Genomic DNA, 224,829 nt, shown 5'->3' with positions numbered 1-224,829 from the left:
AGAGCCTGCGCTACAACGACGCCGTCGCCCGCGCGGTGCTCGCGGCGCTCCCGGAACCCCCGGCACGCCGGCGCTCCGCCGCCTGACCCGCCGGGGCCGGTGCGGCGGAGCGCCGTGGGATCCGTTCAGTCGCGCGAGGCGACCGGCTCCGGATCCGCGTCGGTGGCCCCGGCGAGCGCGGCGCCCTCCTCGCGGCTGCGGCGCAGCCGCGCCACGGCGGCCGAGACGGCGGCGATCCAGGCCGCGACCACGACGACGTAGACCGCGACCGCGGTGACGGTCCCGGCGTCGAACGCGTTGAGGATCGTCCGGGCGTTGGTCAGGATGATGATCCCGCCCACCGCCGAGCCCAGCACCGGAGCCGGGATCTTGGTGACCAGCCAGGCCGCCAGCGGCGCGGCCAGGACGCCACCGATGAGCAGCCCGCCGATGGTGTAGGGGTCGAGCACCTCGTGCCCGAGGCCGATCAGGAAGCCGACGCTCGCGGCCACCGCGACGAGGAACTCCGAGGTGTCCACCGACCCGACGACGGTGCGCGGTGCCGTCTTGCCGGCGCCGAGCAGGGCCGGGGTCGAGACCGGGCCCCAGCCGCCGCCGCCCGAGGCGTCGACGAACCCGGCGACCAGGCCGAGCGGGGACAGGAACCTCGCCCCGTGCGGGGTCCGGCGGGCGGTCGCGACCTTCGGCGGCCGGATCGAGAACCGCAGCAGGATGTAGACGCCGAGCGCGAGCAGGACGCCCGACATGTACGGCGCCGCGGCGTCGGTGGACAGCGCCGACAGCGCGGTCGCACCGAGGAACGCGCCGACCGCGCCGGGCACGCCGAGCTTGAGGACGAGCTTCCAGTCGACGTTGCCGAACCGCCAGTGCGCGGCGCCGGAGGCGAGCGTGGTGCCCACCTCGGCGAGGTGTACCGACGCGCTGGCGGTGGCCGGGTTGATGCCGGCGACGAGCAGCAGGCTGGTGGAGGTGACGCCGTAGGCCATGCCCAGGGCGCCGTCGACGAGCTGTGCGAGCAGCCCGACGACGGCGAACACGATGAGGGTGCGCATGATCTCTCTCGAGGTGGGGCGCGGGCCGGGACGGACGCCGGCCGCGGAGCGGGACGGTGCAGACGGTCACGGGCCGGGTGCGGACGTGCGCGCGGGCCGACCCGGCCGGGATCGGAACCCGGGGGGCCGGACGGGCTGTCCGGACAGCGGCGTCAGTGGGCCGGACAGAACTCGTCGAACGCGTCGAGCCGCCGGGACGGCCAGAACCGTTCGAGGAGCGCGACCAGGTGCCGCGACGACGCCGGGTGCGATGCGGCCGCAGGCGTGCGGTCGATGCGGCGGTCGGTCTCGGTCACCACACCATCGTGAAACCCCGCACCGTTCCGGACAACCTCTCGTCCGCGGTCCGGGACGTGGGCGATGGTGTCCGGACACCCTGGGCGGGTGGGTCCTGACCAGCGGATGTGAGGCACGTGCCGGGCGGGGCGTGCCGGGCGGAGCGGGACGGCGTGGGCCATCCCACGTCGGGCCCGGCCCCGCACCGCATCGCCGCCGGTGACACCCGGTCACCGGCGGCCGGTCCGGTCCGCCGTACGGGGCGGTCGCCCGGCGGCGACGGACGACGGCCCCCGTACCGCCGGAGCGGGACGGGGGCCGTCGTCGTGCGACGCGGGTCAGCCCGCGGCGGGCACCGCCGCGAGCGGGTCGCCGACCAGGCCGGCGGCGAGCGTGTTGCCGGTCGGCGGGTCGATGAGCAGGAACCCGCCGGTGGTCCGGATCCGGGCGTAGGGATCGACCGGCAGCGGGTCGGCCACCCGGAGGGTGACCCGTCCGATGTCGTTGATCTCCAGCCGCTCCGGCGCCCCGGTGTAGGACACGGTCTCGGTGTCGAGCCGCGACGTCAGCCCCCGACGATCACCGGGGTGGTCCGCGTGCCGTGCTTGAGCAGCAGCCGGGCGCCCGGGACCAGCGGCTTCTCGGCCAGCCAGCACAGCGTCGCGTCCAGCTCGGCGGTGACCTCGGGCGGGTCGTCGGCCGCCGCGATCAGGGCGCCGCGCGGGGCGTCGATGTCGTCGGCGAGCAGGACCGTCACCGACAGCCCGGCACCGGCGGTCTCCAGCGGGCCGTCGGCCGTCCTGACCTCGGCGACCGTGGTGCGGTGCCCCTCGGGCAGCACGACGACCTCGTCCCCGGCCCGCACCGTGCCCGACGCGACCTGACCGGCGTAGCCGCGGTAGTCGTGGGTGTCCTCGGTGCGCGGGCGGATGACGTACTGCACCGCCAGCCGGAACGGCGCGTCCGCGTCCGGTCCGTCCACCGGGACCGACTCCAGGTGTTCCAGCAGGGTCGGCCCGTCGTACCACGGCGTGCGCGTGCTCCGGGTCGCCACGTTGTCGCCGACCAGCGCCGACAGCGGGATCACCTGCACCGCGTCGTCGGCGAAGCCGAGCGAGCGGGTGAGGGCGGTGAACTCGGCCTCGATGTCGCGGATCTTCGCCTCGTCGTAGTCGATGAGGTCGATCTTGTTGATCGCGAGGACGAGGCGCGGCACCCGCAGCAGCGAGAGCACCGCGGCGTGCCGCCGGGTCTGGGAGACCACGCCGTTGCGCGCGTCCACCAGCAGCACGGCCAGCTCCGCGGTGGAGGCGCCGGTGACGGTGTTGCGCGTGTACTGCACGTGCCCGGGGGTGTCGGCCAGGACGAACTCGCGCGTCGCGGTGCCGAAGTAGCGGTAGGCGACGTCGATGGTGATGCCCTGCTCGCGCTCGGCGCGCAGGCCGTCGACCAGCAGCGACAGGTCCGGCGTGGCGAGTCCCTTGTCGACCGAGGCCCGCTCGACGGCCTCGATCTGGTCGGCCAGCACCGACTTGGTGTCGTAGAGCAGCCGCCCGACCAGGGTGGACTTGCCGTCGTCGACCGAGCCCGCGGTGGCGAAGCGGAGGAGGTCGCGGTCGGTTGCCGTGTCCATCAGAAGTACCCCTCCTTCTTCCGGTCCTCCATGGCGGCCTCGGACAGCCGGTCGTCCGCCCGGGTCGCGCCGCGCTCGGTCAGCCGGGACGCGGTGACCTCGGCGATCACCTCGTCCAGTGTGGACGCGGTCGACTCGACGGCGCCGGTGCACGACCCGTCGCCGACGGTGCGGTAGCGGACCGTGCGGGACTCCAGCGTCTCGGTGCCACGCGGGCCGCCCCACGGGCCCTCCGCCAGCCACATGCCGTCGCGGCGGAAGACCTCGCGCCGGTGCGCGTAGTAGATCGACGGCAGCTCGATCCGCTCGCGCTTGATGTAGCGCCAGACGTCGAGCTCGGTCCAGTTGGAGATCGGGAACACGCGCACGTGCTCGCCGGGTGCGTGCCGGCCGTTGTAGAGGTTCCACAGCTCGGGACGCTGCTTGCGCGGGTCCCAGCGGCCGAACGCGTCGCGCAGCGACATGATGCGTTCCTTGGCCCTGGCCCGCTCCTCGTCCCGGCGCCCGCCGCCGAACACGGCGTCGAACCGGTGCTCGGCGATCGCGTCGAGCAGCGGCTGGGTCTGCAGCGGGTTGCGGGTGCCGTCGGCGCGCTCGGCCAGCCGGCCGTCGGCCAGGTAGTCCTCGACCCTGGCCACCTCCAGCCGCAGGCCCAGCTGCGCGGCGATCCGGTCCCGGAACTCGATGACCTCCGGGTAGTTGTGCCCGGTGTCGACGTGCAGCAACGGGAACGGCACCGGCGCCGGCGCGAACGCCTTCACCGCCAGGTGCACGAGCAGCGTCGAGTCCTTGCCCACCGGAGAAGAGGATCACCGGCCGGTCGAACTCGCCGGCGACCTCACGGAAGACGTGGATCGCCTCCGACTCGAGCGCGTCCAGCGCGTCGAGCTTCGGTGTCGTGACAGCGGCGGTCACGTCAGCTCCCTCGGGTTCGTGGGTGTGGTCATGCGTGCAGTCCGCACTCGGTCTTCGCGCGGCCGGCCCAGCGGCCGGCGCGCGGGTCCTCGCCCGGTTTCGGCTTCGCCGTGCACGGCGCGCAGCCGATGCTCGGGTAACCGGCGTCGACCAGCGGGTTCACCAGGATCCCGTGGTCGGCGATGTAGCGGTCCATGTCCTCGTCGCTCCACGCGGCGATCGGATTGATCTTGACCAGGCCGAACTTCTCGTCGTAGGTGACCAGTGGCGTGTTCGCCCGGGTCGGTGCCTCGACCCGGCGGACACCGGTGACCCAGGCGTCATACCCGGACAGGGTGTCCTGCAGCGGTGCCACCTTGCGCATCGCGCAGCAGCGGTCCGGCTCGCGGGCGAACAGGTCCTTGCCGAACTCCGCGTCCTGCTCGGCCACGGACCGCCGGGCCTGCGCGTTGACGATCGTCAGCTCCGGGTAGACGGCGTCGACGGCGTCGCGGGTGCCGATGGTCTCCGCGAAGTGGTAACCCGTCTCCAGGAAGAGCACCCGCACGTCGCGCTTCGCCCGGTAGGCCAGGTCGACCAGCGCCGCGTCCTGCATGTTGGACGCGACGATGAGCCGGTCGGCGAAGGTCTCCGCGGCCCAGCCGAGCACCTGCTGGGCGGTCGCGTCCGGTCCCAGCTCCGCCGCACCGCGCTCGGCGGTCGTACGCAGGTCGGTCTCCAGCGCAATACTCATGATTCCTCCACGGGACCGGATGTGCCGTCGCGACTCACGAGTCCGCTCCTGACGTCTCGGGAACGCCGGTCCCCACGTAGGTCACGACGAACGTGCGCAGGCAGTCGGCGCACCACCAGGCGGCACCGGGGAGCGGCGCCGCCGCCTCGGACGGCCGGAGGTCCTCCTCGCCGCAGTACGGGCAGTAGAACAAGGCGACGCGCCCGCTCATTTCCCGCTCACTTCAGGTCCGCCTCGTCGGCCCGCAGCACCCACTGGGCGAACCGCTCGTCGTCGGCGCGCTGCGCGGCGAAGTTCCGCACGATCCGCTCGACGTAGGGGCCCAGCTCGGCGCTGGTGACCTTGAGCCCGCGCAGCTTGCGGCCGAACCCGGCGTCGAGGCCCAGGCCGCCGCCCAGGTGCACCTGGAAGCCCTCGACCTGGTTGCCGTCGGCGTCGGTCACGATCTGGCCCTTGAGGCCGATGTCCGCGACCTGGGTGCGGGCGCAGGCGTTCGGGCAGCCGTTGAGGTGCAGCGAGATCGGCACGTCCGGCACCACGTCGGCGAGCCGCTTCTCCAGCTCCTCGACCAGCCGGATCGCGCGCTCCTTGGTCTCGACGATCGCGAGCTTGCAGAACTCGATGCCGGTGCAGGCCATCGTCGAGCGGCGCCAGGTCGACGGCTGGGCCGGCAGCCCGAGCCGGTTGAGGTCGGCGATCAGGGCGTCCAGCTTCTCGTCGGCCACGTCCAGCACGACGATCTTCTGGTAGGGCGTGAACCGGATCCGGTCCGAACCGGCGCGCTCGGCGGCCTCGGCCACCGCGACCAGCGTCGTGCCGGAGATCCGGCCGGACGGCGGGGCCACCCCGACGTAGTTGCGGCCGTCCTTCTGCCGGTACACCCCGACGTGGTCGATCGGCCGGTCCGGGATCGCCGGCGCCGGGCCGTCGGCGAGCCTGCGGCCCAGGTACTCGTCCTCCAGGACCTGGCGGAACTTCTCGGCGCCCCAGTCGGCGATGAGGAACTTGATCCGGGCCCGGTGCCGCAGCCTGCGGTAGCCGTAGTCCCGGAAGACCTGGACGACGCCGTGCCACACGTCGGGCACGTCGGCCAGCGGGACGAAGACCCCGAGCCGCACCGCGAGCTTCGGGTTCGTCGACAGTCCGCCGCCGACCCACAGGTCGAACCCGGGCCCGTGCTCCGGGTGCTCGACACCGACGAAGGAGATGTCGTTGATCTCGTGCGCGACGTCCTGCTGCCAGGAGATCGCCGACTTGAACTTGCGCGGCAGGTTCGACAGCGAGGGGTCCCCGACGAACCGGCTGACGATCTCCTCGATGGCCGGGGTCGGGTCGATCACCTCGTCGGCGGAGACCCCCGCGACCGGGGACCCGAGCACGACGCGCGGGCAGTCGCCGCAGGCCTCGGTGGTCTGCATCCCGAGCGGCTCGATCTTCTGCCAGATCGCGGGGACGTCCTCGACCCGGATCCAGTGGTACTGGATGTTCTCCCGGTCGGTGACGTCGGCGGTGTCGCGGCCGTAGTCCTGCGAGACCTCACCGAGTGCCCGCAGCTGCGCGACGGAGACGGACCCGCCGTCGAGCCGCACGCGCATCATGAAGTACGAGTCGTCGAGCTCCTCGGGCTCCAGCGCCGCGGTCCGGCCGCCGTCGATCCCGGGGCGGCGCTGGGTGTAGAGACCCATCCAGCGGAACCGGCCGCGCAGGTCGGCGGGGTCGATCGAGTCGAAGCCGCGCTTGGCGTAGACGTTCTCGATCCGGGCACGGACGTTGAGCGGGTTGTCGTCCCGCTTGCTCCGCTCGTTGGGGTTGAGCGGCTCGCGGTGGCCGAGTTTCCACTGACCCTGGCCGCGGGCGCGGCCGGGTGCGGTCTTCGAGGGCGCCATGTGGTGGGTGCTCCGGGAGGTGTCGGGTTCCGGGCACGCCCCGGTACCCCGACGGGCCGGCGACGTGGCCCGGGAGAAATCGATCTGGGGCCGTCAGCGACGGCGCAGACAGAGCGCGCTGCGGGTCCGGTTCAGGTCCACGTGGCGACGGGCCACGAGGGGGAGACGGAGCGCGTGCACTCTCCCAGGGTGCCATGCTGTCCGGACGTCGACCAACGGCTGCCCGGATCGTGGGACACGGGTCACGCCGCGGCGTCCCGCCGGCGACCGGTTGTCGGAAACGGCCACGACCGGGTGCGCGCGGCGGCACAGTGTCCGGCCGTGACGTACTCCTCCCCCGCGCGGGCGGCGTCGGTGCTCGCGCCGGCGCGCTCCGCTCTCCGGTCGCCATGCTGCTGGCTCGTGGTGAAGCTCCTGCTCGCGGCGATGTTCGCCGATCTCACCACGCAGGCGGTCCGGTCCGGCGAACCGGTTCTTGCGCTCTGGCTCCTCGGCGTGGCCCTGTTGGCGGCGTTCCGGTGCGTGCACGAGATACGGGTCATGATCGCGCTGTCCCGCCGGCGGATCACGCTCGGCCCGGGCGGGATCCGGGCGCAGGGCTGGACCGGGCCGGTGGACGTGTCCGCCACCGAACTGTGCGGTCTCCGGCTGCGGCGGCCGCTGCTCGACGGGGTCCGCCGCCGGACCGGGCAGGGCGACCTGGAGATCGTGAGCTTCTCCTCCCGGCACCTGCTGGACCTGCGGGGATTCGACCAGGATGCGGTACGGGCGGCGATCGCCGTGCTCGATCACGGGGACGGCCCGCCGGTGCCGGGCACCGGGGACGCCGCAGCCTCGGACGGTCCGGCAGTCACGCCGCCCCGCCGGGAACCGGGAGCGTCGCTCCCGCGCAGCGCGGACACGACGTTCCGGCCCGGCAGGACCGAGGCGGTCTACCGGTTCTTCCTCGCCGGGCTGATCGCGTCCGTGGCGACCGGGATGTTCTCCTACGTCGCCGCTGACGTCCTTCCCGCGGTGCTCGGTCAGCAGGGACCGGCACCGATGGGCACGGGCGCTGCCGTGCTCCTGACGGCCATCGGGCTCGCGACCCTGTGCGCGGTGTGCCTGATGGTGGCGCCCGCGCTGCGGATCCGGCTGCGCTCGCGGGTGGACATCGGCCTCGAGGGGATCGAGCTGCTCCTCGCCTCCCAGCCGCACCGCCCGGTCCTGCTCCGGTGGGAGTGGATCGAGGACGTGATCCTGCTGTCCGGGGCGACCCCGCCACGGAACCCGGCCCGGAGGCCGCTCTACGCCGACCACCTGCACCTGTGGCTCACCGAGCGCCCGCACGACGTCGCGGTCCTCGAGCGCACGGAGTCCGCCCCGGGCGTGGTGGTCTACCCGCTGTACGGCTTCCCGCACGACGAGATGGGCGCCGCCGTCGCCCGCCGTCGCCCGCAGCCGGGCTGAGTTCCCGGTTCGGCCACGGTGGCCCGCGGTCCGTCGCAGAATTCGCGTCATGATCTCGCCCGAGGCGCAGCCGGCCGCTCCGCGGTCCTGGCCGCCGATCGTCCGCACGGCGTCGCCCACCCGTCTGCAGCGCCTCCGGGTCCGCGCCTGCACCGAGGTGATGATCATGGTGGGGTTCGCGGTCTGGGCGGTGGCCTGGGTGGCGACCGCCGGCCCGGCGATGCGCGCACTGGTCCCCGCGATCATGGCCGTGCTCACCGTCGTGCCCGCCGCACGCGATCTGCACGGCCTCGCACGGGCACCGCACCGCCGGATCACGCTCGACCGGGACGGTCTCTCGACACAGGGCTGGACGACGTCCGTGCACGTACCGACGGCGGACCTGACGAGCATGTGGGTGAAGCAGCTCGGTCACCCGCGGCAGCGACACCCCCACCGGTTCGTCCTGATCGTCCGGGCCAGGCGCGCCGATCTCCGGCTGGACCTGGCGGGTTTCGATCCCGTGGCCGTCGCCAACGCGGTCGCCGCCCACCGGGCCCGGTACTGGTCCGGCGCGGAGACCGCGACGGTCGATGACGACGGTGACCGGGCGGGAGACCACGCGCAGCCCGGCACGGACGACCGGACCGTCCCACCGCGCTCCGCCGGATCGCCCGGGCCGCTCCCGGCTGCACCGTCCCGGCCGCGCGCGGCTGCACCGTCCCGGCCGCCCGCGGCCGTCTCCTTCCGGCCCCCGAAGGGCATCCTCCTCATGCCTCTGCTGTTCGCGGTGCTCAGCACGCTCGGCGCCGGATACGTGTTCGTCCGCGCACTCGGCGAGGGTGGGAACCCGTTCCACCAGGCCTACCTCGTCGGCTCCGGCGTACTGGCGCTCGGCGTGACGGCGGCGCTGGTGGCCCACACTGCCCGGTTCCGCTTCCGGTCCCGGGTCGACGTCGGCCCGTACGGGATCACGCTGGTGCTGCCGTCCCAGCCGGACCGCCCGGTCCGGCTGCCGTGGGCGTGGATCGCGGTCGCCGAGGTGCGGGTCGGGCCGGACCCGCGGTCGCAGGGCACCGGGCGGTCGTCCCGGCAGCGGCTGCACCTGCGGATCACCTCCCGGCCGTACGACTCCGCCGTGCTCGACGTGCTGGAGACCTCGCGGGGAACGATCGAGTACCCGCTGGCCGGATACGACGGCGAGGCGCTCCGGACGGCGATCGCCGCCCATCGGCCGTGACCGGGCGGAGGGCACTGGCACACTCGTCGGCGTGCAGCATCCGTCGGGAACGCCGTTCGGCATCTACGTCCACGTGCCGTTCTGCGCGACCCGCTGCGGCTACTGCGACTTCAACACCTACACCGCCTCGGAGCTGGCCGGCGACGCGTCGTCCCCGGACGGCTGGTTGTCCGCGGCGCGCCGGGAGATCGCGCTGGCGGCCCGGACCGTCGGCGACCGGGTGGTCGACACGGTGTTCGTCGGGGGCGGCACGCCGTCGCTGATCGGGGCCGAGCGGCTGTCCGCGGTGATGGCCGCCATCGGGTCGGAGTTCCGGGTCGCGCCCGGCTGCGAGGTGACGACCGAGTCCAACCCCGAGTCGACCTCGCCGGAGTTCTTCGACGGCCTGCGGGCGGGTGGCTACACCCGGGTCTCGCTGGGCATGCAGTCCGCGGCCCGGCACGTGCTCGCCGTCCTGGACCGCAGGCACACCCCCGGCCGGGCGGTCGCGGCGGCCCGGGAGGCGGCCGCCGCCGGGTTCACCCACGTCAACCTGGACCTGATCTACGCCACGCCGGGCGAGACCGACGACGACCTGCGCCGCTCCGCCGACGCCGTGCTGGAGGCCGGGGTCGACCACGTGTCGGCCTACTCGCTGATCGTCGAGGACGGGACCGCGCTGGCCCGCCGGGTGCGTCGCGGCGAGCTGCCCGCGCCGGACGACGACGTGGCCGCCACCCGCTACGAGATCCTCGACGCCCGGCTGCGCGCGGCCGGCCTGGACTGGTACGAGGTGTCGAACTGGTCCCGGCCCGGCGGCGAGTGCCGGCACAACCTCGGCTACTGGCGCGACGGCGACTGGTGGGGCGTCGGCCCCGGTGCGCACTCGCACCTGGCCGGGGTGCGCTGGTGGAACGTCAAGCACCCGGCCCGCTGGGCCGGGCTGCTCGCCGAGGGTGCGGTGCCGGAGGCCGGCCGGGAGGAGCTGACCGCGGCCGAGCGGCACACCGAGCGGGTCATGCTGCGGCTGCGGCTGGCCGAGGGCATGCCGCTGGACCTGCTCGACGACGGCGGCCGCGCCGCCGCCGTCCGGGCCGCGGCCGAGGGGCTGCTGGACCCCGCGGTGCACGCGACCGGCCGCGCGGTGCTCACCGACCGCGGCCGGCTGCTCGCCGACCGGGTGGTCACCGACCTGCTCGTCGCCGACGACGGCCCGGTCCGGGTCTGAGCGCCCGCGCGTCCCGGCGGGCCGTCGGGGACGGCACCTACACTGGGTGAGGTACACCGGATTCGCACGGCCGGGACAACAGGACAGGTGACGGGGGAGGTGCCGGGATGAACGCCGACGACCGGCGGTTCGCCGTACTGCGGGCCATCGTCGCCGACTACGTCTCCACCCAGGAGCCGGTGGGATCGAAGGCGATCGTCGACCGGCACAACCTCGGGGTGTCGAGCGCCACGGTGCGCAACGACATGGCGGTGCTGGAGGAGGACGGGCTCATCGCCCAACCGCACACCAGCGCCGGCCGGATCCCGACCGACAAGGGCTACCGCCAGTTCGTCGACCGGATCGCGCAGGTCAAGCCGCTGTCCTCGGCGGAGCGGCGGGCGGTGCAGTCGTTCCTGGACGGCGCGGTCGACCTCGACGACGTGCTGCGCCGCTCGGTCCGGCTGCTGGCCCAGCTGACCCGGCAGGTCGCCGTCGTCCAGTACCCGACGCTGACCCGGTCGACGGTGCGGCACCTGGAGGTCGTGCAGCTCACCCCGGCCCGGCTGATGCTGGTGCTGATCACCGACTCCGGGCGGGTCGACCAGCGGGTCGTCGACCTGGGGGACGTGCTCGTCGAGGCCGACGTCGTGCGGCTGCGGGAGATGCTGGCCAACGCGCTGAACGGGCGGAAGCTCGCCGAGGCGTCGGCGGCCGTCGCGGAGCTGCCCGGCACCGGCCCGGACGACCTGCGGATGACGCTCACCCAGGTGGCGACGGTGCTGATCGAGACGCTGGTCGAGCACCCCGAGGAGCGGATGGTGCTCGGCGGCACGGGCAACCTCACCCGGGGCCACGCCGACTTCCCGGGCTCGCTGCGCCAGGTGCTGGAGGCGCTGGAGGAGCAGGTCGTGGTCATGCGGCTGCTTGCGGCGTCGGCGGAGTCCGGGCTGGTCACGGTACGGATCGGTGAGGAGAACGAGGCCGAGGACCTGCGGACGGCGTCGGTCGTCACCGTCGGGTACGGGGCGGGTACTCCGCTCGGTGGGATGGGTGTCGTCGGCCCCACCCGGATGGACTACCCGGGGACGATCTCGGCGGTGCATGCGGTTGCCCGGTACGTGGGTGAGATCCTGACCGGGCGGTAATCGGCGGACAGCTCCGCCGCAGCGAACGAAGGACCTAGAGGGAAAAGAAGCCAGGTGGCACGCGACTACTACGGGATCCTGGGCGTCGAACGCGGCGCCGACGCCTCGGAGATCAAGCGGGCGTACCGCAAGCTCGCCCGCGAGCTGCACCCCGACGTCAATCCGGATGCGGCGGCGCAGGAACGCTTCCGCGAGGTCAGCACGGCCTACGAGGTCCTGACCGATCCGGAGAAGCGGCGCATCGTCGATCTCGGCGGCGACCCGATGGACCCGCGCGGGGGTGGGGGCGGCGCCGGTGGCGGCGACCCGTTCGGCGGGTTCGGCGGGTTCAGCGACATCATGGACGCGTTCTTCGGCGGTTCGGCCGGCGGCGGCCGCGGCCGGGGGCCGCGCAGCCGGGTCCAGCCGGGCGCCGACGCGCTGATCCGGATGGAGCTGACGCTGGAGGACTGCGCCGCCGGCGTGCAGCGCGACCTGGCCGTGGACACCGCGGTGCTGTGCACGCTGTGCAAGGGCTCCGGCTGCGCCGAGGGCACCCGGCCGGCGTCCTGCGACACCTGCGGCGGGTCCGGGGAGATCCAGAGCGTGCAGCGCTCCTTCCTCGGCCAGGTCGTCACGGCCCGTCCGTGCCCGACCTGCCGCGGGTTCGGCGAGGTCATCCCGGACCCGTGCCGCCAGTGCTCCGGCGACGGCCGGGTCCGCTCGCGGCGCACCGTCGCGGTGAAGATCCCCGCCGGTGTGGCGGAGGGCATGCGGGTGCGGCTCGCCGGGCAGGGCGAGGTCGGCTCCGGCGGCGGCCCGGCCGGCGACCTCTACGTGGAGGTCGAGGAGGCGCAGCACGAGATCTTCACCCGGGACGGGTCGGACCTGCACTGCACGCTGCCGCTGCCGATGACCGCCGCCGCGCTCGGCACCACGCTGCCGCTGGCCCTGCTCGACGGCACCGTGCAGGAGCTCGACATCGAGGCGGGCACCCAGCACGGCTCGGTGCGGACGCTGCGGGCCAAGGGCATGCCGCGGCTGCGCTCGACCGGCCGGGTGGACGGCCACGGCGACCTCCTCGTGCACGTCGAGGTGGCCGTGCCGACCCGGATGGACAAGGAGCAGACCGAGCTGCTGCGCCAGCTGGCGAAGCTGCGCGGCGAGGAGCAGCCGGACCTCCTGGGTGGCGCGCGCAACGGGCACGGCCTGTTCTCCCGGCTGCGCGACACCTGGGGCGGGCGCTGAGCCGGTGACCACGGCGCCGCTGTTCCTGGTCCCCGACGTCGACGAGCTGCCGGGGCCCGGCGGCGAGGCGCTGCTCGACGGTCCGGAGGGCCGGCACGCGGTGACCGTGCGCCGGCTGCGGCCCGGCGAGTCGCTGGTCCTGTCCGACGGCCGGGGCGGGTTCGCGCGCGCCGAGATGGCCGCCGCGGCCGGCCGGGACGCGCCCACGGTCCGGATCCTCGACCGGACCCGGGTCCCCGCGCCGCGGGTCCGGGTCGTCGTCGCGCAGGCCCTGGTCAAGGGCGACCGCGGCGAGCTCGCCGTGGAGACCGCGACCGAGGCCGGCGCCGACGGCGTGCTGCCGTGGCGGGCCGCGCGCTGCGTCGCCCGCTGGGACGACGGCCCGCGCGGCGCCAAGGCGCTCGAACGCTGGCGCTCGACGGTGCGCGAGGCCGCGAAGCAGGCCCGGCGCCCGTGGCAGCCGGAGGTGTCCGACCCCGTCACGACGGCCGGGCTGGCCGAGCGCGTCCGGTCCGCGGACGCCGCGCTGGTCCTGCACGAGTCCGCCGGGACCGGCCTGGCCCGGGTGGCGTTGCCGTCCGCCGGCGAGATCCTGCTGGCCGTCGGACCGGAGGGCGGGGTCGACGACGCCGAGCTGGAGCGGCTCACCGCGGCCGGGGCGGTCCCGGTGCGGATGGGCCCCGAGGTGTTGCGCGCCTCCACCGCGGCCTGCGTCGCGCTCGGCGCGCTCGCCGTGCGCACCGGGCGCTGGTCCGCCGACACCTGACCGGCGCCGCCGCGCGGGGCGGTCCGGCCGCCGCGTGGCCGGGCCCGTCGATCTCGTCGCCCGCGGCGCCCCGCTCGTGTTCGCGGTGCGGACCTGCCATGATCCGCGGCGTGAGTGATCCAGAGCACAGCACCCGGTTCGGGCGCCGGACCCTCGGCCTGCTGCTCGGTGCGGCGGCCGCGTCCCCGGTGCTCGGCGGGTGCGGCGGCTCCGACGAGGCCGCCGAGCCGCCGCCGCGGTCCCGGTCCGCCGAGGCCCCGGCCCAGCCGGAGCGGATCGACTACGGCGGGCAGCCCGAGCAGTTCGGCGAGATCACGTTCCCGCGCACGCGCGGCCTGCCGAAGGGGACGGTGATCGTCGTCCACGGCGGCTTCTGGCGCGCCGACACCGATCTCACGGTGATGCGCCCGGCCGCGGCCGCCCTGGTCGCCGCGGGGTACGTCGCCTGGAACATCGAGTACCGCAGGATCGGCGGCGGCGGGGGCTGGCCGTCGACGTTCGACGACGTCGCGCAAGCCGCGGACCGGCTCGCCGCGCTCGGCAGCACCCGGATCGACCTGCGCCGGATCGTCGTGCTCGGGCACTCCGCGGGCGGGCACCTGGCCGCGTGGCTGGCCATGCGCGCCGGGCTGGCCGCCGGGCAGCCCGGCGCCGGCCCGGCGGTGCGCCCGGCCGGTGTCGTCACCCAGGCCGGGGTACTGGACCTGGCGTCCTTCCGGCGGACCGGGGACCGGACCGCCGTCGACGACCTGGTGGCCACCACGCCGGGCGCCGACCCGGCCCGGTACCGGGCCGTCAGCCCGGCCGAGGCGGTCCCGCTCGGCGTGCCCTCGGTGTGCGTGCACGGCAGCGCGGACGCGGTGGTGCCGATCGCGCAGAGCGAGGAGTTCGTCGCCGGGGCCACGGCCGCCGGGGACCGCTCCGAGCTCGTCCGGGTGGAGGGCGCCGACCACATGCAGCTGGTGGACGTCGCGCACCCGGGTTGGGCCGCGAGCCTGGCGGCCGTGCAGCGACTCGCCGGTTAGCCGGAATGCGGGGGTGCCGACGGGGCCGGGGCGGGTACCATCGCCGGTGCCAGGACACCGGCTCCCACTCCGACTCCCGAGGTAGGCGATCGCACCCTTGACCGGTACCGAACCCGGCCCCGCATCCCGGACCGACCTGCGGTCCGACGTCGATCAGGGCGGGACCGTCCGGTCGAGGATGGCGGTGCCGGACACCGCACTGCTCGCGCTGCTGGGCTCCCGCGACGAGAGCCTGCGGGCCGCCGAGGAGGAGCTGACGGCCGACGTCCACGTCCGGGGCAACGAGCTGACCCTGTCCGGCGAGCCCGCCGACGTGGCGTTCGCCGAGCGCGTCTTCGCCGAGCTCATCACGCTGGCCGGGCGTGGCCAGCTGGTCGGCGCCGACACCGTCCGCCGCACCGTCGGCATGCTGGCCGACGCCGACTCGGCGGCGAACGAGCGGATGGGCGAGTCCCCGGCCGAGGTGCTGAGCCTGGACATCCTGTCCCGGCGCGGCAAGACCATCCGCCCGAAGACGCTCAACCAGAAGCGCTACGTCGACGCGATCGACGTGCACACGATCGTCTTCGGGATCGGCCCGGCCGGTACCGGCAAGACCTACCTGGCGATGGCCAAGGCCGTCCAGGCGCTGCAGGCCAAGCAGGTCAACCGGATCATCCTCACCCGGCCCGCGGTCGAGGCGGGGGAGCGGCTCGGCTACCTGCCGGGCACGCTGTTCGAGAAGATCGACCCGTACCTGCGCCCGCTGTACGACGCGCTGCACGACATGCTCGACCCGGACTCGATCCCGAAGCTGATGGCCGCCGGGACGATCGAGGTCGCGCCGCTGGCGTACATGCGCGGCCGCACCCTGAACGACGCGTTCATCATCCTCGACGAGGCGCAGAACACCACGCCCGAGCAGATGAAGATGTTCCTCACCCGGCTCGGCTTCGGCTCGAAGATCGTGGTGACCGGCGACATCACCCAGGTCGACCTGCCCGGCAGCGCCCGGTCCGGGCTCGCCGTCGTGCAGGACATCCTGGACGGCGTCGACGACGTGCACTTCTCCCACCTCGACAGCGCCGACGTGGTGCGCCACCGGCTGGTCTCCGACATCGTCGACGCCTACGCCCGGTTCGACGCGGTCGCCGACCGCCGCGCCGCCGTGAACGGCGGCAACGGGGCCCCGCGCAACGGTCCGCCGACCCGGCACGGCGGCCGCCGCCGCTGACCCGCACGGCCCCGACTACGCTGGCCGGGACAGTTGTGGACGAGACAGGTGGGTTGAGGCGACGCCGGCGTGAGCATCGAGGTCGTCAACGAGTCCGGGATCGCGATCGACGAGGCACAGATCGTGTCGGTCGCCCGGTACGCGCTGGACGCGATGAAGGTGAACCCGGCGGCGGAGCTGGCCATCACCGCCGTCGCCCTGGACGCGATGGAGGAACTGCACGTCCGCTGGATGGACGAGCCGGGGCCGACGGACGTGATGGCGTTCCCGATGGACTCGTTCGCCGACGACGGCCGCCGGCCGGACGCACCGGACCTCGGCCCGGCGCTGCTCGGTGACGTCGTCCTCTGCCCGGCGTTCGCGAGGGAGCAGGCGCGCAAGGCGGGGCAGACCCTCGCCGACGAGCTGCACCTGCTGACCGTGCACGGGATCCTGCACCTGCTCGGCTACGACCACCTGGAGCCGGAGGACGAGCGCGAGATGTTCGCGCTGCAGAACCGGCTGCTGGTCCGCTGGCGCGACGACCGGGCGCAGTCCATGGCCCGCGACGCCCAGCGTCGCACCGACGACCGGCTGCTCGGTGCCGCCGGGTTCGAGGACGAGAAGTGAGCACCGTCTGGCTGCTGCTGACGACGGTCCTGCTCGTCCTGCTCGCGGGGCTGTTCGCCGCCGCCGACTCCGCGCTGATGTCGATCTCCCGGGCCCGGGTGGAGGAGGTCGTGCGGGCCGGCCGGGCCGGTGGCCGGGCGCTCGCCGCCGTCGTCACCGACCGGCCGCGGCACGTCAACCTGCTGATGCTGCTGCGGGTGACGTGCGAGACGGCCGCGGTGATCCTGCTGGCGATCGTGCTCGCGCCGCTGTTCCCGGCGCCCTGGATCGGGCTGCTGCTCACCGGCGTGATCATGGTGCTCGCGAGCTACGTCCTCATCGGCGTCGGCCCGCGCACCCTCGGCCGTCAGCACCCGTACCGGATCGGGCTGCTGCTCGCCGCGCCGATCCGTGCGCTGGGCACGGTGGCCTCACCGCTGGCGAAGCTGCTGATCCTGGTGGGCAACGCGATCACCCCGGGGCCCGGCTTCCGGGACGGGCCGTTCTCCACCGAGATCGAGCTCCGCGAGCTCGTCGACATGGCCAGCAACCGCGGCGTCGTCGACGAGGGCGAGCGCAAGATGATCCACTCGGTGTTCGAGCTGGGGGAGACCCCGGTCCGGGAGATCATGGTCCCGCGCCCGGACGTGATCTGGACCGAGCGCGACACCCCCGTGGACAAGGTGCTGCGGCTGGCGCTGAAGAGCGGCTACTCGCGGATCCCGGTGCTCGGCGAGGGGATCGACGACGTCGTCGGCGTCGCCTACCTCAAGGACCTGGTGCGGGCCCGCGACGACGCGCAGTTCCGCGGCGCGGCGCAGAAGTCGCTGCTGGAGATCATCCGCCCGGCGGCGTTCGTCCCGGACTCCAAGCGCAGCGACGAGCTGATGCGGGAGATGCAGCGCACCCGCAACCACATGGCCGTCGTGGTCGACGAGTACGGCGGGACCGCGGGCGTCGTCACCATCGAGGACATCCTCGAGGAGATCGTCGGTGAGATCACCGACGAGTACGACACCGAGGAGGTGCCCGAGGTCGCCGACGCCGGCGACGGTGCGTTCCGGGTCGCCTCCCGGGTCCCGGTGGAGGACCTGGAGGAGCTGTTCGCCGGGCGCTTCCGCGGCACCCCGCGGGAGGACGAGCTGCGCGAGGCACTGGCCGCCGCGGACGTCGACACCGTCGGTGGCCTGCTGGCCCAGCGGCTCGGCAAGGTCCCGCTGCCCGGCGCGACCGCCGACGTCGAGGGTCTGCTGCGGCTGGAGGGCGAGGGCGGCAAGGACGCGCGCGGCCGGATCCGCATCACCTCGGTCCTCGTGACCCCGATCGACCCGGCCGACCTCGACGGCGGCCCGGACGCCGGTGACGGCCGTTCCGAGGGCCGTTCCGAGGACGACGTGCCGGACCCGGTCGCGGGTGACCCCACCGCGCATGCCGGCGACGCCGCGGGCCGGGCCTGAGCCGGTCCCCCGCGGCGCGGGAGCACGACGAGCAGGAAGGACGGTCCCGGGAGACGCCGGGGCCGGAGGAGGAACGATGGCTGCACCCACGACCGTGCCGACGCCGGGACGTACCGCGTGACCGGGCTGCCCGCGACGCCGTCCTACGACCTGGTGGTCGTCGGCGGCGGGATCGTCGGCCTGGCGACCGCCTACGCGGCGACCCGGGCGGGGCGCTCCGTCGCGGTCGTCGAGCGGGAGTCGCGGCCGGCGAACCACCAGACCGGCAACAACTCCAACGTCATCCACTCCGGGCTGTACTACGCGCCGGGTGGCTACAAGGCCCGGCTCGCGGTCGGCGGCTGCGCGGAGACCGTCGCGTTCTGCCGGGAGCACGACCTGCCGCACCAGGTGTGCGGAAAGCTGGTCGTCGCGACCGAGCCCGACGAACTGCCCCGGCTCGACGAGCTGGCCCGGCGCGGGGACGCCAACGGCGTCGAGAACCACCGGCTCGACGAGCACGGCATGCGCGAGCACGAGCCCGACGTGCGGGGGCTCGCGGCGCTGTGGGTCCCGTCCACCGGGATCTGCGACTACCGCACCATCGCCGAGAAGCTCGCCGAGCTCGTCGGTGAGAACGGCGGTGAGGTGCACCTCGGCCGCACCGTGACCGGGTTCGCCCGCCGCCCGGGCGACGTCGTGGTCCGCACCGACTCCGGCGATCTGCTCGGCTCACGGGTCGTGGTCTGCGGCGGGCTGCGCTGCGACGAGCTCGCCCGGCTCGCCGGCGCCGACCCCGGGGTCCGGATCATCCCGTTCCGCGGGGAGTACTCCGGCTTCTCCGAGCGGGCCGCCTCGCTGGTCCGCGGCCTGATCTACCCGGTACCGGACCCGGCGTTCCCGTTCCTCGGGGTGCACGCCACCCGGGGGATCGACGGCCACGTGCACGCCGGTCCGAACGCCGTGCTGGCGATGGCCCGCGAGGGCTACGACTGGACCACGGTCAAGCCGAAGGAGCTGCTCGGCACCCTGACCTACCCGGGCATGCTCAAGGTCGCCCGCAAGCACTGGCGGTACGGGATCGGTGAGGTACGGCGGTCGCTGTCGACGCGGGCGATGGTCGCCCAGATCCAGCGGATGCTCCCCGACGTGACCGCCGAGGACCTGCACCCGGCGGGTGCCGGGGTCCGCGCCCAGGCGGTCAAGGCCGACGGCACCCTGGTCGACGACTTCCTGTTCCTCGACCAGCACGGCCCGGACGGCGCCGGGCGCCCCGGGTCGATCCTGCACGTGCTCAACGCACCGTCGCCGGCGGCGACCGCGGCCCTGCCGATCGGCCGCGAGATCCTCGACCGGCTGGGTGCCGCATGACCGTCGAACAGCCCGGCGGCGAGGGCTTCCGTTCCGGGTTCGCCTGCTTCGTCGGCCGGCCCAACGCGGGCAAGTCCACGCTGACCAACGCACTCGTCGGGCAGAAGATCGCGATCACCTCGTCGCGCCCGCAGACCACCCGGCACGCCATCCGCGGCATCGTGCACCGCTCCGACGCGCAGATCGTGCTGGTCGACACCCCCGGCCTGCACCGGCCGCGGACGCTGCTCGGCTCCCGGCTGAACGACCTGGTCCGCGAGACCTGGGCCGAGGTCGACGTCGTCGGGTTCTGCGTGCCGGCGAACGAGAAGGTCGGCAAGGGGGACCGGTTCATCGCCGGGGAGCTGCGGAAGATCGCCGCACACACCCCGGTGGTCGCGGTCGTCACCAAGACCGACGTGGCCCGCCCGGAGCAGGTCGCCGAGCGGCTCACCGAGGTCTCGGAGCTGATGGACTTCGCCGAGGTCGTCCCGACGTCGGCGCAGTCCGGGTTCCAGGTCCAGCTGCTGTCGGACCTGCTGGTGGGGCTGCTCCCGGAGGGCCCGCAGCTCTACCCGGACGGCGATCTCACCGACGAGCCCACCGATGTCCTGGTGGCCGAGCTGGTGCGGGAGGCCGCGCTGGAGGGCGTGCGGGACGAGCTGCCGCACTCGATCGCCGTCGTCGTCGAGGAGACGATCGAGAAGAAGGACCTGCTGGAGATCTACGCGATCATCTACGTCGAGCGGTCCAGCCAGAAGGGCATCGTGATCGGCCGCGGCGGGGCCCGGCTCAAGCAGGTCGGGACCGACGCCCGGCGGCAGATCGAGAAGCTGCTGGGCACCCGGGTGCACCTGGACCTGCACGTGAAGATCGCCGAGGACTGGCAGCGGGATCCCAAGCAGCTGCGCAAGCTGGGCTTCTGAGGACGTTCTAGGCTGGGGCGCATGGCCCAGCTCTACCGCGACACCGGGATCGTCCTCCGGGTCCAGAAGCTGGGCGAGGCCGACCGGATCGTCACGATGCTGACCCGGCAGCGGGGCAAGATCCGGGTGGTGGCCAAGGGCGTCCGGCGCACCCGGTCCCGATGGGGCGCGCGCCTGGAGCCGTTCAACCACGTCGACGTGCAGTGCTACACCGGCCGCAGCCTGGACGTCGTCACCCAGGCGCAGACCGTGGACGCGTTCGCGCCCGCCGTCGTCGCGGACTGGTCGGCGTACTCGTGCGGGTGCGCGATCCTGGAGACCGCGGACCGGCTGGTGTCCGAGGAGGGTGAGCCCGCGCTGCGGGTCTACCTGCTGCTGCTCGGCGCGACCCGGGCGCTGGCCGACGGGGTCCGGGAGCCCGCGCTCGTGCTCGACGCGTTCCTGCTGCGGGCGATGAGCCACGCCGGGTGGGCACCCTCGCTGTCGGAGTGCGCCCGGTGCGCGACCCCGGGACCGCACCGGGCGTTCACGGTGGCCGGCGGCGGCATGGTGTGCCCCCGCTGCCGGCCACCCGGCTCGGTCACCCCGGCGGCGGAGACCGTGATGTTGCTCGGGGCGCTGCTGCACGGTGACTGGCCGACCGCGGACGCGGCCGGCTCGCCGACCCGCCGCGAGGCGAGCGGGCTGGTCGCGGCGCACCTGCAGTGGCACCTGGAACGGCAGCTGCGGTCGTTGCCCCTGGTCGACCGGCGGCGCCGGGAGACGGCGTCCCCGTCCGGCACCGGCGACCCGCCGGGAGCGGGCCCGTCCGGGGACTCCGGCCCGCCGGGCACCGCGACGGCGGTGTCGCTGCCGGAGCCCGGCCCCGGCCCGGCCGCCGCGCGGTGATCGTCGCGCGCACTGCGCGCTGACGAGCGGGGGGATCGGGCCGACGAACGGTCCGGCCCCGCCGGTCCGTCCGGCCCGGCGCGCCGCCGGACGCGTTGCACGACACATCCGCCGACTCCACCGGGTGATCATCCTGGTGGACGGGCAACCGACTCCGGAACTCGTTACGATCCCGTGATCGAGGGGACCCCAGCCCGTCGACGGAGAGGCAGTCGTGACGCGACCCCACACCCCGCGCGACGGTGGTGGCCGGACCGAGGGCACAACCCGCAGGCTCCCCGCCACCACGCAGCGGATCCCGGTAGCGCCGACCCAGCAGATCCCGGTGCGTACCGAGGTGCTGCCCGAGTCGCCGCAGGACGGCCCCACCCGCGCGATGCGCCAGGTCCGGGCCCGGACCGAGGAGGGTGACTGGCCGGCGATCCCGATGCTGCCGGTGATCCGGCCCGAGGAGTCCGACCCGATCTCGGAGACCGAGCGCGCCCGGGGGAACCGGGGGGTGCGCGAGGCGATGGACCGGCTGGGCGACCCGCAGGTCCCGGCCTGGCCGCAGCGGGAGGAACCGGACGAGGAGTTCCGTAACCTCACCCGGTGACCGCCCTCGCGGGCGGGCCCCGGCCCGGCCGGACGTAGGGTGGTCCCGTGCCGTTCCAGCCCCCTCCGCCGCACCCGTCCGGCGCGCGGCCGCCGGAGATCCCGCGGGAGCTGGTCCCGCGCCACGTCGCCCTCGTGATGGACGGCAACGGCCGGTGGGCCAACGCCCGCGGCCTGCCCCGCACGGAGGGGCACAAGCGTGGCGAGGAGTCCCTCATGGACGTCGCCCGCGGCTGCATCGACGTCGGGGTGCGCTGGTTGTCGGCGTACGCGTTCTCCACCGAGAACTGGCGGCGCAGCCCGGACGAGGTCCGGTTCCTCATGGGCTTCAACCGCGACGTCATCCGCCGCCGGGTCGACGAGATGGACGCGATGGGCGTCCGGGTCCGCTGGGCCGGGCGCCGCCCGCGGCTGTGGCGGTCGGTGATCAAGGAGCTGGAGGTCGCGGAGGAGCGGACGAAGCACAACGACGTCCTCGACCTCACCATGTGCGTGAACTACGGCGGCCGCGCCGAGATCGTCGACTCGGTCCGGCAGCTGGCCCGGCTCGCCGCCGAGGGCCGGATCAACCCCGACAAGATCGACGAGAAGATGCTGGCCCGGCACCTGGACGAGCCGGACATGCCCGACGTCGACCTGTTCGTCCGCTCCTCCGGCGAGCAGCGGACGTCGAACTTCCTGCTCTGGCAGAGCGCCTACGCCGAGATGGTCTTCCTGGACACGCTGTTCCCGGACTTCGACCGGCGCCACATCTGGGAGGCGATCGAGATCTACGCACGCCGGGACCGGCGCTTCGGCGGGGCAGCCGAGCGTCGCCCCGCGGGCGCGAGCATCGATACCGAGCGTCGCCCCGCGAGCACCGATGCCGGCGCGAGCGGTGTGTCGTCGTGACGGGCGGGGTGATCGCCGGGATGCTCGCGACCGCACGCGCTGCGCTGGAGCGGTTCCACGACGTGCAGACCGACGACGACGGTGCCCTCACCTTCGCCCACGGCGGCGTGCTCTGCGTGGTCCAGGGCACCGAGCTGGAGGAGGGCCTGCCGGTCCTCAACCTCACCTGTGTGGTCGCCTGGGACCTGGCGTCCGACGACGTCCCGCGCCGGGTCGGGCTCGGGGTCGGCGAGGGGCTGTTCGGCACGCCGCGGGTGGTGCGCGGGGAACACGGCTGGGACGTCACGCTGCGCTACGCGTTCCCGGCGTCCGGCCTGGCCGAGCAGGCGATGGGCACGCTGCTGATGCTGGTGGTCTCCTCGGCGTCGAGCATGCGCGCCGAGCTCGTCGACGCCTGACGTGGAGCGCGCCCGGCTCCCGCTGTCGCAGGTGCTCGTCCTCGGCGGGCTGACCTCGTTCGGGCCGCTCGCGCTGGACCTCTACCTGCCCGCGCTGCCGGCGCTGACCCGGGACCTCGGGACCACCGAGTCGCTCGGGCAGGCCACGATGTCGCTGTGCATGGTCGGCCTGGCCGGCGGGCAGCTGCTGTTCGGGCCGCTGTCGGACCGGTTCGGCCGCCGGGTGCCGCTGCTGGCCGGGGTCGGGGCGTTCGCGGTGACGTCGGCGCTGTGCGCCCTCGTGCCGTCCATCGAGCTGCTGCTCGTGCTCCGGCTGCTGGGCGGCCTGGCCGGGGCCTGCGGCATCGTCTGCGCGCGGGCGATGGTCCGCGACCTCTACGACGGCGCGACGGCGGCCCGGATGTTCGCGATGCTGCTGGTGGTGAGCGGGGCGGCGCCGGTGGTGGCACCGGTGCTGGGCAGCCAGCTGCTGCGGGTCACCGACTGGCGGGGCCTGTTCTGGGTGCTCGCCGGGATCGGGGTGCTGCTGCTGGTCGCCGCACTGACCCGGCCGGAGACGTTGCCGGTCGAGCGGCGCCGGGCCGGTGGGCTGGCCCGGACGGCCGCCTCGCTGCGGGTGGTCGCCGCCGACCGCACGTTCCTCGGCCCGACCCTCGTCCTCGCGCTGACCTGCACCGGGATGTTCGTCTACATCGCCATGGGCAGCTACGTGCTGCAGGACGGGTACGGGCTCGGCGCACAGGCCTACGGCGCGGTGTTCGCGGTGAACGCGGTCGGCATCCTCGTCGCCGGGCAGGTCAGCGCCTGGCTGGTGGACCGGCACGGGCCGCGGCGGCTGCTGCTGGCCGGGGTCGTGGTGGCCCTCGCCGGCGCGGTCGGGCTGCTCGTCGCGACGCTGCTCGCGACGCCGGTGTGGGTGCTGCTCGTGCCGCTGTTCCTGGTCGTCGCCGCGGTCGGGCTGGTGCTGCCGAACGGCACTGCACTGGCACTCGCCGGGCAGCGCGAGCGGGCCGGGGCGGCGTCGGGGCTGCTGGGGACGGCCCAGTTCGCGTTCGGCGCGGTCGTCCCGCCCCTGGTCTCGACCGGCGGGGTCACCGCGGTCGCGATGGCGGTGACGATCCTGGTGTCGGTGCTGGCCGGGGCGGCCGCGGTCGCCCTGCTGCGCCCGCGGGCCCCGGCCTGAGCCACCACCGCTACTTCTTGCGGTTCGTGCCCAGCTCCTCGGCGATCGGGTTGACCGGGTCCACGTCCTTCGTGCCCTCGGACAGCCCGCTGTGGGTGTGCTGCGTCCGGCGCTGGGCGCGGAGCTGCTCGGTCTCCTCGTCGTACTCGTCGGCGGTGTCGACCACGGCGACGACGTCGGACACCGAGCCGTAGTCCTCAGCGGGCACCGCGCGGATCGCCTCGACGGTGGCCGCGTCCGCGCCGTTGCGTTCGGCGCCGGCGGCCAGCTCGTCCTTGCCGGCCGGGAAGTGCACACCCTCCAGCGCGGCGTGGACGGCGGCGGGGGTGGTCGTGCGGGTGGTCATGGGGTCGTCCTCCTCGGCGGGATCGGATGTGTCCCCGGCGGGGTTGCCGATCCCGGACGTTCCATGCACGCCGCGGCTCAGCCGGTGCCCTCCTCGCCCAGGTGCACCACGGGCAACGCAGACAGCTGGCCCGGAGACATCTGGTGCGCGACGCCGAGCACGTCGTTCTGGGACTTCTTCATCCGCGCGTCGACCAGGGCGGACAGCGAGTAGGCCACCCGGCCGAGCAGGCGCACGGTGGTCTCGTCGACCTGCGGGCGCGGCGTGGAGACGACCGCGACCCCGCGCGGGTTGCCGTCGTTGGACTGGGCCACACCGACCGTGTACGACTCGCGCGGGTTCACGTGCCGGGAGGCGTAGTGGTCGCGCAGGGTGGACAGCATGTCGTGGAACCCGGAGACGTCGCCGTCCAGCTCCAGCCGGGCCAGGTCGTCGCGGGTCAGGGTCTTCGTGCGGCCGGAGAAGCAGCGCACGTAGCCGACGACGGCACCGGTCCACAGCGCCTCCACCAGCGCCGGGTCGGCGTCCACCCGGACCGGGCCGGACTCCGGCCCGCCGAGCGCGGTGACCAGGTGCTCGCAGCAGCGGAGCACGTACTGCAGGTCGTCGAGCACGGCGGCCAGCTGGGCGAGCTCGCCCGATTCGGGCACGTCGATCCGGCGCACCGACGTGGGTGCCGAGGGGGCGCCGTCCTCCTGCGTGTCGGTCATCGTCGACCTCACCTCCACCGCCCGACGCTAGTGCCGCGGCCCCCGCTCCGGCGTCGCGTTATGAGACGGTCGGTGACCTACGCCGCACCGGGCGGGCGCGGGATCGTGCTAGCGTCGCCGCCGAAGGTCACGAGTGCCAGCGCGAAGCCCCGGCTTGCTGGCCGGCAACCCTCCTCCGCGGTGGGGTGCCCCGGGTGATGACCGGGCCGCCGCGACACCCGCGGGCGGCAAGCGCGGATCCGGGGCGTACCGCCGGGTCCATGAGATCCCGCGAGGCCGGATCATGACTGCTGCACTGCTGACCGACACCCCCTGCGACGTGGCCGCGGACCGTGCTCCGCACCGGGCCGAACTGCCCCGGGTGGTCGGCGCCGACCTGAGCGTCCCGGTCGTCGACGGGTCCCGGGTCCGGTACTGCGACCTGGACTCCGCGGCGTCGGCGCCGGCCCTGGAGGCGGTCGCCGCGCACGTCGCCGAGGTGCTGCCCTACCACGGCAGCGTGCACCGGGGCGCCGGCTGGACGTCGAGGGTCTGCACCGCGCTGGTGGAGGACGCGCGCGCCGACGTCGCGCGGTTCGTCCGGGCGCGCGCCGACGACGTCGTCGTGTTCACCCGGAACACCACCGACGCGCTCGGCCTGCTGGCCCGTGCCGTCCCGGGGCCGGTGGTGACGCTCGACCTGGAGCACCACGCGACGCTGCTGGCCTGGCGGCACACCGAGCACCGGGTGGTGCGGGCCGGCCGGACGCTCGCCGCGACCCTGGACGCGCTGCGCACCGAGCTCACCGAGCGTCCGGACGCCGCGCTGGTCGCGGTGACCGGCGCGTCCAACGTGACGGGTGAGCTGCTGCCGATCCCGGAGATCGTCCGGATCGCGCACGCGGCGGGGGCCCGGGTCTGCGTGGACGCGGCCCAGCTCGCACCGCACCGCAGGGTCGATCTCGCCGGGTGGGGCGCGGACTACGTGGCGCTCTCCGGGCACAAGCTCTACGCCCCGTACGGGATCGGGGCCCTGGTCGGGCGCCGGGACTGGCTGGACACCGCCGAGCCGCACCTCGCCGGGGGCGGCGCCGTCGGATCGGTCGCGGTGGACGGCGACCGGACCCGCACCGAGTGGCTGCCGGCGCCGCAGCGGCACGAGGGCGGCACACCGAACGTGCTGGGCTCGGCCGCGCTCGGTGCGGCCTGCCGCGAGCTGGACCCGCTGATCGACGAGGACGTCCCGGCCCACGAGCGGGCACTGCTCCGGCGGCTGCGGGCGGGCCTGGCGACGGTGCCCGGGCTGCGGGTCCTGTCGGTGTTCGACGACCCGGCCGGCTCCGGGGACCGCACCGCCACCGTCTCGTTCACCCTCGGCGAGCTGCCCGCCGGGCTGGTCGCGGCGGCGCTGTCGGCGGAGCACGGGATCGGTGTCCGCGACGGGCGGTTCTGCGCGCACCCGCTGCTGGAGCGGCTGACCGGCGGCGACGCGGTCCGCGCCTCGCTGGGGCTGCGGAGCACCGCGTCCGACGTCGACCGGCTGGTACACGCGCTGGACCGGATCGCCCGGCGCGAGCCGGGATGGACCTACGCGATCGTCGACGGGCGCTGGGCGCCGACGCCGGACCCGCGTCCGCTCGACGGGCCGGGCTCGGGGCGTCCGGGGGCCGCACGCGGCTGCGGGCACTGAGAGCGTGTTTGAGAAGGGTCGGCGTGTCTGCGCTGGATGCGTCCGGGTGTGGTCCATCGTGGAGGAGTGGCTCGGCGTAGGCGGCGGTACCCCTCGGACACCAGCGATGAGCAGTGGGCGTTGATCGAGCCGCTGCTGCCAGCGGCGGGGGCGGGAGGCCGGCCGGAGAAGCACGCGCGCCGTGATGTGGTGGATGCGATCCTCTACGTCGTGCGCGCCGGGTGCGCGTGGCGGGCTCTACCAGTGGATTTCCCGCCGTGGCAGACGGTGTACTGGTACTTCAACCGGTGGGAGCAGCAGAGGGTCACCGAGCAGATCCTCCCGATCGTGCGCCGTCAGCTACGCGCTGATGAGGGCCGCGACCCCGAACCCAGCGCGGGGATCATCGACTCGCAGTCGGTGAGGGGCGCTGACACGGTCGGGCGGGACACCCGCGGCTATGACGCCGGGAAGAAGGTCAACGGTCGGAAGCGGTTCATCGTGACCGACACCCTCGGCCTGCTGCTGACCACGATGGTGTGCTCGGCGTCGGTGCAGGACCGCGATGGCGCCAAGTCGATCCTGCTCGACCTCTACCTGCGCACGAGGGTGCGGTTCGTCTACGCCGACGCCGGGTTCGCCGGGCGCCTGCTGGACTGGGCGACCACGATCCTGCACACCAGCGTCGAGATCGTGCGCAAACCGCCTGAGCAGCGCGGATTCGCCGTCCTCCCGCGGCGGTGGGTGGTCGAGCGGACCCTGGCCTGGGTCACCGCACACCGCCGCCTGGCCCGCGACTACGAACGCCACCCCGCAGTGTCCGAGGCCATGATCCGCTGGGCGGCGATCAACACCATCACCCGCCGCATCGCCCGTGGCGAACCCGCCCGACGCCAGCAGAAGTACGTAGTCACACCCTCAACATGATCTTCTCAAACACTCTCTGAGCCCGCCCCGGGCCGCAGGGGATCAGGAGGAGCGCTGGGCCGCGCACCCCGCGCACAGGCCGAAGATCTCCAGCGTGTGCGAGACCTCGGTGAAACCGTGCTTCTCCGCGACCGACTGCGTCCACGACTCGACGGCCGGGCCCTCGATCTCGACGGCGGCGCCGCACCGGCGGCACACCAGGTGATGGTGGTGGTGCTCGGTCGCACACCGGCGGTACACGGCCTCGCCGGACGCCGTCCGCAGCACGTCGACCTCGCCGCCGTCGGCGAGGGTCTGCAGGGTGCGGTAGACCGTGGTCAGGCCGATTCCCTCGCCGGTGCGGCGCAGCTCCTCGTGGATCTCCTGCGCGGAGCGGAAGTCCTCGATCCGGTCGAGCAGCGCGGTGACCGCCGCCCGCTGCCGGGTCGCCCGGATACCGCGCGGGCCGGCGGTCGACCGCGCCGGTCCGTCCTGCACCGCCTGGTCCGTCACGAGCCCTCCTCCACGTGCGCCACCGCGTCCACGACGATGTGCGCCAGATGATCGTCCACCAGCGAGTACACCACCTCGCGCCCCCTGCGCTCGCCCTCGACCACCCCCGCCGACTTCAGCACCCGCAGGTGCTGGCTGATCAGCGGCTGGGCGACGCCGAGCGCGTCGACGAGGTCGTGGACGCACCGTGAGTGTTCCAGCAGCTGCAGCACGATGGCGATCCGGACCGGCGCGGCGAGCGCACGCAGCAGGTCACCGGCCGCGGACAGGGTGCGCTGGTCCCGGACGGGACCGGGCGCCGGCGCCGGGACGTGCTCCCCGGCGTGGTCGTCGGGGAGCGGGGTGGTGGCGGCTGACATGTGGTGGTTTCCCGTCCCCGGGGGCGGCGGCCACACCCCCGGCACGTGTCGAGCCGTGCCGGCCGCATCCGACATGGTAGGCGTGTTCGTTATCGTCGCGCCGTGCTGCTGGTATGCCGGTTCACCGTGTCGCCCGCCGACGAGTCCTCGTTCACCGCCCGCGCCGCCCGTGCGCTGGAGCTCCTGGCCGCCCAGCCCGGATGCCGGGGCGGCGAGGTGGGCCGCGCCATCGAGGACCGGGAGCAGTGGACGCTGACCGTCCGTTTCGAGTCCGTCGACGCCTACCGCCGGGCCCTGTGCGGTCCGGGAGCACGTCCACCCCCTCCTCGCCGAGGCGGACACCAGCACCGAGGCCACCCACGAGACCCGCCTCTCGGTGACCCCCGGCACCGAACCGATCCACCACCCCACCCTCCTGACCCCCTGACCCGCTTCCCTTCCCGGTCGTGCGTAGAGGACGCGCACGCGATGCGCCGCCGCTCACGCGATCCCGTGAGCGACGGCCGATCGCGTGAGCGGATCGGGGGGTGCAGGGCCCGGCGGCGCGGGTGTCCACAGGCAGGGGCGGTGTCCACAGGTGGCGAGGTCGGGCGTCCGCCGGCCGTCGGGCGGGGCAGGCTCGGGCCATGGGATGACTGCACCTGCGACGGACCCTCCTGGCCGAGGGGCGCGGTGACGCGGAGATCCGGGCCGCGTTGCGACGGGGAACGCTCTGCCGGGTGCGTCCCGGTGCCTACCTCGACGCCGAGGACCCGCAGCGACGGGACACCGTCGAGCGGCACCGGCTGCTGGTCGCGGCGACGCTCCCGCTGCTCGGCCCGGGCGCCGTGGTCGGTCACGCGTCCGCCGCGGTGCTGCACGGGCTCCCGGTGTGGGGCACCTCGTTGCGGAGGGTCGAGATCATCCGGGAGCGGGCGGGTGGCGGGCGCACCACGGCGCGCCTGCGTCTCACGGCCGCCCCGCTGCCGCCCGGTGACGTGACCGTCGTCGACGGTGTCGCGGTGACGTCGGTGGCCCGTACCGTCGCCGACCTCGCGCGCACCGCGTCGTTCGAGACGGCGGTGACGGTCGCCGACGCCGCCTTGTTCCGTGGTCTCTGCACCACTGCCGATCTCACCGACGCGGCCGCCCGGGCCGCGGGACGGCGTGGCGCGGCGGGGGCGCGCGCGGTCGCCGTGTTCGCGGACCGGTGCGCCGACGGACCCGGTGAGTCCCGGAGCCGCGTCCGCATGCAGCGGTTCGGGGTACCGCCGCCCGTCCTGCAGCACGTCGTGCGCGACCACCGTGGCGGCCACGTCGGACGGGTCGACTTCTGGTGGCCGGATCACGGGGTCGTGGGGGAGTTCGACGGTATGGAGAAGTACGGCAGATCGCTGCGCGGCGAGGAGACCGTGGCCACCGCGGTCCTCCGGGAGAAGCACCGGGAGGACGCCCTGCGCGCCCAGCCCGGTGTCCGCGCGGTGGTCCGCTGGACCTGGCGTGACCTGGACCCCTTCGACCCCACAGCCACCCGCCTCCGCTCCCTGACGACCCCGTGACGGTCGAGACGCTCACGCGTTCCGGCCACGCGCACCCGATCGCGTGAGCAGGATCCGAACCGGTGAGCGTGTCCGTGGACGCCGGTCGGACGGCGCGGAGCTGCGAGTCGGGGTTGTGTAGTTATGTGGACAGGGGGATCGGTAGCCTGGGACGGCCCATCCGGCCGTCGTGGCGGTGGGGGAGTCCGAACCACGTTCCTGGAGTACCGCTGTGGCCAGCAAGCCCACCTCAGCCAAGATCGAGACCATCGTCGCGCTGACCAAGCGGCGCGGATTCGTCTTCGCCTCCGGGGAGATCTACGGCGGTACCCGGTCGGCGTGGGACTACGGGCCCCTCGGCGTCGAGCTGAAGGACAACATCAAGCGCCAGTGGTGGAAGACGGTGGTGACCGGCCGCGACGACGTCGTCGGCCTGGACTCCTCGGTGATCCTCCCGCGCCAGACCTGGGTCGCCTCCGGCCACGTCGGCACGTTCTCCGACCCGCTGGTCGAGTGCGAGTCCTGCCACAAGCGCTACCGCGCCGACCAGCTGGCGGAGGAGTTCGCCGAGCGCAAGGGCCGCGACCCGGAGCAGGCCGACCAGAACGACCTCTCCGAGGTGCCCTGCCCGAACTGCGGCACCCGCGGGCAGTTCACCGCGCCCCGCGAGTTCAACATGATGCTGAAGACCTTCCTCGGCCCGGTGGAGTCCGAGGAGGGGCTGCACTACCTGCGCCCGGAGACCGCGCAGGGCATCTTCGTGAACTTCCTGAACGTGCAGACGACCTCGCGCAAGAAGCCGCCGTTCGGTATCGGCCAGATCGGCAAGAGCTTCCGCAACGAGATCACCCCGGGCAACTTCATCTTCCGCACGCGTGAGTTCGAGCAGATGGAGATGGAGTACTTCGTCGAGCCGGGCAGCGACGAGGAGCTGCACCAGTACTGGATCGACGAGCGCACCCGCTGGTACACCGACCTGGGCATCTCCTCGGACAACCTGCGGCACTACGAGCACGCCAAGGAGAAGCTCTCCCACTACTCGAAGCGCACCGTCGACATCGAGTACCGGTTCAACTTCACCGGCCAGGAGTGGGGCGAGCTCGAGGGCATCGCGAACCGCACGGACTTCGACCTGACGGCGCACTCGAACCACTCCGGCGTGGACCTGTCGTTCTACGACCAGGCCAGCGACACCCGGTACAAGCCGTACGTGATCGAGCCCGCGGCCGGCGTCGGGCGCTCGATGATGGCCTTCCTGATCGAGGCCTACACCGAGGACGAGGCGCCGAACGCGAAGGGCGGCGTCGACAAGCGCGTCGTGCTGAAGCTGGACCGGCGGCTCGCCCCGATCAAGGCCGCGGTGCTGCCGCTGTCGCGCAACGCCGACCTGTCGCCGAAGGCGAAGGACCTGGCCGCGCAGCTGCGCCGGAACTGGAACGTCGACTTCGACGACGCCGGGGCCATCGGCCGTCGTTACCGGCGGCAGGACGAGATCGGCACCCCGTTCTGCATCACGGTCGACTTCGACACCCTGACCGACCAGGCCGTGACCATCCGCGAGCGGGACACGATGGCCCAGGAGCGGGTGGCGCTGGACCAGGTCGAGACCTACCTGGCCACCCGGCTGCTCGGCTGCTGAGCCGCGGACCGACGACGACGGTGCCCCTGCCCGGGATCCGGGCGGGGGCACCGTCGTGTGTCAGGCCTGTACGGGCTCGGGCAGCAGCCGCTCGACGAGGTCGGACAGCGTGACGATGCCGACCAGCCCGTCGTCGGACTGCACCAGGGCCAGGTGCGCGCGCTGGTCGCGCATCGTGTTGACGGCCGTGTGGTACTGCGTGTCGCCCGGCAGGGTGAGCACCGGGCGCATGAGGTCCCGGGCCCGGGTGCCGGGCTCGCGGGTCATCGTGTCCCGGACGTGCACGTAGCCGATCGGCTCCGTGCCCTCACGGACGACGAGCCGCAGGTGCCCGGTCCGGCGCGCGGTGTCCTGGATCGCCGCGACGTCGTCGTCGGCGGACACCCCGGACGGCTCGTGCGCGAGCTCCCGCACCGGTGTGCGCTCCAGCTCCAGTGCGGTGACCAGCTGGTCGCGCCGCTCCTGGTCGAGCGTCCCGGTCTTCGCCGAGTGGTCGACCAGCTCGCGCAGGTCCTCGGCGTTGCGGCCGGACGCCATCTCGTCGACCGGCTCGACACCCACGGCCCGCAGGCACGCGTTGGCCGCGCCGTTGAGCAGCAGGAGCAGCGGCCGGGCGATGACCATGAACGCCCGCATCGGTAGCGCCAGCAGGATCGCCGACCGCTCCGGGTGCGAGATCGCCCAGGACTTCGGCGCCATCTCACCGACGACCAGGTGCAGGAACGTCACGACGATCAGCGAGAGCACGAACGACACGACGCCGGCCACCCCGCCGGGCAGCCCCCAGCCCTCCAGGACCGGGCGCAGCGCGTAGTCCACGGCCGGCTTGGTCACCGCGCCCAGGCCCAGCACGCACAGGGTGATGCCGAGCTGGGACCCGGCGAGCAGCAGCGAGATGTCCTTCGCGCTGCGCAGCGCGGCCCGGGCCGCGGCCGAGGTCTGCGCCTCCTCCTCGAGCCGGTAGTTGCGGGCGGCGACGAGCGCGAACTCGACCGCCACGAAGAACGCGCTCAGTGCGATGAGCGCCACGGACACCACGATCTCGACGGTGCTCACGCCCGGACCTCCTGCTCGTCGTCGCTGGCCGAGTACTCGGTCCAGACCAGGTGCACCGCCGAGGGCACCCGCCGGTCGACCTCGTGCACGGTCAGGCGCAGGGCGCGGTCCTCGTCGTCCGGGTTGTCGGCCGCGATCACCACGACGACCTCGTCACCGGTCTCCGGCAGCCGCTGCAGCTCGGCCATCACCAGGCCACCGACGGTCTGGTAGTCGCCGTCGGGCAGCTCGGCGTCGATCAGCCTGCCGACCTCGTCGACGTGCCGGTCGCCGGGGACGACCCAGCCGTCGCCGGCCGCGGTGGCCTGGTCGGTGCCGGCCTGGTCGTGCTCGTCGGTGATCTCGCCGACCAGCTCCTCGGCGATGTCCTCGACCGTGACGACGCCGGCGAGCCCGCCGTACTCGTCGAGCACGCAGGCCAGCTCCTCGTCGTCGGCACGCAGCCGGGCCAGCACCTGCGGCAGCGGCAGCGAGGACGGGACGAGCACGGGTGCCCGCATCAGCTCCGACACCCGCACCTCGGCGAACGTCCGGTCGCCGAACCGCTCGCCGGCCGCCAGCACGTCCTTGAGGCAGACGACGCCGACCAGCTCCAGCGCGTTGTCCGGGTCGGCCGCCTCGGGCGGCGTGCCGAGCACCGGGTAGCGCGAGTGCTGCACCGCCATCTGCGCGACCAGGCTCTCGACCGTCGCGTCGTCCCGCACCCAGGACACCCGGGGCCGGGGGATCATCGCGGCCCGCGCGGTGCGGTCGCTGAAGTCCACCGCCCGGTCCAGCAGGGTCGCCAGCTCCGGATCCAGGTCCCCGGAGTCCTTCGAGTCGTCGATGATCGCTTCCAGGTCCCGCCGGGTCGCGGAGTGCTCGACGTCGTGCACCGGCTCGATCCGCAGCATCTTCAGCAGCAGGTTCGAGGCGGCGTCGAAGATCTTGATGATCCAGCCGAACAGCGCCAGGTAGGTCTTGGTGGACAGGGCCAGCCAGCGGGCGACCGGCTCCGGGCGGGCGATCGCGAGGTTCTTCGGGAACAGCTCGCCGAAGACCATCTGGACGACCGTGGAGAGCAGCAGCGCGAACACGGTGCCGATCGCGACGCCGACGCCGGTCGGGACGCTGGCCAGGCCGAGCAGCTCGCCGATGCCGTTGCCGATCAGCGGCTCGGCGACGTAGCCGACGAGCAGACCGGTGACGGTGATGCCCAGCTGGGCGCCGGAGAGCATGAACGAGGTGCGGCGGGTGATGTCGAGTGCCCGCGCGGCTCCGGTGTCGCCGTCGGCGGCCCTGGCCTTGAGCCGCGAGCGGTCGACGGCCATGTAGCCGAATTCCTGGGCCACGAAGTAGCCGGTCAGCGCGGTGATCGCCAGGACGACGAGCACACCGAGCAGGATGCCCGAGATCGTGCCGATCACCGGAGCGTCACCGCCCGGTCATCGGGCCCGTGCGGGCGGGCGGGACGGAGGGCGGTGCGGGGTCGCCGTCCGCAGTGGCTGCGGACGGCGCCGGGACTGTCGCTGGGGTCCATGACTCCTGACTCGGGATTCGGATGTGGGCGTCGACGCGTACAACGCGTGCCGGAATCGTACGGTTCCGCGGGACCCGCGTCGCGTCGTGTGCGTCACCCGGACGGACCGATGAGAACCGGCGGCCGCGGGGGTCGGCACCGGTATGACGCTGGAGACGATGCTCGTGAGCACCGACGGCGAGCGGCTCGCCCGCTTCTACCGCGACCTGCTCGGGGCGACCGAGACCGAGCGGGTCCCCGCCGAGGGCGCGCCCTTCTACCTGGGGCTGGACGTCCTCGGTGCCCGGCTGGGCGTGGTGTGCGACGCCGCCGCGCCACAGGGGCCGCAGCGGTTCCTGCTCTCCGCCGTGCTGGCGTCCGCGTCCGATGTCGACGCGGTGCTGCCGCGGGTCACCGCGCTCGGCGGGACGGTGGACGGCGCGCCGAACGACATGCCGTGGGGCCAGCGGGTGGCGCACGTGAAGGACCCGGACGGCAACGCGCTGAACCTCGCCGGCCCGCTCTGAGCCCCGCTCCCGGTGTGGTCCCCGGGAGCCCGCTCCCGGTGTGGTCTCCGAGAGCCCGCTCCCGGTGTGGTCTCCGAGAGCCCGCTCTCAGCGTCCTGTCAGACCCCGTCGCTACCCTGACGCCCGTGACCACACCCGTGACGCCCCCACCGGCCGATCCCCGGCGTGAGCTGGGGATCGCGCTGCAGCGCTGGGCCACGGGCGGCGCCGCCGGGATCGGTGTCGTCCGTGTCCTCGACCGGCACGGCTTCGGCTCGGTGGAGGCGGGGCAGCTGCTCGCCGGCACCACCGGAGGCGAGCTGGCCGGCCAGGTCTACCGGGGCGCGCTCGACGCCGCGGCGCACCCGCTCGCGACCGGGGCCGCGGCCGGGGCGACGACGCGGCGGGAGGCGCTCGTCGGTGACGAGTCCGCGCTGGGCGCTGGCCTCGCCTGCGGCGGCGGGGCCACCCTGCTCGCGCACCCGCTGCCCACCGGCGCGGCGCTGGCGCTCGGCGCGGCGCTGGCCGCCGCGCGGCCCGCGGCGCTGCTGTCCCGGGCCGGTGACGGCGCAGCCCTGGTGCTCACCGGCCCCGAGCTGGCCGAGGAGCACGGTGCACCCGGCACCGTGCCGGCCGCAGCGGTCGAGCAGGCGCGCGGCCTGCTGCGCCGTGGAGCCACGGCGACCGAGCGGATCACCGCCGACGGGGCCGACGTGCTGGTCGACGTGTGGGTGCCGGTGCCCTCGGTGCTGGTCGTCGGTGAGGGCGCGCTCGGTGCCGCGCTGCACGCCCAGGCCGGGCTGCTGGGCTGGTCGGCGCGCACCGCCACCACCGTGGCGGCCGCGCACGCCGCGGTCGCCGCGTTCACCGAGGCCGACGTGCTGGTGCTGCTCGACCACGCGCCGGAGTTCGACGCGATCCTGCTGGCCGGAATCGCCCACGGGCGCGGGTTCCTCGGCGCGCTCGGCTCCCGGCGCACCCAGGCCGCCCGCCGCGAGCGGCTGCTCGCCGCCGGTGTCACCACCGACCAGCTGGCCGCGGTGCGCGGCCCGGTCGGACTCGATCTCGGCGCCCGCACCCCGGCGGAGACGGCGGTGTCGATCGTCGCCGAGGTGATCGCCGCGCGGGCCGGGCGCTCGGCGGCGGTACTGGCGGAGTCGTCGGGGCGGATCGGCGCATGAACGCACCGTCCTCGCGGCGCGGCTGGGGCGGTGGCGCACCGCCCGCCCCGCGGCCCCCCGCACCCTCCCGCTCCCCGCGCGGCCCGGTGCGCACCGGCATGACCTGGGGCGCCCGGCTGGTGGCCGGTGGGCTCGTGATGCTGCTCGCCGTGGTCGGGGTCACCGCTCTGCGGGTCTGGCAGATCGCCAGGGTGGACGACCAGCGGCCGGCCGATGCTGTCGTCGTGCTCGGCGCCGCCCAGTACAACGGCGAGCCGAGCGAGGTGCTCCGTGCCCGGCTCCGGCACGCCGAACAGCTCTACCGGGACGGCGTGGCCCCCCGGATCGTGACGGTCGGGGGCGGGCAGGCCGGGGACCGCTACACCGAGGCCGAGGCCAGCCGGGAGTGGCTGCTCGGCCGGGGCGTGCCGAGCACGGCGGTGGAGGCGGTCCCGGAGGGCGTCGACACGCTCGGGAGCCTGGAGTCCGTCGCCGCCGTCGCGCGCGAGCAGGGCTGGGACTCGGCACTGCTGGTGTCCGATCCCTGGCACAGCCTCCGGGCCCGCACCATGGCCCGCGACGCCGGGCTCGACGCATGGACCTCACCCACCCGCAGCGGGCCGATCGTGCAGACCCGGGAGACCCAGCTGCGCTACATCTACCGCGAGACGGGGGCGTTGTTGTTCTATGAGCTGACCCATGCCTCGGTCGACACGGCGGGCAGCGGGCTGGGATGAGCGGGCCCGCCGTCCCGGTGCTGACCGGTGCCCCCGGCTACGAGCCGGCCGACGTCGAGCGCCGGCATCCCGAGCCGCCGAAGGGCGCGGGGCTCGGCGAGCGCGGCCGGGTGGAGCGGCGCAGCCCGTTCTCCCGCGACCGCGCCCGGGTGCTGCACTCCGCGGCCCTGCGCCGGCTCGCGGGCAAGACGCAGGTCGTCGGGCCGGGGGAGGGTGCCGAGATCACCGGCATGCCGCGCACCCGGCTCACGCACTCGCTGGAGGTCGCCCAGATCGGCCGCGGGATCGCCGAGGAACTGGGTCTGGACCCCGACGTCGTCGACGCCGCCGGTCTCGCGCACGACATCGGCCACCCGCCGTTCGGGCACAACGGCGAGCGCGCGCTCGACGAGGCGGCCGGGGCCTGCGGTGGTTTCGAGGGCAACGCGCAGACCCTGCGGATCCTGACCCGGCTCGAACCCAAGCGGGTGCCCGGCGGGCTGAACCTGACCCGGGCCACGCTGGACGCGTCGACCAAGTACCCCTGGCCGCGCCGCGGTGCCGAGCGCAAGTTCGGGGCCTACCCCGACGACGTCGGGGCCCTGGAGTGGGTGCGCGCCGGTGCCCGTCCCGGTCTGCGGAGCATGGAGGCCCAGGTCATGGACTGGGCGGACGACGTCGCGTACTCGGTGCACGACGTGGAGGACGCGATCCTGGCCGGCCGGATGGACCTCGCGGTGCTGTCCTCGCCCGCCGAGCGGGCCGCGCTCGCCGGGGAGGCCGCGGTCGGTTTCGGGGCCGACGCCGGTGCCTGCGCCGAGGCCGCCGCCCGGCTCGACGCGCTGCCGGTCGTCCGCGCCCTGCGCGGGTTCGACGTCCGCACCGCCACCGGCGGCGACCTGGTCGCGATGAAGCGGATGACCTCCGAGCTGGTCGGGCGGTTCGCGCTCGCGGCCACCGACGCCACCCTGGACACCCACGGCGACGCCCCGCTCGCCCGCCACCGCGCCGATCTCGTGGTCCCGGTTGCGGCGGGCGCCGAGGTCGTCCTGCTCAAGGCGCTCGCGACCCGCTACGTCATGAGCGACCCGCAGCGGCTCGCCATGCAGGCCCGGCAGCGCGAGCTGCTGCACGAGCTGGTCGCCACCCTGACCCGGCTGGGTGCCGGCGGCCTCGATCCGGTGCGGGCGCAGGACTGGGCCGCCGCGCCCGACGACCGTGCCCGGCTGCGGGTCGTGGTCGACCAGGTCGCGCTGCTCACCGACCCGCAGGCGGTCGCCCGGCACCGGGAGCTGTGCCGGAGCGGGGTCAGCGCAGGGTGACCGCCGGGCGGGCGGCGTCCTCCTCGGTGGGGACGACCCGGTCCGGGCAGGTCGCCAGCACCCGGTCGATCGCGTCCCGCTCGGCGTCGGTCACCCACAGCTGGTAGCGGGTCTTCACCGCGACCTGCCGCGCCACGTAGGCGCAGCGGTACCCGCGGTCCGGTGGCAGCCAGGTGGCGGCGTCGCCGTCGCCCTTGCGGCTGTTCGTCGGCCCGTCGACGGCGACGAGGTTCAGCGGGTCGTTCCCGAGCCGCTCCCGGGTCGCGGGGTCGAGCTGCTGGGCGCCCTTCTGCCAGGCGTCCGACAGCGCGACGACGTGGTCGATCTGGACCTTGTCGCTGGTGCCCTGACCGCGGGTGAAGGGGATCGAGGTACCGGTGTAGGCGTCGGGCAGGGTGCCGGTGAGCACCACGCACTCCCGGGTGCCGGGCTTGAAGGTCTCGGCGTCCATGTCCCGCGCGAGCACCTGGTTGCGCTGGTCGCAGCCGTCCCGGTCGATGTCGGCCCAGCGCCGGCCGAACTCCTCCCGCGCGTACCCGGTCTTCGGCGCCCGGCCCTTGACCGCCAGCGCGTCCAGCGACGTCGCCGCGCTCCCGGTGGCGTCGGGCCCCGGGAGGCCCACCGTGGCGGGCACGACCGCACCCGTCCCGGTGTCCCCGGCGGCGAGCGCCCGGTCCAGCGCGTCCGGCCACGACACCGGTCCCGCACACCCGGCCAGCACCGCCACCGCCGCCAGCGCGGCACCGACCCGCATCCCCGTCCGAAGCCGCACCCGTCGATGCTCGCCGGGCCGGGGGTGCACGCCGGGTCGACACGCCGTACCCGTCCCGGTGCTGAGGTGCACACCACGCCGGCTTGCCGAACTGTTTAGCAATGCGTTCCAGTGGTGGGGTGATCGGTTCCCGTTGGCTCGTCCCGCTGCTGGCGGTGCTCTTCGTCCCGGTGTGGGCGTCCGGCTTCATCGCGGGCAAGATCGCGACCGGCTCGATGGACGTGCCGGCGGTACTGCTCTGGCGGTTCGTGATCGCGCTCGCGGTGATGCTGGTGGCCGCGGTGGCACTGCGACCCGGGCTGCCCCGCGGCCGGGCCTGGCTGCACCTCGCGGTGACCGCGCTGCTGCTGCAGGTCGGGCAGTTCACGTTCGTCTACACCGGCCTCTCGGCCGGCGTCCCGGCCGGGCTGTCGAGCCTGATCCTCGGGATGGCCCCGCTGCTCGTCGGGCTGCTGACCCCGCTGCTGCTCGCGACCCGGGTCGGCGTCGCGCCGGTGCTCGGGCTGCTGGTCGGCGCGGTCGGGGTGTACGTCGTGCTGGCCGGTGACCTGGGCTCCGGGCTCGGGAGCTCGGTGGTGTTCCCGGTGCTGGGCATGGCGTCGCTGACGGCGGGCACGCTCTACCAGAAGCGGTTCAACGATCGGACGCCCGTGGTGACGAGCGTCGTCGTCCAGATGGCCACCTCGCTGGTCGCCACCCTGGTGGCCTGGCCGTTCCTGGGGGCGCACTGGCTGCCGCCGTCGGGCGGGGCGTGGCTGGCGGTGGGGTGGCTCGGCGTCGTCAACTCGGCCGGGGCCTTCGTGCTCATGTTCCTGCTGCTGCGCTGGCGCTCGACGGTCTTCGTGTCGTCGCTGCTGAACCTGGTCCCGGCGACGACGGCGCTGTGCGCGGTCCCGATCCTCGGCGAGCCGCTGACCGGGCAGGCCCTGCTGGGTCTGGGCATCGCGCTCGTCGGCATGTTCATCGGCGTCGGGCGCCTGCCCGGCTCCCGCGCACCCGCGCCGGAGGAGCCCGGACGGGACCGCGCCCCAGAGCCGGACCGGCGGGCCTAGACTCGGGCCCGTGGCAGGACGGATCCGGGACGCAGACATCACCGAGGTCCGGAACCGCACGCGGGTCGAGGAGATCGTCGAGGAGTACGTGGCGCTCCGCCGCGCCGGCGCCGGGTCCCTCAAGGGACTCTGCCCGTTCCACGACGAGAAGTCGCCGTCGTTCACCGTCCGGCCCTCGCACGGAACGTTCCACTGCTTCGGGTGCGGCGAGCACGGCAGCGTCATCGACTTCGTCATGCGCATGGAGGTCATCGGCTTCCCCGAGGCGGTCGAGCGGCTCGCCGAGCGCTGCGGGGTCCGGCTGACCTACGAGGGCGGCGGCTCGTCGGTCCAGCGGGACCGCGGTACCCGCTCCCGGCTGCTGGAGATCAACCGCAAGGCCGCCGAGTTCTACGCCGAACAGCTGCGCACCCCGGCCGGCCGCGCCGCCGTGCAGTTCCTGTCCGAGCGCGGGTTCGACGCGGCGGCCGCCGAGAAGTTCGGCTGCGGCTACGCGCCGGCCGGCTGGGACACCGTGACCAAGCACCTGCTCGGGCAGGGCTACCAGCTCGACGAGCTGATCAAGTCCGGGGTCGCGAAGGAGGGCAGGCGCGGCGCCATCGACCGGTTCCACCGGCGGCTGCTGTGGCCCATCCGCGACCTCGGCGGCGACGTCGTCGGCTTCGGTGCCCGCCGGCTGTTCGACGACGACGGCATCGAGGCCAAGTACCTCAACACCGCCGAGACGCCGGTCTACCGCAAGACCCACGTGCTGTTCGGCCTGGACCTGGCGAAGCGGGAGATCGCGAAGACCCGGCAGGTGGTCGTGGTCGAGGGCTACACCGACGTGATGGCGATGCACCTGGCCGGGGTGCCGACCGCCGTCGCGTCCTGTGGGACGGCGTTCGGCTCCGAGCACATCTCGGTGATCCGGCGGCTGATCGGTGACGACTCCTTCGACCGCGGCGAGGTCATCTACACCTTCGACGGCGACGCGGCCGGGCAGAACGCCGCGATGAAGGCGTTCGAGGGCGACCAGAGCTTCGCCGCGCAGACCTTCGTCGCGGTCGCGCCGGACGGCCAGGACCCGTGCGACCTGCGCAACAACCACGGCGACGCCGCGGTGAAGGACCTCGTCGCCCGCCGGGAGCCGCTGTTCGAGTTCGCGATCCGCACCGAGCTGCGCTCGCACGACCTGTCCAGCGCCGAGGGCCGGGTCGCGGCCCTGCAGCGCACGGTGCCGCTGGTCGCCCGGATCAAGCGGGAGGACCTGCGCGACGAGTACGCGCGGCGGCTCGCGGGCTGGGTCGGGTGGGACGACATCGCCGTCGTCGTGCGGCGGGTGCGCGAGACCGCCGGGGTGCCGGCCGAGGGCCGGTCCCGCCGCCGGGCCCCGCTGCCCGCACCGAAGGCCGGGGACACCCAGCTGCACCTGCAGCGGGAGGCGCTCAAGGCCGCGCTGCAGATCCCCGGCGTCGTCGGCCCCGGGTTCGACGAGCTGCCCGAGGCCGGGTTCACCCACCCGCAGTTCGCCGCGGTGCACCGGGCGATCCTCGCCGCCGGCGGTGTCTCCGGCGGTGTCTCCGGCGGGCTCGACGGGTCGCAGTGGCTGGACGCGGTGGGCGCCGAGATCGCCACCGACGACGTGAAGCGGCTGGTCAGCGAGCTGGCGGTGGAGGACCTGGAGCTGCCCAAGCGCAACACCGACGAGCTCCGGTACGTCAACGGGGTGCTCGCCGGGGTGCGGCTGGGCCTGGTCGAGCGCGAGATCGCCGACCTCAAGTCCCAGCTGCAGCGGACCAACTCCGAGACCGACCACGAGGAGTACATGGAGCTGTTCGGCGTGCTGGTGCCGCTGGAGCAGTACAAGATCGCGCTGCGCGAGCAGGCGGCCGGGGTGGCGTCGTGAGCGGCCTGTGGGGCCGGTTGTTCGGCCGCGACCCGGTGCCGGACGCGGTCGCCGCCCGGCTGGAGGCTGAGGAGGCCGTGGTCGCGACGGCCGAGGTCGCCGGCGGCGGCGCGCTCGTCGTGACGTCGTGGGGGATCTGGCCCCCGGCCGACGACGCCGGGGGAGCAGCGGAGCGGATCGGCTGGCACGAGATCGCCAAGGCGACCTGGGACACGACGTCGCTGGTCGTGGTCCCGACGGTCGCCGAGCCGATCGCACCCGGCACCGACCTGCTGTCCGACGCCCGGCCCCGCCGGTTCCGGCTGGCGGATCCGGGGAAGGTGCCCCAGGCCGTCCAGGAGCGGGTGAACCAGTCGATCCGGACCCGCAACCGGCGCGAGCTGCCCGGCGGCGGGGCCTGGGTGCTGCAGCGCAGGATCCCGGGCCGGGACGGCCTCGTCGTCCAGGTCCGGCCGGACCCGGGGACCGACCCGGACGCGGCCCGGCGGCTGGCCGAGGGGATCGCGGGGCGGCTGCCCGGCGGGACCGGATGAGGGAGTGACATGACGGCGACCAGCTGGGACCCGGACCTGTACCGGGCGTTCGACGACCACCGGTCCCGGCCGTTCGCCGATCTGCTCGCCCGCGTCGGCGAACTCGATCCCGCCCTGACGCGGGTGGTCGACGCGGGCTGCGGGCCGGGCCACCTCACCGGGCTGCTGGCCCGGCGCTGGCCCGCGGCGACGGTGCAGGCGTTCGACTCCTCACCGGAGATGGTGGAGGCGGCGCGGCGGGCCGGGGTCGACGCCGGCCTGGTCGACGTCCGGGACTGGGCGCCGCCGCGCGACACCGGTCTGGTCGTCACCAACGCCGTGCTGCAGTGGGTGCCCGAGCACGCCGGGATCCTGCGGAGCTGGGCCACCGCGCTCGCGCCGGGGGCGTGGCTGGCGATGCAGGTGCCCGGCAACTTCGACGCACCGTCGCACGCGCTCACCCGTGAGGTCGCGGCCCGGCCGCACTGGCGCGACCGGTTCGAGCTGCGCGGCAGCGGGACCGTGCTCGACCCGCTCGGCTACGCGGAGCTGCTCGCCGTCGCCGGTGCCGAGGTGGACGCCTGGGAGACCACCTACCTGCAGCGGCTCGACGGCGCGGACCCGGTGCTGCACTGGCTCTCCGGGACCGCGCTGCGCCCGATCCGGGACGCCCTCGACGACACCGCCTACGCGGCCTTCGTCGACGAGCTGGCCCCGGAGCTGCGCGCCGCCTACCCGCGGGCCGCCGACGGCGGCACCTGGTTCCCGTTCCGCCGGGTGTTCGTGGTGGCGCGCATCCGCTGAGGCGGCTCAGCCGGCCGACATCCCGCGCCACACCAGGTCGGTGAGGTCCGCGGCGGACTGCTGCCAGTCGCCGGCCGGGTCGAGGAAGAAGAGCCCGCTCAGACCGCGCAGGGCGGTCTCGGGATCCACGTCGGCCCGGATCGTCCCGGCCAGGACGTTGGCCTCGACCAGGGTCGAGGCCGCCCCGAGCATCGACCGGTAGGCGTCGGCCGCCACGCCGTCGTCGGCCGAGCTCGCGGCCTGCAGCGCGGAGGCCAGGCCCCGCTTGGTCATCATGTAGCGCGCGAGGTGCTCGGTCGCCCAGGTCCGGAACGCCTGCTCCGGGGGGTGCGCCCGGAGCAGGCCGGGCACCACCTCGACGAGGTGCGCCACCTCCCGCCGGTAGACCGCGAGGACCAGCGCGTCGCGGGTGGGGAAGTGCCGGTAGACGGTGCCGACCCCGACCCCCGCCTGCTTCGCGATCGCGTTGAAGGAGAGTTCGCCCGCCGTGACCGACGCGGCCGCGGCGGCCAGTATCCGGTCGTGGTTGCGCCGGGTGTCCGCGCGGCGATGGCTGACCGATCCCGTCATCCTCACCTGCCCGTCGAATCGACTCGTAGGCCCGCAGATGCGGTGTCGGCGGCCTACTCCCAGATCCGGCAGTCTACCGATCTGCTGAGCGGATAAATATCCGCTAGGCTGGGTCCGTTCCCGAACCACCACCCGAACCACCACCGGGCCCTGTCGGCGATCCCGCCGCGGCCCGCGGGAGAGAGAGCCAGTGGAGATCTCACTCGACATCAACGGTAGTCCCGAACGGCTGAGTGTCGAACCGGGAGTCACGCTCCTGGACGCGCTGCGCGAGCGGCTCGACATCACCGGCCCGAAGAAGGGGTGCGACCGCGGCCAGTGCGGCGCGTGCACCGTGCACGTCGGCGGGCGCCCCGTGCTGTCCTGCCTCACCCTCGCGGCCACCGTGCGCGAGCCGGTGACCACCGTGGAGGGCCTGGCCCCCGACGGCGAGCTGCACCCGGTGCAGCGTGCCTTCGCCGACCAGGACGCCATGCAGTGCGGCTTCTGCACCTCCGGACAGGTCATGTCCGCCGTCGCGGCGGTCGAGCAGGACGTCCCCGACGTCCGGGAGTTCATGTCCGGCAACCTCCGCCGGTGCGCGGCCTACCCCAACATCGTCGCGGCGATCGAGCAGGCGAGGAGCACCGATGCGTCCGTTTGAGCTGACCGCGCCGTCGACGGTGGACGACGCCCTCGCCGCCCCCGGCACCGTCCTCGCGGGCGGGACCACGCTCGTCGACCTGATGAAGCTCGACGTCCTCACGCCGGAGCACGTCGTGGACATCACCGCGCTGCCCCTGCGCGGCGTGCACGGCAGCGCGACCGGAGGCCTGCGGATCGGGGCCCTGGAGCGGATGAGCGACGTCGCCGCGCACCCGGAGACGCCCGCGGTGGCCTCCCGTGCGCTGCTGCTCAGCGCGTCCCAGCAGCTGCGCAACATGGCGACGATCGGCGGGAACCTGATGCAGCGGACCCGCTGCAGCTACTACCGCGACGTCACCGTGGGGTGCAACCGGCGCGAGCCCGGCACCGGCTGCCCGGCCGTCGAGGGCGCCAACCGGATGCACGCCATCCTCGGCACCAGCGACTCCTGCGTGGCCACCCACGCCAGCGACCTCGCCGTCGCACTCGTCGCGCTCGACGCGCGGGTGGAACTCGTGCACGCCGACGGCGGGCGCACGCTCGCCCTGACCGACTTCTACCGGACCCCGGGGGACACCCCGGAGGTCGAGCACGACCTGCGGCCCGGCGAGCTGATCAGCGAGATCGTGCTCCCGCCGGTGCCGGACTCGGTCCGTTCCACCTACGTGAAGGTGCGCGACCGCGCGTCCTACGAGTTCGCGCTGTGCTCCGCGGCGGTCGTCCTCGACGTCCGCGACGGCCGCATCGCCGACGCCCGGGTGGCGGTCGGCGGCGTCGGGACGGTGCCGTGGGCGCTGCCCGCCGTCGCCGAGGCGCTGCGCGGTGCGCCGCTCACCGAGGAGGCCTTCGAGGCCGCGGCCGCGTCGGCCGCCGACGGTGCCCGGCCGCTGGCCCAGAACGCGTACAAGATGTCCCTGGTGCGCCGGACGGTCGTCCGCGCCCTGCTCGAGGCGACGGAGGAGGACCGCACATGACCGGCCGTCTGGATGCGCCGTTGAAGGTGACCGGCGGCGCGCGGTACGGGCTCGACCGCACCGCGCCCGGCATGGTCTACGGCTACGTCGTGGTCAGCACGATCGCGAACGGCGAGATCACCGCGATGGACGTCGACGCGGCCCGGGACGCCCCGGGCGTCGTGGCCGTCTACACGCCGTTCGCGCCGCTGGAGCTGACCACGCCCGAGTCCCCGGTGATGGGGAAGACCTGGGTCCCGCTGCAGAACACCGAGGTCGCCTACCACGGGCAGCCGATCGGTTTCGTCGTCGCCGAGACGTTCGAGCAGGCCAGGGACGCGGCGATGCTGGTCCGGACCGAGTACCGGACGCGGCCGGCGCGGACCTCGCTGACCGAGCACCTCGCCGACGCCGAGGACGCCCCGCCGAGCATGTCCGGTGAGCCGCCCGAGCTCGCCGTGCTCGCCGACGGCGTCGAGTCGATCGACGACGCGCTGGCCGACAGCCCGGTCGTCGTCGACGCCACGTACGTCACCGCCACCCAGAACCACGCCGCCATGGAGCCGCACTCCGCCGTGGCGACCTGGGAGGACGGCCGGTTCACGGTGTACAGCGGCACCCAGGGCTCCGACCTGCAGGCCGGGTCGCTCGCCACGGCGCTGGGTGTGGAGCCCGCGGCCGTGCACGCGGTCAACCCGTTCGTCGGGGGCGCGTTCGGGGGCAAGGGGCACACCGCGGTGCCGGCGTTCCTGGCCGCCGCGGCGGCCCGCGCACTGGGCCGGCCGGTCAAGGCCGCGCTGACCCGGGAGCAGGTCTTCACCGCGACGGCCAACCGGCCGGGGACCGTGCAGCGGCTGACGATCGGCGCGGAGAAGGACGGCACCCTCGTCGCGCTGCGCCACGACTCGTGGTCCAGCACGCCGATGGACCGGACGTTCATCGAGCCGACGTCGCACGGGACGTCGCGAGAGTGGTACGCCACCCCGAACCTGGCCATCAGCCAGAAGATGGTCCCGCTGAACATCCCGTCGACGACGTTCATGCGGGCCCCGGGTGAGGCACCGGGGTCGTTCGCGCTGGAGAGTGCGATCGACGAGCTCGCCGTCGCGCTGGACATGGACCCGATCGAGCTGCGCCGGCGCAACAACTCGGTCGCGCCGCCCGGCAAGGACCTGCAGTGGTCGAGCAAGCACCTGGACGAGTGCTTCACCGTCGGCGCGGCCCGGTTCGGCTGGTCGGCGCGCACTCCGGGCGGTCGGACCGACGGGGACTGGCAGGTCGGGCTCGGCACCGCCGTCGCGATGTTCCCGGCCCTGCGGTTCCCCGCCTCGGTCCGGATCACCCTGAACGACGACGACACGGCCGAGGTCGCGACCAGCGGCGCGGACCCCGGTACCGGTCTGCTGACGATCCTGTCGCTGTTCGGGGCGGAGTCCCTGGACATCGACGCCGAGCGGGTCACCCCCCGTCTCGGTGACTCGGCGCTGCCGGCCGGTGGCATGTCCGGTGGCTCGACCGCCACGGCCAGCGTCGCCTCGGCGATCATGGTCGCGGCCCCGCAGGCGATCGACGAGCTGATCGCCCTGGCCTCGGGACCCGGCGGCCCGCTGGAGGGCACGGAGCCGACCTACGCCGACGGCCGGGTGCAGGTCGACGGCGGCCGGAGCCTGACCTTCGGCGAGGTGCTGAAGGCGGTCGGGCGCTCCTCGCTGGCCGTCACCGGTTCGGCAGCGCCGGGGGAGGAGATGACCAAGCACTCGTTCAGCTCGTTCGGCGCCCAGTTCTGCGAGGTGCGGGTGCACCGCCGGACCCGGGAGATCCGGGTGTCGCGGATGCTCGGCGTGTACGACGCGGGCCGGATCATCAACCCGCAGCCGGCCCGCAGCCAGATGATCGGCGGCATGATCTGGGGCGTCTCGGCCGCGCTGCACGAGGGTCTGGAGATCGAGGCGGACGGCCGGCCGGCCAACGGTGACCTCGCCGGGTACCTGATCCCGGTGAACGCCGACATCGGCGAGGTGGACGTCGAGTTCGTGCAGTACCCCGACACCCTGCACAACCCGGTCGGGGCGCGCGGCATCGGCGAGATCGGCATGGTCGGGATGGCGGCCGCGATCGCCAACGCGGTCCACAACGCCACCGGCGTCCGGGTCCGGCACATCCCGTTCGGGATCGAGGACCTGCTGGAGGACTAGGGCGTGTCTCCCAGATAGGCGGACCGGGGTGCGCGATGCTTGATCGGTGCCGCGTACCGCTGTCCTGACTGATGCCCAGTGGGCCCGTCTGGCGCCGCTGTTGCCCTCCTCCGAGGGTCGTCGCGGGCGCCCGTTCCGCGATGACCGCCGGGTGATCGAGGGGATCATCTACCGGTATCGGTGCGGGCTTCCCTGGCGCGACGTCCCAGCCGAGTTCGGGCCGTGGCAGACGTTGTGGAAGCGGCACCGCCGCTACAGCGGCGACGGCACCTGGGACCACATCCTGGCTGCTCTTCTGGTCGAGGCCGACGCCGCCGAGGTGCTCGGGTGGGCGGTCAGCGTGGACTCCACGATCATCCGTGCCCACCAGCACGCCGCGACCCTCAAGCGCGACATAGGGGGCCGGATCGAACTACACGAATCTGCTCGCCGAACCAGCAGATCACGCGCTGGGACGGTCCCGCGGAGGGCTGTCGACGAAGATCCACCAGCTCGTTGACGGGCACGGCCGCCCGCTGGTGGTCCTCCTCGGCCCCGGCCAGGGCGGCGACTCGCCAATGTTTCCGCACCTGATGGCGCGCCTGAGCATCGCCCGACCGGGCCCGGGACGACCCCGGACCCGGCCTGAACGCGTGCGCGCGGACAAGGCCTACTCCTCACGCGCGATCCGCCGGCACCTGCGCGAGCGCCGGATCATCGCTGTCATTCCGGAGCCCTCTGACCAGCAGGGACACCGCAAACGACGGGGCTCACGCGGTGGCCGACCGCCCGCATTCGATCCGGTCGACTACCGAAACCGCAACGTCGTCGAGTGCGGGTTCTGCCACGTCAAGCAGTGGCGCGGGCTGGCCACCCGTTACGACAAGCTCGCCCTGACCTTCCGCGGCGGCGCCGTCCTGAAGGCGATCGTCACCTGGCTCCGCGCATTGGGAGACACGCCCTAGGCCCTCCAGCGCCGGACGGGTCGTCCCGCGGTACGCCGCGGGACGACCCCGGTGTCCTAGGGGCGTCCGTCGCGCTCGCCGCGGACCCGGCCGATCACGCTCTCCACGCCGGCCTGGGCGATGCCCGCCGCGCCCTGCACCGCGGGATGGTCCACGGTCCGGTGGTAGACGCGCACGAGCTGCTCGTAGCGCTCGTGCCCGGCCCTGGTGCCGAGGACGTATCCGACGGCGACCCCCACGAGGAACCTGACCATTCCCTCACCTCCCACGGCGACGGTACCCGGGTGCTCCGGTGCCTCCTGCTGGTACCCGGACCCTGCCCGACCTGCGTGGACGTGGTGGGAGCGGGGGGTCGTGAGACGGTTGCGGGGGGTGTTGTAGAGTTTCACCCGTTGCCGGAGCAGGGCTCCGGGAGCGAAGAACGGTCCTCCGTAGCTCAATGGCAGAGCACCCGACTGTTAATCGGGCGGTTATTGGTTCGAGTCCAATCGGAGGAGCTCTCATTCTGGGGTCGACGATTTTCGTCAGTCTTTGACCCATGTCTGTCCCTCGAGAATTCCGTAACTACGAGCTCGGGTAGCGACTCGTTCTCCAGGGCGCCGGTGTCGCCGGACGAGCGGTCGAGGCTCAGGTTCATCCAGCGGGCCAGCCGTGAGGCTGCTTCGAGGCCGCCGACATGATGGTCACCGGCCGCGGGTCGAGCACGGATTCGCGGAGCTGCTCGACCGGAGTTGATGCGACGCTCGGCGAGGCACCGCCATCATTGGTGTGTGGACGACGCGACCGGTCTCTCGTCGGTCTGGCGGCTGGAGTTCCAGCAGCCCGCCGGGCACCGCGACTGGGTCGGTCCGTACGTGTCGTCGGTTCTCACCGAACGGGCCGAGCACATCGTCCGGTTCATGACGGCCGAGCACCACGTGACCCGGCCGGATCCACCGACCGCCGACGCCTTCCTGCTCACCGGCATCCCGGCCCTGCACAGTCCGGTCGCGTGCGGCTGCGCGTCGCTCGACGGACTGCTCCGCTGGTTCGGGCCCTACTGCGGCGCGCTCAGGGAGGAGGGCGCACACGTCGCCCACTACGGGGTGCGCCCGGAAGGAGTGCTCCGTCGAACCGACCAGGAGATCCTGTTCCGGCGCGATCGAGCGACGCTGATCGAACGGACGGGTCACCCGCCACCGACGCCTCCTGTACGCAGTTCTGCGGGGAGCCGCGCGTCGTTGTGCACACCGGCCGACTCGCCGTACGCCTTCACCCGCCCCCGGACAGCGCAATGGCGACGGACGGTTCTCGGCGAGTGCTGATCGAGGTGGTGTTCCGGACCCGGCACCGCTCAGCTCGTTCGGCGTCGGCCGGGATCCGGTCCGGCCAGGTGACCGGCGACCGCCGCGAGCGCGTCACGGTCGATCCGGACCGGCCGCCGCCGCCTGGCCGCATCCACGACCTCACGGACGACGAACGCGGTCAGCGCCGGCGCGTCGCGATAGATGTGGTGCCCGGCGGTGTCGGCGACGACATGCAGTGCCGAGAGACGCCGGGTCCACTCGACCTGCATCTCCACCCACTGGGCGTCGACCTCGGCGAGGGTCAGGGGCCGGTGCCAGTCGGCCGGCTCGGAGCGGAGCCATCGGCCCACGGCGGACGACAGCACCACGTACCTGCCGTCGCGGTTGGCGGGTGCGGGCACCGAGAGGAAGGTCCGCAGCAGATCGCCCGAGAAGGTCACGCCACCCTCGTCGGCATCGGCGAGATCACCGTCATTGGTCGCGTACGGACGGTCCGGGTCCGCCAGACCGACGAACGGGCGAGGACCGGTCGGGTCGTTGAGTACGAGCCCCGCGACCTCGTCGGGCCATCTGGCGGCGAACTGATCGATGATGAAGCCGCCGATCGAACCGCTGGTCAGGACGTACGGTGCGACGATCCCGGCACGCCGGAGGAGCGACCGCAGCTGGGCGGCCAGCCAGCCGCCGTCGCGGGGAAGGGCGGTCTCCGCCGCGGGTAGGCGGTCGCTGTCGCCGAGGCCCGGCCGGGCGTAGGTGACGACGGTCGTCTCCTCGCTCAGCATCCGGGCGACGTCGCGCCAGTAGTCGTGGGCTCCGCCGAGCGCCGACATGCACACCACGGCGGGTGCCCCCGCCCCGGCGACACGGACATCGAGCCGCGTGCCGTCCACATCGACCAGCAGGTCGGGCATACGTCCTCCCAGGTTCCGACGGGTCGCCCGGATCGTTCTCCGAACCGGTGCACGGAGGGCTCGGTCCGGCTGTCATCCTGCTCCGAGTTCCTCCGCCACCGTGGTGTCCAGGCGGATCGCCTGCGACACGACGTCCGCCGGTGCGGTCGCTCCGAGCTCCCGCAGCTCGGCGGTCGCGGCCCTGATGACCGCCGCGGTGCGATCCGACGCGACGTGGAGCGCGAGGGGCTGGAGAACATCCAGTGTGACCCGTGCGTCGGCCCACGACCGGGCCTTGACCTGCGCCCGCGCCAGGTATGCCCAGTGGGTGAACCTACTGCGGGTCTCCCCGGCGGACACCGCGTCCGCGGATCGTGCGAACGCGTCGAGCGCGCCGGACGTGTCACCGAGGTCGGACCGGCACATCGCCTCGTGCCACCACAGTTCGCGCTGGTCGATCCACCACACCCACTGTGGATCGGACGCACTCACGCCATCGTCGTAGAGCGACATCGCCTCGTCGAGGGTTCGTAACGCGGCCCGGTCGCCACCCTGAGCCAGTGCACGGGACCTGCGGACGAGGAACAGGGCCCGCAGCCGGGGCGAGAGACGGTACGGGCCGGACAGGGCGGACTCGGCGAGCTGCAGCGCCTCGTACGCGCGGCCGAGGTGGCCCGCGTGCATGCCGGCGTTCTGCACGGTGAGTAGCTCGACCGACGTATCACCGGCCAGCCGGCTGTAGTACAGCGATTCCTGATTCATCCGCCGCACCAGATCGTGACGGCCGGCGTCGAAGGCGAGCCAGCCCGTGATCTCCGCGAGCTCGCCGATGGCGGCGTACAGATCGGTGCGGATCGTCGGCTCGAACAGGCCGGCACCCACCTGGCGGGTCAGCGAGCGGAGGAACCGCCCGGCGACCCGGACGAGCTCGTTCCCGCCGAACTGGTTGTCGAGGACGACGAGCTGCCGCATGTGGCGGTGGAGCCCGGGGAGATCGTCCGGCCCGAGCCGGTCACCCGCCCGGACCGCCACCGGCATGCTCAGGACGGGCGGATCCTGCGTGGCAGCCGAGCCGCCGCCCGGCGCGGTGAGCCCCAGATCGCGTTCGGTCGCCCGGTAGAGCCGAACGTACCCGCGCCGGAATCGCTCGCCGGGCCGCGAATCACCGCGTTCGTGTCGCCGGATCATCTCGACGGAGATGCCGAGTCGCTCGCTGACCTGTTCCTGGGTCATTCCCAGAGCGCGCCGATGGTCCGCCAGATTCGGTGCCGTACGGGGATTCCTGGGGCGGGCCATCGGGTGGTGACTCCCGTGCGAAGGACGTCGGTGGTCGGATCGAAGCATAGCGGCGTTCCGGAGCCCGGTGGGGGTTTCGGTTCGGGTGATGGGGGTTTCGGTTCCTGGGCGTGGCCGGTGATGCGCGGTCTCCTTCGTCCGAAGGACGCAATGCGCGCAGACATGGTGATCGAGAGGTGAATTCAGACGTCATGAAGATTCGGGGGACCTGCCACGTCTGCGGGACGCGGATGGAGCTGTCCGTGCCCTCTCCGGCACCGGTGGTGTGCACGCGGCGGGCGTGCGGGACCGCGGTCCGTGCGGAGCGGCGGCTCGCCGTGACGCTCGCGAGCGCACCGTCCTGGAGCGGAATAGCGGATCTCGCCCGGGCGACCGGCCTCTCTCCGGTCGCGGTCACCCGGGTACTGCGTCGCCTCGAACACCACGGATGGGTCGAGACACGTCTAGTGGAGCACCGTCGCCGCGGCTGGTTCCGGAGAACACCGCGCGACTACCGGTTGTCCCGTGCGGGAGTGCAGGCGGTGCGGTGGATCCACGGTCGTGGTGGGTGACGAGTCCGGCGTCCGTTCACGGGAGCACCGATCGGACCGCTGCTACGTGATCCACCAGGTCGGCGTGCACCTCCGGTCCGGCGGACACGAGCAGCCCGGCCCCGGAGTCCACGTTCCCGCCCCGGAGGTCCGTCACCAGGCAACCGGCTCCCAGACACAGGGCGATCCCGGCGGCGAAGTGCAGGTTGCGGCGCAGATCGCCGTCGCTGACGTAGGCGATCCGCGACCCGGCGGCGACCCACGCGAGGGAGAGGGTCGTCGCGCTCACCCGCGGCGTCATCCACCGGCGGAAACGTCGGCTGCCGACGAGCGCGGGCCCGGTCACGTCGTCGGCGCCGTCCGCGTTCACCTCGACGATGCGGTTCGCGGTGCCCGGCCGGATGGGCCGGTCCCCGGACCGGTCGCGGATGGCTGCCACGCGACCGTCGGTCCAGTAGACGCCGTCCATCCCGAGGTCGCCGACCGCGGCGACGACCGGCGTTCCGCCGACGGCGAGGGCGACGTTCGTGCAGCAGGCGCCGCTGCCCGACGCGAAGTTCCGCGTGCCGCAGAGCGGGTCGACCAACCAGACCCGAGCTCCCGCGCCGTCGGTGCCGGGCAGCTCCTCCCCACGAATCGTGTCGCCGGGACACCGCTGCGCGATCGTGGCACGAACGGCGCGCTCCGCGGCGACGTCGGCGGGCGTGCTGAAGTCGTCGCCGGACTTCGGCGTGCGGTCGAACCCGCCGCGGCCGCTGCGCGCCAGCGCCGCCATACCGGCGCGCGCCGCCGCGATGGCGAGTTCGACGTCCTCCGTCAGGTTCTGCCGCACCGGTGCCTCCCGCCGCCCACCCGGAACGCCTGCCGCCCGGGATACTCCGGATCGTGGCAGCGGACGAGTCGAACGGTGGGACGGACCGACCGGGTTCCTGGATCCGCCGCCACCCCCGCGCGGTCGACGGAATGCTCACCGGCGCGGTCCTGATCTACACGCTGTCGCTCGTCGGTGCCGCCGTCCCCGCCTGGACCGCCGTGGCCGTTGCGCTGCGCACGGCGGGCCTTCGGCCGGCTGAGCAGGTCAGGACGGGCGCAGCCGCCCGTCGAGGAAGCGCAGCGTCCGGTCCCAGGCCAGGGCGGCGGCCGTCTCGTCGTACAGCGACGGAGCGTCGAAGTTGGCGAACGCGTGCCCCGCGTCGTAGCGGTGCACCGTGACGTCGGGCCGGCCGCCCAGCGCCTGCTCGACCTCGTCGATCTGTCCGGTGGAGATGTACGGGTCGTTCGCGCCGTAGTGGAACAGGACCGGGCACTCGACGCGGTCCGCGGAGCCGAGCATGCCGTTGACCGCCGATCCGTAGTAGGAGACGACGGCGTCCGGCCCGCGACCGTCCACCCTGGCCTCGGTGGCGAGCAGGTACGCGAGCGTCCCGCCGAGACAGAACCCGACGCCGCCGACGGTGCCGTCGCACTCCGGCATGGACAGCGCGTGCGCCATGGTGGCGGTGACGTCGGCCCCGACGAGACCGAAGTCCAGCCGGCCGACCATCGCGAAGCCGTCGGACAGCCCGGACTCGTCCTTGCGCTCGAAGTGCGGCTCGATGCGCCAGAACACGTCGGGTGCGAGCGCCAGGAACCCGGCTGCGGCGAGCCGGTCGGACAGCTCCCGGATGTTGTCGTTGACGCCGAAGACCTCCTGGAAGACCAGGACGGCGGGGGCCGCGGTGGCGTCGGGCAGCGCGCAGTAGGCGTCGAAGGTGCCGTCCGGTGTGGTGATCGATTCGCGGCGGGAGCTGGGCATCCGTGGAGCGTAGGGGGTCGCGGCACCCGTGTTCCCGATGCCGGCCAGGGACTGGGGGATCAGCATCCGCTGACGTCCCGGCTCTGCTCCGTCGATCGTCGGATCGGCTGCGTCCGGTGCCGCTGATGGCACCGGACGCAGCCAGATGTCCGATCACGACGGCTGTGCGGACGCCGCACCGTGTGGACACGACGGACCAGCCGGGTACGACCCGCGGCCTACCGCAGCGACTCGTCCTGACCCGAGTCGGCGAGCGTGACACCACCGACGCCCCAGCTCTCCCGGGGCAGCTCCTGCACGATCACGCGGACCGTGTCCGGCCGGATCCGCATCACGTCGGCGTAGGTCTCGGTCAGGCGGGAGATCAGCTCCCGGCGGGTGTCCACGTCGGACGGCGAGGCGTTGAGCACGTGAATGAGGGGCACCCGGTCAGTGTCATCCCGTGTCCGGCAGCACCCCGAGCCGCGTCAGGTGTTCGCGGCCCGCGTCGGTGACGGTCAGCGCCCGGTCGGCCGGCCGCCGCTGCACCCACTCCTGCTCCAGCATCGCGGTCAGGACCGCGGTCCCCAGACGCCCGGCGAGGTGCGCCGCGCCCTCCGTCCAGTCCGGACACATCCGCAGCGCGGGCCCGTGCAGGTGGGTCAGGGTCGTGATGCCCAGGCTCGCCAGCAGCGGGTGGTCCAGGGACCGGAGGGTCGCCGAGCCGTCGTCGTGCCGCTCGACGGTGGTGCCCGACCGGCTCAGCTGCCGGGTCACCGAGACGGCGAGCGCCCCGCCGAGATGGCTGTGGCAGACACGGGCGGCCTGGAGCCGGCCGGTGACCCCGTCCTCGCGCGGTGGGCCGGCGGCGACCGCCGGGGCGATGACCGCAAGCGCCTCGATCGCCGCCACGACCCCGGGTGAGGCGATGCTGTGCAGGCGGCGCCGGCCGTCGGTCGTGACCGTCACCAGGCCGGCGTCGACGAGATGGCGGAGGTGGGTGCTCGCCGTCGAGGGGGTGACCCCGGCCGACTCGGCGAGCGCGCGGGCGGTGTGCGGGCGACTGTCCATGAGGCACAACAACATCGCCGCCCGTGCGGGTTCACCGATGACCCGGGCCGTCGCGGCGATGTCGGAGCCGGAGCCTGGCACCGGCCGAGTGTGGCAGACCACGGTGTGCGCGACGCATCGAGTTCGGGACTCGGTGTCGACGGCCCCGACCGCTCAGCCGCCGGCTCCGGGCGACGCCCGGCCCCGGTCGTTGGTGGACGCCCCCGGCCCGGTCGCGGCGTACCGGGCGGTGAAGGTGCGTACGGCCTCGTCGACCACCTGAGCGGTGCGTTCGGCGCCCACCTCCCAGCCGGGCACCAGCAGCGTCGGCCAGAAGACGTAGTTGGAGATCATGCCCAGGAACTGGGTGGCGGCGAGGTCCACGTCCTCGACGTGCACCGTTCCCGCCGCGTGCTCGGCCAGCAGGTAGCGGCGCAGGGACTCGAAGTAGGGCATCTTCCCGCGGGCGAACTGCGCGTCGGCCAGCTCCGGGAACCGTGGCAGCTCGGCGATGACGATCCTGAACAGGTCGGTCATCTGCGCGCGTCCCAGCAGTTCGGCGTAGCGGCGACCGATGAGGCCGAGCCCCAGGGCGACGTCGCCCGCCGGCGGCGGGTCCTGCTCGTCGGCGGTGGACCACGACTCGCTCACGATGGCGTCGAAGAGCGCGGCCTTGCTCGGGAACTGCTTGAACAGGGTGGCCCGCGAGACGCCGGAGCGCTCCGCGATCCGGGCCAGTGACGTCCGGTCGTAGCCCTGTTCGAGGAACAGCGCGGTCGCGGCCGACACGATCAGCGCGCGCTTCTCCCGGGCGACGCGCTGGTGGTAGGTCGGCACGGCCCTGCTCATGGGCCGAGCATACGAGGTGAGTGGCTTGACTCGCCTCTCGTGCCGACCTACTCTCGGAGAGGTGAGTCCATCGACTCACCATCGCTCGCAGACACACCCCCGTACCGGAGGAGCCCCACATGCCTCGTTTCGACAACCAGACCGTGCTCGTGACCGGCGGGGCCGGCGGTCAGGGCTCCAGCCACGTGCGCGCCTTCCATGCGGAGGGGGCGAACGTGGTGATCGCCGGCATCGACCCCGGGCGGGGCGCCGCACTCGCCGGTGAGCTCGGGGCCCGCGCCCGCTTCGTCGGCCTCGACGTCACCGACGAGAGTTCCTGGGCCGCCGCCGTGCAGGCCACCGAGGACGCCTTCGGCGCCCTGGACGTGCTCGTCAACAACGCGGGCGTGCAGAACCCGCCCGCGACGATCGAGGACACGGAGCAGGCCACCTGGTCGCGCATCCTCGACGTCAACCTCACGGGGACGTTCCTCGGCATCCGGGCCGCGGCTCCCGCGCTGCGCCGCGCCGGAGGGGGATCCGTCGTCAACATCGGCTCGACGATGGGCCTGGGCGGCACGGCCCACTACGCGCCGTACGTCGCCGGCAAGTGGGCCGTGCGCGGCCTGACCCGGACGGCGGCACTCGAGCTCGGCCGGGACCGGATCCGGGTGAACGCCATCCACCCCGGCGTGATCGCGACGCCCTTCATCCACGAGCCGGCGGCCGGCGCGACCGCGGCGATCGCCGACTTCTACTCACCCGAGCCGTTCGCCGTCCCCCGGCTCGGGGAGCCGGCCGACGTCAGCAGCCTCCTGCTGTTCCTGGCCTCGCCCGAGGCGTCGTTCATCACGGGGTCGGAGTACGTCGTCGACGGCGGGCTCCTCCTCGGCCCCGCCCTCCCGGCCGCCGCATGAGCGCTCGACGGGAGGAGCGCGGTACCCCTACTCCGGGACCACGGCCCGGATCTGCGGGACCAGCTGGTCCAGCGCGTAGTCCAGGCTCAGGATCGTCCCCCAGCTGAACGCCCCGGACACCACGGGATCCTCCAGCCACAGCACCGTGCCGCGCTCCACCACCGGCAGCGACCGGTAGACGGGAGCGTTCTCGACCTCCGGCCGCACCTCGGGCGCGGAGCCGATGTTCCACACCAGCAGGTCCTGGGACAGCTCGGACATCAGCTCGTCCGAGACGTCGATCTCGCCGTACTCGTCGGGCCGGATGCCGGCGATCTCGGTCGGCACGGTGAAGCCCAGGTCGGCGAAGAACCGGGCCCGGACGTCGTTGCCGGAGCGCACCACGCTCGCACCGGGCTCGAACCGCTCCGCGACGACCGCGCGCCGCCCCGCGAACTGCGGGTTCCGTTGTGCGGCCTCGGCGAACCGGGCCTCGACCTGCCGCACGAGGTCCAGCGCCTGCTGCTCGCGGCCGAGTGCCTCGCCGGTGGCCCGGGTGGCCTCCTGCCAGGTGATGGTGAAGTTCCCGAACTGCTGGTCCGGGACGACCGTCGGCGCGATCCGGGACAGCTGCGCGTACTGCTCGGCGGTGGTCCCGTTGTAGAGACTGAGGATCAGGTCGGGACGCAGTGCCGCCAGCTCCTCCAGCGGCGGGGCCTCCTCGTTGCGCACCCCGCCGTTCAGCACGACCGGACGCGCGTCGCCGAGCTCGTCCTGGGCCCACGGCCAGGTGGCGCTCGGGTAGTCGCCGTACCACTGGCTCACCGCGACCGGCCGCACCCCGAGCGCGAGCAGCGGATCCTGGTCGGACAGGCCGAGGGTCACCACCCGGACCGGTGCGGCCGGGATCTCGGTGGTGCCGTAGACGTGGTCGACCCGGACCGGGAACGTGCCGTCGCCGCTCGGCGCCGGGGCCGCCGGGCGGTCGGCGGCGGCGCAGCCGGACAGCAGCAGCACGACGGCGAGGGGGAGCAGGAGCGTCGCGCGCAGGCGACGGAGCTGGGCGGGGCGCAGCGACACGAGGGGACCGTTCCGCGAGAGACGAGATGGTGAGCGACGCCTAACCTAACCCGCGGTGCCGGTCGTGGCCACGCTCCGAGCCGGGCCCCGCCCGTTGTGCCAGGGTGGCTTCCGCCAGGGGCCCGCGTCCGGAGGAGGAGCCGATCATGCCGATCAGCCAGGAGGCCGAGCCGCTGCGGCTCGACCGGTCGTTCTTCGACGATCCCGACGCCCGCTACCGCGAGCTGCGGGTCGACCGGCCGGTCGTGCGTGCCGTCGGGCCGAACGGGCTGCCGTTCTGGATGATCACCCGCTACGCCGACGCGCGGGCCGCGCTGAACGACGCCCGGCTGTCGAAGGACGCCCGGCGCCTCCCGGACCTGCTGGCCCGCACGGACGGGGGCCCCTCGGCACGGGTTCTCGCCGACTCGCTCGCCCAGCACATGCTCAACGCCGACCCGCCTGACCACACCCGGCTGCGCAAGCTCGTCGGGCGGGCGTTCACGATGCGCGCCATCGCCGGCCTGCGCCCGCGGATCGAGCAGATCGCGAGCGAGCTCGCCGACGCCATGGACGCCGCGGCACCGGACGTCGACCTGCTGGACACGTTCGCCTTCCCGCTCCCGATGACGGTGATCTGCGAGGTCCTCGGCGTGCCGCAGGACCGGCGCGAGGAGTTCCGGGCGTGGTCGAACACGCTGCTCTCCGGCGAGAGCGGGGAGCGGCACGCCGCGGCGGCCGCCTCGATGGGGCGGTTCCTCACCGATCTGGTCGCCGACAAGGCGGCGAACCCGGGCGAGGACATGCTGTCGGAGATCGTGCGGGCGTCGGAGGACGGCGACTCGCTCAGCCCGGCCGAGACGACGGCGATGGCGTTCCTGCTGCTCGTCGCCGGGCACGAGACGACGGTCAACCTGATCGGCAACGGGATGCTCGCGCTGCTGCGCGACCCCGGGCAGCGGGCCCGGCTGCAGCAGGACCCGGACCTGGTGCCGAACGCGGTCGAGGAGTTCCTGCGCTACGACGGGCCGATCAACCTCGCGACGATCCGGTTCACCACCGAACCGGTCGAGTACGCGGGTACGACGATCCCGGCCGACCAGTTCGTCCTCGTCTCGCTCCTCGGGGCGAACCGCGACCCCGAGCGTTACCCCGACGCCGACCGGCTCGACGTCGGACGGGACGTCTCGGGGCACCTCGCGTTCGGCTACGGCATCCACCACTGCGTCGGGGCGCCGCTGGCCCGGCTGGAGGGCGAGATCGCGTTCCGCACGCTGCTGGCCCGGTTCCCGGACATGCGCCTCGCCGAGGAGCCCGGCCCGCACCGGACGAGCACCCTGATCCACGGTCTCACCGGGCTGCCCGTCCGCATCGGTGCCCGGTAGGGCGTCACCGGAAGCCGTGAAGAACGGACGAAACGGACGCCCCTCGGCGACGCGCCGGACATTCGACCGCCCGCGGCGTCCCTCCCGGGCCGTCGGAGGGCTAGGGTCGCTGTCGTAGGTAACGGCAAGACGCGAGGAGACATCCGGATGGCACAGGGAACCGTCAAGTGGTTCAACGCGGAGAAGGGGTACGGGTTCATCACGCCGGACGGAGGCGGGCAGGACCTGTTCGTCCACTTCAGCGCGATCCAGTCCTCCGGATACCGCAGCCTCGAGGAGGGGCAGGCGGTGACCTTCGAGGTCACGCAGGGCCAGAAGGGCCCGCAGGCGGACCAGGTCGTCCCGTCCTGACCGACCGCACGCACGACGAGTAACGCCCGGGGTTGCATCCGCACCCCGGGCGTTTCTCGTACGTGGGACCGGCCGGCCGGTCGGCGCCGGTCAGGAGGTCAGACGGGTCTCCAGACCGGCGATCAGCAGTTCCACCCGCCGCAGCGTCCAGTTGCGGGGCGGGTCGTCGATCCCGTCGCGGAAGACGGCGAGGACCTCCGGCGCGAACCCCTGCGGCGACTGGAGCACCTGCTCGGCCCGGCGCACGTCGCCGGTGCCCCTGGCGTTCGCGGTCAGCCACGGCTGCACGCTCACGTGCATCGCGGTGCTCGCGGCCAGGACGGAGTCCTCCCCGGTGAAGCCGGCCTCGAGGAGCCGGTCGGTCACCCGGCGGAAGGCCGCCATCATGGTCTCCGGCGCGTCGGGCAGCCGGGCCAGTGCCGGGGTGAGGCCCGGGTTGGCCGCCATCACGTCGAACGTCGATGCGGCGAACTCCAGCAGCTGGGCCCGCCAGTCCCCACCGCTGTCGGGGAAGGCGTCCTCGGTCACGACGTCGTCCACCAGCGCGGCCACGAGGGCCTCGAGGCTGGGGAAGTGGCGGTAGAAGGTGGAGTACTTGACCCCCACGCGCGCCGTCACCGCACCGACCGTGAGGTCGAAGAAGCCGAGGTCGCGCGCGGCCGCCAGCAACGTCGCCCGATCGGTCAGCGGAGGGCGTCCGGTACGCCTGGCCGGTCTACTCTCGGTCTCGGTCACGCTTGCATGCTACTTCCCGTGTCCGGACCGTCGGTACGGTAGTCGCTGATTCACTGACGACTACTTGCGACCTGCACTATCTCTGGTGCGTCAGGGTGTCCGCGGTGCGGCCGGATGGCCGAGGAGTGCAGTGCAGCGCCACTCGCCGATCACGGAGGGTCACGAAAAGTCGATTGTGCCCGACCGAATGCGACCCAGCGTATCGGGTTCCGGCGCGGGCCGCCGCGGAACACGGGAATCCGGTCGCCGGGCCCGATCCCGGCGCCGCTCTCGATCATGGAACCCGGACGTGAGACCATCTGCGCCGACCGGGTCGGGGTGAGAGGAGCGTCGTGGTCGGCGTCGCGCGGGTGATGACGGTGTCCACCCCTGCCGAGACGGTTCTCGGCTATCTGGCCGATTTCGGCCACAGTGAGGTGTGGGACCCGGGTACGAAGTCGTGCACGCGGTCCGACGACGGTGGCCCGATCGGGATCGGGGCGACCTGGCACAAGGTGTCGCTGTTCAACGGCCGGGAGTCCGAGCTGACCTGCACGCTGGTGGACCGCACGGGGTCGCGGCTGGCGTTCGTCGGGGAGAACCCGACGATCATGGCGACCGACGAGCTGCTCGTCGAGCCGGCGGACGACGGCGGCTCGGTGGTCACCTACCGCACCGAAGTCCGGTTCAAGGGGCTGCTCAAGCTCGCCGCGTTGTTCCTGCGCCGTGAGTTCGAGCGGATCGGCGACGAGGTGGAGCGGACGCTGCCGCCGGTCCTCGAACGTCTCGGCCGGGCCTAGGGCGTGTCTCCCAGATAGGCGGAGCGGGGTGCGCGATGCTTGATCGGTGCCGCGTACCGCTGTCCTGACTGATGTCCAGTGGGCCCGTCTGGCGCCGCTGTTGCCCTCTTCCGAGGGTCGTCGCGGGTGCCCGTTCCGCGATGACCGCCGGGTGCTCGAGGGGATCATCTACCGGTATCGGTGCGGGCTTCCCTGGCGCGACGTCCCAGCCGAGTTCGGGCCGTGGCAGACGTTGTGGAAGCGGCACCGCCGCTACAGCGGCGACGGCACCTGGGACCACATCCTGGCTGCTCTTCTGGTCGAGGCCGACGCCGCCGAGGTGCTCGGGTGGGCGGTCAGCGTGGACTCCACGATCATCCGTGCCCACCAGCACGCCGCGACCCTCAAGCGCGACACAGGGGGCCGGATCGAACTACACGAATCTGCTCGCCGAACCAGCAGATCACGCGCTGGGACGGTCCCGCGGAGGGCTGTCGACGAAGATCCACCAGCTCGTTGACGGGCACGGCCGCCCGCTGGTGGTCCTCCTCGGCCCCGGCCAGGGCGGCGACTCGCCAATGTTTCCGCACCTGATGGCGCGCCTGAGCATCGCCCGACCGGGCCCGGGACGACCCCGGACCCGGCCTGAACGCGTGCGCGCGGACAAGGCCTACTCCTCACGCGCGATCCGCCGGCACCTGCGCGAGCGCCGGATCATCGCTGTCATTCCGGAGCCCTCTGACCAGCAGGGACACCGCAAACGACGGGGCTCACGCGGTGGCCGACCGCCCGCATTCGATCCGGTCGACTACCGAAACCGCAACGTCGTCGAGTGCGGGTTCTGCCACGTCAAGCAGTGGCGCGGGCTGGCCACCCGTTACGACAAGCTCGCCCTGACCTTCCGCGGCGGCGCCGTCCTGAAGGCAATCGTCACCTGGCTCCGCGCATTGGGAGACACACCCTAGGCCCCGGAGCCGTTGCGCCAGAACCCCATCCGGTGGCTGATCTCCCGGCCGGCGGCGACGACGTCCGGCGTGATCGCCTCGATCCGGTCGGTGGGGAGCCGGTAGGCGGGCCCGGACACCGACAGCGCGGCGATCACCGCACCGCCGTGGTCGCGGATCGGCGCGGCGACGGCGTTGAGCCCGGTCTCGAACTCCTCGATCGACCACGCGTAGCCCGCCTCGGCGACCCGGGCGAGCTCGGCGACGAGCGCCTTCCGGTCCCGCGGGCGGACGTCGTCGGGCAGGGCGGCCGGGTCGTCGGCTAGCGCGGCCGCGAGCAGCACCTTCCCGCTGGACGTGTTGTGCATCGGCGTGATCCGGCCGAGCCAGTTGTAGGTGGTGACCATGGCCGGCCCGCGGGCCTGGTCGACGTTCACCGCGTAGCCGCGGTCCGGGATGGCGATGTTCACCGTCTCGCCGAGACGGGAGGCCAGCTCGTCGCACACCGGCCGGCCCTGGGTGGTCACCTCGAGCCGCTCCGCGACCCGCCCGGCCAGCGGGATGAGCCCGAATCCGAGCCGGTACTTGCCACGGTCCCCGACCTGCTCGACGAGCCCGTGCTCCTCCAGGGCGCCGAGCAGCCGGAACGCGGTCGACTTGTGGACGTCGAGTGCCGCGGCGAGCTCGCTGACACCGGACTCGCCCCGGACCGCCATGAGCTCGAGCACCGTGATGGCGCGGTCGACCGACTGCACCCCGGACTCGCGGCTCCGCACCGGGTTGCTCATAGCGCAACTGTACCGGGTCCGACCATCGCCCGCCCGAGCGCCTCCGCCGGTCACATCGAGTGAGCATGATCGCCACTTGCGGGACGGGGTTGCGTCCCGGTCACCGGCAGGGGAACGCTGCCCTGCGTGCCGAGCCTCTACATCGACGGAGCCTGGACCGCCGGTTCCGCGGGAACCGCCCCGGTCATCAACCCCTACGACGCCTCCACCGTGACCGAGGTGGACCAGGCGGGTCCGGACGACGTCGGCCGCGCCGTCGCCGCCGCCCGCCGCGCGTTCGACTCCGGGCCGTGGCGGTCCACCTCGGCCGAGGAGCGCGGGACGCTCCTCGGCCGGATCGCCGACCTGCTCGTCCGCGACCGCGAGGAGATCGCGCGTACCGAGACCCTCGACACCGGCAAGACGATCGCCGAGGGCCGCCAGGACGTCGACGACGTGACCTCCGTCTTCCGCTACTACGCGCGGCTCGCCGGCGCCGACGCCGGGCGGATCGTCGACACCGGCAGCGACACCGTGGTCTCCCGGATCGTGCACGAGCCGGTCGGCGTCTGCGCACTGATCACGCCGTGGAACTACCCGCTGCTGCAGCTGTCCTGGAAGGTCGCCCCGGCGGTCGCGGCCGGGAACACGATGGTCGTGAAGCCCAGCGAGGTCACCCCGCTCACCTCGGTGAAGCTCGTCGAGCTGTGCGAGGAGGTGGGGATCCCGCCCGGCGTGGTCAACATCGTGCTGGGCGACGGGCCGTCGGTCGGTGCCCCGCTGAGCGAGCACCCGGACGTCGACATGGTCTCCTTCACCGGCGGGCTCGGCACCGGCCGGGCGATCATCCGCGCGTCCGCGGAGACGGTGAAGCGCACGGCCGTCGAGCTGGGCGGCAAGAACCCGAACATCGTCTTCGCCGACACCGACCGCGAGCTGGCGGTGGACTACGCGATGCTCGCGGTGTTCCTGCACTCCGGACAGGTCTGCTCGGCCGGCGCCCGGCTCATCATCGAGGACTCGATCGCCGACGACGTCGTCGACGAGATCGTCCGCCGGGCCGGGCGGATCCGGCTCGGCAACGGCCTGACCGACGGCGTCGAGGTCGGCCCGCTGGTCTCGGCCGCGCACCTGGCCAAGATCGAGGACTTCGTGGCCGCGGCCCGCGCCGAGGGCGCGACGATCCGGTGCGGCGGTGCCCGCCCGGACGACCCGGAGCTGCGCGACGGCTACTTCTACCTCCCGACGGTGATCACCGGCCTGGCGCCGGACTCGCGCCTGATCCGCGAGGAGACCTTCGGGCCGCTGCTCACCGTGGAACGCTTCACCGACGAGGCCGAGGCGATCCGGCTCGGCAACGACACCGAGTACGGCCTGGCCGGGGCGGTGTTCACCCAGGACATGGGCCGGGCGAACCGGGTCGCGAACGCGCTGCGGCACGGCACCGTCTGGATCAACGACTTCCACCCGTACTTCCCGGGTGCCGAGTGGGGCGGGATGGGCCGCTCCGGCAACGGGCGCGAGCTCGGCCCGACCGGCCTGGCGGAGTACCAGGAGATCAAGCACGTCTGGCACAACACGGCCCCGGAGCCGCAGCGCTGGTTCGCCGGGAGCACCGAGGGGGAGCGGGCATGACCGATCGATTCGACAGCGGGTCGGCGGGTGGGCGATTCGATTACGTGGTCGTGGGTGGCGGGTCGGCGGGGTGCGCGCTCGCCGCGCGGTTGTCCGAGGACCCCTCGACCCGGGTGCTGCTGCTGGAGGCCGGGCCGTCCGACGTCGGGGACCCGGCGGTGCTGCGGCTGACGGACTGGATGAACCTGCTCGACTCCGGTTACGACTGGGACTACCCCGTGGAGCCGCAGGAGCGCGGCAACTCGCACATGCGCCACGCCAGGGCCAAGGTGCTCGGCGGGTGCTCGTCGCACAACTCGTGCATCGCGTTCTGGACCCCGCGCGAGGACCTCGACGAGTGGGCCGCCTCCGGGCTGACCGGCTGGTCCGCCGACGAGTGCTGGCCGCTCATCGCCCGGCTGGAGACCAACGACGGGGAGTGGGACGGGCACGGCCGCTCCGGGCCGGTGAACCTCATGCAGGTCCCGGCGAACGACCCGTGCGGGGACGCGGTGCTGGCCGCGGCCGCCGGGGTCGGGATGCCGACCGTGCGGTTCAACGAGGGCCACACCGTCACCGACGGCGCCGGGTACTTCCAGATCAACTCGTTCCCGGACGGGACGCGCGCGTCGTCGTCGGCGTCCTACCTGCACCCGATCCTGGACTCGCGGCCGAACCTCGAGGTGCGGACCGACTGCTGGGCGTCGCGGGTGCTGTTCGACGGGACCCGGGCGACCGGCGTCGAGTACCAGCGCGGGATCGGGCCCGGCCGGGAGAGCGTGTTCGCCGACCGGGAGGTCATCCTCTCCGCCGGCGCGATCGACACCCCGAAGCTGCTGATGCTCTCCGGGATCGGGCCGGGTGACCACCTGCGCGAGTTCGGGATCGACGTGCGTGCCGACCTGCCGGGCGTCGGGTCGAACCTGGACGACCACGTCGAGGGTCTGGTCTTCTGGGACGCCGCGAAGCCGATGGTCGCCGAGTCCACCCAGTGGTGGGAGATCGGGTTGTTCCACCGCACGGACCCGCGGCTGGACCGGCCGGACCTGATGATGCACTACGGCTCGGTGCCGTTCGACATGAACACGCTGCGGTGGGGCTACCCGACGACCGACAACGGGTTCTGCCTGACGCCGAACGTCACCCGTGGCCGGTCCCGCGGCACCGTCCGGCTGCGGACCAGGGACTTCCGGGACCGGGCGCGGGTCGACCCGCGGTACTTCACCGACCCCGAGGGCCACGACATGCGCGTGATGACCGAGGGGATCCGGCTGGCCCGGCGGATCGCCGAGCAGCCCGCCCTGAAGGAGTGGATCGCCGCGGAGCTCGCGCCCGGCCCGGACGCGGTCACCGACGACGAGTTGGCCGACTACATCGCCAAGACCCACAACACCGTGTACCACCCGGCGTGCACGGCGAAGATGGGCACCGACGACGACCCGACGGCCGTCCTCGACCCGCAGCTGCGGGTGCGCGGCGTGCAGAACCTGCGGGTCGCCGACGGGTCGGCGATGCCGTTCCTCCCGGCGATCAACCCGAACATCACCACGATGATGATCGGCGAGAAGTGCTCGGACCTGCTGAAGGCCGCGCACTCCTGATCCGCTCCGCCGCGGGGGTCACGGCGTCGTGAGCCCCGCGGTCAGCGGGGTGTCGGTCACGGAGAACCCGATGTGCACGGTCCAGGTGCCCGGTTCGACCGCCCAGCCGTCGTCCGCCCGGTGCCGCAGCGCGTCCGGGGACAGCGTGAGGACCGCCGTCGCGGTGCCCGGTTCCGCGTCGACGACGGCCCAGCCGGCCAGCCACCGTGCGGGCCGCTCCACGGCGCTGCCGGGCCGCGCCAGGTAGGCCTGCACGACCTGGCGTCCGGCGCGGGCACCGGTGTTGGTGAGGGTGACGTGCACCCGGGGTGCCGCTCCCGGCGGGTTCGTGACGACGGCGTCGTCCAGGGTCCAGGTCGTGTAGCCGAGCCCGTGCCCGAACGGGTACGCCGGGGTGTCCCCGTGGCGCAGCCAGTTCCGGTGCCCGATGTGGACGCCCTCGGCGTAGTGCAGCACCCCGTCCACCGGGACCCCGGACGACACGGAACGCTCCCCGCCGGTGTCCGGCCAGGTCGTCGGCAACCGGCCGCCCGGCTCGGCGGCACCGAGCAGGACGTCGGCGACGGCCTCGCCGAAGCGCTCCCCGCCGAACCAGCCGAGCAGCACCGCGGCGACCTCGTCGCGCCAGGGGAGCAGCACCGGTGCACCGGCGTTCACGACGACCACGGTCCGCGGGTTCGCCGCGGCCACCGCCCGGACCAGCTCGTCCTGGTGCCCGGGCAGCGCGAGGGTGGTCCGGTCGAACCCCTCGCTCTCGATCCGGTCGTTGGTGCCGACCACGACGACGGCGACGTCCGACCCGGCGGCCAGTGCGGCCGCGGCGGCGATCTCCTCCCCGGGATCCGCGACGACGGTCTCCGCCCCGACGGTCACCGCGACCGTCCGCATGGTGGTGTCCCGCCCGGTCGGGCGGAAGCGCAGGAGGAGGTCCAGCGGGCCGTCGGCGTCGACGTCCGCGGTCACCGACGGCGCCTCGAACAGCGCCTCGCCGGGGCCGCCGTCGCCGGTCCGGACGGCGTCGACGTCGAGCACGGTGCGGCCGTCGACCTCGACGACGACGTGCCCGAGCGCCGCGGCACCGATCCGGTGCGATCCGGCCGGCGCGGCCCAGCGCACCGCGATCTCGACGTGGTCGGTGCCGCCGGGGATCTCGGGGCCCATCCAGATCAGCGACGCGCTCCGCCGGTGCTCGCTGCGCAGCTCGGCGCCCGCGGCGTCGCGGAACACCGCCCGCAGGCCGGGCGCACCGGTCACCGGGTCGGAGATGGTGGCCGGGTCGAAGGGCTGGACACCGTCCGCGACCTGCGCCCCCAGCCGGTACCGCACCCGCTCCGCCCCGAGTGCCGCGCGCAGCCCCTCCAGCGGTGAGACGACGGCGGCCGGCCGCACCGTCGCGCTGCCGCCGCCCTGGGTACGCGCCAGCGCCGCGTTGTGCCCGAGCACCGCGACCGTGCCGAGCGAGGCCGGGTCCCAGGGCAGTTCGCCCGTGGCCGTCCGCCCGGTGTCTGCTCGCCCGGTGCCGGACCGGCCGCCGCCGGGCGCGGGGTCCGCTCCGGCCGTGTTGCGCAGCAGCACCATCCCGGCCACGGCGAGCTCCCGGGCGACGACGGTGCCGTCCTCGGCCGCCGGGGGCGCGGTGACCGCCGGTGCCGCTCCGTCGAGCGCGCCGACCCGGGCGGCGAGGCGCAGCAGGCGGCGCACCTTGCCGTCGACGGTCCGCTCGGCGACCCGCCCGGCGCGGACCGCCTCCACCAGGGCCTCGCCCCACGATGACACCGGGCCGGGCATCGCGAGATGCTGCTCGGCGTTCGCCGAGGCCTCGGTGCCGCGGACCGCGCCCCAGTCGGACACGACGAGTCCGTCGAAGCCCCACTCGCCGGTCAGCGGCTCGGTGAGCAACCGGTTCTCGCTCATGGTGGGCCCGTTCACCGCGTTGTAGGCCGACATCAGGGCCCAGGCCCCGGCCCGGACGACGACCGGTTCGAAGGCCGCGAGGTAGACCTCCCGCAGCGCCCGCTCGTCCACCCGGTTCTCGACGGTGAACCGCGCGGTCTCGGCGTCGTTCGCGACGTAGTGCTTCGGGGTCGCGGCGACGCCGTGCGCCTGCATCCCCGACACGTACGCGGCGGCCAGCTCCCCGGTCAGCAGCGGATCCTCGGACAGCGCCTCGAAGTGCCGGCCGCCGAACGGCGTGCGGTGCAGGTTGATCGTCGGCCCGAGGACGACGTCGGCGTGCTGGCGCCGGGCCTCGGCCCCGAGCGCGGCGCCGTACCGGCGGGCGGCCGCGGGATCCCAGGTGGCGCCCAGCGCGGTGGCCGACGGCAGCGACAGCGAGGGCTCCCGCTCGTCGAAGTTCTCGCCCCGCACCCCGGACGGTCCGTCGGAGAGCACCATGCGCCGCAACCCGATCACCGGTTCCGGCGGGGTCGACCAGAAGTCGGCGCCGGTGAGCAGCCGGGCCTTGGCCGCCAGGTCGAGCCGCTCGATGAGCGTGTCGATCAGGTCCTCGTCGACGTGAGCCATGCCGCGACCCTAGATCCGGACCGCGGGGCCGGCCGGGGTCAGCGGTCCGTGGACCGGGGCACGGCGTGCTCCAGGGCGGCCGGCAGGTCCCGCGCCGCGTCGACCAGACTCGGGCCGTACCAGGTCAGCAGGCGGCCGCTGACCAGGACGGACGGTGCGGCGAAGGACTCCGGGCCGTCGTCGGCGGTGAAGAGGTACGGCTCGTCCGGCAGCACGACCAGGTCGTGCTCCGGCAGGGTCGCGGGGTCGAAGCGGGGGTAGCGCTCGGGGGAGTCGGCGAGGGCGTTGCCGACGCCCAGCCGGTCGAGGACCGCACCGGTGAAGGTGTCCGACCCCACCGCCATCCAGGGTCTGCGCCAGATCGGGACGACCGCGCGGCGGCGGGGCTGCACCGGCCGGATCCCCGCCCACAGCTCGCGGGCCTCGCGCAGCCAGGGCGGCTCGTCGAGCCCGCACGCGCCGAGCATGCGGCCCAGCGACCCCAGACCGCCGTCGACGTCACGGATGTCGGTGACGTAGACGGGCAGCCCGGCTCCGCGCAGCGCGTCGAGATCGGGCAGGCGGTTCTCCTCCTGGTTCGCCAGCACCAGGTCCGGGGCGAGTGCGACGATCCGCTCGACGTCCGGGTTCTTGGTACCGCGGATCCGCTCCGCGCCCAGGTCCACCGGATGCGTGCACCAGTCGGTGGCGCCGACGACCAGGCCGGGCGCGGTCGTCGCGACGGCCTCGGTCAGCGACGGTACGAGGGAGACCACCCGGCGTACCTCGGCGGGGACGGCCACCTCGCGGTGCTCGTCGTCGATCACGCGGTGCACGCCGGAGACCGTAACCCGGGTCCGGCTCAGGCGTCGTGCGCGAGGAGACGGGCTCCGTGCTCCAGGACGAACGCGCGCAGGTCCCGTACCGGCGGGGTCGGCCGGTCGTGCGCCGCGTGCACCATGCCCAGGGTCCGGACGGTGCGCGGCGAACGGACCGGCACCTGCACCACCCCGGGCGCATCCGGCCCGACCGGCAGCAGCGCCACGCCCAGCCCCGCTCCCACCAGCCCGCGCAGGGTCCCCGTCTCCCCACCCTCGAAGGCCGCCCGGGGCCGGAAGCCCGCGGTGGCACACCACGCCTCGACGGTGCCGCGCAGCCCGTAGCCGCGGGCGAACAGCAGGAAGGGCTCGTCCGCCACCTCCGCGAGATCGACCCCGGTACGGGTCGCGAGCCGGTGTCCGGCGGGCACCCCGAGCCGCAGCTCCTCCTCCGCGAGCGCGGTGCCGACCAGGTCCGGGTCGTCGTCGGGCATCGGCGAGGTCAGCGCCAGGTCGACGGAGCCCGCCCGCACCCGGTCGAGCAGCACGGCGTGCCGGTTCTGCACCAGCTCGATGCGGACCCGGGGGTGCCGGTCCCGGAAGCCGCGCAGGATCCGCGGCACCACCTCGGGGCCGAGCGTGCCGAGGAAACCGAACGCGACCCGCCCGGTGTGCGGGTCGGCGTCCCCGGCGAGCTCGGCGGCGGCCGTGGACAGCTCGGCCAGCGCGGTCTCCGCCCGCGGGAGCAGGATCCGCCCGGCGCGGGTGAGTCGCAGGCCCCGGCCGACCCGCTGGAACAGCGCGACCCCGATCTCGTCCTCCAACCGCGCGACGGCCCGGGACAACGTGGGCTGCCCGACGCCGATCCGCTCGGCCGCCCGGGTCAGGTGCCCCTCCTGGGCGACGGCGACGAACCGGTACAGCGCGGGCGCGAAGGACTCATGCACATCTGCATGTTAGATCCTCGATTCATGCATTGGACGCATGCGATCGGCTCGATCTACGGTCGTGTGCGATGACAACGACCGAGCACCCCGAGCCCCGGGCCGTCGCGGGCCCGGATCGCCTCGCCCCGCCGCACGAGCGCGGCACGCCGGGGTTCCTCCGTCTCGGCGCCGCCCTCTGGCTGTCCGGCGTGGCGACGTTCGTGCTGGTCTACAGCGTCCAGGGGCTGCTGCCGACGCTCTCGGCCGAGTTCGGCGTCAGCTCGTCGACGGCCAGCCTGGTGCTCTCGGCGACCACCGGGGCGCTCGCACTCGCTGTCCTCCCGCTCTCCGCCGTCACCGAGTCCTGGGGGCGGGCCCGGGTGATGACGGGCGCGCTCGCCGTCTCCGCGGTCCTGGCGTTGCTCGCGCCACTGGCCCCCACGTTCGAGTCGCTGGTCGTCCTGCGCGCGCTGCAGGGTGTCACGCTCGCCGCCCTGCCGGCACTGTCGATGGCACACCTGACCCACGAGGTCGCCGCGCGCCACCTGGGCGGCGCCGTCGGGCTGCTCATCGCCGGCAACACCCTCGGCGGGCTGTCCGGCCGGCTGGTCGCGTCCTGGGTCTCGGACCTCGCCGGGTGGCGGGCCGGGCTCGCCGCCGTCGGTGCGGTCTCGGTCGCGGCGACGGTCGCGTTCCGGCTGCTGCTGCCCGCGCCCACCGCCCCGATCCCGGCCCGGACCCGGTTCCGCGACCTCGGCGGGCCGCTGCGCAGGCACCTCACCGATCCCGGGCTGCTCTGCCTGTTCGGCATGGCGTTCCTGCTCATGGGTGCGTTCGTGACCGTCTACAACTACCTCGGGTTCCGGCTGCTCGCCGCTCCGTTCTCGCTGCCGGGCACCCTGGTCGGGCTGGTCTTCCTCGGGTACCTGGCCGGCGGCTGGGCGTCCACCCGCGCCGGCCGGCTCGGGGACCGGTTCGGGCGGCGGCCGGTGCTGTGGTCGGCGACCCTGCTCGCGCTGGCCGGGATCTGGGTGATGCTGCCCGACCTGCTGGTCACCGTCCTGATCGGACTCGTCATGGTGACCGTCGGCTTCTTCGGCGCGCACTCGGTGGCGAGCAGCTGGGTGGGGCGGCGCTCCGCGCTGCTGGCCGGTGCCGTGCCGGCCCAGGCGTCCTCGCTCTACCTGGTCGGGTACTACGCCGGATCCAGCGCCGGGGGAGCGGTCGGCGGCATCGCCTACGACCACGCCGGATGGCTCGGTGTCGTCTGCTACGTCAGCGCCCTGCTGGCCGGTGCGCTCGGGCTCGCACTCGTCCTGCGGCGACTGCCCGCGCCGGCCTGACGGAACTCCGGGGCCGTGCCGTTCGTCGTCACCGGGGGGGGACGAACGGGGCAGGGGGGCACGGTGGGACGGAACGGGACACGCGGGTCGGAACGGGGCGCCGCCGCCCGGGAGCGGTCGGCGCGGGCGCAGGTGGCGGCGCACGGCGGCACGGTGCCACGGCCGCTCGACGGCGGGCGGACGCTCCCGCTGGCGTGGGTCCGGGGCCGCGGCGGGGACCGGACGCCGATCGTGGTCCTCCCCGGCGGGCCGGGACTGGCGAGCGTGCTGCCGTACCACGCGTTCCGGCAGCTCGGCGCGGCCCGCGGCCTCGACGTGATCATGGTCGAGCACCGCGGGGTCGGGCTGTCCCGGACCGACACCACCGGTGCCGACCTCGACGTCGCCGACGTCACCGCGACGGCCGCGGCGGACGACGTGGCCGCGGTCCTCGACGCGAACGGCGTCGAGCGCGCCGTGGTGCTCGGCACGTCCTACGGCAGCCACCTGGCCCGGGTGTTCGGCGCCCGGCACCCGCACCGGGTGGCCGCGATGGTGCTGGACTCGCCGACCGGGGGCCCGGACGGCGTGCCCGCGATCCGGGCCCACCTGCGCCGGCTCTACCGCGACGGGGTGGACGTCCGGACCGCGCGCAGCGCCGCGCTGGTCGGGGCGCTCGCCGCACGCGGTGCGGACCCGCGCGATCTCACCTCCGTGGTGCGGACCGTGCACGAGTTCGCGGGGCCGGAGCGGCTGGAGCGGCTGCTCGCGGCGCGATGGCGGGGCGGTGCCCGGCGCTCGTGGCGGTGGATCGCCGGGCTCGGCGCCGGTGAGGTCGCCGGGACCCGCGTGCCGATGGTCTTCGATGGCGACCTCGTCCGCCCGATCGCGCTCGGTGACCTGGGCTTCGCCGTTCCGCCGGACGGCGAGGTGCTCGACCTGCAGCGGGTCTACGACGTCCGGGCCGACGAGCCCGTGCCCGCGCCGACCCACGACCCGGTCGCGGAGCTGCCCCGGTTCACCTGGCCGGTCGCGGTGATCTCCGGCGAGCGGGACCTGCGGACACCCCGACCGCTCGCGGAGCAGCTGGTGGACCGGCTGCCGGACGCCGTCCTGGTGCCGCTCGCGGGCCAGGGGCGCAGCGCGGCCGACACCCACCAGCTGGCGGCGCTGAACGTGGCGCACGTGGTCGAGGCGGGCGGGCACCGGGCACTGCCGCGGCTCGCGAACCGGATCGCCGCCCTGCCGCGGCGCGGGATGCAGGCGACGCTCGGTCCGCTGCTGGCGTCGGCGATCGGGGCGGACACCCGGATCGACCCCGGACGCCGTCAGGTCGCCCGATCGGACGCATGACCCGGCCGGTCTCGGACGTCCTTACTCCGGACGGCTGACGGTGCGGGGTGCACGCCGTTCCGGTTACCCGATGTGGGTGGGCGTCGCTCCGATCCGGAAGGAGCGCACCGCTCCCGATCACCTCGACGGAGCACACACCCGGCCGCGTGGACGGCGCCCGGTCTGGGACGGTGGTACCGCCCCCACACCGCAGCACGTCCACGGGAGGAAACCGATGCGGAAGGCTCGTCGAAGGCTCTCCAAGGCCGCCGAGTCGTTGATCGAGGCCATCGGCATCATCGGCGGGTGGAACCGCGGTCGCCGCCGGAGCCGCCCGCGCCGCTGACGGCGCTCACGGTCCGGAGAGCCCTGACGGCGCCGCCCATCCGGGCCCGGGTCACCACCGGCCGCGCTGGTTCGGGATGCGTGCCGCGAGCAGGGCGACCGCGGCGAGCAGCCCGGCCAGCACGACGATCGCGACCGCACCGGCGGTGCCGGGGTCCGACGACGCGGCGATCGCCGCGGTCGTCGCCGACACGGCCGCGATCCCGCCGATCTGCCGGAACATGATCCGCAGCCCGGCGACGGCCGTGACGTCGCCCGGGACCAGGTGCATCCCGGCGTTGTTGGCCGCCGGGCCGGTCAGGCCCATCCCGATGCCGAGCACGGTCGCCGCGACCAGCAGCCACACCTCGGGCGTGGTCCAGGTGGCCGGTGCGGCGCTCAGCAGCAGGCCGAGCACGATGATCATCATGCCGCCCAGCAGCAGCGGCCGGTGCCCGGTCCGGCGCAGCAACGCCACGGACACCCCGGACGACGCGATCGTCCCGGCCGCCCGGCCGGTGAGCAGCGCCCCCGCGGCGAACGGCGCCAGCCCGTACCGGGTCTGGGCGTAGAGCGGCAGCAGCGCCGAGAACCCGATCACCGCGGCGCCGAACAGCACGTTCGTGACGTTCATGATGCCGAGTCCGCGCCCCGCGACCAGCCGCCACGGGACCACCGCGTCGGGCCGTCGCCGGGAGTGCCGGGCGAACGCCCAGCCGCCCGCCACCGTGACGACCGCGGCCGCCACGGTCACCGGCAGCCCCGCGGCACCGCCCGCGGTGCCCAGCGCGGTGATGGCGACCATGGCCGAGACCAGGGTGAGCAGCAGCAGCGTGATCCCGCGCAGGTCGACCCGGTCCGGGCGGCGGCGCGGCGCGTCCTGCACCACGAGCGCGGCGACACCCACCACGACCAGGCCGAGCGGGACGTTCACCAGGAAGATCGCGTGCCAGGACCACACCGTCAGGATCAGCCCGCCGACCAGCGGGCCGAGGATGGCCCCGATCGGGAACACGCTGGTGAACGAGGCGAGCGCCCGGTCGCGGTCCCGGCCGTAGTGGTGCGCGACGATCCCGTTCGCCGCGGGGAGCATGACCCCGCCGGCGACGCCCTGGAGGAACCGGCAGGCGATCAGCGGTCCGATCCCCCCGGCGACCGCGCACAGGCAGGACAGCACGGTGAACGCGCCGACCGAGGTGAGGAAGACCCGCCGGCTGCCGAACGCGTCGGCCAATCGCCCGCCCAGCGGGAGCGCGAGGATCTGACCGACGGCGTAGATCGTGACGATCCATCCGGTCCAGGCCAGATCGACCTGCAGGTCCCGGCTGACCGTGGTCAGCGCGGTCGCCACCGCCGTCTGGTCCTGGGAGAACATCAGGAGCGCGACGGAGACGACCGCGAACACGACGTGCCGGTGCGGATGCGGCTCCGACTCCCGCTCCGACGACGGTGCGGCACGGTCTCCGGCCGAACCGGGGGGCGGGACATCCTGCACGGCCTCGGACACGAACGGCGCCACCTTCCACGAGCGATGTACCCGCCATAGTAGTTGCTTAGCGTTAAGCAACTCCAGTGGGGGCCGCCCGCCGGGGCTCACATGTTGCGCCGGTACTGCCCCCCGACCTCGAAGAAGGCGGTGGTGAGCTGGCCGAGGGAGCACACCCGGGCGGCCCGCATCAGCTCGTCGAACACGTTGCCCTCGCCGGTCGCGACGTCCTGCAGCCGGCGCAGCGCCTGCTCGGCCTCGGTGCGGTGCCGGGACTGGAACTCCTCGAGCCGGGACAGCTGGGAGCGCTTCTCCTCCTCGGTCGCGCGGGCCAGCTCGACCTCGTGCGGCTCCGCGTCGTCCCCGCCCGGCGCCCGGAACGTGTTGACCCCGACGATCGGCAGGTCGCCGGAGTGCTTGCGGTGCTCGTAGAGCATCGACTCGTCCTGGATCCGCCCGCGCTGGTACCCGGTCTCCATCGCGCCCAGCACCCCGCCGCGCTCGGCGATCGACTCGAACTCGGCGAGCACGGCCTCCTCGACGAGGTCGGTCAGCTCGTCGACGACGAACGAGCCCTGCAGCGGGTTCTCGTTCAGCGACAGCCCCCACTCCTTGTTGATGATCATCTGGATCGCCATCGCCCGGCGCACCGACTCCTGGCTGGGCGTGGTGATCGCCTCGTCGTAGGCGTTGGTGTGCAGCGAGTTCGCGTTGTCGTAGAGCGCGCAGAGTGCCTGCAGCGTGGTCCGGATGTCGTTGAAGTTCATCTCCTGCGCGTGCAGCGACCGGCCGGAGGTCTGGACGTGGTACTTCAGCTTCTGCGAGCGCTCGTTCGCCCCGTAGCGGTCCCGCATCGCGACCGCCCAGATCCGCCGCGCGACCCGGCCGATCACCGTGTACTCGGCGTCCATGCCGTTGGAGAAGAAGAACGACAGGTTCGGCGCGAACTCGTCGATGTCCATCCCACGGGCCAGGTAGGACTCGACGAAGGTGAACCCGTTGGCGAGGGTGAACGCGAGCTGGCTGATCGGGTTCGCCCCGGCCTCGGCGATGTGGTAGCCGGAGATCGAGACCGAGTAGAAGTTCCGCACCTCGTGCGCGATGAACCACTCCTGGATGTCGGCCATCATCCGGAGCGAGAACTCGGTGGAGAAGATGCAGGTGTTCTGGCCCTGGTCCTCCTTGAGGATGTCGGCCTGCACCGTGCCGCGCACGTTCGCCAGTGCGTACGCGGTGAGCGCCTCGTGCTCGGCGGCGTCCGGCTCGCGACCGTGCTCGGCGCGGAACGCCCCGGCCTGCTGGTCGATCGCGGCGTTCAGGAAGTAGGCCAGGATCGTCGGCGCGGGGCCGTTGATCGTCATGGAGACCGACGTGGTCGGTGAGCAGAGGTCGAAGCCGTCGTAGAGCGCCTTCAGGTCGTCCAGGGTGGCGATCGAGACGCCGGAGGTCCCGACCTTGCCGTACACGTCCGGACGGGTGTCCGGGTCGTGGCCGTAGAGGGTGACCGAGTCGAACGCCGTCGACAGCCGCTTGGCCTCGGAGTCCTCCGACAGGTACCGGAAGCGGCGGTTGGTCCGGAACGGGTCGCCCTCGCCGGCGAACATCCGGGCCGGGTCCTCGCCCTCGCGCTTGAACGGGAACACGCCGGCGGTGAACGGGAAGTGGCCCGGCAGGTTCTCCCGGCGCAGGAAGCGCAGCAGCTCGGCGTCGTCGTCGTAGCGGGGGAGTGCGACCCGGCGGATCCGGTTGCCGGACAGCGTCTCCCGGGTCAGCTTGATGCGGAACTCGCGGTCCCGGACGGTGTAGACGTACTCGTCGCCGGAGTAGTCCTCGACCCGGCCGGGCCAGGCCGCGAGCAGCTCGGCCGACGCCGCGGGGACCTGCTTCTCGGCCACCGCGAGCGCCTCGTCCACGGCCTCGCCGACCAGCTCCCGGGCGGTCCGCAGGTGCTGCGCGGTCCGGGCCGCGCGGGCGTGGGACTCGGTGTCGGAGTGGTAGCCGCGGACGGTCCCGGCGATCTCGGCCAGGTAGCGCACCCGCTCCGGCGGGATGACGGCCGCGTGCTCGTGCGAGGTCTTCGTCGTGACCCGGGCCAGCCGGCCCTCGGCGACGGCCAGACCGTCGCCGGCGAGCAGGTCGCGCAGGTGCTGGTAGAGCGCGGTGACGCCGTCGTCGTTGAACGTCGCGGCCGAGGTGCCGAAGACCGGCATGTCCTCCCAGCTCGCGCCGAACTCCTCGCGGTTGCGGACGAGCTGGCGGCCGACGTCGCGCCGGGCGTCCTCGGCGCCCCGGCGCTCGAACTTGTTGATCGCGACGACGTCGGCGAAGTCCAGCATGTCGATCTTCTCGAGCTGGGACGCGGCGCCGAACTCCGGTGTCATCACGTACAGCGAGTGGTCGACGAACCCGACGATCCCGGCGTCACCCTGGCCGATGCCCGGCGTCTCCACGATCACCAGGTCGAACCCGGCCGAGCGCAGCACCGCGATCGCGTCCCCGAGCCGCTCGGGCAGCGACCCGCTCTCGGTCCCGCGGGTGGCCATCGAGCGGAAGAAGACGCCGCCACCGCCACCGCCGGTGGGGCCGGTCGCGGACAGCGCGTTCATCCGGATCCGGTCGCCGAGCAGGGCGCCGCCGCCGCGCCGCCGGGTCGGGTCGACGGCGAGGACGGCGATCCGCAGCTTGTCCTCCTGGTCGAGCCGGAACCGGCGGACCAGCTCGTCGGTCAGCGAGGACTTGCCGGACCCGCCGGTACCGGTGATGCCCAGGACCGGGACCGGGCGGTCGGGGGTGCCGATCCGCTCGCGCACCTCGGCCGGGAGCCGGCCCGCCTCGGCCACCGTCAGCGCGCGGGCCAGCGCGGACTCGTCGCCGGAGAACACGCCCTCGTACGACGACGGCGCCCGGTCGGCGAGGTCGGTGTCGCACTCGGCGATCATGATGTTGATCATCCCGGGCAGGCCGAGCCGCTGCCCGTCCTCGGGGGAGAAGATCCGGGACACCCCGCGGGAGTGCAGCAGCTCGATCTCCTCGGCGACGATCACGCCCCCGCCGCCGCCGTACACCTTCACGTGCCCCGCGCCGCGCTCGCGGAGCAGTTCCACCAGGTAGGAGAAGTACTCGACGTGCCCGCCCTGGTAGGAGGAGACGGCGATGCCCTGTGCGTCCTCCTGGATCGCGGCGGTGACGACCTCGTCCACCGAGCGGTTGTGGCCCAGGTGGACCACCTCGGCGCCCTGCTTCTGCAGGATCCGCCGCATGATGTTGATGGCGGCGTCGTGCCCGTCGAACAGGCTGGCCGCGGTGACGAACCGGACCGGGTGGGTGGGGACGTGCAGTGTGGTCGGTGGTGCCGAGGCGGTCATCGACCGGCTCCTTCCGCCGGGCGGACGGAGGGGCCCCGGCCCATTTAGTTTGACATCCTAGTGTCGGGCGTACAAGAAAACCGTCGTCACACTCGGACACGGGTCGGCGGGGCACGGGACGTTCTGCCCCACCGGGTTCCGGGCCGTCGCCCGGCGCAGGCGGTCCCGACGCCGGGACGGTGACTCAGGCCGCGGTCGGGCGGGCCCGCGGGCCGGGGGTGGCGCCGGGCAGCGCGGCGTCGCCGGTGTCGTCGGCGTCCGCGGTGCGCGCGGGAGCGGCGGGGTTCCGCTTGCGCCGGGCGTGCCTGCCCGTCGGCCAGGCGGCCGGCATCGACGGGGCCGGGTCGGCGGAGGTAGCGTCGCCCTCGGTGGCCGCACCACCCGGGCCGGGAAGCAGTTCCTCGGCCACCTCGGCCACCGCCTGGCGGGCGCGAGCCAGCCGGCGGGCCCGCCACCGCTTGCCCGCGAAGCCGGCGATCAGGCCGACCACCAGCAACGTCAGCCCCGAATAGATGACGAGCGGCACCGCGAGAGCGGGGAAGGCCGCTACCAGGATGAAGGCCACGAGAGGCCAGTACAGCAGCGCACGTCCCGCTCCCCGTCGCGTCCAGTCGCGATGAGGCGGCATGATCTATGACTACCCGACAGCCAAGATCGTCATGCGCGACTCGCCGAAGCGTGACCCACAGTTTCACGAGTGGAGGACGGCGTTCATACCAGCGTCACCGGATCGCAGCACCCCCGACCCACGGGTCCCGCACGCGGCGGCACTCGTCGCGGAGAACGACCGGCTGGCGGCGCTGCTGGCGGGCGCCGACCTCGCGACCGAGGTGCCGACCTGCCCCGGCTGGAGCTTGCTGCAGCTGCTCCGGCACGTCGGGCGGGGTCACCGCTGGGCCGCGCAGATGATCTCCACGGGGGCCACCGAGGCGCTGGACCCGCGTGCGGTCGAGGGCGGGAAGCCCCCGGAGGGCGGCCCGGACGTCGCCGCGCAGTGGTTGCGGGACACCGCGGCCGACCTCCTCGCCGCCGTCGGTGCCGATCCCGCGGCTCCGGTGTGGACCTTCACCGGGCCGCAGCCGGCGGCCTGGTGGGTGCGGCGGCGTCTGCACGAGGTCACGGTGCACCGCGCCGACGCCGCGCTCGCGCTCGGTGCCCGGTTCGACCTCGCCCCGGACCTCGCCGCCGACGGCGTGTCCGAGTGGCTCGGCCTGCTCCGGGCCCGTCCCGCGGCGGACCCGGCCCCGCTGCCCGAGGGGACGACACTGCACCTGCACGCCACCGACGAGGAGCTCGGTGCGGCGGGGGAGTGGCTGGTCCGGTGCGACCGGGGCCGGGTGCTGTGGGAACACGGGCACGGCAGGGGGACGCCGCCGTCCGGGGCGCCGCCGTGGACCTGCTGCAGGCGATCCTGCGGCGGATCCCGGCCGACGACCCGCGGACCGAGGTGCTCGGCGACGCCGGTGTCTGGCGGGACTGGCTGGCGCGCACCGGCTTCTGAGCCGCGGCGCGCCCGCCGCTCAGGGCGAGCCGACCGCGGCCCCGGCCACCGGTCCCGGCGCGGCCGGTGCCTGCGGGGTCAGCGCGACCTCGGCCGCGGTGTCCAGGGTGGACGCGGTGCGGGGGCGCTCGAAGCGGGCGGTGGCCCGGCGGCCGTCCAGCTCCAGGGTGGCGATGAGGTTGCCGAACAGCGGCCCGCTCGTCCTGGCCCAGGCCACCCCGGCCCGGCCGGCACCGGTGCCGCGGGTCAGTCCGGTCGTGACCCGGGCGATCGCCCGGGACCAGGCCACCCGGAACAGCACCCGCATGAACCCGGGGACGACGTTGTGCACCGGCGAGCAGGTGAGCTGGTGCACCCGGGTCCCGCCGGTGGCGCCGTCGCGGGGTCCCGGCCCGCCGGCGTGCACGTCGGCCACGGCGGCGTAGGAGTGGTGGACGTCGCCGGACAGCACCGACACCGTGGCCGGCGGCGTGGCGTCGGGGCCGGTGCCGCGGGACCGGGAGGCGGCCCGGACCAGGTCGGCCATCCGCGCGAACGAGTGCCCGAACGCCGGCCAGTGCTCCAGGTCGGCCTCCTGGCGCAGGAACTCCGCGGCCCGGCCGATCCGGCCCGGCCGGTCGCCGGCCTTCTCCACCGCGGCCTGCAGGTCCGAGATCACCTGGGGCAGCAGCCAGGGCACCGAGGTGCCCAGCACCAGGTGGTCGATCCCGCCCGGGGCGAGCGCGCGCTCGGTGATCCAGTCGAACTCCGCGTCGGAGACCATCCGCCGCGGCACCGACTCGACGATCCGCCCGTTCCGGGAGTCGATCACGATCAGCCGGGTGCGGCCCAGCTCCCAGCAGAAGGAGAACCGCTCGTCCTTGTGCCGGTCGGCGCCCCGGCCGGTCTCGGCGTCCCACCGGTCGGCCCGCTCGGCGAGCAGCGGCCAGACGTCGCCGTCGGCGGCCTGCACGGCCTGCCAGTCGCCGTCGGCGGCCAGCTCGTCCGGGGTGAGGTTGCCCAGGTGCTGGTAGATCCAGTAGGACGCCAGCCCGGCCCGGACCCGGTCGCGCCACCACGGCTTCCGCGCGATCTCCGCCCGCCAGGCACCGGAGGTGTTCCAGTCGTCGCGCACGTCGTGGTCGTCGAAGATCATCGCGGTGGGGACGGTGGAGAGCATCCACCGCACCTCGGGATCGGACCAGGTGTCGCGGTAGAGCCCGGAGTACTCCTCGAAGCCGACGATCTCGTCGTCCGGCCAGTCCGGGTGGCGCTCGCCGCGCCCGGCGATCCGGCGCCGGGTCTGCGGCGTCAGCTCGTCGGCGTAGACCTGGTCTCCGAGCAGCGGCAACACGCTCGGCCACTCCTGCGCCGGGAGCGTCGCCAGGCGCGTGGCGTAGGCGTCGAGCGCGTCCAGGCCGTAGCGGCGGGCCTGCTTCGGGTCGGCGAGCTTCACGTACCGGCAGGACCCGAAGACGATGCGCTGCCGCACGTCGGCGGCCGGGCCGCGGGTGGGGATCACGCTGGGCGGGAACGGCGACCCGGGCCGGGGCCAGGCGCGCTCGCCGTCCAGGTGGACCTCGTAGGGATGGCGGGAGTCCGGCTCCAGCCCGGTGACGACGACGACCGCGTAGTGCAGCCCCATGACCTCGATCGTGTCCGCCGCGCAGCCGAGCACCTCCACCCGGCACGCGCGGTCGGTCTGCACCCAGATCAGTGCGGAGGTGTCGTCGACGTGCCGCAGCACCGGTCCGAGCAGGAGCGTCACCCGGACGAGGGTAGACCTCCCGTGCTCAGGTCTCCTCCAGCGCCAGCAGGCCGGCGCCGATCTTGCCCGCGTCGCCCTTGTACGTCGCGGGCAGGACCGGCGGCAGCGGCCGGACGCCGGGGGGTCCGTAGTGGAACTCGCGCGCCGCCCGGCGGGCCGGTTCGAGCAACAGCTCACCGGCGTCGACCAGGCCGCCGCCGATGAGCACCACCTCGAACTCGAAGATCGCGTTGACGCTGGCGATGCCGACCCCCAGTGCCCGGCCGAGCCGGCCGAACAGCGACTGCGCGGTCCGGTCGCCCGCCATCGCCGCCATCGTGACGTGCCGGCCGGTCACCTCGCCGCCGGACTCCGCCGCCAGGCCGGCGATCATGCCCTCCGGATCGTGCGCCGCGGCGCTGCGGCCCATCCGGGTGAGCGCGGTGCCCGAGGCCATCGACTCCAGGCACCCGTGGTTGCCGCACCCGCAGAGCGGGCCGTCCGGGTTGACGTTCATGTGGCCGACCTCGGCGCCCAGCCCGTGCGGGCCGCGGTAGATCTTCCCGCCCAGCACGATGCCGGCACCGACGCCGGTGCCCACGGTGAGCAGGATCATGTCGTCGTTGCGGACCTGACCGAGCCGGGCCTCGGCCAGCCCGGCGACATTGCCGTCGTTGTCGACGACGGCCGGCAGCCCGGTGGCCGCCTCCAGGTCGGCGCGCAGGTCCCAGTTCTCGTAGTTGTTGTTGGGCGCCCACCGGATCCGGCCCACCGGCCACTCCACGGTGCCCGCCGCGCCGACCCCGATCGCGCTCACCCCGGCGCCGGCCTCGCTCGCCCGCAGCTCCTCGACCATCCCCCGCAGGAGATCGTTCATGGTCACCGCGTCGGAGTTGTCCGGAGTGTTGCGCCGCAGTTCGCCGTGAACCGTGCCATCCTCGCCCACGATCGCTCCGGCGACCTTCGTTCCTCCGATGTCGAGCCCGATCGCCCGCCGTCCGTTCGTCACCCCGGCATGATTGCGACCCGACCGTCGGGATGCCACACCTGCCCCCGGGTTTGCGGACCCGGCGACCGGGGAAAGGTGCCCCATGCCAGTCTTGCGACGAGTTGCCCGACCTATGCTCGCAGCCGTCTTCATCTACGGCGGCGTGAACGCGCTCCGCCAGCCCGAGGGCCACGCGCAGGCCGCCAAGCCGGTACTCGACCAGGCCGCCCCGGCCATCGACAAGGTGGTCGAGAACGCGCCGCTGGACCGGCGTCCGGACGTCGAGACCCTGGTCAAGGTCGACGCCGGTGTGAAGATCGCCGCCGGCACGCTGCTGGCCGTCGGCAAGTTCCCGCGGCTGGCCTCGACCGCGCTCGCGGCCACGCTGATCCCGACGACCCTGGCCGGGCACCGGTTCTGGGAGGAGACGGACCCGCAGCGCAAGGCCGAGCAGCAGATCCACTTCCTGAAGAACGTCGGGCTGCTCGGCGGCCTGCTGATCGCCTCGGCCGACACCCACGGCAAGCCGTCGAACGCCTACCGCGCCCGCAAGGCGGCCGAGCAGGTGCAGAACCGCTTCTCCTCCGACTCCGACACCGGGGCCCAGCTGGCCGCCGGGCTCGCCGGTGCCGGCTCGTCGATCGCGGCCGTCGCCGCGGGCAGCCGCGAGAAGCTGCACGACGCGGTCGAGGAGTACGGGCCGGTCGTGCGCGAGCGGGCCTCGGAGTGGGGCGGCAAGGCCTCCGAGCAGGCCGCGCACCTGGGTGAGGTCGCCTCCGAGCGGGCCTCGACCTGGTCCGAGCAGCTCTCCGTCGCGGCCGAGCGGGCCGCCGTGCAGGCGGAGAAGGGCGCCAAGGCGGCCGAGAAGAAGGGCGCCAAGCTCGCGAAGGCGGCCGAGAAGCACGGGAACCGCCTGGAGAAGGTGGTCGACAAGCGCGGTGCGCAGTACCGCAAGGCGGCCGGGCGCACCGGTGACCGGTGGCTCAAGGAGGCCGAGAAGCGCCGCGCCCGCTGGGAGAAGCAGGCACAGAAGGCGCGGGCCCGCGCCGAGAAGCGCGCCCCGGAGTACGCCGACCGGTTCGCCACGCTGGCGAGCCAGGCACAGGCCCAGGCCGCCCGGTTCGGGTCCGATCTGGCCGACCGCGCCGCGCACGCCGGGGCGGACGCCGCGAAGCAGGCCAAGCTGACCGCCAAGGACGCCCGCAAGCGCGCCAAGGCCGCCGCGCGCTGAGCGACGGCACCGGAGTCTCCGGCCCCGCCCCCTCCGCCCGGCGGACGGGAGCGGGGCCGGAGGTCGCTCAGGCCGGGCGCAGCACCCGCAGCTCGCCCGACTCCAGCGACTGCACCTCCAGCACCACCGGGCCGGGGCCCGAGGGGGCCCGCAGCGCCGTGGCCATGCGGGTGAACAACGCCTGGGTCCGCGCGTTCGTGGTCGCCGCGTCGGCGACGAGGTTCGGCATCAGGCCACCGGAGCGTGCCCGCACCGTCAGCGGCAGCACGGACAGGCCGGTGAGCAGCCGGTCCAGCCGGGCGACGTCGGCGGCCCGGCCGGCCAGGTCGGACTCGATCAGCGGGCGCAGCGCCGCGAGCGGGCGGTTCGGGAAGCGCAGCAGGTGCTCGGCACCGGTGACGAGGATCCGCCGGGCGTCCAGGACGAGCGCCTGGTAGGCCGCGGACACCGCGCCGGGGAAGCCCTCCCAGCCGAGCCGCCCGACCGCACCGAGCTGCTCGCGCAGCGTGCTGCCGGGGGTCCCGGTGCGCTCCGCCGCTGCGACCACGCGCTCCCAGCCGGAGATCCAGGCGTGCGTCTGGTGCCGCAGCACGGCCAGGTTCGCCACCGCCGTGTCCAGCCCGGCGCCCGAGCTGACCGCGCCCTGCTCCAGCAGCTCGGACTGGGCGATGCGCAGCGACTCCTCGGCCGCGCGCAGCCGGGCGTCGACCCGCATCGTCGCCGCCGGGGCCAGGTCGTCGACCGCGGCCGTCACGTCCTGGAGCACCCGGTTCTGGGTCCCGCTGGCCACGATCTCGACCGCGGTGGTGAGCACGAGCAGCCCCAGCGCCGTCCCGGGGCCGCCGGCGACGATCGGGAGGGCGGCGGACGGGGCCGGGCCGCCGGGCGCCGGGGTGTCGGGCCGGTCGGCGAGCTGCAGCAGCGGCTCGGCCCCGAACGCCTCGGGCAGGACGAGCCGGAACGTGAGCCCGCGGTCCGGTCCGGGACTGCCCGGCCGGGCGAGCCGGCGGGCCAGCTCGCTCGACGGCGTCAGCACCGGGCCCCACGACCGGTCACCGGCGGCCGGGACGGCGTCCGGCTGCCAGCCCAGCAGCAGGGCGGGGCCGGGCGGGACCCGCTCGGGGCCGGGGCGCGGGCCTGCGGGGCGCTGCGGCGGACCCGGCTCGGCGGGAACGGGCCGGCCATCCATGGGGAGCACGATGCCGCGGGTGTCCTCCGTGTGACCGAGCATGTCTCTCCAACGAGGTCACGGGCCGCGCGTCACGAGCCCGACCGGGCAGGGGCGAGTTCATAGTGCCCTGCGTCGTTCCGGTCGCGGCCCTCGCCCCGGAGGTGGTGCCGGCGGTAGAACTCCCTCACCACCGTCCAAGGAGGATCCGTGCCCCGTCCCTACTCCAGCGCCGTCGTCCCGGCCCCGCTGGCCGAGGTCTGGCCGTACATCACCGACTTCGGCGGTATCCACCGCTGGCACCCGGCGATCCGGACCTGCGAGCTGACCCGCGGGGCCTCCGGGACCGAGATCGGCGCGCGGCGGCGGCTGACGCTGGGCGACGGCGGGGTCGTCGTCGAGGACCTGCTGGCGCTCGACGAGCGCGGTCACGCGCTGACCTACGAGATCGTCGAGTCGCCGTTCCCGGTCCGCCGCTACGTCTCGACCGTCCGGCTCGCGCCGGTCACGGCGATCGGGCACACCTTCGCCGAGTGGTGGGTCGAGTTCGACGCGGACGCCGCCGACGAGGGCGACCTGGTCGACCGGTTCGCGAACGGGGTCTTCGGCACCGGCCTGGCGGCGCTCGCGCAGCGCTGGACCTGAGCCGGGGTCACCAGCCGCGCAGGTCGACCGGCCAGGTGTCGACGACCTCGTCGCCGTCGACGAGGTGCATCCGCTCGTGCAGCGTGACGGTCGGGTCGACGTGCGCGGGGAGCACCCGGATCCGGTCGCCGGGCCGGGGCGGCGCGTCGAGTGCGAACGCCAGGTGCTCGTCGGAGCAGAACCACACGGACCCGCCGGGGACGGTGGGGTTGCCGTGGTCCATGCCGAACGCCTTCAGCCCGGCGTCGGCCACCGCCCAGCCGGGCATCTCCCCGGCCGGCGCGGTCGTCGACACCACGGTGGAGAGCACGGTCAGCGCCTGGCGGAACGGCAGTCCGGCCGCGGTGTACGCGGTGTCCATCAGGGCGTACGAGCCGGCCTGGATCTCGGTGCACGCGGCGTTCATCGCGTGCGTGCCGGTTCCGCCGCCGGAGACGATCTCGCCACCTACGTCAGCGTGCGCGGCCCGCAGCCGGTCGGTGCACTCGGTGGTGAGCCGGGCCCGCTCGGCCGCGTCGCCGAGCATCTGCAGGTGCCCCTCGTAACCCATGACGCCGCGCACCGTGAGCCCGGCGGCCCGGGCCGCGTCGGCCAGCGCACCGGCCCGTTCCGGGGCGACGCCGCACCGCGGGAGCCCGACGTTGACGTCGACGAGCACCTCCCGCACACCGCCGTCGGCCGCGGCGCGCAGCGTCTCCTCGGAGTCGATCGCCACCGTCACCCGGCTCCCGCCGTCGACGACGGCGCCGAGCCGGCGGGCGTCGAGCACCTCGTTGGCGAGCAGCAGGTCCTCGCCGAGTCCGGCGGCGGCCATGCCCTCGACCTCCCGCACCGTCGCGCAGGTGAAGCCGCGGTGGCCGTGCGCGAGCTGGCGCCGGGCCAGCTCGGTGGTCTTGTGCGCCTTGACGTGCGGGCGCAGCCGCGGGCCGGGCAACAGGGCCGCCATGTCGGCGAGGTTCGCCTCGAGCGCGGCGGCGTCGACGAGCAGGGCGGGGGTGGTCAGGTCTGCGACGTGCACGGAACTCCCAGTACCCGGTCCAGATAGGGGTTACGGAACCGGCCCTCCGGGTCGAGCCGGTCGCGCAGTGCCACGAACTCCGTGAACCGCGGGTAGCGGGGCCGGAGCCGTGCGGCGGTCAGGGTGTGCAGCTTGCCCCAGTGCGGGCGGCCGTCCAGCGCGGCGAGCACCGGCTCGACGGCCCCGAAGTAGGAGGCGTACGGGCGTCCGGCGCGGACGTGTACGGCGAGGTAGGCGGTGTCGCGGCCGTGGGCTGTGGACAGCGGGACGTCGTCGCGGCCGAGCACCCGGATCTCGACCGGGAACGTGACCCCGCCCGCGTGCCGGGCCGCGGCCGCCCGCAGACCGGCGAACGCCTCGGGCAGTGCCTCCCGCGGGACGGCGTACTCCATCTCGACGAACCGGACCCGGCGCGGGCTGCAGAACACGGCGTGCGAGCGGTCGGCGTACTCCGTGGCCGGCATCCGCCGGGCCAGGAACGCGTTGAGCCGCGGGACCGCGCCCGGCAGCAGCTCGCCGGCCCGGCAGGCGAGGCCGAAGCCGGCGTTGCCCAGCAGCTCGTCGGCCACCCACGCGGCCGCGCGACCCCGCCGCGGCCCGGACCGGTCCGCCGGGTCGGTGCGGTCGTTCGTCTTGAGCACGGCGAGATCGGTGTGCGGGAACCAGTAGAACTCGACGTGGTCGTGCCGGGCGGCGAGCTGGTCCATGCCGTCGAGCACCTCCTGCACCGGCCGGACCGTCTCCACCGCGTGCAGGGCGAAGGCGGGCACCGTCCGCAGGGTCAGCTCGGTCAGCACGCCCAGTGCGCCGAGCCCGGTCCGGGCCGCGTCGAACAGCCCGGCGAGCCGGCCGCCCGCGTCCCGCCCGGTCAGCCGGTGCACCGTCGCGTCGGCGAGGACGATCTCCAGGCCGTCGATCCCGGCGGCGATGCCCTGGTACCCCGCCCCGGTGCCGTGCGTACCGGTGGAGACGGCACCGGCGACGGTCTGCTGCTCGATGTCGCCGAGGTTGGGCAGGGCCCGCCCGTGCGCCCACAGCCACCGGTTCAGCTCGTGCAGCCGGACGCCCGCGGGGACGTGGACGAGCGACCCGTCCAGCCGGATCCGGGCCGGGGCCGACGGCGGCCGGAGCGCGACGCCGTCCGGGAGCCCCACACCGGTGAACGAGTGCCCGCTGCCGAGCGCCCGGACGCGGGTGCCCGAGCCGGCCGCGGCGCGCACGGTGGCCGCGACCTCGTCGGCGGTACGGGCGTGCACGGTGTGGACCGGCCGGGCGCGTTGGTTGCCCGCCCAGTTCCGCCAGTCGCCGGCCACGGGAGAAGCCTCGTGCGTCGACCGGGTGCGGTCAACCACTCCGGCGGTGTGCGGTCACCCCAGGGCGAGACGGACGGCGTCCCGTGCCGTGTCCGCGACCGTCGGGCCGTCAGGAACGGGGCGGCCGTCACGGTCCAGGACCGACCAGCCCCCGAGGCTGATCACGGGGACGTCGCCGCGCCGCTTGGCCAGGGCGATCTCGGAGAGCGTGCCCCAGGAACCGCCGACGGAGATGACGGCGTCGGCGGACCAGACGATGACGGCGTTGCGCGCCTCCCCGAGGTTGGTGACGATCACCGCGGAGAGGTCCGGGCTCGCGTCGTCGGCCGTATCGCCGGGACGGACTCCGATGACGACCCCGTTCTCGGCACGGACCCCGGATGCGACGGCGGCCATGACCCCGATCCCGCCACCGCAGACGACGGTCACCCCGGCGAGGGCGAGCAGCCGCCCGACCTCGTACGCGTCGGTCCGGTCGGTCTCCGTGCAGTGCCGGGGCCCGCAGACCGCTACCTGGATTCCCACGTCGGACCTCCTGAGATGGATGTCAGCCGGCTGCGCCCCGGTCCGGGACGGCCGGTCCGATTGCCGGGTCGGAGCAGAAGTCGGCGATGCTGTCGCGCAGTCCGGCGATCCTGCCGGGGGCGATGGCGGAGTAGGCGTCCAGGACGGTTCCGAGCGAGGACATCCTCCTGGTCACCGGCACGGTCCGCTGATCGGAGCCGGTGCGGATGACCGGTTCGATGTGCTCGGCCACGGCGTCGATCTCGCCACGAGCGAGGTGGGCACGGGCCAGGTCGATCCGGGCGGCTGCGATGAGCTGCGGATGGAGGACCGGCCCGGCGAAGAACTCGTCGACTGCGGTGCGAGCCCAGCTCACCGCGGCGTCCAGGTAGGCGGTCCCACCGAGTTCGCGGTGTGCTTCGGAGGCGTAGTAGGCGGCTTTGCCGGTGGCGAACGCGAGGACGCCCGGTTCGCCGGCTCCCGGTTCGGTCGATGCGGCCGAGGCCAGGTCCAGCGCCGCCGCCACCCGAGGGGTATCTCCCTGTGCGGCCCGGATCCGCGCACGTTGGCTCGTCAGCCTGAGAACCGCGGTGCCGTCGGTCGCGTCGTCCATCGCGGTGTCGACGAGCTGCGCAGCGTCGTCGTAGCGCCCGGCCCAGTAGGCGATATTGCTCTGCACCCAGCGCGTGTAGACCCGCAGCGGAGCGTATCCGGCATTGTCTGCGCAGTGCAGCGCCGTGCGTGCATGCGAGTTGGCCGCATGCGGATGCCCGAGGTCCGCGGAGGCGTGTGCCAGCAGTGCGCACAACTGCCCACCGATTTTGTACAGATCCATCCCGTGACGTGGGCTCTGGCGACCGGCGATGAGAGCGAAAACGTCATCACGGGTGCTCAGAAGTCGAGCGAATACCGCGACGGGCGGATCGACCAGGTAGCGCTGCGCGACGTCGGCGACGTCGGCCTCCATCTGTTCGATGACGTCGTCGTCGACATTGGTGGCGGCACTCCATCGCCGGAACTGCGCGGACTCCTCAGCTGCCACGACGATCTCCTCACGGATCGGTAGACCACGCGCGTCAGAGCTTACGATGCGGCGCCGGATCCGGCCCGCTCCGATGTGCATCGCATGGCCCGCGGCGTCCTCGTGCCGGTAATGGCCGGGCTCGGGGCGCCCCGGTGGAGGAATGACACCGCCGGCCACTCGATCGAGCGGACCACCCTGTACCCGTGACACGGTGAGGAGCCCTCGCTCGGTCTGGTCGAGCTGTTCGAGGTCGTCGACGTCGACGAGCTGCACCGGGGTGCAGCCGTGCCCGTAGGTTGCGGCGAGCCCGGCGAGGTAACGCAGGCTCGGCCGGGTGCCACCGAAGGGCCAGCTCTCGTATTCGCTGACCCGGTTGTCGGCGAGTCGGGCGTCCGGTACGACGGTGTTGTAGCGCTGTGCCACTTTCCACTGAGCCTTTCCCAGTAGTGGGGAGCGGCTGGCGGCGACACGCCGGGGGCGTGGAGGTGCTCAACGAGGGTGCGGGACCCCGGTAGAAGAGGTCGGTCCGCTCAAAGATCGACTCACCACCGAGGTCCCGCGTGCCCGATCCTGTCACCTACACCGCCGTGCTCCCGATCGGGGAGCCCACCGCGTCCATGTTGTCGCGGCTGTTGGCCGAGGAACGCCTCCGGCGCGGGACTCGCAGCGGGCGTCGGGCGCTGGACTGTGACCGCCACGCGGTGCTGGTGCTGCGCTGGTTCCTCGACGCGACCCGGGTCGCCCAGCTCGCCGCCGACAACCAGCTGAGCCTGTCGAGTACCTACCGCTACCTGCACGAAGGCATCGACGTTCTGGCCGCCGCCGCGCCTGGACTGCCCGGCGCGCTGCTCGCGGCCCGCACCGCCGGGCACACCCACGTTCACCTCGACGGCACCGTGATCCACACTGACCGCTCCCGCACTCCCGGACCGACCCCGGGAGTGGATCTGTGGTGGTCGGGCAAGCACCACGTCCACGGCGGGAACGTTCAGGTCCTCACCGCGCCTGACGGGTGGCCGTTGTGGACATCCCCGGTGCGCCCGGGCCGCGAGCACGACACCACCTGCGCCCGCGGCCACCCCGGCCTGCTCGACGCGATCGAGGACTGGACCGACGACACCCACGTCGTGCTCGCCGACCTCGGCTACGACGGTGAGAACACCCGCCTGACCTGCCCGTTCAAGACCCCCACCGGCGGTGGGCTGTCGGTGGACAAGCGCACCGTCAACACGCTGCACTCCGCCGTCAGGGCTGTGGCCGAACGCGGGAACTCCCTGCTCAAGACCACCTTCAAGGCGCTGCGTCGGGTCAGCTTCTGCCCCTGGCGGATCGGCGCGATCACCGCCGCCGCGCTCGTTCTCCTCCACGTCGAGCACGACCGAACCACATGATCAACCAGCACCTACTGGGAAAGGCTCACTGCGCCCAGCCGAGAGCGTGTCGCCACGCGGCGCGTGGTCGAAGGTTGAACGTGCGAGACATCTCGGCCGCGATCTGGGGCATCGAGCAGCCGAGATCGGTCATCCGGTCCCGCAGACGGTCGCGGTCGGCTTTGCTGGACGATGCTGATCGCCTCGACATGGTCATCCCCCATTACGCGCGGCACGTTCCGGGTGCCGGGTGTCGGGTAGAAGGTAGCGCCGTGTGGCGGTGCGCCGATGTGGAATCTCGCCGTGTTCGCCGGATCTTCTACGCCGTGGTTCCGGCAGATTCGCAGGCGGCGCGGGGTGGCTGCTCCGGGGAGAAGTTCCCGTCCCGACACGTATGGGAGGGAGGGGTTCTCCCGGCACGCTGAGGGATCTCGTCATCGCGAATGGACTCGAGGAGACCTCACATGAGCATGCCCTGTTGTATCCGTCGGCCGACGTCGCACCGGGACGGTGTCAGCCCGGGCCTCGTCTGGTGGGTCAGACCACGTGCTGCCCACCCGTCCCTGCGCGCCCGGCTGCGTCGTCGGATCGCAGGGAACCGGGTATGGGTCCATCAGCCCTCGTCGGTGGGCCGGGGTGCGCTGTGAGTGCTCACGCTCCGGGCCCCCCGGACGTGGCGTCGGTGCGGGGCTCCGGCCTCGCGTGGGTGCTGGGCCTGCTCAATCCGGGCGATCGGCCGGTTCGGGTGCTGGCGGTCGGGGCGGATCCCTGCACGCTCGCGGCGTTGTGCGTCGGCTTCGACGACCGGAACGTCGTCGCCGTCGATTCGAGCCCGGAGTACACCGGTCGCACCGAACACGTGCTGAACGGGTCGGGCTGGTTCCCCGCGGTGATCGCCGGTGACGTGGGTGGCGCCACTGCCGTGCACGGTCCCTACGGCGCGATCCTGCTCGGCCCGGCCGACCCGGTGCTCCGTCCGGCCTGTCTGGCCCAGCTCGGGCCGGGGGGGCCGGATCGTGATCGGGCCGATCCGGGAGCCGGGACGTCGGTGCTCCGCCGTCCTGCTGGTCCGCGGTGTCGACGGGCGCATCGGCGCCCGGGCGGTTCTCGAACCGGATCCGCCGGCCGACGACGGCGCAGCCACGTGTCGAGGGGGCCGACGGGGGACACGGTGACGCGATCGCTCCGGCGGGCGACCCGCTCCCGGATGTCCGCGTGTCATCGCTGTGACCGTCGGTGACCGGAACGTAAGCTCCTGCTGATCGTCGTCCGCTGCCCCGAGGAGCTTCCCCGCCGTGATGAACGGGTGATGGGCCGGACGCACGCGCTCTCCGGCGCGGTGCTCGGACTCGCCGTGTGCGTGGTCGTGCCGCCCCCGCCCGTGCTGGTACCGGTGGTGGTCGGGGTGTGTGCGCTCGCCGCGTTCGCCCCGGACCTCGACCACCCGTCCAGCACGGCGTCCCGTGCGCTCGGTCCGGTGACCTGGGTGCTGTGCCGGGTGATCCGGTGGCTGTCCCGGTCGCTGACCGGGGTGTCGCACCGGGGCCTGTCGCACTCGCCGGTCTTCGCCGCCGCCGTCGGGCTGCTGGCGTGGTGGGGGACCGGGTTCCTGCTGCCCGGCAGCACCGCCGACTGGACGGGCGTCGCGGCGGGCGCCGGATGCGGGGCCGGCGCCATCGGTGACGAGCTGACCTCGCGCGGGAACCGGTTCGCGTTCTGGCCGCTGGCCCGGGTCCGCTGGCCCGACGTACTGCGGTTCCGGACCGGGGGCACCGGCGAGAAGATCGTCGTGATCCTGCTGGGCGTGGCAGGGGTGGCCCTGGCCATGAGCGTCTGGGCCCGGTGACCGGTCACGGCGGCCCGGACCACCGGGCCGCCGTCGGCGCTGCCGTCGTCAGCGCTGGCGTTCGAAGGTGACCAGGATGCCGTCCACCCCGCCCGGGCCGATCCGGCCCTTCACCTCGCTCGAGGTGATCGCCTTCAGCTGCCAGCCCTTGCCCGCGTGGTCGTTCAGGATCCGTTCCAGCTTGTCGCCGGACATCTTCCCACCGATCAGACCCTCGCGGAGCTCGACCACCTTGTACTCGTACATGCCAGGACAACGTCGCCGGCGGGGTCCGCGGTTCCCGGTCCGGTCCGCCCGACGCGTGTCCGTCCACTGCACGTAGTCATCCGGACACGTTCCGTCTCTGATCGGCGCGGTGCGGTCACTCGTTCGATCGGTAGCGGCTCTCGAAAGATTGCCGACGATCGATCGCTGGGTACGCTCCCGCAACAATGCGTACACAACGGGTGCGATATGTCGCAGGAAGTGCCGCCTCGGTGCTGGCACTCCTGGCGTTCGGCGCTGCCGGCAACGTCGGCGCCGTGCATTCCGGGGCGGTCGAACGAGTGGCCGGATCCGCCATCGTCGCTGCTCCAGCGCCTGGAGTTCCGGACGGCGACGGCGCGGACGATGATTCGCAGAATTCGCCCGATCAGGTCACGGTAAAGGCCGGAGATATCTCCGGGGGCGTCTCGGTGAACGGCGGGCTCGAGGCGACGGTGACGATCGACGGGATGCGGTACCCGAATCCGCTGCAGCTGAACACCGGCGGATCGGCGGACAGTGTGGCGTCCTGGGAGGGGCAGCGCCGGGAGGAACTGCTCTCCGAGTTCCGCGAGAACGTCTACGGCCAGAGCCTGCCGCTGCCGACCGAGCAGACCTTCGACGTCACCGAGGCCGAGGTGGACGGCATCGTGCGCCGGAACGTCACCATCTCGGTCACCGGGCCCGAGGGGACGGGCAGCTTCGACCTGCGGCTGTTCCTGCCGAAGGCCGACCGGCCACCGCTCGGGACCTTCCTCATGATCGACCATCGCGGCTCGGTCGGGGACTCGCCGAGCGCGTCGTCGGACTACGCCCCCATCCCGACGATCACCGAGGCCGGCTACGCGTTCGCCCAGATCGACGCCGAGCAGATCGCGCCGGACGAGAGCGACGGGTACCGCAGCCCGATCATCGACCTGTTCCATCCCGAGGGGGAGGACCTGCCCGACGACGCCGGGCGGGCCATCAGCGCGTGGGCGTGGGGCGCGAGCCGGGCGATGGACTACCTGGAGACCGATCCGGACATCGACCCGGCCAGGGTCGCGGTGATCGGGCACTCGCGCGGCGGCAAGGCCTCGCTGTGGGCCGGTGCGCAGGACACCCGGTTCGCCGCGGTGATCTCGAACAACTCGGGCTCGACCGGGGCCAAGCCCGCCCGGCGCGGTGACGGCGGTGTCGGCGCGGAGACGGTCGAACGGATCAACGACTCGTTCCCGCACTGGTTCCCGCAGACCTACCGGGCCTTCGACGGCGACGAGGACGCGCTGCCGGTCGACCAGCACGAACTGCTGGCCCTCGTCGCGCCCCGGCGGATCGTCGTCGCCAGCGCCACCGACGACGCGAACGCCGATCCCGAGGGCGAGTTCCTGTCCTACGTGGCCGCGTCGCGGGTCTACGACCTCTACGGCCTCGGGGACACCGGTCTGCCGTCGCCGGACTGGAAGCCGGCGACCGACACCGGCTTCCGCGGCCCGGCGATGAGCTACCACCTGCGGTCCGGCGGCCACGGCCTCACCGCTGCGGACTGGCGGACCTACCTCGACGGCGACCTCTTCTCCCGGGAGCCCTCCGGCGACGGTCGCCGATGATCCCGGCGGCCGCCGCCGGAGGACCGGACGGGGCCGGCGCCGGCGGGTGAGCCCGGTCAGCGGCCGCCGGGCTCGCAGCGCCCGCCGAGGTGGCGGGCGAGGAACCGGTCGGCGGCCCGGTGGAAGGCGATCCGGGTGTCGGGGTCGGTGAACCGGTGCCCCTCGTCGTCGTAGACGTGGTAGTCGACCTCGGCGCCGGCCTCGCGCAGCGCGGTGACCAGCCGGTCCGACCCGGCCACGGCGCGTGCGTCGTCGGCACCCTGGGCGACGAGCAGGGGCACGGTGGTGCCGCCGGTGCGGGCGAGCCGGTCGATCGGGGACCGGGACAGCAGGTCCGCGCGCCGCCGCGGGTCGGCCGGGTCGCCGGCGTACCGGAACCAGGTGGTGACCGCGGCGGCCCGCTCCGACGGGGACAGCTCGTCGAGGAAGGTCGCGAGGTCCGCCGTCCCGGCCACGTCGACGGCGGCGGCGAACCGCTCGGGGGTGAACATGGCGCCGACGAGGGCCGCGTAGCCGCCGTAGGAGCTGCCGAAGACCGCGGCGCGGTCCGGATCGGCCCAGCCCTGCTCGACGGCCCAGTCGACGGCGTCGAGCAGGTCGGTGTGCATCGCGGCGGCGAACTCGCCGATCCCGGCCTGGGTGTGGGCGCGGCCGTGGCCGACCGACCCGCGGGCGTCGACCTGGAGCACGGCGTAGCCCCGGTTGGCCAGCAGCTGCACGAGTGGGTCGAAACCCCAGACGCCACGGGTCTAGGGACCGTCGTGGACCAGGAGGACCAGCGGCAGCCCGGCGGGCTCCACCCCGACCGGCAGCGTCACCAGGGTCGGGAGGGCGAGCCCGTCGCGGGCGATGATCGTCACCGGCCGCATCGGCGCGAGAGCGTCCGGATCGAGCTGCGGGTGCGACCGGAACAGCAGCTCGGCCGCGCCGGTGGTGTGGTCGTAGAGCCAGGTCACCCCGGGATCGCGGTCGTGGGCGAAGCTCGCCACCCAGTACCGGCCGGTCCGGTCGGAGGACACGTCGTCCAGGTCGCCGTCGGACAGCGCCTCGATCCGGTCCAGCACGTCGGCGAACCGCGGGTGCACCGGATGGACGACCCGGCGGTCGCCGAGGTAGCGGATCCCGAGCAGCTCGCCCTCGTGGTCGCGAATCAGTGCCGAGGACCCGTCGGTGCCGGCCCGGCGCTCGGCGTCGATCTCCAGCGCGTCGAACCCCTCGACCGGGGTCTCCGTACCGGTGCCGAGATCGACCCGGGTCAACCGGTTCAGGTCGCTGTGGCCGCGCGCGCCCAGCCACAGGCCCGCCCCGTCGGGGGTCGGCTCGATCGGGAGGACACCGAGCGGGTGGTCGGCCCCCGGGCGGGTCAGGACCGTCTGCAGCTCCCCGGTCCGGGGATCGCGGGCGGCGATCTCCAGGTCGCCGTCGGCGGTCGGTGTGGTGGCGAACAGTCGCCCGTCACCGGTGCGGATCCAGGACATCCCCGGCCGGTCGCTCTCGGCCAGCACGGTCAGCCGGCCGGTCGCCACGTCGAGCTCGTGCAGGTCGGCCCCGCCCGGCGTCCGCGCGGCCAGCCACACGTCGGCCCGGCCGGGGCGGCCGGGCGCGGCGCAGGCGTCGAGCACCCGGACGCCGTCGCCCGGCGTGAGGTCGACGACCGCGGCGTCCGGGTCGTCGAGATCGATCCGGAGCAGGTGCCGGTCCTCGTGGCCGCGCCGGCCCCGCAGGTAGAGCAGCCAGCGGGGGTCCGACGTCCACAGGTAGCGCAGCACGGTGCAGGTGTCCTCCGCCGAGACGCAGCGGGGCTCGGGCCGGGTGTCGTCGGGCCCGTGGAGATCCTGCACCCAGACGTTGGTCCGGTCCTTCCACGGGGCCAGGAACGCCAGCCGGGTGCCGTCCGGCGAGATCGACGTGGTGGCGTGCGCCGGAGGTGCGAACAGGTCCTCGACGGGAATGAGCGCGGGCTGCGACATGGTGCCTCCTGTCGTGATCGTTCGGACCTCGACGGGACACCCGGCCCCAACGGCACACTCAAGGGGCATTTCAGTGGCGTGCGTCACATTCGATGGCGTACTTGACCCTGCCGCGACGGCACGGTGTCGACTTGCCGTCGATCACGGTCGTTGCGGAGGTGTCATGGCCTGGAGCACCCGCGAGCTCGCCGAGCTCGCCGGCACGAGCCTGCGTGCGGTGCGGCACTACCACGAGGTGGGGCTGCTGGCCGAGCCCGAGCGCCGGGCCAACGGGTACAAGGAGTACGGCGTCGCGCACCTGGTCCGGGTGCTCCGGATCAGGCGGCTGTCCGACCTCGGGTTGTCGCTGTCCCAGATTGCCACGCTCGGGACGGGGGACCCGCCCGACGAGGGTCCGCTGCGCACCCTGGACGCGGAGCTGGCCGCCGTCGTGGAGCGGCTGCAGCGGACCAGGGCCGAGCTCGGCCTGCTGATGCGCAGGCCGGCGCCCGCCGGTGACCCGCCGGTCGGTGATCCGCCGGCCGGACCGTGGGACCGGATGTCGGCCGCGGACCGCTCGCTGGTCGTCGTGATGACCCGGGTGCTGGGGCCGCGGAGCCTGCAGGCGTGCGCGGACATGCTGCGCGACACCCCGCCGGTCCCGACGGACGACGAGTTCGAGGGCCTCCCGGCCGACGCCGACGAACGCACCCGCTCGCACCTGGCGCAGCGCATGCTGCCGCACGTCCGGGCCGTCCGGGAGCGGTATCCGGGGCTGCGCGCCCCGCAGGCCGACGGTCCGCGCGGCCACCGGTTCGTCACCGACACCGCGGACACCGCGATGCGCGAGCTGTACAACGACGCCCAGTGCGACGTGCTGCTCCGGATCCGGTCGCTGCTCCGGCACGGCGCCGCCGTGCCCGAACCGGCCGCCGTGGCCGGCTGACCATCCCACCTTTCGAAAGGACCACTGCACGATGGACGCGATCAGGGACCAGCTCGTCGAGTTCGTCGGGGGGCTGCATCCCGTGCTGCAGTTCCTCGCCGTCTTCGTGATCGGGGTCGTCCCGTTCCTGGAGTCGCACTTCGGTGCGTTCGTCGGTGCCTTCACCGGTGTCCCGGTGGTGCTCGCGGTCGTCGGGGCGGTGGCCGGGAACCTGCTCGCGCTCCTGGTCGCGATCCGCGCCGGGGGCGCCGTCGCCCGCCGGGTCGCGGGCCGTCGCACGCCCGCCGGGGAGAAGCGGGCCCGCAAGGTGCTCGACCGGGTCGACCGGTTCGGCGTCCCCGTCGCGAGCCTGCTCGGGCCGTTGGTGCTGGCCACGTCGTTGTCGACGTTCATCATGATCGGCGCCGGGCTGAACCGGCGCACCGTCGTCATCTGGCAGGTGGTCGCCGTCGTCGCCTGGGGGGTGGCGTTCGCCGCGCTGGGGCTCGGGGCGCACGCCGCCATCGGCTGACCGGGAGGGATTCGCACACTTCTGTTTGCAAACAGAAGTGTGCGACGTAGGCTCCGGTTCGTGAGCGAGGAGTCCGTCGCACGTCCCGGCCCGTCGGCCCTGCGGGCGCTGTCCCACCCGCTGCGGGTCCGGCTGCTGGGGCTGCTGCGCACGCTCGGTCCCGCCACCGCCAGTGCACTCGCCGACCGGGTCGGCACGAACAGCGGTGCGACCAGCTACCACCTCCGCAAGCTCGCCGAGCACGGCTTCGTCGCCGAGGCGACGGAGCTCGGCAACCGCCGGGAGCGGTGGTGGCGCGCCACACACCGGACGACGTCGGTCGGCTGGTCCGGCGATCCGGGCCGGCGGCCCGTCGAGGATGCGTTCTGGCAGGTCGCGGCCTCTGAACAGGCCGACCAGCTCGTCCGGTCCGCCGAGTCGCTCGACGGTCTGGAGGACGGCTGGCGGGCCGCGGTCACGACGAACGACATCGCACTGGCGCTCGACCGGGAGCAGGCGCGCACCGTCCGTGCGCGGATCGAGGAGTTCCTCGACGGTCTGGCGGCCGAGTTCGGCCCCGGGCCCGACGGCCTGCGGACCGGTCCCGGGCGGGCGGTGTACGTGGTGCAGGGCCACGGTTTCCCCCTGCCCGCCTCGCTCGCCCCGGCCGGTGAACCGCCCCCGGAGGCGCACCCCGGCGGCACGGGACCAGGCGGTGCGTAGACCGCTGGGTGCCTGGCTCGGCGCCCAGGTCCTGTCCTATCTCGGGTCGCGGCTGTCGATGGTGGCCCTGCCGTGGTTCGTGCTCACGACGACGGGCAGCGCGCTGCTCACCGGGGTGGTGGCCGCGGCCGAGCTCGCGCCCTACGTCGTGGCCAAGGTCCTGGTGGGGCCCGTCCTCGACCGGATCGGTCCGCGCCGGGTGTCGGTGTGCGCCGACCTGGCCGCCGCGGTGCCCATCGGCCTGGTCCCGGTGTTGCACCTGCTCGGTGTGCTGACGCTGCCGGTGCTGGTCGGGCTCGTGGTGCTGACCGGAGCGCTGCGCGGCCCGGCCGACGTCGCGAAGACGGTCATGGCGCCCGCCGTCGCCGTCGCGTCCCGGGCCCCGCTGGAGCGGGTCACCGGTCTCAACGGCGTCGTCGAACGGCTCGCGGCGACCGTCGGCGGTGCTGCCGCCGGTGTGCTCGTCGGGCTGCTGGGGGCGCCGCAGTCGCTGGTGGTGACCGTCGGCTGCCTGTTGCTGGCCGCCGTCGTGCTGCCGCGGTCGGTCGCCGGCCCGGTCGAGCGGCCGGATCGGCCCCGGGAGCGGGGCGCCTACCGGGCGGAGCTGGTGGCGGGGCTGACGTTCCTGGGGCGGGACCCGGTCCTGCTCACCGTCGTGAGCGTGCTGGGCGTCATGAACCTGCTGGACCAGGCGGCGAACGCGGTGCTCCTGCCGGTCTGGGTCCGGGACGCCGGGCACGGCCCGCAGGTCCTCGGCCTGATCTTCGCCGCCATGAATGGGTGGCGGCGTGCTCGGCGCGGTGGTGGCCGCCGCCGTCGGGCACCGGGTCCGGCGGTTCCCGGTCCTGATGGTGGCGCTGGTGCTCTGCGGTGCACCGCGGTTCTGGACCCTCGCCGCGACCGACTCGGTGGTCGCCGTCGTGCTGGTGACCGTGGCGAGCGGGTTCGCCGGCGGCTTCGTGAACCCGCTGATCGGCGCCCTGGTGTTCGAACGTGTCCCGGCGTCGATGGTCGGCAGGGTCCCCGCCCTCGTCAACGCCGCGGCCTGGGCCCCGATGCCGGTCGGGGTGCTCCTCGGTGGTGTCGTCGTCGCCGCCGGTCCCGCGGTGGCGCTGGGGGCCGCCGGGTTCGTGTACCTGGTCGCCGTGCTCGGCGGTACCGCGGTCCCGGCGTTCCGCCGGATGGACCGCGACCGCCGGGCCGGTGCCGCGCTCAGAACGCGAAGCGGCGCACCTTCTCCGGATGGATGACGAGCCGGACCTGCTCCTCGTCCAGGAGGGCGGGGAGGTCGCCGGACCGTTCGTCGAGGTCCCAGTAGCGCGCGGCCAGCCGCAGGCGCAGCTCCGTGGTGTCGTCGGGCTCCTCGGTGACCGGCCCGGAGACCGCGATCCAGCGCTCCCGCTCGTCCGCCGGTGCGGCGACGACGATCGAGGCGCGCGGGTCGCGGCGCAGGTGCCGCAGTTTCGGCGACCCGGCCGGTGTGAACAGCCGGATCGTCCCCTCCTCGGTCGCCTCGAACCACACCGGCCGCGGCTGCGGCGGCTGCGCCGATCCGGCCACGGTCAGGAAGCCGTGCAGCGGGCGGGCGAGGAACTCGAGGTCGTCGGTGGTCAGGCTGTCGGTGGTGCTCATGGTCTCCCTCTCCGGGTGGTGGTCGTGCGGACGACGGTCGTGGCCGGTGGTCACCGGCGCCAGACTCCGTCGGCGGCGGCCCGCACGACGTAGTCCTCGAAACTGCGGGGCTCCCGCCCGAGGACGGCCGAGACGCCGTCGGTGGTCTCCGCGATGTCGCCCCGTTCCATCACGACGAACATCTCGGCGACGTGCCCGGCGTCGTCCGGGTCCAGTCCCTGCTCGACGAGCAGCTCGGCGTACCGCTCGGGGGTCACACGGGTGTAGGTGACCGGCTCCCCGGACGCCCGGGAGATCAGCTCGGCCGCCTCGGCGAAGGTCACCGCTCGCGGCCCGGTCAGCTCGTAGGTCCGTCCCGCGTGCCGGTCCGGATCGGCCAGCACGGCCACGGCGACGTCGGCGACGTCGTCGAGGTCGACGAAGGGCTCCGGGACGGGCCCGGCCGGCAGCACCAGCTCGCCGGAGCGCACGGCGGTGCCGAAGACGTCCTCGTGGAAGTTCTGGGCGAAGTTGGCCGGGCGCAGGACCGTCCACTGCAGCGCCGAGCCGCGGACGGCCTCCTCGGCGGAGCGCATGTCCAGGCCGAACGTGCTGTCGCCCCACCGGTCGGCGCCGTGCCCGGACAGCAGGACGACGGTGCGCACCCCGGCGGTCTCCGCCCGCTTCACGAACTCGTGCACCGGGCCCGGGACAGTCGGCGGCACCAGGTAGACCGCACCGACCCCCTGCAGCGCCGCGTCCCACCCGCCGGGGTCGGACCAGTCGAACGAGGTGGCGCTCGACCGGGACGCGGCGCGCACCGGGGTGCCGCGCAGCCGCAGCCGGGCGGCGACCCGCCGTCCGGTCTTGCCGGTGGCGCCGAGTACGAGGGTGGTGTCTGTGCTCATGGGAACCAGTGAACACGGAGATCCTGGACGAACACATGGCTGAGAAGCCGGAGTGCCTGTGTGTTCGTCTAGTCTGGCCGGGTGGATCCCTTCGGTGACCTCTTCCGTGGCGTGCGGGCCCAGGGCTCGCTGTTCGGGAGCTCGACGCTGACCGCTCCCTGGTCGCTGCTGTTCGTCGACGGTGCGCCGCTCACGCTGTGCACGGTCGTCGAGGGGGCGGGCTGGATCCTCCCGGAGGGCCGGCCGCCGGAGCATCTCGAACCGGGGGAGACGGTGGTCGTCCGGGGTCCGGCGCCGTTCCGCTTCGTGGACGAGATCGGCACCGCGGCCGAGCCGATCGAGTGCGGCGAGGACTGCGCGACGCCCGACCAGGGCGGCACCCGGCACCGGCTCGGCTGGAACGACCCGGGGGCCGGTGCCCCTGGAGCGACGACCCTCGTCGTCGGCGCCTACCCGGTCCGGGGCGAGATCGGCCGGCGGCTGCTGGACGCGCTGCCCGCCGTCCTGCGGGTCGATCCGGGCGGTACCGCCGGCGCCGTGCGTGACCTGCTGGCCGCCGAGGTCGCCGTCGACGCGCCCGGCCAGCAGGTCGTCCTCGACCGCCTCCTGGACTGGCTGCTGGTCTGCACGCTGCGCGAGTGGTTCGACCGGCCGGACGGTGCGCCGCCGGCCTGGTACGCCGCGCACCGCGACCCGGTGGTCGGGCTCGCCCTGCAGCTGCTGCACGACGAGCCCGCCGCCCCGTGGACGGTGTCGTTGCTGGCCGGGCGGGCCGGGGTGTCGCGGGCGACGCTGGCGAAGCGGTTCGCCGACCTGGTCGGAGAGCCCCCGCTGGCCTACCTCACCCGCTGGCGGATGACGCTCGCGGCGGACCTGCTGGTCGAGCGCGGGTCGGCGACGATCGGGGAGATCGCCCGCACCGTCGGGTACGCCGACGCGTTCGGGTTCAGCGCGGCATTCAAGCGCGTCCGCGGGGTCACCCCGAGCGCGTTCCGCCGCACCGTGCCCGGTGCGGCGGACCCGGCCGCGGCCGGGGCGTGAGGCAGCGGGCTCAGGTCGCGCAGCGGGCCTCGCCGGACGGGGGCCTGCCGGTCGTCAGGTAGTCGGCGACGACCTCGTTCACGCACGGGTTGGCGCCGGTGGCGGCGATGGTGTGGCCGTCGCCGTCGACGGTGAGCAGGCTGCCGCCGAGCATCTCGGCCATCCGGACGGCGCCGTCGTAGGGGGTGGTGGGATCGCGGGTCAGCGAGATCGTCAGCGTCGGTGCCACTCCCTCGACGCGATCCGGCAGCGGGTAGGTCGCCTTCGGCTCGGCCGGCCAGGTCGTGCACGCGTCCAGCGCGCCGTCCGTGCCCCGGCCCGGGTCGGCGAACGGGGCCATCCCGTAGATCCGGGCCCGGAAGTCCGCGGCCTGCTCCGGGGTCATGCGCTGCTCGTCCATGCACGTGATCGCCATGTTCGCGCTGGTCAGGTTCGCGCCCCGGCCGTCCGGTTCGCGTCCGGCGAACAGCTCGATCAGCCGCACGAGCCGGCCGGGATCGCCGTCCTGCAGCTCGGTGAGCCCACGCGGGATCGCCGGCCACGAATCGGGCGAGTAGAGCGCGGCGATCACGGCGTTCACCGCGTCGGTGTAGGTGAACTGCCGTCCGTCACCGTAGGGGACCGGCCGGTCGAGCAGGGGGCGCACGATCTGCTGGAACCGTTCGGTCGCCCGCGCGGGGTCGGTCCCGAGCGGGCAGCCGGGGCTCGTGGTGCAGTCCGCGGCCATGAGGTCGAAGGACTGCTGGAAGCCGGTGTACTGGGCCAGCCGGCGCTCGTTGCCGGCCCGGGGGTCGACGGCTCCGTCGAGCACCATCGTGCGCACGTTCTGCGGGAACGTCTCGGCGTAGAGCGCGCCCATCCTGGTGCCGTAGCTCTGGCCCAGGAAGTCGAGCTGCTCCCGCCCGAGCGCGGCCCGCAGGACGTCCATGTCCCGGACCGTGTCCCGGGTGGCGACGCTCGTCAGCGTCGCCGCCCCGCCGGAGCGCCCGGCGCACTGCTCGGTGAGACGGCGGGCGTCGTCCGGGGTCCAGGTGCCGGCGGAGAGGAAGAACTCGGTGGTCGTGTCGCCCGCGCGGTACTGCTCGGGTGTGAAGCACTCGACGGCCGGTGTGGACGCGCCGACCCCGCGCGGGTCGAAGCCGACGAGGTCGAAGCGCTCGGTCACCGCGCTCGTCGCCAGGGCCGCGGCGGTCGTCACGGCGAAGCCCATGCCGGAGCCACCGGGGCCGCCGGAGTTCAGCAGCAGCGGGCCCTGCGACTCGCCCCGGGCCGGTACCCGCAGCATCGCGACCCGGCCGGTCGGGCCCGTGGGGTCGGCGTAGTCGAGCGGTACCTCCAGGCGCGCGCACTCGAGCCCGGGACGGGAGGCGAAGATCGCCTCGTCGGCCGCGGTGGTCGCGTAGCCGTCGCAGGGACCGAAGCGGAGCTCCTGGTCGTAGAACCGGGCGAGCTCGGGGGGCGGCGGTGCCGCGGCCGGGGGAGCCGGCGCGGCCGGTGCGCACGCGCCCACGGCGAGGACCAGCGGCAGCGCCGCGGCCACCACCCAGGACCGGGCCGGACGGGAGGGGAGCATGCTGGGGATGAGACAACTGGACGTAACGGCATGGTCCAGCCGGAACGGGGTGATCCGGACCACGCGGACCCGGTGCCGGGCTTGAGCGTGCCGCAACGGCACGGTGTGTGGTGGGCACCGCGAGGGAGGAGGACGGACGTGGCGTGGAGCATCCGCGAGGTCGCCGCGACGGCCGGGGTCAGCCCGCGCGCGGTGCGGCACTACAACGCGATCGGTCTGCTGGACCCGCCGACCCGGCTGCCCAACGGCCACAAGCGCTACGACGTGGCGCACCTGAACCGGTTGCTGCAGATCAGACGCCTGGTCGGGCTCGGCTTCTCGCTGGCCCGGATCGCCGACCTCGGCGGCTCCGGAGACGGCTCGGTCGCGGCCGTCCGCGCGCTCGACGCCGAACTGGCCGACACCGTCGTCCGGCTCCGCCGCGCCCGCCGGGACCTGGGCGCCATGGTGCGCGAGGGCACACCGACCGAGCTGACGCCCGAGTTCGCCGTCCCGCCGGTCGTGCGGGGGATGAACGGTGCCGACCGCTCGTTCGTGGTGGTCATGTCCCGGGTGCTGGGGCCGGGCCCCCGCCGGGCCTACGCCGAGCTGGTGCGGGACCCGTCCCCGGACCCGGTCACCCGGGCGTTCGAGGGCCTGCCCGCCGACGCCGACGAGCGGACCCGGCGCGAGGTCACCGGCGCGATGGTGCCCTACGTGCGGGGTCTGCACGCCGCCCGGCCGGAGCTGGCGGCGATGCACATCGGTTCGCCGTACGGGTCGGCGTTCGCACGCCGGGCGATCGAGGCGGCGAAGGCCGAGCTGTACAACCCGGCCCAGATCGACGTCATGCGCCGGATCCGGCGCATGACGGCGGAGGGCGGATAGCGGCCACCGGGTTCGGGGTCGTCCGCACCGTCAGAAGTGGACGACACCGGCGCCGGGGTCGCGCTCCGCCAGTTCGCCGACCAGCCCCGCGCTGAGATCCTCGTCGAGGACGACGCCGAGGTCGCGCAGCCCGCCGCCGGGGTGCCCGAGTTCGTCGAGCGGCCGGTCCACCCGCCGGAACGACCGATCGGGGTGCTCGGGCGATCCGAACTCGAGCACGACCCGCGGGTCCGGAGCGTCGGGACCGTCGGGCAGGGTCACCGAGGCGTCGGTGTAGCCGAGTTCGAGCAGCCTCCGGGCGCTGCGTTCGGCGTCGTCGCGGCACGTGGTGATGGCGGCGGCCCGCGCATCCGCGTAGTCCTGCGGTCCCGGGGTGAGTTCCGCCTGGCGGTCGTCCGCCCGTTCCGGGTCCACCGTCCAGCGGGCGGTACCGGGCAGTGCCACGGCGGGAAGGACCCGGTCGGGCGGGTAGCGGCGGGTGTCGAGCAGGTGCAGCGCGGCCCGCGGTCGCAGGTCCAGCGGCCGCGCCTGGGCATGTCGGACGACGGCGATGCCGGCGTCGCCGGACAGGGCGGCCCAGTCGAGGATCGGGCCGTGCGGCCCGAACGCCGGTGCCGCCACCGCGGGATGCACCGCCCACCAGGACCAGCGGTGTCGTCGCCGGTCGTTCCCCACCACCCAGCCGGGGCCCGGGACGGTCGACGTACCGGCCCGACGTGGCGGGACGTAGCGCTGCTCCCGCCAGGAGAGGCCGGCGAGCCGGGCCGGGTGGACGTCGAGCGAGCCGCCCGGCCCGACGACCAGGCGGGCCGCGGTCGTGGCGCCGAAGTCGTGCACCGCGACCGAGGTGGCGTCCAGGTGGAGCAACCGGCGGCGCGGATAGTGCCAGGCGTTCGGCGGCGCGATCAGGTGCGACCAGGACGCCGTCGCGCACAGCGCGCCGTCGCCGTCCAGGGTGACGGCGAACGGGTGGCAACGGTCCACGACGACGGCGTACCCACCGACGACGTGCACGGCACCGGCTGCGAGTTCGGAGCGTGGTCCGGAGGGCGGCCCGCCGGTGGCGTCCGGCGGAGAGGTGCCGGGTGCCGGCCGCGAGGGGGCCGGTCGGTTACGCGACATGGACCTTTCGAGTCGTCGTCATGGCTGCCAGGGTCGCAGAAACACGGGCGGGGTGGAAGCCGGGAGTCCGGGTAGGACACCCCGCCACAGCCAGGAGGGCACCGCCATGCCGACCGAGCACCTGCAGCGCAACAAGGACAACGTCCGGGCGTTCTACGACCTGATGTTCAACCGGTGCCGGCCCGCCGAGGCGCTCGAACGCTACGCGGGGGAGACCTACACCCAGCACAACGTGCACGTCGCGGACGGCAAGCAGGCGTTCGTCGACTACTTCGATCGGATGGCGGCCGAGTACCCGGGCAAGCACGTCCGGTTCGTGCGGGTGGTCGCCGAGGGTGATCTCGTCGTGCTGCACTGCCACCAGACCTGGCCCGGCGGTGAGGACTACGCCGGGATCGACATCTTCCGGGTCGACGACGAGGGGCGGGTCGTCGAGCACTGGGACGTCCTGCAGGTGATCCCGGAGCACTCCGCCAACGACAACGGCATGTTCTGACGCCGTCCCGTCCTCACAGCACGGTCAGCAGAACGGCGCCGGCGAGCCCACCGGCGCCGGCGAGTGCCCCGGTCGCCGCGGTCGCCCGCCAGCCGAGCGCCCGGCCGACCATGACGATCCCGGGCAGGCTCACCACCGGGAGCGTGACCAGCAGCGCGCCGATCGGCCCGGCCGCGACCCCGGCGAGCGCCAGCCCCTGCAGGATCGGGATCTCACCCGCCGTCGGGATGACCACGAGCGTCCCGACGACCGCGGCGAGCACCACCAGTGCCAGCCCGGTCCCGGTGACGGCGTCGATCGGGAACAGCCAGCCGCGCAACGCCCCGACCGCCAGCACGACGACCAGGTACTCGGGGACGAGCACGAGGGTCATCCGGGCCAGCGCCCGCCCGAACCGGCCCGGTGCCCCGCCTAGCCACGCCCGCCCGTCCGGTTCCGCCGCCGCGGCGTCGACGAGCCCGGACGGGGCCCGCCGATCCCCGGTGAGCCGGGCGACGAGGGCGGCACCCCCCACGACGACCAGCACCCCCACCACCAGCCGGGTGGCCGTCCACTCCCACGGGGCGACGAACGCCAGGAACACCAGCACCGCCGGGTTGAGCAGCGGGTTGCCCAGCCAGTAGGCGATCGCGGCCGCGGTGGAGACGCCCGAGCGGCGCATCGACACCACCACCGGGGCGGTGCAGCAGACACACATCATCGACGGCGTGCTGCCCAGTCCGCCCGCGACCGCGCTGCCCAGCACGCTCCGCCGGTTGAGCAGGCGCAGCAGCCGGCCGCGGGGGACCAGCGCCTGCAGCGCAGCGCCGATCAGCAGCGCGGCGAGCAGCGCCTTCCACACCGCGCCGCCGTAGGCGACCAGGAACGACGTCGCCGCGTGCCAGGACGGCGGGTCCCCCGGCCGTACGCCCCCGGCGGTCAGCACGTTCGCCCCGCCCCAGGCTCCCGAACCGGCCGCCTGCAGGGCCTGCGCGGTGTAGGGGACCCACTTCGACCAGGTCAGCGTCACCACGAACACCACCGCGGTCACCGCGATCCCGATGATCGGTGCCGCCGGTGCCCGGGAGCGGCGCGGGTTCAGCGGGGCGGACACCCGGGACACGCTAGACGGGGCGGGGCCCGCCGGTCAGCGGCGGACCATCCGCACGAGCGCGGCGACGTCGTGCCGGCGGAACCAGGCGACGACGAGCACGAGGACGAGCGTGACCGCCGGGATGGTGACGAGCCCCGGGTCCTGGATCGCGGTCAGCCCGGTCGCGCCGACCATGAGCGGGATCTGGCAGAGCGCGGCCAGGCCGCACAGCCGCGGGACGAGCAGTGCGACCGCCCCGGCGAGCTCCAGCCAGCCGACGACCACCATGCCGGTCGTGCCGAGGCCGACGAGCTCGAACGGCGGCAGCGCGATCGGGTCGCCCATCATCTTCGGCAGCGCGATGAACGCGAACACCACGGCCAGCAGCACCTGCAGCACCCACAGGGCGACGGTGGCGACGGCGGGCCGGGTCCGGCGGGCGGGCGTGGTCGTGGTCATGGTGGTTCCGTTCGTCGTCGGCCGCCCGGCGGTCGTCCCGAGCTGGGACGCAGGAGACACCTTGCCGTTACGGCACGCTCAACCCGACTGTGACCGGCGCGACCCGCCGTGAGGCCTGCCGTGCTGGGGGCGTCCCGGCTGCCTACGCCACCGACGAGAGCCCGACGCCGAGGTCCATCCACCGTGGACGGCCCGCGGCCCGGCCGCCACCGTCAGGTGCCGTGGGTGCCGGGACCGCCCGTGCCGGACAGGGCGGCGAGCGCGGCGTCGAGATCGGGGAAGGTCCCCAGCGCCCGGGCCACGGCACACTGCTGCGCGGTCAGCGGCGGGGAGAGGTGGCCGCCCGCGATCAGGTGCAGCCCGACGCCGCGCCGGGCGGTGGCGTCGCCGGCGTAGCGGAGCACGCGGAGCCAGTCGGTGCTCGCGACGGTCGACGTCGTGAGGTCGATCAGGACGTGACGCATCCGGTCCTTGGCCTTGTCCAGGTCGAACGCGTGCATCCGGGCGTCGATCAGGCGCAGGAGACCCATTCCCGTGCCGTGGTCGAACTCGTCCTGCACGCGGATCCGGTAGACCTGCGGGTGCGGGCAGTCGGCCCGCAGTCGGTGTGCGTTCATCGGACCTCCTTTCCCTGGTCATCGTGGTCGGCGACCGGTCGGAGCACATCCGGCTCGGGAATGCAGGTGCCCGTCTGCATCTTTCGGAGGACGCTGTCCCGATCTCGGTGGAACGCGGTTCCGACACGACGTCTGGGCGCGGAGTGATCTCGCATCCGCGGTGGTGTTGACCCCGACGCGACGTCGGGGTGTCACGTGGTCCGGACGGCCCCGACGGAAGGCACCCGCATGATCGCCCCGGCACCGCTCACCGACGCCGACTACGCCCGCGCCGAGCAGATGCTCGCGCCGTACCGAGCCCGGTTGATCCCGGACGCTGCGGTGGTCCCGCAGTGGTCCGCCGACGGCTCACGGTTCTGGTACCGGTCCGGGTCGTGCCACGTCCTGGCCGACCCGGCGGCGGGCTCCCGCCGGGACGCGTTCGACCACGAGCGGCTCGCCGCGGCCCTGTCGGAGGCGTCCGGGCACGCGGTGACGGCCGCCGAACTGCCGCTCGCCGCTCCGGAGTACGAGGTCCCCGGCCGAGGGCCGGACGTTCTGCGGTTCTCGGCCTTCGACACCCGTTGGGAGTGGTCGGGCGGGGACGGAGCCTGCATGCCGATCGAGGAGGAGCCCCCGGTGGGTCCGGGGGAGATCGCGTCACCGGACCGGGCGTGGGTGGCGTTCCGCCGCGACGGGAACGTGTGGGTACGCAGCCGAGACGGTCGGCAGGAGTTCGCGCTCACCGACGACGCCGAACCGCACTGGGACTACGGCGGATTCCTCGAGGCGGCCACGAAGGTCAAGCTCCCCCTGCTGGGCATGGGATCGCTGCTGGTGGCGGAGTGGTCTCCGGACTCCACCCGGCTGATCACCCACCGGATCGACCAGCGTGGACTGCCCGAGCAGGTCCTGGTCGAGGCCGCCCCGCAGGACGGCGGCCGGCCGGTGGCCCACCACGTCCGCTACCCGATGCCCGGGGATGAGGCGCAGGCGACGATGACCTGGCACGTCCTCGACGTCGGCACCCGGCGGACCGTGACGGCCGCCGGCGGGCCGGAGGTCCTGACCTCGCCCTACACCCTGAGCCGGCGGTGGTGGACCGGGGCGGACGGGGAGTCGGTGCACCTGCTGCACCAGTCCCGTGACGGGCGCACCCTGGAGCTGCGCCGGCTCGACCCCGCCACCGGCGCGATGACGACGCTGATCACCGAGACCGGGCGGACCCGGGTCGATCCCTCGCCCTATCTGCACGTCCCGCCGCTGGTGCGCGTCCTGGACTCGGGAGAGATCCTCTGGTGGTCCCAGCGCGACGGCTGGGGCCACCTCTACCGCTACTCCGCCGAGGGCGAGCTGCTCGGACGGGTCACGGGTGGGCAGTGGCTGGTCCGCCGGGTCCTGTGGGTCGACGAGGACCGTCGCCGGGTCTGGTTCCTGGCCTGCGGGCTGAACTCCGACCCTTATGTGCGTCAGATCTGCCGGGTGGACCTCGACGGCGTCGGGTTCGTGCGGATCACCGACGACGATCTCGACCACGACGCCGCCGCCCCGCCCAGCGGCGGCTACCTCCTCGACCGCGCCTCGACCGTCGGCGTGGCACCCCGGGCGCGGGTGCTCGGCGAGGACGGCGAGGTGCTGGTCGAACTCGAGACTCCGGACACGGCAGCACTGGAAGCAGCCGGGTGGAGCCCCCCGGAACGGTTCCGGAGCACGGCCGCCGACGGACACACCCCGATCTTCGGGCTGTTGTGGCGTCCGCACGGCTTCGACCCGGCACGGCGCTACCCCGTCGTCGACCACACCTATCCGGGACCGAACATCCACCGGGCGTCACCGGCGTTCGGTGACCTGTTCACCGGGGAGCCCGAGGCGCTGGCGGCGCTCGGCTTCGCGGTCGTCGCACTCGACGGCCGCGGCACCCCGATGCGCGGCAAGGCGTTCCTCGACCACTCTCACGGTGATCTCGGCATGGCCGCAGCGCTGGACGACCACGTCGCTGCGATCCGTGAGCTCGGGCGCCGGCACCCGTGGCTCGACACCGGCCGGGTCGGGATCACCGGCCACTCCGGCGGCGGGTTTTTCACCGCGAGAGCTCTGCTTACCCACCCCGAATTGTTTTCGGTGGGCGTCGCCCAGGCCGGCCCGCACGACTTCACGACCTACCTGCCGTTCTGGGTCGAACAGAACCACGGGGAGACCACCGGGAGCAACCGGCCGGCATTGGTCAACACCCTGCACGCCGCCAATCTGCGCGGGAGGTTGCTGCTCATCGACGGCGAACTCGACGACAACGTGCTGCCGCACCACAGCATGCGCCTGGTCGACGCGCTCATCGAGGCCGACGCGGACGTCGACATGCTCGTCGTCCCCGGTGTCGAGCACAACTTCACCGGCCGCTTCCACTACGTCACCCGGCGCACCTGGGACTATCTGGTGCGCCACCTGCACGGCACCGAGCCCCCGGCCTACCGGCTCGCGCCGTTCCCCCCGATGCCCGACTGGGCCGTCGACCCGTCCGGCTGAGCCGCCGGTCAGTCGCAGACGACGTCGGCCGGGGGCAGCTCGCCGTCGACCAGGAACCGGGTCGTCCGGTCCCGGGCGCACGCGTCGTCCCCGACGTAGACGCCGTGCCCGCTGCCGTTCGCCGCCACGACCAGACGGGAGCGGAGGCCGAACGCCTCGTGCAGCAGTTCCGCACTGCGCAGCGGGGTGACCGGGTCGTGCCGGTTCTGCGAGATGAGGACGTTCGCCGGGCCGTCGCTCCGGATCTCGACCGGCGGCTCGACCGGCGGGTGCGGCCAGAACGCGCAGGGCACGATGTTCGCGCCGGCCGCACCGAACACCGGGAACGTGGTGCGGTCCTCGGCGACGGCACGCCGGTAGTCGTCGACCTCGCCCGACCACGCGGCGTCGTTGCAGGTGACCGCGAGGAACGCCGAGAACGCGTTGTCCGACGGCGACGGCCCCGGCGGGGGTGGCGGCGGCGCCGGGGCCGCGGCGCCGGGTACGGCGACACTCGCCGCGACCGTCTGCCACACCGTCCCGGCCGTGGGGTACTTGTCCGGGCCGAACAGCGCGTTGTAGGTGAGCAGGCGGAACAGCCGTCCGTCGATCCCGCTCACCGGCTCCCGGTCGACCCGCTCGGCGAGGGCGAAGTACGTGTCGCGTACCTGCTCGGGCGTGCTGCCCAGCCCGTAGACCTCGTGCCTGTCCGCGAGCCACCGGGCGAGGTCGGGGAACGTCTCCTCGGCGCCGAGGGCGTAGCGGCGGAGCCCGTCGTGGTCGAGGTGGGTGCCGCCCATGTTGCTGTCCAGCACGACGCGGTCGGCCCGGTCGGCGAACAGCGACGCGTAGGCCGCCCCGAGCGCGGTGCCGTAGGAGAACCCCAGGTAGCTGATCTTCTCCTCACCGAGCGCCACCCGGATCCGGTCCATGTCCCGGGCCGTGTTCGCCGTCGTGACGTGCCGGAGGTGCCCGGCGGCGTCGTTGTCGGCGCAGCCGCGGGCCACCGACTCGGCGATCGTGGCCTGCTCGCGGACCGCGTCGTCGTCGGCGGCGAAGGGCGGGATGTTGCCGAGGTAGTCGACGTCGGTGGTGATCCCGCAGCTCACCGGGGCCGAGTGGCCAACCCCCCGCGGGTCGAAGCCGATGAGGTCGTAGCCGGCGAGGAGCTCGGCGGGCGCACCCTCCTCGACCAGGCCGTTCGGGAACGTCAGCCCGGCGACGCCGGGACCGCCGGGGTTCAGGAGCAGCACGCCGCGCCGCTTCTCCCGGTCCGCGGAGGCCAGCCGGGACACCATGATCCCGATGTGCTCGCCCGCCGGGTCGGAGTAGTCGACCGGGACCGGCACGGTTGCACACTGCAGGGCGACCGTCGGCGTGACGACGTCCGCGGGGCAGGCGCCCCAGGACAGCTCGGTCACCGGTGTCTCCTGCGGGGTGAACGCGTCGGTCGTCAGCAGCAGCGCGACCGTGGCCCCGGCCAGCCCCACCGCGACCGTGATCGCCGTCGCGCGCACCACGTTGCGCCGTCGTGTCATGGCGGGAGCCAAGCCCATCCGGCCGGCGCGCGGATCGGCCGAGCGGCCCGGGATCACCGACCGAAGTCGGAGGCCCGCACTACTTCAGGGGGAGTGCGGTACCGCCGTACGGCCCAACATCGCGCGATCGGTTCGGCGAGATACCGGTGGACGGCGGACGGGCGGGATCGTGCGGACGGCGCACGACCAGGATCGCCGTGCGCAGGTCCTGCAGTGAGCCTTTTCAACCTGCCGTTCCGGCAGCTCAGGGGCCTGGTTGTGTGGGTGCAGACGCCGAGCTGGCGAGCCGGTGACCTGTGCAGCTGTGGTCAGAGCAGTTGCGCTGCAACCTTCGCGATCTCCTGACGCAGAAGCTCGCTGGTCAGGTTGAAAAAGGCTCAGTGCACGGTGCGCGCCACTGCGGAGCTCCTCCGCCGCCCGCGCGGTGTCCCCGGCGGGGCCGCCCCGGTGCAGGGCGAGGGCGTCGGCGGCGGAGCCGAGCGACACCAGCCGTCGCCCCAGCACCTCGTGGATCTCCCGCGTCAGGTCCTCCCGTGCCCGGGACCGCAGACGCTCGGTGTGCAGGTCCGCTGCGACCTCGGCGGTCCGGATCCGTTCGCGCAGCGCGTCCGCGAGCCGCCGCTCGGTGCGCACCGTACGGCCCCAGGCGACGGCCAGCGCGTAGACGCCGGCGGTGCAGGCGAGCACCACCGGCGTCGGGTTCGCCGGATGCGGGTCGTGGCGGACGACGAACGGCACGGCGTTGGCGAGGAAGCTCCCGCAGGCCACCGCCGCGGTCGTCGCGGCGGGGCGCCGGTCGGCCACGGTGAACAGCAGCACCAGCGTCGGGATCGCGGTGAGCTCGGCGCAGGCTCCGGTCACGCCCACCGCGGCGGCGAGCGCCACCGGGCACCGCTGCCGCCAGCACAGGGCCAGGCACCCGAGCAGCCCGGCGACGTGGTCGGCGTGCAGCACCCACACCGGCGCCGGCGGGGGATGCTGCCAGCGGAACGCCGCGACGGCGAGCCAGGCCGCGAGGGCCAGGAGCACGGTGCGGTCGACGGTGACGTGGTCGCGGAGCCGCCGCCGCGGACCCGCCGGGTCGATCATGGCGGCCAGGGTAGGGAGCCGGGGGACGGATGCCCCTGCTGCGGATGGTCGTGTCGCACGATCATGCCGCTGTCGGGTTACGGATCCGGCCGTGTCCGCCCCCTGGGACGACCCCGCGGACGAGGGCCGTGACGGGGCCCGCATCCGTCCGGCGGGTGCCCGGGCCTCTCTTTGGTCGGGACGATCCGGGCCCGACGGCTGATCCATCCGGCCGGACGGCCGTCCTACGTTCGCCGCATGGTGGTCGGCGGCACGGGCTCATGGACGCGACCATGACCGCACACGGACCCCGGCCGGCCCAGGACGTCGGCGCTCCGGCTCCCGAACCTCCCGTGACGCCGGGGCAGGTGCTCCTCGCCCAGCACGGCGGCTGGGCCGGAGTCGTCTACACGAACGCCCCGGCGGTCGTGTTCCTGGTCGTCAACCTGTTCGCGCCGGTCCTGGTCACGACCGGTGCCGCGCTCGCGTCCGCGGTGGTACTGGCCGTGTTCCGGACGGTGGTACGCCGGGAGAGGTTCCTGGCCGCCTGGGGCGCCGTGTTCGGGGTGGCGTTCGCCGGGGCGTTCGCGGTCTGGACCGGCTCGCCCCGGAACTACTTCCTCGTCGGGATCTGGACGGCCTTCGGCATCGGGGTGGCGCTGGTCGTCTCGCTGGTGGTGCGCCGGCCCCTGACCGGGATGACGTGGAGCTGGCTGCACGGGCGGCGGTTCGCGTGGCGCCGGGACCGTGCCGTTCTGCGGGCCCACGACATCGCGACGCTGTTCGCCGCCGTGGTGTTCGCCGGGCGGTTCGCGCTCAAGCAGTCGCTCTACCTGTCCGACGCCGCGAGCGGGCTGGCCGTGGTGCAGGTGGTGACCGGGCTGCCGCTGACCGCGGTCATGGCCCTGGTCGTGGTCTGGGCCTTCCGGCGCTCGACCCGCCGGCTGATCACGGCCGCCCCGCGGCCCCCACCGGCCCACGGACCCACCGATGTGGACGGCGAGCCCGGCCCGGCCGCAACGGCACCGGGACCGCCGTGGACGGACCCGAGAACCCCTTCGACGAGGAGTGACGATGGACGTAGCGACGACCCCCGGAACACGGCGGCGGACCGCATCGGACGCTGGCGGTGCCGCATGAGCCGCCTCGGCGTCGAGGACCTGTTCGCGCCCCCGGAGCGTTCCGCGGCCGAGATCTCCCCGGACGGGCTGCGCATCGCCTACCTGGCGCCGTGGAACGGCCGGCTCAACGTCTGGATCAGGGAGCTGGCCGGGGGAGCGGCGCGCTGCGTCACGGCGGACACGACCCGCTCCGTGCAACGCTTCGAGTGGGCCGGCACCGACCGGCTGCTCTACCTGCAGGACACCGGCGGCGACGAGAACAACCACGTCTTCCGGGTCGACCTCGCCTCGGGCGAGATCACCGACCTCACCCCGTTCGACGGCGCCCGGGTGCTGGGCATCGAGCAGCCGCTCGACCGTCCCGGCACGGCGCTCGTCCACCTCAACGCCCGTGACCACGCCCTGTTCGACCTGCACGAGATCGACGTCGCGAGCGGTGAGCTGACGCTGCTGGCCGAGAACCCGGGGAACGTGGGCGGCTGGATGCGCGCGGCGGACGGCGAGCTGCTGGCGCACACCGCCACCGAGACGGGCGACACCGTGCTGTCGCGGTGGAACGACGGCGCGCCCCGGGAGATCACGACGATGTCCGGGGACGACTTCCCCGCCGGCGTGGCCCCGTTCCAGCTCACCCCGGACCGCACGGCGGTCTGGACGGCGTCCTACCGCGGTACCGACCGCACCCACCTCGTGCGCATCGACCTGGACACCGGCGCCGAGACGGTGGTCGACAGCCACCCGTCCTTCGACATCGACCCGCGCACCCAGGTCTTCCCGGCACTGCCGTCCCCGCTGATCCGGCACCGCCGCACCGGCGCGCTGCTCGGCGTGCGCTACCTGCGCGAACGCCAGGTGATCCACGCCGTGGACCCCGGGTTCGCCGAGGTGCTCACCGAGCTGGAGGCGCTGTCGGACGGTGACCTCGGCGCGATCAGCTCCGACGAGTCCGGGCAGCGGTGGGTCGTATCGTTCACCCACGACCGCGACCCCGGCGTCACCTGGTTCTACGACCACGCCAGCGGCGAGCGGCGGCTGCTGTTCCGGCCCTACCCGCACCTCGACCCCGACACGCTCGCCCCGACCGCCCCGGTGACGATCCCGGCCCGGGACGGGCTCGAGCTGCCGTCGCTGCTGACCCTGCCCGTCGGCGTCGAACCGCGCGGGCTGCCGCTGGTGCTGGCCGTGCACGGCGGCCCGTGGTCGCAGGACACCTGGGGCTACGCCGCCGGGGTGCAGATGCTGGCCGACCGTGGCTACGCCGTGCTGCAGGTCAACTTCCGCGGCTCGATCGGGTTCGGGCGGGCGCACATGCGGGCGGCGATCGGCGAGCTCGCGGGGGCGATGCACACCGACCTGCTCGACGGGGTCGACTGGGCGGTGGAGCAGGGCTACGCCGATCCGGACCGGGTCGCGATCCTCGGCGGCTCCTACGGCGGGTACGCCGCGCTCGTCGGTGCCACCTTCACCCCGGAACGGTTCGCCGCGGTGGTCGACTACGTCGGCGTCAGCGACCTCGAGAACTTCATGCGCACCCAGCCCGACTTCGTCCGGCCCTACCTCGCGTCCAACTGGTACCGCTACGCCGGCGACCCGGCCGACCCGGCACAGCTGGCCGAGCTGCGGGCCCGCTCGCCGATCCACCGGGTGGACGCGATCCGGGCACCGCTGTTCGTCGCCCAGGGGGCCAACGACCCGCGCGTGGTGCGGGCCGAGTCCGACGCGATCGTCTCGGCCCTGCGCGCCCGCGGGGTCGAGGTCGACTACCTGGTGTGCGAGGACGAGGGGCACGGCTTCGTCAACCCGGAGAACGTGCTCCTGCTGTGGCAGCGCATCGACGCCTTCCTCGCCGAGCACCTCGCGCGGTAGCCGCCGTACGCAGGGAGCCCTGGCCGGCGGTGTTCCCGCCGGCCGGGGCGTGATCGACTGGACCCCGACGACGATGACGGGGGTGGGGCGTGGCGGTACCGGCGACGGTGACGGGTGGGATCCCGGTGGTGCGGGGCCTGCCGGTGGTCGGCAGTGCGCTGGAGATGGCCCGTGACCCGCTCGCGGTGTTCCTGCGGGGCTACGCCACGCACGGGCCGGTCTTCCGGGTCCGCGCGCTGCACCGCACGCTCACCGTGCTGGCGGGGCCGGAGCTCGCGCGCTGGATGGGGTCCCGCGAGGGCCGGGCGAACCTGCGCTCCCGCGAGGTCTGGCAGGGCCTCGTCGACGAGTACGGCGCGACGAAGACGCTGACCGGCGTCGACGGGCCCGAGCACCGCCGGCTGCGCGAGGTCATGCGGCGCGGCTACTCGCGGGAGGCGCTGGACGGCCGGCTGCCGGACCTCGTCGACATCACCGACCGCTGCGTCGAGCGGGACTGGGCACCCGGGCGGACCGTGCCCGTCGTCCGTGCCCTGCAGTTCCTGGTGACCGGCCAGCTCGGCACGCTGCTGACCGGCCGGGTGCCGACCGAGCACATCGACGACATCCGCATCGCCACCCTCTACATCCTCAACACGCTGGTGACCCGGCAGCGCCCGGCGATCCTGCTGCGGCGTCCCGAGTACCGGCGGGCCAGGGCCCGGGTCGCCGAGCTCGGCCGCACGATGGTCCGCGAGCACCGGGAGCGGCCCGCCGCCGACGACCGGCCGCGCACGCTCGTCGACGACATCATGGCGGCCCACGAGCGGGACCCGGAGCTGGTACCGGCCGACGACCTCACCCTCGCGCTGACCGGGCCGTACGTCGCGGGCCTGGACACGGTCGCGAACACGCTCGCGTCCCTGGTGTACGCGGTGCTGGCGCACCCCGAGGTGCTGGAGCGGGTCCGGGGCGAGGCCGACGCCGTCTTCGCCGGCGGGCGGACGGTCTCCGAGGACGACCTGGCGGCGATGCCGTCGATCAGCGGCGCGGTGGCCGAGACGATGCGCATGTACCCGATCGCGGTGGCGCAACCGCGGGTCGCCGCCCGCGACTTCACCTACGCGGGGCACCACATCAGCGAGGGCGAACCCGTCTACTGCGCCGTCACCGTCCCGCACTTCCTGCCCGAGTTCTTCCCCGACCCGCACACCTTCGACATCGACCGCTACACCGACGAACGCCGGGAGCACGCCACCCCCGGTGCGTACGCCCCGTTCGGCAAGGGGCACCACACCTGCCTCGGCAAGGGCATCGCCGAGATCCAGATGACGCTGACCGCGGCCCGCCTGTTCCACACGCTCGACCTGGAGCTGGACCCGCCGGGCGCCCCGCTGCGCCGGCGCGCCGCGCCGACGCCGGGCCCGACCGCGTCGTTCCGGGTGCGGGTCACCGGGCGGCGCCGGTAGCGCGTTCCGGACGGGCGGCGAGCAGTTCCAGACCAGCGGCGACCTCGCCGATCGTCCGGAGCCGGCAGGGGTACAGCGGCGCGGCCGTGCCGGAGTGCGAGCATCCGTGGCACCGACCGAGCCGGTCGCGTCCGTGCTGATCACGCATCCGGGCACCGGCTCCGGTGCCGCCGCGTTCGAACACGACCTGTGCGGCCAGGGCGATCAGTTCGTCGCCGAGTTCGTCGTCGCGAACAGGCATCGTGGCTCCTCCTGCATCGGGCTCCGCGGGAGCGGAGCGATCACAGGAGAACTCCGGAACGGACGACGGACCCGGACGAACTGTCCGGGTCCCTCGGAGATCGCGAACGAGCGCGACGCTAGGTCGCCGGAGCTCGGGGATCGTCAGCCTGTGGGCCTTCGGCGGAGATCGGGTGGTGCAGGGCCCGCGCGGTCGCGGTCAGCACGGCACTCCACGGGAGCGCCCGCCCGGGGGACGCCTGGCGGGGTTCGTGCAGTTCCCAGACCTCGGGCCCGTGGATCAGGTGCACACCGGCGCGTCGAAGCGCTGCGAGATGACCGTCCCACGCCGGGTGCCGTGCGTGCGCGGCATTGACCCGGGGGAACACCACCACGGGCGTCGCACGGTTTCCGAGTGCTTCACCGACGGTCGTCAGCGCCTGGTTGTCGGCGATCCCGAGCGCGAGCTTGGCGACGGTGTTGGCCGAGGCGGGAGCTACGACGTAGCAGCTCACCGGCGGGTGCGGGCTGCGCTCCCCGGGGCTGCGCGGGTCGACCCGGACGGGGAGGCCGGTGGCCCGCGCCAATCTCGCCACCTCGCCCGAGGCCGTGAGCCACCTGCCCGCGGTCGGCGTCAGTGTCACCGCGACCCGCCATCCCCGCTCCAGCGCCGGTACGACGAAGGACTCCCGGACGGAGTCGAGACCGCCAACGCCGCAGGCGACCAGGCCGACCACGGGTTCGTCCTCGCTCACCGGATCGCCCGGCATCGCTGCGCGAGCCCGAGCAGGCGGGAGGACCGGGAACCGGCGGTGACCGGAGCGCGCCGGTACAGGGTCCTGGCCGTCGCACGCACGACGGCGCTGTGGCGGACGAGGGCCGGCGCGGCCTGTTCCGCCTCGAGGAAGAGGCTCACCGCGTCATCGTCGCGCGTGAGTGCGGCGAGTGCGCGAGCGACGTCGATCATGTGCGTGACCTGGCGCTCGATCGGCAGGTGGGCGACGTCGACGGTCCTGCCGCGCTGCGCGACCCAGGCCACGTCGCCGAGGTCGAGTCCGGCGGACAGGCGGTGCAGTTCGACGTTCGTCGGCCCGAAGCCGGTCTGCCAGTGGTTCGCATCCGCACCGAGGCGGGCAGCGGAGCGTTCGGCGAGCCCGAGCAACTCGTTCGCCGATCTGCGGTCCTGTCGCCGGGCTGCAGCGACGGCCGTCCGGAGGTACAGCATCCCGAGCAGGCTCACCGCGTTCGGATCGCCGGCCGCGACCTGCGGATCGAGCCACCGCGAGGCGGTCTCACCGAGGCTGAGCGCGTCGTCGTAGCGGCCGACGGCGAGAAGGGCGTGAGTCGCTGCGCGGGCCGCCGAGGCGAGAACGAGCGGGTCGTCGGCCTCATCGGCGGCCGTCATCGCGCGCTCGGCAGCGATCCACGACAGGTCGGCCTCTCCGACCTTGCTGAGCGTCGTGGCGGCGAGATGGTGGATCCGGGCGGACACGGCCCAGGAGCGACGCCGATCGTCCCCGACGGCGTCCGGCGCGACGCCCTCCAGCCGCTGGGCTCCTCGAATCAAGCGAGGCAGGTGCTCGACGACCTGGCCGATCCGGCCACGTTGGTAGTCGGCCCAGAGGAACTCGACGAGCTGTTCGGATCGCTGCAGGTCAGGCGAGGGAGTGGCGGCCGTTTCTGCGAACAGGAGCCGGGACAGTCGACCGGGAGCCATGAGCGCGTCGCGGACGGCCGGGACGTCGTCGCGCTCCTCGCCGTCCTCCGGGAGGGCCGGTTCCCCCATCAGGGCGCCGAGGGTCACGCGCAGCGCGCCGGCGATCTCGGTCAGTAGGTCCACTCGCCGGATCTGCCGGTCTCCGCGCTCGATCTTGCTCAGCCAGTCGGTGCTCCGGCCGACGAGCCCCGCGAGCTGGCTCCGGGTGTAGCCGCGACGCTGCCGGTGGAACGCGATCCGCTCGCCGATCTGCATCTCGTCCCCTGCTCCGCGCATCGACCCAGGTTATCGCGAGGCGTTGTCCCGAACGGGCTGCCGGCGTGGTCGACGAGGACAAGGACGAGCACGGTGCGCCGCGGCCGCTGCCGTCTTCAGGAGCACACGATCCGCGGACGGCTCCATGGACGGCCTGGGGCAGCCGATCACGAACTGTAGAGTTCGGGCCGCTCATGGGCTGCGGCGGGCCGGGCTCGAACCGGCAACCTGACGGGTTACGAGACGGTGATTTCACTCGTGCGGTGGAGGCACCAGGGGTGATCGCGGACCATGCCTGCGTGTGCTTCGCCTCGGCGGCACCGGATAGCAGAAGTTCATGGACAGGCTCATGGACAACCTGGCAGCGGTCCAACATGGACTTGCCGTCCACCGGCCTGCGGCGCGCTGTGCGCCGGGGATCAGCCCTCCCGCGGTCGAGGACCGGGTGGTAGCCCGACGCGCGGCATATCCCTCCGGTCTGCGCGTCGTCACCGCTGGGCTCACAGGTGCGCTGCGCCGCCGTCGACGGTCAACTCGGCGCCGGTGGTGTAGGTGGCGTCGAAGAGAAGGAACAGGACAGCCGCGGCGATCTCGGCGGTGGTACCGAAGCGCCGCATGGGGTTCTCCTGCGTCATTCCGGTGCGGACGGCGGCCGTGTCCGTCGCGGGCATCCACCGTTCGAGAGCGCCGGAGTCGATCGGGCCGGGGCTGATCGCGTTGACCCTGATCCCGTGGGGCAGCAGCTCGCGGGCAGCGGTCCGGACCATCGCCCGCAGCGCGGCCTTGGTGGCGGCGTAGGCGCTGAGACCGGGGGTGGCGAGGCGGTTGGCTACCGAGGTGGTCAACACGATCGCGCTACCGCTGTTGAGCAGGGGCGCGAGCTTCGCGACGGTGAAGTACGGGCCCTTGACGTTGACGGCGACGATCTCGTCGAACGTGGCCTCGTCCATCTCGGCCAGGGGCCGGGACAACGGGATACCCGCGTTGACGAACACCCCGTCGACCCGGCCGTACTCAGCGGCGATCCGAGCGGCGAGCGTATCCACGTCGGCCACTACGGACGCATCGCTGCGCAGCACGGTCGCGGCGGTACCGAGCTGCTCTGCTGCGGCGTCGATCTTGCTTTGCGTGCGGCCGGTGACCAGGACCTGCGCTCCGGCCTCGACCAAGGCCTGTGCCGTGGCGAGCCCGGAGCCGCTCGTCCCGCCGATCACGACGACCCGGCTACCTCGAACCTGATTACATGGCATGTAGTCACAGTAGGCCGACCGGCGCTTTGACTACAACACGTGTAATCACCTAGCGTTCGATCATGCCCCGCTGGAAGCCCGACGCTCAGGGGCGCCTTGAACGCGCCGCTCTGGAGCTGTTCACCTGCCACGGCGTCGACGAGACGATGGTGGCCGACATCGCGGACCGGGCCGGCGTGACCACCTGCACCTTCTACAACCACTTCCGGGACAAGGCCGAGGTGGTGTTCCGTGGCCACGCCGAGCTCTGCCGGGTCATCGAGGACGCGGTCCGCGGCGCGGCGCCTGACGAACCGCCGTTCGCTGTGCTGGCCATCGCGCTGCGCGCCGGAGCAGCCCGGCACGAGGCCGACGCCGAGGCGATCCGTGTGCGGCACGCGCTCATCACCGGCCATCCCGCACTGCGCGAGCGCGAGCTCCTCAAGCGGGCCGGCGTCGGTGACGCGCTGGTGTCGGGCCTGCGTGCGCGCGGACTCGACGACCGGACCGCCACGCTCCTCGGCGCCGTCGGCCTCGCCGTGTTCACCGTCGCCTACGACGAGTGGATCGACGCCCCCGCCTCGGGCGACTGCTCCTTCGGGGACCTCGTGGACGACGCGTTGAGCCTGCTCGATTCCACCGACCGACGACTGCAGTAGCAGGGCGTCGCGATCAAGACCCGCAGCGCCGCCGGCATTCTGCGTGCTGGTGTCACCGCTCGCCGTGGACGGGCCGGCGATAGCGGGGCGGTGCTGTCGCTACCACTGCGGCCCGTGGCCAGGGCCGGGTGGCGGGCCCCACGGACCCTCACCGCGGAGTCGTCGCCAGTACTGCTCCCACTGCCAGCGGTCGTACTCGAAGCGTGCCGACGCGGCCTCGAAGTCCGCACGGGCGGAATTGTTCGACACGTTGATCACGATGGTCCACCACCACCAGACGAGGACCGCCCACATCCCGAACGTGAACAGTGTCAGGAACAGGTGCACACCGTGCGAGACCCGCCGGTAGTGCGGCGGAGCGGGCGGCACCGGCGTCGGTGGGGGCGGCCCGGGTGCCGGCTGCCACGGGATCGGTTGAGACAAGGCGACGCTCCTCGGAAAGCGATGCGCACCCGGACCGGCGCAGCGCGACTGGCCGGGCGCTGTCGACGTGGCGACTGCCGGCCACAGGTCCGCGGTGCCGGCCGTCGCCCACCGGGCGGGAAGGGAGGGTGAGGCTCCCGCCGCGGGGCGCGGCGGGAGCCTCACGGTGCGCGTCGATGCGTTGTGCGTGACTACCCCGGCTGTCGACGCGCCGACCAGGGGGAGAGGGGTTTCAGTTGGTCCAGGTGATGGGGTCGGAGAAGCTCAGCGTCGGCGCGTACTTCACCGCGTTGACGTCGGTGGTCTGCTGGTCGCCGCAGACCATCCCGGTCGTCGTGCCGCCCGGGGCGAGCTCGCCGGAGTTCAGGGCTTTCGCGCCGGCGTTGAACGGGATCGAGGCCGAGGTCTCGACCCCGGCCGGGGTGGTGAACTTCCAGTCGAAGAAGGCGAACGAGGCGGGGGAGGACCCGTTGTTGGTGTAAGTCACCGTCGAGCAGGTCTGGGTCATCCCCAGCTCGGTGATCTGTTCGGGTGCCGACGCGGTGAGTGTCAGGTCCCCGGCGCTGGCCTGCTGGCCGAAGGCCACCGTCCCGGCCTCGCCTCCGGCCGCGGCCGTACCTGCGCTACCGGCTGCGGCGGTGGCGGCGTCGGCGGTCGCGGTGGTCGAGGGCTGACCGTCGTCGCCGCCGCTGGTGGCGATCGCGATGACGACGATCGCGACCAACACCCCGAGGCCGATCTTGAGGCCGGTGCGACGCTTCTTCTTCGGCGGCTGCGGTGCAGGGGGCTGGGCGTAGTGCGGGGCCTGGCCCCACTGCTGGCCGGACTGAGGCGGGTACGGGCCCTGCTGGTAGGGGCCGGGCGGCGGGTACTGCCCGTGCGGCGGAGCCGCGGGGTACTGGCCGTGCTGCTGGGGCTGGGGCTGGAGGTGGCCCTGGTAGGGGCTCTGCGGCGTAGTCACGGTGGTCCTATCGGCCCATCACCACCGTGGTTAGCCGGGCCCGACCCGGATCATCAAAACTATCGAAACCCGCGGTCCGACCGCCTGCAGGAGCAGGCGACGCCCCGGCCCTGGTTCGGCTGCTTCGCGACGATGGCCAGGAGAGCAAGATGCGTACCGGCTGCCCCGCGTGGTGGCCGAGTGGTGGCGCGGGTCGGGGGGCTGGGGTCGGGGCCGACCCGGACGGTCCTGTGTCGCGGGCCAGCCCCGGGCGCGGCTCCAGCGGCGACTCGATGACGCTGACCCTCTCCGCGGTGCGGGCGGCGGCGTCAGCCCTTCGAGCTGCGGGGGTCGCGGCTACGGGGGTAGGTGTTGCGCTCGCCGATCTTGCCGTCCTGGTTGTGGATGATGTGCTCGACCCCCCGCTTGATGGCCATGTCCCGTCCCTTCGCCCCGGTCTGGACCTTGTTGACATAGGTCTGTGCGACCCGCTGCGGCGTGAGGAGCAGGCCCGCCTGGTCGTGGCGCTCGCCGGGCTCACCACACGGACGATCACAACAGGCGACGCCGAGCGGAGTCGCCGAGCTGCAGGCGTCCCGCACCGCCGGACGCCCGGTGATCAACCAGCAGATCCCGAGCCATCGCGCTTGTTGGCGAGGAAGCGCGCCTTCTTCTCACGGTTTCCGCAGATGTTCATGTCGCACCACCTGCGGTTGCGGCTCCGGCTGGTGTCGAAGAACGCAGCTCGGCACGTCGGAGACGCGCACAGGGCCATCCTCCCGTTGCGCTGCCCGGCGACGATCTCGATGGCATCGGCAGCAACCACGCTGAGTGCGTCCTCCACGGACGCGGAGCCCAGCCGCCAGTGTCGGCCGCCCTCGGGCGCCAGCACCGCCGAGGCCACACCGCCGGTGCTGGCGGCGTTGATGACCTCGACGGCCGCGGGGGAAGCGGGCTCCCCTCCGCGGCGGCGGTAGCGGCTGCGTGGATCGACTCCCGCAGCCGCCGAGCACGGTCGAGCTGAGCGGTGGTGCAGGAATCCACCACGAACCCGTTGACCGCCAACCAGTCCACGAGCCGGGAGGGCACGGGAATGCGCTCTAGCGCCTTGCCGTGACGCTCGGACAGTCGCGGCCGCCATCGGCCTGCACACGTGGGGGACGCACTTAGGGCGTGTCTCCCAGATAGGCGGAGCGGGGTGCGCGATGCTTGATCGGTGCCGCGTACCGCTGTCCTGACTGATGTCCAGTGGGCCCGTCTGGCGCCGCTGTTGCCCTCCTCCGAGGGTCGTCGCGGGTGCCCGTTCCGCGATGACCGCCGGGTGCTCGAGGGGATCATCTACCGGTATCGGTGCGGGCTTCCCTGGCGCGACGTCCCAGCCGAGTTCGGGCCGTGGCAGACGTTGTGGAAGCGGCACCGCCGCTACAGCGGCGACGGCACCTGGGACCACATCCTGGCTGCTCTTCTGGTCGAGGCCGACGCCGCCGAGGTGCTCGGGTGGGCGGTCAGCGTGGACTCCACGATCATCCGTGCCCACCAGCACGCCGCGACCCTCAAGCGCGACATAGGGGGCCGGATCGAACTACACGAATCTGCTCGCCGAACCAGCAGATCACGCGCTGGGACGGTCCCGCGGAGGGCTGTCGACGAAGATCCACCAGCTCGTTGACGGGCACGGCCGCCCGCTGGTGGTCCTCCTCGGCCCCGGCCAGGGCGGCGACTCGCCAATGTTTCCGCACCTGATGGCGCGCCTGAGCATCGCCCGACCGGGCCCGGGACGACCCCGGACCCGGCCTGAACGCGTGCGCGCGGACAAGGCCTACTCCTCACGCGCGATCCGCCGGCACCTGCGCGAGCGCCGGATCATCGCTGTCATTCCGGAGCCCTCTGACCAGCAGGGACACCGCAAACGACGGGGCTCACGCGGTGGCCGACCGCCCGCATTCGATCCGGTCGACTACCGAAACCGCAACGTCGTCGAGTGCGGGTTCTGCCACGTCAAGCAGTGGCGCGGGCTGGCCACCCGTTACGACAAGCTCGCCCTGACCTTCCGCGGCGGCGCCGTCCTGAAGGCGATCGTCACCTGGCTCCGCGCATTGGGAGACACGCCCTAGCCGTGGCGCAGTCGTGCGGCTGGTCGGTCGCGTGCCGCTCGATGCGCGGCCGCCCCGAGCAGCCGGGCCCGGCACCGGCGCAACTGCGCGTAGAAGGTCTCCAGGTTCCGTGCGCTGAGCTTGTCGATCCCGATGGTGCCGATGGCCGGCTTCACGGTGCGCTCGATGTAGCCGAGGTAGGTACGCCGGGTGGTGTCCTCGATCTCGACGGTACGGAGCCACTCGTCGAGGACCCTCGACAGCGAGAGGGCGGACTCCGGGCTGCGCTGCCTGTCCACCTCGGCCTGGAGCCGGGTCATGGCCTTCTCGGCGCGCTTGCGGGCGGGCTTGTCCGTACCGCGCACGGTCTCGGTGAGGTAGCGGTCCTTGCCGGTGACCGGATCCTGCCCGGCGAACACCCGTACCTGGAGCGAGTCACCCCGCTGCCGGATGCTGCCGCGCCTGCGCCCGGTCGAGCCGTGTCCGCTGGTCGTGGGGACAGCGTCCGCCGCTGCGTTCATGGACGCAACCATGGACAAGCCCAAACAGTCGATCATGATCAGTGCTGTTGTGGCTGGTCACGCGGTGCGGCGGGCCGGGCTCGAACCGGCAACCTGACGGGTTATGAGTCCGCTGCTCTGACCAATTGAGCTACCGCCGCGCGTGGTCCGGAACGCTACCCGAGCGCCCCGGCCGCCCGGCGCACGGCAGCACACCCGAGTCACTCGACCGGTGGCGGAGGGTCACCTCCTATCCTCCGCCGATGCGGCTCGGCTATCTCACCCACGTCACGGGCGACGACCCTGCGCGCTCCTTCCGCGCGACCGTCGACCTCGCCGTCCGCGCCGAGGAGCTCGGGTACGACTCGTTCTGGGTCGCCCAGCACCACGACGGCCACCTCGGCGGGCGTCTGCCGTCGCCGCTGGTGCTGCTGGCCGCGGTCGCCGAGCGCACGCGGCTGATCCGGCTCGGCACCGCGTCGGTCGCGCTGTCGCTGGAGGATCCGCGCCGGGTCGCCGAGGACGCGGCGGTGCTCGACGCGCTGTCCGGCGGCCGGTTGGAGCTGGGGATCGGCCACGGGACCGACGCCGGCGCCGCGGCCAGGTTCGGGCGCCGGTTCGACGACCGGCACGCCGACACCGTCGCGGCGCTCGACGTCCTGCTGGAGCTGCTGCCGGCGGAGCTGGCCGAGCAGCGGGTGTGGTGGGCGGCGGACTCGACGGCGGCGGTGGACGCCGCGGCGGCACGGGGCGTCGGGCTGTTGTCGGAGCGGTCGCCGGGGACGGACCCGGCGGTGGTGCCGGACCTCGCCCGGTACTGGACCTACGCCCGCGGTGTGCCCCGGGTGGCGCTGTCCCGTCCGCTCCCGCCGGGCACCTCCACCGGCCGGATCATCGACGGGCTGCTCGCGGACCGGGCCCTGCCGTGGTCGGGCGAGATGGTGGTCCAGGCGCAGCCGGTGACGGCACCCCTCGACGTGCACCGGGAGGTCCTGGTGCGGACGGCGCGCTACATCCGGCCGTTCCTCGGCGTCGCTGGGCCGGCGCATCCCGCCCCGGTGCCGCAGGGCCCGGAGCCCGACGACGGCGGCCCCCCGGTGCTGCGCCCACGGCCGGTGCTGCGGATCCCCCGCTGAGGGGGCCGGACCCGTCGCTCACCCGGCGGCGATCCGGAGCAGCGCGTCCGCGGTCTGCGCGTCGGCCACCAGGGTGTGCACCAGCCCGGACCGCAGGACGGCGGCCGCGGCAGGCGCCCGGGCCGGGTCACGGACCAGCCCGACGACCTCGCGCGCGTTCCGCAGCTCGGCCTCCCCGATGGCCACCAGGTGCTGGGACAGGCCGGTGTCGAGCACCCGGCCGCCGGAGTCGACGAGGATCCCGACCACCTCACCGCACGCTCCCCGGTCACCGAGCCGCGCGCGCTCGGCCGGCGTCAGGACGTCGTGCACGGTCGAGTGGCCGGTACCCCAGGCCCCGATCGAGAGCACCGCGGTCCCCAGCTCGGCGAACCGGGCGAACGCGTCGGCCACGCCCGGTTGCTCGCGCAGGGCCCGCACCGTGCCGCGGTCGGGCATCACCAGCGGGGCGTAGATCGGGTAGGCGTCGCCGCCGCACAGCGCGGCCGCCCGGTAGACCGCGGTCGCCGAACCGTCCCGCCGCCACGGCAGGGAGTACGCCCCGCACAGCTGGACGACCTCGCAGCGCGGCAGCCGGTCCAGGTGCCCGACGACGTCGTTGACCGTGCGCGACCAGGCCAGCCCGAGCACGTCCCCCGCCCCGACCAGCTCGCGCAGCAGCTCCGCGGCCAGGCCGGCGACCCCCGACCGTGACGCCCGCCCGGGTCCCGGGGGAACGACCAGCGCGCGGCGCAGCCCGTAGGCCGAGCGCAGCTCCGCCGAGCGGGACCGGTCCACGTCCGCGCCGGCGTCGATCTCGACGCGGACCAGCCCGTGCCGCAGCGCGGCGTCGAGCAGCCGTGCCACCTGGAACCGGCTCAGGCCCAGCTCGGCGGCGACCGCGACCTTCGTCTGCTGGTGGACGACGCAGCGCTCGGCGACCTCGGCGGCCAGCAGCCGGCGGGCCGGCCCCCACCGGTCGTCGCCGGTGTCGTCCCGATGACCGCTCATCTGAGCACTCTAGCTTCCCATTCCGTCCGTCGTGTTGACCCGATCGACGCACGGACCGTCTACTTGCTGCTGGCCGATTGCGTCACGACCCGCTCAGGTGAGCCGTCGGCCGGGGAGGGTGCGATGACAGTCACGACGGTTCACGGCGTCGGGCGTCCGACGGCACCCGTCGCGCACCAGCTGCTCGTCGGTCCCGGGGACGGCTACGGCGACATCGCCCTGGAGCGGCTCTCGCTCGCCCCGGCCGTCGTGCCGTGGCGCGGGGCGCGGGCGACGGGTGACCGGCTGCTCGTCGTCCTGGCCGGGCACGCGAGGGTGAGCGTCGATCCGGACGTCGTCGCCTCGCTCGCGCCGGACGAGGTCGTGCACGTCGCCGCCGGGCACGAGTACCGGATCGAGGTCCTCGACGGCGGCCCCGCCGGACTGCTGGAACTGCTCGTGCTGTCGGTGCCGGGCGGACACTGAGCCCGTCCGGACGCGGAACGGCCCCGCCGCGGTGCACCGGTGTGCACCGCGACGGGGCCGTTCCGCCGGACCGGGTCCGTCAGCCGGGCATCCCCGGCATGCCGGACATGCTGGGCATCGCCGGCAGCGTCGGCTGCGCGGCGAACAGGTCGAGGTACATCCCGCCGGCGACGAGCAGGCCGAGCACACCGAGCACGAGCCCGCCGAACGTCACCGGGCGCACCCAGGCCGCGGCGTCGGGCCGGGCGGGCGCGGCCAGCAGGAACACGGCGCCGACGACCACCGCGAGCAGCGCGACGACGCCGTTGACGAGCGCCGCGGTGTGCCAGGGCGCGCCGTAGAGCGCCTCGATCTGGTCGCCGGGCATGCCGGTCGCGGACTCGATCTGGCCGAGCAGGCTCTGCCGGTCGCGCATCATCTCGGTCAGCGGGGAGCCGGTCAGCGAGACCAGCCCGAGCCCGGCGGTGACGACGGCACCCGCACCGGCGGCGAGCCCGGTCGACGCGGCCGGTGCCGTGCCCGCTCCGGAGGTCGACGCCGTGGCCGACGCCGAGGTCGGCTTCGTGGCCGACGCCGTGGCCGGAGCCGCCGCCGTCGCACCGGCTGCCGGGGTGTCGTCCGCCGCCGCTGCGACGGGGGTCTGCGTGGTGGCGGCGTCGGTCGCAGCGCCGACGTTCTCCGCAGTGTCCACGGGGGTCGTGGCGTCCGGCGTCGTGTCGCCCGCCGTGGCGGTGGTGGTCCCGGCCGCCTGGTCCCCGGTGCTCGACGCGTTCCCGGTCGCGGCCGTCGCCGCTGCGGCCTCCGGCTTCGCGGTGTCGGTCCCGGCCTCGCCGGTCTCCGTCTCTCGGGTCGTCTCGGTAGCCATGCGCGGCACCGTACGCGAGATCATGATGCCTACCGCGGACGCCCCACCGGGGCCGGCGACGGGCGGGACCGGCGGTTCAGAACTGGCGGTGCGGGGTGCCGCGCAGGCTGTACCAGTAGGCGCCGGCCTCGGCGTCGGTGATCTCGGTGCGCACCTCGGCCCGGGCCGGGCGCCCGAAGCGCTGCTCGATCGCCTTGCGGGCGGTCTTCTCGACCCGGTGGGCGAGCCGTTTCGGGATCGTGCGCCCGGCCATCGTCAGTACGGCGACGAAGGCGTAGCGGCACGGACCGCGCCGGGGCCACGGCCCGGTGCCGTCGGCGAGGGACAGCTCGACCGTCATCGGGCGCTTCTGCCGCGCGTGCAGCGCCCGGGTCAGCTCGGCCTCCACGACGTCCGCGGACGCCCCGGCCGGTGCCTCGACCCGGACGACGGCCATCACGGCGTTCGTCTGTTCCGTGCTGTCCACGACCCCGCCTCCCCGGCGCACCCCGCCGGCGCGCCACGGCACATCCTTCCCGGTCGGAACCGGCGGAAACACGACCTGTCGTGTGAAACACCGCCGATCGCGGAGCGGGCGAGCGGTCGGCGGGGCCTCAGCCGATGGCCGGCAGCGGCCCGGACGGCCGCTCGAAGAACGACGGCCGGCCGTGCTCGCGCGCGTCGGCGAGCCTGCGGTGCGACCGCCGCCCGGTCACCACCACGGACTCGGCCACGGGGAGGGCGGTGAGTGCCTGAGCGCACTCGCTCAGCAGCTCCCGGACGTCGGCGGTGACGACGTGGGTCGGGCCGAGGAAGCGGTCGGCCGCGGCCAGGGTCGCCGACAGCAACCCGGCGGCTCCCCGGAGGTCGCCGGCGTCGGCGCGGGCCAGTGCGAGCGCGGCCCGGGACGCGATGGTGCACGGGTGGGTCGCGCCGAGGACCCGGGCGCGCCGGGTGATGACGTCCTCGTGCCGGGAGACCGCCTCCTCCGGGCGCCCGGTGATCCGCAGCGCGGCGGCGAGCGCGTCGGCCGCGGCGAGCGAGGCGGGGTGGTCCGGGCCGAACTCCTGTTCGCGGGCGGCGAGGTTGCGGGCGATCATGTCGAGGCCGCGCGTCTCGTCGTCGCCCAGGAGGTAGGCGACGGCCAGGCTGCCCTCGACGACGATCGTGTCGGCGTCGCGCGGACCGAGATCACGACGGGCGGCGGCCAGCAGCTGCTCCAGCCGCCGGGTCGCGTCGAGCAGGCCGGGCCCGTCGCCCTCCCGGCCCGCGGTGCGGGCATCGGTCGCCGCGCGGTCGTGCCGGGTGCGGAGAGCCGCCCGTGCGCCACCCGCACGATGGTCGACCGCTGCGCTCTCGCGCAGGAACGGGGAGCCGGCGAAGACGCTCTCACTCATGGTCGCGCGCTACCTCCTCGCGGTGGACATCTCGGGGAGCGCCACCCGGACGGTCCCCGTGATCGCTACCCACAGTAGAGGCAACGGGGTCTCGCTTGGAGGGGGTGGGGGACATTGGCGGCAGGAAATCCGCCCTTGGTGACACACGGTCGTCGAGTGGGAGCCCGGGGTCGTGATCGGCGGGGAATCCGGCCCGTGATACCCGTGGCGTGGCATCGTCGGCGCACGAACCCGGTAGGAACCGGCAGGACGGAGCGCCCGCATGACCCACCCGCTGTCCCGGCTCACGGCCACCGAGATCGACTCCGCCCGCGCGGTGCTGGAGTCGCACGACCTGCTCGGCCCGGAGGTGCGCGTGCCGGTGCTCGCGCTGGAGGAGCCGTCGCGGGCCGAGGTCGCGGCGCACCGGGACGGCGACCCGGTGGACCGCCGGGTCCGCGCCGTCCTGCTCGATCCGGCGACCGGGACCTCCCGCACCGTGATCGCGTCGCTCACCCGCTCGGCCGTGGACAGCACGCAGGAGCACGACCCGGTGACCGACGGCCAGCCGCCGATCACCGGCGAGGAGATGGAGGGCGTCGACGCGATCGTCAAGGCCGACCCCGGCTGGCTGGAGGCGATGGCCCGGCGCGGGATCACCGACGTCTCGCTGGTGGCCGCCTGCCCGCTGTCCGCGGGGTCCTTCGGGCTGCCGGGGGAGCAGGGCCGCCGGATGCTGCGGGTGCTGTCGTTCCTGCAGCACCGGCGCGACGACAGCCCGTGGGCGCACCCGGTCGACGGCGTCGTGGCGTACGTGGACCTGCTGGCCCGCGAGGTCGTCGAGCTGATCGACACCGGGGTGGTCCCGGTGCCGCAGGAGGAGGGCAACTTCGGCGACGGCCCGTACCGGGAGTCCCGTACCCCGCTGCACGTCAGCCAGCCCGACGGCGCGAGCTTCGCGGTGTCCGGCGACGGCGAGGTCGTCGACTGGGAGAACTGGCGGTTCCGGATCGGGTTCGACCCGCGCGAGGGGCTCGTCCTGCACCAGCTGTCGTTCGCCGGCCGGCCCGTCGCGCACCGGCTGTCGGTCGCCGAGATGGTGGTCCCGTACGCCGACCCGGGGCCGGTGCGGTTCTGGCAGAACTACTTCGACGCCGGCGAGTACCTGCTCGGGCACGCGGCCAACTCGCTGGAGCTCGGCTGCGACTGCGTCGGGGAGATCCACTACGTCGACGCCGTCGTCGCCGACGCGCAGGCCCGCCCACGCACCATCGGCAACGCGATCTGCCTGCACGAGGAGGACGACGGGGTGCTCTGGAAGCACACCGACCTGTTCACCGGGAAGCAGGCCGTGCGCCGCCGTCGCCGGCTGGTGGTCTCGTTCTTCGCCACGATCGGCAACTACGACTACGGCTTCTACTGGTACCTGCACCTCGACGGCTCGGTCGAGCTGGAGGTGAAGTCCACCGGTGTCGTCTTCACCGGTGCCTACGACGAGCGCGCCGCCCGGTGGGCGACCGAGATCGCCCCCGGTCTCGGTGCGCCCTACCACCAGCACCTGTTCTGCGCCCGGCTCGACCTGACCGTCGACGGCCCGGAGGGTGCGGTCGACGAGCTCGACGTCCGGCGGCTCCCGGTCTCGGCGGAGAACCCCTACGGCAACGCGTTCGAGCGGACGGCCACCCGGATCGGCACGGAACGCGACGGCGGCCGGGTCGCCGACCGCGGGGCCGGCCGGGTGTGGCGGGTCTCGTCGTCGCAGGGGCGCAACCGCTTCGGCGAGCCGACCGGCTACGTCCTCGAACCCGAGGACGGTCCCACCCTGCTCGCCGACGACGGGTCCTCGATCGCCGCCCGCGCCGCGTTCGCGACCCGGCACCTCTGGGTCACCGCCTACGACCCGGCGCGCCGGTACCCGGCGGGGGAGCTGGTCAACCAGCACGCCGGCGGGTCGGGGATCCCCGAGTGGGTCGCCGAGGACCGGGCCGTCGACGGCGCCGAGCTGACCCTGTGGCACACCTTCGGTGTCACCCACTTCCCGCGCACCGAGGACTGGCCGGTGATGCCGACGGCGTCCTGCGGTTTCCGCCTCGCCCCGTCCGGGTTCTTCGACCGCAACCCGACCCTGGACGTCGCCCCGGGTCACTGACCCCGGCTCCGCCGCCCCCTTTTTTTTCGCACTCATGGAGCTTCAGCCTCGTCACACCGGGCCGAAGCTCCATGAGTAGCGGTCACGCCCGCCGCTCCCGGTTGCACTCATGGAGCTCGGGCCTCGTCATACGAGGCTGAAGCTCCATGAGTGGAGACCGGGGTGGGAGGGGCGGGCGGGGCGGGGTGGGTGGGAGAGAGGCGGGGCGGGTCAGCGGCGGATCGCTGCGCTGGTGGCGAGGGCGGTCTCGGCGAGGTCGCGGCGCAGGCGGTCGATCGGCTCCGGGAGATGGGCTGCCGCGTCCTGGGCGAGTGCACGGGCCGTGGCCCGGTCGACCTCCGGCTCCAGCAGCTGCTCGACGCCGAGCGCGGCCAGCAGGACCAGCGTGACCGCGCCGTGCAGGGTGAAGGTCCCCGGCGAGCGGACCATGGCGCGCAGCGCGAGCGCGGGTGCGTGGGCGGCGGTGGTGTCCACGACGTCCAGCCGCGAGCGACGCCGCCCCAGCACGCTCCTGCTGGTCGTCTGCACGAGCACCGCGCGCCGGACGAGGTCGTTGTGCACCGCCTCGGTCAGCGGGCCGCCGAGCGCGTCCACCCACGCCCGCACCGGGTGCGTGCGTGCCTCGTGCGCGACGCTGTCGAGGACGAGCGTCGCGGCCTCGCCGGTCACCCGTTCGGTGGAGGCGGACCGGACGGCGACGACACGACCGCCGGTGTCGATGGTCAGCCAGCCCCCGGTCACCAGGTCGGCGAGCTGCGCACCGACCAGTCCGCAGGCGAGGAGATCGGGGGAGAGCCCCGGACGCCCGGTGGCCTCGTCGTAGGCGATCAGGAACATCCCGTCGGCGAGTGCGCCCTGCTCCACCGGTCACTCCTCGATGTGTCACTCCTGGTAGCCGAACACCCGCGTAGGGCGAGATGATTGCGATCGACTACCTCTTATCGGTGACGTGACGTTACCATTTTGCTTGCACAATCGACCCCTCCATGATCAGGAGCCGCGCATGTCCGCGCCCGCGACCGCAGACCGGTACGTCCCGGGGCTGCGCCGGCGCCGCCTCGGGGTGGTGCACCTGGTGTTCTTCACCGTCGCCGCATCGGCTCCGCTCACGGCGCTGGCCGGCGGGTTCACCGCCGCCTACGCGGTCAGCGGGAACCAGGGCGTCCCGCTCGCGTTCCTGTGCGTCGCGGCGGTGCTGGCGCTGTTCTCCGTCGGGTACGCCGCGATGAGCCGGCACGTGGCGAACGCCGGTGCCTTCTACTCCTATCTCTCCAGGGGGCTGGGCCGGCAGGCCGGTGTGGGTGGCGCGTTCGTCGCCCTCGTCGCCTACAACGCGATCCAGATCGCGCTCTACGGGCTGTTCGGCGCGACGATGTCGGACTTCGTCGGGGAACTCGTCGGGCTCCGGATGCCGTGGTGGACCTGGGCGCTGTTCGCGATGCTCGCGGTCGGCTGGCTGGGTGTGGCCCGGGTCGACCTCAACGCTCGCGTGCTGGCGGTGCTCCTGGTCGTCGAGGTGATCGTGGTGATCGCCTTCGACGTCGTCGGGTTCGGCCGGCCCGCCGACGGCGTCGTCGGCATCGAGCCGCTGCTGCCCGCCACGCTGTTCGCCGGCGGGATCGGTGCGGTGGTCGCCTTCACGGTCGCGTCGTTCACCGGCTTCGAGTCCGGGGCGATCTACTCCGAGGAAGCGCGCGACCCGCGTCGCACCGTGGCCAGGGCGACCTACGTCGCGGTCGCCTTCACCGGGCTGTTCTACGCGCTCTCGGCCTGGGCGATGGTGGCCGCCACCGGCTCGGCCGACCTGCAGGCCAGGGCCGGCGAGGAGGGGCCCGGTCTGGTGTTCGGGCCGCTGTCGGAGGTGTTCGGGCCGCTCGTCGGCGATCTCGCCGCCGTGCTGCTGCTCACCAGCGTGTTCGCCGCGCTGCTCAGCTTCCACAACGGGGTCGCCCGGTACCTGTTCGCGCTCGGCCGGGAGCGGGTGCTCCCGCCCACGCTGGCCGTGGTCGGCGCCCGGTCCGGCGGCCCGCTCGCCGGGTCGCTGGCCCAGTCGGGGCTGGCCCTGGTCGTGGTCGTCGGGTTCGCCCTCTCCGGCGCCGACCCGATGCTGTCGCTGTTCAGCTGGTTCTCCGGGCTGTCCGCGGTCGGCGTCGTGCTGCTGATGACCGGCACGTCGATCGCCGTGATCGGGTTCTTCCGCCGCGAGCGGAGGGCGCCGGCCTCGGTCTGGGCCCGGCTGATCGCCCCGGCGCTGGCCGCGCTGCTGCTGTTCGCGATCCTGCTGATCCTGGTCGGGAACTTCGACGCGCTGCTCGGGTCCGATCCGGAGTCGCCGGCCCGCTGGGTGCTGCCCGGCATGGTGCTGGTCGCCGCGGTCGGCGGCGTCGCCTGGGCGCTGCGGCTGCGCGGGGCCCGGCCGGACGTCTACGCGGGGATCGGCGGCGGGGCGACGGCTCCCGAGCCGGTCGCCGGGGCGGCGGCGCCCGCGGTCTACCGCCGCCGGGCCGGGGAGACCGGCCCCGCGGACTGGGCCGGTTCCGGCACCGTCGACCGCGCGGACACCGCGCCGGACGAGCGGGAGACCGCGGTGTTCAGCATGCCCGCCACTCCCGAGGTCGACGAGACGACCGAGTTCACCCGCCCCGACCTGCGGGACTGACCGGGGCGGTCCACACCCCGACGATCACGTCGACCAGCCCGGTCGCGGCGTCCGCCCAGGACGACCGGGGTGTGGGCAGTCCGTCGGCCAGCGCGCGCTCCCGCTCGGCGAAGTGGTGCACGAGCAACTGCCGGCAGACGTCGCCGCGTTCCAGCCGCACCTCCGGCGGCAGCGCCGGCAGGCAGCGGTTCAGTCCGTCGAGGACGGTGGTCAGTGCCGTGGACGCGAGCGACTCGGCGACCATGATCCCGCGCAGTCCGGGATCGGTCATCACCTGCGCCCCGAACCGCGCGTACCAGGTCGGCACGCCCGCGTCGGCGAGATGGTCGGCGACCGGGCGGACCAGCGCGTCGACCCACTCCCGAACCTGCGGGTCCGGCCCGAGGGACGCGACCATCGCCTCGCGCCGCGCGTCCATGGCGGACGCGTTGCGCCGGATGAGCGCCCGCACCAGGTCCGGCTTGCCGCCGAAGTGGTACCCGACGGCGGTGTTGTTGCCCTGACCGGCCGTCTCGGCGATGGTCCGGTTCGACACCGCGTGCACCCCGTGCTCGGCGAACAGCCGCTCGGCCGCGTCGAGGATCCGTTCCCGGGTGGCGGCCGCCCGGTCCGTGCGGCCCGCATGGTCGAGCTGGGTCCCGGTCATGGTCGGCCTCCGATCGCTCGTGCACCCGTACAGCACACCGCTCCGCTTGCATTCAGTCAACTGATTGACTTAGATTTCGGGTGTCCCCGAACGGCTCCGCAGGAGTGTGCATGTCCAGCCTTCCGACCTCCCGGCCGGTCGAACCCGTCATACCCGTGGCCCCGCCGGCCCTGGTCGCCGTGCTCGCCGCGGCCGGCATCGTCGTCTCGTTGCAGCAGACGGTGGTGGTCCCGCTCGTCCCGCTGTTCCCGGCCCTGCTCGGCGCGGACCCGGCGGACACCGCGTGGATCGTCACGGCGACCCTGCTGGCCGGCGCGGTGGCGGTCCCGGTGGTCGGCCGGTTCGCCGACATGGTCGGCAAGCGCCGGATGCTGCTCGTCTGCCTGTGCGTACTGGTCGCCGGTTCGGTCCTGTCCGCGCTGAGCACCTCGCTGGTCCCGCTGGTCGCCGGCCGGGCGTTGCAGGGGCTGGCGGCGGGCGTCGTCCCGCTGGGGATCAGCCTCATGCGTGACCTGCTGCCCGCCGGCCGGATCGGCTCGGCGACGGCGACGATGAGCGCCTCCCTGGGGGTGGGCGGCGCGCTGGGGCTGCCGCTGTCCGCGCTGGTCGTGCAGGTCGCGGACTGGCACGCACTGTTCTGGGCCGCCGCGGTGCTCGGCGCGGTCGTGACCGGACTCGTCCTCGCACTGGTCCCGGAGTCGCCGCAGCGGACCGGGGGGCGCTTCGACCTCCCGGGTGCACTGCTGCTGGCGGTGGCGCTGGTCGGGCTGCTGCTGGGGATCTCCAAGGGCGGTGACTGGGGCTGGGGGAGCGCACCGACGTGGACCCTGTTCGGCGTCGCCGCGGTGGCGCTGGCCGGGTTCGGCCTGCGGGAGCTGCGTACCCCGGACCCGTTGATCGACCTGCGGGTGAGCCGGCGCCGCCCGCTGCTGCTGACCAACATCGCCTCGGCGGTCTTCGGTTTCTCGATGTTCGCGATGTCGCTGGTCTTCCCGCAGCTGTTGCAGCTGCCCGCGGAGACCGGGTACGGGCTGGGCCGGTCGATCCTGGTCGCCGGCCTCGTCCTCGCCCCCGGCGGGCTCTGCATGATAGCGATGTCGCCGGTGTCGGCGCGGATCAGCGCCCGGTACGGGCCGCGGACCACGCTGATGGCCGGCGCGGTCGTCGTCGCGGCCGGGTACGGCATCGGCGCGACGCTGCACAGCGCGGTCTGGCACCTGGTCCTCAGCTCGATCGTGATCAGCGCGGGCATCGGCCTGGCCTACGGCGCGATGCCCGCGCTGGTGATGGCCGCCGTCCCGGTGACCCAGACGGCTGCGGCGAACAGCCTCAACAACCTGATGCGGGCGATCGGGCTCTCGACCGCCGGTGCCGTCGCCGGCGTCCTGCTCGCCCGGTTGACGACGACCGTGCCCGGCCTCGGCGTCGTCCCGGCCGAGTCGGCGTTCGAGCTGGTGATGCTGCTCGGCGCCGGATCGGCACTGGTGGCGATGGCCGTCACCGCCTGCATCCCCCGTCCCCGCGACCGAGCCGAGGCCACCCTGTGACGACCACCCGCGACACCCGTCCCGTCGAGCTGCGCCGCACCGGTTTCGGCCCCGCACCGGACGCCGAGGCGCTCCGGGCGGAGCCCGGTGTCGTCCGGGTCCCGACGCCGTTCGGCCCGTCCGCCTGGCTGCTGACCCGGCACGCCGACGTACGCCGGATGCTCGGTGACGCCGAGGTGTTCCGGAACGGATGGACCCCGGCGGACCTCGCGGACGGTCCGCGCCGCGATCCCCGGCAGCTCTCCGGCGACCGCAGCGGGAACCTGCTGTCCCTGGACCCGCCGGACCACACCCGGCTGCGCCGGTTGCTGACGCCCGAGTTCACCGTGCGCCGGATGCGGCGGCTGGAGCCGCGGATCGTCGAGATCGTCGACGACCACCTCGACGCGGTCGAGCGGCACGGCGAGCCGGCCGACCTGGTGTCGCTGTTCGCACTGCCGGTGCCGTCGCTGGTGATCTGCGAGCTGCTGGGCGTGCCGCCGTCCGACCAGGACGAGTTCCAGGCCCGTACCGCCCGGCAGCTGGACATGACCCTGTCCGAGGCGGACCGGACGGCGCTCGCCGCGGAGGCGCTGGCCTACATGCAGGACCTGGTCGCCAGGGCCAGGCGCGCGCCGGGCGAGGACCTGATCGGCATGCTGATCCGGGAGCACTCCGGCGCGATGACCGACGCCGAGCTCGTCGGCATCGCGAACCTGCTGCTCGTCGCCGGGCACGAGACGACGTCGAACATGCTGGCGCTCGGCACCCTCGCGCTGCTGCGCCACCCCGACCAGCTCGCCGTGGTGCGCGACGACCCCGGCGCCGTCCCGCCGGCGGTGGAGGAGCTGCTGCGCTGGATCTCGATCGTCAACTCGGGGTCGCCCCGGCTCGCCGCGAGCGACGTCGAGATCGGCGGCTCCCGGATCCGGGCCGGTGACCTGGTCCTGTTCAACCTCCCGGCCGCCAACCGGGACCCGGCCGTCACCGACGACCCGGACCGGTTCGACGTGACCCGGCGGGCCACCAACCACGTGGCCTTCGGGCACGGCATCCACCACTGAGCCTTTTTCAACCTGCCGTTCCGGCAGCTCAGGGGCCTGGTTGTGTGGGTGCAGACGCCGAGCTGGCGAGCCGGTGACCTGTGCAGCTGTGGTCAGAGCAGTTGCGCTGCAACCTTCGCGATCTCCTGACGCAGAAGCTCGCTGGTCAGGTTGAAAAAGGCTCACTGCCTCGGCGCCCCGCTCGCGCGGGCGGAGATGCGGGTGGCGTTCCCGGCGTTGCTGCGCCGCTTCCCCGGCCTGCGACCGGCCACCGGCACCGGCGACGTCGCGTGGGCGAGTGACAAGGCCATCTTCGGTCTGGAGGAGCTGCCGGTCGCCTGGTCCTGACTCCCGGCGCGGAACCGTGCGGCGGCCCCGGTGTCCGGGAATGCGATGAGATCTCCATCGTTCTTTTTTCCGGCCGGCGTTCCCGGGCGGGTGCGGGCACCGGATGCCTGCACGGCGCTGCCGTCGTATATCAGCACGTCACCAATGGTCTACAAAGGATGACGGCAAGTCGGAAAAGATTTCCGTGAATGAATGTAATCTTGCTCGGTACATGCAGATGCATTTGCAGCGGGTTAGTGAGCCTTTTTCAACCTGACCAGCGAGCTTCTGCGTCAGGAGATCGCGAAGGTTGCAGCGCAACTGCTCTGACCACAGCTGCACAGGTCACCGGCTCGCTAGCTCGGCGTCTGCACCCACACAACCAGGCCCCTGAGCTGCCGGAACGGCAGGTTGAAAAAGGCTCAGTGGTCTCCGTGGGGCTAGAGTGCTCGATTACCCATCCTGGGATGAACGAGCGAGGAGTCCGCTGTCATGGACACGACCAGTCAGAAGTTGGGCCGACTGATCGAGGAATACAAGGTCGCCACCGACCAGCCGGCATTGTCGCTCCGCAAGCTCGCCGAGCAGATGAAGGATGCCGGGTTCCCGGTGACACACCAGACCCTCGCCCTGGTAATGGCGGGGAAGTCCGTTCCCGGCGAGGTGACCCGGGCGATGCTGACGGAGTTCTTCGGGACGAATCCGTTCTACTTCGACCGGGTCGAGCCCCGCACCGCCGAGCTGCTCGGGCGGGTGGTGAAGCTGGACGAGACCGGTCACCGTGCGCTGGGGCGCCTGCTCGACGAGCTGGAGGCCGCCGGCCCGCAGGCCCGCCGTGACGACGCGTAGGCCCGGCCCGGCTCCCTCCGTCGTCGCTCGGAACGGAACCCTGTCGTCCATGAGTACGGACACCGTCGAGGACGTCATCGAGTTCGACGCCCGCTACCACGCCGATCCGGTCCGCTTCTGGGCCGAGCTGCGGCGGACGGGCCGGGTCCACCGGGCCCGGACGCCCGACGGGGCGCCGGTCTGGCTGGTGGTCGGTTACGAGGACTGCCGGGCGCTGGCGGCGGACCCGCGGCTGTCGGTCGACAAGCGACACGCCACCGACGGGTACGTCGGCCTGTCGCTCCCACCGGCGCTGGACCGCAACCTGCTCAACATGGACGGACCCGACCACGTCCGGCTCCGGCGGTTGCTGTCGGCCGGGTTCTCCCCGCGCCGCGTCGCCGGGATGCGGCCGCGGATCACCGCGATCGCCGAGGAGCTCGCATCCGGTCTGGCGACCACCCTGGTCGCGGAGGCGTCCTGCGACCTCGTCGGGACCTACGCCGCCCCGTTGTCGGTCCGGGTCATCGCCGAGCTGCTGGGTGTGCCGTGGGATCGCAGCCTGCAGTTCCGGGAGTGGACGACGGAGGTGCTGGCGCCGGCGGACCGGCACAGTGCCGCGCGGGCGGCGGGCCATCTGCACCGGTTCCTGATCGAGATGGTGGACCGGTCCCGCGCCGCGCCCGGTGACGACGTACTCGGAGACCTGGTGCGGGCGCGCGACGGGAGCGACGCGCTGTCGGAGGACGAGCTGGTCTCGGCGGCGTTCCTGCTGCTGTTCGCCGGCTTCGAGAACGTCACCTACGTGTGATGTCCATGGACGTTGTTCCAGGTTGAGCTGATGACGGCCTGTCGCTGAGACAGGCGAGGACCCCCGGTTGTGAAGTGGAGCTGTCTAGGAACCGCTTCACCAACCGGAGGCCCTTGTGACCCACGCTAACGCTGCGCTGACTCCGCGTGCCCGGCTACGGCTGGCCCGTCTGATCGCCGACCAGGACTGGACCTGCTCCACCGCGGCCAGAATGTTCATGGTCGCCCCTCGCACCGCCCGAAAGTGGGCTGACCGCTACCGCGCCGAGGGCCCGCCCGGGATGGTCGACCGCAGCTCCCGACCACGGTCGATGCCGGCCAAGACCCCGCCGAGGCTGGTGAAGCAGATCGTGCGACTGCGGTGGCACCACCGACTCGGACCAGTACAGATCGGCGGCCGACTCGCTCTCGCCGCCTCGACCGTGCACGCGGTCCTGCGCCGCTGCCGGATCAACCGGCTCTCCCACATCGACCGGGTCACCGGCGAGCCCCTACGCCGCTACGAACACCCACACCCCGGCTCGTTGATCCACGTCGACGTCACCAAGTTCGGCAACATCCCCGACGGAGGCGGACACCGCTTCGTCGGACGCCGACAAGGCGCCCTGAACAAGCGGTCCACTCCCGGACTGCCCAGGGGAACCGACTACAAGCCGCGCACCGGCAGAGCGTTCGTCCACACCGTCATCGACGACCACTCCCGCGTCGCCTACGCCGAGATCCACAGCGACGAGAAAGCCGACACCGCCACCGGTGTGCTACGCCGGGCCGTGGACTGGTTGAACGCCCGCGGCGTGACCGTCGAACGGGTCCTGTCCGACAACGGCAGCTGCTACCGCTCACACGCCTGGCGTGACACCTGCAGCGAACTGGGCATCACCCACAAGCGAACCCGGCCCTACCGGCCTCAGACCAACGGCAAGATCGAACGTTTCCACCGCACCCTCGCCGACGGGTGGGCATACGCCCGCTTCCACCCCTGCGAAACGGCTCGGCGAGACGCGCTCCCCGGCTGGCTGCACTTCTACAATCACCACCGGCCCCACAGCGCAACCAACGGCCTACCGCCGATCAGTCGCCTGACCAACCTGCCTGGACATCACACCTACGTCATCGGGAACGCGCTCGTCGCCTCCGCCGGACCGGACGGCGGCCTCGGGGCCCTGCGCACGGCCGTCCTGGATCCCGGGCGGGTGGGGGACACGATCGAGGAGCTGCTGCGGTTCGAGCCGCCCCCGCAGCTGTCGATCCGCCGGTTCGCCACCGAGGCGTTCACGGTCGGCGGCACGTCGATCGCACGGGGCGACACGGTCATGCTCGCCTGGGGGTCGGCCAACCGTGATCCCGCAGGTCCGTTCGCCGACCCGGACGTCATGCGGTTCGATCGGGCCCCGAACCGGCATCTCGGCCTCGGCCACGGCCCGCACGTGTGTCTCGGGGCGGTACTGGCGCGCGCCGAGCTCGAGATCGGGCTGGGCACACTCCTGCGACGCCTGCCCGGCCTGCGGGTCGCCGGCCCGGCCGAATGGCACGGGTCGTTCCGGAACCGGGGCGCGCGGGCACTGCCGGTGTCAGCGGACTAGGGCGTGTCTCCCAGATAGGCGGAGCGGGGTGCGCGATGCTTGATCGGTGCCGCGTACCGCTGTCCTGACTGATGTCCAGTGGGCCCGTCTGGCGCCGCTGTTGCCCTCCTCCGAGGGTCGTCGCGGGTGCCCGTTCCGCGATGACCGCCGGGTGCTCGAGGGGATCATCTACCGGTATCGGTGCGGGCTTCCCTGGCGCGACGTCCCAGCCGAGTTCGGGCCGTGGCAGACGTTGTGGAAGCGGCACCGCCGCTACAGCGGCGACGGCACCTGGGACCACATCCTGGCTGCTCTTCTGGTCGAGGCCGACGCCGCCGAGGTGCTCGGGTGGGCGGTCAGCGTGGACTCCACGATCATCCGTGCCCACCAGCACGCCGCGACCCTCAAGCGCGACATAGGGGGCCGGATCGAACTACACGAATCTGCTCGCCGAACCAGCAGATCACGCGCTGGGACGGTCCCGCGGAGGGCTGTCGACGAAGATCCACCAGCTCGTTGACGGGCACGGCCGCCCGCTGGTGGTCCTCCTCGGCCCCGGCCAGGGCGGCGACTCGCCAATGTTTCCGCACCTGATGGCGCGCCTGAGCATCGCCCGACCGGGCCCGGGACGACCCCGGACCCGGCCTGAACGCGTGCGCGCGGACAAGGCCTACTCCTCACGCGCGATCCGCCGGCACCTGCGCGAGCGCCGGATCATCGCTGTCATTCCGGAGCCCTCTGACCAGCAGGGACACCGCAAACGACGGGGCTCACGCGGTGGCCGACCGCCCGCATTCGATCCGGTCGACTACCGAAACCGCAACGTCGTCGAGTGCGGGTTCTGCCACGTCAAGCAGTGGCGCGGGCTGGCCACCCGTTACGACAAGCTCGCCCTGACCTTCCGCGGCGGCGCCGTCCTGAAGGCGATCGTCACCTGGCTCCGCGCATTGGGAGACACACCCTAGTCCCGCCGGCATGAGCCGGGCGCCGCAGGTCCGACCGTGGTCGGAGGCCCGGGATCCGTCCCGGCTCCGACGCGCCGGGACGGCCCCCGGCGGGAGGGTGCGGGTATGACGTCGACCGATCCGGCTGTCACGCCCGGCCGCCCCGCCCGCCCACCCGTCCGCCCGCCACACGAGGACCTGACGGCGGCGGCCACGACGCTGCCGGTGGTCGGCCCCGGCGGGGTGCGCGGCGCCGGTGCCCCGGCCGGCACCTCCCGGAGTTCCGGCCGCGGCGGTCGCGACGACCGCGAGGGTCGCGCGGCCCCGTGGCGGACCGGCCGGCGGCGTACCGGGGCGGGGACCCGCCTGATCGGCGTCGACGTCGCGCGTGGGCTCGCCGTCCTCGGGATGATCGTCGCGCACGTGGCGGCCGCGGACGCCTCGGCGCCGCTGTGGGGCCTGGTCAACGGACGTGCGGCGGTGTTGTTCGGGGTGCTCGGCGGGGTCTCGCTGGCGTTGACGGCGCGGTCCGCGCTGCGCACCGGTGAGCCCACGGACCGCGCGCGGCTGCGCCGCCGGGTCGCCGTGCGGGCGGTACTGCTGGTCGGGCTCGGGCTGCTGCTCGCCGAGGTGAGCAACGGGCCGATGGTCATCCTCGCCGTCTACGGGGTCGAGTTCCTGCTGGTGCTCCCGCTGCTGTTCGCCGGGCCGCGGACGCTCGCCCTGCTCGCGGCCGGGTGGGCCGTCGCCGGGCCGCTGCTCTCGTTCGGGCTGCGCACGGTGCTGCCCGGCCCCACGAACGACGAGGGCCAGCTCCTCATCGGCAACGTGCTGCACGCCGCGGACCTCGTGTCCCCGTCCGGGCTGGTGCGGGCGCTGGAGACGGTGCTGCTGTCCGGCGCCTACCCGGTGCTCACCTGGATGCCGTTCCTGCTGCTCGGCATGGCGATCGGCCGGCTCGACCTGGACGCGGTGGCCGGCCGGCTGCTGGCCGGGGGCCTGGTCGGGGCCACGATCGGGTACGGGGCATCATGGCTGGCCGTGAACGTACTCGGCGGTCGCCTACGGGCCGCGCTGGGCGGGCCCGGCCGCCGTCGTCCTGCTGCTGGCCGGCTCGGCCGGGCCGTTCCTCACCCTGCGCACGCTCCCGCCGCAGATCGGCTGGGCCGGGCTGGCGGCGATCAGCGGGGCCGCGGTCATGCTCTCCATCGCGGTGTGGCTCCTCGGCTCGCTGCGGCGGGCCTCCTTCCGGCACACCGCCGGCCTGCGCGAACGGGCCCGGCTGCTGGAGGCGAGCCGGCGCCAGGAGGTCCGGATCGAGCTGCTCGCCGAGCGGGCCCGGATCTCCCGGGAGGTGCACGACGTCGTCGCGCACTCGCTGTCCGGGATCATCGCCCAGGCCGACGGCGGACAGTTCGCCGCGCAGCGCGACCCGCAGAAGGCGGTCGACGTGCTGTCCGGGATCGCCGACACCGGCCGCGAGGCGCTCGCCGACGTCCGGGGCCTGCTGGAGATGCTGCGCGCCGTCAGCGACGCCACCGACGATCCCGGTGCCGACCACGCGGGCCGCCCGCAGCCGGGCACCGACGACGTCCCGGCGCTGGTCGAGCAGGTCCGTGCCGGTGGGCTCCGGGTGGAGCTGCGGGTCGTCGGGACGCCGCGGCCGGTGCCCACCGGGCCGGGGCTGACCGCCTACCGCGTCGTGCAGGAGGCGCTCACCAACGTCATCAAGCACGCCGGGCCGGCCGCGCCCACCGTCGTCACCCTGGAGTGGGGCGACGACGAGCTGACCGTCCGGGTCCGCGACGAGGGGGCCAGGGGCCCCGTCCCGCGGCCGCCCCGCGGCGGGCACGGACTGACCGGCATGCGGGAACGGGCCGCCCTGCACGGCGGCTCCGTCGAGACCGGGCCGCACCCCGACGGCGGCTGGTCCGTCCGGTTGCGGCTGCCGGTCGCCCCGGCGTCCCCGACCACACCCACCCGAGGAGAACGGTGAACCCTGTCCGGCTGATGCTGGTGGACGACCAGGAGCTCGTGCGCGCGGGCTTCGCGATGGTGCTCGACTCGTGCGACGACCTCACGGTCGTCGCCCAGGCCGGGGACGGCGAGCAGGCGCTCGCCGAGCTCGGCCGGACCCCGGTCGACGTCGTGCTGATGGACGTGCGCATGCCGCGCCTGGACGGCATCGAGACGACCCGGCGGGCACTCGCGACCCACCCCGACCTGAAGATCATCGTGCTCACGACGTTCGACCTCGACGAGTCGGTCACCGCCGCGATCGGGGCCGGGGCCAGCGGGTTCCTGCTCAAGGACGTCAAGCCCCAGGGCCTGATCGACGCGGTCCGCACCGTGCACGGCGGCGAGTCGGTGATCGACCCGGTCTCGACCCGCCGGCTGCTGCGGGCGACCGCCCCGCTGCTGTCCGCGCCGGAGCCGGCGGCCGCCGCACCGGACGCGCTGGCGGCGCTGGAGGACCTGACGCCGCGCGAACGGGAGGTGCTGACGCTCGTCGGCAGCGGCCGCTCCAACGCCGAGATCCAGCGGGACCTCGTCGTGTCCGAGGCGACGGTCAAGACCCACATCGGCCACCTGCTGGCCAAGACGCAGTCCCGGGACCGCGTGCAGCTGGTGGCGCTGGCGTTCCGGGCGGGGCTGGTGAACTGACCCCGGCGGCGGCCGCATACCGTCCGTGGTCGTGCACTGGTGGAGCCGTGAGTTCGCCCGGCAGGGGCTCGCCCTGGTGCCGACGCCGCTGTACCTGTTCGTCCCGGCGGCGACGCCGGTGCGGCTCCTGGTGTTCTGGGACCTCTACGCCGTCGGGTACCTGCTGCTCACCCTGCTGGCCTACGCCCGGCGCGAGCCCGCCGAGCTGCGCCGGATGGCCGTCGCCTCCCGGCGCGGCACCGGTGTGCGGCGGTTGCTCGGGGTCTCCCCGGGACAGCTCTCGCAGGCGGCCGCGACCGTCGCGCTGATGGCGACGGTCTCGGTGATGCCGCGGGCGGGGGAGTTCGGGCTGCCCGGGGACGTCGTGCTCGCGATCTGTGTCGTCGCGGTGGTCACCGCCTGGCTGACCCTGCAGGTCGGCTTCGCCGTCGTCTACCTGGGGCGGTGGGCGGCCGAGGGCGGCCTGGACTTCCCCGGTCACGAGGCGCCCGTGTTCACCGATCTCCTCTACTTCTCGGTCGCGGTGGGGACGTCGTTCGGGACCACCGACGTCGTGGTCACCCGGCGGAGCATGCGGCGCACCGTCCTGGTGCACGGCATGCTCGCGTTCCTGTTCAACGCGTTGATCATCGCCGGGTCGGTCTCGATCTTCAGCTCGCTGGCCGGCTGACCGCCTCCCGGAGCCCGGGAACAGTCCGTAGCCAGCCGATGACCGGCCGTCATAGTGCGTCGGCCGGTCGTCCCGTCCCGGCGCGCCGGACCCGCGCCGGACCAGCGCGGGGACGTCGGTATCGTCGGAGCCGGACGGCGGGGTGCGCGCCGTCGGGGACACGTGAGCGGGAGACGAGGTGGGGTGCGTGCGCGTCCTGTCCGCGCTGCTGCTCCTGCTGGTCGGACTCGTGGTCTGCGCCGGGCCGGCCGCGGCGGGCCCGGACCACCACCCGGCCGCGACGGGCACCGCGGCCGGATCGGTCGAGGCCGGCGTCCTCGGTGCGGCCCACTGCCCGTACCAGCCGCCGATGATGCTGCACGCGGGCGATGCGGACCAGGTCCCGCGCCGCGACGAGGACGACCCGTCGCCCCCGGTCGGGCCCCCGGCGACCCCGGTCGCGGTCGCCGCCGCCGGGCATCCGGACGTCGGGCCGGCACCCCCTCCGGACCGGGTGCTCCTCGCCCCGTCCCCGGTCGAGCAGCTCTGCGTGGACCGGAACTGACGACGGCGATCGGCCCGCGCCCGTACCCGTCACCCGGCCCCCGCCGGATCCCGTGGAGGAGCCCTCCCGCATGACCCGCAACGTCAAGATCTCCCTGTTCGTCGTCGGCGCGTTCGCGTTGCTGGTGGCGGCCCTGCTGTTCGCCACCCGTCCCGACGCCCCGTCCACCGGCCCCGGTGGTGCCGCGTCCCCGGAGGCGCTCGCCCCGCCGGAGGCGGCCCGGCTGAACGACAACCCCGGCGCCCCGGTGAAGCTCGTCGAGTTCCTCGACTTCCAGTGCCCGGGCTGCGCCCAGCTGCAGCCGTTCATGAGCCAGCTCGTCGCGCAGTACGGCGACCGGGTGGACTTCGTGGTCCGCGACTTCCCGCTGGAGATGCACGCCAACTCCGAGCCGTCCGCCGTCGCGGCGGAGGCGGCACACCGGCAGGGCCGGTTCGTCGCGATGTACGAGCGGCTGTTCCAGACCCAGCAGAACTGGGCCGGGTCGGCGGACGCGGCCACGGTCTTCCGTGGCTACGCTCAGGACCTCGGCCTGGACATGGCGGCGTACGACGCCGCGGTCGCCGACCCGGCGACCCTCGACGCGGTGCGGGCCGACCAGGCGGCCGGCGAGGCCGCCGGGGTCGGCGGCACCCCGGCGATCTTCGTGAACGGCGAGCTGGTGGAGGTGGACTCGGTGCAGGACATCACCGACGCCCTGGACGCGGCGGTGGCCCCGTGACGGCGGCCGCACCGACCGAGGAGTTCGACCGCATCACCGTGGGGAGCGGCCCGGACCGTCCGGTCCCGGGCCCGCTGCCGCGGGTGCTGCCCTGGCTGCTGGTCGTCGGCGGGGCGCTCGGGCTGCTGTCCGCGTTCGTCCTCACCGTCGAGCGCATCGCCATCCTGCAGGACCCGAGCTACACGCCCTCGTGCAGCATCAACCCGGTGCTGTCCTGCGGGTCGGTGATGACGACCGAGCAGGCCGCGTTCTTCGGGTTCCCGAACCCGCTGCTCGGCATCGGCGCGTTCGCCGTCGTCGTGACCACCGGCGCCGCGGTCCTCGCGGGCGTGCGGTTCCCGGCCTGGTGGTGGGCCGGCCTGACCGCGGGGGCGGCGCTCGGCGTGGTGTTCGTGCACTACCTGATCGTGCAGAGTCTCTACGACATCGGCGCGCTCTGCCCGTACTGCATGGTCGTCTGGGCCGTCACGATCCCGATCTTCTGGTACTCCGCGCTCGCGGCACTGGACAGCAGCGGCGCCGCCCGCGGGCTCTACCAGGGGCTCCGCCAGTACCACGCGGTGCCGGTGGTCCTCTGGTACGTCGTGATCATCGGGCTGGCCCTGCAGCGGTTCTGGGACTACTGGTCCAGCCTGCTCTGAGACCCGTCCCCGTCGGGGCGGCCCGGCTGCTGTGCGGCCGGGTCGCCCGGCTCCTCCTTCGCCGACAGCTCCGAGCGCAGGATCCGGCTCGACCGGCCCACCGAGCGGGCCAGGTCGGGGAGCTTCTTCGCGCCGAACAGCAGCACGAACACGAGCAGCACGATCATCAGCTGCATCGGGGTGGGTGCGGTCATCGCGCACCGTCCTCTCCGGCCGGGGCGATCCCCAGCACGTGTCGCAGGTAGAGCGGCCGCGTCGCGGCCACGCACAGCAGGAACGGCGGCACCACGGCCGCCAGCAGCGGCCACACCGCGGGCGGCGGCGCGACCATCCCGAACACCGGCGCGATCCCGGTGAACGGCACCAGCACCCCGACGGCGACGACGGCGGTGACGGTCAGCAGCACCGGCCGGGCGGGGCGCCCGGCGCGGGTACGGAGCAGCAGCAGGACCAGGACCTGGGAGAGCACGCCCTCGACGAACCAGACGGCCTGGAACACCGCCTGCTCCTCCGGGGTGTCCAGGCCGAGGAACCGCCACACGGCCCAGAACGTGACCAGGTCGAACACCGACGACAGCGGCCCCAGGACCAGCATGAACCGCAGCATGCCGCGGGTGTCCCAGGTACGCGGCCGGGCCGTCCAGCCGGGCTCGACCCGGTCGAACGGCAGGGCGAGCGCGGCCACGCCGAACAGCACGCCCTGCAGCACCAGCTGCGCGGGCAGCAGCGGCAGGAACGGCAGCACGGCCGACGCGACGACGACCGACAGCGCGTTGCCGAGGTTGAGCGCCGCGGTCACGGTCAGGTAGCGGGTCGCGCGCCCGAGCGTCCGGCGCCCCTCGGCGACCGCGGCCCCGACGACGTCCGGTCCCCGGCCGGTCAGGACGATGTCCGCGGCCGCCCGGGCCGCGGGGACGGCCCCGTCGACGGCGATGCCGACGTCGGCGGTGCGCAGTGCCCCGACGTCGTTGACACCGTCGCCGAGCACCCCGACGGTGTGCCCGCCCGCCTGCAGCGCCGACACCACCCGTTCCTTCTGCAGGGGTCCGAGCCGGGCGAACACCGTGGTCCGGTGCAGCTCCCCGGCGAGCGCACGGTCGTCGAGCCGGTCCAGGGCCGGGCCGTCCAGGACACCGTCGACCTCGATGCCGGCCCGGGCGCAGACCTGCTCGGCGACCGCCGGGTCGTCGCCGGTCAGCACGACCACCGCGACGCCCTGGTCCCGGAACCGGGCGACCGCACCGGCCGCCGACTCCCGGACCGGGTCGAGCAGCCCGACGAACCCGAGCAGCAGCAGGTCGCGCTCCGGCTCCGGGTCGTGCGCCCCGCACCGGCGGGTGGCGACGGCGACGACCCGCATGCCGCGTGCCCGGTGCTCCTCGGCCGTGCGCGCCGCCCTCCGGCGCAGCTCCGGGCCGAGCGGCTCCGTACCGCCGGCCCGGACGACCCGGTCGCAGCGCGGCAGCACGGTGTCCGGGTCGCCGCGGACGACGACCAGCTCGCCCGGTTCGGAGGCGTCGCGCAGGACGACGGCGGCCCGCCGCCGCTCGTGGTCGAACGGCAGCTCGGCGACCCGGTCGAGCAGACCGTGGGCCAGCAGCGCAGCACCCTCCGGGGCGGCGCCCGCGAGACCGTCGTCCAGGCCGTCGCGGGGGGTGGACTGGAACCGGACCGCGACGGCCGCGGCCTCGCCGGGGCCGGGATCACCGACGCCGTCGACGTCGACGGAGTGGGTGAACACGACCCGGTCCTCGGTGAGCGTGCCGGTCTTGTCCAGGCACGCGACGTCGACGGCGGCGAGGTCGTGCAGGGCGTCCGGGCGGGTCACCAGCACCCCGGCGGCCCGCAACCGGGTGGCGCCGCGCAGCAGCGTGGTGCCGACGATCAGCGGGAGCAGCTCGGGCGCGAGCCCGACGGTGACGGCCACGGCGAACAGCAGCGCCTGCTGCAGGTCCCCGGAGACGGCGCCGTTCACGACGAGCACCAGCGGCGCGGCGAGCAGCATGCACCGCACCAGCGCCCAGCTCACCGCCCGCACGCCGCGGTCGACGGTGGACGACGGCCGCGGCCGGTGCGCCCGCTCGGCGAGCTCGGCGGCGTGCGTGCGGGGACCGGTCGCGAGCACGACGGCGGTGACCTCGCCCCGGGTGACGGTGCTGCCCGCGAGCAGCAGCGACGCGGCCCCGATGACGCCCGGCGGCCCCGCGTGCCCGGCCGGTGGCGGGTGCTTCGGCACCGGGAGCAGCGCACCGGACAGCGACGACTGGTCCACCAGGACGTCGGTGCCGCGCAGCACCCTGGCGTCGGCGGGCACCGGGTCACCGGCGCTCAGGAGCAGGACGTCGCCGGGCACCAGATCGGCCGGCGGGATCTCGCTGTCCCGCGGCGCGGAGCCCGCTGCCGGGCGGCGGCGCACCGTCACGGTGGTGCCGGCCCGGATGCGCAGCTCCCGGGTGGTGCGGTCGAGGGTGATCTCGTGCCAGAGCCGCAGGCCGACGCCGAGCGCGGCGATCACCAGCACGACCGCGGCGCTCGCGATGCCGTCGGCGACGGCGAGCAGGACGCCGAGCGCCGCCGTCAGCCCGGCGAACGGGCCGGCGAGCGCCCGGCGCAGCTGCTCGGCCCGGCCCGGGCGCCGGGCGGGTCCCGCGACGTTCTCGCCGTGCTCGGCCAGCCGCAGCGCCGCCGCGTCCTCGGTGAGCCCCCGGCGGGACGTCTCCAGGCCGCGGAGCAGGGCGAACACGTCGGCGTCCGCGGCGCGGTGCAGGGCGGCCGCGCCGGGGACGGGCGCCCGGTCCGGGTCCGGCGTCGGCGGGTCCGCGGCGGTGCGGCCCGCCTCGGTCGTCCGATCCATCGCTCTCCCCGGTGCCCGGTCCCTCCTCCGGGACCCGCCCGGTACGGTAACAGTTGCGTAAGTGGTGCAACTGTTACGGAGGCCCGGTGGACGACGAGCTCCTCGATCCGGAGCTGCTGGCCGACTCGGCCGCGGCGTTCGGGATGCTCGCCGCCACCTCCCGGCTGCAGATCGTCTGGTTGCTGACGGCCGGTCCGCGTGACGTCGGCACCCTCGCCACGGCGCTCGGCCAGCCGGTCGCCGCCGTCAGCCAGCACCTCGCGAAGCTGAAGCTCGCCGGGCTGGTCCGGGCCCGTCGCGACGGGCGGCACCAGATCTACGTGATCGCCGACCCGGGCGTGGTCGACGTCGTGCGCGGTGTGGTCGGTGCGCAGCGCGACCGCCGGCGGGGGCTGCCGGACCCGGACGCGGGCCGGGCCCGGGGGAGCGCGTGAGCCCGCCGCCCCGCGGGCGCGGCCGGCCGGGCAGGCGGGTGCCGGGTGCCGCGCCGGGGACGCCGTCGCGCCCCGGTCCGGGGCGGGGTACCCCGGTGTCGGCCGCCGCCCGGACGACCCCGCTCGCCCCGGTCGGTGCCGTACCGCCGTGGCCGCGTTCCGCGGAACGCGACCCGGCCCGCCCGGAACACGATCCGGCCCGGCCGGGGCGCGGGCCCCGTGACCGGGCGCCGCGCTGGGTCGCGGCGCTGTCGGCGACGGTGCTCGTCCTCACCGGTGCCGGGTGGGCGGTCTCCGGCAGCGGCCCGGTCACCGCGGACGTCGTCGGGGACACCGTCGCCGACGGCGCCACCGACATCCTGCTGGTCGGCAGCGACTCCCGGGTGGACGCCCGCGGTCGTCCGCTGCCCCGCGACGTCCTGGACGCACTGGACGCCGGCGACGCCGACGGGCAGGCCAACACGGACACGCTGATGCTGGTCCGGATCCCGGACGACCCGGCGCTCGGCGCGTCCGCCGTGTCGATCCTGCGCGACGCCTGGGTCGAGGTGCCCGGCCTGGGCATGCACAAGATCAATTCGGCGTTCGCCCGCGGCGCGGCGACCGCCCGGCCCGGGCTGCTCCGGCAGGGGCTGACCGGGCCGGACCTGGAGCGCGAGTCGGCCGCGGCCGGGAGCCGGACGCTGCTGGCGACCGTCGAGCGCCTGACCGGGGTCTCGGTCGACCACTACGCCCAGGTGAACCTGGCCGGCTTCGCCGACGTCACCCGCGCGCTCGGCGGGGTCCCGGTCTGCCTGCGCGAACCGGTCAGCGACCGGTACTCCGGCGCCGACTTCGCGGCCGGGCCGCAGACCGTCGAGGGCGTCGAGGCGCTGCGGTTCGTCCGCCAGCGGCACGGTCTGCCGAACGGCGACCTGGACCGGGTCCGCCGCCAGCAGGCGTTCCTCGCCGGGCTGACGCACCGGCTGCTCGCGGCCGGGACGCTGACCGACCCGACGGCCGTCGCCGGTCTGCTGCGGGCGGTGGACGGCGCCGTCGTGCTCGACCAGGGGTGGGACCTCGCGTCGATGGTCGCGCACGCGAGCGCCCTGCGGGCCGACCGCGTCGAGTTCCGGACGATCCCCACCGGGCGCCTCGACTACCGCACCGGTTCCGAGGGGGTCGCGGTGCAGGTCGACCCGGGCGAGGTGGGCACGTTCCTGGCCGGGCTGGCCGACGGGTCCGCCGGTCCGGAACCCGCGCCCGCCGCGGCGCCGGTCGGTGGCGGAGGTGGCGCCGGGACCGCACCGGCCGGCGCCCCGGACCCGGACGGGGCCGCCGCACCGCGTGGTGACCCGCTCCCGGCGCCGCCGCCCCCCCCGCCGATCTGACCGCCGACGGCGTGCCCTGCGTGGACTGAGCAGGCACCCGCCCGAGCCGAGGAGCTCACCATCACCGAGATCATCGCGTGGCTGACCGCCGTACCCGTCTGGGTGGTGGTGCTGGTCGCCGGGCTGGCCACCCTCGGCGAGACGACGATCGGCGTCGGGCTCCTGCTGCCCGGCGAGACGGTCCTGGTCGCCGCCGCCATGGCCGTCCCCGACCCGATGGCGGCGGTCCTGGTGACCGTGGTCGTCGCGGTCGCGGCGACCAGCGGGGACACGATCGGTTACCTGGTCGGACGGCGGTTCGGCCCGCGCCTGCGGGAGTCCCGGCTGATCGGGCGGATGGGTCGCGACACCTGGGACTCCGCGGCCGGCACGCTGCGCCGGCACGGCTCCTGGGCGGTGCTCGGCGCCCGGTTCCTGCCGGTGGTCCGCACGATGACCCCGGCGGCCGCGGGTGCGTCCGGGCTGCCGGTGCACCGGTTCCTGCCGGCCGCGGCGGTCGGGGCGACGGTGTGGGCGGCGATGCACGTGACGGCGGGCTACCTGCTCCGGGAGGCGGCCGAGCGCTTCGAGCACGCGTTCGGGGTGCTGGGCTGGGCGGTGCTCGGCGTCGTCGCGCTGGTCGCCGTGATCGCCTGGCGGGTACGCCGGCGCCGCGCCGCCGGGCGGACGGCGGCGCAGGGCGCGACCACGACCGGCCGGCCCGGCTGAAGGAGCGTAGGGTCGAACCGGTCCGACGCGTAGAGCCACCTGCGCGTGCCCGCCCCGAGCGAGCACGATCAGGAGACTTCTGTTGCGCATCGCCATCGTCCGAACCCCCGAAGCGCCCCGGGACTGCGGGACCGGTCTCGTGGCCGCCGCTCTCGCGGCCGCCGGCCACCGGGTCCGGGTGATCACCGACCGCCCGGACGATCCCGATCTGGTCGCGCCCGCCGGTGGACCCGGGTCGCTGCACGTCGAGTCGTCGGACCCGGCGGCCCTCGGCCGGACCGGGGATCCGCCCGACCTCGTGCACGCGATCGGCACGGCCGCCGCCCGTGCGGTGTCCGGCGCCGGCGTGCCGGTCGTGCTCGCGCTCCCGCCGCAGCTGCGCGCCCCGGCCTCCGACGCGGACGTCGTCGCGGGTGCGGCCCGGGTCCTGGCCGGCAGCGAGGACCAGCACACCGAGCTGCTGCGGTACGGGGTACCCCGCGCGTCGCTGCGCACCGTTCCGGCCTGCGTCGACACCGACGTCTTCACCCCGGACGGCCCGGCGCTGCGCCGCGGGGACGGCGCGCGGATCGTCACGGCCGGCCCGCTGGGCACCGGTGCGGGGGCCGGCGCCGCGGTCCGGGCCCTGGCCAGGGTGCCGTCCGCGGAGCTGCTCGTCGGGGGCGGCAGCTCCGCCGCCGACGACCCGGACCGGGCCCGGCTGTTCACCGTGGCCCGCGACCTCGGGGTCGAGCGGCGGGTGCGCTTCCTCGGGCCGGTCGGCTCCGGCGTGCTGCCGCGGCTGCTGCGGTCGGCCGACGTCGTCGTCGCGGCGCCCGGGTACGACACCGGGATCGGCACGGTGCTGCAGGCCATGGCGTGCTCGCGGCCGGTGGTCGTGTCGGCCGTCGGTGCGCTGCGCGACGCCGTCGTCGACCGGGTCACCGGGGTGCACGTTCGTCCCGGCCGGCCGGACGACCTGGGTGCCGCGGTGCGCGACGTGCTCACCGACGACGCGTTCCGGACCGGGCTCGGCATCGCCGGCCGGGACCGGGCGGTGTCGCGGTTCGGCCGGGTCCGGCTCGCGGAGGCGCTGACCGCGGTCTACGCCGAGCTGCTGGGGACCCCGGTCGCCGTGGCCGACCTCGACGAGCCGGAGGAGCAGGGTCAGGTCGTCGCCGCGGGCTGACCGGGACCGATCAGGTCCCACCGGTTGCCGGCGACGTCGAGGAAGACGGCGACCCGGCCGTACGGTTCGGCGCGGGGTCCGGAGACGAACCGGACCCCGGCTGCGGTCATCCGGGCGTGCTCCCGGTCGAAGCTGTCGACCTGCAGGAACAGGCCGACCCGGCCGGCGAACTGGTGCCCGACGGCCGCCCGCTGCTCCGCGGAGTCGGCGCGGGCGAGCAGCAGCCCCGTCTGCGCGCCGGGCGGCCGGACGACGACCCAGCGCTTGGGCCGCCCGTCCGTCGTGGTGGCGGGGGAGTCCTCGGCCAGGTCGAAGCCGAGGGCGCCGGTGAAGAAGGCGATCGCCTCGTCGTAGTCGTGGACGAGCAGGGCCGAGTGCTGCAGGTGGGCCATGCGCCGAGGATCCCCACCCGTCCTCGCCCCGTCGACCGGCGGGAGGGGAGTGGCGGTCGCGGCCCGTGTTGTTCACCAACTGATCGGTAACTACGTTGGACCCCTCACGACGCCGCGGCACCGCGGGCGGTCCGAACGGGGGTTCCATGGCGGCGACGGGCGGGCCGGACGAGGCGCGGGGAACGGGCCCGGCGGTGGTCATCGCCCAGTCCCGCTCGCTCACCGAGCGGGCCATCCTGCGGCGGTGGGCCGAGGAGCGGCATCCCGGCGCCGTCCTGGTCGCCACCACCGACCGGCCGGACGTCCCGGCGTCGCTCGGGGCCGCCCTGCAGGGGGAGCCGGACACGGTGGTCGTCCCGGCCCGGGTCACCTGGGTGACACCCGAGCCCGAGGACGCGGGGCCGGTGCGCAAGCTCACCGGGCTCGCGACCACCGCCGTCATGCGGATGGCCTGGTCACCGCTGCACCCCTCGATGGCCCGGCACCGCCCGGACGCCGCGCGCGTGGTGGCCGGCGAGGCCGCGACCGTCGCCGAGCTGGTGTCCCGGTTCGTCGACCAGGAGAACGGCCGCCCCGGCTCGGACGGCTTCACCCGCTTCGTCGCCCGGCAGGCCGTCCTGGCCTGTGACCGGGCCGAGCGCCGGATCCTCGGCGACCGGTACAAGGTGCCGCGCCGGATGGTCGAGCAGATCACCTCCTCGACCCGGTTCCCGGCGCTCGTCGAGCGCGTCGCCGCCGCCACCGGCCGGCCGGGACCCGAGGTCGAGCGGGAGCTCGGGTCGTGCCTGCACGAGATGGCCGCGGTGCAGAGCCCGCCGGCGATCGACGTGTTCCGGGCGATGATGGGCCCGATGCACACGAAGGCCTGGGACGTCCGGGTCGACGAGTCCGGCCTGGAACGGCTGCGCGAGCTCAACCGGGAGCACGCGCTGGTGTTCCTGCCCAGCCACCGCTCTTACGCCGATCCACTGCTGTTCGCCGAGGTGCTGCACGAGCGCAACTTCCCGCGCAACCACGTGCTGGGCGGCAACAACCTGTCGTTCTGGCCGATGGGGGCGCTCGGCCGCCGGGCCGGGGTGGTGTTCATCCGGCGCAGCTTCGGCGGCGACACCGTCTACAAGGCGGCGATGCAGGAGTACCTGGGTCATCTGCTGGCCAAGCGGTTCAACCTGGAGTGGTACCTGGAGGGCGGGCGGAGCCGGACCGGCAAGCTGCGCAAGCCCCGCATCGGCCTGCTGCGCTACCTGGTCGCGGCGCTGGAGGACCGGCCGGGCACCGACGCCGTCCTGGTGCCGGTGTCGATCGCCTACGACCAGCTGCACGAGGTCGGCGCGATGGCCGCCGAGCAGCGCGGCGGGACGAAGAAGGCAGAGGGCCTCGGCTGGCTGTACGGCTACTTCCGTGACCAGCGCCGGCACATCGGCTCCGCCCGGGTCCGGTTCGCCGAGCCGATCGGGCTGCGCGCCGCGCTCGCCGACGCGGGGGAGGGCCCCGCGCAGCTGGACAAGGTCGCGTTCCGGGTCTGCGCCGGGATCAACCGGGTCACCCCGGCGACGGCGACCTCGCTGGCGACGTTCGCGCTGCTCTCGGCCCGGGACCGGGCACTGACCCTGCAGCAGGTGCGCGAGGTCGTCGCCCCGCTGGCCGACTACCTGGAGGCGGGCGGGGTGCCGGTCCCGGTGGCCGAGCTGCGCACCCGGCACGGCCTGCGGATGACGCTGGACCGGCTGGCCGAGGCGGGCGTGGTCACCATCCACTCGGCCGGGACCGAGCCGGTGTTCGCGATCAGCCCCGGCCGCCACCACGTCGCCGCCTTCTACCGCAACGGCACGCTGCACCATCTGCTCAACCGCGCCCTGCTGGAGGTGGCGCTGCTGCGGGTCGGCGACGCCGCGGACTCCGCGGGCACCGACGACCTCGTCGAGGTGGCGTGGCGCGAGCTCGCCCGCCTGCGCGACCTGCTCAAGTTCGAGTTCTTCTTCTCCACCCGCCGCGAGTTCCGCGAGGAGATCCGCCGTGAGCTGGACCTGGTGGACCCGGACTGGCGCGACCTCGACGCCGCACCCGCCGACGTCCGTGCCACCCTGCGCCGGGCCCCGCTGCTGGTCGCGCCGGGGGTGCTGCGCTCGTTCCTCGACGCGCAGCTCGTCGTCGCCGACCGGCTCGCCGCCCTCGGCGACGCGGCGCTCACCGAGGAGGGGCCGTTCGTGGAGGAGTGCCTCGGGGTGGGCGGTCAGATGCTGCTGCAGCACCGGCTCGACCGGGCGGACTCGGTGTCGCGCGAGCTCTACACGACCGCGGTGCGCCAGGCCGAGAACCGCGGTCTGCTCGGGACGGGCGACGGCGGCGACGGCCTCGCGCCGCTGGACGAACGGCGGGCGGCCTGGCGGGACGAGGTCACCGCGGTGATCGATGATCTCGGCCGGCTGGCGCAGCTGCAGCGGGCCCGGCTCGCCGTCGTGCTCGGATCCGACACCGACGCGGCCCGGTCGGCGGATCCGGTGCCGTCCGCACCGGCCGTCACACCCGGCGGCGCGGCACCGGCACGTGCGGAGGGGGACAGCGGTGTCGCGAGCTGAACGGGCGGAGCGGTTGGCGGCGGTCCGGGACGCCCCGCCGGGGCCGGGGACGATCGCCTACTTCGACTACGACGGCACCGTCATCGACGGGTACTCGGCGGGTGCCTTCTACCGCAGGCGGCTGCGCGAGTTCGACGTCGGCCCGGTGGAGATGGTGCGAACCGTGCTGTCCGGCATGCGCGGCATCCGCACCGACGACGACTTCAAGGAGTTCCTCGCGATCACGCTCGCGACCTGGAAGGGCCGCAGCGAGGACGAGCTGCACGAGCTGGGCCGGACGCTGTTCCGCGAGGAGATCGCCGGTGCGCTGCACCCCGAGGTGTGGGAGCTGGTCGCGGCGCACCGGGAGCAGGGGCACGAGATCGTGATGGCCTCCTCGGCGACCCGGTTCCAGGTGCAGCCGATGGCGACCGAGCTCGGCGCCGACCGGGTGCTGTGCACCGAGCTGGAGGTCTCCGGCGGCGTCCTCACCGGCCGGGTCGCCGGGATCTCGCTGTGGGGCGCCGGGAAGGCGGCGGCGGTCCGGGCCGACGCGCACGCCCGGGGCGCCGATCTCGCCGGGTGTTTCGGCTACGCCAACGGCACCGAGGACGCGGAGTTCCTCTCCGCCGTCGGCCGTCCGGTCGCCGTCTCGCCGACCGACTCGCTGCGCCGGCTGGCGGCCGAGCGGGGCTGGCCGGTGCTGGACTGCGCCCCGCGTGGCGGGCTGTTCCCGGGGGTCTCCGACGTCGCCCGCACCGCCGTCTTCTACGGCGGCATGGCCGGCGGGCTGGCCGCGGCGGCCGGGGCGGGCCTGCTGCACGGGTCCCGCCGCCGGTTCGTGGACATGGCGGCCTCGGTGGGCTCGGACGTCGCGTTCGGGCTGGCCGGGATCGACGTCGAGGTGACCGGGGCCGAGCACCTGGTCACCGCCCGGCCGTGCGTGTTCGTGTTCAACCACCAGTCCAAGTTCGACGTGCCGATCCTGATGAAGCTGCTCCGTGACGGCTTCACCGGTGTCGCGAAGGCCGAGGCGGCCCGGATCCCGCTGTGGGGGCAGCTGTTCCAGATCGCCGACGTCGCCTTCGTCGAGCGGGGCGACACCCGCCAGGCCAGGGCGGCGTTGCAGCCGGCGGTGGACAAACTGCGCGACGAGGGCATCTCGCTGGCCATCGCGCCGGAGGGCACCCGGTCGCCGACGCCACGGCTGGGCCGGTTCAAGAAGGGTGCCTTCCACATCGCGATGCAGGCGCAGGTCCCGGTCGTGCCGATCGTCATCCGCAACGCCGGCGAGATCATGTGGCGCGGCGCGCAGACCCTGCGCGGCGGCAAGGTGCAGGTGGCCGTGCAGCCGCCGGTCGACACCACGCACTGGGTCGCCGAGGACGCCGGGAAGCACGCCGAACAGATCCGCGAGCTGTTCCTGGACACCCTGACGCACTGGCCGGAGGCGGGTTCGGATGAGTGACACACCGCTGTCCTGGGGTTCGGTCCGGGAGATGTCGCCGTTCGAGGTGATGATGTGGCGGGCCGAGGCCGACGACCCGCGCTACCGGTCGCCGGTGCTCGCGGTCGAGGTCCTCGACGCCCGCCCGGAGTGGGACCGGCTGGTCGCCGCCGTCGACTGGGCGTCGCGGATGGTGCCGCGGTTCCGGGAGCGGGTCCGGGCACCGCTGGGCGGGCTCGGCACCCCCTACTGGATCAACGACCTCGAGTTCGACCTGCACTACCACCTGCGACGCGTGCGGATCCCCGGCTCCGGCCCCGGGTTCTGGGGCGAGCTGGGCCCGATCGCCGAGCAGTTCGCGATGACCCCGTTCGACCGGGCCCGCCCGCCCTGGGAGGCGATGCTGGTCGAGGGCCTGCCCGGCGGCCGGTCGGCGTTCCTGCTGAAGCTGCACCACGTGCTGACCGACGGCATGGGCGCGGTCCAGCTGCTCTCCCAGCTGCACAGCGGGACCCGCGAGCACGATCCGGCCAAGCCGCAGCCGGCGGCACCGGCGACCGAGGCACCCGACCCGCTCGCCGAGGTCGACCGGCTGGTCCGGCGCGAGGCGGGACTGGTGCCGTCGGCCGCCCGGATGGCCCGCGACGTCCTGGGCGCGCTCGGCAACCCGCTCGCGGCGGCCCGGGACACCGCCCGCTACGTGGACTCCGCGGTGCGGGTGCTGTCCCCGCCGCCCGGCGGCGCGTCGGAGCTGCTGCGCCCGCGCGGGCTGTCCTGGCGGTTCGCCGCGCTCGACGTCGGATTCGCCGAGCTGCGGGCGGCCGGGAAGTCGGTCGACGGCTCGTTCAACGACGCCTACGTCGCGGCCCTGCTCGGCGGGTTCCGCCTCTACCACGAGCGGATGGGCCGCCCGGTGGCCGCGGACGCCGTCCTGCGCACCTCGGTGCCGGTCTCGGTACGCCGCGACGACGACACCGCGGGTGGCAACCGGTGGGCCCCGGCCCGGCTGGCCGGGCCGATGGGCGTGACCGACCCGGCGGAGCGGGTGCGCCGGGTCGGCGAGCAGATGCGCCGGGCCCGCCGGGAACCGGCGCTGGAGAGCCCGGACGTCGTCGCCCCGCTGCTCGCCCGGCTGCCCGGGCCGCTGCTGACCCTGGTCGCGGGCGGGTCGACGGCCGGCAACGACCTGCAGGCGTCGAACATCCCCGGGCTGCGCGCCCGGGCGTACCTGTGCGGGGCCCGGATCGAGCGCGTCTACCCGTTCGCGCCGCTGCCCGGCTGCGCGGCGATGATCTCGCTCGTCACGCACGGCGACACGTGCTGTGTCGGCGCGAACCTCGACGCCGCCGCGATCACCGACCGGCGGCTGTTCACCGACTGCCTGGCCGAGGGCTTCGGCGAGGTGCTGGCACTGGCCCCGGAGGGTTCCGGCGGCTCCGGCGGCGCGGAGGTGGTGATCGTGGAGTGACCGCGTTCCATCGGGGCGGCTCGGGCGAGCCGCTGCTCCTGCTGCACGGCGTGACGTCGTCGTGGCGGGCCTGGGAGCCGCTGCTCCCGCTGCTGGAGCAGCACCACGACGTGTGGGCGGTGACGATGCCCGGCCACCGCGGCGGGCCCCCGCTGCCCGAGGGTGAGTTCTCCATCGACGTCATGGTCGACGCGCTGATCGCCCAGCTCGACGAGCTCGGGATCGACGAGCGGCCGCACGTGGTGGGCAACTCGCTCGGCGGCTGGGCCGCGCTGGAGCTGGCCCGGCGCGGCCGGGCCCGGTCGGTCGTCGCGTTGTCCCCGGCCGGGGCCTGGGCGCTGCCGAAGGACCTCTACCGGCTGCTGGCGACGTTCCGGGTCGGCGCGTTGCTGGCCGGGTGGGCGCCGGTGCGCCGGCTGGCCGCGTGCGGGCTGGTCCGGCGCCTGCTGCTGCTGACGCTGGCCGAGCGGGCGGACCGCTACACCGCCGAGGACGTCGACGTGCTGTTCGACGATCTCGCGGAGTGCACCGTGCTCGATCCGCTGCTGTCCGCGGCCGCCATGGACACCGCGATCGCCCCGTTCGACGGGCTGCCCTGCCCGATCCGGATCGCCTGGTCCGGCTCGGACCGCACGATCCCGTTCGCCCGTTACGGCCGCCCGCTGATGGAGGCCGTGCCCGGCGCCGAGCTCGTGGTGCTGCCCGGCGTCGGGCACGTCCCGATGGTCGACAACCCGGCACTGGTGGCCTGGACGATCCTGCAGCACACGCGGTACGAGGTGGCCTCCTAGCTGCTGGGCGGCTGCTGGGCCGACCCGGCCGCGTCCAGGATCGAGGACAGCGCGTCGACGATCGTGGTCTCCAGGCGCCCGGCGTCGGCGCCGAGCCCGGTGAGCAGGCCGTCGGATCCCTCCTGCTCCAGCAGCGCCAGCAGCACGTGCTCGGTGCCGACGTAGTTGTGCCCCAGGCGCAGCGCCTGGCGGAACGACAGTTCCAGGGCCTTCTTGGCCGCGGCGTCGAACGGGACGAGGGCCGGGACGTCCTCCGCGGCGCCGGGCAGCGCGGCGATCGCGGCGGCCCGCATCCGGTCCGCCGTCACGCCCTCGCGGCCGAGCAGCACGACGGCGAGCGACTCGGGCTCGGACAGCAGGCCCAGCACCAGGTGCGCCGGGGTGATCGTGGCGTTCGAGGCGTCCCGGGCCGCGTTCTGCGCGCCGATCACGATGTTGCGGGCGCGCGGGGTGAACCGCTCGAAGCCGTGCTGATCGCCCGGATCCTTCGGCACGAAGCGCTTCTGGGCCGCCTGCTTGGACACGCCCATGCTCTGGCCGATCGCGGTCCAGGACGCTCCGGAGCGGCGGGCCCGGTCCACGAAGTGGCCGATCAGGTGGTCGGCCACCTCGCCGAGGTGGTCCCCGGCGAGTACGGCGCCGGAGAGCTGCTCCAGCGGGTCGTCGTGGACCTTCGTGATGGCGGTGATGAGGTCGTCGAGCCGGACGGTGCCGTCGACGGGAAGTGGTGAGGTCATGTCGTCAACCGTAAGTTGACGATCCGCAAACGTCAACCCGACGTTGACGATCATTCGTGTTCGGGCAGCACCGGCACCTGGAGCCCCTGGTCCCGGCCGAGCTGGGTGGCCCGGGCGACCGAGCCCGCGCCGAACCGGTGCCGCACGGCGTCCAGGGTGGTGTCCAGCGCGGGCCCGGAACGGGCGTCGAGCGGCAGTTCCAGCTGCACCGCGTCGTCGGTGCCGAGGTTGGTCAGCGACAGCCCGAGCAGCGTGATGCCGCGGTCGGCGATCTCCGGTGCCGCCGCCGTGAGGAGCCGCCGCGCCGCACCGAGCAGCGTCGGGGTGTGGGCGGTGGGCGCCAGCAGGGTGTGCGACCGGGTCGCCCGGGTGTAGTCACCGAACCGCAGGCGCAGCACCACCGTCCGGCACACCCGGCCGCCGGTGCCGCCGCGGTCACCGCCGGCATCGTCGTCGAGGTCGGCGCCCTTCGGCGCGCGCAGCCGCCGGGCCAGCCGGTCGACCGTCCCGGCGAGGATCGCGTCGAGCTCGGCGGGGGAGCGGTGCCGCCGCCCGAGGGCCCGCTGCGACCCGATCGAGCGCCGCGAGCGGTGCGGTTCGACCGGGCGCGGGTCGCGCAGGTGCGCCAGCGCGTGCAGGTGCCGCCCGGCGGCCGGGCCGAGGAACGAGACGAGTGCGGGCTCGCCGAGCCCCGCGACGTCGGCCACCGTCCGTACACCCAGCCCGTGCAGGGTCGCGGCGGTCACCCGGCCGACGCCCCAGAGCCGTTCCACCGCCAGCGGGTGCAGGAACTCCCGCTCCCGGGCCGGGTCGACGACCAGCAGCCCGTCCGGCTTCCCGACGCCGCTGGCGACCTTGGCGAGGAACTTCGTCCGCGCGACGCCGACGGTGATCGGCAGCCCGGCCTCCTCGGCGACCCGGGCCCGCAGGCGGGCGGCGATCGTGACGGGACTGCCCGCGATCCGGGCCAGGCCGCCCACCTCCAGGAACGCCTCGTCGATCGAGAGGCCCTCCACCTCGGGGGTGGTGTCGCGGAAGATCGCGAACACGGCCCGGCTCGCGTCGGAGTACGCCGCCATCCGGGGCGGGACGACGACCGCCGCCGGGCAGAGCGCGAGCGCCTGGCGCCCGTTCATCGCCGTCCGGACGCCGTAGGCCTTCGCCTGGTAGCTCGCCGCCAGCACCACGCCGCCGCCGACGATCACCGGGCGGTCGCGCAGGCGGGGATCGTCGCGCTGCTCGACCGAGGCGTAGAACGAGTCGAGGTCGGCGTGCAGGATGCTGGCGAGATCGCGCACGAACACATGTTCGCATGCGGGGCCGGTCCGGTCGAGGTTCAGTCGCCCGGACCGGGGCGTTCGCGCCACCGCAGCAGGGCGGTCCGGGCCGCGTCGGCCACCTCGTCGTCGGGGTGGTGGGTGCCCAGCCCGTCCAGGACGTCGCCGAGCCGCGGGTGGTCGAACCGCCACAGCTCGCCGACCGCGGCGGCCGATCCGGCCGGGAACTCGCGGGCGAACAGCGCGGGCCACTCGTCGGCGTCGATCGTGTCGATGGTGACGGTCATGACGTCGAGCGCCGCCCGGAGCAGCAGGTCCGGTTCCAGCACGTCGGCGCCGAGCAGCCCGCGGGCGACCAGCCGCCGGGCCACCTGGGCCCGGTGCGGGCCGTCGAGGTGCTCGCGGAGCAGCTCGTCGACCACGTCGTCACCGAAGCGTTCGGCCGCGACCCCGGTGGCGGTGAGCACGACGACCAGCGGCCGCCCGGGGGCGAGCGCGGCCCGGACGAACGCGGCGACCGCCCGCTCCGGGTCGGGCTGCGCGGTGTGCCAGGCGTCGATGTCACGCCGCCACTCCGCGGGGGAGACCTCACCGGCCAGGCCGACGATCTCCGCGGCCGACGCCGCCGCGGGATCGGGCCGGGTCGGGAACTCCAGTCCTTCCGCGGCGAGCACCAGCAGGGCGCACGCGATCCCGCCGGGGGTCAGCACGACCCGGCTCGCGGCCCGCTCGGACCCCGCGCGGCCGGCCGCCGGGGCGGTCCCGGTCCACGCGACGAGGCCCAGCCGTTGGAGCCGCTCCACCAGCATCGCGGTCAGCGGGATCCCCGGTCGCGGGTCCTCCCAGCCGAGCAGCAGTTCCAGCAGCTCGGCGAGGTCGTCGAGGTCCATGCCGTCGTGCGGGTGCCGGAGCAGGGCGAGGAACGCGGGCGTCGCGTCGTCGACCGGCTCGGGCAGGGCGGCACCCGGGTCGTCGGGCTCCTCGGGGTCGCCGTCGGAGCCGCCGAATGCCTGGTCGAGCAGCTCGAGGGCGATCTCCTCGGCCGGGTCCGGCGGCCCCGCCGCCGGCGGGTCGGCCGCGTCCTCCGTGGGGGCCGCGAACACGTCCAGCTCGCCGAGCACGTCGTCGAAGGACGGCGGGGACCGCCGTTCGCCCAGCACGGTCAGCACGCCGTGCTCGGCCGCGGCGAGCACGAGGTCCTCGTGCGCGGTGGTGTCGTCCAGCCCGGCGAACCGGTTCCCGGCGACCAGCCGCCCGTTCTCCCGGCGCACCGCGCCCGCCCGGACCGCCGTCTCCAGCACCCAGGTCAGCACGGTCAGCCGGTCGGCTCGGTCGAGCCGGGGCCGGTCCTCGACGTCGTCGGTGCCGAGCCGCTGCGCGAGCTCGCGGGCGTCGGCGACCCGCAGGTTCCCGGTCCGGGTGAGCGTCCGGCCGCGCTCACCGCACCACGCCGCCAGCGCCCGGGCGTCGGCCAGCACGGTCGCCGCGGCGGCCGACGCCGCGCGGTCCGCGGGACCGGGGATCCGCACCGGGTCCGGTGGCGTGCCGAACTCGTCCAGCACGGGATGGGCCGGGTGCGCCTCCAGCTCCGCGTAGTCGTCGACGTAGGCGGTGCACAACCGGCGCACCTGCGACGGCCGCGGGCTGTCCGCGGTGAGCAGCCCCCGTTCGTCGAGGTACTCGACGAACACCGCGACGGTGAGCGGCACCAGCCGCACCGGCAGCCCGTACTCGGCGACGACGTGCGGGCACCAGCCGTCGAGGAAGGTCTCGACGTGCTCGATCGGCCAGTCGGCGAGGTCGCCGTCGCCCTCGAGCCACTTGTACTGGAGCAGCAGCTCGGCCGACATCGGCTCGGCGACCAGCTCGTTCTCCTCGAGCCAGTCGGCGAAACCGCGGATCAGCCGGCCCGCGCACTCGTGGAACGCCTCGTCCTCGTCCACCCCGAACCGCATGCGCATGGGGCCGAGTGTGCACCGTGACCGGCTCGCGTGGGGACCGGCGTGTCCGGTACGGGTGCGATCGCGAACGGGCAGGATGGGTGGAGATGACGACCGTGCTCGCTCTGCTGATCGCCGCCGCCGCCATGGTCGGCAACACGGTCGCGGCGCTGTGGGAGGCCAGGGGCAGCCGGCTCGCCCGGTACGGGCGGCCGGTGTGGCTGCAGCCGTGGTTCCTGGCGGGGCTGTTCGCCGACGTCGTCGCCTGGGTCCTGACCGTCGTCGCGCTGCGCTACCTGCCGGTCTTCGCGGTGCAGTCCATCCTGGCCGGGGCGATCGCGCTGACCACGCTGGCCGACCACGGCTGGAACCCGTGGAACCTGCTGCTGCGCGACCGGTTCGCCGTCGTCGCGGTGCTCGCCGGGCTGGTCCTGGTGGCCGCCGCGGCCGAGCCCGAGCGGCCGGGGGCGCTGCCGGCCGCGGCCACCCCGGCGCTGCTGGTCGCGTTCGTGGTGGTGCTCCTCGCGGCGCCGATCGTGTGGCGGCTGCGGCGGCCGAACCTGCTGGCGTTGCTGGCCGGGCTCGGGTTCGGCGGGACCGCGCTCGCGGTGCGGGCGCTGCATCCCGGCCCGATCGGCTGGGACACGGTCGGTGAGCTGCTGCGTGACCCGCTGGTCTACGGCGTCGTCGCGATGGGGGTGCTCGGTGTGCTGGCCTTCGCCAAGGCCCTGCAGGACGGCGCCGTCGGCCCGGCGACCGCGGTGCTCTCGGTGACCGAGGTGGTGGTGCCGGGCGCGGTCGGCATCGCGTTGCTGGGCGACCGCATCCGGCCCGGCTGGGAGGTGGCCGCCGCGATCGGGGTCGTGGTCGCGCTGGCCGGGGTCGTCGCGCTCACCCGGCCCGATCCCGACACCGAGCGGCGGCGGGTGCACTGAGCCGGCGCCCGGACGCCCCGGCGGCCACCGGACCGCCGGGGCACCGGTGCGGGCTCAGCCGGTGACCCGCTGGTAGATGTCGGTGACCAGCAGCACCAGGAACAACGCCGACGAGGCACCGAGCAGCGTGTTCGACAGCCACCTCGACCGCCCCGCCGCCGGGATCCGCGAGGAGTTCAGCAGCAGCATCAGGGTGATCGCGAGGAACGGCATGAACACCGAGCCGAGCACGCCGTAGACCAGCGTGAGGCCGAACGGCCGGTCGACGAACAGCAGCAGCATCGGCGGGAAGGTCAGCCACAGCAGGTAGCCGCGGAACGGCACCGAGCGCTCGATCGCGGTGGAGACGAACGCGCCCCGGCCCCCGTCCTGCTCGGACGCCGTCGCACCGACGGCGGCCTCGGCGTCGGTGAGCGTGGCGGCCCTGCCGTGCGGCAGGCGCAGCGTGCGGACGAGGTCGGCGAACAGCAGGCTCACCCCGTTCCAGACCCCGAACAGGGAGCTGATCGTCACGGCGAAGAAGCCGACGAGGAACAGGATGCGCGACCACTGGCCGTAGTCCTGGGCGAGCGCGTCGCCCAGCACGAGCAGGCCCTTGTCGCTCTCGGTCAGGTTCTGGCCGAGCAGCATCGTGGACCCGACGATCAGCATCGCGACGACGAAGATGCCGGTCATGACGTAGCCGACGGTGTTGTCCAGCCGCATCATCGACAGCCAGCCGGTGCCCTTCCAGCCCTTGGCGAACATCCAGTAGCCGTACGCCGCCATGGTGATCGTCCCGCCGACGCCGCCGATCAGGCCCAGCACGTAGACGGTGGACCCGTCGGGAAGGGTCGGCACCAGGCCGGTCGCGAGGTCGCCGAGGTCCGGCGTCACCAGGATCGCGATCGACACCACCGACACGAACTTGATCAGCACGAGCACGGTCATGAACTTCTCGAACACGTGGTAGCGCTGGGCCCAGACCAGCCCCAGGCCGAGCAGGCCGGCGAGCATCGCCCAGTACCGCACGGACAGGCCACCGAACAGGGCGTTCAGCGGCAGCCCGACCGCGGACATCGCCGTCGCGCCGTAGACGAAGCCCCAGATGACGATGTAGGCGGCGAAGAAGCCGGTGGCCCAGCGGCCGAGCCGGCGCCACCCGTCCAGCAGGGTCGTGCCGGAGGCCAGGTGCCAGCGGCCCACGCCCTCGCCGAGCGCGAGCTTGAGGACGGTGCCGAGCAGCGCGGCCCACAGCAGCGCGGTGCCGTACTGGGCGCCGGCCACCATCGTCGCGACGAGGTCACCGGCCCCGACGCCGGTGGCGGCGGCGAGCAGGCCGGGCCCGAGGCTGCGGATGCGGTCGCTGCCGGTGGGCGGGACGAGTGGTTCGGACGGGTGCCGCTGCACCCCGGTGGCGTCGTTGCTCACGCTCGGGCTCCTCGTTGCGCCGGAACTATGTGGTGCGGCGACGGTAGGAGCGGGCCGCGGCCGTCCGCCGGGTTCTTTACCGTGTCTTAGGGTCTTAGGACACTCAGCCGTGCAGGTCCCGGTACGCCGTCGCCGCCCCCGGGTGCAGCGGCACGTCCCCGGTGTCGACGAGCGCGGGCTGGTCGAGGTACTGGGTGCCGATCGCGGAGGCCGGGACCAGGTCCGGTGCGCGGGTGACGAGCAGCCGGGCGAGCGCGCCGGCCGCGTCGTCGGGCAGGGCCGGGGCGGCGAGGAGCAGGTTCGCCACCCCGATCGTCGGCACCGGCGCCGGCGCGCCGTACACCCCCGGGGGCACGGTCACCGCGGAGTACGCCCCCGTGCCGTACCGGGCGCGCAGCGCCGCGAGGTGGGTGGCCAGCGGGAGCAACCGGATCGGCCGTCGTGCGGCCAGCTCGTCGACGGCCGGCGTCGGCACGCCGCCGGACCAGAGGAACGCGTCGATCCGACCGTCGGCGAGCGCCGCGGTGGCCTCGGTGAGGTCCAGGGTCTCCGCGGCCGGCCGGACCCCGGCCGCCGTGGCGAGCCGGGCGGCGGTCGTCGCGGCGCCCGACCCGGCGGAGCCGAACGAGACCCGCCGGCCGTCGAGCTCGGCCAGCCGGGTGAACGGCGACTCCGCACGCACGGCGAGCTGCAGGTAGTTCTCGTACACCCGGCCGATCGCGAGCACGTCGAGGACGCCGCGGAACGGCGCCCCGCCCGCCCGCGCGGCGAGCACCAGGTCGGTCAGCGCGATCCCGATGGCGGCCTCGCCGCGCTCGACGAGCTCCACGTTGGACCGCGAGCCGCCGGTGGTGACCGGCCGCAGCGGGTACCCGGCGGTGGTGGCGACGTCGGCGAGCAGCGCGCCGAACTCGGCGTAGAAGCCACCCGGCTCGCCGGCGGCGAGCGTGAGCGCGGTGTCCGGACCGGGAGCACACGCCACGGCGGCCGGGACGGCGAGCGGCGCGGCGAGCAGTCCGGCCAGCACCGCCCGGCGCCCGGCCCGCCGTCGTGTCCCCGGCGGACCCACCGCCGGTGTGCTCATCGGGTCCGCTCCAGCACCAGCGTGACGAGCAGGCCCCCGGCCGGCGAGGGACCCAGGTCGAGCCGGCCGCCGCGCGCGGTGACCAGGCGGTCGGCGATGGCCAGCCCGAGCCCCGAGCTGCCACCGGCGCCGGGGGAACCGCCCTGCCAGAACCGTTGCCGGGCGCGCGGCCGGTCGGCGACGGCGAGACCGGGCCCGTCGTCGGCGACCGTGACGACGACGGTCCGGCCGGGACCGGGCGACCAGCGCACGTCCACCGTGGTCCCGCGCCCGGTGTGCCGGATCGCGTTGTCGATCAGCACGTCCAGCACCTGCTCCAGGTCGCCGGCGGGCCAGCCGACCTCCGTCCCGCCGTCCCGGCCCGCCGGTGACCCCGGTGCCCTCGGTGGCCGGTGCGGCGGCACCGGGTACCGGGGGCCCGGAGAGCGCGACCCCGGCGGCGTCGGCCGCGGGCCGCCAGGCGTCGACCCGGCCGGCGGCGACGGACGCGGCGTCGCACAGCGGGGACCCGGCCGACCCGGCCGCCACCGCCGACGCCGTCGCCTCCGCCGAGGCCAGCCCGAGCATCCCGTCCAGCAGCCGTTCCAGGCGGTCGACCTCGCCGAGCGCCGACTCGTAGGCGGACCGCCCGCCCGCGCCGACGTGCGGGTCGAGGCCGTCGACCCGCAGTCGCAACGCCGCCAGCGGGTTGCGGATCTGGTGCGAGGCGTCGGCGACGAGCCGCTGCTGCTCCTCGGCCCCGGCCTGCACGGCGGCCGACATCCGGTTGAACGAGCCCGCCAGCTCGCGCAGCTCCACCGGGCCGTCGGAGACGGCGATCTGGGCCCCGGCCCGCCCCCCGGCGACGGCCCCGACCCCGCCGGCCAGCGCCCCGATCGGCCGCAGCACCCAGCGGGCCAGCAGCAGCGCCAGCACGGCGAACGCGCACGCGGCCGCCAGCGCACCGGCGAGCACCAGCACCCAGGTCCAGCCGACGTCGGCGGCCGCCCGGGACGGGTCGGCCCGCAGCACCACCGCGCCTTCGGCCCGGGTCCCGGTGCCGACCGGCTGCCAGAGCAGCTGCGGCGCGGTGGAGAACGGGGTCACCCGCGGCGGACCGCCGGAGGGCTGGTTGCGCAGCACCGCGTCCAGCGCGGCCCCGACCCCGGGATCGTCCGGCGCGAGCCCGGCCGCGACGACGGTGCGGCGCTGCGCGTCGACCACGAGCACGCCCTCGCCGTACAGCTCGGCGTGCCGGCGGGCCCCGCGTTCGAGGTCGTCGAGGGTGTCCGCCCGCGCCGCCAGCGCGACGAACCGGTCCAGGTCCCCGGCCCGGGTCAGGGTCCACACCTGGGCCCGCGCGGTCGCGCGCTGGTCGAGCAGCGGCACGACGAACGCCGTCACGGTCAGCAGGGAGAACACGCTGAGCACGAGCAGCAGGCGGCGGCGCACGCCGTCACCGGCCCAGCCGGAAGCCGAAGCCGCGCACGGTGGCGAGCAGGCCGGGCCGGTCGAGCTTCGCCCGCAGGGCCGCGACGTGCACGTCCAGCGACTTCGAGCCGGCGACCGTCGCGTCGCCCCACACCTCGTCGAGCACCTGCTGGCGGCTGACAGCCACGCCGGGCCGCCGGGCCAGCGCCGCGACGATCGCGTACTCCTTGGCGGTCAGCGCCAGGTCGCGCCCGTCCGCGGTGACCCGCCGCGCGTCCAGGTCGATCTCCAGGTCCCCGACCCGGACGACCGACGGCGCGGCCGCGGCGGCCGGGACGCGGCGGGCGACCGCGTCGATCCTGGCCAGCAGCTCGCGCAGCCGGACGGGTTTCACCAGGTAGTCGTCGGCGCCCAGGTGCAGGCCCCGCACCACGTCCCGCTCGGCGCTGCGGGCGGTCAGCACGATGACCGGCACCGCCGAGTCCTGGCGGATCCGGCGCAGCAGGGCCAGGCCGTCGCCGTCCGGGAGCCCGAGGTCGAGCAGGACCAGCTCGGCGTCGGCGAGCAGCTCGGCCGCCGCGGCGGCGGTCCCGGCGTGCAGCACGCCGTGCCCCCTGGCCCGCAGCGCGTCCACGACCGCGCCGGCCACCCCCGTGTCGTCCTCGACCACCACAACCCGCACGAGCGCCGAGCATGCCCCACCCGATGGCGAGGCGGCGCGGTCGCAACCTCACCGCAACCCGTGTCGCGGATCACTCCGGTGGTGTTCACTGCGAATCGTGCCCCGAGGACCGCGCCCGGGACGGCGAGCGCCCCGCGGTCGAGGCGAACCGCTCGCAGGAGGTGCCGGCAGTGACCACCACACAGGAGAAGTCCGCCGCCCGCAGGACCGCAGAGGGCTGGCTGGGGGAGTTCGCGGACGCGCTGTCGGCCCGCGACGTCGAGCGGGCGGTCTCGTTGTTCGCCGCCGAGAGCTACTGGCGGGACCTGATCGCGTTCACCTGGAACCTGAAGACGGTCGAGCACCACGACGGCGTCCGCGACCTGCTGACGCAGACGCTGGAGCACACCGACCCCGGCGCGTGGACGCTCACCGCCGAGCCCACCTCCGCCGACGGCGTCACCGAGGCGTGGTTCACCTTCGGTACGGCCGTGGGCCGCGGGTCGGGTCACGTCCGGCTGGTCTCCGACGCGGGCACGCCGAGGGCGTGGACGCTGCTCACCACGCTCGACGAGCTGACCGGCCACGAGGAGCCGAGCGGGGTGAACCGCCCGTTCGGCACCGAGCACGGTGCCAACCCGGACCGGGTGACCTGGAAGGAACGGCGCGAGACCGAGCTGGCCGAGCTCGGCCGGGACCGGGACCCGGAGGTCGTGGTCATCGGCGGGGGGCAGGGCGGCATCGCGCTCGGCGCGCGGCTGCGGCAGCTGGGCGTCGAGACGATCGTCGTCGAGCGCAACGAGCGGCCGGGTGACTCCTGGCGTCGCCGGTACAAGAGCCTCGCCCTGCACGACCCGGTCTGGTACGACCACCTGCCGTACCTGAAGTTCCCGGAGAACTGGCCGGTGTTCGCGCCGAAGGACAAGATCGGCGACTGGCTGGAGTTCTACACCCGGATCATGGAGCTGAACTACTGGGGCTCGACGACGGCCCGCTCGGCGACGTTCGACGAGGGATCGGGCCGCTGGTCGGTCGTCGTCGACCGGGCCGGGGAGGAGATCACGCTGCGGCCGCGCCAGCTCGTCGTCGCGCTGGGGGTCTCCGGTAAGCCGAACGTCCCCGACCTCCCCGGCCGGGAGCAGTACCGGGGCGAGGTCCAGCACTCCTCCGAGCACCCCGGGCCGGACGCCTACGCCGGGAGGAAGGTCGTGGTCGTCGGGTCGAACAACTCGGCGTTCGACATCTGCGGCGCCCTCTGGGAGGTCGGCGCGGACGTCACGATGCTGCAGCGCTCCTCGACCCACATCATCCGGTCGGAGTCGCTCCTGGAGCACTGCCTCAAGGGGCTGTACTCGGAGGAGGCGGTCGCGAACGGGATCGACACCCGCACCGCGGACATGATCTTCGCGTCGCTGCCGTACCGGATCATGAACCGGTTCGAGAAGCCGAACTACGACCGGGTCCGGGAGGTCGACGCGGACTTCTACGCCAAGCTGGAGAAGGCGGGTTTCGAGCTCGACTTCGGCGACGACGACTCGGGTCTGTTCATGAAGTACCTGCGGCGGGGGTCGGGCTACTACATCGACGTCGGTGCCGCCCAGCTCGTCGCCGACGGCGAGGTGCGGCTGGTCCGCGGCCAGGTCCAGGAGTTCACCGGTTCCGGGGTGCGCCTGGCCGACGGCACCGAGCTCGACGCCGATCTCGTCGTGTTCGCCACCGGGTACCGGTCGATGAACGGGCTCGCGGCCGACATCGTCGGCCAGGACGTCGCCGACCGGGTCGGCAAGGTGTGGGGTCTCGGGTCCGACACGACCAAGGACCCCGGCCCGTGGGAGGGCGAGCAGCGCAACATGTGGAAGCCCACCCAGCAGCCGAACCTGTGGTTCCACGGCGGGAACCTGCACCAGAGCCGGTTCTACTCGCTGTACCTGGCGTTGCAGCTCAAGGCCCGGCAGGAGGGGATCCCGACGCCGGTGTACGGCCTGCAGGAGCGGCACCACCTGTCCTGAGGCGACGGTTCCCGGATCCGGGGCGACGGGCGGGTCCGGGAACCGTCGCGGCGCCCCGGGGCCGCGACGACCGGAATCGGATACGCCCCGGCAACATGGCGCGGCCTTGACTGGCGTCGTGACCCCTCGTCCCGCAGCACGACCACGGACCCGGTCCGGCCGGCCGACGCCCCCGACGGTGCTGGCGGTCGCCGCCGTGGTGGTCGGCGTCCTCGGTGCCGGGGTGGCGACGGCCACGCTCCCGGTGCCGCCGCCGGCCCCCGCGCCGGCGGTGGCCGCGGAACCCCCGCCCCCCGACGCCCCGTACGCACCCGGACCGGCCGCCGGTGACGTCCCGGACGACCTGACGGTCACCGACGACGGGCTCCCGGCCGTGGACAACCTCGACCCCGGCCTGCTCGCGGCCCTGCGCCTGGCCGCGCCGGACGCCGCGGCCAGGGGGATCACGTTGTACGTGACCAGCGGCTGGCGGTCGCCGCAGTTGCAGCAGCACATGTACGACGACGCCGTCGCCCGGTACGGGCCGCAGTACGCCGCCCAGCGGGTCGCCACCGCGGACACGTCGCTGCACGTGGCGGGAGACGCGGTGGACATCGGCCGCACCGACGCCGCGTACTGGCTCGCCGACCACGGCGACGCCTACGGGCTGTGCCAGGTCTACCTCAACGAGCCGTGGCACTACGAACTGCGCCCCGACGCCGTCGCCGGAGGCTGCCCGAGCCCCTACGCCGACCCGTCGGCGGATCCGAGGATGCGGTGACCGGCCGGGCCGCAGGGCACCGCGCCACCGGTGCAGCGGGCCGCCGCCACCCGGCCCAATCGGGGCGCGACACGCCTCGACTACTTGCGGGAGCAACCAGTTCCGGGCACGGTACGGCGGCGCCCGGTCCCGACACCGAGGGGCGCGCCCGCACGCCGAGGAGGCCGTGATGCCCGTACCCCGCCGTACCGTCCTGTCCGGAGCGCTGGTCACCGCGACCGTGGCGCTCCTCGGATCCCGGCTGAGCACCGCGACCGCGCACGCCGAGGGTCCGGCCGACCTGGTGCTGGCCCGGCGGCGGGAGTTCCTCACCGGAGCACCCTGGATGAGCGACGACGCCCGGATCGTCGCGCGGCGCGACGCCGTCGACGCGACGGTCGCCGGGTTGCTGGGCGACATCGCGACGGGATCCGGCCCGGTGCCGTCCGGGGTCTGGCCGGACCGGCCGATCGACCGGCTGGACTCCGAGGCGCAGCACTTCGTCAACCTGCAGAGCACGGCCGACGAGCTGCAGTCGATCGCGCTCGCCTGGGCGACCGAGGGCAGCGTCCATCAGGGGAGGACCGAGGTCCGCGACGCCGCGGTCGGTGGGCTGGAGCTGGTGGCCCGGTACTTCACCCCGGCGGAGAAGCCGGAGATGGCCACGGTCGGCAACTGGTACAACCGGGAGATCGGCGCCCCGAAGGCCATCATGGACGCACTGGTGCTGCTCGGTGCCGAGGTCCCGGCCGCGACCCGCACCGCGCTCCTGGACGCCTGCCGCACCCTCGTCCCGAACCCCAACCTGCGCGGCGAGGACATCCGGGAGGTCAGCGCCAACCGGACGGACAAGGCCACGATCGCGGTGCTCCGGGGGGTGCTCGGCGCGGACCCCGCCGCCACCGAGAGCGGCCGGGCGGCGTTCAGCGACGAGGAGGGCGGCGGCCGCGACGACGTGTTCGCGTTCGCGACCAGCGGGGACGGCATCTACGCCGACGGCTCGCTCATCCAGCACCGCCGGCTCCCGTACGTCGGCGGGTACGGCACCGTCCTGCTGAGCCGGGTGGCCGCGGCGCTGTGGATGCTGCAGGGCTCCGAGTGGTCGCTGGAAGACGCCGACCCCACCGTCTTCTACGACGCGGTGGACCGCGCGTTCACCCCGTTCCAGTGGGACGCCCGGACGATGAGCACGACCCGGGGCCGGGGGGTCTCCCGGTCGGACATCCTGGAGATCGACAACGGTCTCGGCCTGGCCGCCGCCGTCCACCTGCTCGCCGAGAGCGCCCCGGCGGAGCGCCGCACGGCGCTGCGGGCGACGGCGCGCGGGTGGCTCGAGCGCACACCCGGCCTGGACCTGGGCACGGCCGGGATGGGCGTCGCCAACACCGCGCGCTGCGTCGACCTGCTCACCGACCCGGAGCTGAGCCCCGCGCCCCGGCTGTCCGGCACCGTCCACACCCACCTGCAGGAACGGATGGTCCACCACGGCGGTACCTGGGCCGCGGTGGTCAACACGTCCTCGACGCGGATCGGCCGTTTCGAGTGGGGCAACCGGCAGAACCAGTACGGCTGGTACCAGGGCGACGGCATGATGTTCCTCTACACCGAGAGCCGCCACGACCACTACGACGACGGCTACTGGCCCACCGTCGACCCCTACGCCCCGGCCGGTGTCACCGCGAACTCCCAAGAGCTGGAGCCGCACGCCGAGGAGGGCACCAGCATCCCGGCGGCGAAGAACACCTACGCCGGTGGCACCACCCTGGGCGGGGACAGCGGATCGACCGCGATGGACCTGACCAACGACCGGGGCAACCTGTCGGCGTTGACGTCCTGGACCTACCTGCCCGGCTCCGTGGTCTGCCTCGGCAGCGCGATCACCGACTCCTCGGGCACCGAGGTCCGCACGGTGCTGGAGAACCGCGGCTACCCGAAGGGCGGTGTACCCGCGGTGCAGGCGGACGGCACCGCGCTGCCCGCCGGCACCGGTGGTGATCCGGTGCAGGCGCGCACGTCCGTGCACGTGGCCGGGCACGCCGGGATCGTGCTGCTGGCGCGGCCGGGCGGGGCTCCCGAGCCGGTGCGGGTCCGGATCGAGTCCCGCAGCGGGAGCTGGACCACGATCGACACGCTGAAGAACTCGGACCCGACGCCGATCGAGCGCGACTACGTCCGGGTCGAGCGGATCCACGGCGACTCCGGTGCCACGGACGCGGGCTACGCCTACCAGATCCTCCCCGGCGCCGACGCGGCCGCGACGAGCAGCGCCGCGGAGGCCCCCGGCGTCGTGGTCGTGGCGGCCGACGCGCGGTGCCACCTGCTCCACGACGGCGAGGGGCGGTGGTTCGGGCACTTCTTCGCCCCCGCGCAGGCCGCAGGCTTCACCGCCGACCGGTCGTGCAGCATCGGGGTGCACGTCGGCGACGGCGCGACCGAGATCGCGGTCGCCGACCCCCGGCGTGCCACGGAGCCGGTCACCGTCACGTTCCCGTTCGACGCGCCCGGCCCGGTCCGGACCCCCGACGACCGGGTGCGGGTCGTCGCGACGGCACCGCTGACGGTCACGGTCGACACGGGGACGGACCCGGCCGCCACCCGCCGCGTGGTGTTCGACGGCGCCGCGGCCCTGCCCGCTCCGTGAGCCGTGGCCCGTGCCCGCCGCGACGCCCGCCCGGGGCGGTCAGCTGCCCATGCCGCCGTCGACGGCGAGCCCGGTGCCGTTGACGAACCGGGAGGCGTCCGAGGCCAGGAAGACGACGGCGTCGGCGATGTCGGAGACCTCGGCGAGCCTGCCGGACGGGGTGAGCCCGACGACCTGGGCGACCGCGTCCTGCGGGTCGGTGAACAGGCCGAGCCCGGCCGTCTCCACGGCGAGCTTCATGCCCATGTCGGTGGCGACGAGCCCGGGGAACAGGCAGTTGACCCGGACGCCGTAGCCGAGCTTGCCGGACTCGGCCGCGGCGACCCGGGTCAGCCGGTCCACCCCGGACTTCGTGGCCGAGTAGCCGGCGATCGCCGGGAACGCGATGGTCGCCGCGACCGAGGCGAGGTTGATCACCGTGCCGCCGTTCCCGGCGGCTCCGCCGGGGCGCATGGCGCGGAACGCGTGCTTGGTCCCGAGCAGCGTGCCGAGCAGGTTCACGTCGAACATCGCCCGGTGCGCGTCCGGCTCGGCGTCGGCGATCAGCTGGGTGACCTCGATACCGGCGTTGTTCACCACGACGTCGAGCCGGCCGAGGGTCTGCACGGTGTGCGCCACGGCGGCGGCCCACCGCGCGTCGTCGGTGACGTCGAGCTCGACGAACGCGGCGCCCTCGAGCCGGGCCGCGGTGCGTTCACCGGCTTCGGTGAGCACGTCGGCGACCATCACCCGGGCGCCCGCCCCGGCCAGCGCCTCGGCGGCACCGGCGCCCAGGCCGCGCGCCCCACCGGTGACCAGCGCCACCCGTCCCGTCAGATCCGTCGTGGACATCGCCGTCCCTCCGTTCGTGACCGGCACCACACGGCGCCGGTCACGACCGTGTCCGATCTCTGGACGACTGTCAAGATTCTTCAGGACGATCGTCCAGCATGTCGCGGACGGGAGTATCGTCGGCCCGGTGAGCAGCCCAGCCGCCCGGCCGAGGCGACCGGTCGACAAGTTCGAGGACCGCCGTCGCGAACTCGCGGACGCGGCGCTCCTGACCCTGACTGAACTCGGCTACGCCCGTACCAGCCTGCGGACGATCGCCCAGAACTCACCGTTCTCGCACGGGGTCCTGCACTACTACTTCGCGGACAAGGTCGAGCTGATCACCTACTGCGTCCGGCGCTACAAGGAGACCTGCGTCGAGCGGTACGACGGCATCGTCTCCGACGCGGAGACGGCGCCGGAGCTGCGGGCCGCGGTCGGCGAGGGGCTGGCGGCGACGCTGTCGGCCGACGCCGTCCTGCACCGGCTCTGGTACGACCTGCGGTCCCAGTCGCTGTTCGAGGAGTCCTTCCGCGCCGACGTCGCGGAGATCGACGACAGCCTGCAGCGGATGATCTGGCGGGTGGTGTCGGCCTACGCCGGGTTCACCGGGACCGCGCCGACCTGCGAGCCGTCCTTCGCCTACGCGGCGTTCGACGGTCTGTTCCAGCAGGCGTTGCTGCGGCACCTGGCGGGCTCGCCGACGGCGCTCGACGACCTGCGCGCGGGTGCGGGGGAGCTGCTCCGCCGGATGTTCGTCTGACGGGGCCGAGGATCCGCCGTCGTCGGATCCCCGGCCCCGCTGCCACCCCGTCACCCGCGACCCGTCCGCGGCCGGCACGCGCGACGGAGGGGGAGTCGGTCGCACGCGGCCAGGGCGCGGAGGCGCCGGGTTCGCCCGGCGGCGGCACCGGGCGGGGGTGGAGCCCGAGGGCCCGGGGGCCTCGCCGTGGGGAGCGCGGCGAGGACCCCGGACGCGGGGGCCGTCTCACACGTCGGCGGCCCGCTTCTCGGCGAACTTGCGCCAGCCGGACCAGACGAGGCCGGCGACCAGCAGCAGGTAGAGCACGATCGTGATCGGGCTCGAGACCAGCACCGCCGGGTCGTTCTCGGAGTTGCCCATCGCGTCGCGCAGCGAGTACTCGGCCAGCGGGCCGAGGATCACCGCGATCAGCACGGGCGCGACCGGGATGTCGTAGAGGCGCATCGCGAGCCCCAGCACCCCGACCACCAGCATGATCACCAGGTCGACGGTGCTCGCCCCGGCGGCGTACACGCCGAACGCCGCGAACACCGCGATGCCGGCGTACAGGTAGGACTTCGGGACCCGGAGCAGCTGCGCCCACAGCGGGGCGAACGGCAGGTTCAGGATCAGGAGCACGATCATCGCCAGGAAGAACCCGGCGAGCAGCGCCCACACGATGTCCCCGGAGCGCTCCAGCAGCAGCGGGCCCGGCTGCAGGCCGTACTGCTGGAACGCGGCCAGCAGGATCGCCGCGGTCGCCGACGTCGGCAGCCCGAGCGCGAGCAGGGCACCCATCGCGGTGCCCGCGGTGGCATTGCCGGCCGCCTCCGGACCGGCGACACCCTGGATCGAGCCCTTGCCGAACATCGGGTTCGACCGGCGGCGGTCGAGCCGGCGCTCGGTGCCGTAGGCGAGGAACGTCGGGACCTCGGCGCCGCCGGCCGGGATGATGCCGAACGGGAGCCCGTAGCCGGTACCGCGCAGCCAGGCCGGCAGCGCGGCCCGGAACTCGGCCCCGGACAGCCACGGCCGCCCGGACGGCAGCACGGTCTCCTGCTCGGTGCTCCGGCCGGACTTCGCGGCCTGGTGCAGGACCTCGCCCACGGCCAGCAGCGACACGGTGATGACGACGATCGAGACGCCGTCGAGCATCGCGGGGAAGCCGAAGGAGAATCGCGGCGTCCCGGACGGCTGGTCGATCCCGATCAGCGCGAGCACCAGGCCGATCGCCAGTGCGGCGAGACCGCGGACCGCGGAGTCGGCGACCACCGCGGAGATCGCGACGAACGCGAAGACCGCCAGCGCCAGGAACTCGGCGGGGCCGAACCCGGTGGCCAGCGCGGCCAGGGTCGGGGCGAAGAACACCACCAGCACCGAGGCGATCATGCCGCCGATGAAGGCGCCGATCGCGGCGGTGGCCAGTGCCTGGGCCGCCTTGCCGTTGCGGGCCATCCGGTAGCCCTCGAACGAGCTCGCGATGGCCGTCGAGTTGCCCGGCGTGTTCATCAGGATGCCGGCGATCGAGTCGCCGAACAGCCCGCCGAAGTAGATGCCGGTGAACATGATGAGCGCGTTCGTCGGTTCGAGGACGAACGTCAGCGGCAGCAGCAGTGCCACCGCCATCGACGAGCCGAGGCCGGGCAGGACGCCGACGGCGGTGCCGAGCAGCGCGCCGAGGAAGACGAACAGCAGCGCCGACGGGCTGAGGATGTCGGCGAAACCGCCGAGCAGGTTGGACAGCTGTTCCACGTCAGAACCCCCCGACGAAGCCGGCGGGCAGGGAGATCCCCAGCAGCCCGCTGAACACGACCTGGATGGCCGACGCCAGCGCGAGGCCGGCGAGCACGACCGGGAGCCAACGCCGGTTGCCGAGCGCGGCGGCGACGGCGGTGAACAGCCCGGTCGCGGAGAGGATCCAGCCCAGCCACGGCAGGACGACGATGAAGGCCGCGAGCCCGCCGACCGCGGTCAGCACGGCGACCGCGTTGACCCCGTCCTCGGCGGGGGCGTCGGCCGGGGCCTCCGCGTCCGCGGGGGAGCCGGCGGAGGCCGGGTCGGCGACGGTGGTCCCGTCCCCGGAACCGCTCGCGGCCTCCCCGGCGGCCATCGGTGCCCCGGCGCCCACGGTGGCCGCCGGAGCGGCGGCCGGGCCGTCGTACTCCGGCCGCGGCCGGAGGATGTCGAAGGTCAGTCCGGCCGCGACGACGAAGCACAGGACCGCGACGATCCACGGCATCGTCGTCGGGCCGAACAGGCCGCCGTCGCCGACGACCTCCATCGTCAGCGTGCCGTAGACGAGGAAGACGCCCAGTGCCGCGAGGATCGCGGGGACGACGAGTGCTCCGCGGGAGAGGTGCGCCGGACGGCGTGCTCGGGTGCTCATGCCAGCTCCAGCTCCTTCAGGAGTTCGTCGATGCGGGTCTGCTCGGTCCCCAGGAAGTCCCCGAAGCCGTCGCCGTAGATCTCGCTGCGGACCCAGCGGTTGCGGTCCACCGACTCGTCCCAGGACTCGGTGCCGACCATCTCGCGGACGATCTGCTCCAGCTCGGCCCGCTCGGCGGGCTCGATCCCGGCCGGGGCGACGACGCCACGCCAGTTCACGAGATCGACCGAGCCGAGGCCGAGCTCGTCCATCGTGGGCGCGTCGACACCCTCCAGCCGCTCGGGGGCCACCACGGCCAGTACCCGGAGCTGGCCGGCCTCGACGAGGTCGCGGAAGTCGTTGTACCCGGAGATCCCGACGCCCACGGTGCCGGCCGCCGTCGACAGCAGGCTCAGCGTGAGCTCACCGCCGCCGGGGTGCGGGGTGTAGACGAGCTGCTCGACCGGGATGCCGCGGGCCTGCGCCATCTGCGCCGCGACCATGTGGTCGATGCCGCCGGCCGACCCGCCGCCGATCGGGAGCCCGGCGGGATTCGCCTTCCAGGCGACGAGGAGATCCTCGAGGGTGCGGTAGGGCGAGTCCGCCGGGACCGCGATCACCTCGAAGTCCTCGGCGATACGGGCGATCGGAGTCGTGTCCTGCAGCGAGAGCGGACTGTTCGACTGGCTGATACCGCCGAGCATCACCGTGCCGGTGATCATCATGGTGGTGCCCTCGCCGGAGAGACCGGCGAGCTGGTTGAGCCCGATGGTCCCGCCGGCGCCCGGGATGTTCACCACCTGCACGGTGTTGACGATGTTCCCGGTACGCATGGCCTGCTGTGCCTCGCGGGCAACGAGATCCCAGCCGCCGCCTGCGGCGGCCGGGGCGATGAGGGTGAGGTTGGAGCGCGCCGCCTGTCCTTGCCCGGAACGGGCGGCGTCGACGAACGCCGTCGCGGCGAGAGCGGCGACGAGTACGATTCCCAGGGCTGCTGTGACCTGCCGTCGTGGCATGGCCGGAGACATTGGCACAGTTGGTGGCCGCCGCCAATGTCGGGTCGCGGAAACTCTAAGAACGCTGTGAACACAACGAACTTTTCTCTTTCCGTCCCCATTCTGTGGTTAGGGTCGGCGCCGTCCGCACACGCTTGATGGGGAGCGACATGACGATCTGTGTGGCCTACGGCCCGACGCCCGAGGGTGCTGCAGCGCTCGACCTGGCGGTCCGCGAGTCCCGGCTCCGCGGGGTCCCGCTGGTCGCGCTGGCGACCGAGCGCCAGGAGCGGTTCGACCCGGACGCCACCCCGCACGACGGCAGCACGCTGCGCGCCGAGATCGAGGTCCGGCTCGCGGCCCTGCACGCCGACGGCGACCCGGTCACCGAGGTGCACGTGGTCGACGACGGCGGCGACCCCGCCGAGGCGATCCTCGACCTCGCCGCGGCGCAGGACACGGAGCTGCTGGTCGTCGGGGTGAAGCGGCGCAGCCCGGTCGGCAAGCTGCTGACCGGCAGCACCGCGCAGCGGATCATCCTGGAGTCGCCGACCCCGGTCCTCGTCACCCACGCCGCCCGGTAGCGCACCGGGGCGACCGTGCCGGCACCGCTCAGGTGCGGGCCGCCGTCGCGGCGGCCGCGACGCTCGCCCGCCAGATCGCCATGGCCGACCACAGGACGAACACCTGGACCGGTAGGTCGAGCGCGTCCGGGAGCTGCGCGGCGTACGACGGCCGCAGGGTCCCGGACCGCCACACCCGGCCGGCCTCGTTGACCGCGTCCGCGGTGGTCAGCAGCGCGAACCGGCGCCCGAGACCCGAACCCGACAGCCGGTAGGTCAGGTCGCCGATCTCGACGTTCCAGTGCGGCCGCGACAGCGGCCCGTCCGGGTGGTCGACGGTCCGCAGGATGTGCGCCCGGACGTCGCCCTCCAGCGCGAAGCGCGCGATGCCCTCCGAGCGCAGCGCGTACGGGTGCCCGTCGATCACCAGGTCCCGGTGCGGCTGCCAGGTGCGCGCCGTCCAGCCGGTCACCGCCCGGCCGTCGAGACGCACCTCGTAGCGCTCCCGGAACAGCCCGACCCGCGAGGAGGTGGCACGCAGCATGCCGGAGAGACTGCCACCGGGCGGGGTCCTCCGGCAGGGGGAATGCGGGGTACCGGCGAGGTCGTTGCCATTGCTCGACGAAAGAGTCGTGCAGAGGAGCCCCGTGAGTACCGTCCCGCCGAGCCGCCTGCGGCTGTCCCCGTCCGCCGCGTTCGCCGTCGTCGCGGCGACGTTCGTCTGGTTCCTCGCCGCGTCCTCCGCGCCGTCCCCGCTCTACGTCGTCTACCAGGACCGGTTCGCCTTCACCGAGTTCACCCTCACCGTGGTCTTCGCGGTGTACGTGCTCGCGCTGATCGCGGCGCTGCTCGTCGCCGGAGCGCTCTCCGACCATCTCGGACGACGGCCGGTGCTCCTCGCCGCGATCGCGCTGGAGCTCGTCTCGGTGGCGTTGTTCCTGGTCGCGGACGGTGTCGGGTGGCTGATCGCGGCCCGCGTCGTGCAGGGGGTCGCCACCGGGGTGGCCACCGCGACGCTGCCCGCGACGCTGGTGGACCTCGCTCCGCGCCCGGCCCGTGCCGGGCTGGTCAACGGCACGGCCCCGCTGGCCGGGCTGGGGCTCGGTTCGCTGGCGGCCGGTGCGCTGGTGGAGTTCGGCCCGGCGCCGACCCGGCTCGTGTGGGCGCTGCTGGCGGCCGGCCTGCTGGTCGTGCTGCTGCTCGTCGCGCTGGTCCCGGAGACGGTGGACCGCCGCGCCGGGGTGTGGCGGTCGTTGCGGCCCCGGGTGGGGATCCCGCCGCGGGCCAGGGCCGGGTTCGCCGGGCTCGTGCCGATCCTGGTGGCGAGCTGGGCGGTCGCGGGGCTGTACCTGTCCCTCGGCCCGTCGGTCGTCGTCCAGCTCTTCGGCGTCGGCGACCACCTGGTCGGCGGGCTGGTCGTGGCGGCGTTGTGCCTGACCGGGGCGCTCACCGCGTTCCTGCTGCGCGGGCGCACCCCCGGCCGGGTGCTGGCACCCGCCGCGGCCCTGCTGGGCACCGGGATCCTGGTGACGCTGGCCGGTGCGGCGTCCGGGGTCCTCGCGGTCGCGGCGGTCGGCACGCTGGTGGCCGGGACCGGCTTCGGTGCCGCGGCGTTCGCGACGTTCGGGACCCTGGCGACGCTGGCCGCGCCGCACGAGCGGGGCGAGCTGTTCGCGGCGACCTACACGCTCGCCTACCTGTCGTTCAGCGTGCCGGCGCTCGTCGCGGGCACGGCGGCGACGATGGTGGGGCTGCGTCCGACGGCGCTGGTCTACGGCGGGCTGGTCGTCGTGCTGGCCCTCGTCGCGACGGTGCTCGGCCGCAGGTCACCGGTTCCCGGGCCGGTCTGCCCGGCCACCTGAGGGAACGCCGGTCTGCCCGGCCACCTCGGGGAGTGCCGCCCGCCCCGGTCCGTCCGGTCACCGCGGGGAGCGCCGTGCGCGCGGGGAGGACGGCCGGCCGCCGCCGGGGACGCGTCCTGACGCCCGCCGCCACGGACGGGTGATTCCGGTCGTCGCCGACCGCGGAGGACCGGCCGCTCGTCGTGGTGTCGCACGACGAGCGTGATCGGCCCGGGCGAGTGCTCCGGAGCCGTGCCTACCGTGGCCGCCGCCCGCCACGGGCCGGGGGATCCCGGGCCGGCGGGCGCAGGAACGTTCCCCAGCGAAGGAGGCAGGCATGGCAGGACGGCACCGCAGGCCCACCGGCACCGGACGGGCGATCGGCCGGATCGGGGCCGCCGCGGCGGTGGCCGTGGCGCCCCTCGGCCTGGCCGGGACGGGGCTGGCGGCGGAGTCGTCGGAGTCGTCCGGATCGTCGGGGTCCGGATCGTCGGAGTCGGCAGGCACCTCGGAGTCGGCCGGGACGTCGGAGGAGTCGGTCGCGTCCGGATCGACCGGCGCACCGTCGACCGCACGCACCGCCACCTGGGACCGGCTCGCGCACTGCGAGAGCACCGGCGACTGGCAGGCCGACACCGGCAACGGGTTCAAGGGTGGCCTGCAGTTCACGCCGTCGACCTGGCAGGAGTTCGGCGGCACGCAGTACGCCGGGAGCCCGGAGGACGCGTCGAAGTCCGAGCAGATCGCCGTCGCCCGTTCCGTGCAGGAGGAGCAGGGCTGGACGGCGTGGCCCGCCTGCACGGAGAAGCTCGGCTGGCGCTGACCCGCCCGGCGTCGGCCGCGCCGTAGACCATCGGCACGCGCCTTTCGTCCTTTTCGTGTTGACTCCTCCGGTCCGGTCCCGGTGTGCTGGACCCCGGGTGGGGCGAGGTTCACGGGGGGCGACGATGACGGTCGGCAGTACACGTGCGGAACCGGCGGGACCGCTGGGAGCGTCCGGCCGGGCACCGGCACCGGACCTGGCCCGCGGGGCGATGCTGCTGCTGATCGCGCTCGCGAACACGCCGTTCTACCTCTACGGGCGGGCCCACTCGGCGGCCGGCTTCCACCCCGTCGACGGATCGGTCCTCGACCGGGTCGTGCAGGCGGTGATCATCACCGGCGTCGACATGCGGGTCTACCCGATGTTCGCGTTCCTGTTCGGCTACGGGATGGCCGTCATCCACCGGCGCCAGCGCGAGCGCGGGGTCCCGGAGCGGGCGGCGTCGCGGCTGCTGCAGCGCCGCAACCTCTGGATGCTCGTGTTCGGGTTCGTGCACGCGGCCCTGCTCTGGGGCGGCGACGTGCTCGGTGCCTACGGCCTGTGCGGCCTGCTGCTGGTGTGGCTGTTCGTCCGGCGTGCCGACCGCACCCTGCTCGTGTGGGCGGGTGTCGCGACCGGCGTGCTGACGCTGGTCGCCGCCCTGTCGATGGTCGGTGGCTGGGCGGCGCTGCAGTTCGGCCAGGTCCCGCCCGCCGGCGCCGGCATGCCCGCGTCGATGACCGCGAGCGCCTCGGAGACGTCGGTCATCGCGGCGGTCGGGGACCGGCTGGCGCTGTGGGCGGTGCTGACGCCGGCGCAGGGCGTGCTCGGCCTGGCCGTCCCGGCCGCGGTCCTGCTCGGCATGTGGTCGGCGCGGCGCCGGGTGCTCGAGCGGCCGCAGGACCACCTGCGGCTGCTGCGGGTCACCGCCGTCGCCGGGATCGCCGTGGGCTGGGGTGCCGGCCTGCCGCACGCGCTGGCCCACACCGGGGTCGTCGGCGGCCTCGACGGCGTGCTGTGGATGTTCAGCGGGCTCCAGATGGCCACCGGCGTGGCCTGCGGGATCGGGTACGTCGCGGTGTTCGGCCTGATCGGGCACCGGCTCGCCGGGCGGGCGCCCGGCCCGGTGTCGTCGGCCGTCACCGCGGTCGGGAAGCGTTCGCTGAGCTGCTACGTGGGCCAGTCGGTGCTGTGCGCGCCGGTGCTGGCCGCGTGGGGGCTCGGTCTCGGGGCGTCGCTGGGCAGCGCGGGGATGGCGCTCTACGCCGTCGGGGTGTGGCTGGTGACGCTGGTGTTCGCGGTGCTGCTGGAGCGGCGCGGGGCGCCGGGGCCGGCCGAGGTGCTGCTGCGCCGGCTCACCTACCGCGGTGCGCCGGTCGCGCGGCGGTGACGGCCCGGCTCAGCTCCTGCGGGCCGCGCGGAGCAGCCCGGCCAGCCCCAGCAGCGGCAGGACGAGCAGCAGCGCCAGCGCCGCGGTCAGCCCGAGCACCGGCGCGAACCCGCCGATGAGTGCGGCGCCGATCCCGGCGCCGGTCAGGAAGCACAGCGTGGCGACGCCGATCGCGCCGCTGCGCCGGTGCGCGGGCACCGCCCCGCCGACGGCCGCGATCATCGCCGGCTGCCCGGTCCCGAACGCCAGGGTGACCAGCACCGGTGCGAGCGCGAGGACCCACGGCTGGTGCGCGGCGACCCCGACGACCGCGGTGAGCAGCCCGGCGATCGTCGCGGCGCAGGCGACGACCAGGGTCCGGGCCGGGCCGATCCGGCGCTGCAGCAGCGCGGACAGCGGCGGGCAGGCGAGCGCGACGACGGCCGCGGGCACCAGCACCAGGCCGGTGGTCAGCGGCGTCCAGCCGCGCTCGCTCAGCTCCAGCGGGATCCCCAGCAGCAGCGCGAACCAGCTGGCCGGGATCGCCGCGGCGCACAGCGAGGACCGGACGACGGTCGGGTTCGCGACCACGGCGCGGGGCAGGAAGCCGTCCGGCCTGCGCCGCACCCAGGCCGCCGTCGCGGGGATGCCGAGTGCCAGCAGCACCGCACCCGTCACGGCGGCCGCGGTCCCCGCGCTCGGTGACTGGATCAGCAGGACCAGCCCGGAGACCGCGGTCGCGACGATGAGCGCGCCGAGCGGATCGGGCCGCGCGCCGTCCCCCGCGACGACCGACCGGCGCCACAGGTACGGCAGCGTCAGCACCCCGACGACCGGCAGCGCGACGGCGGCCCGCCAGCCGCCCGCCGTCGTCAGCGCCCCGCCGATCAGCGGCCCGAGGGTGGAGAGCACCGCGGAGGTACCGGCGAGCCGGCCCAGCACCGCCCCGCGGCCGTCCTCCGGTGTCCGGGCGCTGAGCAGCGCGGCCGCCAGCACCGGGATCGCCGCGGCGCCGACACCCTGCACCACCCGGGCCGCCATCAGCAGGCCGAAGTTCGGTGCGAGGGCCGCGCCGAGCGCGCCGAGCACGAGCAGCGCGATCCCGGAGCACAGCGGCACACGGACGCCGACGGCGTCGGCCAGCCGCCCGTACACCGGCGTCGCGACCGCGAGGGCGACCGCGTAGCCGCTGACCATCCAGGTCGCCGTCGCCGTCGACACGTCCAGGTCGCCGGCGAGGCTGGGCAACGCGACCGTGACCCCGGACGTCGACGTCCCGGCGAGGCCGAACAGCAGTCCCAGCACCACCGACAGCAGGCCGGTCCGGGCGGCGGGGGGAGCTGTCGTCGTCACGGCTCGATCCTGCTCCTCCGGACGGCCCCGTGGCACCGTGATTCGATGCGGAGGTGCACATACGGGACGCAACGTCCGCCGACGCCGGGGCCTGCGCCGCGATCTACGCGCCGTTCGTGACCGGTACCGCGGTCAGCTTCGAGTCCGAGCCGCCGGACGCGGCGCAGATGGCCGGCCGGATCGCCACGGCGCGGCGGCACCACGCCTGGCGGGTCGGGACCGATCCGGACGGCACGGTGCTGGGTTACGCCTACGGAGCCCCGTTCAAGCCGCGGGAGGCCTACCGGTGGACCTGCGAGGTCAGCGTCTACCTGCACCCCGACGCCCGTGGCCGCGGCGCCGGCCGGGCGCTCTACACCGACCTGCTGGACCGGCTGGCCGAGCGCGGGATGGTCGTGGCGGTCGCGGTGCTGACGCTGCCGAACGACGCCAGCGTCGGGCTGCACCGGTCGCTGGGGTTCACCGAGGTCGGGGTCTTCCCCGGGGTCGGCTGGAAGCTGGGCCGGTGGCGGGACGTCGTCTGGTACCGGCGGGCGCTCGCCGACCCGCCGCCGGAGGGTCCGGTCCTGGCCTGAGGTGCCGCCCCGGGCCGGCGGCAGGACTGCACCGGGGACTCCTCGGGATCGCCCGGTCCGCCGCCGCGTCGTGTGACGAGCGGTCGGCGATCCGGTGGCGACCCCGGTCCGAGCTGACCGGACGACCGCCGGTCCGGCCCCGGCGGCGCCGTGCGACGATCCCCGACCGTTGCACCCCGGCACACCGTCCGGGATGCGCGTCGACGCGCGCGCCGGCCCCCGACCGGGGCCGCGTGAGGGGCGAGCACGAGGAGCAGGATGGACGGCGCAGACGGCGCAGACGGCGCAGGCAGCGCGGACGGCTCGGACGACACCGGTCCGGGACTGCGCCGGGACCTGGACGGCCGGCAGATCGGCATGATCGCCGTCGGCGGGGCGATCGGGACCGGGTTGTTCCTCGGTTCCGGGCTCGCCATCTCGATCGCCGGGCCCGCGGTCATCGTCGCCTACGCGGTGGCCGCGGTCGTCGCCCTCGCGCTGGCGTACGCGCTGGCCGAGATGGTGGTGCGTCATCCCGAGGCGGGTGGGTTCGGGCCGGTCGCCCAGCGCTACCTCGGCGACGGGCCGGGGTTCGTGCAGCGTTGGATCTACTGGGCGGCACAGGTCGTCAACGTCGGCAGTGAGGTCGTCGCCGCCGGGCTCTACCTGCGGTTCTGGTACCCGGAGCTGCCGCTGTGGATCCCCGTGGTCGGGTTCTCGGTGATCATGCTGGCGATCAACGCCGGCGCGGTGCGGTTCTTCGGCGAGACCGAGTACTGGTTCGCGATGATCAAGGTGGTGACCGTCGTCGCCTTCATCGCCGTCGGCCTCACCGCGATCGTGTTCGGGCTGCCCGGGCAGGAACCCGCCGGTCTCGGTGCGCTCACCGGCCACGGCGGGTTCGCACCGAACGGGCTCGGGGCGATCTGGCTGGCGCTGACCGTCGTGACGTTCTCGTTCCTCGGGACCGAGGCGGTCGCGGTGACCGCCGCGGAGTCGCGCGACCCGGGCCGGGACATCCCGCGGGCGGCCCGGCGGACGGTGCTGCGGCTGGCGGTGTTCTACATCGGAGCGATGCTCGTCGTCGTCACGCTGGTGCCGTGGAACACCGTCTCCACCGGGGACAGCGTCTCCGAGTCACCGTTCGTGCGGCTGTTCGCCCAGGCCGGGGTGCCGGCCGCGGCCGCGGTCATGAACGTCGTCGTGCTCACCGCCGCGCTGTCGGCGATGAACACCAACCTCTACGTCACCGCCCGGATGACCTACTCGCTCGCGGTGGACGGTTACGCCCCCCGGGCACTGGCGCGCACCAACCGGCGGGGCGCACCGCAGCGGGCACTGGCGCTGTCCGCCGCCGGTCTCGCACTCGCGTCGCTGGTGTCGGTGTTCGCCGAGGACACCGCGTTCCCGCTGCTCGTCGGGCTGGCGCTGTTCGGGGCGCTGACCACCTGGCTGCTGATCTTCGCGAGTCACCTGGCGTTCCGCAGGGCGCACCCGGGGGAGCGCTCCCCGGTCCGGCTGCCGGGGGCGCCCTACACGACCGTCGCGGCGATGCTGTTCGTCGCCGCGGTACTGGCGACGACGCCGTTCACCGAGCAGTTCTCGACGGCCTGGAAGGCGGGTGTGCCGTTCCTGGGGCTGCTCGTCGTGGTCTACCTGCTCGTCCGGCGCCGCCGCCGGCGGCTCACGCCTTCTTCAGCTCGGAGTGGAGCTTGAGCACGGTCTGACCGTCCTCCTGCTCCAGCACGTAGGCGGGGTTGTCGTCGGTGCCGTTGCGGGACTGCGCCGAGCCGTTGATCGTCCGCTCGATGCGGTCGGTCGCCGACTCCACCACCTTGCCGGTGGGGGTGCCGTTGCCCCAGTTCCACGCCACCCAGGTGCCCTTCGCGAACTTCTCGGTCATGGCGCCCGGGTACCCCGGCGCCGGGCGTCGAACCCGGCGCCGGGGTGCCGTCACCAGATCCGGACCCGCTTGCCCGGCTCGGTGAACAGCGCGTCGGTCTCGGCGACCCCGAACGCCTCGTGGAAGGTGTCGAGGTTCGTCACGACCGCGTTGCAGCGCAGGTCCGGCGGGGAGTGCGGGTCGATCGCCAGCCGGCGGATCGCCTCCGCGTCCCGGGTGACCGCCCGCCACACCTGGGCCCAGCCGAAGAGCACCCGCTGCTCGCCGGTCAGGCCGTCGAGGACCGGGGGCTCGGCCCCGTCGTTGGCGATCGCGTACGCCTTGAGCGCGATCGTCAGGCCGCCGAGGTCGCCGATGTTCTCGCCGACGGTGAGCGCGCCGTTGACCTTGTGCTCGGGCAGCCCGGCGGGGGAGAGGTTCGAGTACTGCTCGACCAGCATCGCCGCGCGGGACTCGAACTCGGCCCGGTCGGCGGCCTCCCACCAGTCGGTGAGGTTGCCGTCGCCGTCGTAGCGGGAGCCCTGGTCGTCGAAACCGTGGCCGATCTCGTGGCCGATCACCGCGCCGATGCCGCCGTAGTTGGCCGCGTCGTCGGCGTCGGCGTCGAAGAACGGCGGCTGCAGGATCGCCGCCGGGAACACGATCTCGTTCATCCGCGGGTGGTAGTAGGCGTTCACCGTCTGCGGGGTCATCAGCCACTCGTCGCGGTCGACCGGGCCGCCGATCTTGGCGTACTCGAAGTCGTGCCGCCACTGGGCCGCGCGGCTGACGTTGCCCAGCAGGTCGCCCGCCTCGATCGTGAGGTCGGCGTAGTCCTTCCAGCGGGCCGGGTAGCCGATCTTCGGGGTGAAGCGCCCGAGCTTGTCCAGGGCGCGCTCGCGGGTCGCCGGGCTCATCCAGTCCAGCCCGGAGATCGACTGCCGGTAGGCCTCGACCAGGTTGGCGACGAGCTCCTCCATCCGCTCCTTGGCCCGGGGCGGGAAGTGCCGCTCGACGTAGAGCTTCCCGACGGCCTCGCCGAGCGCGCCCTCGACCAGCGACACGCCCCGCTTCCAGCGCTCGCGCAGCGCGGGGGTGCCGGACAGGGTGCGGCCGTAGAAGTCGAAGTCCTCCTCGACCAGCGCCGCGGACAGGTACTCCGACGCCGCGCTCGCCACGTGCATGGCCAGCCACGCCTGCCACTGCTCCACCGGGCGCTGCGCCCACAGCGCCGCAGTGGCGGTGACGAAGCTCGGCTGCCGGACGATCACCTCGTCGTAGGAGTGCGCCGGGACGCCCAGCGCGGTCTCCCACTCCGGCCAGTCGAAGCCGGGGGCCGACTCACGCAGCTGCGCGCGGGTCAGGAGCGTGTAGGTCTTCTCCGCGTCCCGGTTGGTGACGTTGTCCCAGGACTCCGCGGCCAGCGCGGTCTCCAGGTCCATGACCTGCTCCGCGACCCGCTCCGGCTCGGCGAGCCCGACCAGCTGGGCGAGCCGCTGCAGGTGCTCGACGTAGGCGGTGCGGATCGCGGCCGAACCCTCCTCGCGGTAGTACGCCTCGTCCGGCAGGCCGAGGCCGGCCTGGTTGAGGTTGACCAGGTAGCGGGTGGAGTCGCGGGCGTCGGTCGCGATGAACTCACCGAACAGGGCGGCGCGGCCCTCCCGCTGCCGGCGGCCCAGCACACCGGCCAGCGCGGCCCGGTCGGTCGCGGCGTAGACCTCGTCGAGCAGTGGCCGCAGCGGGGCCACGCCGAGCTCCTCGACCTTCTCGACGTCCATGAACGAGGTGTAGAGGTCCCCGACCTTGCCGGCCTCGGTGCCCGGTGCCTGCTCCGCGGACGCGCACTCGGTGACGATCGCGTGCACCTGCTCCTCGGCGCGGTCGCGCAGCACCCGGAACGCCCCGTCCTGCGCGCGGTCCTCGGGGATCACGTGGGTCGCCAGCCACCGGCCGTTGACGTGGGCGAACAGGTCGTCCTGGGGGCGGACGCCGGGATCGACCCAGCTGAGGTCGAGGCCGGAGTGCTTCGGCTCGGTGGTCGTCATGCGGCCCATCCTGCCCGCTGGGCCCGACGGTTTCGAGGCGACCGGGGCCCGCGTGTCCGCGGGCCGCCGATCAGGCGCGGCGCCAGAGTCGCCGGCGCGGCTCCGCGTCCTGCTCGCCCTCGACCGGCGCCGCGATAGCGAGCCGGCCGACCTGCTCGTTGAGCACCTTGAGGTGGACCCGGACGTCGTCGTGCGTCGGGTCGAGGACGGCCTGTTCGGCGATCTCGGCCGCCTGGTCCACCGAGTGCTTGAGCGAGGCCTTCGCCTTGTCCAGCCGGTTCGCGATCCGCCGGGCCGGCGGCTCGGTGATCCGGAACCGCGCCGGTTCGATCGAGTCGCCGACCGACGCCAGCCGCTGCACCGCCTCCAGCTCCGTGTCGAGCCGCTTGCCGATCTCGGTCAGCCAGGTCCGGACCTGCATGGCGGTGATCACCGAGGTGATCCGGTGGAACCGCTCGACCTGCTCGGTGCAGTCGGCCACGTAGGACCGCCAGTACCGGGAGAGTGCGGCGGGGGGCTCCGGGGACGACGGTCGCAGGCGTGGCACGCGTGACAGGGTGCCCCATGGGTCCGGGCACCGCCGTGGGCGGGCCCGGGTCAGGGGATACGGCCGTCGGCCGGGAGCACCGCCGGGTCGACCGGCACCGTGTCCGGGTAGAGCAGCCCGCTGCCGGTGTTGAGCACGACGACCTCCTCGGACCCGTCGAGCCAGCCGGACTCGCGCAACCGTCCGGCCGCGGCGACGCAGGCGGCGCCCTCCGGGCAGATCCAGGTGCCCTCGTCCCTGGCGAGCGCGTGCTCGGCGGCGAGCAGCTCGTCGTCGGACACGGCGACCGCGGTGCCCCCGGTGTCGTACACGGCGTCGAGCACGAGGAAGTCGCCCAGCGCCTTCGGGACGGTGATCCCGAACGCGACCGTCCGCGGGTCGGCCGGTGCGACGGAGCTGCGCAGACCGGCGTCGAACGCGTCCACGATCGGCGCGCAGCCCTGCGCCTGCACGGCCACCAGCCGGGGCATCGGGCCCTCGATCCAGCCGAGCTCGGCCATCTCACGCAGCGCCTTGTGGATCGCGATGATCCCGACCCCGCCGCCGGTGGGGTAGAGGACGACGTCCGGGGACCGCCAGCCGAGCTGCTCGGCGATCTCGTAGCCCATCGTCTTCTTGCCCTCGATCCGGTACGGCTCCCGCAGGGTCGAGGTGTCCTGGTACCCGTCCCGCCGTCCGACGGCGTCGGCCACCAGCCGTCCGGCGTCGCCGATCAGCCCGTCGACGAGGTACAGCTCGGCGCCGCTGACCACGCACTCCCGGCGGGTGATCTCCGGGGCGTCGACCGGCATGGCGATCAGCGCACCGAGCCCGGCCCGCGCGGCGTAGCAGGCCCAGGCGGCACCGGCGTTGCCGTTGGTCGGCATCGCGACGCCCCGCACGCCCAGCTCCGCCGCCCGGGACACCCTGACCGCCGCGCCGCGGGCCTTGAACGCGCCGGTCGGGACGAGCCCCTCGTCCTTCATCAGCAGCCCGGGCAGGCCGAGCCGGGCCCCGGCCCGGGGCAGCGGCAGCAGCGGCGTCATGCCCTCGCCCATGGTCACGACGTGCGCGGGGTCCCGGACCGGCAGCACCTCGTGGTAACGCCACAGGTCCGGCGGCCGGGCGGCGATGTCGGCCGGGGTCACGAGCGAGCGGGCCCGGTCCAGGTCGTAGCGGGCGAGCAGCGGCGCCCCGTCCGGCGAGGTGCCCTGCACGGTGTCGGCGTCGTACCGGTCACCGGTCCGGGAGCACTCGAGGTGGGACAGCGTGGAGTAGGCAGGCGGCACGCCGTCCAGTCCACCCCGGGCGGCGCCGCCCCGCACGCCGGGATCCGGTGTGACCTCGTGCGCATCCGGCCGCGGGTGCTGCCGCCGAACGGGGCACACCGTTAGGGTCGCGGGCGAAACGTGAACGCTCAATCATTGCGAGGTCACCGTCATGCGTCCGCTCCCCGCCCCGTACTCCGACGTCGCGCTGCTGCTCGCCCGGCTCGTCGTCGGCGTCGTCCTGATCGCGCACGGCCTGCAGAAGCTGGGTTCGGGCGTCGGTGGTGTGTCCGGTGGCTTCGCCGCCATGGGCATCCCGCTGCCGACGGTCTCCGCCCTGTTCGTGATGACCGTCGAGCTGGCCGGGGGACTGCTGCTGATCGCCGGTGCCGCGACGGCCGTCGCGGGCCTGGCCGTGGTCGTCGCGATGGCGGGTGCGTTCCTGTTCGTGCACTTCGGGGTCACGGTGTTCGTCGACGCCGGCGGCTGGGAGCTCGTCGGCGTGATCGCGGCCGGTGCGCTCGCGCTCGCCGCGGTGGGCCCGGGCCGGTTCTCGGTCGACCACCTCCTCGCCGCCCGCCGGAGCGCACCGGCGCACGCCGCCGCCTGAGCCCGGACGCCGTCCCGGCGGGCGCGACCGGCCGGCCCGGGGGAGGCTGACGGTCATGCCCGAGGGACACACCGTGCACCGGCTCGCCCGGCTGCAGCAGCGCCGGTACGCGGGCCGTCCGGTCGCCGTGTCGAGTCCGCAGGGCCGGTTCGGGACCGGGGCCGCGGTCGTCGACGGACGGGTGCTGGAACGGGTCGAGGCGCACGGCAAGCACCTGTTCCAGCACTACGGGCCGGACACGGTGGTGCACGTCCACCTGGGCCTGTGGGGCCGGTTCGCGAACCGGCGGACGCCCGCGGAGCCGCCCCGCGGTCAGGTCCGGATGCGGATCGCCGGCGCCACCCACTACGCCGACCTGCGCGGCCCGGCGGCCTGCGAGCTGCTCGACGACGGGCAGGTCACGGCGGTGCGCGCCCGCCTGGGCGAGGACCCGTTGCGCGGCGACGCCGATCCCGGCCGGGTGCGGGAGCGCTTCGCCCGCTCCCGGGCGCCGCTCGCCGCGGTGCTCATGGACCAGTCGGTGATCGCCGGGCTGGGGAACGTCTTCCGGGCGGAGACCCTGTTCCGCACCGGTCTCGACCCGATGCTCCCGGCCCGCGACCTGGACGACACGTCCTTCGGCGTGCTGTGGGACGACCTGACCGAGCTGTTGCGGGCCGGCGAGCGGCGCGGGCGGATCGAGACCCTGTACCCGGACCACGACCCGGCCCTGCTGGAACCTCCGGACCGGGGCTCGGTGTGTGCCAGCGTCGTCTACGCCTACCGGCGCACCGGGCAGCCCTGCCTGGTCTGCGGCACGCCGATCGCCCAGCAGGAGTTCCGCGCCCGCCGGCTGTACTGGTGCCCGGGCTGCCAGGACGGCGCACGGGCCGACCCGCTGCCCGGCAGGTGAGCGCCCTGTCACGGCGGTGTCCGATCTGTCCCACTCCGGGCGCTACGGGTACCGTGCCCGTATGGTGCCGACCGGTTCCCCGCGTACCGGTTCCGCCTGCCCGCCGATGATCGGCTGGGACGTCGGCCTCTCGGTCACGGCGCTGCTCGTGACCGGTGCGCTCGTCGTCGTCGGCGTGGTCGGCGCCGTGCTGGCCTTCCTCGACTACTGCCCGCCGCCGGACTGCAGCTCCGTCCGGTTGCGGGTGGCCGTGGCGGGATCCCTGGCGGTGGCCGTCGCCGCGGGGATCGCCGGTCTGGCGATGACCGTGCTGCGCATCGTCGCGCGCCGGATCTCCTGGCCGTTCGCGCTGGCCACGCTGGTCGTCACGACGACGGCGATCGCCGTCGGGATATCCGGCTACGCGGGGGCCATGGGGTACTGACGGCGCCGGGGCGAGGTCAGCGACGGTCCGCGGCCCGGTCCCGGGCCGAGCGCCGGAAGCCCAGGACGATCAGCGCCGACATCAGCATCATCGCCGCCACCACCCACATCCCGGCCTGCGAGTCGCCGGTGAGGTCGGTCAGCCAGCCGGTCACGAACGGCCCGACGAAGCCGGACAGGTTCCCGAACGAGTTCACCAGGCCGATCCCCGCGGCCGCGCCGAACCCGGTCAGGAACGCGTTGGGCAGTGACCAGAACGGCGGGATCGCGGTGAACACCCCGACCGCGCACACCGTCACGCAGGCCATCACCAGCAGCGGCGACGGCATCGCCAGCGCGGCGGCGATCGCGACCGCCCCGACGACGGCCGGTACCGCGACGTGCAGTGCCCGCTCCCCGGTGCGGTCGGAGTGCCGGGCCCACAGCACCATCGCCACCGACGCGATCGCGTACGGCACGGCGGTGATCAGCCCGACCTCGATCAGCGAGTACTCCGTGCCGAACTGCTCCTGGAAGCCGGCGACGATCTGCGGCAGGAAGAAGGCGAGCACGTAGAGCCCGAAGACGATGCCGAAGTAGACGGCTGCCAGCGCGATCACCCGCACGTCGCGCAGCGCGGCACCGATGCCGCGGTCGTGACCGGCCTGGGCGGCGTCCTCGGCGGCGAGCGTCGCCTCCAGCGCGGTGGCCCGCTCCGGACGCAGCCAGCGGGCGGCGGACGGCCGGTCCGGCAGCAGCCACAGCACGGCGATGCCGAGCAGCACCGCCGGGATGCCCTCGACGAAGAACATGAAGCGCCACCCGGCGTCGAACCCGGGCACCGCGCCGCCCACCTCGATCAGCCAGGTGGACAGCGGGCCGCCGACGACCGAGGACAGCGGGACGGCCAGGAAGAACAACGCCACGATCCGGGCCCGGTCGACCCGGGGGAACCAGTAGGTCAGGTACAGGATGATGCCCGGGAAGAAGCCGGCCTCGGCGATGCCCAGCAGCACCCGGACGACGTAGAACCCGACCTCGCCCTGGATGAACGCCGTCGCCGAGGCGACGATGCCCCAGGTGACCATGATCCGGGCGATCCAGAGCCGGGCGCCGACCCGGTGCAGGATGACGTTCGAGGGCACCTCGAAGAAGAAGTACCCGACGAAGAACAATCCGGCCCCGAGACCGTACGCGGCGGCGGAGAGCCCGAGGTCGGCGTTCATCCGCAGGGCGGCGAAGCCGACGTTGACCCGGTCGATGTAGTTGAGCAGGTACGCCAGGCCGAGCAGCGGGAGCAGCCGCACCGTCGCGGTCCGGACCGCGGCCCGCACCTGCGGGTCCGCCTGGGGCTGTGGCTGTGCCGAGACCATGGTGCGTCCCCCTGTCGTCCCCTGTCGTGGCGGTGTGCCGCACGCAGTCTCGACCAGCCGGGTCAGTCCTTCAACCAGGCGTACGCGGTCTGCCGGGAGATCCCCAGCGCCGAGGCCATCGCGCTGATCTCGCAGCCGGCGCCGCGCCCGGCCCGCAGCAGCTCGCGCTGGCGCCGGCGCAGCTCCTCCAGCTCCTCGCCGGTCGCGCGCATGCGGTCCAGGAGGTCCTCCGCGTCGCCGGAGGTCCGCCGGCGCCCGACGCCCGGGCGGGGCCACGCGCGCACGGCGTCGGCGTCCCACACCCGGCGTCCGTCCCCGGCCGGCCCGTCCTGCGGTGCGGGCGCCTGGCCGCGGCTGACGTAGGAGTTCCAGGTCCCCACCTGCACGCCCCAGTGGGCGGCGCACTCGTCACTGGTCCAGTTCGTCACCCGGTCAGCCTGCCAGCCGGCCGGGGACGGGTCAGCCCTGCCCGGCCGCCGGGTCGAGCCGGGCGGCGTGCTCGGGCAGCGTCCCGATCCGGTGCCGGCCCCGCAGGCCGTACCAGAGCAGGCCGAGCGCGGCGACGGCGCCGATGAACAGGAACGCGACGAAGCGCAGGACGCCCTCGCCGTAGACGTCGGCCCGCGGCCAGGCCAGGTTGACCGCCATCGCCGCGCCCCAGAGCACGGCGAGCACGTTCACCGGGAGTCCGAGCCGGCCGAGCGAGAAGTACCCGGAGTGCGCGGCCGCCGGCCCCGGCCACCGGCCGCGCAGCCGCTGGACCAGCATCGGCACCGTCACCAGCAGGTAGGCGAGGTAGATCATGATGATCGCGACGCTGGTGACCGCGGTGAAGATCTCCGGTGTGCCGATGTTGAGCACCAGGATGAGCACCGAGCCGGCGCCGATCAGCACGGCGGGCAGCACCGGCGTCCGGAACCGGGGGTGGATGCGGGCCAGGCTGGTACCGCCGGGCAGGGCGTTGTCCCGGGCCATCGCGAACATGAGCCGGATCGCCGCGGTGTGCACGGCGAGCGAGCAGACGAGGATGGCGACGACGATCGCCCCGAGGAACACGATGCCGAGCGGACCGCCGAGCACCTGCAGGATGATCAGCTGCAGGCCGCCGGAGCTCTCCCCGAGCGCCGGGTCGGACAGGTCCCGGGCGGCGAGGATGCCGAACAGCAGGATGAGGCCGCCGATCACGAACGAGGCGACGACGGCCCGTAGGATCGCCGTGGGTGCGGTGCGCCGCGGGTCCACCGTCTCCTCGCCGAGCGAGCTCGCGGTGTCGAAGCCGTACATGACGTAGGCCGAGGCGATCGCGGCGAGCAGGAACGCGCCAGCGTACCCGCCGGGCGCGTCCGCCCCGTAGCCCGCGGTCTCGAACAGCACCGTCGGCGGGTTCACCGTGTTCACCGCCAGCACGACGACGATGACGATCGCGGCGATCAGCTCGATGAACACCCCGGTGGAGTTGATCCGCGACATCAGCTTCACGCCGAACGCGTTCACCAGCGTGGTGCCCAGGATGAGGATCGCGCCCCACAGCACGGCGCTGACCCCGAAGTCGTAGTCCCCGGTGCCGTCGCCCCAGAGCTGGAAGCCGGACCAGATCTGCGGCAGCGTGACCTGCATGGCCAGCGCGACCGCGGCCAGCGTCACCACCGACGCGGTGAACATCATCCAGCCGGCCAGCCAGGACACGCCCTGCGGCGCCAGCTGCTTGGACCAGTTGTAGACCGAGCCGGCGACCGGGTAGCGCCCGGCGAGCTCGGCGAAGCACAGCGCCACCATCAGCTGGCCGGCGAACACCATGGGCCAGGACCACCAGTAGGCGGGCCCGCCGCTGCCGAACCCGAAGTAGAACAGCTGGAAGGTCCCGGTGAGGATGGAGATGTAGCTGACGCCCGCGGCGAAGCTGGCGAACCTGCCGATGCTGCGTTCGAGCGTCGCCTGGTAGCCGAACTCGGCCAGCGAGTCGTCCGGGCCGTGGGTACCGCCGGGGCCGGCTCCCGGCGAGCGCGGCGTGGGCGAGGCGGCTGGTCCCGGCTCCGGGCTGCTCATGTGGGAGTCTCCTTCGGTCGGGCCATATGGGCGTTTTAGTACATTTGTACATTTTTCGTGTACAGAGGTACACGGATGGTGGACCAGGGCGGGCTCCCCGTCACTGCCACCGTGTAAGAGCTGTGTGACGCAACGGCGCGAACCGCGCGACGTCGGCACGAAACGGGCAAGGGGTGCGGAGATGGCGGTGGCCGGGCGGCCGGGCAGGCGCGGGCCGAACGATCCCGGGCGTCGCGCCCGGATCGCCGACGCGGCGATCCGGGTCGTCGCGGACAAGGGCCTGCCGGGGCTGACCCACCGGGCCGTCGCGGCGGTCGCCGAGGTCCCGGTCGGGTCGACGACCTATCACTTCACGACGCTGGAGGATCTGCTCGAGGCCGCGTTGCAGGAGGCGTCGCGGCGCAACGTCGAGCAGCTCAGGGACTGGGTGATCGGCCTGCCCGGGGACGCCGACTTCGCCGCGGAGTGGGCCGACCTGGTGGCGGGCCAGCTGGACGCGAGCCGGCGGGCGACGATCGCGGAGTACGACCTCTACGTCGCGGCGCTGCACCACCCGCACCTGCGCTCGGCGAGCGCGGACTGGGACGACGCGCTCGTCGACATCTTCGCCTCGCGCACCGACCCGCTCACCGGCCGGATGCTGGCGGCGCTGTTCTGCGGCCTGGTCCTGCAGGGGTCGCTCGCCGACCCGGCGCCGTCCCGGGAGCAGGTCGAGGCGCTGGCCCGCCGGGCCATCGGCGGCCCGGTCGCGGCGGGCTGAGCCGGGTCACCCCGGCCGCAGCTCCTCCTGGGTCCGCACCAGCCAGCCGCGGTCGGCGTCGACCGGCACGCCTGCGTCGCGCTGCTCCTCGGCCCGGGTGCGCTGCTCCTCGCGCAGGGCGTCCGGGCCGGGTGATCCCTTGTCCACCCAGAGCCGGACGCCCGAGGTCGGGGTCGAGGTGTCGACGCCGAAGAGCATCGCCCAGTCGCTGCTCGCGTCCCCGGCGACCAGTACCGGTGTCCGGTAGGCCGAGATGTGCCGCTCGATCGTCGCCTGCTTGCCCTGGTACCAGGGGTTCTCCACGAGCAGCGGGGTGATGACGCTGCGGTCGTGGACCTCGGCGGGGTAGGCCGGGGTGCCGAAGCTGCCGTCGCTGATCGCGTCGTGCACGTTGCGGACCGCGCCGGTCTGCGGGTCGCGCACGAGGAACTCCACCCCGTACACGTCGGCGGGGGCGAACCCGAGGCCGTGCTCCGGATCGGTCAGCACCGCGCGGGCGATCTCCTCGTTCGCGGCGGTCACCGCCCGGACCGCGATACCGCGCTCGCGCAACCGGTCCAGCAGCGCGCGCTGCTCGGCGAGCACGACCGGTGGGCGGACCTCGTCGCGGACCAGTGCGCCGTCCTCGGCGTAGGTGACCGTGATCGGCCGCCCGTCGGCGATCATGGCCGAGGCCTCGTCGCGCAGCGTGCCGATCGGCACCCCGGAGAACGCGGCCGCGATCCAGTAGTAGCAGGCGTCGTCGCCGAGGGTGTCGCAGATGCGCAGGTAGTAGCCGTAGAGGCTCTCCCCGCCGGCGATCGGGATCGGCTGCAGGACCGGGTCGAGCCGGTCGAAGGCCAGTACCCGGCGCTGGTCGAGCCGGGCGAGCAGGGCCTCGGTCAGGTCGTTGGCCCAGAGCGTGTTGTCGGCGTCGAACACCGCGTAGGCGCCGGGGCCCGCCGCGTCGACGACGGCGTCCAGTTCGGGCCCCCAGGCCGTCGCCGCGGGCCCGGCGGGCGGCGGTGCGCTGCCGGGGGCGTTCGTGCAGGCCACCGGCACGGTCGCCAGGGCCGCGACGACGGCGGCCGCGGCGAGCCGCCGCCCCCGGGTGCGGTGCCGGCCGGTGCGTGGCCCGCGTGGTCCCGTGGTGGTGGACGGTCGCATGCCGCTCCTCGTGGTCGACGGTCGTGGCCGCCGGCGCCTCCGGACCGGCGCGTACATGAGTACATCGAATGCGTACTTCTGTCCACGGAAAAGAGAACGGCCCCGGTCCGGCCGTGGTCAGGGCCGCAGCGCCGTGACCACCCAGCGCAGGCTCGACCGGTCGGTGCAGGTGGCGAGCAGTTCGGCCTGCTCCACGGCCGTCGCGTCGGGACGGCGGGTGTCGAAGAGGTCGTCGATCAGGCCGGGGACGTCCCGGTGCTCCCCGGGCAGCGGCTGCGTCGGGCCGGGCAGGCCGAGCCGGGCGATGAGCAGCCGCAACGTCCGGTACCCGATCACCCGCATGCCCGGTTCGAGCAGCGGCGAGAGGACGCCGGGGGGCGTCACCGGTCCCGGTCCCGGTCCTCCGCCGGGCAGCGTCACGGCGGACACCGCGACGACGCCGCCGTCGAGCAGGGCCCACGCGTCGATCGCCGGCCGGTGGGTCTCGCGGCCCGAGGCGAACGGCAGGTTCTGCCCGGCCAGCCAGCGGCGCACCCGGGGGCGGAGGTCCCAGCGCACGTCGAACACGCCGGCCGTCAGGTCGGACGGGGTGAACACGTCGTCCCAGCGCGGTCCGCCGACGCCGCTGCCCACCCCCGTGTCGGCCTGGATCGCCATCGTCCCGCCCCCCGGCTGCTCGCGGATCCGGCCTGCGGAGCGCGACGCTCGCCGCCGAGGCGTGACCCATGTCACGCCGGACCGGTGCCTCAGAGTACGTGCAGCCGAACGGCGGTACAGCGATGAACCAGCGGTCGTACCCGCAGGGGTGACGGGCCGGCGGGAGCCGCGACGAGCGGCCGGGGACAGGCGTCGGGACGTAGGGTGAGTGACGGTCCGTCACCGCATCGGGTTGCCGGAAAGTGGCGTATGACACGATCGTGCTACTCCACGGCGGCCGGTAACGAGGCAGGATGGCGTCAGCGATCCACAAGTGACGGCGACGTGGAGGCGAGATGAACGGGCAGTTCGACAGCGCACCGGCGGTGCACCCGGGGTTGATCCCGGCCGCGCGCCGCTCGGTCGAGACCCTGCCGTCGGGCCCCGGTGTCGCCGATGCCGACCGCGGCCGGGTGCTGGCCCGGTACGCCCGGCTCATGCGCTCCGGCCGGCCGGAGGTGTGCCGCCCGGGGCGGCGCGAGATGGAGGAGCGCGAGCGCTTCGGTCCCGGTGGCGCCGCCGGCAGCGACGGCAAGGTCATCTACCCGGACCGGGACGCCGCCGAGTGCGCGGCCCGCGAGCTGGAGGCCCTCGGTGGCCGCTCGCAGCGCGCCTACCTGTGCCGGCGTTCCCGGCGCGGGCACTTCCACCTCACCACCGACCAGGTCGCCGAGCGGCGGCGCACGCCGGCCGAGCTCATCCCGCGTCCGCGACGCGGCGACTGAGCCGGACCGCACCACCACCGCACGCCCGGGTGTCCTCGCCGTGACGCCCGGGCGTTCGTCTGTCCGGCATCGGTGTGATGCGTGGCACACGCGGATCGGCTAGCGTGGGTGTGGCGGCGGTCACGGTGACCGCCGCCGAGACGACGCGCACCCACCACGCCGACCCCGGGAGAGCATCGACGTGAACCCGCACCTGCTGGAGCAACGAGTGGCCTCGGTGTCCGGCGGCACCGACCTGGCCGACGACGCGAGGGCCCGGCTCGCCGCCCACAAGGCGACCGCCGACTCCTGCCGTCGCCGCACCGTGGAACGCCGCGCCGAGCTGGAACGGACCCTGTCCGGCGTCGACCGCGGCCGGGACGCCCTGGACCTGATGCTGGAGCTGGACGCGCTGGAACGCGTGCAGGACCGGATCGACCAGCGGTTGTCCGAACTGTGCGAGTCGCTCAGCGAGACGCGCACCCCGCGCTACGGCGACGCGCAGCCCGTCTAGCCCGCCCGCACGCTGCCCGCTCCCGTGATTCGATGGCGGTGACACCGCCGTCGACGGAGCAGGGGAGAGCACGTGCGCGCAGTGCAGGTCGTCGAGTTGGAGGGGCCCTCAGCGGTCCGGTTGAACGAGGTGGACCCGCCGGTCCGCGGTGACGGCGAGGTCCTCGTCGACGTCGCGGCGGCCGGGGTCAACTTCCCGGACGTCCTCATGACCCGCGGGCTCTACCAGATCCGGCCGGAGCCGCCGTTCGTGCTGGGCTCGGAGTGCGCGGGCACGGTGCGCGAGGCCGGGCCGGACAGCGGCCTCGCCCCGGGCGACCGGGTCGCCGCGTTCGCCCTGTCCGGGATGTTCGGCGAGATCGTGTCGGTACCCGAGGGCTCCGTGCTGCCGCTGCCCGACGAGGTCGGGTTCGCGGCCGGTGCGTGCCTGCCGATGAACTACCTGACCGCGCACTTCACGCTGGTCACCCGGGGCGGGCTGCAGCCGGGGGAGACGGTGCTGGTGCACGGGGCCGCCGGCGGGATCGGTACCGCGGTGATCCAGCTGGCCGCCGCGCTGGGGGCCACGGTCATCGGTGTCACCTCGACCGAGGCGAAGGCCGAGGTGGCCCGGCGGGCCGGTGCCGCGCACGCCGTCGGCGTCGAGGGGTTCAAGGACGCCGTCCGGGAGCTCACCGGCGGGGCCGGCGTCGACATGGTCGTCGACCCGGTCGGCGGTGACCGGTTCACCGACTCGTTGCGCAGCCTCGCCCCGCTGGGCCGGGTGATGGTCGTCGGCTTCACGGCGGGCGAGATCCCGACCGTGAAGGTGAACCGGCTGCTGCTGGGCAACACCGACGTCCGCGGCGTCGGCTGGGGCGCCTACGCCCTGGACCGGGACGGGTTCACCCGGGCCGGGTGGGACGCGTTGCTCCCGCACCTGCGTTCGGGTGCGCTCGATCCCGTCGTCAGCGAGCGGTTCGCGCTCGACGAGGCCCCGACGGCGCTGGCCCGGATCGACGAGCGCACGGTCACCGGGAAGGTCGTCCTGCAGATGTGACCGGGCGCGGGCCTCAGCCCGCGGGCTCGAGATTGTGCCGCACGGCCGACCGCGGGTGCGGTGCCGCGGCCCGGCCCCCCGCCGGGTCCCGCAGGGCCGGCGGGCGGCCGGATCCGGCCGGACCCGCCTCGGCGAGGTGGAGCCGGTGCCGCGCCGCCACGGCCCGGCCGGCCGGGCCGGTCGCGGCCAGCGCGTGCATCGCCAGGACCCGGTGCGCGGGGACCTCGCAGCGGCGCAGGAACCGGTCGAGCTCGCGGACCGCGGCCCCGGGCTCCCGGGCCTGCGCCCAGGCGGCCAGCTCCGTCTCGGCGACCTCACGCCGGACGCCGGCCATCCGGACGCAGACGTACTCCAGGTCCTCCTCGGCCAGCTCGCCGGGTGCGGGGACGTGCATGCCCTGCTCCAGCAGGTACTCGTGCACGGCCCAGAGCCCCATCGGGGTGAGCGCGACGACCGTCGGGTCCGGATCGTCGCGGTGCGCCACCTGCGAGAGGTCGTCCAGCTCGTCGGCGTCGAGCGTCTCGCTCAGCTCGATCGCGCCGAGCAGCTCGCAGGCGTCGAGCAACGCGGTCACGTCGCGGCGCCAGAGCCGCTGCTCGACGTCGCCCGCGAGGTCGTCGACCACGCAGCCGGCGTCGTCGTTGACGGTGTCGCGGACCTGGCGGTGGAAGTGCTCCAGCGGGACGGGGCCGCCACCGGCGGCGTAGAGCCCGACCCAGAGCATCGGGAACGCCTCGGACATCGACATGCCGAACAGCGAGGGCGCTCCGAAGACGTCGGTGCCACCGAGGTTGTCGCCCAGGCGGCCGACCGACTCGAACACCCGTCGCCACAGCTCGATCGGCCGGTTCAGCAACGGGCCCGCGGTCTTGACCGGCAGCAGCCGGCCCCGGACCACGCGGACCAGGCGGGCGGCCCGCGCCCACCGCAGCAGCAACGAGACCTCGGGCAGGTCGTCGCTGGTGCGGGCGGTCTCCCGGTAGAGGTGGTCGAGCTGCAGGTGGGCGGCGAGATCGAGGGCGTCCGCGCGATCGAGACGGCCGTCGGAGGTCAGCCTCCGCCCGGCCCGGACCCAGACGGTCAGCTTGCGCAACTGGTCCAGCGCGTCGGAGCGCTCGGCGGCCTCCACGAGCGCGGCGGCGCCGGGCATCGGCACCGGCGGCAGCTCCGGGCTCCACTCGGGGCGCGCGGGGCGCTCGGCGTCCCGGCGCATGATCTCGGCGAGCGCGAGCCGGTCGACGTCGGCCTCGCCGGTCCCCGCCCGGTCCAGGAAGCGCTGCACGGCCGACGGGTCCGCCGGGTCCACCCCGTTGCGGTGGAGCTGCACGCCCCAGAACTTGCCGAGGTCGTAGTTGCGCTCGTCGGCCAGGCCGTCGTGCAACGCGGGGGTGGAGTCGAGCACCTGGCGGTGCAGCGCGTCCGCCGGGGCGGACTGCGGATCGAACCAGTCGTGCTCGGTGAGGAAGTCGATGAGGGCGTGGAACGCCGGTGCGACGTCGTCCGGTTCCAGCACCGTCACCTTGCGGGGGAACCACATACCGAGTGCGTCGGCGACGTGGGCGCGGGTCCACCGGCCCAGCCGGCGGTCCCGGGCGTACTTGTAGTCGACGGCCGCCGCGACCAGCGCGGTGTCGACCTCGACGCGGCGACGCCGCGCCCAGACGAGGAACTGCTCCAGCAGGCGGCTCCGGGCCTCGGCGTACCCCTGGTCGTCCCCGGGGGTGAACACGAGACGCATTCGACCCACTGTGTCAGGTCCCTCCATCCGATCGGTCAGGGGGTGGTGATCCACTACCGGCTTCCGTCCCCGGTGCCGCCACCCGTGATGATCTCCCGCGCGGGCGGGCCCCCGGACACCGGGAGCCCCTGTGGTGCAACGAGCGGGACGGGCGCGGGTCACTCCCCACCACTCACCGTGCGTCGACGCCGTGTCACCGCCCGTCCGGGTCCGTCCACTGCTCCCCGGCGTGTCCCGCACCGCCGGGTGCCGGTCCGGGAGCACCCGTACCGACGACGGCGGCCGGGCATCCCCGCAGGGATACCCGGCCGCCGTGTCTGCTGCGGACGCTACCGGTCAGTCGCCGCCGACCGGGCTGTCCTTGCGGGCCGGAGCGGCCCCGTCGCCGGTGCTCCCGGCCGGGCCCGCGTCCTTGTCCCCGGAGTCCGTCCCGTCGGACTCCTCGGACGCCGACGGGCCCTCGCCCGGCTCGGTCATCGTGTAACCGGGGCCGGTACCGGGACCGTTGGCGTACCCGTTGTCGGACGGCTCCTCGGAGTAGTCCTTCGGGAACACGCCGACCTTCACGTAGAAGTCGTCGCCGTGCTTGTCGGTGGCCCAGTCCACCGCCTGCTCGATGACCTCGGCGCCCTTCAGCTCGCGCAGGATCACCGGGTCACGGCGGAGGTCCTTGTACAGCGCGAAGCACAGCAGCACCATGATCACCACGAACGGCGCGGCGACCAGGATCGTCAGGTTCTGGATCCCGTCGAGTGCGTTCTCCCCGCCGGTGACGAGCATCAGCACGGCGACCGCACCCATGACCGAACCCCAGAAGATCACCACCCAGCGGCTGGGCTCGATGGTGCCGCGCTGGGACAGCGTGCCCATGACGATGGACGCGGCGTCGGCGCCGGAGACGAAGAAGATCGCCACCAGCAGCATGACCAGCAGGCCGGTGAAGGTCGCCCACGGGTAGGCGGCCAGCATCTGGAACAGCTGGACGTTGGAGTCGTCGGAGAACTCGGTGGTGTTCTGCTGGACCTGGGTGATGGCGGTGCCGCCGTACACGCAGAACCAGACCAGCGAGACCAGGCTCGGGGCGAGGATGACGCCGCCGACGAACTCCCGGATGGTGCGGCCCCGGGAGATCCGGGCCAGGAACATCCCGACGAACGGCGTCCAGGAGATCCACCAGGCCCAGTAGAAGACCGTCCAGCCGGAGAGCCACTCGAGCATGGGCTCGCCGCCGACGGCCTCGGTGCGGCCGACCATCTCGAAGAACTGCGAGAAATAGGCACCGATGGTGGTCGGGATCAGGTCGAGGATGATCACCGTCGGGCCGACGACGAATACGAACACGGTGAGCAGCGCGGCGAGCACCATGTTGGTGTTGGACAGCCACTGGATGCCGCGGGCGACGCCGGAGACCGCCGAGAGGACGAACGCGGCGGTGAGCACGACGATGACGGCGGCGAGGACGGGGGCGCCGACCTGGCCGTCGACCCAGCCGACGGTCTGCATGCCGCCGCCGATCTGGTAGGCGCCGAAGCCGAGTGAGGCGGCGGAGCCGAACAGGGTGGCGAAGATGGCGAGGATGTCGATGGTCCTGCCGACGCCGCCCTCGGCGGCGCGCCTGCCGATGAGCGGGACGAAGGCCTGGCTGATGAGCTGGCGGCGGCCCTTGCGGAAGGTGGAGTAGGCGATGGCGAGGCCGACGACGGCGTAGATCGCCCACGGGTGCAGGGTCCAGTGGAACAGCGAGGTCGCCATCGACACCTGCAGCGCGGCGATCGACTCCGGCTCGGCGGAGCCGGGCGGCGGCGAGGTGAAGAAGGTGAGCGGTTCGTTCACGCCGAAGAACATGAGCCCGATGCCCATGCCGGCGGAGAACATCATCGCGATCCAGGAGACCGTGCGGAACTCGGGCTTCTCGTCGTCGGTGCCGAGCTTGATCCGGCCGAACTTGCTGAACGCGAGGAACAGCGCGAACGCGACGAAACCGGTCGCGGCGAGGATGAAGCCCCACCCGCCGCCGCGCATCAGCCCGTCGAGCATGGCGCTCGACGCGGCGCCCAGGCTGTCGGGGGAGATGAGCCCCCACAGCAGGAAGAGTGCGGCGACGGCCGCGCCCACCCCGAAGATCGTCCAGTCGGTACGTGACCGACCGCCCGCGGCTCCGGCCTCGCCGGACTCCGCTCGTGGTTCAGCCTGTGTCATGACAGGTCACGCCCCTACGGACGCTTCCCCCCTCCGGTAGAGCAACGGTCATGCGTGCGCACGTCGTTGCGGGGAGTGTAGGTAAACCCCCCGACGGTGTCGTGACGGAGTGGACCACGCAGAACGGTCATTGCAGGTCAGAGCGGTGCACACCTCTGTTGCGATTCGGTATCGCCGCGCATGGAGTCTGATATGTCCGATTTTACGGACGCCAGCCCGCCTCGTCGACGCCGCCCGGTACCGGCGCCTGCGCCGGGTACGGCGTCCGGGTGAAGACGAACGAGGCCAGCCACAGGTGGTCGGTGGCGATCCGCAGCGTCTCCCCGGCGAAGTAGCCGTCGAGGCCGATCCAGCTGCCGTCCGGGCCCGGGCGGAACCGGGAGGCCCGCCCCGGCCGGCCGAGCCCGCCGAGGTGCAGCAGCCCGCCCGGCACCGCCCGCAGCGCGTAGGGCGACGGGCCCCAGAACCACGGTCCGAGCAGCGCCGGGTCGACCGGCGACGGCTCGGGCGCCCAGGCGTCGACGATCCGCGGCTCGGCCGCGCGCAGGTCGGCGAGCAGCCGGGCCGCGAGACCGGAGTCCAGGCCCGCCGTGGTGTTGCCCAGCGCCAGCGCGCCGGTGCCCTCGGCACGGTCGACCCAGAGCCCGGCGAGGAAGCCCGGCATCGAGCCGCCGTGCCCGACGAGCGTGGCGTCCTCGACCCGCAGCACCTGGACACCGAGGCCGTACCCGGCCCAGACCGGCGACGACGAGTCGATGCCCGCGGGCAGCGTCATCTCCTCGACGGTCTCGGGCGCGAGCACCGGGCCGGAGTCACCGAGCAGGAACGCGCCGAGCCGGGCCAGGTCGCGGGCGGTGCACCAGAGCTGCCCGGCCGGCGCCATAACCCCGGCGTCGTGCTCCGGCTCGGGCAGGGTCAGCTCGGCCCACGGGTGCACGGCGAGCCCGGCCGCGGCCGGGGCCTGCGGGCGCGGCGAGGTGCGGGTCATGCCCAGCGGCAGCAGCACCTCGTCCCGCGCGACGGTGGACCACGGCGCGCCGCGGCGGCGGGCGACCAGCTCGCCGAGCAGCCCGAAGCCGAGGTTGGAGTAGTGGAACCGGCGGGCGGCGGGGAGCACCCGGTCGGCGTCGGACAGGCCCAGCTCCTCCAGGGATCCGCCGGGTGCGCGTTCCCACCACTGACCGGGGCTCTCCGAGCCGGCGCCGGCGAGGTGCGCGAGGAGCTGGCCGATCGTGCGGTCGCCGAGCGGGGTGCCGGGCAGGTGCCGTTCCAGGCGGTCGTCGAGGTCGAGCAGCCCCTCGTCACGCAGCCGCAGCACGGTGACCGCGCAGACGGTCTTGGTGATCGAGCCGATCCGGTACTGGACGTCGTCGGTCCCGGCGCCGGCCGGCAGCGCGCCCCGGCCGGCGTGCCAGGCCAGGCCGCCGTCCCGGACGACGCCCGCGACCAGGGACGGGACCCGCCCGTCGCGCTGGGCGCGGGCGACGCGGGCGAGCAGGACGCGCTGGGTGCTGGGGAGCAGGTCGGTCACTCCCCGGACCGTAGTCGTGCGCTCTTCAGCCCGGTGATGTCCGCGTAGGAGCGCAGGCGCACCGCGCGGCCGGCCGTCGCCGCGGGCACCGGTTCCGGGACGGCCATCCGGTCCGCGGCGAGCAGCGGGCCGAGATCGAGACCGGTCAGCTCGGCGATCCGGGCGACCGGGACCTGGAAGGTCCGGAACGGCCCGAGCGGCGGCGGTTCCGGATCGGCCTGCAGGTCACCGAGCTGCGGGGTCTGGTCGAGCAGGTAGCCGGTGGTGCCGAGCGCGCCACCGGTGCGGAACCCGCCGATCTTCCAGAACGCCCGCGGCACGCGCAGCCCCCGGTACTCCGGGTCGTCGGCGGCCAGCACCGGGCCGGTGAACACAGCGAGCCTGCGGTCGTGGTCGCCCGCGTTGTCCAGCAGGTAGTCCTCCAGGCCCAGCCACAGCTCGCGGTCCTGGTTGAACGACGACGCCTGCGGGGCCGCGTTGGTGTAGTGGAAGGTGTCGGAGTTGGCCCGTTCCGCCTCGGCGGGGTCGCCCCACACCGGGTCGGCCCGCCGCACCAGGTGCCCGCGGTCGAGGTCGTTGCCGGAGTAGATCTCCGGCCCGGCCTGCTGCTCCGCGGGCAGGCGGTCGTCGAGCCGCCAGTCGTCGGACCGCTCCAGGTCGCGCAGGGACGCGCCGTCGATCGCGACGGCGGTGGCCGCGGCGAGCCGGCGGTCCGGCCGGTGCAGGGTCGAGAAGTGGGTGTAGTCCAGCCGCACCGTCGCGACGCCGGGGGCGGCGGGCATCGGTGCCGGGACACCGAGGAAGTCCGCGTCGTAACCGCTCATCGGGGCGACCGTAGGCGACCCGGGTGAACGGCGCCCTGCGCCAGCCTGCGCAGCAGGGGGGCGGTGCGGAAACCGACGAGTGAACGCATCACCAGCGACGTCGAGGTCCGCTCCACCCCGGGGATCGCGAGCAGGGCGCCGGCGATCCGGTAGAGGTCGTCGGCGTCGGCGGCCACCAGGTGCACCAGCAGGTCCTCGTCGCTGGAGATGCCGTGCACCTCCAGCACCTCCGGGACCCGGTCCAGCGCGTCCGCGACCGCGGTCAGCTCACGCTGCACCACCCGGACCATGACGAACGCCGCCAGCGGGTAGCCCAGCACGACCGGATCGACCCGCCGCTCGAAGGGCGCCAGCGCGCCGAGCCGGTCGAGCCGGGCCAGCCGGGCCTGCACGGTGTTGCGGGACAGCCCGATCCGCTCGGCCAGCGCGAGGACCGGCGCGCGCGGGTCCTCGGCGAGCGCGAGCAGGAGCCGCGCGTCGTGGCCGTCGAGGTCGCCCCGCGGCGGCGCGTGCCGGTCACCGGCGGGGCCGGCCCGGTCGCTGCCGCCGGTACCGCCGGCGGGGCCGGCATCGTCGTCGTCGCCGGTGCGCACTCTGCTCGCCTCTCGTCGTGGGGACCGCTCCGTGTTGCACAGTCTGCCCGGTACCGAGCGGATCGGTTGTGCAGACGTCGTAGGTGGTGGTGGGCTGGCGGTGCAACCTGCGCCGCGGCGACGAAGCTGGAGACCCCGCATGAGCACGGCCCCCGCCGACACCCCGATCCCGGCCGACGACCGGGAGGTGCTCGCCGAGATCGAGCGGCGGGTGCTCTGGCTGTCCACCGCGATCATCGACGCGGCGAACCGCCGGGGGGACCCGAGCGGGCTGAAGGTGGGCGGGCACCAGGCGTCGTCCGCCTCGCTGGTCACGATCATGACGGCGCTCTGGTTCGGGCACCTGCGCCCGGAGGACCGGGTGTCGGTCAAGCCGCACGCGTCGCCGGTGCTGCACGCGATCAACCACCTGCTCGGCGAGCTGGACGAGTCCTACCTGGGCACGCTGCGGGGGTTCGGCGGGCTGCAGTCCTACCCGTCACGGTCCAAGGACCCCGATCCGGTCGACTACTCCACCGGCTCGGTCGGCATCGGCGCGACGGCCCCGATCTGGGGCGCGCTGGCCCGCCGGTACGTCTCGGCCCACTTCGGCGGTGCCGACGGCGCGCACGGCCGGCAGTACTCGCTGGTCGGTGACGCCGAGCTGGACGAGGGCGCGGTCTGGGAGGCGATCCTGGACCCGATGGTCGCCGAGCTCGGCGAGGTCGTGTGGGTCGTCGACCTCAACCGGCAGTCGCTCGACCGGGTCGTGCCCACCATCGGGACGCCCCGGATCGAGGGCATGTTCGCCGCGGCCGGCTGGCAGGTGCTCACCGTCAAGTACGGGCGGCTGCTGCACGAGCTCTTCGCCCGCCCCGGCGGCGAGGCGTTGCGCACCCGGATCGACACCATGGGCAACCCGGAGTACCAGCGGCTGCTGCGCTGCGACGCCGCCGAGGTCCGGGACCGGCTCCCGGACGGCGACGCCGGACTGGCCGAGCTGGTCGCCACGCTGGACGACGCGACGCTGCTCGCCGCGCTGCGCAACCTGGGCGGCCACGACATCGACGCGCTCTCCGAGGCGTTCGGGCGGATCGACGACGGGCGCCCCACGGTCGTACTGGCCTACACCGTGAAGGGCCACGGCCTGGCCAGCGCGGGGCACCCGCAGAACCACGGCTCGATCCTCGACGCCGCGCAGCTGCGCGAGCTGGCGGCCGCAGTCGGCGCGGACGCCGAGGACCCCTGGCGGCCGCTCCCGGAGGGCTCGCCGGCGGCCCGCCGCTGCGCGGAGACGGCCCGCCTGCTGCACCGCGACCCGGTGGTGACCCCGCAGGTCCCGGAGCTGCCCACCGACATCGGCCGGACCCCGTCCGGCCGGGCCACCACGCAGGCGGCGCTCGGCCGGGCGTTGCTCGACCTGACCCGGGAGGCGCCCGGTGCGGCGGGCCGGGTGGTGACGCTGTGCCCGGACGTGTCGTCGTCGACGAACCTCGGCGGCTGGGTCAACAAGGTGGGCGTCTGGTCGACGGCCGAGCGCCGGGACTGGTTCGACGACGATCCCGAGACGATCCTGCACTGGCGCGAGCGCCCGACCGGCCAGCACCTGGAGCTGGGCATCGCCGAGGGCAACCTGGTGGGCGCGCTCGGCGAGCTGGGCGCGACCTGGTCGCGCTGGGGCGAGCCGCTGCTGCCGATCGGGGTGCTCTACGACCCGTTCGTCGAGCGCGCGCTGGAGCCGTGGTCGTTCGGCATCTACGCCGGCGGCCAGTCCATCCTGGTGGGGACACCGTCCGGGGTGTCGCTGGCCGCCGAGGGCGGGGCGCACCAGTCGATCACGACGCCGTCGGTCGGGCTGGAACAGCCGGGGTGCGTGACCTACGAGCCGGCGTTCGCGATCGACGTCGAGTGGACCCTGCTGGCGTCGCTGGCCCGGCTGGGCCGCCCGGACGGGACGTCGGCGTACCTGCGGCTCTCGACCCGTCCGGTGGACCAGACGCTCGCCGCGATCCCGGCGGACCCGGCCGCCCGGGAGCGGCGCCGCCGCCAGGTCGTCGCCGGCGCCTACCCGCTGCGCCGTGCCGCGGGTGCTCCGGACCTGACGATCGCGGCGATGGGCCCGCTGCTGACCGAGGCGCTCGCCGCGGCCGACCGGCTGACGGCGGACGGGCACGCCGTCGACGTCGTCTGCGTGACGGCTCCCGGGCTGCTGTTCGACGCCGTCCAGGCCCGGGCCGGGCGCCCGGCCCGGCCGCAGGCACAGCCGTGGGTCCTGGAGTCGGCGTTCCCGGCCCGCCGGGCGGCGCCGCTCCTCACCCTGCTCGACGGGCACCCGCACACGCTGGCGTTCCTGGCCGGGATCAACCGGGTGCCGGCCGCACATCTCGGGGTGTCCCGGTTCGGCCAGTCCGGGGACCTCGCGTCGGTGTACGCCCACCACGGCCTCGACGCCGACGCCGTGGTGTCCGCCGCCCTCGACCTGCTCTGATCGCCGCCGAGGGCGGCGGGCCCGGTCAGGCCGGCGCGGGCGGCTCGTGCGGCGGCTCGTCGTCGCGCCCGGACTTGCCGCCGGGCTTGTCGTCGCCGCCCGCGGCGAGGAACCGCTCGAACTCGGCGGCCAGCTCGTCGCCGCTGGGCAGCTCGCCGCCGTCCAGCCCGTCGGTCAGGTCCCCGGACTCGCGGGCCGCGGCCACCTGGTCGTACTGCTCCTCGAGGGCCTTCACCACCTGCGTGACCTCGTCGGACTCCGCCATCTGCTCGGAGATCTCGGTGTCCGCCTGCTCGGCGGCCCTGGTCAGCGTCTCGGTGGGCAGGTACAGGCCGGCGGCGAGACCGGCGTGGTCCAGCAGCACCCGGGCGGCCTGCGGGTAGGCCGAGCGCGCCAGGTAGTGCGGGACGTGCACGGCGAAGCCCATCGCGTCCTGCCCGGCCTGGCCGAGCCGGTACTCCAGCAGCGCCGCGGCGCTGCCCGGGACGTCCGCGCTGGCGAACCAGGGGGAGTGGCCCTCGACGAGCTCGGACCGCGTCGCGTGCGCCGTGACGCCGATCGGGCGGGTGTGCGGGACGGCCATCGGGATGCCCTGCAGGGTGACCACCAGCCGGATCCCCAGCTGTTCGACGAGCAGGCCGACCGCGGCGACGAACCGCTCCCACTGGCTGTCCGGTTCCGGCCCCGCGAGCAGCAGGTAGCTGGTCTCCCCGGTGTCGGTCAGCGCGACGACGTCCAGCGTCGGCGGGTCGAAGTCGGCCCAGTGGTCGGTCTCGAAGCGCAGCGGGGGGCGGCGGGACCGGTAGTCGATGAGCTGGTCGACGTCGAAGGACGCGACCGGCGTCGTCTCGCGTTCGTCGGTGAGCGCCCCGACCGCGAGCGCCCCGGCGCTGCCGGCGTCGACGAACCCGTCCAGCACGACGACGAGCACCGGCTCGTCGAGCCGTGGTGCGGACGGGTCGACCTGGTAGAGCTGTGCGGGATCGAGCACCGGCGTCCTCCGTGTCGTGGCGTGCCCGCCGACCCTATCCGGCGGTGCACCGTCCCCGCCCGGTGCTCGGCCCGGGCGCGCGGTGTGACCCGCGTCGGTGTGAGCCGCGTCGGTGACGGGCCCGTGCGGCGGCCGGGTCGTGGAGCATGGGGTTCCGTCATGCACACGTCGCAGCGCGCCTACCTCGTCTGGTCAGCCGGTCTCGTCGCCTACACGGTCGCGGTGCTGCACCGCAGCTCGTTCGGTGTGGCCGGGCTGGACGCGGCGGACCGGTTCGACGCGTCGCCGACGGTGCTCGCCGGCTTCCTCGTGCTCCAGCTGCTCGTCTACGCGCTGCTGCAGGTCCCGGTCGGGCTGCTGCTCGACCGGTTCGGGGCGCGCGCGATGGTGCTGACCGGTGCGCTGACCATGACGGCCGCGCAGGTCATGGTGGCGTTGGCGACCTCGTTGCCGCTGGCGGTGGCGGCCCGGGTGCTGGTGGGCGTCGGTGACGCGCTGACCTTCATCTCGGTGCTGTCGGTCCTGTCGGTGTGGTTCCCGGCCCGTCGCGTGCCACTGATGACGCAGCTGACGGCGTTGCTCGGTCAGTTCGGGCAGGTGCTGTCCGCGGTGCCGCTCGCGACCGTCCTGCACGGCTGGGGCTGGGGTCCCGCGTTCCTCGCCGCCGCCGGCACCGGGGTGATCGCCGCGGTCGCGGTGCTCGCCGGGTTCCGGAACCGGCCGCCCGGCGCGCCGCCGCCGGCCGCGGCGATGAGCCCGCGCGAGGTGCTCGACGGCCTGGTCGCGGCCTGGCGGCACCCGGGGACCCGGCTCGGGCTGTGGTCGCACGCCGGGACCCACGTTCTCCGGCCAGGTGTTCGCGTTGCTGTGGGGGGTGCCGTACCTGGTCGCCGGGCAGGGGATGAGCCCGGCCGGTGCCTCGGTGATGCTCACCGTGCTCGTGCTGGCCGGGGCCGTCGTCGGACCGTTGTTCGGCGAGTTCACGGCCCGGCACCCGCTGCGCCGGTCCTGGCTGGTGCTGGCGGTGATCGGGGCGACCGCGCTGGTCTGGGGGGTGGTGCTGCTGGTGCCGCCGCCCGCGCCGTCCTGGTTGCTGGTCCTGCTGGTGGTCGTGCTCGCGGCGAACGGCCCGTGCTCGGCCGTCGGCTTCGACTACGCCCGCACGTTCAACCCCGAGCACCGCCGCGGGACGGCGGTCGGCATCGTCAACGTCGGGGGGTTCACCGCATCGCTGACGACGACGCTGCTGGTGGGCGCCGTGCTGGGGATCGCGGGCGGCTACACCCCGGAGGCGTTCCGGGTCGCCTGGCTCGTGCAGTTCCCGATCTGGGCCGTCACGACGTTCGCGGTGCTCGGCGCGCGGCGCAAGGCGCGCCGGGTGCTGGCGGCCGAGGGCACCGTCGTCCCGCCGCTGCGGGAGGCGTTGCGCCGCAACCGGCGGCGCCGCCAGCTGTCCTGATCCGGCCGGGCGGGCCCGGGTACGCCCGGGGCCCGGCGGGCGGATCGCCGCGCCGGGCCCCGGGACTCACCTGCGGTCACGACCGCCGGCCGCTCACTCGGCCAGCAGCCGGTAGAGCGCCTTGCGCGCCTCGGTCAGGGCCTCGGAGGCCGAGGCGATCTGCTCCGGGCTGCCGGCCGCGGCGACCTGCTGGGCCGCGGCGACGAGCTTCGCGAGCTCCTCGCCGAGCCCGTCGGACGGCTCGTCGGAGGACTCGCCGTCGCCGGCGAAGGGTGCCCAGACCGCGTCCAGCGTGGCCCGGTTCTCCTCGACGTGGCGGGTGCCCTCGTCGGTCAGGTGGACGACCCGGCGGCCGTCGGTCTGCTCCGAGCGGACCAGCCCCTCGTCCTCGAGCTGGGACAGCATCGGGTAGACGGAGCCGGGGCTCGGCTTCCACCGGCCGCCGGAGCGTGCGGTGATCTCCTGGATGATCTCGTAGCCGTGCCGCGGGCCGTCCGCGACGACGGCGAGCACCGCCGACCGGACGTCACCGCGTGCGGTGCGCCGGCCACGGCGGCCGAAGCCGCGCGGGCCGCCGGGCCCGAAGCCACCGGGGCCGAAGGGGCCGCCGGGGCCGAACGGGCCACCCGGGCCGAACCCGCCCGGCCCGAACCCGCCGGGGCCGAAGGGTCCGCCGGGCCCGAAGCCGCGGCCCCGGCCGTGCGGCCCGCCGCGGTGCGGCCGACGGCCGCGGTGCTCGTCGTGCTCGTGCTCGTCGTTGTCCATGAATGCCTCCTCGGGGCCGCAGGGAGCGGCGGGGCCGGGACCGGAACGGGCCCGGGAGCGGTGCCGCCGGAAGCCGCGTGCGAACGGCGGGCCCCAGGGCGTGTCGTGCGTGGTCATGACGGGTGTCCTCTCGTCGTGAGCCTCCTCTTCGATCGGCTCGTGTGCCATCACGATATATCGCGACTGCTCATCGTTGCAACGAGATCTGTCGGAAATCTGGGCAGCCGACGGCTCGACGGCCCGCCGACTGGCTGCGCCGCCGTCGTCGCGGTTCACTGTTCGTGCAGGTGGGCACGGATCCGGGCATCGGTCAGGAGGGGGCGTCGTGGGACGACGGGCACAGGCGGACGAGGCACCGGCGGAACGGCTCGACCTGACGGAGGTGTCCGCCGCACGGCTGCGGGACCGGCTCGACGCCCGTGCGGACGGGCGTGACGACCACGTGGTGCGTGCGGCGGTCGAGCTCCGCGCGAGCCTGGACCGGTTCCGTGCGGGGGTCGCGCTCCGGCGGGCCGCGCTGGTGGACCGGGCGGGGGAGATGGCCCGCTCGGCCGCCCCGTTCGCGGGTGGGGCGGTCGCCGCCGTGGCCGCGGCCCTCGTCGCCCGCAAGGCGGTGCGCCGCACAGCTTCTTAGCTTGCACAACTATCGCGTCGGGCGGAGACTCGGTGGTGTCCGGTCCCACGGAAGGAGCGTCCGATGAAGGTGTCCGACATCCTGCGGATCAAGGGCGACACGGTGCACACCGTGTTGTCGTGGAGCACGGTCGGTGAGGCCGCCGCGCGGCTCGCCGGGCCACCGGCGATCGGTGCGCTGGTGGTGTCCGACGACGGGTTCCGCGAGCGGGTCGACGGGATCATCTCCGAGCGCGACATCGTGCGGCGGCTCGCGACCGACGGCGCCGGGCTGACCCGGCTGACCGTCGCCGACGTGATGACCCGGCACGTCGTCACCTGCAGCCCGGACGATCCGGTCACCGAGGTCATGGCGACGATGAACCGGTGGCGGCACCGGCACCTCCCGGTGGTCCGGGACGGCCGGCTCTGCGGGATGATCAGCATCGGCGACGTCGTGAAGCAGCGGCTCGCCGAGATGGGCACCGAGGCCGGGGTGCTCCGCGACATCTACCTCGCGTCGCACTAGGGCGTGTCTCCCAGATAGGCGGAGCGGGGTGCGCGATGCTTGATCGGTGCCGCGTACCGCTGTCCTGACTGATGTCCAGTGGGCCCGTCTGGCGCCGCTGTTGCCCTCCTCCGAGGGTCGTCGCGGGTGCCCGTTCCGCGATGACCGCCGGGTGCTCGAGGGGATCATCTACCGGTATCGGTGCGGGCTTCCCTGGCGCGACGTCCCAGCCGAGTTCGGGCCGTGGCAGACGTTGTGGAAGCGGCACCGCCGCTACAGCGGCGACGGCACCTGGGACCACATCCTGGCTGCTCTTCTGGTCGAGGCCGACGCCGCCGAGGTGCTCGGGTGGGCGGTCAGCGTGGACTCCACGATCATCCGTGCCCACCAGCACGCCGCGACCCTCAAGCGCGACACAGGGGGCCGGATCGAACTACACGAATCTGCTCGCCGAACCAGCAGATCACGCGCTGGGACGGTCCCGCGGAGGGCTGTCGACGAAGATCCACCAGCTCGTTGACGGGCACGGCCGCCCGCTGGTGGTCCTCCTCGGCCCCGGCCAGGGCGGCGACTCGCCAATGTTTCCGCACCTGATGGCGCGCCTGAGCATCGCCCGACCGGGCCCGGGACGACCCCGGACCCGGCCTGAACGCGTGCGCGCGGACAAGGCCTACTCCTCACGCGCGATCCGCCGGCACCTGCGCGAGCGCCGGATCATCGCTGTCATTCCGGAGCCCTCTGACCAGCAGGGACACCGCAAACGACGGGGCTCACGCGGTGGCCGACCGCCCGCATTCGATCCGGTCGACTACCGAAACCGCAACGTCGTCGAGTGCGGGTTCTGCCACGTCAAGCAGTGGCGCGGGCTGGCCACCCGTTACGACAAGCTCGCCCTGACCTTCCGCGGCGGCGCCGTCCTGAAGGCGATCGTCACCTGGCTCCGCGCATTGGGAGACACGCCCTACCTAGGAGCGGGCCACCCGGGAACGTCCGCGCCCGCCGGTGCGTTGACCCTGGCATGAGCGCTGCATCCGCCACGTCCCGACGGGCCGGTCGCACGGCCGCGTTCACCGCGCTGTTCCGGGCGCTGACCCGCCGGGGCCGCCCCGGTGAACCCGGTCCGGCCGCCCGGCTCCGCGCCGTCCCGTCGATGGTCGGTGACGCCTGGCGGGGCACCTATCCGCACCTGGGCAAGGGGCGGATGGCGACGTTCCTGCTGGCGCTGGCCTACCTGGTGTCCCCGGTCGACATCGTGCCGGAGATGTTCCTGTCGGTGTTCGGCCTGGCCGACGACGCGGTGGTCGCCATGTGGCTGGGCGGCGCGCTGCTCACCGAGGCCGACCGTTACCTCGGCTGGCGGGACCGCAACCCGGTCGTGCTCGACGGGGGTCAGACGTCGCAGTTCGACCGGACGTAGTCGGAGATCCGCTGCGAGGCGGCCTGGTACTCGGGGTCGCTGCGGGCGCGGGCGATCTCCGGGTCGCGGGCCACCGCCATCGAGTCGCCGCCACTGTTCTCCAGCGCCACCAGCTGGCGTTCGACCAGCTGGTTGGCCCGGTCGAAGTCGCCCCGGATCTCCTGCGGGGCCAGCGCGGTCACCTGCTGGTTGGTCCGCCGGACGTTCGCGACGAGCTGCGCGACGTCCTCCACCCGGCCGCCGACGGCGATCCCGCCGAGCGGGCGCACGGCGTCCTGGTTGGCCTGGACCGCCTCGCAGAACGGGGTGGTGGCCCGGGCCTCGGTGGTGGTCGCCGGGCGGGAGGTGCCGGACTGGGTGGCCAGCGAGTCGCCGCAGCCCGCGAGCACCACCGACACCGTCAGTGCCGAGAGGAGCAGCGTCCACCGCCGCACAGCCGTCATGAGGTTCCTCCACCCGTCCGACCGGAGCGATCGGTCCGTCCCCCCGCGATTCTAGGTCCGTGAGGGCGCCGTCACCCGCGGTAGGTCGATCTTCCCGGGGGTGACTCCGGTCGCCCCGGGAGGTGCCGGGTCGGGTGGTGCGGGCGCTCCGCCCGCGTGCCGGAGTGGTGTGCGGGCCGGTGACCGTGCACGGTGTGGGCGTGAGCAGTGACGACGACCGGAACCCCCGGCCGAGCGGTACCCCGGGGGACGACACGACCAGCACCGGCCGCACGCCGGGCGGGTACGGCGAGCAGGCGCAGGATCTCGGGGCCGACGACGGTGCGACCCGCGCGACCGGGCCGGTCGCCGCACCGGACGGCGACCCGGCGACGACCGAGTACCCGACGACGGGGAGCCCGACGACCGAGTACCCGACGACCGGGAGCCCGACGACCGGGAACCCGACGACGGGGAGCCCGACGACTGGTGTCCCCGCGGCCCAGGACCCGCCGGCACCGGCGGACCCGGGCCCGCAGGCGACGGCCGCGTCGTCCGGCACCCCGGACGATCCGCGGGTCGACCCGGGGGCGCCGACCCAGTGGATCCCGACCACGCCGCCCGGCCCCGGCCCCGTGGCGGGTGCGGGTGCGGAGCCCGGACCGTGGTACGCCACCGGTGCCGGGACGCCCGGCCACGCGCCGCAGGGCCCGAACCCCCAGCCCGGCCCGTACGGCGCGTACCCGCAGCCCCAGCCGGGCTGGGGCCCGGCCTACCCGCCGCCGCGGCCGACGAACGGGATGGCGATCGCCTCGCTCGTCCTGGGCATCCTGTGGCTGTACTGGGTCGGCAGCATCCTCGCGCTGGTGTTCGGCTACATCGCGAAGCGGCAGATCGCCGAGCGGGGGGAGCAGGGCGGCGGGCTGGCCACGGCCGGGATCGTGCTCGGCTGGATCGGGGTCGGGCTGCTGATCCTGGCGATAGTGTTCTTCGTCGGGTTCGCCGGCCTGTCGATCATCGCCGGGAACTTCTGACCCGGCCGGAGCTCACGCCCGGGACGCGGCCCGCAGGAACCCGGCACCGGCCACCGCGGTGACCAGCAGCGACGCTGCGACGGCGACCGCGGCCCGGTCCGGTGTCCCCGCGGACCACGTCCAGGCCGCGGGACCGGCCAGCCACAGCGGGGTCGTCGCGAGGACGCTCCCGCCGAAGGCGATGCCGCCGGTCGTCCCGAGGAACGCCACGACGAGGGCGACGGCGACGTGCCAGCGCGCGTGCAGCCACAGCGTCAGCGTGACGACCGCCCACCCGAGCGGCACCGCCACCAGTACGCGCAGGGCGACGGTCGGTGCGGCCACGCCGTCGAGGGCCAGCACCGCCGCCGTGACCGCGGTGAACGCGACGACGACCAGGCCCAGCACGGCCAGCAGCCGCAGCCCGGCGGTCCACGGCCGGGCCGCCCGGGAGCACACGATCCGCCAGGCCGGCTCCTGGGCCCGCCAGGCCACGACGGCGAGCACCGCGGCGCCGGCCGGGAGCACCGCCAGCCCGAACGCCGCGTCCGGGTAGCGCGGCGGGTACGTCCACGCGATCCCGGCCAGGAACAGCCCGGCTGCTCCGGCCAGCGGACCGATCGCCGTCCGGAGCAGCGAGGCCGCCATCGCGACGACGCCGCGCGCCCGATCATCCTCGCCCGATCCGCCGCCGACCGCCGCCCCGGTGACCACGCGACGTCCTGTCCGGATCCGGCGCTTTCCCTTCCGGTCGTGCCGGCCGGCCGCTCCACGGCGGTCGGTCCGGCTCGGCGGAGTCCACCGGTCCGGCCGGGCCCCGTCGAGGAGCGCGAGCGGCAGCGCGGCCACCGCCAGCGCCAGCGAGGCCAGCACCGGTCCGATCGCCGGGGAGTTCCACACCGGTGAGCCCGGCTCCAGCGGTATCCCGTTGGCGTGCGTCCCGATCAGCGGCAGCACCGGTCGTACGGCCCACGTCGGTGGCAGCGCCCACCAGGCCGCGGACTCCGCCCCCAGGGTGCCGGCGAGCTGCCACAGCACCCCGGCGAGGACCGTCGGCCACGGTCCCAGCGCCCGGGCCAGCGCCGTCGCGACGACGAGCCAGCCCAGCCCGCCGGCCCAGACCACGACCGCCGCGGTGAGCAGCCGTCCGACCGGGGGGTCGATCAGGCCGAGCAGCAGCCCGGCGGGTGCGAAGGGCAGGAACGCCAGCACGCTCGTCAGCAGGGACAGGCCGGCGAGCACCGGCACCCGTGCCGCGTGCCGGGCCCGGGCCGGGGTCGCTCGCCACGCCGTCCCACCGGTGCGGGCACGCCGCTCCCGGCGCTCGGCGAAGGCGGCCAGCAGCGCGGTCAGCACCGCGGCGGTGGTCGTCACGTACGGGACGTGCCACAGCAGCAGAGCGCTCCACGTCCGCTGCCCCGACACGAGGTACTGCCCGGCCAGTGCGAGCAGGCAGACCACCGGCCCGACCAGCGTGAGCCGGAGCGCTGCGCTGCGCCGGGTCCGCAGCAGCTCCGCGGCGAGCACGGCACCGCCGCTCACGCGACGGCTCCCGGCCGGGTGAGTGCGAGGTAGGCGCGTTCCAGCTCGCCGTCCGGGGCGAGCCCGGCGAGCGGGCCCTCGTGCACCAGCCGGCCACCGGCGAGAACGCCGACGTCGTCGGCGGTACGGGCCACCTCACCCAGCTGGTGGGAGGACAGCAGCACGGTGTGCCCGGCCGCGACGAGAGCGCGGAGCAGCTCGCGCAGCTCGATGATGCCCTCCGGGTCGAGACCGTTCTGCGGCTCGTCGAGCAGCAGCAGGGCGGGGTCGGCGAGCAGTGCGATGCCCAGTGCGAGCCGGGCCCGCATCCCGGTGGAGAACCGCGCCGCCCGGCGCCGCCCGGTGCCGGCGAGCCCGACGAGGTCGAGCACGTCGCCGATCCGGGCCCGCGGGGTTCCGGTGAGCAGGGCGTGCACCCGGAGGTTCTCCGCAGCGGAGAGGTGCTCGTACAGCGCGGGCCCGTCGACGGTCGCCCCGACCCGGGCGAGCGCGGCGCGCCGCCACGGCGCGCCGAACAGCTCGACGGAGCCGGACCGCGGCCGGTGCAGCCCGAGCAGCACCCGGAAGGTGGTGCTCTTGCCGGCGCCGTTGCGGCCGAGCAGCGCGTAGACGGTGCCCGGCCGGACCTGCAGGGACATCCCGTCGAGGACGGTCCGCCCGCCCCGGACGGCGCGGACGCCGTCGCACCGGACGACGGGGACGTTCGGATCGTTCATGGCCGGGAAGTGTGGCCGCCGGACGGCGCCCGCAGCCTCCTCCCACGGCACGGTCGGCGCCCGAGCGGCTCCTCCCAGGGGAGGATCAGCGGGACACGGCGTGGGCGAGCACGACGAGCGCGACCCGGTCCCGGCAGTCGAGCTTGGCGAGCAGGTTCCCGACGTGCGTCTTCACCGTGGTCGCCGCGATGCGCAGCCGCTCGGCGATCTCGGCGTTGCTGGCGCCGGTGGCGATCTCGGCGAGCACCTCGACCTCCCGCTCGGACAACCGGGCGAGCACGTCGGAGCGGGGCCGGGCCGCCGCGGTACGGGCGGACCCCAGGTGGGCGCGCAGCAGCTCGGACGGCTCGGTGCCGCCCAGCACGGCCCGGCCGTCGTGCACCGCCCGGACGGCGCGCAGCAGCTCGACCGGCTCGGCGTCCTTGAGCAGGTAGCCGCGCGCACCGGCGCGCGCGGCCGCGACCACGAACTCGTCGACGTCGAACGTGGTCAGCACCAGCACCCGGGGGCGCTCGCCGCGGGCGGTGAGCGCCCGGGTGGCCTCGACGCCGTCGAGCACCGGCATCCGCAGGTCCATCACCGCCACGTCGACGTCGGTGCGCCGGCACAGGTCCAGGGCCTGCGCACCGTCCCCGGCCGTCCCGACGACGGTCATGTCCGGCTGGCGTTCCAGGTAGGCGGCGAACGCCGACGCCAGCAGCGGCTGGTCGTCGACCACGGCGATCCGGATCACCGGCCGCCACCGGTGAGCGGGAGGTCGGCGGTGAGCACGTAGTCGTCGCCCGCCCGCCCCGCGGTGAACCGGCCGCCGACGGTGCCGACCCGCTCGGCCAGGCCGGGGACGCCGTGCCCGGGACCGGCTCCGACGTGGCCGGTGGGGCCGGCGGGGTCGTCCGCGACCCGGTTCCGGACCGCGATCCGCAGCGCGTCCCCGCTCGTCGCGAGCATCGCGTGCACCGGGGCGCCGTGGTCGGCGTGCTTGACCGCGTTCGTCAGCGCCTCCTGCAGCACCCGGACCGCGGCGAGCCGGATCATCGGGTCGATCCGGTCGTCGAGCTCGCCGAGCGCCCCGGCGCCGGGGACGTCGGCGTCGACGTCGAGACCGGCGGCGCGGACCCGGTCGAGCACGGCGGGCACGACGGTGAGGGTGGCGGCCGGATCGAGTGCGCGGTCCGCGGCACCGGGCGGGTGCCGGAGCACCCCGACCAGCCCGCGGAGATCGGTCATCGCGGTACCGGCCACCTCGGCGATCGTCGCGAGGGACCGTCGCGCGTGCTCGGGCTCGGTCCCCGCGATCTCCAGCCCGGTGGCCGCCTCGACCCGGATCAGTGCCACCGAGTGTGCGACGACGTCGTGCACCTCGCGGGCGATCCGGTTCCGCTCCCGCGCGGTCGCCAGCTCCACCCGGGCTGCCTCCCGGTCCCTCAGCGCGGCGATCTCGGCGGCGTGCCGGTCGGCGATCTCGCGTTGCCGCAGGGCCCACAGGTAGGCGACGGCGACGACGAGGACGTGCGCCGCCAGCATCCAGGCCAGCTCGTCCCACGCCTGGAACGGCTGCAGGTCGGTCCCGCCCCGGTCGAGCCGCAGCGCCGGGCTCACCGGGATCCCCGCCAGCGCGACGACCACGCCGGCCACCCCCCACCAGCGGGCCCGGCCGTAGCGGGTCAGCGCGACCACGGCCAGCGGCGCGCAGAGCAGCAGCGGGCTGGTGCTCGTGCCGACCGGTGCCGTCCAGACGTTCGCGGCCATGGCGGCCAGCAGCACGAACGTCGCGACCGCGGACCCGGCGACGGCGATCCGGCGGACCAGCAGCGCCCCCGCCAGCCCGAGCGACACCATGGTCTGGACGAGATAGGGCCAGGCGCCCCAGACGAGCCAGAGGTCGCCCTCCACCAGGGCGACGGCCAGGGCACACAGGGTGAGCAGGACGTCGGGCAGCGGGATCCTGCGCACCCCGTCCTCCCCTCGGTCGTGACGGGGAGACCGTAGCCCGCCGGTCAGCCGCCGAGCACGTCCCGCAGCACGCCCGGGTGGTCGGTGATGATCCGGTCGACACCGGCGTCGAGCATCCGGCGCATGTCCGTCTCGGTGTTCACGGTGTAGACGCCGGTCTGCATCCCGCGGGCCCGGACCTCCTCGACGAGCGCCGCGTCCGTGACCCGGAAGCTCGGGTTGACCTGCTCGACGCCCGCACCGGCGGCCTCGTCGAGCTCGGCGGCGCCCGGACGGGCGTCGTAGAGCCGTCCGGCGGGGACCTCCGGTGCGGCTTCGGCGAAGCGGTCCATCGCGTCGTGGTCGAAGGACTGCACGACCACGCCGGGGCGCGGATCGCCGAGTTCGGCGGCGACCTCGGCCTCGATGCCGGGGTAGGTCGCCGGGTCCTTCAGCTCGATCAGCAGCCCGGCCCGGTCGCCGACCTGCTCGACGAGCTCGGCGAGGGTGGGGATCGGCTCACCGGCGAACCCGGCTCCGAACCAGGATCCGGCGTCGAGCTGCTTCAGCTCGGCCAGCGTGAACTCACCGACCGGGG

Annotated in this window: 212 protein-coding genes, 2 tRNA genes, 15 pseudogenes and 1 riboswitch (2 of these 230 cut by a window edge); of the genes and pseudogenes, 121 read left to right on the top strand and 108 right to left on the bottom strand. The window is 74.1% G+C overall.

What is annotated here, in order from left to right; translation table 11 throughout:
- On the top strand, window positions 1-86 hold the 3' portion of the coding sequence (locus tag AFB00_RS02765; RefSeq protein WP_068799951.1) for an FAD/NAD(P)-binding protein. 1,879 nt of this gene lie to the left of the window's left edge; 86 of the gene's 1,965 nt are visible here — the last part of the coding sequence; the start codon falls outside the window, past its left edge; it ends in the stop codon at window positions 84-86.
- 39 nt (window positions 87-125) lie between these two features.
- Here the strand turns inward: AFB00_RS02765 and AFB00_RS02760 are convergent, their stop codons facing one another.
- The 7 genes and pseudogenes from AFB00_RS02760 to AFB00_RS02735 all read right to left on the bottom strand — a co-directional run bounded on the left by AFB00_RS02760 (window position 126) and on the right by AFB00_RS02735 (window position 6,495).
- Window positions 126-1,052: a sulfite exporter TauE/SafE family protein gene (locus AFB00_RS02760; protein WP_068795896.1), complete on the bottom strand. Its 927-nt coding sequence runs from the start codon at window positions 1,050-1,052 to the stop codon at window positions 126-128.
- Window positions 1,053-1,204: 152 nt separating this feature from the next.
- Window positions 1,205-1,348, bottom strand: coding sequence for a hypothetical protein (locus tag AFB00_RS32900; protein WP_156819342.1), 144 nt, complete (start codon window positions 1,346-1,348; stop codon window positions 1,205-1,207).
- 318 nt (window positions 1,349-1,666) lie between these two features.
- Window positions 1,667-2,961 (bottom strand): annotated as a pseudogene (locus AFB00_RS02755) (sulfate adenylyltransferase subunit 1).
- A pseudogene (cysD, locus tag AFB00_RS02750) lies at window positions 2,961-3,876 on the bottom strand (sulfate adenylyltransferase subunit CysD). Before cysD ends, AFB00_RS02755 begins: the two co-directional pseudogenes overlap by 1 nt.
- A gap of 28 nt (window positions 3,877-3,904) precedes the next feature.
- Window positions 3,905-4,609, bottom strand: a complete 705-nt coding sequence (locus tag AFB00_RS02745) for a phosphoadenylyl-sulfate reductase (RefSeq protein ID WP_068795895.1) — start codon at window positions 4,607-4,609, stop codon at window positions 3,905-3,907.
- A 34-nt stretch (window positions 4,610-4,643) separates the two neighbouring features.
- Window positions 4,644-4,820, bottom strand: a complete 177-nt coding sequence (locus tag AFB00_RS02740; RefSeq protein WP_068795894.1) for an Insertion element protein — start codon at window positions 4,818-4,820, stop codon at window positions 4,644-4,646.
- A 7-nt stretch (window positions 4,821-4,827) separates the two neighbouring features.
- Window positions 4,828-6,495: a nitrite/sulfite reductase gene (locus AFB00_RS02735; protein WP_068795893.1), complete on the bottom strand. Its 1,668-nt coding sequence runs from the start codon at window positions 6,493-6,495 to the stop codon at window positions 4,828-4,830.
- A gap of 402 nt (window positions 6,496-6,897) precedes the next feature.
- Here AFB00_RS02735 and AFB00_RS02730 point away from each other — a divergent pair, with 402 nt between their 5' ends.
- From AFB00_RS02730 to AFB00_RS02650, 17 genes are all read left to right on the top strand, one after another.
- Complete coding sequence (locus AFB00_RS02730; protein WP_156819341.1) at window positions 6,898-7,944, top strand: ABC transporter permease; 1,047 nt, start codon at window positions 6,898-6,900, stop codon at window positions 7,942-7,944.
- 49 nt (window positions 7,945-7,993) lie between these two features.
- Window positions 7,994-9,163 carry a hypothetical protein gene (locus tag AFB00_RS02725; protein WP_068795891.1) on the top strand — a complete coding sequence of 390 codons (1,170 nt, stop codon included), beginning with the start codon at window positions 7,994-7,996 and terminating at the stop codon, window positions 9,161-9,163.
- Between the two features lie 31 nt (window positions 9,164-9,194).
- Window positions 9,195-10,370 carry a radical SAM family heme chaperone HemW gene (gene hemW / locus AFB00_RS02720; RefSeq protein WP_068795890.1) on the top strand — a complete coding sequence of 392 codons (1,176 nt, stop codon included), beginning with the start codon at window positions 9,195-9,197 and terminating at the stop codon, window positions 10,368-10,370.
- A 107-nt stretch (window positions 10,371-10,477) separates the two neighbouring features.
- Window positions 10,478-11,497 (top strand): heat-inducible transcriptional repressor HrcA, encoded by a 1,020-nt coding sequence (hrcA, locus tag AFB00_RS02715; protein WP_068795889.1) that lies wholly within the window; start codon window positions 10,478-10,480, stop codon window positions 11,495-11,497.
- 54 nt (window positions 11,498-11,551) lie between these two features.
- A complete protein-coding gene (gene dnaJ, locus AFB00_RS02710; protein WP_068795888.1) occupies window positions 11,552-12,724 on the top strand; it encodes a molecular chaperone DnaJ in 1,173 nt (390 codons plus the stop codon).
- A gap of 4 nt (window positions 12,725-12,728) precedes the next feature.
- Window positions 12,729-13,490, top strand: a complete 762-nt coding sequence (locus AFB00_RS02705; protein WP_068795887.1) for a 16S rRNA (uracil(1498)-N(3))-methyltransferase — start codon at window positions 12,729-12,731, stop codon at window positions 13,488-13,490.
- 110 nt (window positions 13,491-13,600) lie between these two features.
- Window positions 13,601-14,515, top strand: a complete 915-nt coding sequence (locus AFB00_RS02700; RefSeq protein WP_231974184.1) for an alpha/beta hydrolase family protein — start codon at window positions 13,601-13,603, stop codon at window positions 14,513-14,515.
- A gap of 97 nt (window positions 14,516-14,612) precedes the next feature.
- On the top strand, window positions 14,613-15,728 hold the full coding sequence (locus tag AFB00_RS02695) for a PhoH family protein (RefSeq protein WP_068795886.1): 1,116 nt from the start codon (window positions 14,613-14,615) through the stop codon (window positions 15,726-15,728).
- Window positions 15,729-15,797: 69 nt separating this feature from the next.
- Window positions 15,798-16,337 carry an rRNA maturation RNase YbeY gene (ybeY, locus tag AFB00_RS02690; protein ID WP_068795885.1) on the top strand — a complete coding sequence of 180 codons (540 nt, stop codon included), beginning with the start codon at window positions 15,798-15,800 and terminating at the stop codon, window positions 16,335-16,337.
- The gene (locus tag AFB00_RS02685) at window positions 16,334-17,773 is read left to right on the top strand and encodes a hemolysin family protein (protein ID WP_068795884.1); all 1,440 of its coding nucleotides are present in this window, start codon (window positions 16,334-16,336) and stop codon (window positions 17,771-17,773) included. Before ybeY ends, AFB00_RS02685 begins: the two co-directional genes overlap by 4 nt.
- A 117-nt stretch (window positions 17,774-17,890) precedes the next feature.
- Entirely contained in the window at window positions 17,891-19,123 is a 1,233-nt protein-coding gene (gene lhgO / locus AFB00_RS02680) for an L-2-hydroxyglutarate oxidase (protein WP_068795883.1), read from the top strand.
- Window positions 19,120-20,028 (top strand): GTPase Era, encoded by a 909-nt coding sequence (gene era / locus AFB00_RS02675; protein ID WP_068795882.1) that lies wholly within the window; start codon window positions 19,120-19,122, stop codon window positions 20,026-20,028. Before lhgO ends, era begins: the two co-directional genes overlap by 4 nt.
- A gap of 21 nt (window positions 20,029-20,049) precedes the next feature.
- Window positions 20,050-20,916 carry a DNA repair protein RecO gene (gene recO / locus AFB00_RS02670; protein ID WP_083275215.1) on the top strand — a complete coding sequence of 289 codons (867 nt, stop codon included), beginning with the start codon at window positions 20,050-20,052 and terminating at the stop codon, window positions 20,914-20,916.
- 214 nt (window positions 20,917-21,130) lie between these two features.
- Window positions 21,131-21,511, top strand: coding sequence for a hypothetical protein (locus AFB00_RS02665; protein WP_156819340.1), 381 nt, complete (start codon window positions 21,131-21,133; stop codon window positions 21,509-21,511).
- Window positions 21,512-21,558: 47 nt separating this feature from the next.
- Window positions 21,559-22,401 carry an isoprenyl transferase gene (locus AFB00_RS02660; protein ID WP_068795880.1) on the top strand — a complete coding sequence of 281 codons (843 nt, stop codon included), beginning with the start codon at window positions 21,559-21,561 and terminating at the stop codon, window positions 22,399-22,401.
- Window positions 22,398-22,799 (top strand): hypothetical protein, encoded by a 402-nt coding sequence (locus AFB00_RS02655; protein WP_231974182.1) that lies wholly within the window; start codon window positions 22,398-22,400, stop codon window positions 22,797-22,799. Before AFB00_RS02660 ends, AFB00_RS02655 begins: the two co-directional genes overlap by 4 nt.
- Before the next feature lies 1 nt (window position 22,800).
- Window positions 22,801-23,982, top strand: coding sequence for a multidrug effflux MFS transporter (locus AFB00_RS02650; RefSeq protein ID WP_068795879.1), 1,182 nt, complete (start codon window positions 22,801-22,803; stop codon window positions 23,980-23,982).
- A gap of 10 nt (window positions 23,983-23,992) precedes the next feature.
- On the opposite strand, the gene AFB00_RS02645 is transcribed toward AFB00_RS02650, so the two are convergent.
- On the bottom strand, window positions 23,993-24,328 hold the full coding sequence (locus AFB00_RS02645; protein WP_068799948.1) for a DUF2795 domain-containing protein: 336 nt from the start codon (window positions 24,326-24,328) through the stop codon (window positions 23,993-23,995).
- A gap of 77 nt (window positions 24,329-24,405) precedes the next feature.
- Entirely contained in the window at window positions 24,406-25,038 is a 633-nt protein-coding gene (locus AFB00_RS02640; RefSeq protein WP_068799947.1) for a hypothetical protein, read from the bottom strand.
- Between the two features lie 125 nt (window positions 25,039-25,163).
- A riboswitch (SAM riboswitch) is annotated at window positions 25,164-25,278 on the top strand.
- Between the two features lie 43 nt (window positions 25,279-25,321).
- On the opposite strand from AFB00_RS02640, the gene AFB00_RS02635 reads away from it, so the two are divergent.
- Together AFB00_RS02635 and AFB00_RS02630 are read left to right on the top strand one after the other, a co-directional pair.
- Complete coding sequence (locus tag AFB00_RS02635) at window positions 25,322-26,707, top strand: aminotransferase class V-fold PLP-dependent enzyme (RefSeq protein WP_068795878.1); 1,386 nt, start codon at window positions 25,322-25,324, stop codon at window positions 26,705-26,707.
- A gap of 36 nt (window positions 26,708-26,743) precedes the next feature.
- Entirely contained in the window at window positions 26,744-27,613 is an 870-nt protein-coding gene (locus tag AFB00_RS02630) for an IS5 family transposase (protein ID WP_068795877.1), read from the top strand.
- Window positions 27,614-27,655: 42 nt separating this feature from the next.
- On the opposite strand, the gene AFB00_RS02625 is transcribed toward AFB00_RS02630, so the two are convergent.
- Together AFB00_RS02625 and AFB00_RS02620 are read right to left on the bottom strand one after the other, a co-directional pair.
- Window positions 27,656-28,105 carry a Fur family transcriptional regulator gene (locus tag AFB00_RS02625; protein WP_231974181.1) on the bottom strand — a complete coding sequence of 150 codons (450 nt, stop codon included), beginning with the start codon at window positions 28,103-28,105 and terminating at the stop codon, window positions 27,656-27,658.
- Window positions 28,102-28,464, bottom strand: a complete 363-nt coding sequence (locus AFB00_RS02620; protein ID WP_068795876.1) for an ArsR/SmtB family transcription factor — start codon at window positions 28,462-28,464, stop codon at window positions 28,102-28,104. Before AFB00_RS02620 ends, AFB00_RS02625 begins: the two co-directional genes overlap by 4 nt.
- Between AFB00_RS02620 and AFB00_RS35715 the strand changes: the two are divergent.
- From AFB00_RS35715 to AFB00_RS02610, 3 genes and pseudogenes are all read left to right on the top strand, one after another.
- Window positions 28,465-28,698: pseudogene (locus tag AFB00_RS35715) on the top strand (hypothetical protein); the annotation flags it as partial.
- Between the two features lie 485 nt (window positions 28,699-29,183).
- Window positions 29,184-30,002 (top strand): hypothetical protein, encoded by an 819-nt coding sequence (locus AFB00_RS02615; RefSeq protein ID WP_197519728.1) that lies wholly within the window; start codon window positions 29,184-29,186, stop codon window positions 30,000-30,002.
- 211 nt (window positions 30,003-30,213) lie between these two features.
- Window positions 30,214-31,620 carry a glycine--tRNA ligase gene (locus tag AFB00_RS02610; protein WP_068795874.1) on the top strand — a complete coding sequence of 469 codons (1,407 nt, stop codon included), beginning with the start codon at window positions 30,214-30,216 and terminating at the stop codon, window positions 31,618-31,620.
- A 60-nt stretch (window positions 31,621-31,680) separates the two neighbouring features.
- Here the strand turns inward: AFB00_RS02610 and AFB00_RS02605 are convergent, their stop codons facing one another.
- Both AFB00_RS02605 and AFB00_RS02600 read right to left on the bottom strand, forming a co-directional pair.
- Window positions 31,681-32,676, bottom strand: coding sequence for a hemolysin family protein (locus AFB00_RS02605; protein ID WP_068795873.1), 996 nt, complete (start codon window positions 32,674-32,676; stop codon window positions 31,681-31,683).
- Window positions 32,673-34,082 (bottom strand): hemolysin family protein, encoded by a 1,410-nt coding sequence (locus tag AFB00_RS02600; RefSeq protein WP_068795872.1) that lies wholly within the window; start codon window positions 34,080-34,082, stop codon window positions 32,673-32,675. Before AFB00_RS02600 ends, AFB00_RS02605 begins: the two co-directional genes overlap by 4 nt.
- Before the next feature lie 271 nt (window positions 34,083-34,353).
- Between AFB00_RS02600 and AFB00_RS02595 the strand changes: the two genes are divergently transcribed.
- The 4 genes from AFB00_RS02595 (at window position 34,354) to AFB00_RS02580 (ending at window position 37,878) form a co-directional block, all read left to right on the top strand.
- Window positions 34,354-34,701 carry a VOC family protein gene (locus tag AFB00_RS02595; RefSeq protein ID WP_068799945.1) on the top strand — a complete coding sequence of 116 codons (348 nt, stop codon included), beginning with the start codon at window positions 34,354-34,356 and terminating at the stop codon, window positions 34,699-34,701.
- 125 nt (window positions 34,702-34,826) lie between these two features.
- Window positions 34,827-35,861: an XdhC family protein gene (locus AFB00_RS02590; RefSeq protein ID WP_231974179.1), complete on the top strand. Its 1,035-nt coding sequence runs from the start codon at window positions 34,827-34,829 to the stop codon at window positions 35,859-35,861.
- A 98-nt stretch (window positions 35,862-35,959) separates the two neighbouring features.
- Window positions 35,960-36,577, top strand: coding sequence for a YdcF family protein (locus AFB00_RS02585; protein WP_068799943.1), 618 nt, complete (start codon window positions 35,960-35,962; stop codon window positions 36,575-36,577).
- A complete protein-coding gene (locus AFB00_RS02580; protein WP_068795871.1) occupies window positions 36,574-37,878 on the top strand; it encodes a deoxyguanosinetriphosphate triphosphohydrolase in 1,305 nt (434 codons plus the stop codon). The genes AFB00_RS02585 and AFB00_RS02580 overlap by 4 nt, the downstream gene beginning before the upstream one ends.
- Here AFB00_RS02580 and AFB00_RS02575 read toward each other — a convergent pair.
- Entirely contained in the window at window positions 37,865-38,650 is a 786-nt protein-coding gene (locus AFB00_RS02575; RefSeq protein WP_231974178.1) for an HNH endonuclease family protein, read from the bottom strand. The two genes, AFB00_RS02580 and AFB00_RS02575, sit on opposite strands and share 14 nt — an antisense overlap.
- A gap of 119 nt (window positions 38,651-38,769) precedes the next feature.
- On the opposite strand from AFB00_RS02575, the gene AFB00_RS02570 reads away from it, so the two are divergent.
- Genes AFB00_RS02570 through AFB00_RS02555 form a run of 4 tightly spaced genes read left to right on the top strand, consistent with a single transcriptional unit; the run spans window position 38,770 to window position 42,906 of the window.
- A complete protein-coding gene (locus AFB00_RS02570; RefSeq protein WP_068795870.1) occupies window positions 38,770-39,702 on the top strand; it encodes a DMT family transporter in 933 nt (310 codons plus the stop codon).
- A 10-nt stretch (window positions 39,703-39,712) separates the two neighbouring features.
- A complete protein-coding gene (dnaG, locus tag AFB00_RS02565; protein ID WP_068795869.1) occupies window positions 39,713-41,590 on the top strand; it encodes a DNA primase in 1,878 nt (625 codons plus the stop codon).
- Complete coding sequence (locus AFB00_RS02560; RefSeq protein WP_068795868.1) at window positions 41,587-42,123, top strand: hypothetical protein; 537 nt, start codon at window positions 41,587-41,589, stop codon at window positions 42,121-42,123. The genes dnaG and AFB00_RS02560 overlap by 4 nt, the downstream gene beginning before the upstream one ends.
- Window positions 42,124-42,132: 9 nt before the next feature.
- Window positions 42,133-42,906: a trans-aconitate 2-methyltransferase gene (locus tag AFB00_RS02555; RefSeq protein WP_068795867.1), complete on the top strand. Its 774-nt coding sequence runs from the start codon at window positions 42,133-42,135 to the stop codon at window positions 42,904-42,906.
- Between the two features lie 6 nt (window positions 42,907-42,912).
- Here AFB00_RS02555 and AFB00_RS02550 read toward each other — a convergent pair whose 3' ends face one another.
- Entirely contained in the window at window positions 42,913-43,476 is a 564-nt protein-coding gene (locus AFB00_RS02550; protein WP_068795866.1) for a TetR/AcrR family transcriptional regulator, read from the bottom strand.
- Between the two features lie 190 nt (window positions 43,477-43,666).
- Between AFB00_RS02550 and AFB00_RS02545 the strand changes: the two genes are divergently transcribed.
- The 4 genes and pseudogenes from AFB00_RS02545 (at window position 43,667) to AFB00_RS31255 (ending at window position 48,192) form a co-directional block, all read left to right on the top strand.
- On the top strand, window positions 43,667-44,119 hold the full coding sequence (locus AFB00_RS02545) for a (2Fe-2S)-binding protein (protein WP_068795865.1): 453 nt from the start codon (window positions 43,667-43,669) through the stop codon (window positions 44,117-44,119).
- Window positions 44,106-45,074 carry an FAD binding domain-containing protein gene (locus tag AFB00_RS02540; protein WP_068795864.1) on the top strand — a complete coding sequence of 323 codons (969 nt, stop codon included), beginning with the start codon at window positions 44,106-44,108 and terminating at the stop codon, window positions 45,072-45,074. Before AFB00_RS02545 ends, AFB00_RS02540 begins: the two co-directional genes overlap by 14 nt.
- A complete protein-coding gene (locus tag AFB00_RS02535) occupies window positions 45,071-47,248 on the top strand; it encodes a xanthine dehydrogenase family protein molybdopterin-binding subunit (protein WP_068795863.1) in 2,178 nt (725 codons plus the stop codon). Before AFB00_RS02540 ends, AFB00_RS02535 begins: the two co-directional genes overlap by 4 nt.
- Window positions 47,249-47,294: 46 nt before the next feature.
- Window positions 47,295-48,192 (top strand): annotated as a pseudogene (locus tag AFB00_RS31255) (IS5 family transposase).
- Between the two features lie 56 nt (window positions 48,193-48,248).
- Here the strand turns inward: AFB00_RS31255 and AFB00_RS02520 are convergent.
- A complete protein-coding gene (locus AFB00_RS02520; RefSeq protein WP_068795861.1) occupies window positions 48,249-48,446 on the bottom strand; it encodes a hypothetical protein in 198 nt (65 codons plus the stop codon).
- Window positions 48,447-48,617: 171 nt separating this feature from the next.
- Between AFB00_RS02520 and AFB00_RS02515 the strand changes: the two genes are divergently transcribed.
- Window positions 48,618-48,689 (top strand) — tRNA-Asn (locus AFB00_RS02515).
- Window positions 48,690-48,962: 273 nt separating this feature from the next.
- Window positions 48,963-49,496 (top strand): hypothetical protein, encoded by a 534-nt coding sequence (locus AFB00_RS02510; protein ID WP_068795860.1) that lies wholly within the window; start codon window positions 48,963-48,965, stop codon window positions 49,494-49,496.
- A gap of 29 nt (window positions 49,497-49,525) precedes the next feature.
- On the opposite strand, the gene AFB00_RS02505 is transcribed toward AFB00_RS02510, so the two are convergent.
- Together AFB00_RS02505 and AFB00_RS02500 are read right to left on the bottom strand one after the other, a co-directional pair.
- Window positions 49,526-50,389 (bottom strand): alpha/beta fold hydrolase, encoded by an 864-nt coding sequence (locus tag AFB00_RS02505; protein ID WP_068795859.1) that lies wholly within the window; start codon window positions 50,387-50,389, stop codon window positions 49,526-49,528.
- 72 nt (window positions 50,390-50,461) lie between these two features.
- Window positions 50,462-51,601, bottom strand: coding sequence for a helix-turn-helix domain-containing protein (locus tag AFB00_RS02500; protein ID WP_068795858.1), 1,140 nt, complete (start codon window positions 51,599-51,601; stop codon window positions 50,462-50,464).
- Between the two features lie 254 nt (window positions 51,602-51,855).
- Between AFB00_RS02500 and AFB00_RS35970 the strand changes: the two genes are divergently transcribed.
- Window positions 51,856-52,215 carry a helix-turn-helix domain-containing protein gene (locus AFB00_RS35970; RefSeq protein ID WP_442965884.1) on the top strand — a complete coding sequence of 120 codons (360 nt, stop codon included), beginning with the start codon at window positions 51,856-51,858 and terminating at the stop codon, window positions 52,213-52,215.
- Between the two features lie 16 nt (window positions 52,216-52,231).
- Here AFB00_RS35970 and AFB00_RS02495 read toward each other — a convergent pair whose 3' ends face one another.
- From AFB00_RS02495 to AFB00_RS02475, 5 genes are all read right to left on the bottom strand, one after another.
- Entirely contained in the window at window positions 52,232-53,026 is a 795-nt protein-coding gene (locus AFB00_RS02495) for an inositol monophosphatase family protein (RefSeq protein WP_068795857.1), read from the bottom strand.
- 246 nt (window positions 53,027-53,272) lie between these two features.
- On the bottom strand, window positions 53,273-53,989 hold the full coding sequence (locus tag AFB00_RS02490) for a dienelactone hydrolase family protein (protein ID WP_068799941.1): 717 nt from the start codon (window positions 53,987-53,989) through the stop codon (window positions 53,273-53,275).
- A gap of 218 nt (window positions 53,990-54,207) precedes the next feature.
- Window positions 54,208-54,414 carry a tautomerase family protein gene (locus AFB00_RS02485; protein ID WP_083275209.1) on the bottom strand — a complete coding sequence of 69 codons (207 nt, stop codon included), beginning with the start codon at window positions 54,412-54,414 and terminating at the stop codon, window positions 54,208-54,210.
- A gap of 10 nt (window positions 54,415-54,424) precedes the next feature.
- A complete protein-coding gene (locus AFB00_RS02480; RefSeq protein ID WP_068795855.1) occupies window positions 54,425-55,120 on the bottom strand; it encodes an ArsR/SmtB family transcription factor in 696 nt (231 codons plus the stop codon).
- Between the two features lie 72 nt (window positions 55,121-55,192).
- On the bottom strand, window positions 55,193-55,867 hold the full coding sequence (locus tag AFB00_RS02475; RefSeq protein WP_068795854.1) for a TetR/AcrR family transcriptional regulator: 675 nt from the start codon (window positions 55,865-55,867) through the stop codon (window positions 55,193-55,195).
- Window positions 55,868-55,986: 119 nt separating this feature from the next.
- Here AFB00_RS02475 and AFB00_RS02470 point away from each other — a divergent pair, with 119 nt between their 5' ends.
- A complete protein-coding gene (locus tag AFB00_RS02470) occupies window positions 55,987-56,763 on the top strand; it encodes an SDR family NAD(P)-dependent oxidoreductase (RefSeq protein WP_068795853.1) in 777 nt (258 codons plus the stop codon).
- 27 nt (window positions 56,764-56,790) lie between these two features.
- Here the strand turns inward: AFB00_RS02470 and AFB00_RS02465 are convergent, their stop codons facing one another.
- Entirely contained in the window at window positions 56,791-57,822 is a 1,032-nt protein-coding gene (locus AFB00_RS02465; protein ID WP_083275208.1) for an iron-siderophore ABC transporter substrate-binding protein, read from the bottom strand.
- Between the two features lie 146 nt (window positions 57,823-57,968).
- Here AFB00_RS02465 and AFB00_RS02460 point away from each other — a divergent pair, with 146 nt between their 5' ends.
- The gene (locus AFB00_RS02460) at window positions 57,969-59,186 is read left to right on the top strand and encodes a cytochrome P450 family protein (protein ID WP_068795852.1); all 1,218 of its coding nucleotides are present in this window, start codon (window positions 57,969-57,971) and stop codon (window positions 59,184-59,186) included.
- 147 nt (window positions 59,187-59,333) lie between these two features.
- On the top strand, window positions 59,334-59,537 hold the full coding sequence (locus AFB00_RS02455; RefSeq protein WP_068795851.1) for a cold-shock protein: 204 nt from the start codon (window positions 59,334-59,336) through the stop codon (window positions 59,535-59,537).
- Window positions 59,538-59,627: 90 nt separating this feature from the next.
- On the opposite strand, the gene AFB00_RS02450 is transcribed toward AFB00_RS02455, so the two are convergent.
- A complete protein-coding gene (locus tag AFB00_RS02450; protein ID WP_083275207.1) occupies window positions 59,628-60,272 on the bottom strand; it encodes a TetR/AcrR family transcriptional regulator in 645 nt (214 codons plus the stop codon).
- Window positions 60,273-60,625: 353 nt separating this feature from the next.
- Here AFB00_RS02450 and AFB00_RS02445 point away from each other — a divergent pair, with 353 nt between their 5' ends.
- Genes AFB00_RS02445 through AFB00_RS35960 form a run of 3 tightly spaced genes read left to right on the top strand, consistent with a single transcriptional unit; the run spans window position 60,626 to window position 61,995 of the window.
- Window positions 60,626-61,051 carry an SRPBCC family protein gene (locus AFB00_RS02445; protein ID WP_231974526.1) on the top strand — a complete coding sequence of 142 codons (426 nt, stop codon included), beginning with the start codon at window positions 60,626-60,628 and terminating at the stop codon, window positions 61,049-61,051.
- A 46-nt stretch (window positions 61,052-61,097) separates the two neighbouring features.
- Entirely contained in the window at window positions 61,098-61,550 is a 453-nt protein-coding gene (locus AFB00_RS35965) for an IS5 family transposase (protein ID WP_083276061.1), read from the top strand.
- On the top strand, window positions 61,474-61,995 hold the full coding sequence (locus tag AFB00_RS35960) for an IS5 family transposase (RefSeq protein ID WP_442965863.1): 522 nt from the start codon (window positions 61,474-61,476) through the stop codon (window positions 61,993-61,995). The genes AFB00_RS35965 and AFB00_RS35960 overlap by 77 nt, the downstream gene beginning before the upstream one ends.
- On the opposite strand, the gene AFB00_RS02430 is transcribed toward AFB00_RS35960, so the two are convergent.
- Window positions 61,992-62,762, bottom strand: a complete 771-nt coding sequence (locus AFB00_RS02430; protein WP_068795848.1) for an IclR family transcriptional regulator — start codon at window positions 62,760-62,762, stop codon at window positions 61,992-61,994. The two genes, AFB00_RS35960 and AFB00_RS02430, sit on opposite strands and share 4 nt — an antisense overlap.
- Window positions 62,763-62,888: 126 nt before the next feature.
- On the opposite strand from AFB00_RS02430, the gene AFB00_RS02425 reads away from it, so the two are divergent.
- Together AFB00_RS02425 and AFB00_RS02420 are read left to right on the top strand one after the other, a co-directional pair.
- Window positions 62,889-64,376: an aldehyde dehydrogenase family protein gene (locus tag AFB00_RS02425; protein WP_068795847.1), complete on the top strand. Its 1,488-nt coding sequence runs from the start codon at window positions 62,889-62,891 to the stop codon at window positions 64,374-64,376.
- Window positions 64,373-65,956 (top strand): GMC family oxidoreductase, encoded by a 1,584-nt coding sequence (locus AFB00_RS02420; protein WP_068795846.1) that lies wholly within the window; start codon window positions 64,373-64,375, stop codon window positions 65,954-65,956. The genes AFB00_RS02425 and AFB00_RS02420 overlap by 4 nt, the downstream gene beginning before the upstream one ends.
- 18 nt (window positions 65,957-65,974) lie before the next feature.
- On the opposite strand, the gene AFB00_RS02415 is transcribed toward AFB00_RS02420, so the two are convergent.
- From AFB00_RS02415 to AFB00_RS02405, 3 genes are read right to left on the bottom strand one after another with little or no spacing between them, the layout of a single operon-like run.
- On the bottom strand, window positions 65,975-68,479 hold the full coding sequence (locus AFB00_RS02415) for a glycoside hydrolase family 3 C-terminal domain-containing protein (RefSeq protein WP_068795845.1): 2,505 nt from the start codon (window positions 68,477-68,479) through the stop codon (window positions 65,975-65,977).
- Window positions 68,480-68,517: 38 nt separating this feature from the next.
- The gene (locus AFB00_RS02410) at window positions 68,518-69,285 is read right to left on the bottom strand and encodes a helical backbone metal receptor (protein WP_068799939.1); all 768 of its coding nucleotides are present in this window, start codon (window positions 69,283-69,285) and stop codon (window positions 68,518-68,520) included.
- A gap of 35 nt (window positions 69,286-69,320) precedes the next feature.
- The gene (locus AFB00_RS02405) at window positions 69,321-70,223 is read right to left on the bottom strand and encodes a LysR family transcriptional regulator (protein WP_068795844.1); all 903 of its coding nucleotides are present in this window, start codon (window positions 70,221-70,223) and stop codon (window positions 69,321-69,323) included.
- Between the two features lie 68 nt (window positions 70,224-70,291).
- Here AFB00_RS02405 and AFB00_RS02400 point away from each other — a divergent pair, with 68 nt between their 5' ends.
- Together AFB00_RS02400 and AFB00_RS02395 are read left to right on the top strand one after the other, a co-directional pair.
- A complete protein-coding gene (locus tag AFB00_RS02400; protein ID WP_068795843.1) occupies window positions 70,292-71,545 on the top strand; it encodes an MFS transporter in 1,254 nt (417 codons plus the stop codon).
- Between the two features lie 63 nt (window positions 71,546-71,608).
- Window positions 71,609-72,877, top strand: a complete 1,269-nt coding sequence (locus AFB00_RS02395) for an alpha/beta fold hydrolase (protein WP_083275206.1) — start codon at window positions 71,609-71,611, stop codon at window positions 72,875-72,877.
- A gap of 376 nt (window positions 72,878-73,253) precedes the next feature.
- Here AFB00_RS02395 and AFB00_RS02390 read toward each other — a convergent pair whose 3' ends face one another.
- The 3 genes from AFB00_RS02390 to AFB00_RS02380 form a co-directional block, all read right to left on the bottom strand.
- Entirely contained in the window at window positions 73,254-74,687 is a 1,434-nt protein-coding gene (locus AFB00_RS02390; RefSeq protein ID WP_156819339.1) for an MFS transporter, read from the bottom strand.
- A gap of 86 nt (window positions 74,688-74,773) precedes the next feature.
- Window positions 74,774-78,031, bottom strand: coding sequence for a fused isobutyryl-CoA mutase/GTPase IcmF (icmF, locus tag AFB00_RS02385; RefSeq protein ID WP_068795842.1), 3,258 nt, complete (start codon window positions 78,029-78,031; stop codon window positions 74,774-74,776).
- A gap of 184 nt (window positions 78,032-78,215) precedes the next feature.
- Window positions 78,216-78,596 carry a hypothetical protein gene (locus AFB00_RS02380; RefSeq protein WP_068795841.1) on the bottom strand — a complete coding sequence of 127 codons (381 nt, stop codon included), beginning with the start codon at window positions 78,594-78,596 and terminating at the stop codon, window positions 78,216-78,218.
- Window positions 78,597-78,657: 61 nt separating this feature from the next.
- Here AFB00_RS02380 and AFB00_RS35955 point away from each other — a divergent pair.
- Window positions 78,658-79,239: pseudogene (locus AFB00_RS35955) on the top strand (maleylpyruvate isomerase family mycothiol-dependent enzyme); the annotation flags it as partial.
- Between the two features lie 312 nt (window positions 79,240-79,551).
- Here AFB00_RS35955 and AFB00_RS02370 read toward each other — a convergent pair.
- Both AFB00_RS02370 and AFB00_RS02365 read right to left on the bottom strand, forming a co-directional pair.
- Window positions 79,552-81,279: an alkaline phosphatase D family protein gene (locus tag AFB00_RS02370; protein ID WP_068795840.1), complete on the bottom strand. Its 1,728-nt coding sequence runs from the start codon at window positions 81,277-81,279 to the stop codon at window positions 79,552-79,554.
- A gap of 25 nt (window positions 81,280-81,304) precedes the next feature.
- Complete coding sequence (locus AFB00_RS02365) at window positions 81,305-82,267, bottom strand: ROK family protein (RefSeq protein WP_083275204.1); 963 nt, start codon at window positions 82,265-82,267, stop codon at window positions 81,305-81,307.
- Window positions 82,268-82,379: 112 nt separating this feature from the next.
- Between AFB00_RS02365 and AFB00_RS02360 the strand changes: the two genes are divergently transcribed.
- Window positions 82,380-83,477 (top strand): DoxX family protein, encoded by a 1,098-nt coding sequence (locus AFB00_RS02360; RefSeq protein ID WP_068795839.1) that lies wholly within the window; start codon window positions 82,380-82,382, stop codon window positions 83,475-83,477.
- 67 nt (window positions 83,478-83,544) lie between these two features.
- On the opposite strand, the gene AFB00_RS02355 is transcribed toward AFB00_RS02360, so the two are convergent.
- The gene (locus AFB00_RS02355; protein ID WP_068795838.1) at window positions 83,545-84,708 is read right to left on the bottom strand and encodes a hypothetical protein; all 1,164 of its coding nucleotides are present in this window, start codon (window positions 84,706-84,708) and stop codon (window positions 83,545-83,547) included.
- 147 nt (window positions 84,709-84,855) lie between these two features.
- On the opposite strand from AFB00_RS02355, the gene AFB00_RS02350 reads away from it, so the two are divergent.
- Entirely contained in the window at window positions 84,856-85,290 is a 435-nt protein-coding gene (locus AFB00_RS02350; RefSeq protein ID WP_068795837.1) for an SRPBCC family protein, read from the top strand.
- Between the two features lie 7 nt (window positions 85,291-85,297).
- Here the strand turns inward: AFB00_RS02350 and AFB00_RS02345 are convergent, their stop codons facing one another.
- Genes AFB00_RS02345 through AFB00_RS32895 form a run of 4 tightly spaced genes read right to left on the bottom strand, consistent with a single transcriptional unit; the run spans window position 85,298 to window position 89,572 of the window.
- On the bottom strand, window positions 85,298-86,308 hold the full coding sequence (locus AFB00_RS02345) for an alanine racemase (RefSeq protein WP_068795836.1): 1,011 nt from the start codon (window positions 86,306-86,308) through the stop codon (window positions 85,298-85,300).
- On the bottom strand, window positions 86,290-87,621 hold the full coding sequence (locus AFB00_RS02340; RefSeq protein WP_083275202.1) for a D-arabinono-1,4-lactone oxidase: 1,332 nt from the start codon (window positions 87,619-87,621) through the stop codon (window positions 86,290-86,292). Before AFB00_RS02340 ends, AFB00_RS02345 begins: the two co-directional genes overlap by 19 nt.
- A gap of 54 nt (window positions 87,622-87,675) precedes the next feature.
- A complete protein-coding gene (locus tag AFB00_RS02335; RefSeq protein ID WP_231974175.1) occupies window positions 87,676-88,146 on the bottom strand; it encodes an LOG family protein in 471 nt (156 codons plus the stop codon).
- A 22-nt stretch (window positions 88,147-88,168) separates the two neighbouring features.
- Window positions 88,169-89,572 (bottom strand): hypothetical protein, encoded by a 1,404-nt coding sequence (locus tag AFB00_RS32895; RefSeq protein WP_156819338.1) that lies wholly within the window; start codon window positions 89,570-89,572, stop codon window positions 88,169-88,171.
- Window positions 89,573-89,766: 194 nt separating this feature from the next.
- On the opposite strand from AFB00_RS32895, the gene AFB00_RS02320 reads away from it, so the two are divergent.
- Both AFB00_RS02320 and AFB00_RS02310 read left to right on the top strand, forming a co-directional pair.
- Entirely contained in the window at window positions 89,767-90,540 is a 774-nt protein-coding gene (locus tag AFB00_RS02320) for an HARBI1 family protein (RefSeq protein ID WP_068799934.1), read from the top strand.
- Window positions 90,541-91,828: 1,288 nt separating this feature from the next.
- Window positions 91,829-92,365 carry a metal-dependent hydrolase gene (locus AFB00_RS02310; RefSeq protein ID WP_068795831.1) on the top strand — a complete coding sequence of 179 codons (537 nt, stop codon included), beginning with the start codon at window positions 91,829-91,831 and terminating at the stop codon, window positions 92,363-92,365.
- Between the two features lie 48 nt (window positions 92,366-92,413).
- Here AFB00_RS02310 and AFB00_RS02305 read toward each other — a convergent pair whose 3' ends face one another.
- Complete coding sequence (locus AFB00_RS02305; protein WP_068795830.1) at window positions 92,414-92,611, bottom strand: DUF4177 domain-containing protein; 198 nt, start codon at window positions 92,609-92,611, stop codon at window positions 92,414-92,416.
- Between the two features lie 467 nt (window positions 92,612-93,078).
- Here AFB00_RS02305 and AFB00_RS02300 point away from each other — a divergent pair, with 467 nt between their 5' ends.
- Window positions 93,079-94,197, top strand: a complete 1,119-nt coding sequence (locus AFB00_RS02300; RefSeq protein ID WP_083275938.1) for a dienelactone hydrolase family protein — start codon at window positions 93,079-93,081, stop codon at window positions 94,195-94,197.
- A 56-nt stretch (window positions 94,198-94,253) separates the two neighbouring features.
- On the opposite strand, the gene AFB00_RS34515 is transcribed toward AFB00_RS02300, so the two are convergent.
- Window positions 94,254-94,916 carry an alpha/beta hydrolase family protein gene (locus AFB00_RS34515; RefSeq protein WP_231974174.1) on the bottom strand — a complete coding sequence of 221 codons (663 nt, stop codon included), beginning with the start codon at window positions 94,914-94,916 and terminating at the stop codon, window positions 94,254-94,256.
- 30 nt (window positions 94,917-94,946) lie between these two features.
- The gene (locus AFB00_RS34510) at window positions 94,947-96,167 is read right to left on the bottom strand and encodes a hypothetical protein (protein WP_231974173.1); all 1,221 of its coding nucleotides are present in this window, start codon (window positions 96,165-96,167) and stop codon (window positions 94,947-94,949) included.
- 163 nt (window positions 96,168-96,330) lie between these two features.
- On the opposite strand from AFB00_RS34510, the gene AFB00_RS02290 reads away from it, so the two are divergent.
- From AFB00_RS02290 to AFB00_RS34505, 5 genes and pseudogenes are all read left to right on the top strand, one after another.
- On the top strand, window positions 96,331-97,092 hold the full coding sequence (locus tag AFB00_RS02290; protein ID WP_068795828.1) for a MerR family transcriptional regulator: 762 nt from the start codon (window positions 96,331-96,333) through the stop codon (window positions 97,090-97,092).
- A gap of 31 nt (window positions 97,093-97,123) precedes the next feature.
- Window positions 97,124-97,603 carry a hypothetical protein gene (locus tag AFB00_RS02285; protein ID WP_083275200.1) on the top strand — a complete coding sequence of 160 codons (480 nt, stop codon included), beginning with the start codon at window positions 97,124-97,126 and terminating at the stop codon, window positions 97,601-97,603.
- Window positions 97,604-97,663: 60 nt separating this feature from the next.
- A complete protein-coding gene (locus AFB00_RS02280) occupies window positions 97,664-98,305 on the top strand; it encodes a winged helix-turn-helix domain-containing protein (RefSeq protein ID WP_068795827.1) in 642 nt (213 codons plus the stop codon).
- A 58-nt stretch (window positions 98,306-98,363) separates the two neighbouring features.
- Window positions 98,364-99,017: pseudogene (locus AFB00_RS35950) on the top strand (MFS transporter); the annotation flags it as partial.
- Between the two features lie 76 nt (window positions 99,018-99,093).
- Complete coding sequence (locus AFB00_RS34505; RefSeq protein ID WP_156819337.1) at window positions 99,094-99,555, top strand: MFS transporter; 462 nt, start codon at window positions 99,094-99,096, stop codon at window positions 99,553-99,555.
- Here the strand turns inward: AFB00_RS34505 and AFB00_RS02270 are convergent.
- Together AFB00_RS02270 and AFB00_RS02265 are read right to left on the bottom strand one after the other, a co-directional pair.
- Complete coding sequence (locus AFB00_RS02270; protein WP_068799932.1) at window positions 99,518-99,937, bottom strand: pyridoxamine 5'-phosphate oxidase family protein; 420 nt, start codon at window positions 99,935-99,937, stop codon at window positions 99,518-99,520. The genes AFB00_RS34505 and AFB00_RS02270 overlap by 38 nt on opposite strands.
- A gap of 50 nt (window positions 99,938-99,987) precedes the next feature.
- Window positions 99,988-100,824 (bottom strand): NAD(P)H-binding protein, encoded by an 837-nt coding sequence (locus tag AFB00_RS02265; protein WP_068795826.1) that lies wholly within the window; start codon window positions 100,822-100,824, stop codon window positions 99,988-99,990.
- Between the two features lie 81 nt (window positions 100,825-100,905).
- Between AFB00_RS02265 and AFB00_RS02260 the strand changes: the two genes are divergently transcribed.
- A complete protein-coding gene (locus AFB00_RS02260) occupies window positions 100,906-101,865 on the top strand; it encodes an AraC family transcriptional regulator (protein ID WP_068795825.1) in 960 nt (319 codons plus the stop codon).
- Window positions 101,866-101,875: 10 nt separating this feature from the next.
- Here the strand turns inward: AFB00_RS02260 and AFB00_RS02255 are convergent, their stop codons facing one another.
- On the bottom strand, window positions 101,876-103,438 hold the full coding sequence (locus tag AFB00_RS02255; protein ID WP_068795824.1) for an alpha/beta hydrolase: 1,563 nt from the start codon (window positions 103,436-103,438) through the stop codon (window positions 101,876-101,878).
- Window positions 103,439-103,576: 138 nt separating this feature from the next.
- Here AFB00_RS02255 and AFB00_RS02250 point away from each other — a divergent pair, with 138 nt between their 5' ends.
- Entirely contained in the window at window positions 103,577-104,305 is a 729-nt protein-coding gene (locus AFB00_RS02250) for a MerR family transcriptional regulator (RefSeq protein WP_068795823.1), read from the top strand.
- 30 nt (window positions 104,306-104,335) lie between these two features.
- On the opposite strand, the gene AFB00_RS02245 is transcribed toward AFB00_RS02250, so the two are convergent.
- On the bottom strand, window positions 104,336-105,289 hold the full coding sequence (locus AFB00_RS02245; protein WP_156819336.1) for a hypothetical protein: 954 nt from the start codon (window positions 105,287-105,289) through the stop codon (window positions 104,336-104,338).
- 244 nt (window positions 105,290-105,533) lie between these two features.
- Between AFB00_RS02245 and AFB00_RS02240 the strand changes: the two genes are divergently transcribed.
- The gene (locus AFB00_RS02240; RefSeq protein WP_068795821.1) at window positions 105,534-105,923 is read left to right on the top strand and encodes a nuclear transport factor 2 family protein; all 390 of its coding nucleotides are present in this window, start codon (window positions 105,534-105,536) and stop codon (window positions 105,921-105,923) included.
- Between the two features lie 13 nt (window positions 105,924-105,936).
- On the opposite strand, the gene AFB00_RS02235 is transcribed toward AFB00_RS02240, so the two are convergent.
- From AFB00_RS02235 to AFB00_RS02225, 3 genes are all read right to left on the bottom strand, one after another.
- Window positions 105,937-107,016, bottom strand: coding sequence for a permease (locus AFB00_RS02235; protein WP_197519725.1), 1,080 nt, complete (start codon window positions 107,014-107,016; stop codon window positions 105,937-105,939).
- Between the two features lie 33 nt (window positions 107,017-107,049).
- Window positions 107,050-107,454, bottom strand: coding sequence for a DoxX family protein (locus AFB00_RS02230; protein ID WP_068795820.1), 405 nt, complete (start codon window positions 107,452-107,454; stop codon window positions 107,050-107,052).
- Window positions 107,455-107,666: 212 nt separating this feature from the next.
- Window positions 107,667-108,071, bottom strand: a complete 405-nt coding sequence (locus AFB00_RS02225; RefSeq protein ID WP_068795819.1) for a hypothetical protein — start codon at window positions 108,069-108,071, stop codon at window positions 107,667-107,669.
- 228 nt (window positions 108,072-108,299) lie between these two features.
- On the opposite strand from AFB00_RS02225, the gene AFB00_RS02220 reads away from it, so the two are divergent.
- Window positions 108,300-110,573, top strand: coding sequence for a S9 family peptidase (locus tag AFB00_RS02220; protein WP_068799930.1), 2,274 nt, complete (start codon window positions 108,300-108,302; stop codon window positions 110,571-110,573).
- 8 nt (window positions 110,574-110,581) lie between these two features.
- Here AFB00_RS02220 and AFB00_RS02215 read toward each other — a convergent pair whose 3' ends face one another.
- Window positions 110,582-112,090, bottom strand: a complete 1,509-nt coding sequence (locus tag AFB00_RS02215) for an alpha/beta hydrolase (RefSeq protein ID WP_068795818.1) — start codon at window positions 112,088-112,090, stop codon at window positions 110,582-110,584.
- A gap of 84 nt (window positions 112,091-112,174) precedes the next feature.
- Window positions 112,175-113,179: a hypothetical protein gene (locus tag AFB00_RS02210; RefSeq protein ID WP_068795817.1), complete on the bottom strand. Its 1,005-nt coding sequence runs from the start codon at window positions 113,177-113,179 to the stop codon at window positions 112,175-112,177.
- A 272-nt stretch (window positions 113,180-113,451) separates the two neighbouring features.
- Between AFB00_RS02210 and AFB00_RS31240 the strand changes: the two genes are divergently transcribed.
- Together AFB00_RS31240 and AFB00_RS02200 are read left to right on the top strand one after the other, a co-directional pair.
- The gene (locus tag AFB00_RS31240; RefSeq protein ID WP_197519724.1) at window positions 113,452-116,145 is read left to right on the top strand and encodes an alpha/beta fold hydrolase; all 2,694 of its coding nucleotides are present in this window, start codon (window positions 113,452-113,454) and stop codon (window positions 116,143-116,145) included.
- A 107-nt stretch (window positions 116,146-116,252) separates the two neighbouring features.
- Window positions 116,253-117,593, top strand: a complete 1,341-nt coding sequence (locus AFB00_RS02200) for a cytochrome P450 (protein ID WP_197519723.1) — start codon at window positions 116,253-116,255, stop codon at window positions 117,591-117,593.
- Here the strand turns inward: AFB00_RS02200 and AFB00_RS02195 are convergent.
- The 4 genes from AFB00_RS02195 to AFB00_RS02180 all read right to left on the bottom strand — a co-directional run bounded on the left by AFB00_RS02195 (window position 117,574) and on the right by AFB00_RS02180 (window position 120,998).
- A complete protein-coding gene (locus AFB00_RS02195; RefSeq protein WP_068795815.1) occupies window positions 117,574-117,834 on the bottom strand; it encodes a hypothetical protein in 261 nt (86 codons plus the stop codon). The two genes, AFB00_RS02200 and AFB00_RS02195, sit on opposite strands and share 20 nt — an antisense overlap.
- A 118-nt stretch (window positions 117,835-117,952) precedes the next feature.
- A complete protein-coding gene (locus AFB00_RS02190; RefSeq protein ID WP_231974172.1) occupies window positions 117,953-118,567 on the bottom strand; it encodes a flavoprotein in 615 nt (204 codons plus the stop codon).
- A complete protein-coding gene (locus AFB00_RS02185) occupies window positions 118,564-119,805 on the bottom strand; it encodes a helix-turn-helix domain-containing protein (RefSeq protein ID WP_068795813.1) in 1,242 nt (413 codons plus the stop codon). Before AFB00_RS02185 ends, AFB00_RS02190 begins: the two co-directional genes overlap by 4 nt.
- 479 nt (window positions 119,806-120,284) lie before the next feature.
- Entirely contained in the window at window positions 120,285-120,998 is a 714-nt protein-coding gene (locus AFB00_RS02180; RefSeq protein WP_335726555.1) for an SDR family oxidoreductase, read from the bottom strand.
- Between the two features lie 98 nt (window positions 120,999-121,096).
- Here AFB00_RS02180 and AFB00_RS02175 point away from each other — a divergent pair, with 98 nt between their 5' ends.
- Window positions 121,097-121,672: a TetR/AcrR family transcriptional regulator gene (locus tag AFB00_RS02175; protein ID WP_068795811.1), complete on the top strand. Its 576-nt coding sequence runs from the start codon at window positions 121,097-121,099 to the stop codon at window positions 121,670-121,672.
- 99 nt (window positions 121,673-121,771) lie between these two features.
- On the opposite strand, the gene AFB00_RS02170 is transcribed toward AFB00_RS02175, so the two are convergent.
- The 5 genes and pseudogenes from AFB00_RS02170 to AFB00_RS35940 all read right to left on the bottom strand — a co-directional run.
- Window positions 121,772-122,095 (bottom strand): hypothetical protein, encoded by a 324-nt coding sequence (locus tag AFB00_RS02170; protein WP_156819335.1) that lies wholly within the window; start codon window positions 122,093-122,095, stop codon window positions 121,772-121,774.
- A 232-nt stretch (window positions 122,096-122,327) separates the two neighbouring features.
- Complete coding sequence (locus AFB00_RS02165) at window positions 122,328-123,056, bottom strand: hypothetical protein (RefSeq protein ID WP_156819334.1); 729 nt, start codon at window positions 123,054-123,056, stop codon at window positions 122,328-122,330.
- A gap of 308 nt (window positions 123,057-123,364) precedes the next feature.
- Window positions 123,365-123,472 (bottom strand): DUF2188 domain-containing protein, encoded by a 108-nt coding sequence (locus tag AFB00_RS34500; protein ID WP_231974170.1) that lies wholly within the window; start codon window positions 123,470-123,472, stop codon window positions 123,365-123,367.
- Between the two features lie 182 nt (window positions 123,473-123,654).
- A complete protein-coding gene (locus tag AFB00_RS35945; protein ID WP_442965842.1) occupies window positions 123,655-123,810 on the bottom strand; it encodes a CGNR zinc finger domain-containing protein in 156 nt (51 codons plus the stop codon).
- Between the two features lie 116 nt (window positions 123,811-123,926).
- Window positions 123,927-124,109, bottom strand: a pseudogene (locus AFB00_RS35940) (ABATE domain-containing protein); the annotation flags it as partial.
- A gap of 142 nt (window positions 124,110-124,251) precedes the next feature.
- Between AFB00_RS35940 and AFB00_RS31230 the strand changes: the two are divergent.
- Window positions 124,252-125,149 (top strand): annotated as a pseudogene (locus AFB00_RS31230) (IS5 family transposase).
- Here AFB00_RS31230 and AFB00_RS02140 read toward each other — a convergent pair.
- Window positions 125,146-125,649 (bottom strand): hypothetical protein, encoded by a 504-nt coding sequence (locus AFB00_RS02140; RefSeq protein ID WP_068795807.1) that lies wholly within the window; start codon window positions 125,647-125,649, stop codon window positions 125,146-125,148. The pseudogene AFB00_RS31230 and the gene AFB00_RS02140 overlap by 4 nt on opposite strands.
- A 65-nt stretch (window positions 125,650-125,714) precedes the next feature.
- A tRNA-Ile gene (locus AFB00_RS02135) sits at window positions 125,715-125,789 on the bottom strand.
- Between the two features lie 102 nt (window positions 125,790-125,891).
- Here AFB00_RS02135 and AFB00_RS02130 point away from each other — a divergent pair.
- A complete protein-coding gene (locus AFB00_RS02130) occupies window positions 125,892-126,764 on the top strand; it encodes an LLM class flavin-dependent oxidoreductase (RefSeq protein WP_068795806.1) in 873 nt (290 codons plus the stop codon).
- An 18-nt stretch (window positions 126,765-126,782) separates the two neighbouring features.
- On the opposite strand, the gene AFB00_RS02125 is transcribed toward AFB00_RS02130, so the two are convergent.
- A complete protein-coding gene (locus tag AFB00_RS02125; RefSeq protein ID WP_068795805.1) occupies window positions 126,783-127,754 on the bottom strand; it encodes a sugar-binding transcriptional regulator in 972 nt (323 codons plus the stop codon).
- Between the two features lie 123 nt (window positions 127,755-127,877).
- Here AFB00_RS02125 and AFB00_RS02120 point away from each other — a divergent pair, with 123 nt between their 5' ends.
- On the top strand, window positions 127,878-128,219 hold the full coding sequence (locus tag AFB00_RS02120) for a hypothetical protein (protein WP_068795804.1): 342 nt from the start codon (window positions 127,878-127,880) through the stop codon (window positions 128,217-128,219).
- A 79-nt stretch (window positions 128,220-128,298) separates the two neighbouring features.
- Here AFB00_RS02120 and AFB00_RS02115 read toward each other — a convergent pair whose 3' ends face one another.
- The 3 genes from AFB00_RS02115 to AFB00_RS02105 all read right to left on the bottom strand — a co-directional run bounded on the left by AFB00_RS02115 (window position 128,299) and on the right by AFB00_RS02105 (window position 130,460).
- Window positions 128,299-129,084, bottom strand: coding sequence for a hypothetical protein (locus tag AFB00_RS02115; protein ID WP_197519722.1), 786 nt, complete (start codon window positions 129,082-129,084; stop codon window positions 128,299-128,301).
- Between the two features lie 76 nt (window positions 129,085-129,160).
- Entirely contained in the window at window positions 129,161-129,550 is a 390-nt protein-coding gene (locus AFB00_RS02110; protein WP_156819333.1) for a hypothetical protein, read from the bottom strand.
- A gap of 127 nt (window positions 129,551-129,677) precedes the next feature.
- Entirely contained in the window at window positions 129,678-130,460 is a 783-nt protein-coding gene (locus AFB00_RS02105) for a tetratricopeptide repeat protein (RefSeq protein ID WP_068795802.1), read from the bottom strand.
- Between the two features lie 262 nt (window positions 130,461-130,722).
- Between AFB00_RS02105 and AFB00_RS02100 the strand changes: the two genes are divergently transcribed.
- Window positions 130,723-132,588 (top strand): primary-amine oxidase, encoded by a 1,866-nt coding sequence (locus tag AFB00_RS02100; RefSeq protein WP_068795801.1) that lies wholly within the window; start codon window positions 130,723-130,725, stop codon window positions 132,586-132,588.
- Window positions 132,589-132,798: 210 nt separating this feature from the next.
- Here the strand turns inward: AFB00_RS02100 and AFB00_RS02095 are convergent, their stop codons facing one another.
- Window positions 132,799-133,452: a GOLPH3/VPS74 family protein gene (locus tag AFB00_RS02095; protein WP_068795800.1), complete on the bottom strand. Its 654-nt coding sequence runs from the start codon at window positions 133,450-133,452 to the stop codon at window positions 132,799-132,801.
- A 139-nt stretch (window positions 133,453-133,591) separates the two neighbouring features.
- Between AFB00_RS02095 and AFB00_RS02090 the strand changes: the two genes are divergently transcribed.
- A complete protein-coding gene (locus AFB00_RS02090; protein ID WP_068795799.1) occupies window positions 133,592-135,247 on the top strand; it encodes an APC family permease in 1,656 nt (551 codons plus the stop codon).
- Here the strand turns inward: AFB00_RS02090 and AFB00_RS02085 are convergent.
- A complete protein-coding gene (locus tag AFB00_RS02085; protein ID WP_068795798.1) occupies window positions 135,222-135,893 on the bottom strand; it encodes a TetR/AcrR family transcriptional regulator in 672 nt (223 codons plus the stop codon). The two genes, AFB00_RS02090 and AFB00_RS02085, sit on opposite strands and share 26 nt — an antisense overlap.
- A 110-nt stretch (window positions 135,894-136,003) precedes the next feature.
- Here AFB00_RS02085 and AFB00_RS02080 point away from each other — a divergent pair, with 110 nt between their 5' ends.
- From AFB00_RS02080 to AFB00_RS35935, 9 genes and pseudogenes are all read left to right on the top strand, one after another.
- A complete protein-coding gene (locus tag AFB00_RS02080) occupies window positions 136,004-137,440 on the top strand; it encodes an MFS transporter (protein WP_068795797.1) in 1,437 nt (478 codons plus the stop codon).
- Complete coding sequence (locus tag AFB00_RS02075) at window positions 137,437-138,483, top strand: cytochrome P450 (RefSeq protein WP_083275196.1); 1,047 nt, start codon at window positions 137,437-137,439, stop codon at window positions 138,481-138,483. Before AFB00_RS02080 ends, AFB00_RS02075 begins: the two co-directional genes overlap by 4 nt.
- A gap of 162 nt (window positions 138,484-138,645) precedes the next feature.
- Window positions 138,646-138,810, top strand: a pseudogene (locus AFB00_RS32885) (cytochrome P450); the annotation flags it as partial.
- Window positions 138,811-139,281: 471 nt separating this feature from the next.
- Window positions 139,282-139,638, top strand: a complete 357-nt coding sequence (locus tag AFB00_RS02070; protein ID WP_068795796.1) for a hypothetical protein — start codon at window positions 139,282-139,284, stop codon at window positions 139,636-139,638.
- A gap of 49 nt (window positions 139,639-139,687) precedes the next feature.
- Window positions 139,688-140,428, top strand: coding sequence for a cytochrome P450 (locus AFB00_RS02065; protein ID WP_068795795.1), 741 nt, complete (start codon window positions 139,688-139,690; stop codon window positions 140,426-140,428).
- A 115-nt stretch (window positions 140,429-140,543) separates the two neighbouring features.
- Window positions 140,544-141,533: pseudogene (locus AFB00_RS31225) on the top strand (IS481 family transposase); the annotation flags it as partial.
- Between the two features lie 87 nt (window positions 141,534-141,620).
- On the top strand, window positions 141,621-142,010 hold the full coding sequence (locus AFB00_RS34495; protein WP_231974525.1) for a cytochrome P450: 390 nt from the start codon (window positions 141,621-141,623) through the stop codon (window positions 142,008-142,010).
- A gap of 46 nt (window positions 142,011-142,056) precedes the next feature.
- Window positions 142,057-142,954 (top strand): annotated as a pseudogene (locus AFB00_RS31220) (IS5 family transposase).
- 105 nt (window positions 142,955-143,059) lie between these two features.
- A pseudogene (locus tag AFB00_RS35935) lies at window positions 143,060-143,836 on the top strand (hypothetical protein); the annotation flags it as partial.
- Between the two features lie 159 nt (window positions 143,837-143,995).
- Here AFB00_RS35935 and AFB00_RS32875 read toward each other — a convergent pair.
- Complete coding sequence (locus AFB00_RS32875; RefSeq protein ID WP_156819332.1) at window positions 143,996-144,142, bottom strand: hypothetical protein; 147 nt, start codon at window positions 144,140-144,142, stop codon at window positions 143,996-143,998.
- On the opposite strand from AFB00_RS32875, the gene AFB00_RS02045 reads away from it, so the two are divergent.
- The 6 genes from AFB00_RS02045 (at window position 144,132) to AFB00_RS02020 (ending at window position 148,173) form a co-directional block, all read left to right on the top strand.
- Window positions 144,132-144,929 carry a sensor histidine kinase gene (locus AFB00_RS02045; RefSeq protein ID WP_068795793.1) on the top strand — a complete coding sequence of 266 codons (798 nt, stop codon included), beginning with the start codon at window positions 144,132-144,134 and terminating at the stop codon, window positions 144,927-144,929. The two genes, AFB00_RS32875 and AFB00_RS02045, sit on opposite strands and share 11 nt — an antisense overlap.
- Window positions 144,926-145,597, top strand: a complete 672-nt coding sequence (locus AFB00_RS02040; RefSeq protein WP_231974168.1) for a response regulator transcription factor — start codon at window positions 144,926-144,928, stop codon at window positions 145,595-145,597. Before AFB00_RS02045 ends, AFB00_RS02040 begins: the two co-directional genes overlap by 4 nt.
- 31 nt (window positions 145,598-145,628) lie before the next feature.
- Window positions 145,629-146,267: a DUF1345 domain-containing protein gene (locus tag AFB00_RS02035; RefSeq protein WP_197519721.1), complete on the top strand. Its 639-nt coding sequence runs from the start codon at window positions 145,629-145,631 to the stop codon at window positions 146,265-146,267.
- A gap of 187 nt (window positions 146,268-146,454) precedes the next feature.
- Window positions 146,455-146,811, top strand: a complete 357-nt coding sequence (locus AFB00_RS02030; RefSeq protein WP_068795791.1) for a hypothetical protein — start codon at window positions 146,455-146,457, stop codon at window positions 146,809-146,811.
- Between the two features lie 70 nt (window positions 146,812-146,881).
- Complete coding sequence (locus AFB00_RS02025) at window positions 146,882-147,532, top strand: DsbA family protein (protein WP_068795790.1); 651 nt, start codon at window positions 146,882-146,884, stop codon at window positions 147,530-147,532.
- Window positions 147,529-148,173 carry a vitamin K epoxide reductase family protein gene (locus tag AFB00_RS02020; protein ID WP_083275193.1) on the top strand — a complete coding sequence of 215 codons (645 nt, stop codon included), beginning with the start codon at window positions 147,529-147,531 and terminating at the stop codon, window positions 148,171-148,173. The genes AFB00_RS02025 and AFB00_RS02020 overlap by 4 nt, the downstream gene beginning before the upstream one ends.
- Here the strand turns inward: AFB00_RS02020 and AFB00_RS02015 are convergent.
- Window positions 148,152-148,367, bottom strand: coding sequence for a twin-arginine translocase TatA/TatE family subunit (locus tag AFB00_RS02015; protein WP_083275192.1), 216 nt, complete (start codon window positions 148,365-148,367; stop codon window positions 148,152-148,154). The two genes, AFB00_RS02020 and AFB00_RS02015, sit on opposite strands and share 22 nt — an antisense overlap.
- Complete coding sequence (gene mgtA, locus AFB00_RS02010) at window positions 148,364-151,027, bottom strand: magnesium-translocating P-type ATPase (RefSeq protein ID WP_083275191.1); 2,664 nt, start codon at window positions 151,025-151,027, stop codon at window positions 148,364-148,366. The genes AFB00_RS02015 and mgtA overlap by 4 nt, the downstream gene beginning before the upstream one ends.
- Before the next feature lie 86 nt (window positions 151,028-151,113).
- On the opposite strand from mgtA, the gene AFB00_RS02005 reads away from it, so the two are divergent.
- The 4 genes from AFB00_RS02005 (at window position 151,114) to AFB00_RS01990 (ending at window position 154,707) form a co-directional block, all read left to right on the top strand.
- On the top strand, window positions 151,114-151,461 hold the full coding sequence (locus AFB00_RS02005) for an ArsR/SmtB family transcription factor (protein ID WP_068795789.1): 348 nt from the start codon (window positions 151,114-151,116) through the stop codon (window positions 151,459-151,461).
- The gene (locus AFB00_RS02000; RefSeq protein WP_156819331.1) at window positions 151,458-152,831 is read left to right on the top strand and encodes an LCP family protein; all 1,374 of its coding nucleotides are present in this window, start codon (window positions 151,458-151,460) and stop codon (window positions 152,829-152,831) included. The genes AFB00_RS02005 and AFB00_RS02000 overlap by 4 nt, the downstream gene beginning before the upstream one ends.
- 102 nt (window positions 152,832-152,933) lie before the next feature.
- A complete protein-coding gene (locus tag AFB00_RS01995; protein WP_231974166.1) occupies window positions 152,934-153,539 on the top strand; it encodes a DedA family protein in 606 nt (201 codons plus the stop codon).
- 139 nt (window positions 153,540-153,678) lie between these two features.
- Window positions 153,679-154,707, top strand: coding sequence for a glycosyltransferase family 4 protein (locus AFB00_RS01990; RefSeq protein WP_068795786.1), 1,029 nt, complete (start codon window positions 153,679-153,681; stop codon window positions 154,705-154,707).
- On the opposite strand, the gene AFB00_RS01985 is transcribed toward AFB00_RS01990, so the two are convergent.
- The gene (locus AFB00_RS01985; protein ID WP_068795785.1) at window positions 154,686-155,099 is read right to left on the bottom strand and encodes a VOC family protein; all 414 of its coding nucleotides are present in this window, start codon (window positions 155,097-155,099) and stop codon (window positions 154,686-154,688) included. The two genes, AFB00_RS01990 and AFB00_RS01985, sit on opposite strands and share 22 nt — an antisense overlap.
- Before the next feature lie 146 nt (window positions 155,100-155,245).
- Between AFB00_RS01985 and AFB00_RS34490 the strand changes: the two genes are divergently transcribed.
- From AFB00_RS34490 to AFB00_RS01965, 4 genes are read left to right on the top strand one after another with little or no spacing between them, the layout of a single operon-like run.
- Window positions 155,246-157,678: a glycerol-3-phosphate 1-O-acyltransferase gene (locus AFB00_RS34490; RefSeq protein WP_068795784.1), complete on the top strand. Its 2,433-nt coding sequence runs from the start codon at window positions 155,246-155,248 to the stop codon at window positions 157,676-157,678.
- Window positions 157,665-159,125: an HAD-IB family hydrolase gene (locus AFB00_RS01975; protein ID WP_068795783.1), complete on the top strand. Its 1,461-nt coding sequence runs from the start codon at window positions 157,665-157,667 to the stop codon at window positions 159,123-159,125. Before AFB00_RS34490 ends, AFB00_RS01975 begins: the two co-directional genes overlap by 14 nt.
- On the top strand, window positions 159,118-160,572 hold the full coding sequence (locus AFB00_RS01970) for a wax ester/triacylglycerol synthase domain-containing protein (RefSeq protein WP_068795782.1): 1,455 nt from the start codon (window positions 159,118-159,120) through the stop codon (window positions 160,570-160,572). The genes AFB00_RS01975 and AFB00_RS01970 overlap by 8 nt, the downstream gene beginning before the upstream one ends.
- Window positions 160,569-161,363, top strand: coding sequence for an alpha/beta fold hydrolase (locus AFB00_RS01965; protein WP_068795781.1), 795 nt, complete (start codon window positions 160,569-160,571; stop codon window positions 161,361-161,363). Before AFB00_RS01970 ends, AFB00_RS01965 begins: the two co-directional genes overlap by 4 nt.
- Here AFB00_RS01965 and AFB00_RS01960 read toward each other — a convergent pair.
- From AFB00_RS01960 to AFB00_RS01950, 3 genes are read right to left on the bottom strand one after another with little or no spacing between them, the layout of a single operon-like run.
- Window positions 161,360-162,100, bottom strand: a complete 741-nt coding sequence (locus AFB00_RS01960; protein ID WP_068795780.1) for a Clp protease N-terminal domain-containing protein — start codon at window positions 162,098-162,100, stop codon at window positions 161,360-161,362. The two genes, AFB00_RS01965 and AFB00_RS01960, sit on opposite strands and share 4 nt — an antisense overlap.
- A gap of 50 nt (window positions 162,101-162,150) precedes the next feature.
- Window positions 162,151-163,404, bottom strand: a complete 1,254-nt coding sequence (gene dinB / locus AFB00_RS01955; RefSeq protein ID WP_068795779.1) for a DNA polymerase IV — start codon at window positions 163,402-163,404, stop codon at window positions 162,151-162,153.
- A gap of 32 nt (window positions 163,405-163,436) precedes the next feature.
- Window positions 163,437-165,338: a hypothetical protein gene (locus tag AFB00_RS01950; protein WP_068795778.1), complete on the bottom strand. Its 1,902-nt coding sequence runs from the start codon at window positions 165,336-165,338 to the stop codon at window positions 163,437-163,439.
- Between the two features lie 86 nt (window positions 165,339-165,424).
- Between AFB00_RS01950 and AFB00_RS01945 the strand changes: the two genes are divergently transcribed.
- Window positions 165,425-166,252, top strand: coding sequence for a hypothetical protein (locus tag AFB00_RS01945; protein WP_156819330.1), 828 nt, complete (start codon window positions 165,425-165,427; stop codon window positions 166,250-166,252).
- Between the two features lie 54 nt (window positions 166,253-166,306).
- On the opposite strand, the gene AFB00_RS01940 is transcribed toward AFB00_RS01945, so the two are convergent.
- From AFB00_RS01940 to AFB00_RS01925, 5 genes and pseudogenes are all read right to left on the bottom strand, one after another.
- On the bottom strand, window positions 166,307-167,662 hold the full coding sequence (locus AFB00_RS01940) for an Nramp family divalent metal transporter (RefSeq protein ID WP_442965841.1): 1,356 nt from the start codon (window positions 167,660-167,662) through the stop codon (window positions 166,307-166,309).
- 103 nt (window positions 167,663-167,765) lie between these two features.
- Window positions 167,766-168,617, bottom strand: a pseudogene (locus tag AFB00_RS01935) (TAXI family TRAP transporter solute-binding subunit); the annotation flags it as partial.
- A 125-nt stretch (window positions 168,618-168,742) separates the two neighbouring features.
- Window positions 168,743-169,048, bottom strand: a complete 306-nt coding sequence (locus tag AFB00_RS34485) for an ATP-binding protein (protein WP_231974524.1) — start codon at window positions 169,046-169,048, stop codon at window positions 168,743-168,745.
- Window positions 169,049-169,346: 298 nt separating this feature from the next.
- A pseudogene (locus AFB00_RS34480) lies at window positions 169,347-169,634 on the bottom strand (HAMP domain-containing protein); the annotation flags it as partial.
- Window positions 169,635-170,181: 547 nt separating this feature from the next.
- Window positions 170,182-170,838, bottom strand: a complete 657-nt coding sequence (locus AFB00_RS01925) for a response regulator transcription factor (protein ID WP_068795775.1) — start codon at window positions 170,836-170,838, stop codon at window positions 170,182-170,184.
- Window positions 170,839-171,008: 170 nt separating this feature from the next.
- On the opposite strand from AFB00_RS01925, the gene AFB00_RS01920 reads away from it, so the two are divergent.
- The 3 genes from AFB00_RS01920 to AFB00_RS01910 all read left to right on the top strand — a co-directional run bounded on the left by AFB00_RS01920 (window position 171,009) and on the right by AFB00_RS01910 (window position 176,206).
- Complete coding sequence (locus AFB00_RS01920; RefSeq protein WP_197519720.1) at window positions 171,009-172,826, top strand: flavin-containing monooxygenase; 1,818 nt, start codon at window positions 171,009-171,011, stop codon at window positions 172,824-172,826.
- A 178-nt stretch (window positions 172,827-173,004) separates the two neighbouring features.
- Complete coding sequence (locus AFB00_RS01915) at window positions 173,005-173,586, top strand: D-alanyl-D-alanine carboxypeptidase family protein (RefSeq protein WP_156819329.1); 582 nt, start codon at window positions 173,005-173,007, stop codon at window positions 173,584-173,586.
- A gap of 169 nt (window positions 173,587-173,755) precedes the next feature.
- Complete coding sequence (locus AFB00_RS01910; RefSeq protein WP_068795774.1) at window positions 173,756-176,206, top strand: polysaccharide lyase family 8 super-sandwich domain-containing protein; 2,451 nt, start codon at window positions 173,756-173,758, stop codon at window positions 176,204-176,206.
- 39 nt (window positions 176,207-176,245) lie between these two features.
- Here AFB00_RS01910 and AFB00_RS01905 read toward each other — a convergent pair whose 3' ends face one another.
- On the bottom strand, window positions 176,246-177,037 hold the full coding sequence (locus AFB00_RS01905) for an SDR family NAD(P)-dependent oxidoreductase (protein WP_068795773.1): 792 nt from the start codon (window positions 177,035-177,037) through the stop codon (window positions 176,246-176,248).
- A gap of 127 nt (window positions 177,038-177,164) precedes the next feature.
- Between AFB00_RS01905 and AFB00_RS01900 the strand changes: the two genes are divergently transcribed.
- Window positions 177,165-177,779 carry a TetR/AcrR family transcriptional regulator gene (locus AFB00_RS01900; RefSeq protein WP_083275186.1) on the top strand — a complete coding sequence of 205 codons (615 nt, stop codon included), beginning with the start codon at window positions 177,165-177,167 and terminating at the stop codon, window positions 177,777-177,779.
- A 225-nt stretch (window positions 177,780-178,004) separates the two neighbouring features.
- Here AFB00_RS01900 and AFB00_RS01895 read toward each other — a convergent pair whose 3' ends face one another.
- From AFB00_RS01895 to AFB00_RS01885, 3 genes are read right to left on the bottom strand one after another with little or no spacing between them, the layout of a single operon-like run.
- On the bottom strand, window positions 178,005-179,510 hold the full coding sequence (locus AFB00_RS01895; RefSeq protein ID WP_068795772.1) for a tripartite tricarboxylate transporter permease: 1,506 nt from the start codon (window positions 179,508-179,510) through the stop codon (window positions 178,005-178,007).
- Window position 179,511: 1 nt separating this feature from the next.
- A complete protein-coding gene (locus AFB00_RS01890) occupies window positions 179,512-180,144 on the bottom strand; it encodes a tripartite tricarboxylate transporter TctB family protein (RefSeq protein WP_068795771.1) in 633 nt (210 codons plus the stop codon).
- Window positions 180,141-181,139, bottom strand: a complete 999-nt coding sequence (locus AFB00_RS01885; RefSeq protein WP_156819328.1) for a Bug family tripartite tricarboxylate transporter substrate binding protein — start codon at window positions 181,137-181,139, stop codon at window positions 180,141-180,143. Before AFB00_RS01885 ends, AFB00_RS01890 begins: the two co-directional genes overlap by 4 nt.
- Window positions 181,140-181,288: 149 nt before the next feature.
- Here AFB00_RS01885 and AFB00_RS01880 point away from each other — a divergent pair, with 149 nt between their 5' ends.
- Window positions 181,289-181,702: a universal stress protein gene (locus AFB00_RS01880; protein WP_068799920.1), complete on the top strand. Its 414-nt coding sequence runs from the start codon at window positions 181,289-181,291 to the stop codon at window positions 181,700-181,702.
- A gap of 28 nt (window positions 181,703-181,730) precedes the next feature.
- Here AFB00_RS01880 and AFB00_RS01875 read toward each other — a convergent pair whose 3' ends face one another.
- The gene (locus tag AFB00_RS01875) at window positions 181,731-182,225 is read right to left on the bottom strand and encodes a hypothetical protein (protein ID WP_068795769.1); all 495 of its coding nucleotides are present in this window, start codon (window positions 182,223-182,225) and stop codon (window positions 181,731-181,733) included.
- 103 nt (window positions 182,226-182,328) lie between these two features.
- Between AFB00_RS01875 and AFB00_RS01870 the strand changes: the two genes are divergently transcribed.
- The 3 genes from AFB00_RS01870 (at window position 182,329) to AFB00_RS01860 (ending at window position 185,714) form a co-directional block, all read left to right on the top strand.
- Entirely contained in the window at window positions 182,329-183,543 is a 1,215-nt protein-coding gene (locus tag AFB00_RS01870) for an MFS transporter (RefSeq protein WP_068795768.1), read from the top strand.
- Window positions 183,544-183,859: 316 nt separating this feature from the next.
- The gene (locus AFB00_RS35640; protein WP_068795767.1) at window positions 183,860-184,345 is read left to right on the top strand and encodes a transglycosylase family protein; all 486 of its coding nucleotides are present in this window, start codon (window positions 183,860-183,862) and stop codon (window positions 184,343-184,345) included.
- 124 nt (window positions 184,346-184,469) lie between these two features.
- Window positions 184,470-185,714 (top strand): DUF418 domain-containing protein, encoded by a 1,245-nt coding sequence (locus tag AFB00_RS01860; protein ID WP_068795766.1) that lies wholly within the window; start codon window positions 184,470-184,472, stop codon window positions 185,712-185,714.
- Between the two features lie 9 nt (window positions 185,715-185,723).
- Here the strand turns inward: AFB00_RS01860 and AFB00_RS01855 are convergent, their stop codons facing one another.
- Complete coding sequence (locus AFB00_RS01855) at window positions 185,724-187,046, bottom strand: MFS transporter (RefSeq protein WP_068795765.1); 1,323 nt, start codon at window positions 187,044-187,046, stop codon at window positions 185,724-185,726.
- A 53-nt stretch (window positions 187,047-187,099) separates the two neighbouring features.
- Between AFB00_RS01855 and AFB00_RS01850 the strand changes: the two genes are divergently transcribed.
- Window positions 187,100-187,621, top strand: a complete 522-nt coding sequence (locus AFB00_RS01850) for a GNAT family N-acetyltransferase (protein ID WP_068795764.1) — start codon at window positions 187,100-187,102, stop codon at window positions 187,619-187,621.
- Between the two features lie 258 nt (window positions 187,622-187,879).
- Window positions 187,880-189,316: an amino acid permease gene (locus tag AFB00_RS01845; protein ID WP_231974164.1), complete on the top strand. Its 1,437-nt coding sequence runs from the start codon at window positions 187,880-187,882 to the stop codon at window positions 189,314-189,316.
- Here AFB00_RS01845 and AFB00_RS01840 read toward each other — a convergent pair.
- The 4 genes from AFB00_RS01840 to AFB00_RS01825 all read right to left on the bottom strand — a co-directional run bounded on the left by AFB00_RS01840 (window position 189,285) and on the right by AFB00_RS01825 (window position 193,378).
- Window positions 189,285-189,503 (bottom strand): DUF2945 domain-containing protein, encoded by a 219-nt coding sequence (locus AFB00_RS01840; RefSeq protein WP_068795763.1) that lies wholly within the window; start codon window positions 189,501-189,503, stop codon window positions 189,285-189,287. The genes AFB00_RS01845 and AFB00_RS01840 overlap by 32 nt on opposite strands.
- Before the next feature lie 50 nt (window positions 189,504-189,553).
- On the bottom strand, window positions 189,554-191,527 hold the full coding sequence (locus tag AFB00_RS01835; protein ID WP_083275184.1) for a M13 family metallopeptidase: 1,974 nt from the start codon (window positions 191,525-191,527) through the stop codon (window positions 189,554-189,556).
- Window positions 191,528-191,597: 70 nt separating this feature from the next.
- Window positions 191,598-192,074 (bottom strand): hypothetical protein, encoded by a 477-nt coding sequence (locus AFB00_RS01830; protein WP_068795761.1) that lies wholly within the window; start codon window positions 192,072-192,074, stop codon window positions 191,598-191,600.
- Between the two features lie 50 nt (window positions 192,075-192,124).
- The gene (locus tag AFB00_RS01825) at window positions 192,125-193,378 is read right to left on the bottom strand and encodes a threonine synthase (protein WP_197519719.1); all 1,254 of its coding nucleotides are present in this window, start codon (window positions 193,376-193,378) and stop codon (window positions 192,125-192,127) included.
- Between the two features lie 115 nt (window positions 193,379-193,493).
- Between AFB00_RS01825 and AFB00_RS01820 the strand changes: the two genes are divergently transcribed.
- The 3 genes from AFB00_RS01820 (at window position 193,494) to AFB00_RS01810 (ending at window position 195,247) form a co-directional block, all read left to right on the top strand.
- Entirely contained in the window at window positions 193,494-193,931 is a 438-nt protein-coding gene (locus tag AFB00_RS01820; protein WP_068795760.1) for a DoxX family protein, read from the top strand.
- A gap of 55 nt (window positions 193,932-193,986) precedes the next feature.
- On the top strand, window positions 193,987-194,823 hold the full coding sequence (locus tag AFB00_RS01815) for an Fpg/Nei family DNA glycosylase (protein WP_068795759.1): 837 nt from the start codon (window positions 193,987-193,989) through the stop codon (window positions 194,821-194,823).
- 61 nt (window positions 194,824-194,884) lie between these two features.
- Complete coding sequence (locus AFB00_RS01810) at window positions 194,885-195,247, top strand: hypothetical protein (RefSeq protein WP_197519718.1); 363 nt, start codon at window positions 194,885-194,887, stop codon at window positions 195,245-195,247.
- 16 nt (window positions 195,248-195,263) lie between these two features.
- Here the strand turns inward: AFB00_RS01810 and AFB00_RS01805 are convergent, their stop codons facing one another.
- From AFB00_RS01805 to AFB00_RS01795, 3 genes are all read right to left on the bottom strand, one after another.
- The gene (locus tag AFB00_RS01805) at window positions 195,264-196,598 is read right to left on the bottom strand and encodes an MFS transporter (RefSeq protein ID WP_068795758.1); all 1,335 of its coding nucleotides are present in this window, start codon (window positions 196,596-196,598) and stop codon (window positions 195,264-195,266) included.
- 62 nt (window positions 196,599-196,660) lie between these two features.
- A complete protein-coding gene (locus AFB00_RS01800; RefSeq protein WP_068795757.1) occupies window positions 196,661-197,026 on the bottom strand; it encodes a hypothetical protein in 366 nt (121 codons plus the stop codon).
- A 31-nt stretch (window positions 197,027-197,057) separates the two neighbouring features.
- Window positions 197,058-198,644: an APC family permease gene (locus tag AFB00_RS01795; RefSeq protein WP_083275182.1), complete on the bottom strand. Its 1,587-nt coding sequence runs from the start codon at window positions 198,642-198,644 to the stop codon at window positions 197,058-197,060.
- 181 nt (window positions 198,645-198,825) lie between these two features.
- Here AFB00_RS01795 and AFB00_RS01790 point away from each other — a divergent pair, with 181 nt between their 5' ends.
- Window positions 198,826-199,404 (top strand): TetR/AcrR family transcriptional regulator, encoded by a 579-nt coding sequence (locus tag AFB00_RS01790; RefSeq protein WP_068795756.1) that lies wholly within the window; start codon window positions 198,826-198,828, stop codon window positions 199,402-199,404.
- A gap of 6 nt (window positions 199,405-199,410) precedes the next feature.
- On the opposite strand, the gene AFB00_RS01785 is transcribed toward AFB00_RS01790, so the two are convergent.
- Both AFB00_RS01785 and AFB00_RS01780 read right to left on the bottom strand, forming a co-directional pair.
- Window positions 199,411-200,550: a haloacid dehalogenase-like hydrolase gene (locus tag AFB00_RS01785; protein ID WP_068795755.1), complete on the bottom strand. Its 1,140-nt coding sequence runs from the start codon at window positions 200,548-200,550 to the stop codon at window positions 199,411-199,413.
- A 117-nt stretch (window positions 200,551-200,667) separates the two neighbouring features.
- Window positions 200,668-201,207 carry a hypothetical protein gene (locus AFB00_RS01780; protein WP_068795754.1) on the bottom strand — a complete coding sequence of 180 codons (540 nt, stop codon included), beginning with the start codon at window positions 201,205-201,207 and terminating at the stop codon, window positions 200,668-200,670.
- A 335-nt stretch (window positions 201,208-201,542) separates the two neighbouring features.
- Between AFB00_RS01780 and AFB00_RS01775 the strand changes: the two genes are divergently transcribed.
- The 3 genes from AFB00_RS01775 to AFB00_RS01765 all read left to right on the top strand — a co-directional run bounded on the left by AFB00_RS01775 (window position 201,543) and on the right by AFB00_RS01765 (window position 203,502).
- Window positions 201,543-201,971 (top strand): hypothetical protein, encoded by a 429-nt coding sequence (locus AFB00_RS01775; RefSeq protein ID WP_068795753.1) that lies wholly within the window; start codon window positions 201,543-201,545, stop codon window positions 201,969-201,971.
- A 181-nt stretch (window positions 201,972-202,152) separates the two neighbouring features.
- Window positions 202,153-202,464: a hypothetical protein gene (locus AFB00_RS01770; RefSeq protein WP_068795752.1), complete on the top strand. Its 312-nt coding sequence runs from the start codon at window positions 202,153-202,155 to the stop codon at window positions 202,462-202,464.
- Between the two features lie 72 nt (window positions 202,465-202,536).
- Window positions 202,537-203,502 carry an NADPH:quinone oxidoreductase family protein gene (locus AFB00_RS01765; RefSeq protein WP_068795751.1) on the top strand — a complete coding sequence of 322 codons (966 nt, stop codon included), beginning with the start codon at window positions 202,537-202,539 and terminating at the stop codon, window positions 203,500-203,502.
- Window positions 203,503-203,515: 13 nt separating this feature from the next.
- Here AFB00_RS01765 and AFB00_RS01760 read toward each other — a convergent pair whose 3' ends face one another.
- From AFB00_RS01760 to AFB00_RS01740, 5 genes are all read right to left on the bottom strand, one after another.
- On the bottom strand, window positions 203,516-205,240 hold the full coding sequence (locus AFB00_RS01760; RefSeq protein ID WP_068795750.1) for a hypothetical protein: 1,725 nt from the start codon (window positions 205,238-205,240) through the stop codon (window positions 203,516-203,518).
- Window positions 205,241-205,576: 336 nt separating this feature from the next.
- The gene (locus tag AFB00_RS01755; RefSeq protein WP_231974163.1) at window positions 205,577-207,439 is read right to left on the bottom strand and encodes a BCCT family transporter; all 1,863 of its coding nucleotides are present in this window, start codon (window positions 207,437-207,439) and stop codon (window positions 205,577-205,579) included.
- Window positions 207,440-207,641: 202 nt separating this feature from the next.
- Window positions 207,642-208,970 (bottom strand): serine hydrolase domain-containing protein, encoded by a 1,329-nt coding sequence (locus AFB00_RS01750; RefSeq protein WP_068795748.1) that lies wholly within the window; start codon window positions 208,968-208,970, stop codon window positions 207,642-207,644.
- Window positions 208,967-209,794 (bottom strand): DNA/RNA non-specific endonuclease, encoded by an 828-nt coding sequence (locus AFB00_RS01745; RefSeq protein WP_068795747.1) that lies wholly within the window; start codon window positions 209,792-209,794, stop codon window positions 208,967-208,969. The genes AFB00_RS01750 and AFB00_RS01745 overlap by 4 nt, the downstream gene beginning before the upstream one ends.
- The gene (locus AFB00_RS01740) at window positions 209,791-210,387 is read right to left on the bottom strand and encodes an Lrp/AsnC family transcriptional regulator (protein WP_083275181.1); all 597 of its coding nucleotides are present in this window, start codon (window positions 210,385-210,387) and stop codon (window positions 209,791-209,793) included. Before AFB00_RS01740 ends, AFB00_RS01745 begins: the two co-directional genes overlap by 4 nt.
- Window positions 210,388-210,526: 139 nt before the next feature.
- On the opposite strand from AFB00_RS01740, the gene AFB00_RS01735 reads away from it, so the two are divergent.
- The gene (locus AFB00_RS01735; protein WP_068795746.1) at window positions 210,527-212,854 is read left to right on the top strand and encodes a transketolase-like TK C-terminal-containing protein; all 2,328 of its coding nucleotides are present in this window, start codon (window positions 210,527-210,529) and stop codon (window positions 212,852-212,854) included.
- A 25-nt stretch (window positions 212,855-212,879) separates the two neighbouring features.
- Here AFB00_RS01735 and AFB00_RS01730 read toward each other — a convergent pair whose 3' ends face one another.
- On the bottom strand, window positions 212,880-213,845 hold the full coding sequence (locus tag AFB00_RS01730; RefSeq protein WP_068795745.1) for a proteasome assembly chaperone family protein: 966 nt from the start codon (window positions 213,843-213,845) through the stop codon (window positions 212,880-212,882).
- Window positions 213,846-214,004: 159 nt separating this feature from the next.
- Between AFB00_RS01730 and AFB00_RS35930 the strand changes: the two are divergent.
- Window positions 214,005-214,586: pseudogene (locus tag AFB00_RS35930) on the top strand (MFS transporter); the annotation flags it as partial.
- Window positions 214,587-214,698: 112 nt separating this feature from the next.
- Window positions 214,699-215,304 (top strand): MFS transporter, encoded by a 606-nt coding sequence (locus AFB00_RS33810; protein ID WP_197519717.1) that lies wholly within the window; start codon window positions 214,699-214,701, stop codon window positions 215,302-215,304.
- 93 nt (window positions 215,305-215,397) lie between these two features.
- On the opposite strand, the gene AFB00_RS32870 is transcribed toward AFB00_RS33810, so the two are convergent.
- Complete coding sequence (locus AFB00_RS32870) at window positions 215,398-216,186, bottom strand: PadR family transcriptional regulator (protein WP_068795744.1); 789 nt, start codon at window positions 216,184-216,186, stop codon at window positions 215,398-215,400.
- A gap of 208 nt (window positions 216,187-216,394) precedes the next feature.
- Here AFB00_RS32870 and AFB00_RS01715 point away from each other — a divergent pair, with 208 nt between their 5' ends.
- The 5 genes from AFB00_RS01715 to AFB00_RS01695 all read left to right on the top strand — a co-directional run bounded on the left by AFB00_RS01715 (window position 216,395) and on the right by AFB00_RS01695 (window position 218,606).
- Window positions 216,395-216,703, top strand: coding sequence for a hypothetical protein (locus AFB00_RS01715; protein ID WP_068795743.1), 309 nt, complete (start codon window positions 216,395-216,397; stop codon window positions 216,701-216,703).
- A gap of 63 nt (window positions 216,704-216,766) precedes the next feature.
- A complete protein-coding gene (locus AFB00_RS01710) occupies window positions 216,767-217,210 on the top strand; it encodes a CBS domain-containing protein (protein WP_068795742.1) in 444 nt (147 codons plus the stop codon).
- A 46-nt stretch (window positions 217,211-217,256) separates the two neighbouring features.
- Window positions 217,257-217,709 (top strand): IS5 family transposase, encoded by a 453-nt coding sequence (locus tag AFB00_RS35925; protein ID WP_083276061.1) that lies wholly within the window; start codon window positions 217,257-217,259, stop codon window positions 217,707-217,709.
- Entirely contained in the window at window positions 217,633-218,211 is a 579-nt protein-coding gene (locus AFB00_RS35920) for an IS5 family transposase (RefSeq protein WP_442965883.1), read from the top strand. The genes AFB00_RS35925 and AFB00_RS35920 overlap by 77 nt, the downstream gene beginning before the upstream one ends.
- Window positions 218,208-218,606 carry a YkvA family protein gene (locus tag AFB00_RS01695; RefSeq protein ID WP_068795739.1) on the top strand — a complete coding sequence of 133 codons (399 nt, stop codon included), beginning with the start codon at window positions 218,208-218,210 and terminating at the stop codon, window positions 218,604-218,606. The genes AFB00_RS35920 and AFB00_RS01695 overlap by 4 nt, the downstream gene beginning before the upstream one ends.
- On the opposite strand, the gene AFB00_RS01690 is transcribed toward AFB00_RS01695, so the two are convergent.
- Window positions 218,579-219,049: a hypothetical protein gene (locus AFB00_RS01690; protein ID WP_156819327.1), complete on the bottom strand. Its 471-nt coding sequence runs from the start codon at window positions 219,047-219,049 to the stop codon at window positions 218,579-218,581. The two genes, AFB00_RS01695 and AFB00_RS01690, sit on opposite strands and share 28 nt — an antisense overlap.
- Before the next feature lie 200 nt (window positions 219,050-219,249).
- On the opposite strand from AFB00_RS01690, the gene AFB00_RS01685 reads away from it, so the two are divergent.
- Window positions 219,250-220,062: a DUF4190 domain-containing protein gene (locus tag AFB00_RS01685; protein WP_156819326.1), complete on the top strand. Its 813-nt coding sequence runs from the start codon at window positions 219,250-219,252 to the stop codon at window positions 220,060-220,062.
- 12 nt (window positions 220,063-220,074) lie between these two features.
- On the opposite strand, the gene AFB00_RS01680 is transcribed toward AFB00_RS01685, so the two are convergent.
- From AFB00_RS01680 to AFB00_RS01660, 5 genes are all read right to left on the bottom strand, one after another.
- A complete protein-coding gene (locus tag AFB00_RS01680; RefSeq protein WP_068795736.1) occupies window positions 220,075-221,583 on the bottom strand; it encodes a hypothetical protein in 1,509 nt (502 codons plus the stop codon).
- Window positions 221,580-222,299, bottom strand: coding sequence for an ATP-binding cassette domain-containing protein (locus AFB00_RS01675; protein ID WP_068795735.1), 720 nt, complete (start codon window positions 222,297-222,299; stop codon window positions 221,580-221,582). The genes AFB00_RS01680 and AFB00_RS01675 overlap by 4 nt, the downstream gene beginning before the upstream one ends.
- An 85-nt stretch (window positions 222,300-222,384) precedes the next feature.
- Window positions 222,385-223,032 carry a response regulator gene (locus AFB00_RS01670; protein ID WP_068795734.1) on the bottom strand — a complete coding sequence of 216 codons (648 nt, stop codon included), beginning with the start codon at window positions 223,030-223,032 and terminating at the stop codon, window positions 222,385-222,387.
- Entirely contained in the window at window positions 223,029-224,252 is a 1,224-nt protein-coding gene (locus tag AFB00_RS01665) for a sensor histidine kinase (RefSeq protein ID WP_068795733.1), read from the bottom strand. The genes AFB00_RS01670 and AFB00_RS01665 overlap by 4 nt, the downstream gene beginning before the upstream one ends.
- 44 nt (window positions 224,253-224,296) lie before the next feature.
- Window positions 224,297-224,829, bottom strand: partial view of a glycerophosphodiester phosphodiesterase gene (locus AFB00_RS01660; RefSeq protein WP_068795732.1) — the 3' portion only. It continues 316 nt past the right edge of the window; the window shows 533 of its 849 coding nt (coding positions 317-849); the start codon falls outside the window, past its right edge; it ends in the stop codon at window positions 224,297-224,299.

Origin of the sequence: Pseudonocardia sp. HH130630-07, assembly GCF_001698125.1 — a bacterium.
Lineage (GTDB): Bacteria > Actinomycetota > Actinomycetes > Mycobacteriales > Pseudonocardiaceae > Pseudonocardia.
This window is presented reverse-complemented; position numbering and strand designations above follow the sequence as displayed.

What these genes read in the sequence shown, in the direction of transcription:
- AFB00_RS01820 (WP_068795760.1), top strand. Translation starts at nt 193,494, where the DNA reads ATGCGTCCGCTCCCCGCCCCGTACTCCGACGTCGCGCTGCTGCTCGCC.
- AFB00_RS02290 (WP_068795828.1), top strand. Translation starts at nt 96,331, where the DNA reads ATGGCCTGGAGCACCCGCGAGCTCGCCGAGCTCGCCGGCACGAGCCTG.
- AFB00_RS32870 (WP_068795744.1), bottom strand. Translation starts at nt 216,186, where the DNA reads ATGACCACGCACGACACGCCCTGGGGCCCGCCGTTCGCACGCGGCTTC.
- AFB00_RS01845 (WP_231974164.1), top strand. Translation starts at nt 187,880, where the DNA reads ATGGACGGCGCAGACGGCGCAGACGGCGCAGGCAGCGCGGACGGCTCG.
- AFB00_RS34500 (WP_231974170.1), bottom strand. Translation starts at nt 123,472, where the DNA reads ATGGCCATCAAGCGGGGGGTCGAGCACATCATCCACAACCAGGACGGC.
- AFB00_RS02120 (WP_068795804.1), top strand. Translation starts at nt 127,878, where the DNA reads ATGACAGTCACGACGGTTCACGGCGTCGGGCGTCCGACGGCACCCGTC.
- AFB00_RS02270 (WP_068799932.1), bottom strand. Translation starts at nt 99,937, where the DNA reads ATGAGCACCACCGACAGCCTGACCACCGACGACCTCGAGTTCCTCGCC.
- AFB00_RS01695 (WP_068795739.1), top strand. Translation starts at nt 218,208, where the DNA reads ATGAGCGCTGCATCCGCCACGTCCCGACGGGCCGGTCGCACGGCCGCG.
- AFB00_RS01875 (WP_068795769.1), bottom strand. Translation starts at nt 182,225, where the DNA reads ATGCTGCGTGCCACCTCCTCGCGGGTCGGGCTGTTCCGGGAGCGCTAC.
- AFB00_RS01745 (WP_068795747.1), bottom strand. Translation starts at nt 209,794, where the DNA reads ATGAGCGGTTACGACGCGGACTTCCTCGGTGTCCCGGCACCGATGCCC.
- AFB00_RS01810 (WP_197519718.1), top strand. Translation starts at nt 194,885, where the DNA reads ATGGTGCCGACCGGTTCCCCGCGTACCGGTTCCGCCTGCCCGCCGATG.
- AFB00_RS02555 (WP_068795867.1), top strand. Translation starts at nt 42,133, where the DNA reads ATGACGGCGACCAGCTGGGACCCGGACCTGTACCGGGCGTTCGACGAC.
- AFB00_RS02025 (WP_068795790.1), top strand. Translation starts at nt 146,882, where the DNA reads ATGACCCGCAACGTCAAGATCTCCCTGTTCGTCGTCGGCGCGTTCGCG.
- AFB00_RS01785 (WP_068795755.1), bottom strand. Translation starts at nt 200,550, where the DNA reads ATGCGACCGTCCACCACCACGGGACCACGCGGGCCACGCACCGGCCGG.
- AFB00_RS31240 (WP_197519724.1), top strand. Translation starts at nt 113,452, where the DNA reads ATGACCGCACACGGACCCCGGCCGGCCCAGGACGTCGGCGCTCCGGCT.
- AFB00_RS02455 (WP_068795851.1), top strand. Translation starts at nt 59,334, where the DNA reads ATGGCACAGGGAACCGTCAAGTGGTTCAACGCGGAGAAGGGGTACGGG.
- AFB00_RS01795 (WP_083275182.1), bottom strand. Translation starts at nt 198,644, where the DNA reads ATGAGCAGCCCGGAGCCGGGACCAGCCGCCTCGCCCACGCCGCGCTCG.
- AFB00_RS32875 (WP_156819332.1), bottom strand. Translation starts at nt 144,142, where the DNA reads ATGGAGAGCATGACCGCGGCCCCGCTGATCGCCGCCAGCCCGGCCCAG.
- AFB00_RS02100 (WP_068795801.1), top strand. Translation starts at nt 130,723, where the DNA reads ATGACCCACCCGCTGTCCCGGCTCACGGCCACCGAGATCGACTCCGCC.
- AFB00_RS02760 (WP_068795896.1), bottom strand. Translation starts at nt 1,052, where the DNA reads ATGCGCACCCTCATCGTGTTCGCCGTCGTCGGGCTGCTCGCACAGCTC.
- AFB00_RS35945 (WP_442965842.1), bottom strand. Translation starts at nt 123,810, where the DNA reads ATGGCCCTGTGCGCGTCTCCGACGTGCCGAGCTGCGTTCTTCGACACC.
- AFB00_RS02500 (WP_068795858.1), bottom strand. Translation starts at nt 51,601, where the DNA reads ATGACCCAGGAACAGGTCAGCGAGCGACTCGGCATCTCCGTCGAGATG.
- AFB00_RS01710 (WP_068795742.1), top strand. Translation starts at nt 216,767, where the DNA reads ATGAAGGTGTCCGACATCCTGCGGATCAAGGGCGACACGGTGCACACC.
- AFB00_RS02400 (WP_068795843.1), top strand. Translation starts at nt 70,292, where the DNA reads ATGACAACGACCGAGCACCCCGAGCCCCGGGCCGTCGCGGGCCCGGAT.
- AFB00_RS01950 (WP_068795778.1), bottom strand. Translation starts at nt 165,338, where the DNA reads ATGCGCATGCGGTTCGGGGTGGACGAGGACGAGGCGTTCCACGAGTGC.
- AFB00_RS02640 (WP_068799947.1), bottom strand. Translation starts at nt 25,038, where the DNA reads ATGACCGACACGCAGGAGGACGGCGCCCCCTCGGCACCCACGTCGGTG.
- AFB00_RS01815 (WP_068795759.1), top strand. Translation starts at nt 193,987, where the DNA reads ATGCCCGAGGGACACACCGTGCACCGGCTCGCCCGGCTGCAGCAGCGC.
- AFB00_RS02305 (WP_068795830.1), bottom strand. Translation starts at nt 92,611, where the DNA reads ATGTACGAGTACAAGGTGGTCGAGCTCCGCGAGGGTCTGATCGGTGGG.
- AFB00_RS01985 (WP_068795785.1), bottom strand. Translation starts at nt 155,099, where the DNA reads ATGGCCCACCTGCAGCACTCGGCCCTGCTCGTCCACGACTACGACGAG.
- AFB00_RS02105 (WP_068795802.1), bottom strand. Translation starts at nt 130,460, where the DNA reads ATGAGTGAGAGCGTCTTCGCCGGCTCCCCGTTCCTGCGCGAGAGCGCA.
- AFB00_RS01760 (WP_068795750.1), bottom strand. Translation starts at nt 205,240, where the DNA reads ATGCGTCTCGTGTTCACCCCCGGGGACGACCAGGGGTACGCCGAGGCC.
- AFB00_RS01970 (WP_068795782.1), top strand. Translation starts at nt 159,118, where the DNA reads ATGAGTGACACACCGCTGTCCTGGGGTTCGGTCCGGGAGATGTCGCCG.
- AFB00_RS01860 (WP_068795766.1), top strand. Translation starts at nt 184,470, where the DNA reads ATGACGGTCGGCAGTACACGTGCGGAACCGGCGGGACCGCTGGGAGCG.
- AFB00_RS02475 (WP_068795854.1), bottom strand. Translation starts at nt 55,867, where the DNA reads ATGAGCAGGGCCGTGCCGACCTACCACCAGCGCGTCGCCCGGGAGAAG.
- AFB00_RS02550 (WP_068795866.1), bottom strand. Translation starts at nt 43,476, where the DNA reads ATGACGGGATCGGTCAGCCATCGCCGCGCGGACACCCGGCGCAACCAC.
- AFB00_RS02360 (WP_068795839.1), top strand. Translation starts at nt 82,380, where the DNA reads ATGCTCGCAGCCGTCTTCATCTACGGCGGCGTGAACGCGCTCCGCCAG.
- AFB00_RS34490 (WP_068795784.1), top strand. Translation starts at nt 155,246, where the DNA reads ATGGCGGCGACGGGCGGGCCGGACGAGGCGCGGGGAACGGGCCCGGCG.
- hrcA (WP_068795889.1), top strand. Translation starts at nt 10,478, where the DNA reads ATGAACGCCGACGACCGGCGGTTCGCCGTACTGCGGGCCATCGTCGCC.
- AFB00_RS02225 (WP_068795819.1), bottom strand. Translation starts at nt 108,071, where the DNA reads ATGAACGCACACCGACTGCGGGCCGACTGCCCGCACCCGCAGGTCTAC.
- AFB00_RS02420 (WP_068795846.1), top strand. Translation starts at nt 64,373, where the DNA reads ATGACCGATCGATTCGACAGCGGGTCGGCGGGTGGGCGATTCGATTAC.
- AFB00_RS01805 (WP_068795758.1), bottom strand. Translation starts at nt 196,598, where the DNA reads ATGGTCTCGGCACAGCCACAGCCCCAGGCGGACCCGCAGGTGCGGGCC.
- AFB00_RS02140 (WP_068795807.1), bottom strand. Translation starts at nt 125,649, where the DNA reads ATGAACGCAGCGGCGGACGCTGTCCCCACGACCAGCGGACACGGCTCG.
- mgtA (WP_083275191.1), bottom strand. Translation starts at nt 151,027, where the DNA reads ATGGATCGGACGACCGAGGCGGGCCGCACCGCCGCGGACCCGCCGACG.
- era (WP_068795882.1), top strand. Translation starts at nt 19,120, where the DNA reads ATGACCGTCGAACAGCCCGGCGGCGAGGGCTTCCGTTCCGGGTTCGCC.
- AFB00_RS02445 (WP_231974526.1), top strand. Translation starts at nt 60,626, where the DNA reads ATGACGGTGTCCACCCCTGCCGAGACGGTTCTCGGCTATCTGGCCGAT.
- AFB00_RS02415 (WP_068795845.1), bottom strand. Translation starts at nt 68,479, where the DNA reads ATGGCTCACGTCGACGAGGACCTGATCGACACGCTCATCGAGCGGCTC.
- AFB00_RS01840 (WP_068795763.1), bottom strand. Translation starts at nt 189,503, where the DNA reads ATGACCGAGAAGTTCGCGAAGGGCACCTGGGTGGCGTGGAACTGGGGC.
- AFB00_RS35970 (WP_442965884.1), top strand. Translation starts at nt 51,856, where the DNA reads ATGAAGATTCGGGGGACCTGCCACGTCTGCGGGACGCGGATGGAGCTG.
- AFB00_RS02080 (WP_068795797.1), top strand. Translation starts at nt 136,004, where the DNA reads ATGTCCAGCCTTCCGACCTCCCGGCCGGTCGAACCCGTCATACCCGTG.
- AFB00_RS02320 (WP_068799934.1), top strand. Translation starts at nt 89,767, where the DNA reads ATGTTGTCGCGGCTGTTGGCCGAGGAACGCCTCCGGCGCGGGACTCGC.
- AFB00_RS01675 (WP_068795735.1), bottom strand. Translation starts at nt 222,299, where the DNA reads ATGAACGATCCGAACGTCCCCGTCGTCCGGTGCGACGGCGTCCGCGCC.
- AFB00_RS02725 (WP_068795891.1), top strand. Translation starts at nt 7,994, where the DNA reads ATGATCTCGCCCGAGGCGCAGCCGGCCGCTCCGCGGTCCTGGCCGCCG.
- AFB00_RS02070 (WP_068795796.1), top strand. Translation starts at nt 139,282, where the DNA reads ATGGACACGACCAGTCAGAAGTTGGGCCGACTGATCGAGGAATACAAG.
- AFB00_RS01790 (WP_068795756.1), top strand. Translation starts at nt 198,826, where the DNA reads ATGGCGGTGGCCGGGCGGCCGGGCAGGCGCGGGCCGAACGATCCCGGG.
- AFB00_RS02620 (WP_068795876.1), bottom strand. Translation starts at nt 28,464, where the DNA reads ATGTCAGCCGCCACCACCCCGCTCCCCGACGACCACGCCGGGGAGCAC.
- AFB00_RS01690 (WP_156819327.1), bottom strand. Translation starts at nt 219,049, where the DNA reads ATGACGGCTGTGCGGCGGTGGACGCTGCTCCTCTCGGCACTGACGGTG.
- AFB00_RS02470 (WP_068795853.1), top strand. Translation starts at nt 55,987, where the DNA reads ATGCCTCGTTTCGACAACCAGACCGTGCTCGTGACCGGCGGGGCCGGC.
- AFB00_RS01775 (WP_068795753.1), top strand. Translation starts at nt 201,543, where the DNA reads ATGAACGGGCAGTTCGACAGCGCACCGGCGGTGCACCCGGGGTTGATC.
- AFB00_RS02535 (WP_068795863.1), top strand. Translation starts at nt 45,071, where the DNA reads ATGACCGGCCGTCTGGATGCGCCGTTGAAGGTGACCGGCGGCGCGCGG.
- AFB00_RS01835 (WP_083275184.1), bottom strand. Translation starts at nt 191,527, where the DNA reads ATGACGACCACCGAGCCGAAGCACTCCGGCCTCGACCTCAGCTGGGTC.
- AFB00_RS02015 (WP_083275192.1), bottom strand. Translation starts at nt 148,367, where the DNA reads ATGACCGCACCCACCCCGATGCAGCTGATGATCGTGCTGCTCGTGTTC.
- AFB00_RS01880 (WP_068799920.1), top strand. Translation starts at nt 181,289, where the DNA reads ATGACGATCTGTGTGGCCTACGGCCCGACGCCCGAGGGTGCTGCAGCG.
- AFB00_RS02740 (WP_068795894.1), bottom strand. Translation starts at nt 4,820, where the DNA reads ATGAGCGGGCGCGTCGCCTTGTTCTACTGCCCGTACTGCGGCGAGGAG.
- AFB00_RS01960 (WP_068795780.1), bottom strand. Translation starts at nt 162,100, where the DNA reads ATGACCTCACCACTTCCCGTCGACGGCACCGTCCGGCTCGACGACCTC.
- AFB00_RS02745 (WP_068795895.1), bottom strand. Translation starts at nt 4,609, where the DNA reads ATGAGTATTGCGCTGGAGACCGACCTGCGTACGACCGCCGAGCGCGGT.
- AFB00_RS02430 (WP_068795848.1), bottom strand. Translation starts at nt 62,762, where the DNA reads ATGAGCAACCCGGTGCGGAGCCGCGAGTCCGGGGTGCAGTCGGTCGAC.
- AFB00_RS02230 (WP_068795820.1), bottom strand. Translation starts at nt 107,454, where the DNA reads ATGACCACGACCACGCCCGCCCGCCGGACCCGGCCCGCCGTCGCCACC.
- AFB00_RS01890 (WP_068795771.1), bottom strand. Translation starts at nt 180,144, where the DNA reads ATGAGCACCCGAGCACGCCGTCCGGCGCACCTCTCCCGCGGAGCACTC.
- AFB00_RS02540 (WP_068795864.1), top strand. Translation starts at nt 44,106, where the DNA reads ATGCGTCCGTTTGAGCTGACCGCGCCGTCGACGGTGGACGACGCCCTC.
- AFB00_RS35640 (WP_068795767.1), top strand. Translation starts at nt 183,860, where the DNA reads ATGGCAGGACGGCACCGCAGGCCCACCGGCACCGGACGGGCGATCGGC.
- AFB00_RS02735 (WP_068795893.1), bottom strand. Translation starts at nt 6,495, where the DNA reads ATGGCGCCCTCGAAGACCGCACCCGGCCGCGCCCGCGGCCAGGGTCAG.
- AFB00_RS02115 (WP_197519722.1), bottom strand. Translation starts at nt 129,084, where the DNA reads ATGGCTACCGAGACGACCCGAGAGACGGAGACCGGCGAGGCCGGGACC.
- AFB00_RS02215 (WP_068795818.1), bottom strand. Translation starts at nt 112,090, where the DNA reads ATGACACGACGGCGCAACGTGGTGCGCGCGACGGCGATCACGGTCGCG.
- AFB00_RS01885 (WP_156819328.1), bottom strand. Translation starts at nt 181,139, where the DNA reads ATGCCACGACGGCAGGTCACAGCAGCCCTGGGAATCGTACTCGTCGCC.
- icmF (WP_068795842.1), bottom strand. Translation starts at nt 78,031, where the DNA reads ATGACCGCCTCGGCACCACCGACCACACTGCACGTCCCCACCCACCCG.
- AFB00_RS02460 (WP_068795852.1), top strand. Translation starts at nt 57,969, where the DNA reads ATGCCGATCAGCCAGGAGGCCGAGCCGCTGCGGCTCGACCGGTCGTTC.
- AFB00_RS02255 (WP_068795824.1), bottom strand. Translation starts at nt 103,438, where the DNA reads ATGCTCCCCTCCCGTCCGGCCCGGTCCTGGGTGGTGGCCGCGGCGCTG.
- AFB00_RS02310 (WP_068795831.1), top strand. Translation starts at nt 91,829, where the DNA reads ATGGGCCGGACGCACGCGCTCTCCGGCGCGGTGCTCGGACTCGCCGTG.
- AFB00_RS01780 (WP_068795754.1), bottom strand. Translation starts at nt 201,207, where the DNA reads ATGGCGATCCAGGCCGACACGGGGGTGGGCAGCGGCGTCGGCGGACCG.
- AFB00_RS02185 (WP_068795813.1), bottom strand. Translation starts at nt 119,805, where the DNA reads ATGCGCGGAGCAGGGGACGAGATGCAGATCGGCGAGCGGATCGCGTTC.
- AFB00_RS02085 (WP_068795798.1), bottom strand. Translation starts at nt 135,893, where the DNA reads ATGACCGGGACCCAGCTCGACCATGCGGGCCGCACGGACCGGGCGGCC.
- AFB00_RS02175 (WP_068795811.1), top strand. Translation starts at nt 121,097, where the DNA reads ATGCCCCGCTGGAAGCCCGACGCTCAGGGGCGCCTTGAACGCGCCGCT.
- AFB00_RS02285 (WP_083275200.1), top strand. Translation starts at nt 97,124, where the DNA reads ATGGACGCGATCAGGGACCAGCTCGTCGAGTTCGTCGGGGGGCTGCAT.
- AFB00_RS02520 (WP_068795861.1), bottom strand. Translation starts at nt 48,446, where the DNA reads ATGGTCAGGTTCCTCGTGGGGGTCGCCGTCGGATACGTCCTCGGCACC.
- AFB00_RS02045 (WP_068795793.1), top strand. Translation starts at nt 144,132, where the DNA reads ATGCTCTCCATCGCGGTGTGGCTCCTCGGCTCGCTGCGGCGGGCCTCC.
- AFB00_RS01910 (WP_068795774.1), top strand. Translation starts at nt 173,756, where the DNA reads ATGCCCGTACCCCGCCGTACCGTCCTGTCCGGAGCGCTGGTCACCGCG.
- AFB00_RS34510 (WP_231974173.1), bottom strand. Translation starts at nt 96,167, where the DNA reads ATGTCGCAGCCCGCGCTCATTCCCGTCGAGGACCTGTTCGCACCTCCG.
- AFB00_RS01755 (WP_231974163.1), bottom strand. Translation starts at nt 207,439, where the DNA reads ATGACACAGGCTGAACCACGAGCGGAGTCCGGCGAGGCCGGAGCCGCG.
- AFB00_RS02265 (WP_068795826.1), bottom strand. Translation starts at nt 100,824, where the DNA reads ATGAGCACAGACACCACCCTCGTACTCGGCGCCACCGGCAAGACCGGA.
- AFB00_RS02065 (WP_068795795.1), top strand. Translation starts at nt 139,688, where the DNA reads ATGAGTACGGACACCGTCGAGGACGTCATCGAGTTCGACGCCCGCTAC.
- AFB00_RS02210 (WP_068795817.1), bottom strand. Translation starts at nt 113,179, where the DNA reads ATGATCGACCCGGCGGGTCCGCGGCGGCGGCTCCGCGACCACGTCACC.
- AFB00_RS02355 (WP_068795838.1), bottom strand. Translation starts at nt 84,708, where the DNA reads ATGCTCGGTCACACGGAGGACACCCGCGGCATCGTGCTCCCCATGGAT.
- AFB00_RS02595 (WP_068799945.1), top strand. Translation starts at nt 34,354, where the DNA reads ATGCTCGTGAGCACCGACGGCGAGCGGCTCGCCCGCTTCTACCGCGAC.
- recO (WP_083275215.1), top strand. Translation starts at nt 20,050, where the DNA reads ATGGCCCAGCTCTACCGCGACACCGGGATCGTCCTCCGGGTCCAGAAG.
- AFB00_RS01905 (WP_068795773.1), bottom strand. Translation starts at nt 177,037, where the DNA reads ATGTCCACGACGGATCTGACGGGACGGGTGGCGCTGGTCACCGGTGGG.
- AFB00_RS02130 (WP_068795806.1), top strand. Translation starts at nt 125,892, where the DNA reads ATGCGGCTCGGCTATCTCACCCACGTCACGGGCGACGACCCTGCGCGC.
- AFB00_RS02490 (WP_068799941.1), bottom strand. Translation starts at nt 53,989, where the DNA reads ATGCCCAGCTCCCGCCGCGAATCGATCACCACACCGGACGGCACCTTC.
- AFB00_RS02240 (WP_068795821.1), top strand. Translation starts at nt 105,534, where the DNA reads ATGCCGACCGAGCACCTGCAGCGCAACAAGGACAACGTCCGGGCGTTC.
- AFB00_RS02630 (WP_068795877.1), top strand. Translation starts at nt 26,744, where the DNA reads ATGCGTCCGGGTGTGGTCCATCGTGGAGGAGTGGCTCGGCGTAGGCGG.
- AFB00_RS02585 (WP_068799943.1), top strand. Translation starts at nt 35,960, where the DNA reads ATGACCTGGGGCGCCCGGCTGGTGGCCGGTGGGCTCGTGATGCTGCTC.
- AFB00_RS01735 (WP_068795746.1), top strand. Translation starts at nt 210,527, where the DNA reads ATGAGCACGGCCCCCGCCGACACCCCGATCCCGGCCGACGACCGGGAG.
- AFB00_RS02195 (WP_068795815.1), bottom strand. Translation starts at nt 117,834, where the DNA reads ATGCCTGTTCGCGACGACGAACTCGGCGACGAACTGATCGCCCTGGCC.
- AFB00_RS02300 (WP_083275938.1), top strand. Translation starts at nt 93,079, where the DNA reads ATGCGGTACCCGAATCCGCTGCAGCTGAACACCGGCGGATCGGCGGAC.
- AFB00_RS02125 (WP_068795805.1), bottom strand. Translation starts at nt 127,754, where the DNA reads ATGAGCGGTCATCGGGACGACACCGGCGACGACCGGTGGGGGCCGGCC.
- AFB00_RS02635 (WP_068795878.1), top strand. Translation starts at nt 25,322, where the DNA reads ATGACTGCTGCACTGCTGACCGACACCCCCTGCGACGTGGCCGCGGAC.
- AFB00_RS02505 (WP_068795859.1), bottom strand. Translation starts at nt 50,389, where the DNA reads ATGCCCGACCTGCTGGTCGATGTGGACGGCACGCGGCTCGATGTCCGT.
- AFB00_RS02580 (WP_068795871.1), top strand. Translation starts at nt 36,574, where the DNA reads ATGAGCGGGCCCGCCGTCCCGGTGCTGACCGGTGCCCCCGGCTACGAG.
- AFB00_RS02220 (WP_068799930.1), top strand. Translation starts at nt 108,300, where the DNA reads ATGATCGCCCCGGCACCGCTCACCGACGCCGACTACGCCCGCGCCGAG.
- AFB00_RS01945 (WP_156819330.1), top strand. Translation starts at nt 165,425, where the DNA reads ATGACGACCGTGCTCGCTCTGCTGATCGCCGCCGCCGCCATGGTCGGC.
- AFB00_RS02090 (WP_068795799.1), top strand. Translation starts at nt 133,592, where the DNA reads ATGTCCGCGCCCGCGACCGCAGACCGGTACGTCCCGGGGCTGCGCCGG.
- AFB00_RS02645 (WP_068799948.1), bottom strand. Translation starts at nt 24,328, where the DNA reads ATGACCACCCGCACGACCACCCCCGCCGCCGTCCACGCCGCGCTGGAG.